The organism is Citrobacter sp. R56 (assembly GCF_016811995.1).
In the GTDB taxonomy this organism is placed as follows: domain Bacteria; phylum Pseudomonadota; class Gammaproteobacteria; order Enterobacterales; family Enterobacteriaceae; genus Citrobacter_D; species Citrobacter_D enshiensis.
Window position 1 is genome coordinate 3220150 of record NZ_CP069159.1, and the last position, 230686, is coordinate 3450835.

At 53.0% G+C, this 230686-nt stretch carries 197 protein-coding genes, 1 tRNA gene, 1 other RNA gene, 2 pseudogenes and 1 other annotated feature (2 of these 202 running past the window's edge); of the genes and pseudogenes, 104 read left to right on the forward strand and 97 right to left on the reverse strand.

Annotation, left to right across the window (positions count from 1 at the left end):
• Positions 1 to 803: the 3' portion of an anaerobic C4-dicarboxylate transporter DcuC gene (dcuC, locus tag JM656_RS15330; RefSeq protein WP_203358515.1), read on the forward strand. Its footprint begins 580 nt before the window's first position; 803 of the gene's 1383 nt are visible here — the last part of the coding sequence; its start codon lies beyond the left edge, outside the window; the stop codon is at positions 801 to 803.
• A 53-nt stretch (positions 804 to 856) separates the two neighbouring features.
• On the opposite strand, the gene dpiA is transcribed toward dcuC, so the two are convergent.
• Both dpiA and dpiB read right to left on the reverse strand, forming a co-directional pair.
• Positions 857 to 1537 (reverse strand): two-component response regulator DpiA, encoded by a 681-nt coding sequence (gene dpiA, locus JM656_RS15335; RefSeq protein WP_203358516.1) that lies wholly within the window; start codon positions 1535 to 1537, stop codon positions 857 to 859.
• Positions 1506 to 3167: a sensor histidine kinase DpiB gene (dpiB, locus tag JM656_RS15340; RefSeq protein WP_203358517.1), complete on the reverse strand. Its 1662-nt coding sequence runs from the start codon at positions 3165 to 3167 to the stop codon at positions 1506 to 1508. The genes dpiA and dpiB overlap by 32 nt, the downstream gene beginning before the upstream one ends.
• A 388-nt stretch (positions 3168 to 3555) precedes the next feature.
• Between dpiB and citC the strand changes: the two genes are divergently transcribed.
• From citC to rna, 8 genes are all read left to right on the forward strand, one after another.
• Complete coding sequence (gene citC / locus JM656_RS15345; RefSeq protein WP_203358518.1) at positions 3556 to 4632, forward strand: [citrate (pro-3S)-lyase] ligase; 1077 nt, start codon at positions 3556 to 3558, stop codon at positions 4630 to 4632.
• Positions 4629 to 4925, forward strand: a complete 297-nt coding sequence (gene citD, locus JM656_RS15350) for a citrate lyase acyl carrier protein (protein WP_203358519.1) — start codon at positions 4629 to 4631, stop codon at positions 4923 to 4925. The genes citC and citD overlap by 4 nt, the downstream gene beginning before the upstream one ends.
• Entirely contained in the window at positions 4922 to 5830 is a 909-nt protein-coding gene (citE, locus tag JM656_RS15355; RefSeq protein ID WP_203358520.1) for a citrate (pro-3S)-lyase subunit beta, read from the forward strand. Before citD ends, citE begins: the two co-directional genes overlap by 4 nt.
• Positions 5831 to 5841: 11 nt before the next feature.
• Entirely contained in the window at positions 5842 to 7374 is a 1533-nt protein-coding gene (gene citF / locus JM656_RS15360) for a citrate lyase subunit alpha (RefSeq protein ID WP_203358521.1), read from the forward strand.
• A gap of 3 nt (positions 7375 to 7377) precedes the next feature.
• Positions 7378 to 7917, forward strand: coding sequence for a citrate lyase holo-[acyl-carrier protein] synthase (gene citX / locus JM656_RS15365; RefSeq protein WP_203358522.1), 540 nt, complete (start codon positions 7378 to 7380; stop codon positions 7915 to 7917).
• Entirely contained in the window at positions 7907 to 8800 is an 894-nt protein-coding gene (citG, locus tag JM656_RS15370; RefSeq protein WP_203361298.1) for a triphosphoribosyl-dephospho-CoA synthase CitG, read from the forward strand. The genes citX and citG overlap by 11 nt, the downstream gene beginning before the upstream one ends.
• Before the next feature lie 37 nt (positions 8801 to 8837).
• The gene (gene citT / locus JM656_RS15375; RefSeq protein ID WP_203358523.1) at positions 8838 to 10301 is read left to right on the forward strand and encodes a citrate/succinate antiporter CitT; all 1464 of its coding nucleotides are present in this window, start codon (positions 8838 to 8840) and stop codon (positions 10299 to 10301) included.
• Between the two features lie 108 nt (positions 10302 to 10409).
• Positions 10410 to 11216, forward strand: coding sequence for a ribonuclease I (rna, locus tag JM656_RS15380; RefSeq protein ID WP_203358524.1), 807 nt, complete (start codon positions 10410 to 10412; stop codon positions 11214 to 11216).
• Between the two features lie 104 nt (positions 11217 to 11320).
• On the opposite strand, the gene JM656_RS15385 is transcribed toward rna, so the two are convergent.
• Positions 11321 to 12151: an alpha/beta fold hydrolase gene (locus JM656_RS15385; RefSeq protein WP_203358525.1), complete on the reverse strand. Its 831-nt coding sequence runs from the start codon at positions 12149 to 12151 to the stop codon at positions 11321 to 11323.
• Positions 12152 to 12436: 285 nt separating this feature from the next.
• Between JM656_RS15385 and rnk the strand changes: the two genes are divergently transcribed.
• From rnk to uspG, 3 genes are all read left to right on the forward strand, one after another.
• On the forward strand, positions 12437 to 12847 hold the full coding sequence (rnk, locus tag JM656_RS15390; protein WP_203358526.1) for a nucleoside diphosphate kinase regulator: 411 nt from the start codon (positions 12437 to 12439) through the stop codon (positions 12845 to 12847).
• Positions 12848 to 12990: 143 nt separating this feature from the next.
• The gene (gene yldA / locus JM656_RS22470) at positions 12991 to 13080 is read left to right on the forward strand and encodes a small membrane protein YldA (RefSeq protein WP_304521075.1); all 90 of its coding nucleotides are present in this window, start codon (positions 12991 to 12993) and stop codon (positions 13078 to 13080) included.
• A 124-nt stretch (positions 13081 to 13204) separates the two neighbouring features.
• A complete protein-coding gene (gene uspG / locus JM656_RS15395) occupies positions 13205 to 13633 on the forward strand; it encodes a universal stress protein UspG (protein ID WP_203358527.1) in 429 nt (142 codons plus the stop codon).
• Between the two features lie 139 nt (positions 13634 to 13772).
• Here uspG and ahpF read toward each other — a convergent pair whose 3' ends face one another.
• A complete protein-coding gene (ahpF, locus tag JM656_RS15400) occupies positions 13773 to 15338 on the reverse strand; it encodes an alkyl hydroperoxide reductase subunit F (RefSeq protein WP_203358528.1) in 1566 nt (521 codons plus the stop codon).
• 209 nt (positions 15339 to 15547) lie between these two features.
• Entirely contained in the window at positions 15548 to 16111 is a 564-nt protein-coding gene (gene ahpC / locus JM656_RS15405; RefSeq protein ID WP_162379580.1) for an alkyl hydroperoxide reductase subunit C, read from the reverse strand.
• A gap of 385 nt (positions 16112 to 16496) precedes the next feature.
• On the opposite strand from ahpC, the gene dsbG reads away from it, so the two are divergent.
• The 3 genes from dsbG to JM656_RS15420 all read left to right on the forward strand — a co-directional run bounded on the left by dsbG (position 16497) and on the right by JM656_RS15420 (position 19481).
• Positions 16497 to 17243 (forward strand): thiol:disulfide interchange protein DsbG, encoded by a 747-nt coding sequence (dsbG, locus tag JM656_RS15410; RefSeq protein WP_203358529.1) that lies wholly within the window; start codon positions 16497 to 16499, stop codon positions 17241 to 17243.
• A gap of 412 nt (positions 17244 to 17655) precedes the next feature.
• On the forward strand, positions 17656 to 18879 hold the full coding sequence (locus JM656_RS15415) for a phosphoadenosine phosphosulfate reductase (RefSeq protein ID WP_203358530.1): 1224 nt from the start codon (positions 17656 to 17658) through the stop codon (positions 18877 to 18879).
• Complete coding sequence (locus tag JM656_RS15420; protein ID WP_203358531.1) at positions 18864 to 19481, forward strand: ParB/RepB/Spo0J family partition protein; 618 nt, start codon at positions 18864 to 18866, stop codon at positions 19479 to 19481. The genes JM656_RS15415 and JM656_RS15420 overlap by 16 nt, the downstream gene beginning before the upstream one ends.
• Positions 19482 to 19550: 69 nt before the next feature.
• Here JM656_RS15420 and JM656_RS15425 read toward each other — a convergent pair whose 3' ends face one another.
• The 7 genes from JM656_RS15425 to entC all read right to left on the reverse strand — a co-directional run bounded on the left by JM656_RS15425 (position 19551) and on the right by entC (position 26931).
• The gene (locus JM656_RS15425; RefSeq protein WP_192611510.1) at positions 19551 to 19748 is read right to left on the reverse strand and encodes a YbdD/YjiX family protein; all 198 of its coding nucleotides are present in this window, start codon (positions 19746 to 19748) and stop codon (positions 19551 to 19553) included.
• Positions 19749 to 19806: 58 nt separating this feature from the next.
• Complete coding sequence (gene cstA, locus JM656_RS15430) at positions 19807 to 21912, reverse strand: pyruvate/proton symporter CstA (protein ID WP_203358532.1); 2106 nt, start codon at positions 21910 to 21912, stop codon at positions 19807 to 19809.
• A gap of 181 nt (positions 21913 to 22093) precedes the next feature.
• On the reverse strand, positions 22094 to 22507 hold the full coding sequence (gene entH / locus JM656_RS15435) for a proofreading thioesterase EntH (protein ID WP_203358533.1): 414 nt from the start codon (positions 22505 to 22507) through the stop codon (positions 22094 to 22096).
• 2 nt (positions 22508 to 22509) lie between these two features.
• The gene (gene entA / locus JM656_RS15440; RefSeq protein ID WP_203358534.1) at positions 22510 to 23265 is read right to left on the reverse strand and encodes a 2,3-dihydro-2,3-dihydroxybenzoate dehydrogenase EntA; all 756 of its coding nucleotides are present in this window, start codon (positions 23263 to 23265) and stop codon (positions 22510 to 22512) included.
• On the reverse strand, positions 23265 to 24122 hold the full coding sequence (locus JM656_RS15445; RefSeq protein WP_203358535.1) for an isochorismatase: 858 nt from the start codon (positions 24120 to 24122) through the stop codon (positions 23265 to 23267). Before JM656_RS15445 ends, entA begins: the two co-directional genes overlap by 1 nt.
• A gap of 13 nt (positions 24123 to 24135) precedes the next feature.
• A complete protein-coding gene (entE, locus tag JM656_RS15450) occupies positions 24136 to 25746 on the reverse strand; it encodes a (2,3-dihydroxybenzoyl)adenylate synthase EntE (protein WP_203361299.1) in 1611 nt (536 codons plus the stop codon).
• Positions 25747 to 25755: 9 nt separating this feature from the next.
• On the reverse strand, positions 25756 to 26931 hold the full coding sequence (entC, locus tag JM656_RS15455) for an isochorismate synthase EntC (protein ID WP_203358536.1): 1176 nt from the start codon (positions 26929 to 26931) through the stop codon (positions 25756 to 25758).
• 186 nt (positions 26932 to 27117) lie between these two features.
• Here entC and fepB point away from each other — a divergent pair, with 186 nt between their 5' ends.
• The gene (gene fepB, locus JM656_RS15460; RefSeq protein ID WP_238929152.1) at positions 27118 to 28065 is read left to right on the forward strand and encodes a Fe2+-enterobactin ABC transporter substrate-binding protein; all 948 of its coding nucleotides are present in this window, start codon (positions 27118 to 27120) and stop codon (positions 28063 to 28065) included.
• A gap of 72 nt (positions 28066 to 28137) precedes the next feature.
• Here the strand turns inward: fepB and entS are convergent, their stop codons facing one another.
• Entirely contained in the window at positions 28138 to 29373 is a 1236-nt protein-coding gene (entS, locus tag JM656_RS15465; RefSeq protein ID WP_192611503.1) for an enterobactin transporter EntS, read from the reverse strand.
• A gap of 110 nt (positions 29374 to 29483) precedes the next feature.
• Here entS and fepD point away from each other — a divergent pair, with 110 nt between their 5' ends.
• The 3 genes from fepD to fepC are packed head-to-tail and all read left to right on the forward strand — an operon-like array spanning position 29484 to position 32301.
• Positions 29484 to 30494 (forward strand): Fe(3+)-siderophore ABC transporter permease, encoded by a 1011-nt coding sequence (gene fepD / locus JM656_RS15470; protein WP_203358538.1) that lies wholly within the window; start codon positions 29484 to 29486, stop codon positions 30492 to 30494.
• Positions 30491 to 31483 (forward strand): iron-enterobactin ABC transporter permease, encoded by a 993-nt coding sequence (gene fepG, locus JM656_RS15475; RefSeq protein ID WP_203358539.1) that lies wholly within the window; start codon positions 30491 to 30493, stop codon positions 31481 to 31483. Before fepD ends, fepG begins: the two co-directional genes overlap by 4 nt.
• Positions 31480 to 32301, forward strand: a complete 822-nt coding sequence (gene fepC, locus JM656_RS15480; protein ID WP_203358540.1) for an iron-enterobactin ABC transporter ATP-binding protein — start codon at positions 31480 to 31482, stop codon at positions 32299 to 32301. The genes fepG and fepC overlap by 4 nt, the downstream gene beginning before the upstream one ends.
• Positions 32302 to 32331: 30 nt before the next feature.
• Here the strand turns inward: fepC and wzz(fepE) are convergent, their stop codons facing one another.
• The 4 genes from wzz(fepE) to fes form a co-directional block, all read right to left on the reverse strand.
• Positions 32332 to 33474, reverse strand: a complete 1143-nt coding sequence (gene wzz(fepE) / locus JM656_RS15485) for an LPS O-antigen length regulator Wzz(fepE) (protein WP_203358541.1) — start codon at positions 33472 to 33474, stop codon at positions 32332 to 32334.
• 251 nt (positions 33475 to 33725) lie between these two features.
• On the reverse strand, positions 33726 to 37610 hold the full coding sequence (entF, locus tag JM656_RS15490; RefSeq protein ID WP_203358542.1) for an enterobactin non-ribosomal peptide synthetase EntF: 3885 nt from the start codon (positions 37608 to 37610) through the stop codon (positions 33726 to 33728).
• A complete protein-coding gene (locus tag JM656_RS15495; protein WP_192611498.1) occupies positions 37607 to 37825 on the reverse strand; it encodes an MbtH family protein in 219 nt (72 codons plus the stop codon). Before JM656_RS15495 ends, entF begins: the two co-directional genes overlap by 4 nt.
• 31 nt (positions 37826 to 37856) lie before the next feature.
• A complete protein-coding gene (gene fes / locus JM656_RS15500; protein ID WP_370552277.1) occupies positions 37857 to 39089 on the reverse strand; it encodes an enterochelin esterase in 1233 nt (410 codons plus the stop codon).
• A 257-nt stretch (positions 39090 to 39346) separates the two neighbouring features.
• Between fes and JM656_RS15505 the strand changes: the two genes are divergently transcribed.
• On the forward strand, positions 39347 to 41620 hold the full coding sequence (locus tag JM656_RS15505) for a TonB-dependent siderophore receptor (RefSeq protein WP_203358543.1): 2274 nt from the start codon (positions 39347 to 39349) through the stop codon (positions 41618 to 41620).
• Between the two features lie 48 nt (positions 41621 to 41668).
• Positions 41669 to 42373 carry an enterobactin synthase subunit EntD gene (entD, locus tag JM656_RS15510; protein ID WP_203358544.1) on the forward strand — a complete coding sequence of 235 codons (705 nt, stop codon included), beginning with the start codon at positions 41669 to 41671 and terminating at the stop codon, positions 42371 to 42373.
• On the opposite strand, the gene JM656_RS15515 is transcribed toward entD, so the two are convergent.
• Positions 42318 to 44351, reverse strand: a complete 2034-nt coding sequence (locus JM656_RS15515; RefSeq protein ID WP_203358545.1) for a choline transporter — start codon at positions 44349 to 44351, stop codon at positions 42318 to 42320. The genes entD and JM656_RS15515 overlap by 56 nt on opposite strands.
• A gap of 274 nt (positions 44352 to 44625) precedes the next feature.
• On the opposite strand from JM656_RS15515, the gene betI reads away from it, so the two are divergent.
• The 3 genes from betI to betA are packed head-to-tail and all read left to right on the forward strand — an operon-like array spanning position 44626 to position 48395.
• Positions 44626 to 45219 carry a transcriptional regulator BetI gene (gene betI / locus JM656_RS15520; protein WP_203358546.1) on the forward strand — a complete coding sequence of 198 codons (594 nt, stop codon included), beginning with the start codon at positions 44626 to 44628 and terminating at the stop codon, positions 45217 to 45219.
• Positions 45220 to 45232: 13 nt separating this feature from the next.
• Positions 45233 to 46705 (forward strand): betaine-aldehyde dehydrogenase, encoded by a 1473-nt coding sequence (gene betB / locus JM656_RS15525; RefSeq protein WP_203358547.1) that lies wholly within the window; start codon positions 45233 to 45235, stop codon positions 46703 to 46705.
• Between the two features lie 13 nt (positions 46706 to 46718).
• Complete coding sequence (gene betA / locus JM656_RS15530; protein ID WP_203358548.1) at positions 46719 to 48395, forward strand: choline dehydrogenase; 1677 nt, start codon at positions 46719 to 46721, stop codon at positions 48393 to 48395.
• Between the two features lie 36 nt (positions 48396 to 48431).
• Here the strand turns inward: betA and JM656_RS15535 are convergent, their stop codons facing one another.
• Positions 48432 to 49136 (reverse strand): GNAT family N-acetyltransferase, encoded by a 705-nt coding sequence (locus JM656_RS15535; protein ID WP_203358549.1) that lies wholly within the window; start codon positions 49134 to 49136, stop codon positions 48432 to 48434.
• Between the two features lie 141 nt (positions 49137 to 49277).
• Here JM656_RS15535 and JM656_RS15540 point away from each other — a divergent pair, with 141 nt between their 5' ends.
• Together JM656_RS15540 and JM656_RS15545 are read left to right on the forward strand one after the other, a co-directional pair.
• A complete protein-coding gene (locus JM656_RS15540; RefSeq protein ID WP_203358550.1) occupies positions 49278 to 50396 on the forward strand; it encodes a YbdK family carboxylate-amine ligase in 1119 nt (372 codons plus the stop codon).
• 66 nt (positions 50397 to 50462) lie between these two features.
• Positions 50463 to 50711, forward strand: a complete 249-nt coding sequence (locus tag JM656_RS15545; RefSeq protein ID WP_203358551.1) for a DUF1158 domain-containing protein — start codon at positions 50463 to 50465, stop codon at positions 50709 to 50711.
• A 37-nt stretch (positions 50712 to 50748) separates the two neighbouring features.
• Here JM656_RS15545 and JM656_RS15550 read toward each other — a convergent pair whose 3' ends face one another.
• Together JM656_RS15550 and JM656_RS15555 are read right to left on the reverse strand one after the other, a co-directional pair.
• Positions 50749 to 51090, reverse strand: a complete 342-nt coding sequence (locus JM656_RS15550) for a RamA family antibiotic efflux transcriptional regulator (RefSeq protein WP_203358552.1) — start codon at positions 51088 to 51090, stop codon at positions 50749 to 50751.
• A gap of 28 nt (positions 51091 to 51118) precedes the next feature.
• Positions 51119 to 52219 carry an MBL fold metallo-hydrolase gene (locus tag JM656_RS15555; RefSeq protein ID WP_203358553.1) on the reverse strand — a complete coding sequence of 367 codons (1101 nt, stop codon included), beginning with the start codon at positions 52217 to 52219 and terminating at the stop codon, positions 51119 to 51121.
• 191 nt (positions 52220 to 52410) lie between these two features.
• Here JM656_RS15555 and JM656_RS15560 point away from each other — a divergent pair, with 191 nt between their 5' ends.
• From JM656_RS15560 to JM656_RS15575, 4 genes are all read left to right on the forward strand, one after another.
• Positions 52411 to 52992, forward strand: coding sequence for a TetR/AcrR family transcriptional regulator (locus tag JM656_RS15560; RefSeq protein ID WP_203358554.1), 582 nt, complete (start codon positions 52411 to 52413; stop codon positions 52990 to 52992).
• Positions 52992 to 53360 carry an MmcQ/YjbR family DNA-binding protein gene (locus JM656_RS15565; RefSeq protein WP_203361301.1) on the forward strand — a complete coding sequence of 123 codons (369 nt, stop codon included), beginning with the start codon at positions 52992 to 52994 and terminating at the stop codon, positions 53358 to 53360. Before JM656_RS15560 ends, JM656_RS15565 begins: the two co-directional genes overlap by 1 nt.
• A 120-nt stretch (positions 53361 to 53480) precedes the next feature.
• A complete protein-coding gene (nfsB, locus tag JM656_RS15570; protein WP_203358555.1) occupies positions 53481 to 54134 on the forward strand; it encodes an oxygen-insensitive NAD(P)H nitroreductase in 654 nt (217 codons plus the stop codon).
• A 136-nt stretch (positions 54135 to 54270) separates the two neighbouring features.
• Entirely contained in the window at positions 54271 to 55515 is a 1245-nt protein-coding gene (locus tag JM656_RS15575; protein ID WP_203358556.1) for a mechanosensitive ion channel family protein, read from the forward strand.
• A 54-nt stretch (positions 55516 to 55569) separates the two neighbouring features.
• On the opposite strand, the gene pheP is transcribed toward JM656_RS15575, so the two are convergent.
• Entirely contained in the window at positions 55570 to 56964 is a 1395-nt protein-coding gene (gene pheP, locus JM656_RS15580) for a phenylalanine transporter (protein ID WP_203358557.1), read from the reverse strand.
• Positions 56965 to 57244: 280 nt separating this feature from the next.
• Between pheP and JM656_RS15585 the strand changes: the two genes are divergently transcribed.
• From JM656_RS15585 to JM656_RS15595, 3 genes are all read left to right on the forward strand, one after another.
• Positions 57245 to 58420 carry a DNA repair protein gene (locus JM656_RS15585; protein ID WP_203358558.1) on the forward strand — a complete coding sequence of 392 codons (1176 nt, stop codon included), beginning with the start codon at positions 57245 to 57247 and terminating at the stop codon, positions 58418 to 58420.
• 617 nt (positions 58421 to 59037) lie between these two features.
• Positions 59038 to 59616: a LuxR C-terminal-related transcriptional regulator gene (locus JM656_RS15590; RefSeq protein WP_203358559.1), complete on the forward strand. Its 579-nt coding sequence runs from the start codon at positions 59038 to 59040 to the stop codon at positions 59614 to 59616.
• 193 nt (positions 59617 to 59809) lie between these two features.
• Positions 59810 to 69217, forward strand: a complete 9408-nt coding sequence (locus JM656_RS15595; protein ID WP_203358560.1) for an autotransporter outer membrane beta-barrel domain-containing protein — start codon at positions 59810 to 59812, stop codon at positions 69215 to 69217.
• A 335-nt stretch (positions 69218 to 69552) separates the two neighbouring features.
• Here the strand turns inward: JM656_RS15595 and JM656_RS15600 are convergent, their stop codons facing one another.
• The 7 genes from JM656_RS15600 to JM656_RS15630 all read right to left on the reverse strand — a co-directional run bounded on the left by JM656_RS15600 (position 69553) and on the right by JM656_RS15630 (position 78761).
• The gene (locus tag JM656_RS15600; RefSeq protein WP_203358561.1) at positions 69553 to 70320 is read right to left on the reverse strand and encodes a bifunctional diguanylate cyclase/phosphodiesterase; all 768 of its coding nucleotides are present in this window, start codon (positions 70318 to 70320) and stop codon (positions 69553 to 69555) included.
• A 227-nt stretch (positions 70321 to 70547) separates the two neighbouring features.
• Entirely contained in the window at positions 70548 to 71135 is a 588-nt protein-coding gene (locus tag JM656_RS15605) for a LuxR family transcriptional regulator (protein ID WP_238929250.1), read from the reverse strand.
• Positions 71136 to 71149: 14 nt separating this feature from the next.
• On the reverse strand, positions 71150 to 71845 hold the full coding sequence (locus JM656_RS15610) for a flagellar brake protein (RefSeq protein ID WP_203361302.1): 696 nt from the start codon (positions 71843 to 71845) through the stop codon (positions 71150 to 71152).
• 641 nt (positions 71846 to 72486) lie between these two features.
• On the reverse strand, positions 72487 to 75633 hold the full coding sequence (locus tag JM656_RS15615) for a CusA/CzcA family heavy metal efflux RND transporter (RefSeq protein WP_203358563.1): 3147 nt from the start codon (positions 75631 to 75633) through the stop codon (positions 72487 to 72489).
• An 11-nt stretch (positions 75634 to 75644) separates the two neighbouring features.
• Positions 75645 to 76922 (reverse strand): efflux RND transporter periplasmic adaptor subunit, encoded by a 1278-nt coding sequence (locus JM656_RS15620; protein ID WP_203358564.1) that lies wholly within the window; start codon positions 76920 to 76922, stop codon positions 75645 to 75647.
• A 79-nt stretch (positions 76923 to 77001) separates the two neighbouring features.
• Entirely contained in the window at positions 77002 to 77349 is a 348-nt protein-coding gene (gene cusF, locus JM656_RS15625; protein WP_203361303.1) for a cation efflux system protein CusF, read from the reverse strand.
• 29 nt (positions 77350 to 77378) lie between these two features.
• Positions 77379 to 78761 (reverse strand): efflux transporter outer membrane subunit, encoded by a 1383-nt coding sequence (locus JM656_RS15630; protein ID WP_203358565.1) that lies wholly within the window; start codon positions 78759 to 78761, stop codon positions 77379 to 77381.
• A 194-nt stretch (positions 78762 to 78955) separates the two neighbouring features.
• Between JM656_RS15630 and cusR the strand changes: the two genes are divergently transcribed.
• Entirely contained in the window at positions 78956 to 79639 is a 684-nt protein-coding gene (gene cusR, locus JM656_RS15635; protein ID WP_203358566.1) for a copper response regulator transcription factor CusR, read from the forward strand.
• Positions 79629 to 81083, forward strand: a complete 1455-nt coding sequence (locus JM656_RS15640; RefSeq protein WP_203358567.1) for a Cu(+)/Ag(+) sensor histidine kinase — start codon at positions 79629 to 79631, stop codon at positions 81081 to 81083. Before cusR ends, JM656_RS15640 begins: the two co-directional genes overlap by 11 nt.
• A 70-nt stretch (positions 81084 to 81153) precedes the next feature.
• On the opposite strand, the gene JM656_RS15645 is transcribed toward JM656_RS15640, so the two are convergent.
• The 9 genes from JM656_RS15645 to JM656_RS15685 form a co-directional block, all read right to left on the reverse strand.
• Positions 81154 to 83598 carry an ankyrin repeat domain-containing protein gene (locus tag JM656_RS15645; RefSeq protein WP_203358568.1) on the reverse strand — a complete coding sequence of 815 codons (2445 nt, stop codon included), beginning with the start codon at positions 83596 to 83598 and terminating at the stop codon, positions 81154 to 81156.
• 64 nt (positions 83599 to 83662) lie between these two features.
• Positions 83663 to 84871, reverse strand: coding sequence for a glycosyl transferase (locus JM656_RS15650; protein ID WP_203358569.1), 1209 nt, complete (start codon positions 84869 to 84871; stop codon positions 83663 to 83665).
• Complete coding sequence (locus JM656_RS15655; protein WP_203358570.1) at positions 84872 to 85438, reverse strand: hypothetical protein; 567 nt, start codon at positions 85436 to 85438, stop codon at positions 84872 to 84874.
• Positions 85435 to 86559, reverse strand: a complete 1125-nt coding sequence (locus JM656_RS15660) for a glycosyltransferase (protein ID WP_203358571.1) — start codon at positions 86557 to 86559, stop codon at positions 85435 to 85437. The genes JM656_RS15655 and JM656_RS15660 overlap by 4 nt, the downstream gene beginning before the upstream one ends.
• Positions 86550 to 87521 carry an NAD(P)-dependent oxidoreductase gene (locus tag JM656_RS15665; protein ID WP_203358572.1) on the reverse strand — a complete coding sequence of 324 codons (972 nt, stop codon included), beginning with the start codon at positions 87519 to 87521 and terminating at the stop codon, positions 86550 to 86552. The genes JM656_RS15660 and JM656_RS15665 overlap by 10 nt, the downstream gene beginning before the upstream one ends.
• A gap of 64 nt (positions 87522 to 87585) precedes the next feature.
• Positions 87586 to 88872 carry a F390 synthetase-related protein gene (locus tag JM656_RS15670; RefSeq protein WP_203358573.1) on the reverse strand — a complete coding sequence of 429 codons (1287 nt, stop codon included), beginning with the start codon at positions 88870 to 88872 and terminating at the stop codon, positions 87586 to 87588.
• Positions 88869 to 89675, reverse strand: coding sequence for an MBL fold metallo-hydrolase (locus JM656_RS15675; protein ID WP_203358574.1), 807 nt, complete (start codon positions 89673 to 89675; stop codon positions 88869 to 88871). The genes JM656_RS15670 and JM656_RS15675 overlap by 4 nt, the downstream gene beginning before the upstream one ends.
• Positions 89653 to 90669 (reverse strand): NAD(P)-dependent oxidoreductase, encoded by a 1017-nt coding sequence (locus JM656_RS15680; RefSeq protein ID WP_203358575.1) that lies wholly within the window; start codon positions 90667 to 90669, stop codon positions 89653 to 89655. Before JM656_RS15680 ends, JM656_RS15675 begins: the two co-directional genes overlap by 23 nt.
• Complete coding sequence (locus tag JM656_RS15685) at positions 90666 to 91673, reverse strand: 3-oxoacyl-[acyl-carrier-protein] synthase III C-terminal domain-containing protein (protein WP_203358576.1); 1008 nt, start codon at positions 91671 to 91673, stop codon at positions 90666 to 90668. Before JM656_RS15685 ends, JM656_RS15680 begins: the two co-directional genes overlap by 4 nt.
• A 432-nt stretch (positions 91674 to 92105) precedes the next feature.
• Here JM656_RS15685 and JM656_RS15690 point away from each other — a divergent pair, with 432 nt between their 5' ends.
• The 6 genes and pseudogenes from JM656_RS15690 to JM656_RS15715 form a co-directional block, all read left to right on the forward strand.
• Complete coding sequence (locus JM656_RS15690; protein ID WP_203358577.1) at positions 92106 to 93755, forward strand: sensor histidine kinase; 1650 nt, start codon at positions 92106 to 92108, stop codon at positions 93753 to 93755.
• On the forward strand, positions 93752 to 94450 hold the full coding sequence (locus JM656_RS15695; protein ID WP_203358578.1) for a response regulator: 699 nt from the start codon (positions 93752 to 93754) through the stop codon (positions 94448 to 94450). The genes JM656_RS15690 and JM656_RS15695 overlap by 4 nt, the downstream gene beginning before the upstream one ends.
• A 178-nt stretch (positions 94451 to 94628) precedes the next feature.
• On the forward strand, positions 94629 to 95717 hold the full coding sequence (locus tag JM656_RS15700) for an ABC transporter substrate-binding protein (RefSeq protein ID WP_203358579.1): 1089 nt from the start codon (positions 94629 to 94631) through the stop codon (positions 95715 to 95717).
• Positions 95718 to 95808: 91 nt separating this feature from the next.
• The gene (locus JM656_RS15705) at positions 95809 to 97578 is read left to right on the forward strand and encodes an iron ABC transporter permease (RefSeq protein ID WP_203358580.1); all 1770 of its coding nucleotides are present in this window, start codon (positions 95809 to 95811) and stop codon (positions 97576 to 97578) included.
• On the forward strand, positions 97571 to 98641 hold the full coding sequence (locus tag JM656_RS15710; RefSeq protein ID WP_203358581.1) for an ABC transporter ATP-binding protein: 1071 nt from the start codon (positions 97571 to 97573) through the stop codon (positions 98639 to 98641). Before JM656_RS15705 ends, JM656_RS15710 begins: the two co-directional genes overlap by 8 nt.
• Positions 98642 to 99134: 493 nt before the next feature.
• Positions 99135 to 100052, forward strand: a pseudogene (locus JM656_RS15715) (DDE-type integrase/transposase/recombinase); the annotation flags it as partial.
• Positions 100053 to 100235: 183 nt separating this feature from the next.
• On the opposite strand, the gene JM656_RS15720 reads toward JM656_RS15715, so the two are convergent.
• The gene (locus tag JM656_RS15720) at positions 100236 to 100580 is read right to left on the reverse strand and encodes a hypothetical protein (protein WP_203358582.1); all 345 of its coding nucleotides are present in this window, start codon (positions 100578 to 100580) and stop codon (positions 100236 to 100238) included.
• Positions 100581 to 100965: 385 nt separating this feature from the next.
• Here JM656_RS15720 and JM656_RS15725 point away from each other — a divergent pair, with 385 nt between their 5' ends.
• The 5 genes from JM656_RS15725 to JM656_RS15745 all read left to right on the forward strand — a co-directional run bounded on the left by JM656_RS15725 (position 100966) and on the right by JM656_RS15745 (position 106368).
• Entirely contained in the window at positions 100966 to 101499 is a 534-nt protein-coding gene (locus tag JM656_RS15725) for a fimbrial protein (RefSeq protein WP_203358583.1), read from the forward strand.
• 88 nt (positions 101500 to 101587) lie between these two features.
• The gene (locus JM656_RS15730) at positions 101588 to 102223 is read left to right on the forward strand and encodes a molecular chaperone (protein ID WP_238929154.1); all 636 of its coding nucleotides are present in this window, start codon (positions 101588 to 101590) and stop codon (positions 102221 to 102223) included.
• 104 nt (positions 102224 to 102327) lie between these two features.
• Entirely contained in the window at positions 102328 to 104832 is a 2505-nt protein-coding gene (locus JM656_RS15735; RefSeq protein WP_238929156.1) for a fimbria/pilus outer membrane usher protein, read from the forward strand.
• The gene (locus JM656_RS15740; RefSeq protein ID WP_203358586.1) at positions 104789 to 105835 is read left to right on the forward strand and encodes a fimbrial protein; all 1047 of its coding nucleotides are present in this window, start codon (positions 104789 to 104791) and stop codon (positions 105833 to 105835) included. The genes JM656_RS15735 and JM656_RS15740 overlap by 44 nt, the downstream gene beginning before the upstream one ends.
• An 8-nt stretch (positions 105836 to 105843) precedes the next feature.
• A complete protein-coding gene (locus JM656_RS15745; protein ID WP_203358587.1) occupies positions 105844 to 106368 on the forward strand; it encodes a fimbrial protein in 525 nt (174 codons plus the stop codon).
• 844 nt (positions 106369 to 107212) lie between these two features.
• Here the strand turns inward: JM656_RS15745 and JM656_RS15750 are convergent.
• From JM656_RS15750 to JM656_RS15765, 4 genes are all read right to left on the reverse strand, one after another.
• Positions 107213 to 109972, reverse strand: coding sequence for a TOPRIM and DUF927 domain-containing protein (locus JM656_RS15750; protein ID WP_203358588.1), 2760 nt, complete (start codon positions 109970 to 109972; stop codon positions 107213 to 107215).
• A 77-nt stretch (positions 109973 to 110049) separates the two neighbouring features.
• Positions 110050 to 110220, reverse strand: coding sequence for an AlpA family transcriptional regulator (locus tag JM656_RS15755; RefSeq protein WP_238929252.1), 171 nt, complete (start codon positions 110218 to 110220; stop codon positions 110050 to 110052).
• A 335-nt stretch (positions 110221 to 110555) separates the two neighbouring features.
• Complete coding sequence (locus JM656_RS15760) at positions 110556 to 111770, reverse strand: tyrosine-type recombinase/integrase (protein ID WP_203358590.1); 1215 nt, start codon at positions 111768 to 111770, stop codon at positions 110556 to 110558.
• 164 nt (positions 111771 to 111934) lie between these two features.
• Positions 111935 to 112011 (reverse strand) — tRNA-Arg (locus tag JM656_RS15765).
• Positions 112012 to 112265: 254 nt separating this feature from the next.
• On the opposite strand from JM656_RS15765, the gene fimW reads away from it, so the two are divergent.
• The 4 genes from fimW (at position 112266) to fimZ (ending at position 115728) form a co-directional block, all read left to right on the forward strand.
• Complete coding sequence (gene fimW / locus JM656_RS15770; RefSeq protein WP_203358591.1) at positions 112266 to 112859, forward strand: fimbria biosynthesis transcriptional regulator FimW; 594 nt, start codon at positions 112266 to 112268, stop codon at positions 112857 to 112859.
• 177 nt (positions 112860 to 113036) lie between these two features.
• Complete coding sequence (locus JM656_RS15775; protein ID WP_238929157.1) at positions 113037 to 113762, forward strand: EAL domain-containing protein; 726 nt, start codon at positions 113037 to 113039, stop codon at positions 113760 to 113762.
• Positions 113763 to 113780: 18 nt separating this feature from the next.
• On the forward strand, positions 113781 to 114491 hold the full coding sequence (locus tag JM656_RS15780) for a fimbriae Y protein (RefSeq protein WP_203358592.1): 711 nt from the start codon (positions 113781 to 113783) through the stop codon (positions 114489 to 114491).
• Between the two features lie 604 nt (positions 114492 to 115095).
• Complete coding sequence (fimZ, locus tag JM656_RS15785) at positions 115096 to 115728, forward strand: fimbria biosynthesis transcriptional regulator FimZ (protein WP_203358593.1); 633 nt, start codon at positions 115096 to 115098, stop codon at positions 115726 to 115728.
• Positions 115729 to 115776: 48 nt separating this feature from the next.
• Here fimZ and sfmF read toward each other — a convergent pair whose 3' ends face one another.
• The 6 genes from sfmF to fimA all read right to left on the reverse strand — a co-directional run bounded on the left by sfmF (position 115777) and on the right by fimA (position 121853).
• On the reverse strand, positions 115777 to 116295 hold the full coding sequence (gene sfmF, locus JM656_RS15790) for a fimbria assembly protein (RefSeq protein ID WP_203358594.1): 519 nt from the start codon (positions 116293 to 116295) through the stop codon (positions 115777 to 115779).
• Positions 116296 to 116304: 9 nt separating this feature from the next.
• Positions 116305 to 117312 (reverse strand): type 1 fimbria D-mannose specific adhesin FimH, encoded by a 1008-nt coding sequence (gene fimH / locus JM656_RS15795; protein WP_203358595.1) that lies wholly within the window; start codon positions 117310 to 117312, stop codon positions 116305 to 116307.
• Between the two features lie 13 nt (positions 117313 to 117325).
• On the reverse strand, positions 117326 to 119938 hold the full coding sequence (locus JM656_RS15800) for a fimbrial biogenesis usher protein (protein WP_203361305.1): 2613 nt from the start codon (positions 119936 to 119938) through the stop codon (positions 117326 to 117328).
• 14 nt (positions 119939 to 119952) lie between these two features.
• Positions 119953 to 120645, reverse strand: coding sequence for a type 1 fimbria chaperone FimC (gene fimC / locus JM656_RS15805; protein ID WP_203358596.1), 693 nt, complete (start codon positions 120643 to 120645; stop codon positions 119953 to 119955).
• 44 nt (positions 120646 to 120689) lie between these two features.
• A complete protein-coding gene (gene fimI, locus JM656_RS15810; RefSeq protein WP_203358597.1) occupies positions 120690 to 121223 on the reverse strand; it encodes a type 1 fimbrial protein subunit FimI in 534 nt (177 codons plus the stop codon).
• Positions 121224 to 121298: 75 nt separating this feature from the next.
• The gene (gene fimA / locus JM656_RS15815) at positions 121299 to 121853 is read right to left on the reverse strand and encodes a type 1 fimbrial major subunit FimA (protein WP_203358598.1); all 555 of its coding nucleotides are present in this window, start codon (positions 121851 to 121853) and stop codon (positions 121299 to 121301) included.
• Positions 121854 to 122427: 574 nt separating this feature from the next.
• Here fimA and folD point away from each other — a divergent pair.
• From folD to JM656_RS15830, 3 genes are all read left to right on the forward strand, one after another.
• Positions 122428 to 123294: a bifunctional methylenetetrahydrofolate dehydrogenase/methenyltetrahydrofolate cyclohydrolase FolD gene (gene folD, locus JM656_RS15820; protein ID WP_203358599.1), complete on the forward strand. Its 867-nt coding sequence runs from the start codon at positions 122428 to 122430 to the stop codon at positions 123292 to 123294.
• 1 nt (position 123295) lies between these two features.
• A complete protein-coding gene (gene ybcJ, locus JM656_RS15825) occupies positions 123296 to 123508 on the forward strand; it encodes a ribosome-associated protein YbcJ (protein ID WP_192611451.1) in 213 nt (70 codons plus the stop codon).
• 130 nt (positions 123509 to 123638) lie between these two features.
• Positions 123639 to 124160 carry a metal-dependent hydrolase gene (locus JM656_RS15830; protein WP_203358600.1) on the forward strand — a complete coding sequence of 174 codons (522 nt, stop codon included), beginning with the start codon at positions 123639 to 123641 and terminating at the stop codon, positions 124158 to 124160.
• A 72-nt stretch (positions 124161 to 124232) separates the two neighbouring features.
• On the opposite strand, the gene cysS is transcribed toward JM656_RS15830, so the two are convergent.
• A complete protein-coding gene (gene cysS / locus JM656_RS15835; RefSeq protein WP_203358601.1) occupies positions 124233 to 125618 on the reverse strand; it encodes a cysteine--tRNA ligase in 1386 nt (461 codons plus the stop codon).
• 173 nt (positions 125619 to 125791) lie between these two features.
• Here cysS and ppiB point away from each other — a divergent pair, with 173 nt between their 5' ends.
• The 5 genes from ppiB (at position 125792) to mnmH (ending at position 129884) form a co-directional block, all read left to right on the forward strand.
• Positions 125792 to 126286, forward strand: coding sequence for a peptidylprolyl isomerase B (gene ppiB, locus JM656_RS15840; RefSeq protein WP_203358602.1), 495 nt, complete (start codon positions 125792 to 125794; stop codon positions 126284 to 126286).
• A 2-nt stretch (positions 126287 to 126288) separates the two neighbouring features.
• Positions 126289 to 127011: a UDP-2,3-diacylglucosamine diphosphatase gene (lpxH, locus tag JM656_RS15845; protein ID WP_203358603.1), complete on the forward strand. Its 723-nt coding sequence runs from the start codon at positions 126289 to 126291 to the stop codon at positions 127009 to 127011.
• A 118-nt stretch (positions 127012 to 127129) separates the two neighbouring features.
• Entirely contained in the window at positions 127130 to 127639 is a 510-nt protein-coding gene (gene purE / locus JM656_RS15850; protein ID WP_203358604.1) for a 5-(carboxyamino)imidazole ribonucleotide mutase, read from the forward strand.
• Positions 127636 to 128703: a 5-(carboxyamino)imidazole ribonucleotide synthase gene (gene purK / locus JM656_RS15855; RefSeq protein WP_203358605.1), complete on the forward strand. Its 1068-nt coding sequence runs from the start codon at positions 127636 to 127638 to the stop codon at positions 128701 to 128703. Before purE ends, purK begins: the two co-directional genes overlap by 4 nt.
• Positions 128704 to 128801: 98 nt before the next feature.
• On the forward strand, positions 128802 to 129884 hold the full coding sequence (gene mnmH / locus JM656_RS15860) for a tRNA 2-selenouridine(34) synthase MnmH (protein WP_203358606.1): 1083 nt from the start codon (positions 128802 to 128804) through the stop codon (positions 129882 to 129884).
• A 76-nt stretch (positions 129885 to 129960) separates the two neighbouring features.
• On the opposite strand, the gene JM656_RS15865 is transcribed toward mnmH, so the two are convergent.
• From JM656_RS15865 to ybbA, 3 genes are all read right to left on the reverse strand, one after another.
• On the reverse strand, positions 129961 to 131094 hold the full coding sequence (locus tag JM656_RS15865; RefSeq protein WP_203361306.1) for a porin: 1134 nt from the start codon (positions 131092 to 131094) through the stop codon (positions 129961 to 129963).
• A gap of 233 nt (positions 131095 to 131327) precedes the next feature.
• On the reverse strand, positions 131328 to 133742 hold the full coding sequence (gene ybbP / locus JM656_RS15870) for a putative ABC transporter permease subunit YbbP (RefSeq protein WP_203358607.1): 2415 nt from the start codon (positions 133740 to 133742) through the stop codon (positions 131328 to 131330).
• Positions 133739 to 134425, reverse strand: coding sequence for a putative ABC transporter ATP-binding protein YbbA (gene ybbA, locus JM656_RS15875; RefSeq protein WP_203358608.1), 687 nt, complete (start codon positions 134423 to 134425; stop codon positions 133739 to 133741). The genes ybbP and ybbA overlap by 4 nt, the downstream gene beginning before the upstream one ends.
• Here ybbA and tesA point away from each other — a divergent pair.
• The 3 genes from tesA to JM656_RS15890 are packed head-to-tail and all read left to right on the forward strand — an operon-like array spanning position 134393 to position 136733.
• Positions 134393 to 135019, forward strand: a complete 627-nt coding sequence (gene tesA, locus JM656_RS15880) for a multifunctional acyl-CoA thioesterase I/protease I/lysophospholipase L1 (RefSeq protein WP_203358609.1) — start codon at positions 134393 to 134395, stop codon at positions 135017 to 135019. The two genes, ybbA and tesA, sit on opposite strands and share 33 nt — an antisense overlap.
• Before the next feature lie 28 nt (positions 135020 to 135047).
• Positions 135048 to 135818: an SDR family oxidoreductase gene (locus JM656_RS15885; RefSeq protein ID WP_203358610.1), complete on the forward strand. Its 771-nt coding sequence runs from the start codon at positions 135048 to 135050 to the stop codon at positions 135816 to 135818.
• Between the two features lie 60 nt (positions 135819 to 135878).
• A complete protein-coding gene (locus JM656_RS15890; RefSeq protein ID WP_203358611.1) occupies positions 135879 to 136733 on the forward strand; it encodes a co-chaperone YbbN in 855 nt (284 codons plus the stop codon).
• Between the two features lie 75 nt (positions 136734 to 136808).
• Here the strand turns inward: JM656_RS15890 and fetB are convergent, their stop codons facing one another.
• Both fetB and fetA read right to left on the reverse strand, forming a co-directional pair.
• Positions 136809 to 137588 carry an iron export ABC transporter permease subunit FetB gene (gene fetB, locus JM656_RS15895; RefSeq protein WP_203358612.1) on the reverse strand — a complete coding sequence of 260 codons (780 nt, stop codon included), beginning with the start codon at positions 137586 to 137588 and terminating at the stop codon, positions 136809 to 136811.
• A complete protein-coding gene (fetA, locus tag JM656_RS15900; RefSeq protein ID WP_203358613.1) occupies positions 137575 to 138252 on the reverse strand; it encodes an iron ABC transporter ATP-binding protein FetA in 678 nt (225 codons plus the stop codon). The genes fetB and fetA overlap by 14 nt, the downstream gene beginning before the upstream one ends.
• 149 nt (positions 138253 to 138401) lie before the next feature.
• On the opposite strand from fetA, the gene JM656_RS15905 reads away from it, so the two are divergent.
• From JM656_RS15905 to JM656_RS15920, 4 genes are read left to right on the forward strand one after another with little or no spacing between them, the layout of a single operon-like run.
• Positions 138402 to 139319, forward strand: a complete 918-nt coding sequence (locus JM656_RS15905) for an SPFH domain-containing protein (protein WP_203358614.1) — start codon at positions 138402 to 138404, stop codon at positions 139317 to 139319.
• Positions 139316 to 139780: an NfeD family protein gene (locus JM656_RS15910; protein ID WP_203358615.1), complete on the forward strand. Its 465-nt coding sequence runs from the start codon at positions 139316 to 139318 to the stop codon at positions 139778 to 139780. The genes JM656_RS15905 and JM656_RS15910 overlap by 4 nt, the downstream gene beginning before the upstream one ends.
• A 22-nt stretch (positions 139781 to 139802) precedes the next feature.
• The gene (locus JM656_RS15915; protein ID WP_203358616.1) at positions 139803 to 141956 is read left to right on the forward strand and encodes a hypothetical protein; all 2154 of its coding nucleotides are present in this window, start codon (positions 139803 to 139805) and stop codon (positions 141954 to 141956) included.
• The gene (locus JM656_RS15920) at positions 141926 to 142642 is read left to right on the forward strand and encodes a DUF3142 domain-containing protein (protein ID WP_203358617.1); all 717 of its coding nucleotides are present in this window, start codon (positions 141926 to 141928) and stop codon (positions 142640 to 142642) included. The genes JM656_RS15915 and JM656_RS15920 overlap by 31 nt, the downstream gene beginning before the upstream one ends.
• Here JM656_RS15920 and cueR read toward each other — a convergent pair.
• Positions 142639 to 143049: a Cu(I)-responsive transcriptional regulator gene (cueR, locus tag JM656_RS15925; RefSeq protein ID WP_203358618.1), complete on the reverse strand. Its 411-nt coding sequence runs from the start codon at positions 143047 to 143049 to the stop codon at positions 142639 to 142641. The two genes, JM656_RS15920 and cueR, sit on opposite strands and share 4 nt — an antisense overlap.
• 86 nt (positions 143050 to 143135) lie before the next feature.
• Positions 143136 to 143345: pseudogene (locus JM656_RS15930) on the reverse strand (tyrosine-type recombinase/integrase); the annotation flags it as partial.
• 44 nt (positions 143346 to 143389) lie between these two features.
• On the opposite strand from JM656_RS15930, the gene JM656_RS15935 reads away from it, so the two are divergent.
• The 5 genes from JM656_RS15935 to ybaK all read left to right on the forward strand — a co-directional run bounded on the left by JM656_RS15935 (position 143390) and on the right by ybaK (position 149174).
• Positions 143390 to 143707 (forward strand): hypothetical protein, encoded by a 318-nt coding sequence (locus JM656_RS15935; RefSeq protein ID WP_203358619.1) that lies wholly within the window; start codon positions 143390 to 143392, stop codon positions 143705 to 143707.
• 594 nt (positions 143708 to 144301) lie between these two features.
• Entirely contained in the window at positions 144302 to 144874 is a 573-nt protein-coding gene (locus JM656_RS15940; protein ID WP_203358620.1) for a serine acetyltransferase, read from the forward strand.
• Between the two features lie 221 nt (positions 144875 to 145095).
• Positions 145096 to 147597, forward strand: a complete 2502-nt coding sequence (gene copA / locus JM656_RS15945; protein WP_203358621.1) for a copper-exporting P-type ATPase CopA — start codon at positions 145096 to 145098, stop codon at positions 147595 to 147597.
• 102 nt (positions 147598 to 147699) lie between these two features.
• A complete protein-coding gene (locus tag JM656_RS15950) occupies positions 147700 to 148494 on the forward strand; it encodes a TraB/GumN family protein (protein WP_203358622.1) in 795 nt (264 codons plus the stop codon).
• 200 nt (positions 148495 to 148694) lie between these two features.
• Positions 148695 to 149174, forward strand: a complete 480-nt coding sequence (ybaK, locus tag JM656_RS15955) for a Cys-tRNA(Pro)/Cys-tRNA(Cys) deacylase YbaK (RefSeq protein ID WP_192611429.1) — start codon at positions 148695 to 148697, stop codon at positions 149172 to 149174.
• Positions 149175 to 149220: 46 nt separating this feature from the next.
• Here the strand turns inward: ybaK and ushA are convergent, their stop codons facing one another.
• Positions 149221 to 150873: a bifunctional UDP-sugar hydrolase/5'-nucleotidase UshA gene (ushA, locus tag JM656_RS15960; RefSeq protein WP_203358623.1), complete on the reverse strand. Its 1653-nt coding sequence runs from the start codon at positions 150871 to 150873 to the stop codon at positions 149221 to 149223.
• A gap of 177 nt (positions 150874 to 151050) precedes the next feature.
• On the opposite strand from ushA, the gene JM656_RS15965 reads away from it, so the two are divergent.
• Together JM656_RS15965 and ybaL are read left to right on the forward strand one after the other, a co-directional pair.
• On the forward strand, positions 151051 to 152271 hold the full coding sequence (locus JM656_RS15965) for an MFS transporter (RefSeq protein WP_203358624.1): 1221 nt from the start codon (positions 151051 to 151053) through the stop codon (positions 152269 to 152271).
• A gap of 235 nt (positions 152272 to 152506) precedes the next feature.
• Positions 152507 to 154183, forward strand: a complete 1677-nt coding sequence (gene ybaL, locus JM656_RS15970; RefSeq protein ID WP_203358625.1) for a YbaL family putative K(+) efflux transporter — start codon at positions 152507 to 152509, stop codon at positions 154181 to 154183.
• Positions 154184 to 154272: 89 nt separating this feature from the next.
• Here the strand turns inward: ybaL and JM656_RS15975 are convergent, their stop codons facing one another.
• On the reverse strand, positions 154273 to 155577 hold the full coding sequence (locus JM656_RS15975) for an inosine/guanosine kinase (RefSeq protein ID WP_203358626.1): 1305 nt from the start codon (positions 155575 to 155577) through the stop codon (positions 154273 to 154275).
• Between the two features lie 152 nt (positions 155578 to 155729).
• Here JM656_RS15975 and aes point away from each other — a divergent pair, with 152 nt between their 5' ends.
• Entirely contained in the window at positions 155730 to 156704 is a 975-nt protein-coding gene (gene aes, locus JM656_RS15980) for an acetyl esterase (protein WP_203358627.1), read from the forward strand.
• Here aes and hemH read toward each other — a convergent pair.
• The 4 genes from hemH to JM656_RS16000 all read right to left on the reverse strand — a co-directional run bounded on the left by hemH (position 156695) and on the right by JM656_RS16000 (position 161917).
• Positions 156695 to 157657 carry a ferrochelatase gene (hemH, locus tag JM656_RS15985; RefSeq protein ID WP_203358628.1) on the reverse strand — a complete coding sequence of 321 codons (963 nt, stop codon included), beginning with the start codon at positions 157655 to 157657 and terminating at the stop codon, positions 156695 to 156697. The two genes, aes and hemH, sit on opposite strands and share 10 nt — an antisense overlap.
• A gap of 118 nt (positions 157658 to 157775) precedes the next feature.
• Positions 157776 to 158420, reverse strand: coding sequence for an adenylate kinase (adk, locus tag JM656_RS15990; protein ID WP_203358629.1), 645 nt, complete (start codon positions 158418 to 158420; stop codon positions 157776 to 157778).
• A gap of 291 nt (positions 158421 to 158711) precedes the next feature.
• Positions 158712 to 159617 (reverse strand): glycyl-radical enzyme activating protein, encoded by a 906-nt coding sequence (locus JM656_RS15995; RefSeq protein WP_203358630.1) that lies wholly within the window; start codon positions 159615 to 159617, stop codon positions 158712 to 158714.
• A gap of 8 nt (positions 159618 to 159625) precedes the next feature.
• On the reverse strand, positions 159626 to 161917 hold the full coding sequence (locus JM656_RS16000) for a pyruvate formate lyase family protein (RefSeq protein WP_203358631.1): 2292 nt from the start codon (positions 161915 to 161917) through the stop codon (positions 159626 to 159628).
• 241 nt (positions 161918 to 162158) lie between these two features.
• Here JM656_RS16000 and JM656_RS16005 point away from each other — a divergent pair, with 241 nt between their 5' ends.
• Positions 162159 to 164072, forward strand: a complete 1914-nt coding sequence (locus JM656_RS16005) for a fructose-specific PTS transporter subunit EIIC (RefSeq protein WP_203358632.1) — start codon at positions 162159 to 162161, stop codon at positions 164070 to 164072.
• A 37-nt stretch (positions 164073 to 164109) separates the two neighbouring features.
• A complete protein-coding gene (locus tag JM656_RS16010; protein WP_203358633.1) occupies positions 164110 to 164796 on the forward strand; it encodes a GntR family transcriptional regulator in 687 nt (228 codons plus the stop codon).
• Positions 164797 to 164855: 59 nt separating this feature from the next.
• Here the strand turns inward: JM656_RS16010 and htpG are convergent, their stop codons facing one another.
• From htpG to JM656_RS16040, 6 genes are all read right to left on the reverse strand, one after another.
• Positions 164856 to 166730, reverse strand: a complete 1875-nt coding sequence (htpG, locus tag JM656_RS16015) for a molecular chaperone HtpG (RefSeq protein WP_203358634.1) — start codon at positions 166728 to 166730, stop codon at positions 164856 to 164858.
• A gap of 111 nt (positions 166731 to 166841) precedes the next feature.
• Entirely contained in the window at positions 166842 to 167447 is a 606-nt protein-coding gene (recR, locus tag JM656_RS16020; protein ID WP_203358635.1) for a recombination mediator RecR, read from the reverse strand.
• A complete protein-coding gene (locus JM656_RS16025) occupies positions 167447 to 167776 on the reverse strand; it encodes a YbaB/EbfC family nucleoid-associated protein (RefSeq protein WP_003021764.1) in 330 nt (109 codons plus the stop codon). The genes recR and JM656_RS16025 overlap by 1 nt, the downstream gene beginning before the upstream one ends.
• A 53-nt stretch (positions 167777 to 167829) precedes the next feature.
• Positions 167830 to 169758 (reverse strand): DNA polymerase III subunit gamma/tau, encoded by a 1929-nt coding sequence (dnaX, locus tag JM656_RS16030; RefSeq protein ID WP_203358636.1) that lies wholly within the window; start codon positions 169756 to 169758, stop codon positions 167830 to 167832.
• Positions 168433 to 168497 (reverse strand) — a sequence feature (DnaX frameshifting element). (Overlaps the previous gene by 65 nt.)
• A 114-nt stretch (positions 169759 to 169872) precedes the next feature.
• On the reverse strand, positions 169873 to 170424 hold the full coding sequence (gene apt / locus JM656_RS16035; RefSeq protein ID WP_203358637.1) for an adenine phosphoribosyltransferase: 552 nt from the start codon (positions 170422 to 170424) through the stop codon (positions 169873 to 169875).
• Between the two features lie 151 nt (positions 170425 to 170575).
• Positions 170576 to 170953 carry a DUF454 family protein gene (locus tag JM656_RS16040; protein ID WP_203358638.1) on the reverse strand — a complete coding sequence of 126 codons (378 nt, stop codon included), beginning with the start codon at positions 170951 to 170953 and terminating at the stop codon, positions 170576 to 170578.
• 69 nt (positions 170954 to 171022) lie between these two features.
• On the opposite strand from JM656_RS16040, the gene priC reads away from it, so the two are divergent.
• The gene (priC, locus tag JM656_RS16045; protein ID WP_203358639.1) at positions 171023 to 171550 is read left to right on the forward strand and encodes a primosomal replication protein N''; all 528 of its coding nucleotides are present in this window, start codon (positions 171023 to 171025) and stop codon (positions 171548 to 171550) included.
• Positions 171551 to 171564: 14 nt separating this feature from the next.
• The gene (gene rsmS / locus JM656_RS16050; RefSeq protein WP_203358640.1) at positions 171565 to 171720 is read left to right on the forward strand and encodes a pleiotropic regulatory protein RsmS; all 156 of its coding nucleotides are present in this window, start codon (positions 171565 to 171567) and stop codon (positions 171718 to 171720) included.
• Between the two features lie 30 nt (positions 171721 to 171750).
• Here the strand turns inward: rsmS and mscK are convergent, their stop codons facing one another.
• A complete protein-coding gene (gene mscK / locus JM656_RS16055) occupies positions 171751 to 175113 on the reverse strand; it encodes a mechanosensitive channel MscK (RefSeq protein ID WP_203358641.1) in 3363 nt (1120 codons plus the stop codon).
• A 120-nt stretch (positions 175114 to 175233) separates the two neighbouring features.
• A complete protein-coding gene (acrR, locus tag JM656_RS16060; RefSeq protein ID WP_203358642.1) occupies positions 175234 to 175887 on the reverse strand; it encodes a multidrug efflux transporter transcriptional repressor AcrR in 654 nt (217 codons plus the stop codon).
• A 139-nt stretch (positions 175888 to 176026) separates the two neighbouring features.
• On the opposite strand from acrR, the gene acrA reads away from it, so the two are divergent.
• The 6 genes from acrA (at position 176027) to JM656_RS16090 (ending at position 182834) form a co-directional block, all read left to right on the forward strand.
• Positions 176027 to 177220, forward strand: a complete 1194-nt coding sequence (acrA, locus tag JM656_RS16065; RefSeq protein ID WP_203358643.1) for a multidrug efflux RND transporter periplasmic adaptor subunit AcrA — start codon at positions 176027 to 176029, stop codon at positions 177218 to 177220.
• A gap of 22 nt (positions 177221 to 177242) precedes the next feature.
• A complete protein-coding gene (acrB, locus tag JM656_RS16070; RefSeq protein WP_203358644.1) occupies positions 177243 to 180392 on the forward strand; it encodes an efflux RND transporter permease AcrB in 3150 nt (1049 codons plus the stop codon).
• Positions 180393 to 180893: 501 nt separating this feature from the next.
• A complete protein-coding gene (gene tomB / locus JM656_RS16075) occupies positions 180894 to 181268 on the forward strand; it encodes an Hha toxicity modulator TomB (RefSeq protein ID WP_012133514.1) in 375 nt (124 codons plus the stop codon).
• Between the two features lie 27 nt (positions 181269 to 181295).
• The gene (locus tag JM656_RS16080) at positions 181296 to 181514 is read left to right on the forward strand and encodes an HHA domain-containing protein (RefSeq protein ID WP_002892050.1); all 219 of its coding nucleotides are present in this window, start codon (positions 181296 to 181298) and stop codon (positions 181512 to 181514) included.
• A 183-nt stretch (positions 181515 to 181697) separates the two neighbouring features.
• Complete coding sequence (gene maa / locus JM656_RS16085; RefSeq protein WP_203358645.1) at positions 181698 to 182249, forward strand: maltose O-acetyltransferase; 552 nt, start codon at positions 181698 to 181700, stop codon at positions 182247 to 182249.
• Positions 182250 to 182363: 114 nt separating this feature from the next.
• Positions 182364 to 182834 (forward strand): YlaC family protein, encoded by a 471-nt coding sequence (locus JM656_RS16090; protein WP_203358646.1) that lies wholly within the window; start codon positions 182364 to 182366, stop codon positions 182832 to 182834.
• Between the two features lie 72 nt (positions 182835 to 182906).
• On the opposite strand, the gene ykgO is transcribed toward JM656_RS16090, so the two are convergent.
• Positions 182907 to 183047, reverse strand: a complete 141-nt coding sequence (gene ykgO, locus JM656_RS16095; protein ID WP_192611404.1) for a type B 50S ribosomal protein L36 — start codon at positions 183045 to 183047, stop codon at positions 182907 to 182909.
• Between the two features lies 1 nt (position 183048).
• On the reverse strand, positions 183049 to 183309 hold the full coding sequence (locus JM656_RS16100) for a type B 50S ribosomal protein L31 (protein ID WP_203358647.1): 261 nt from the start codon (positions 183307 to 183309) through the stop codon (positions 183049 to 183051).
• Between the two features lie 213 nt (positions 183310 to 183522).
• Between JM656_RS16100 and JM656_RS16105 the strand changes: the two genes are divergently transcribed.
• Positions 183523 to 185073, forward strand: a complete 1551-nt coding sequence (locus tag JM656_RS16105) for an EAL domain-containing protein (protein WP_203358648.1) — start codon at positions 183523 to 183525, stop codon at positions 185071 to 185073.
• A 39-nt stretch (positions 185074 to 185112) separates the two neighbouring features.
• Here JM656_RS16105 and JM656_RS16110 read toward each other — a convergent pair whose 3' ends face one another.
• On the reverse strand, positions 185113 to 185466 hold the full coding sequence (locus JM656_RS16110) for a DUF1428 domain-containing protein (protein ID WP_192611401.1): 354 nt from the start codon (positions 185464 to 185466) through the stop codon (positions 185113 to 185115).
• Between the two features lie 65 nt (positions 185467 to 185531).
• Complete coding sequence (locus JM656_RS16115; RefSeq protein ID WP_203358649.1) at positions 185532 to 186161, reverse strand: YitT family protein; 630 nt, start codon at positions 186159 to 186161, stop codon at positions 185532 to 185534.
• 84 nt (positions 186162 to 186245) lie between these two features.
• Between JM656_RS16115 and JM656_RS16120 the strand changes: the two genes are divergently transcribed.
• Positions 186246 to 187673: a PLP-dependent aminotransferase family protein gene (locus JM656_RS16120; protein WP_203358650.1), complete on the forward strand. Its 1428-nt coding sequence runs from the start codon at positions 186246 to 186248 to the stop codon at positions 187671 to 187673.
• A gap of 28 nt (positions 187674 to 187701) precedes the next feature.
• Here the strand turns inward: JM656_RS16120 and ffs are convergent.
• Positions 187702 to 187798: signal recognition particle sRNA small type (gene ffs / locus JM656_RS16125), an RNA gene on the reverse strand.
• 84 nt (positions 187799 to 187882) lie between these two features.
• On the opposite strand from ffs, the gene JM656_RS16130 reads away from it, so the two are divergent.
• Complete coding sequence (locus JM656_RS16130) at positions 187883 to 188272, forward strand: MGMT family protein (protein ID WP_203361307.1); 390 nt, start codon at positions 187883 to 187885, stop codon at positions 188270 to 188272.
• Between the two features lie 32 nt (positions 188273 to 188304).
• Here the strand turns inward: JM656_RS16130 and JM656_RS16135 are convergent, their stop codons facing one another.
• Positions 188305 to 188826, reverse strand: coding sequence for a YbaY family lipoprotein (locus tag JM656_RS16135; protein WP_203358651.1), 522 nt, complete (start codon positions 188824 to 188826; stop codon positions 188305 to 188307).
• Positions 188827 to 189038: 212 nt separating this feature from the next.
• Between JM656_RS16135 and tesB the strand changes: the two genes are divergently transcribed.
• Positions 189039 to 189899, forward strand: a complete 861-nt coding sequence (gene tesB, locus JM656_RS16140; protein ID WP_203358652.1) for an acyl-CoA thioesterase II — start codon at positions 189039 to 189041, stop codon at positions 189897 to 189899.
• 76 nt (positions 189900 to 189975) lie between these two features.
• Here the strand turns inward: tesB and amtB are convergent, their stop codons facing one another.
• The 5 genes from amtB to decR all read right to left on the reverse strand — a co-directional run bounded on the left by amtB (position 189976) and on the right by decR (position 195924).
• A complete protein-coding gene (gene amtB, locus JM656_RS16145) occupies positions 189976 to 191262 on the reverse strand; it encodes an ammonium transporter AmtB (RefSeq protein ID WP_203358653.1) in 1287 nt (428 codons plus the stop codon).
• Positions 191263 to 191294: 32 nt separating this feature from the next.
• Positions 191295 to 191633: a P-II family nitrogen regulator gene (gene glnK, locus JM656_RS16150; RefSeq protein WP_192611395.1), complete on the reverse strand. Its 339-nt coding sequence runs from the start codon at positions 191631 to 191633 to the stop codon at positions 191295 to 191297.
• Between the two features lie 244 nt (positions 191634 to 191877).
• Positions 191878 to 193656, reverse strand: a complete 1779-nt coding sequence (locus JM656_RS16155) for a SmdB family multidrug efflux ABC transporter permease/ATP-binding protein (RefSeq protein ID WP_203358654.1) — start codon at positions 193654 to 193656, stop codon at positions 191878 to 191880.
• On the reverse strand, positions 193649 to 195421 hold the full coding sequence (locus JM656_RS16160) for a SmdA family multidrug ABC transporter permease/ATP-binding protein (protein ID WP_203358655.1): 1773 nt from the start codon (positions 195419 to 195421) through the stop codon (positions 193649 to 193651). Before JM656_RS16160 ends, JM656_RS16155 begins: the two co-directional genes overlap by 8 nt.
• A 44-nt stretch (positions 195422 to 195465) precedes the next feature.
• A complete protein-coding gene (gene decR / locus JM656_RS16165; RefSeq protein ID WP_203358656.1) occupies positions 195466 to 195924 on the reverse strand; it encodes a DNA-binding transcriptional regulator DecR in 459 nt (152 codons plus the stop codon).
• A gap of 115 nt (positions 195925 to 196039) precedes the next feature.
• Here decR and JM656_RS16170 point away from each other — a divergent pair, with 115 nt between their 5' ends.
• Positions 196040 to 197092 (forward strand): PLP-dependent cysteine synthase family protein, encoded by a 1053-nt coding sequence (locus JM656_RS16170; RefSeq protein ID WP_203358657.1) that lies wholly within the window; start codon positions 196040 to 196042, stop codon positions 197090 to 197092.
• Between the two features lie 59 nt (positions 197093 to 197151).
• Here the strand turns inward: JM656_RS16170 and cof are convergent, their stop codons facing one another.
• Complete coding sequence (gene cof, locus JM656_RS16175) at positions 197152 to 197970, reverse strand: HMP-PP phosphatase (RefSeq protein ID WP_203358658.1); 819 nt, start codon at positions 197968 to 197970, stop codon at positions 197152 to 197154.
• Positions 197971 to 198068: 98 nt separating this feature from the next.
• Here cof and JM656_RS16180 point away from each other — a divergent pair, with 98 nt between their 5' ends.
• Together JM656_RS16180 and queC are read left to right on the forward strand one after the other, a co-directional pair.
• Entirely contained in the window at positions 198069 to 199805 is a 1737-nt protein-coding gene (locus JM656_RS16180; protein WP_203358659.1) for an SgrR family transcriptional regulator, read from the forward strand.
• A 26-nt stretch (positions 199806 to 199831) separates the two neighbouring features.
• The gene (queC, locus tag JM656_RS16185) at positions 199832 to 200527 is read left to right on the forward strand and encodes a 7-cyano-7-deazaguanine synthase QueC (protein WP_203358660.1); all 696 of its coding nucleotides are present in this window, start codon (positions 199832 to 199834) and stop codon (positions 200525 to 200527) included.
• A gap of 108 nt (positions 200528 to 200635) precedes the next feature.
• Here the strand turns inward: queC and fadM are convergent, their stop codons facing one another.
• From fadM to bolA, 9 genes are all read right to left on the reverse strand, one after another.
• Positions 200636 to 201034 carry a long-chain acyl-CoA thioesterase FadM gene (gene fadM / locus JM656_RS16190; RefSeq protein WP_203358661.1) on the reverse strand — a complete coding sequence of 133 codons (399 nt, stop codon included), beginning with the start codon at positions 201032 to 201034 and terminating at the stop codon, positions 200636 to 200638.
• A gap of 103 nt (positions 201035 to 201137) precedes the next feature.
• Complete coding sequence (locus JM656_RS16195; protein ID WP_203358662.1) at positions 201138 to 201512, reverse strand: helix-hairpin-helix domain-containing protein; 375 nt, start codon at positions 201510 to 201512, stop codon at positions 201138 to 201140.
• A 145-nt stretch (positions 201513 to 201657) separates the two neighbouring features.
• The gene (ppiD, locus tag JM656_RS16200; RefSeq protein ID WP_203358663.1) at positions 201658 to 203532 is read right to left on the reverse strand and encodes a peptidylprolyl isomerase; all 1875 of its coding nucleotides are present in this window, start codon (positions 203530 to 203532) and stop codon (positions 201658 to 201660) included.
• A gap of 202 nt (positions 203533 to 203734) precedes the next feature.
• Entirely contained in the window at positions 203735 to 204007 is a 273-nt protein-coding gene (hupB, locus tag JM656_RS16205; protein WP_003021629.1) for a nucleoid-associated protein HU-beta, read from the reverse strand.
• A gap of 208 nt (positions 204008 to 204215) precedes the next feature.
• Positions 204216 to 206570, reverse strand: coding sequence for an endopeptidase La (gene lon, locus JM656_RS16210; RefSeq protein WP_203358664.1), 2355 nt, complete (start codon positions 206568 to 206570; stop codon positions 204216 to 204218).
• A gap of 184 nt (positions 206571 to 206754) precedes the next feature.
• A complete protein-coding gene (clpX, locus tag JM656_RS16215; protein ID WP_203358665.1) occupies positions 206755 to 208029 on the reverse strand; it encodes an ATP-dependent protease ATP-binding subunit ClpX in 1275 nt (424 codons plus the stop codon).
• Positions 208030 to 208155: 126 nt separating this feature from the next.
• Positions 208156 to 208779 carry an ATP-dependent Clp endopeptidase proteolytic subunit ClpP gene (clpP, locus tag JM656_RS16220; RefSeq protein WP_003021624.1) on the reverse strand — a complete coding sequence of 208 codons (624 nt, stop codon included), beginning with the start codon at positions 208777 to 208779 and terminating at the stop codon, positions 208156 to 208158.
• A 247-nt stretch (positions 208780 to 209026) separates the two neighbouring features.
• Positions 209027 to 210325, reverse strand: a complete 1299-nt coding sequence (gene tig, locus JM656_RS16225; RefSeq protein ID WP_192611382.1) for a trigger factor — start codon at positions 210323 to 210325, stop codon at positions 209027 to 209029.
• A gap of 347 nt (positions 210326 to 210672) precedes the next feature.
• Positions 210673 to 210990 carry a transcriptional regulator BolA gene (bolA, locus tag JM656_RS16230; RefSeq protein ID WP_192611381.1) on the reverse strand — a complete coding sequence of 106 codons (318 nt, stop codon included), beginning with the start codon at positions 210988 to 210990 and terminating at the stop codon, positions 210673 to 210675.
• A gap of 319 nt (positions 210991 to 211309) precedes the next feature.
• Between bolA and JM656_RS16235 the strand changes: the two genes are divergently transcribed.
• From JM656_RS16235 to JM656_RS16270, 8 genes are all read left to right on the forward strand, one after another.
• Positions 211310 to 211888 carry a lipoprotein gene (locus tag JM656_RS16235; RefSeq protein ID WP_162378947.1) on the forward strand — a complete coding sequence of 193 codons (579 nt, stop codon included), beginning with the start codon at positions 211310 to 211312 and terminating at the stop codon, positions 211886 to 211888.
• A 43-nt stretch (positions 211889 to 211931) separates the two neighbouring features.
• Positions 211932 to 213407, forward strand: a complete 1476-nt coding sequence (ampG, locus tag JM656_RS16240; protein ID WP_203358666.1) for a muropeptide MFS transporter AmpG — start codon at positions 211932 to 211934, stop codon at positions 213405 to 213407.
• 457 nt (positions 213408 to 213864) lie between these two features.
• Positions 213865 to 214821 (forward strand): cytochrome o ubiquinol oxidase subunit II, encoded by a 957-nt coding sequence (gene cyoA / locus JM656_RS16245; protein WP_203358667.1) that lies wholly within the window; start codon positions 213865 to 213867, stop codon positions 214819 to 214821.
• 10 nt (positions 214822 to 214831) lie between these two features.
• On the forward strand, positions 214832 to 216823 hold the full coding sequence (cyoB, locus tag JM656_RS16250) for a cytochrome o ubiquinol oxidase subunit I (RefSeq protein ID WP_203358668.1): 1992 nt from the start codon (positions 214832 to 214834) through the stop codon (positions 216821 to 216823).
• Positions 216813 to 217427: a cytochrome o ubiquinol oxidase subunit III gene (locus JM656_RS16255; RefSeq protein WP_203358669.1), complete on the forward strand. Its 615-nt coding sequence runs from the start codon at positions 216813 to 216815 to the stop codon at positions 217425 to 217427. Before cyoB ends, JM656_RS16255 begins: the two co-directional genes overlap by 11 nt.
• On the forward strand, positions 217427 to 217756 hold the full coding sequence (locus tag JM656_RS16260) for a cytochrome o ubiquinol oxidase subunit IV (RefSeq protein WP_162378952.1): 330 nt from the start codon (positions 217427 to 217429) through the stop codon (positions 217754 to 217756). The genes JM656_RS16255 and JM656_RS16260 overlap by 1 nt, the downstream gene beginning before the upstream one ends.
• Before the next feature lie 11 nt (positions 217757 to 217767).
• Positions 217768 to 218658, forward strand: a complete 891-nt coding sequence (gene cyoE / locus JM656_RS16265; protein WP_162378953.1) for a heme o synthase — start codon at positions 217768 to 217770, stop codon at positions 218656 to 218658.
• A gap of 148 nt (positions 218659 to 218806) precedes the next feature.
• On the forward strand, positions 218807 to 220171 hold the full coding sequence (locus JM656_RS16270; RefSeq protein WP_203358670.1) for an MFS transporter: 1365 nt from the start codon (positions 218807 to 218809) through the stop codon (positions 220169 to 220171).
• Between the two features lie 98 nt (positions 220172 to 220269).
• Here JM656_RS16270 and JM656_RS16275 read toward each other — a convergent pair whose 3' ends face one another.
• Positions 220270 to 220761: a YajQ family cyclic di-GMP-binding protein gene (locus tag JM656_RS16275; protein WP_203358671.1), complete on the reverse strand. Its 492-nt coding sequence runs from the start codon at positions 220759 to 220761 to the stop codon at positions 220270 to 220272.
• Positions 220762 to 220874: 113 nt separating this feature from the next.
• Between JM656_RS16275 and panE the strand changes: the two genes are divergently transcribed.
• From panE to JM656_RS16290, 3 genes are read left to right on the forward strand one after another with little or no spacing between them, the layout of a single operon-like run.
• Positions 220875 to 221786 (forward strand): 2-dehydropantoate 2-reductase, encoded by a 912-nt coding sequence (gene panE, locus JM656_RS16280; RefSeq protein ID WP_203358672.1) that lies wholly within the window; start codon positions 220875 to 220877, stop codon positions 221784 to 221786.
• Positions 221749 to 222339: a protein deglycase YajL gene (gene yajL / locus JM656_RS16285; protein WP_203358673.1), complete on the forward strand. Its 591-nt coding sequence runs from the start codon at positions 221749 to 221751 to the stop codon at positions 222337 to 222339. Before panE ends, yajL begins: the two co-directional genes overlap by 38 nt.
• Before the next feature lie 49 nt (positions 222340 to 222388).
• A complete protein-coding gene (locus JM656_RS16290; protein ID WP_203358674.1) occupies positions 222389 to 223468 on the forward strand; it encodes a hypothetical protein in 1080 nt (359 codons plus the stop codon).
• Positions 223469 to 223554: 86 nt separating this feature from the next.
• Here the strand turns inward: JM656_RS16290 and JM656_RS16295 are convergent, their stop codons facing one another.
• The 3 genes from JM656_RS16295 to JM656_RS16305 are packed head-to-tail and all read right to left on the reverse strand — an operon-like array spanning position 223555 to position 227238.
• Complete coding sequence (locus tag JM656_RS16295) at positions 223555 to 224343, reverse strand: DmsC/YnfH family molybdoenzyme membrane anchor subunit (RefSeq protein ID WP_203358675.1); 789 nt, start codon at positions 224341 to 224343, stop codon at positions 223555 to 223557.
• Positions 224344 to 224353: 10 nt separating this feature from the next.
• Positions 224354 to 224899, reverse strand: a complete 546-nt coding sequence (locus JM656_RS16300; protein WP_238929159.1) for a 4Fe-4S dicluster domain-containing protein — start codon at positions 224897 to 224899, stop codon at positions 224354 to 224356.
• Positions 224900 to 224904: 5 nt separating this feature from the next.
• Complete coding sequence (locus JM656_RS16305; RefSeq protein ID WP_203358676.1) at positions 224905 to 227238, reverse strand: molybdopterin-dependent oxidoreductase; 2334 nt, start codon at positions 227236 to 227238, stop codon at positions 224905 to 224907.
• 170 nt (positions 227239 to 227408) lie between these two features.
• On the opposite strand from JM656_RS16305, the gene JM656_RS16310 reads away from it, so the two are divergent.
• Positions 227409 to 228104 (forward strand): IclR family transcriptional regulator, encoded by a 696-nt coding sequence (locus JM656_RS16310; protein ID WP_203358677.1) that lies wholly within the window; start codon positions 227409 to 227411, stop codon positions 228102 to 228104.
• A gap of 36 nt (positions 228105 to 228140) precedes the next feature.
• Here the strand turns inward: JM656_RS16310 and thiI are convergent, their stop codons facing one another.
• Positions 228141 to 229589 (reverse strand): tRNA uracil 4-sulfurtransferase ThiI, encoded by a 1449-nt coding sequence (gene thiI / locus JM656_RS16315; protein ID WP_192611366.1) that lies wholly within the window; start codon positions 229587 to 229589, stop codon positions 228141 to 228143.
• A 193-nt stretch (positions 229590 to 229782) separates the two neighbouring features.
• On the opposite strand from thiI, the gene xseB reads away from it, so the two are divergent.
• Positions 229783 to 230025, forward strand: coding sequence for an exodeoxyribonuclease VII small subunit (gene xseB, locus JM656_RS16320; protein ID WP_192611365.1), 243 nt, complete (start codon positions 229783 to 229785; stop codon positions 230023 to 230025).
• A gap of 4 nt (positions 230026 to 230029) precedes the next feature.
• Positions 230030 to 230686: the 5' portion of a (2E,6E)-farnesyl diphosphate synthase gene (gene ispA / locus JM656_RS16325; protein WP_162378961.1), read on the forward strand. 243 nt of this gene lie beyond the right edge of the window; only the first 657 of its 900 coding nucleotides appear in the window; it begins with the start codon at positions 230030 to 230032; its stop codon lies off the right edge, out of view.

A 230686-nucleotide genomic window follows, 5' to 3' on the forward strand; every position in this document is an offset into this window, starting at 1 on the left:
ATTTTGCATTCAAAACCACGCTGCCTATCTCAATCGCCGCCATTATCGGCATGGCGATCGCCCACTTTTTCTGGCAGCGTTATCTGGATAAAAAAGAGAATATTTCACATGAAATGCTCGATGTGAATGAAATCACCACCAGCGCGCCCTCTTTTTACGCAATACTGCCGTTTACCCCGATCATTGGCGTTCTGGTGTTTGATGGCAAATGGGGCCCGCAACTGCACATTATTACGATTCTGGTTGGCTGCATGTTGTTAGCAGCTTTGCTGGAATTTGTTCGTGGTTTCAATACGCAAAAAGTATTTTCCGGGCTGGAAGTGGCGTATCGGGGAATGGCGGACGCCTTTGCGGGCGTAGTCATGCTGTTGGTGGCGGCGGGTGTGTTCGCACAGGGTCTGAGCACCATCGGTTTTATTCAGAGTCTGATCTCTATCGCCACCTCTTTTGGCTCAGCAAGCATCATTCTGATGCTGGTTCTCGTTATTTTGACCATGCTCGCGGCTATGACAACAGGCTCCGGTAATGCGCCTTTCTATGCCTTTGTGGAGATGATCCCGAAACTGGCGCACTCTTCCGGCATTAACCCGGCTTACCTGTCGATTCCCATGCTGCAGGCGTCAAATCTGGGACGTACTATTTCCCCGGTCTCCGGCGTAGTCGTTGCCGTTGCCGGTATGGCGAAAATCTCTCCTTTTGAAGTGGTGAAGCGGACATCTGTCCCGGTGATGGTGGGACTGCTGATCGTTATCGTCGCGACTGAAGTCATGGTGCCAGCCTCATCCGCGATCGTTGGCGGCTAACGTATCAATGCCGGGTAGCGACGCTCATTGCACCGCTATCCGGCATAGCCGAATCATCCTCCGTGGTAGATTCGTTGCGGCCTGCCAATCTTACCGTGAACGATCTCTGCAACAATCAGATGGCGACCTGCACAGTATTCCAGATAGCGCCGGGAGGTCGTCCGGCTAATGGTCAGCGCCTGCGCCACGGTTTCTGCGGTGTGCTGAACCGTCGGATCGCTAAACAGCTTGAGTATCGCATTAAGCGTTAACGCATCGATTCCCGTAGGCAGATCGCCTTTGGATTCTCCCCTGGCATATGCATTAAACATTTCGTCAATTTGCCGCTGACTGGCGCTGTCGTTACCCGCCAGCATGCGCCGGCGCTGCTGATACCGTGTAAGCGTTTGACCGAGTCGCTCATAGGCAATCGGTTTGATCAGATAATCAAACGCCCCGCTGCGCACGGCCTCAGACACCGTATCCATATCGCTGGCCGCCGTGGTAAAGACAACGCCGCCTGGATAGCGTGACTGCGTCAATTCATGGAGTAACGTGATGCCCTTTCCGTCTGGCAGATAGTTATCCAGTAAAATAAGTCCAGGCTTAAAACGCTCAATCATCATCCGGGCCTGCGCCAGATTCCCGGCAAGCCAGATCTGTTTAAAACCCGGAATATGGCGAATATATTCCGCGTGCATTTCCGCCAGCAGCGTTTCATCCTCAACGATCAGTATGCTTAATGGTTCCGTCATTGTTTTTTTTCACTTTCGGAAGAAATAGAGAAAACAAGGTGCCGCAAGGATCATTGTCTTCCAGTGCAATGATCCCCCCACAGCGCCCCACATAACTTGCAATCAAATACAGTCCAATGCCATGTTCTCCAGGTTCGTCAGTTCGCGTACTGACCCCCTGTTCGAATATTTTTTCGCGCAATGCCTCAGGAACGCCGCAACCCTGATCGGCAACTTCGATGATGACTTCATCCCCTTCGTCGCTCAAAAAGAGCTCAACGACATTATTTCCTTGCGGAGTCCGCAAACTGGCTTCAAAGGCATTATCGAGCAGATTCCCGACAATCGCCGCAAACTCTGTGCTATCAAGCCCTTCCGGAAGCTGGTGTAGCTGGCTACCGGGCACAATCGTCATCTGGAGCCCTAACTCCCGCGCACGCTGCACTTTGCCAAACAGTAGACCGGCGACCTGACGGTCGGAAAACGCGCTACGCAGGCTGTCAATAAGCTGTTGCTGCGCCTGCGATTCCCCCTGCACCATCTCCCGGACGCGATCATACTCCTTCATTTGCAGCAAACCATTGAGCGTGGACATCCAGTTTAGATGTTCATGGCGCAGAGTTCTGAGACTCTCAACATATTGTTTGATTTGGCTTAGTTGCGCATTAAGGGTAGAAATCTCATCTTTGCTTCGAAAGCTGATGATCGCCCCAAGTAACTCGTCGCCAGAGCGGATCGCCTCGCGATTAGCAATAACACTGAGCCCATTAAAATTGGCCATCACATTCTGGCGTGGCTCCGCGATCTCCTGAGTGAAAAAATCTGCGGGTTTCACCACCTCTTCAATCGGTTTTCCCAGCCACTGCCTCCCGGGAGAAGACAAACCCAGCATTTTCCTGGCGCTACGGTTAATGGCGGTAATAAACCCTTCAGGATCAACGGCAATCAGCCCTTCATAGACAGAACTAAACAACGCCTCCTGCTGGCGTACCACCCGCGCGATTTGCTTTGGTTCCATCCCCAACATCTGGCGGCGAATATGGGAAGCAAAAAACCATGAAAGTAGCATCAGTAGCAACAATAACAGGACAAATACGCCCGCCATCGGTAATAAAAAGTCCAGTCGCCAGCTATCGATTTTGCTGACCAGATAACCAATCGACACCACACCGATCACCTGACCACACTCATTGAATATCGGCGTCTTGGCGCGCATCGCCATGCCGATAGACCCCTCCCCCATAATAAAATAGCTTTCACCCTTTTCAAGCGCGCCGGGTTTGGTGAACTGCATGGGCTGACCAATTTTTGCCGGATTCGGGTGGTAGAGGCGAATCGAATTGCGGTCGCCGATCACGACATAGTCAAAATCGGTATCGCTCTGCAGTTTATCCGCAATGCTGGCTAATCGTGTGTAATCACGGTGTTCGACGGCAGAGATAATGCTGTCATTCGAGGCAATGATCTTCGCCTGGTTCATCGCCATATCCCTGACATGGGTCACCAGATAGTCCTCGAAACTCGCAGAAAAATACCGCGCCAGGGCCGCGATGATAAAAATAGAAACCACCAGAATAAGGAGAAAAATGCGTAACGGAAACGCAAGGCGCCGGAAAAAAAGAAACTGCTTTTTATTTTTATGAGCGGGCATTATTGTTCCTTACCTATGTCAACCGGTACACTTAACGCATAGATGTAATAAAAATGTTTTCTTCCGGAAGAAGAGAATAATCTAAGATCGTTACAGATTCCCCACCTTAAATCAATTAAACAAATTAAAACCACGCCTTAAATGATCGTTAAGTTAATTAAAAAACTTAAAACCATAAAACACATAAAAACCATCTAACTCTTTGTGAAATAAATCAAAATTTACCTCTTTAATACTCCTTACGATGTATATGTCAGGGAGAAAGAGGACTAATGGCGAATAAAAAAAGCAAAACGCCCTGACGTAAACAAAACGTTATCAATTGACAAAATTGCACAACAAACACAAAAACCCAGCAACAATATATATCTTCAGGAGCCTTTTCACTATGTTTGAAAATAATGTGTTCACACAAGTCAAACGCTCTGAAAATATAAAAATGGCGGCGATCACGCAATTCCTGAAAGAGAATGATCTGAGCGTGGACACCACCGTTGAAATATTCATAACTGTTATGCGTGACGATCGCCTTATCGCCTGCGGTGGCATTGCTGGAAATATCATAAAATGCGTGGCCATCAGCGAATCAGTACGGGGCGAAGGTTTAGCGCTAACGCTGGCGACTGAGCTTATCAATCTCGCCTATGAAAGACACTGCACACATCTCTTCATCTATACAAAAACCGAATACGAAGCGCTGTTCAAGCAGTGCGGTTTCGCTACGCTGACCAGCGTACCTGGCGTGATGGTGCTGATGGAAAACAGCACCACACGATTAAAACGCTACGCCGAATCCCTGGCAAAACAGCGGAGGGACGGCAAAAAAATTGGCTGTATCGTGATGAATGCCAACCCATTCACGCAAGGTCACCGGTACCTGATCCAACAAGCGGCAGCACAATGTGACTGGCTGCACGTATTCTTAGTCAAAGAGGATACATCCCGTTTCCCGTATGAAGACCGATTTGATTTAGTGCTCAAAGGGACGGCGGATATCCCGCGATTAACCGTCCATCGTGGCTCCGAATACATTATCTCCCGCGCCACCTTCCCGTGCTATTTCATCAAAGAGCAGAGTGTTATCAACCACTGCTACACCGAAATCGACCTGAAGATTTTCCGTCAGTACCTGGCGCCCGCACTGGGCGTCACCCACCGTTTCGTGGGTACTGAACCGTTTTGTACCGTCACCTCTCAGTACAACCACGATATGCGTTACTGGCTGGAAACGCCCGCGCTTCCCGCCCCACCCATTGAGCTGGTGGAAATTGAGCGGCTGTGTTTTCAGGAGATGCCGATTTCCGCCTCCTGGGTACGCAAGCTGCTGGTTAAAAAAGATCTCACGGCTATCGCGCCGCTGGTGCCTGAAGCCACTCTGCACTATCTGCAGAACATGCTTGAGCGCAGCCCATCCAGCGCGACAGTCCGCCAAAAGACCCCCGCATTAGAAACAGGTGAAAAATGAAAATAAACCAGGCAGCCGTCGCCGGCACACTTGAGTCTGGAGATGTGATGATACGCATCGCTCCGCTCGACACGCAGGAAATCGACCTGCAAATCAACAGCAGCGTTGAAAAACAGTTTGGCGATGCTATCCGCACGACCATTCTGGAGGTGCTCTCACGCTACGAAGTGCGCGGCGTACAGCTGAATGTCGATGATAAAGGCGCGCTGGACTGCATTTTACGCGCCCGACTGGAAGCCCTGCTGGCGCGCGCCAGCGGTATCCAGGCACTGCCATGGGAGGATCGCCAATGATTTCCACCTCCTTACAACAACGTAAATCCCGCACCCGTCGCAGCATGCTGTTCGTACCTGGCGCCAATGCCGCCATGATCAGCAATTCGTTCATCTATCCGGCAGATGCGCTGATGTTCGATCTGGAAGACTCTGTCGCACTGCGTGAAAAAGATGCCGCTCGTCGTCTGGTGTACCACGCCCTGCAACACCCGCTTTATCGCGATATTGAAACCATTGTGCGCGTTAATGCCCTCGATTCTGAATGGGGTATCAACGACCTGGAAGCCGTTGTCCGCGGCGGCGCCGATATTGTGCGCTTACCGAAAACCGACACCGCGCAGGACGTTATCGATATTGAAAAAGAGATCCTGCGTATTGAGAAAACCTGCGGCCGCGAAACCGGCAGCACCGGTTTGCTCGCCGCCGTGGAATCGCCGCTGGGCATCACCCGCGCGGTCGAAATTGCGCATGCGTCTGAACGTCTGATCGGTATTGCGCTGGGCGCGGAAGACTACGTACGTAACCTGCGTACCGAGCGTTCGCCAGAAGGTACCGAGCTTCTGTTTGCCCGATGCTCCATTTTGCAGGCGGCGCGTTCTGCCGGTATTCAGGCGTTTGACACGGTCTATTCCGATGCCAACAACGAAGCGGGTTTCCTGAATGAAGCTTCGCATATCAAGCAGTTGGGTTTTGATGGCAAGTCGCTCATTAACCCACGTCAGATTGAACTGCTGCACAACCTGTATGCCCCGACGCAGAAAGAAGTGACCCATGCCCGTCTGGTGGTGGAGGCCGCTGAAGCCGCTGCCCGTGAAGGCCGTGGCGTCGTTTCTCTGAACGGCAAGATGGTAGACAGCCCGGTTATTGAACGTGCTCGTCTGGTGCTTTCCCGCGCAGAACTTTCCGGCATCCGCGAAGAATAAGGCAAAAAAAAATGACGCAGAAAATCGAACAACTTCAACGACAAGAACGGGTAACAGCCTGGAGTCGCCGCGCGGAAAGTGAACTTTCCGCCTTTCAGAGCAGCTCAAAACAGAACCTGCAGGCGCAAAAACCGCGCAACAAAAAACTGTGTGCCGATCTCGAAGAAGCCATTCGCCGTTCCGGTTTGCAGGACGGTATGACTATCTCTTTCCACCACGCTTTCCGTGGCGGCGATCTGACGATCAACCTGGTCATGGACACGATCGCCAGAATGGGCTTTAAAAATCTGACCCTGGCCTCCAGTTCGCTGAGCGACTGCCACGCGCCGCTGGTCGGTCACATTCGCAAGGGTGTGGTTAGCCGTATCTATACCTCCGGTCTGCGCGGACCGTTGGCGGAAGAAATTTCCCGCGGATTGCTGGAAGACCCCGTGCAAATCCACTCACACGGCGGTCGTGTACACCTTGTACAAAGCGGCGAATTGAGTATTGATGTGGCATTCCTCGGAGTTCCCTCTTGCGATCCTTTCGGTAACGCCAATGGTTATACCGGTAAAGCCTGTTGCGGTTCTCTGGGCTATGCGAAAGTCGATGCCGAAAACGCGAAACAGGTCGTGCTGTTGACAGAGGCGTTACTGCCCTATCCGCATAACCCGGCCAGCATTGCTCAGGATCAGGTGGATCTCATCGTGCAGATCGATCAGGTGGGTGATGCCGATAAAATCGGTGCTGACGCGACCCGTATGACCACCAACCCGCGCGAACTGCTGATCGCCCGCAGCGCGGCAGAAGTAATCGCCAACTCTGGCTACTTCAAAGAGGGATTCTCCCTGCAAACCGGAACCGGCGGTGCGTCTCTCGCCGTCACCCGTTTCCTGGAAGACAAAATGCGCAGCCGCGACATTCGCGCCGATTTTGCGCTGGGGGGAATCACCGCCACCATCGTTGACCTGCATGAAAAAGGGCTGATCCGCAAGCTGCTGGATGTACAGAGCTTTGACCGTAATGCCGCCGAATCACTGGCTCGCAACCCGAATCACATCGAAATCAGCGCCAACCAGTACGCCAACTGGGGTTCTAAAGGGGCATCGGTTGACCGTCTGGATGTCGTGGTACTGAGCGCGCTGGAAGTGGACACCCACTTCAATGTCAACGTGCTGACCGGTTCTGACGGCGTACTGCGTGGCGCATCCGGCGGTCACTGCGATACCGCCGTTGCCGCAGCCCTGTCAATTATCGTCGCTCCGCTGGTACGCGGTCGTATCCCTACGCTGGTAGACAATGTAACCACCTGTGTGACCCCTGGATCCAGCGTTGACATTCTGGTGACAGACCATGGCATCGCCGTCAACCCGGCGCGTCCGGAGCTGGCCGAACGTCTGAAAGAAGCGGGAATGAAAGTGGTGTCGATCGAATGGCTGCGCGAACGTGCGCAACAGCTCACCGGTCAGCCTCGCCCGATTGAATACACCGACCGCGTGATTGCCGTGGTGCGTTACCGCGATGGTTCGGTCATTGATGTCGTTCATCAGGTGAAGGAATAAACCATGCACCTGCTCCCTGTTAATAATGCCACCCGTCATGCGGTTTCTATTCCCGAGCTGCTCGCCAGCCGTGATGAGAGACAAGCAAAGCAACACGCCTGGCTCGCGCGCCATGCTACACCACTGATCTCCTTTACCGTGGTAGCGCCAGGGCCGATTAAAGACAGCGAAGTCACCCGCGGCATCTTTAATCACGGCGTGAATGCTCTGCACGTACTGATGCAGAAATCTGGCTGGTTTATCAGGGAGCAGTCCATCGTGGTTTCAGCCAGCGGGCCGGAAGCGCTGTTTGCGCTTGAAGGTCCGGCCCGCGACATCAAGCTTGCCACGATCGAACTTGAACATCAGTCCCCACTGGGACGTTTGTGGGACATCGATGTGCTGACCCCTGAGGGGGTCATCATGTCCCGCCGCGATTTTGCGCTTCCGCCTCGCCGCTGTCTGCTGTGCGAGCAAAGCGCCGTTGAATGCGCGCGGGGTAAAACCCATGCGCTTTCCGAACTTCTCATTCACATGGAGGCGTTGCTGCATGATGCCCAATAAAGCAACGTCGACCACGACCACCGCCCTATCCCCCTCTTTGCTCGAAGACTGGGCAACGCTGGGATGGCGCGCCATGATGACCGAGGTGAATTTATCGCCCAAACCCGGTCTGGTGGATCGCCTCAACTGTGGTGCGCACAAAGATATGGCGCTGGAAGATTTCCACCGTAGCGCACTGGCAATCCAGGCCTGGCTGCCACGCTTTATCGAATACGGGGCTTACAGCGCGCAAATGCTGCCAGAAGACGTACTGAAAGGTTTGCGTCCGATTGGAATGGCTTGCGAAGCGGACATGTTCCGCGCGACCGCCGGGGTAAACACGCACAAAGGCAGCATTTTTTCACTGGGATTGCTGTTTGCCGCCGTGGGTCGCCTCCATCAACGACACTCCCCAATCACTCCCGAGACGCTCTGTCACACCGCCGCAGCATTTTGCGCAGGAATGACACAGCACGAACTGCGCCAGAACAATCAACAACTCACAGCAGGTCAGCGTCTCTATCAACAATTGGGGTTAACCGGTGCGCGAGGTGAAGCGGAAGCTGGCTATCCGCTGGTGATCCATCATGCGCTGCCGCACTACCGTGCTCTGCTGGCTCAGGGGCGAGATCCTGAACTGGCGTTACTCGATACCTTACTGCTGCTGATGGCGATGAATGGGGATACCAACGTCGCGTCTCGCGGTGGGGAGCAGGGGCTGCACTGGCTACAGCAGCAGGCAAAGAGTCTGCTGCAAAACGGGGGGATACGAACTCCCGCCGATCTTCATTCTCTACGCCAGTTTGACCAGCAGTGCATTGAACGCAACCTCAGCCCAGGGGGGTGCGCCGATCTACTGATTGTCACCTGGTTTTTAGCTCAAATTTCGCAAGTTAACCATTAACACAATTACATAAAAGATCCTTTCCGGAGAATCACTCATGTCTTTATCTAAAGATAATATATGGAAGTTGTTGGCCCCATTGGTAGTAATGGGCGTCATGTTTCTTATCCCTGTCCCCGATGGGATGCCCCCTCAGGCCTGGCACTATTTCGCCGTTTTTGTGGCGATGATTGTCGGGATGATTCTGGAGCCGATTCCGGCGACAGCCATCAGTTTTATTGCCGTTACCATTTGCGTGATTGGCAGCAACTACCTGCTGTTTGATGCCAAAGAGCTGGCGGACCCCAGTTTTGATGCCGGTAAACAGGCGTTGAAATGGGGGCTGGCCGGTTTCTCCAGCACCACCGTATGGCTGGTATTTGGCGCCTTTATTTTCGCTCTGGGCTACGAAGTGACTGGTCTGGGACGTCGAATCGCGCTGTTCCTGGTGAAATTCATGGGTAAGCGTACCCTGACGCTGGGCTATGCCATTGTCATCATTGACATCCTTCTGGCGCCGTTTACGCCCTCTAACACGGCGCGAACCGGGGGGACCGTATTCCCGGTAATCAAAAACCTGCCGCCGCTGTTTAAATCATTCCCTAACGATCCTTCCGCACGCCGTATCGGTGGGTATCTGATGTGGATGATGGTGATCAGTACCAGTCTCAGTTCTTCCATGTTTGTCACCGGCGCGGCACCGAACGTACTGGGTCTGGAATTCGTCAGCAAAATTGCAGGTATTCAGATTAGCTGGCTGCAATGGTTCCTGAGCTTCCTGCCAGTGGGCATTATTTTGCTGATCGTTGCGCCGTGGCTCTCATACGTGCTCTACAAGCCGGAAGTCACCCACAGTGCGGAAGTCGCTGCATGGGCTGGTGACGAGCTTAAAACCATGGGCAGTCTGACCCGCAAAGAAACAACGTTGATCGGTCTGGTACTGCTCAGCTTAGGTCTGTGGGTTTTTGGCGGCGAAATGATCGACGCCACCGCCGTTGGTCTGCTGGCCGTCTCTCTGATGCTGGCACTGCATGTTGTGCCGTGGAAGGACATTACCCGTTATAACAGCGCGTGGAACACGCTGGTCAACCTCGCTACGCTGGTAGTGATGGCGAATGGTCTGACCCGCTCTGGCTTCATCGACTGGTTTGCTTCTACCATGAGTTCTCACCTGGAAGGCTTCTCGCCTAACGCAACGGTGATTGTCCTGGTGCTGGTGTTCTATTTTGCGCACTACCTGTTCGCCAGCCTCTCCGCACATACCGCGACCATGCTGCCAGTTATTCTGGCGGTCGGTAAAGGTATCCCGGGCGTGCCGATGGAACACCTTTGTATTCTGCTGGTTCTGTCCATCGGTATCATGGGCTGTCTGACGCCTTACGCGACTGGCCCTGGCGTCATCATTTACGGCTGTGGCTATGTGAAATCCAAAGACTACTGGCGTCTGGGCGCGATCTTTGGTGTCATCTATATCGCGATGCTGCTGCTGGTGGGTTGGCCGATTCTGGCGCTGTGGAGCTAATCCCCTTCTCCATCCTCGGATGAAAATGATGCCAGTCAGATAAACCTGACTGGCATTTTTTATGGTTAAATAGATGATATACAGTATTTCTATATATCAGAATTAATCATGAAACCAATATGGCGTTACAGTCCTCTACTGGCCGCATTTCTGCTTCCAGTCTCCACGGTGAAAGCCGACGAACTTCAGGCGAAACAGTACGGTGATTTCGACCGCTATGTGTTGGCGCTCTCCTGGCAAACCGGTTTTTGCCAAAGCCAGCATGAACGCCAGCGTCAGGAACCTGACGAATGTCGCCTGCAAAAAGAAACCCAGGACAAAGCCGATTTTCTGACCGTACACGGACTGTGGCCAGGCCTGCCTAAATCCATCGCCGTCAGAGACGTGGATGAACGCCGATGGATGCGCTACGGCTGTGCGACCCGCCCGATCCCGAACCTGCCGGAAGCCCGCGCCAGCCGTAAATGCGCTGCCCCTCAAACAGGGCTGTCGCTGGAAAGCGCCGCGAAGTTGAGCGCGGTGATGCCCGGTGCCGGAGGACACACTTGCCTTGAACGCTATGAATACGCCAAACACGGTGCCTGTTTTGGTTTTGATCCGAATGTCTATTTCAACACAATGGTACGCCTAAACAGCGAGGTTAAGCGCAGCGCGCTGGGAGATTTTCTGAGAAGCCATTACGGTAAAGCCGTCAGCCGCGCGGACTTTGATGCCGCCGTGGCGGCAAGCTGGGGCAAAGAGAGCATCAAAGCGGTGAAGTTGAGCTGCCACGGCAATCCCGCCTACCTGACGGAAATGCAGTTTTCGTTACATGCAAACGCCATCAACAAGCCGCTGGCTGCCGCCTCTTTTGCATCGCAACCGCATCCCGGCAACTGCGGCAAACGTTTTATACTGGATAGCGTCGGATATTAAGGCCATGAAACCGGTGCATAAGCCGCACCGGTTTTACGCCAATTGCACTTCGCTCATCTCCCTGTTGAATAAAGAGGATCAGCGCAGCACACTCTGTTCAGCCATTATGACTGGATAAACGTCAACAGGTCCTGATTAATCTGGTGTTTATGGGTGGTACAAATACCGTGCGATCCCCCTTCGTAGATTTTCAACTGCGCGTCAGGCAACATCGCCGCCGCCGCTTTACCGCACGTTTCAAACGGGACGATTTGATCATCATCGCCATGAATAACCAGCGTCGGAATCGTCATTCTTTTGAGATCGTCTCGCAGGTCAGTCTCTGAAAACGCCTTAATACAGTCGTACAGAGCTTTTATTGACCCTTGTAAACCTTGCTCGACAAAGCTTTCGCGCACCGCTTTTGACTCTTTTTCTCCAGCCCGGTTGTAGCCATAAAACGCCGCGGTAAGCTCATAAAAAAACGCGGCGCGATCGTTGACGACGCCTTGCCGAATCCCATCAAACACCTCTTTCGGTACGCCGTTGGGGTTAAAATCGGTTTTGACCATGATGGGCGTCACTGCGCCGATCAGTACGGCTTTCGCAACCCGCTGTGTCCCGTGTCGACCAATGTAGCGTGCGACCTCGCCACCGCCTGTCGAATGACCAACGTGCACCGCATCTTTTAAATTCAGGTGCGACGTCAACTCGGCCAGATCATCGGCATACTGATCCATATGATGACCGTCCCAGGGCTGTGCCGAACGGCCATGTCCCCGACGATCGTGAGCAATCACGCGAAACCCTTTCGATCCCAAAAAAAGCATCTGATCTTCGAACGCATCTGCCGTCAATGGCCAGCCGTGGCTAAAGACGATGGGCTGCCCGCTGCCCCAATCTTTAAAGTACAGATAACTGCCATCTTTTAACGTGAGTTTGTCGTACTGGCTCATGAGCTCTCCTTCAAGGAAACGCTGAGTATGTGGACCCGCCCGCGGCGAGCGCTTAAAAAGCATAATGCAAATTTGAGAACGATCCCGTTTTTCGGCTAAAATTCACTCAATGCTATAAACGCTATCAATGTTAAGGATTTGCCCGAATGTGAACTAAATCACTTCAAAGAAGGGGTAAGTCTCAGTATCATCAGGAAAGCTAAACCCTCGCCGCCAGACGGTGAGGGTTTTCTTTTGGGATTATTTACCTGCGCTACTCGCAGTATCGACGACATGGAGTAATAAATGTCCAGACCAACTATTATCATCAACGACCTCGACGCCGAACGCATCGACCGCCTGTTGGAGCAACCTGCGTTTGCCGGTTTACCGATTGCTGATGCGTTAAACGCAGAGCTGGATCGCGCCCAAATGTGTTCACCAGAAGAGATGCCGCATAACGTCGTGACCATGAACAGTCGGGTGAAATTCCGTAACCTTGCCGACGGCGAGACGCGCGTTCGCACGCTGGTCTACCCGGCGAACATGACGGACAGCAGCACCCAATTGTCGGTGATGGCTCCGGTTGGTGCTGCCCTTTTAGGTCTGCGCGTTGGCGACACCATTCACTGGGAACTGCCAGGTGGCACCGCCACGCACCTTGAAGTGCTGGAGCTTGAATACCAGCCTGAAGCGGCAGGCGATTACCTGCGCTAACGCTGTCTTTTCAAAGCCAAACGCGTTATTTTGCAGAGGATGCATTCGCATCCTCTTTCCAGTTAAATATCAACCAAATTTATCATTCCTGCTTTTTTTACGACGAACTAACCTGATTGGGGTATCTGTCGGTGGAAAAGCATATGGCTGAGGCTCTCGGTATCACGGTAGTGTATATCCTGATAGCAGCGATTCTCGTTGCCGCTGTGCTATTTCTCGAACAGCACTGGTAATCCCTTATTCTCAGTATTGTCTCCTCTTTGATCCTTTAAAAACCTAAATCTGTGCCGTGACTGACAGAATCATATTCATTAATATGATGTTATATGTTCATGCGATAACAAGGAGAGACTGCTTATGTACAAAACAATCATTATGCCGGTTGATGTTTTCGAAATGGAACTGAGCGATAAGGCCGTACGCCACGCTGAATTTCTGGCGCAACAGGATGGCGTCATTCATCTGCTGCATGTCCTGCCGGGTTCCGCCAGTTTGAGTTTGCATCGGTTTGCCGCCGATGTTCGCCGTTTTGAGGAGCATCTACAGCACGAAGCGGAAACCCGCCTGCAAACGATGGTCGGTCATTTCAGTCTTGATCCTTCGCGGATTAAGCCGCATGTTCGTTTTGGCAACGTGCGGGACGTGGTCAACGACTTAGCGGAAGAACTGAAGGCGGATGTGGTGGTCATTGGGTCACGAAACCCGTCAATCAGCACCCATCTTCTCGGTTCTAATGCGTCAAGCGTTGTCCGCCATGCCAACCTGCCCGTGTTGGTCGTGCGTTAATTCGCCCAAGTCTGATACTGAAAAGCCCTGCCTGGAGAGAGTCCGGCAGGGCTTTTTGTTGTAACTGAAGATAATAAAAAAACCGCCCGGAATTTCACAGGCGGTTTGAGCTTGCAGGTGACAGTCTTACTGTCTTTTTTTATGCGGTCTTCGTGCGAATCAGATAATCAAACGAACTCAAGGAAGCTTTGGCGCCCTCGCCTGTCGCGATGATTATCTGCTTGTACGGTACGGTGGTGCAGTCACCGGCGGCGAATACGCCCTTCACGCTGGTTTCACATTTCGCATCAATGATGATTTCACCCATGCGGTTACGTTCAACAGCGCCTTCCAGCCAGGTGGTGTTAGGTAACAGACCAATCTGAACAAAAATGCCCGACAGTGCCACGTTGTGAACATCGCCGCTGACACGGTCACGGTACTCAAGCCCAGTGACTTTGCTGCCATCGCCTTTCACTTCTGTGGTCTGCGCGTTCAGGATGATATCGACGTTTTTCAGGCTGCGAACTTTATCCTGCAGCACCTGATCGGCTTTCATCTCCGGCGCAAATTCCAGCAACGTCACGTGCTCCACAATGCCTGCCAGATCGATAGCCGCTTCCACACCGGAGTTACCACCGCCAATCACTGCCACGCGTTTGCCTTTAAACAACGGGCCGTCACAGTGCGGGCAGTACGTCACACCTTTGGTACGATATTGGTCTTCACCCGGTACGTTCATATTGCGCCATTTGGCACCCGTCGCAATGATAATGCTGCGTGCTTTCAGTACCGCACCGGATGCCGTTTGAATCTGGTGCAGACCACCTTCTTGCGCTGCTGGAACCAGTTTACTGGCGCTCTGGCTATCAATCACATCCACATCGTAATCATCGACGTGCGCTTTTAATGCCCCCGCCAGCTTTTGACCTTCGGTTTTCGGCACCGAGATGTAGTTTTCGATGTCCACGGTATCAAGTACCTGTCCGCCAAAGCGTTCACCCATCAACCCCGTGCGAATGCCTTTACGCGCAGAGTAAACAGCCGCCGCAGCGCCCGCCGGGCCAGAGCCGACAATCAGCACATCATACGCATCACGCGTGTTCAACTCTTCTGCTGCGCGTTTCTCTGCGCCGGTATCCACTTTCGCGACGATTTCCGTCAGGGTCATGCGCCCCTGGCCGAACTCTTTCCCGTTAACGTAAACCGCCGGAACGCCCATCACGTTACGTTCGGTGATTTCGTTCTGGAATGTCCCGCCGTCGATTGCCGTATGCTTAATACGTGGGTTCAGCACTGCCATCAGGTTCAGTGCCTGCACCACGTCCGGGCAGTTGTGGCAAGAGAGCGAGTAATAGGTTTCAAACTCAAAATCACCGTCGATTTCGCGGATCTGCTCAAGCAGCGTCTGCGCTTCTTTCGACGGATGACCACCGGTCCACAACAGTGCCAGTACCAGAGAGGTAAATTCATGCCCCAACGGGGAGCCGGCAAAACGCGGTCCCTGGGTTGAACCCGGGTTGGCTATCAGGAATGACGGCTTGCGTACGGCCAGGCTGTTATCTTCTTTAAAGGTGACTTTCTCTGACAGTTCGGCAATTTCAGTCAGCAGTTCCTTGATTTCCGCCGATTTGGCGCTGTCATCCAGCGTGGCAATCAGCTCAACAGGTTTCGTCAGTTTCTCAAGGTAAGCCTTGAGCTGGGTTTTCATGTTAGCGTCGAGCATCGTTAATCTCCTGCTTTAAAAACATCATCATGCAAGCGGCCTTGCGGGCAGCCTGAATGCGGCTTGCATCATAGTGTTGGAATGAAATGGGCGCTGATGCGCCCATTGATTGCCGGGTGGCACTTCGTTTACCCGGCCTACGATGTTGTAGGCCCGATGTGTAGGCCGGATAAGCGCAGCGCCATCCGGCTTCGAAGCGCCTTAAAGGCTTAGATCTTACCAACCAGGTCTAAAGACGGTGCTAAAGTCGCTTCGCCTTCTTTCCATTTCGCCGGGCAAACTTCGCCTGGGTGAGAAGCCACATACTGAGCCGCTTTGATTTTACGCAGCAGGTCAGACGCATCGCGGCCAATGCCTTCAGCGGTAACTTCGATTGCCTGGATGATACCCTGCGGGTCAACAACGAAGGTTGCGCGGTCAGCCAGACCTTCGTCTTCACGCATGTTGTCGAAGTTACGGGTCAGGGCGCCAGTCGGGTCGCCGATCATCGCATATTTGATTTTCGCGATGGTTTCAGAGCTGCTGTGCCATGCTTTGTGAGTGAAGTGGGTATCGGTAGAAACAGAGTAAACGTCTACGCCCAGTTTCTGCAGTTCATCGTAATGGTCAGCAACGTCACCCAGTTCAGTCGGGCATACGAAAGTGAAGTCAGCCGGGTAGAAGAAGAAAACGCTCCAGCGGCCTTCGGTATCTTTTTCGGTAACTTCGATGAATTCACCGTTTTTGAACGCCTGGTTTTTGAAAGGTTTAATTTTAGTATTAATCAAGGACATCTGTACTTCCTCCGTGTTTTCGTTGAGTTGTAAGTTAACGAAATTTTTCCGATTCGGCTAATGCGTTTCCATTATCAAATCAATAAGCGTTATCTAACAACCGACGCATGACAACTTTGTGAACCCTAAGCCGCCACCGGCGACAAAAAGTAAAAAGGCCCCCTTTTCAGGCGGCCCCATTACCTGAACTACCCGTAGGTAACTTCAGTGCCAGTGAAACTGGCTATGTGTTGCGCTCTACATTACCTTAACAAAGGCTGTAACAGCGAAGGGGATTACAACACCCCACTGAAGAAAGGGCAATCATCCGGCTTAAGGTCTTATCTATGGCTGTGATAGGTTTGATCTGCGCCTTTTCTTTCGCACTGATTTTTAAGGAAAAACAATGCTAAAACGAACGCTATTGCTGACTCTCCTCCCTCTCATCGCTCAGGCGGAAGATCTGCCAGCGCCGGTCAAAGCCATCGAAAAACAAGGTATTACAATCCTGAAATCCTTCGATGCGCCGGGCGGGATGAAAGGTTACCTGGGAAAATATCAGGACATGGGCGTCACCATTTATCTCACCCCAGACGGCAAACAGGCGATCTCCGGGTACATGTATAATGAAAAAGGTGAGAACCTCAGCAATGCATTGATAGAAAAAGAGATCTATGCACCAGCTGGGCGAGAACTGTGGCAGCGCATGGAAAAATCATCCTGGCTGTTAGACGGTAAAAAGGATGCGCCCGTCGTACTTTATGTGTTCGCCGATCCTTTCTGCCCTTACTGCAAGCAATTCTGGCAACAGGCCCGTCCCTGGGTAGAATCCGGCAAAGTACAATTGCGAACCCTGCTGGTTGGCGTGATCAAACCTGAAAGCCCGGCAACTGCGGCGGCGATTCTGACCACGAAAGACCCGGCAAAAACCTGGCATGACTATGAAGCCTCGAACGGCAAACTCAAGTTGGAAATCCCAACATCCGTTCCTCCTGAGGCGATGCGTATTCTGAACGTCAATCAAAAAATCATGGACGATCTGGGTGCTAACGTCACACCCGCCATCTACTATTTGAATAAAGAAAACACGTTGCAGCAGGTTGTAGGATTGCCAGAAAAAGCACAGCTGGATGCGATGATGAATAGCCGTTAACGTAATACTAAGGGTGATTGTTCTCATTCCAGTCACCCGGTTAAATCACTCACTTCGCTTATCGCATAATGCAGGAGTCAGCACTCAAGAAAGCATCGTCATTGACTACCTACAGATTGTGATGTTCCGGGGCGTCCATACATTATTATTTTTATTCAACATGACAATATGAGTAACCGTGCGTCGTTAATTAATAAATGATTTGAAAAATATATATTTCGAATTAACTCACTGTATCAGTCAGAAAACATTACTTCCCTCAGTTCAACTAAGTTAATCCATATTTATTATTGATCACCGAAAAACATTCATAAATACAATACTTTAAACTGTTGCATGTTTAAATAATTGGCATATCTTATAATAAAACATTTCGAGTAAAATCAATTTAATATTGAGAGCCACCGCCAAAATGTCCATCTATAAATACCCGCTTGACCAAAATGTCCTGGAGGCCGCGCAAGAGCGCATTACATGGACGCTTGAAACGCTCCCACGGGTCTGTGTTTCATTTTCTGGCGGTAAAGATTCTGGTCTCATGCTGCACCTGACCGCGACCCTTGCCCGTCAATTACAGAAAAAGATCTGCGTATTATTCATTGACTGGGAAGCGCAATTCTCTTGCACCATTGAGTATGTCCAGGCGCTACGAAATGAATATTCCGATGTCATCGACGATTTTTATTGGGTTGCCTTACCGTTGACGACACAAAACGCATTATCCCAATACCAACCCGAATGGCAATGCTGGGCCCCGAATACAGACTGGGTACGCAAACCGCCACCGGATGCGATTACCGACCCCGGCTATTTTCCTTTTTATCAGCCAAATATGACCTTTGAGCAGTTTGTTCGTTTTTTTGCTGACTGGTTTTCTAACAACCGGCCCGCCGCAATGCTGATCGGTATCCGGGCCGACGAATCTTACAACCGATTTGGCACCATCGCCTCCTTACAGAAGCAACGTTTTGCTGATGACAAACCCTGGACAACCTCCGCGCCGGGTGGACATACCTGGTACATTTACCCAATGTATGACTGGAAAACCGCAGATATCTGGACCTGGTTTGCGAAGACAAACAAACGCTGTAATCCGTTGTATAACCTGATGTACCAGGCCGGTGTACCCACCCGCTACATGCGGATTTGCGAACCCTTCGGCCCGGAGCAGCGTCAGGGACTGTGGCTGTACCATGTCCTCGAACCCGAACGCTGGGCAGCCATGTGCGCGCGCGTAAGCGGTGTGAAAAGCGGCGGTATCTATGCCGGTCACGACAACCATTTTTATGGTCATCGAAAACTCTTAAAGCCCGATCATCTAAGCTGGAAAGAGTACGCCTTACTGTTGCTGAACAGCATGCCGGAACAAACCGCCGAACATTACTGCAATAAAATCGCCGTCTATTTACAGTGGTATAAAAAGAAAGGTCTGGACGATATTCCCCAAACGCAAGACAGCGATATTGGCACAAAAGATATCCCTTCATGGCGACGTATCTGCAAAGTGCTGCTGAATAATGATTACTGGTGCCGGGCACTCTCTTTCAGTCCAACAAAACCGAAAAGTTACCAGCGTTATAACGAACGCATGAAAGCGAAACGTCAGGAATGGGGAATACTATGCAACAACGATTAACTCAGGAATTAACCCACTTTCTCTCGGCACTGCCGGAAGAGGAACGGATCCGCGCTATTAATGAGTTCAGAATGGCCATCCACAGCGTCAGCCCTTTTCGTCATGAACCTGTCGACTGCGTGTTGTGGATTAAAAATGAACACATTACGCCAAACGATTACAACCCCAATAATGTGGCGCCGCCGGAGAAAAGGCTGCTGCTCAAATCGATTGAAGCAGACGGCTTCACACAACCGATCGTCGTGGCGCAATCCAGTTCAGAGGAGTACGAGATAATAGATGGTTTCCATCGGCACGAATTAGGAAAAGGAAAAGCGGCGCTAAGAGCGCGCCTGAAAGGCTATCTACCCGTCACATGCCTGGAGCGCACGCGCCATGAACGTATTACGTCCACGATTCGCCATAACCGCGCACGTGGCCGCCACCAGATCCACGCCATGTCAGAAATCGTTCGTGAACTGTCGCAACTGGGCTGGGACGAGAAAAAAATCGGTAAAGAGTTAGGGATGGATGATGATGAAGTGTTGCGTCTGAAACAAATCAACGGCCTGCAGGAGTTGTTTGCAGGTCGCCAATTTTCGAAAGCCTGGACGGTGAAATAACGGCAAGGTGAATCTGCGTTCAGCCGCTGAAAGCAGCCTCACCGCGTAAGAAAGAATGAAGAGCATCCGCTAGCAACAACGCGCGCCGCCTTTTCCCCCATAGCGCGCGTCCTGCCGCTCACGGAAAAACTCTTCATAGGTCATCGGCGTTTGGTCCGGATGCGTGACGCGCATGTGCTCAACATAGTTGTCGTAGTCCGGCACGCCGATCATCAATCTTGCCGCCTGGCCCAGATATTTCCCGGCTTTTGAGAGCGTATCAAACATAGCGGTTACCTGTTATGCAAACGCCCTCTCCGGTCGGAGAGGGCTTAATAGTTGAAGATTAGTGCGCGCCTTTCGCCTGCGCCACGATCTCTTCTACATTTTCCGGCATCGACTCATACGGCGTCTCTTTTGCCGTCGGTTTGTCGACCTTCAGGGCCGCCAACGCGGTCTTGATGGAGAACACCGCCAGCACCACCACCACCACCATGAAGAAGACAGTCAAACCGGCATCCAGACGGTTGTTAAACACCAGCTGTGACAATTGCGATTCGGTGTACTGCGCCGGGATCTTGCCGCTGTCGATCATCGCCTGGAACTTATTGGCGATAGCCAGGAAACCCACTTTGTTGTCCGGGCTAAACGCTTTCTGCCAGCCAGCGGTGAGCGTACAAATCAGCAGCCAGGACGTGGGGACGAGGGCGACCCATGCGTAGCGCTGACGTTTCATCTTGAACAGAACCACTGCACAAAGCATCAGCGCCATACCCGCCAGCATCTGGTTGGCAATACCAAACAGCGGCCACAGGGTGTTAATTCCGCCCAGAGGGTCAACCACGCCCTGATGCAGGAAGTAACCCCAGGCCATCACGCAGAGCGCGGTCGCCAGCAGGTTGGCAGGCAGTGAATCGGTGCGTTTCAGCCCCGGAGAAACCACGCCCAGCAGATCCTGCAGCATAAAGCGCGCTGCGCGGGTTCCTGCGTCCACCGCCGTCAGAATAAACAGCGCTTCAAACAGAATCGCAAAGTGATACCAGAACGCGACGTCCATCATACCGCCGAGCGCACCGTGCAGAATGTAAGCCATCCCCACCGCCAGCGTCGGTGCGCCGCCCGCACGCGAGATAATGGATTGTTCACCCACTTCATTGGCGATTTGATGCAGCGTGTCCGGCGTAATCGCAAAGCCCCAACTGCTCACCACCTGCGCCGCAGAAGCCACCACATCGGTGGTACCGGCTGGCGCCAGCACGGCCATTGGGCTGTTCATGGCAAAGTAGACGCCCGGATCGATAATACAGGCGGAAACCAGCGCCATAATGGCAACGAAGGATTCCATCAGCATACCGCCGTAACCAATAAAACAGGCCTGGCCTTCGTTCGCCAACATCTTCGGCGTGGTGCCGGAAGCGATCAGCGCGTGGAATCCGGACACCGCCCCACAGGCAATCGTGATAAACAGGAACGGGAACAGGTTGCCCGTCCACACCGGCCCTGTACCGTCAACAAATTTGGTCAGCGCGGGCATGGTCAGCGTGGGTCGCATAATCAGAATGCCGACCGCCAGGCCCACGATGGTGCCAATTTTCAGGAACGTGGAGAGGTAGTCACGCGGTGCCAGCAGCAGCCATACGGGCAGCACTGCCGCCACAAAACCGTACCCCACCAGCATCCAGGTCAGCTGTACGCCAGTGAAATCAAAGTACGGCGCCCAGGTGGGACTTTGGGCCACCCAACCACCGGAAATGATGGCAAAGACCAGGAATACCAGACCGATGACCGACACTTCGCCAATGCGTCCGGGGCGCAGATAACGCAGGTACACCCCCATGAAGATCGCCAACGGAATGGTAAACGCCACGGTATAGGTTCCCCACGGGCTGTGGGTCAGGGCTTTGACGACGATCATCGCCAGCACCGCCAGAATAATCACCATGATCATAAAACAGGCCACCAGCGCAATAACGCCTGCTGTGGGACCCATTTCCTCTTTGACCAACTCCCCCAACGAGCGACCGTCGCGGCGAGTCGACACAAACAGCACCATAAAGTCCTGCACCGCCCCGGCTAACACCACGCCAGCCAGCAGCCAGATCATACCGGGCAGGTAGCCCATCTGCGCTGCCAGCACCGGTCCCACCAGCGGGCCCGCGCCAGCAATGGCGGCAAAATGGTGACCGAACAGCACTTTTTTGTCGGTAGGGACGTAGTCCAGACCGTCGTTATGACGCACGGCAGGCGTCATACGCGTCGGGTCAACCGCCAGCACATTTTTGGCGATATACAGACCATAAAAACGGTAGGCAATGAGATAGACACAGACCGACGCCACCACAATCCACAGCGCGTTGATCTGTTCACCACGGTTTAACGCAATATATCCCAGCGCAAATGCTCCCATTACAGAGAGCACTGTCCAGACGAGGTATTTCCCTGATTTATTCATGGTTGTTGTCCGTTTGCGTGTTCCAGAGAGATGTTACATTTTGTTTCTATAACACCTTTGCTGGTTTTAACAACATGACAACTTCATAAACCAGATATATCACTGATCATTTACATTGCATTGTTAACTGGATCACTCCATTCACCTGCTAACCCTGCAATATCATTTTATTTTGCCGACGTTACCCCAGAACCGCAGTCCCTAAACGGCAGGTGCAACAACGCCGTCCTTGTTCATCAAAAACAGCAATTTCCCAACTCTGATTTTGCCGTCCGAGATGCAGCGGCTGGCATACACCGCGCACTTTTCCCTGTGATACCGCACGGTGATGAGTGGCGTTCAGTTCGGTGCCGACAACGCACTGCCCGTCGCGGGTCATCAGATAACCCGCCATTGAACCCAGCGTCTCCGCCAGCGCCGCTGACGCCCCGCCGTGCAGCAAACCAAACGGCTGATGCGTCCGGGCATCAACCGGCATTTCCGCTTCCAGCACGTCGTCACCGAGTCGGGTATAGACAATGCCAAGATGCGCCACCATCGTGTTCTGGCTGGTGGCATTCAGTTCTTCAAGCGTTAAATGGCGTTTCCAGATCATCGTTATGCCCCAAGCGTAGAGCCGCCATCAACCACAATATCCTGCAGCGTAATGTGGCTTGCCAGATCGGAAGCCAGAAACAGAATGGTATTGGCGATTTCCTGTGGACGCGCGATTTTCCCCAACGGAATGCCGAGTTTAAACTGCTCGCCAAAACCGCGAATTCGCTGCTGTTCGGCGTCATCACTGACCCACAACGTGCGCTGCATATCGGTGTCCGTTGACCCAGGTGAAACGAGATTACACCGCACGCCGCTGGCGGCCAGTTCGAGGCCGACGGTCAGCGCCAGACTTTTCAGCGCCGCTTTCGATGCGCCATAGGCGCTCATGCCAACCCGCGGCGTATGTGCGGCATCGGAAGCTACGGTAACGATAGCTCCCCCCTGCTGGTGACGAAACTGCGCCATCGTCTGCTGGAAGAGATTAAACGCGCCGCCCACGTTGACGGCAAAGGTCTGCTGCCATTCATCAGCGCTGAGTTCATCCGTGGTGCCCATACACAAAATCCCCGCAGCGTTCACCAGCACGTCCAGACGTTCGTTTTTTTGCAGCAGGCGCTGACACACCTGCGCCACCTGCTCACTCTGTGCAATATCCAGCACCTCGGTCGCAAACGGATAGTCGTCGCGCGTAAATTCACGATCGAACCCGGTGACGCGCGCGCCAGCGTCGACAAACGCCCGCGCCGTCGCATAGCCAATGCCTTTTCCGGCACCGGTGACCCAGACGGTTTTGCCCTGAAAATCAAAACCAGCCATCATTTCACCTCGCGGGAAAGCAGCGCCCACCAGGCGTCAATCGTCGGGTTCTTCGCTAACATGACAAAATCGATGTCGCTGTGCACTTTACGCCAGCGTGCCGCCAGCGCCATCATGCGCACCGAATCCAGACCGTAGTCGATCAGATTCTCATCGTCCATCGGCTCGTCGGACTCATCCAGCAATGGCAGAATAGCCGTCCGCAGCGCCTGTTTGCTGGCAGGAACCGGCGTGGGCAACAGTTCTTGCGTCATGACCACGCGGCCAGTACGTCCCGCCACATAATTCAGCGACATCAGATGTTCGTCACGACTAAAGTCGGCCAGCGCATCCGCTACCATAAACGGCTTAATATCACGCATAAAGGCATCCGTTGCGGTAGTCATACAACCAATGTGCGCATACACCCCAGTAATGATCAGCTGATTGCGGCCGGTTTCTTTCAGCATTTGCTCCAGTGGAGAACGGTGGAATGCGCTGTAACGCCATTTCACCAGCACGTTATCAGCCTCATCCGGCGCCAGCGGCCCGACAATTTTTTGTTGCTCAGGAGAGCGCGTCAGCCCCGGTCCCCACATATCGTTCAGCAACGCCCTGTCTTCATCACTTTGCTCTTTAGGCTGAGCGGTGTAATAGACCGGAATATGGTTCTCTTTACAGTACTGACGCAGCGCGGCGATATTGGCGATCACCTGCTCCATCATCGGGCAATTATCGCCCCAAAAACTGACGAAATAGTCCTGCATATCATGGATAAGCAGCGCGGCGCGCTCCGGTTCAACGTCCCAGTTCACTTTGCTGGAGGGAATATCAAGTGCGGTGGGCAGCGCGTAAGCCTGCAGTTTAGGAATAGCCATGTTATTTTCTCCTTCAGGCAGGTGCCCGTGACGCCAGCCACTGACGTAATTGTTTTTTATCGACTTTACCTACCGGGGTCAGAGGCAGAGCCTCAACGCATTCCACACGGTCCGGTAATTTGAACTCCGCAACGCCCTGCTCACGCAGGAAACGTCGTACCTGTACCGCACGCAGCGGCGATTTCACCACCAGATACGCGCAGCTTTTCTCCCCCATAAGCTCATCTTCCATGCTGACCAACGCCGCGTGGATCACCGAAGGATGACGCAATAACAGGTTTTCGATCTCTTCGGCGGCGATCTTCTCCCCACCACGGTTGATCTGATCTTTTTCTCGCCCCTGCACCGTGATGTACCCTGCTTCGTCGATCGAGATCAGATCGCCGGAGCAGTAAAAACCGTCGGCATCGAATGCATTGGCGTTATGCTCAGGACTTTTGAAATAGCCGCGAAAGGTGTACGGCCCACGCGTCATCAGGCGACCGGTTTCCCCTTGCGGCAGCGGATTGCCCTCGGCATCCGCCACCCAGACTTCATCATCCGGACACATCGGGCGACCCTGGGTATGAATAATGCGCTCCGGGCTGTCGTCCAGACGGGTGTAGTTCACCAGCCCTTCGGCCATCCCAAACACCTGTTGCAACTGGCAACCAATTTCGGCCGGAATGCGTGCAGCCAGCGTGGCGGAAAGCCGCGCCCCGCCCACTTGCAGCAGCTTCAGTGACGCCAGTTGTGCGTTACTCCCCCATTCGCCAATGGCCTGAAGCCACAGGCTGACTGCCGGAGGCACCAGCGCCGTTGAATTGATCTGATGTTTTTCAATGAGCGGGAAGCACAGCGTGGCGCTCGGATCGGCGGCCAGCACCACAGTTCCCCCCGCCAGGAACACGCCCAGCGCTCCCGGAGAACTCATGGCATAGTTATGTGCTGCCGGAATGGCGCACAAATAGCGAGTCTCTTCGCTGAAATGGCAGATTTCGTTACTACGACGCACGCTGTAGTAATAGTCGTTATGGGTACGCGGGATCAGTTTCGGCGTACCGGTTGTGCCGCCGGAAAGCTGAAAGTACGCCACTTCATCGGCCGGCGACGGTGCCGCAGTAAAATCTGCGGCGGGTTCACTCATCGCCGCGCGCAGGTTGTGCTCGCCCTCGTCATTAAGCAATTGCATGACGCGGACAGACGCGTGTTCAGCCATAAACGCATTCAGGAAATCATCCCCGGCGAACAACGCATGCTGGCGATCGGCAATCAGCAGCGTCGGTTCGATTTGCTTTGCGTACGCATTAAGTTCCGTTCGCTGATGGCTGAACAGCGCCAGAACCGGGGCCACGCCAATCTTCAACAGGGCGAAAAAGGTGATGTATAACTCCGCCACATTGCCCAGTTGCACCAGCGCAGTGTCTCCCGCGTTAATCCCCTGACGACGCAGGCTGCAGGCCAGGTTCTCCGAGACTTGATTGAGTTGGCGATAACTCAGGTGACGCTCGCCCTCAATCACCGCCGTTTTATCGCTCTGCGCATGGCGGGTCAGAATGTCCGTTAAGGGCAAATCCTGCCAGTACCCTTTTTCACGGTAGCGACGGGCAAATTCGTCTGGCCACCGGGTGAAAGGAATGCTCATCATTACTCCTTAATGCAGTCCGAACACATTCAACATGGTGGAAAGTTTCGTACCCGTTTCACGCCACTCCGCAATTGGGGAGGAAGCAGGCACAATTCCCGCACCGGCAAAGAAGCGCACCTGATTCTGGCGTAACGTCGCGCAGCGGATCGTTACCACCCATTCGCCGTTGCCTTCGGCGTCGCACCAGCCGACGATGCCGCCAAACAATTCGCGGTCAAACGGTTCAAGTTCTGCGATCCACTTTTTCGCGACCTGATGCGGGAAACCGCTCAACGCCGGGGTTGGGTGCAGCAGACACGCCAGCGTCAGGGCGTTCTCTTGTAAGTTCGCTTTGCCTTCAAACGGTGTACCAAGGTGCCACAGCGTGGGGGTGGTGATCAGTTGCGGGGAGGACGGAAGCTGCAATTCGCGGCTGCGATCGCGCAGCACTATTTTCATCGCCTGAGTGACCAGGTCGTGTTCATGACGGTCTTTTTCAGACGCCAGCAGACGATTACCCGCCTCTCTGTCCAGCACATCATCAGGCTGGCGGCGAGCAGATCCGGCTAACGGAAGAGAACTGAAATGATCGCCCTCTTTACGCAGCAGCAATTCCGGGCTGGCGCCGAGCAATACCCCGCCGTCTTCCAGCGGGACATGGAAGTTGTAACTAACAGGGTTCTGCGCTACGAGGCGTTCCAGCAAGGCTCCGCTATCGATATTGTCGTCGGTGGTGATATCAATCAGACGCGACAACACCACTTTGTCAACTTCCGGCGTCGCCGTCAGCGCCGCCGCTTTCGCCACCATCTCCTCAAAATCATCCTGCTCAGGAATGGCTTTACGCGCAACGACGTTCAACGACGGATACTCAGTGAAATAGCGCGATGACTGTTGCTTTGCCGGACGAGAAAACGTCTGCCAGGACTCCGGTATAAACAGCGATGAAGGCTGGCTTGTATCAAAGGGAATCGCACCGACCATGACCGGGTTTTTAATCCCCTGCGATTTGGCCCTCGCAAACAGCGCATGTAATTTTTGTTGAAACGGGCTATCAGGGGAATCCCCATCCACAGCAGGTTCATCAAAGCGGGCGAAGCATCCGGACGTCGTAAAACTGCGATACGGCGACATAAAGAAAAAATGATCGGGGGCAAGCGTTGCCATTTTCTGCTGTACATCCTCGGCCAGTGACGTATCCATATCATCCTCCAAAAATGATAAAGGTTTTAATAATGATTATCATTTATATTTTCGGGCGCTAACCTAAAAGCAAACAGACGGTATGTCAACTCTTGCGCTAACACATTGTGCGACTTTGACTTGCATCCCTTCTCGCTAACAATGAAAATGAGAAGCATTAACTTCACTGATAACAGGAACTGCGTTGTGAGATTATCTTTTCTGCCTGGCCTGCTGATTGGGCTCTTCGTTTTCGGATTCTCCTCAGCCCACGCCGCTGACTGGCCACGTCAGGTAACCGACAGCCGTGGAACACACACGCTGGAGCACAAACCTGAGCGTATTGTCTCGACCAGCGTCACACTGACTGGTTCTCTGCTGGCCATTGACGCCCCGGTCATTGCCAGCGGGGCCACCACGCCCAACAACCGCGTCGGTGACGATCAGGGATTCCTGCGCCAATGGAGCGAGGTCGCAAAAGCGCGCAAACTGAACCGCCTGTACATTGGCGAACCCAGTGCTGAAGCGGTGGCCGCACAGATGCCCGATCTCATCCTGATCAGCGCCACCGGCGGCGACTCTGCGCTGGCGCTTTATGATCAGCTCTCTTCCATCGCACCGACGCTTATCATCAACTATGACGATAAAAGCTGGCAGTCATTGCTGACGCAACTCGGCGAGATCACAGGCCAGGAAAAACAGGCGGCGCAACGCATTGCTGAATTTGACCAGCAGATGGCGGTGGTAAAACAGAAGATTAAGCTGCCGCCGCAACCGGTCAGCGCGCTGGTGTACACCGCCGCCGCGCACACCGCCAATTTATGGACACCTGAGTCTGCGCAGGGCAAGATGATGGAGCAACTCGGCTTCACGCTGGCCGCGTTGCCAACGAACATGCACACCAGCACCAGTCAGGGTAAACGCCACGACATCGTCCAGCTCGGCGGTGAAAATCTGGCGGCGGGTCTGAACGGCGAGGCGCTATTCTTGTTTGCTGGTGACAGCAACGACGCCAATGCCATTTATGCCAACCCGTTGCTGGCGCACCTGCCGGCGGTGCAAAGTAAACGTGTTTACGCGCTGGGTACCGAAACGTTCCGCCTGGACTACTACAGTGCGACGTTACTGTTGAACCGTCTTGCCGTCCTGTTTTAATTTATTGTGCCGGATGACGGCTAATACCTTATCCGGCCTACATATCCCGTAGGCCTGGTAAGCAAAGCGCCATCAGGCACTTGCAGGCGTCTGGCGAAAACGTCGCAATTCACTCAGCAACAGCAGTAGTAATAACCCTACAATCACCAGTCCAAATCCACTTACGCTTGCCGAGGCGACCGGTGTCATCATCGCGCCGAGACCGCCTAACAGCGCCGCGCCGATAGCATCCCCGGTAACGTTCTGCGCCGTCCACAGGCCGTTAATCCTGCCGAGCATCGATTCCGGCGTTTGCGTTTGTAGCATCGTGTATTGCAGTAACGAACTGATGGCGCTAAGCCAGCCAAACAGCGCGAGGCAAATAACGCCCAGCGCCCAGACAGGCATCAGGCCAAACAAGCCAATCGCCAGGAAGGAACCTACCGTGGAGGCCAGCATAATCAGACCAGGGCGTACGCTGTGAGCCAGTTGTCCGCTGGTCAGCGCGCCTACCGCTGCGCCGAGGGGAATGGCGGCATAGAGGAAACCAATTTGCGCCGCAGACATGTGCCAGTTCAGCGCCAGCGCCGGATAGAGCACCCGCACCGCGCTCGCCATGGTCAGCAAACCGCCGAGCAGCGCAATACCGCCGATAAGCGGGCTGGCAAACAAAAAGCGGAACGCCGCCAGCAGCGATTTAAGCGGATGCTCACGCGGCTGAGGCGGTGGAGGCAACAGCGGAAGTCGCAATAACGGCAGCAGTGTTATAAAGGTGCCAGCCGCCGCCAGACCATAGTTCCAGGCCACGCCCCCCGTGGCTAATAGCAGTCCGCCCAGCATGGGAGAGATCACCGACCCCAGGCGAACCGTCAGCATCGTTATGGCCCCCGCCTGCATCAGATTTTCACGGCCGACCAGCGCTGGCGTTGCCGCCAACAGCGCGGTGACACCCAGCGACGCAAAGAAACCATCCCATAAGCCAAGCAGATAAATCGCCAGCAGCGAAGGTTCCGGCAGCAGCGCGTTCAGACACAGGCCGATGAAGCCGATACCACAGGTACCGCGCGCCAGCAGGATCACTTTTTTACGCTCATAGCGATCGGCCAATACGCCGCCCACCATCAGACCCACAAACATTGCGCTGCCGGTCAACGTCACCGACAAACCTACCTGCCACGTTGAGTGGGTCATCATCTGGATTTGTACCGGAACCGCCACGCCGAGCAAACCCAGCGAAACGATGGAGATAAAACGGGCAAGGAAAACCGCACGGAATGCCGGGTGCGTCTTCAACAGGCTGAGATTCAACAGCCAGGATTGTCGATTCATTACAACGCCTTAATACGAGCTTTTTTAAATATCCATTCAGAGGCTGCACATGCTAACATAACCAAATAAGATCGATAACGATAATTACTATCATTATCAGGGAAGTTGATATGTCATGCTCTATTTCCGTGACGCGCGCAATCGCCGTCCCCGGATTGTTGTTATTACTTGTTCTCGCCACCGCATTAAGTCTGGCTATAGGCGCAAAACCACTGCCAGCCTCTGTCGTTCTGGACGCACTGACCGGTAGCTGTCAAAGCCCTGACTGCGTTATCGTGCTGGATGCGCGACTGCCGCGTACGCTGGCCGGATTACTGGCCGGTGGCGCGCTGGGTCTTGCCGGTGCCTTAATGCAAACGCTCTCCCGCAACCCGCTAGCCGATCCGGGCATTCTTGGCGTTAATGCCGGCGCCAGCTTTGCCATTGTTCTGGGCGCCGCACTTTTCGGCTACTCCTCCGCAGAGGAACAACTCTTGATGGCATTTGCCGGTGCCCTTGCGGCGTCGCTGATTGTAGCGTTTACCGGCAGTCAGGGGGGCGGTCAGTTAAGTCCGGTACGGCTGACGCTGGCAGGTGTCGCGCTCAGCGCGGTGCTGGAAGGGCTATCCAGTGGAATTGCCCTACTTAACCCGGATGTATACGACCAACTCCGCTTCTGGCAAGCGGGCTCGTTGGATATCCGCAGTTTGCAAACGCTGAAGGTGGTACTGGCACCGGTACTGATAGCAGGCGTTGTTGCGCTATGCCTGAGCCGGGCGCTCAATAGTCTGAGCCTGGGCAGCGATACCGCCACGGCGCTCGGCAACAAGGTGGCGCGTACTCAGATTATCGGCCTGTTGGTGATTACCGTGTTATGCGGGAGCGCAACGGCAATTGTCGGTCCAATCGCGTTCATTGGTCTGATGATGCCGCACATGGCACGCTGGTTGGTCGGAGCCGATCACCGCTGGTCTTTGCCCGTCACACTTCTGGCTACCCCCGCCCTGCTGCTGTTTGCCGATATCATTGGTCGTGTGATTGTCCCTGGCGAATTACGCGTTTCCGTCGTCAGCGCGTTTATTGGCGCGCCGGTACTCATTTTCCTTGTCCGACGCAGACAACGCGGAGGTGCCGGTATATGAAACACGTTTCCCGCCGTCTGATCCTCTGCTGTCTGTGGCTTCTGTTCGGCGCAGTATGCGTCAGTTTATGGAGTCTGCGCAGCGGCGCCGTCACGCTGGATACCTCGCAAATTATCGCTGCATTGTGGGGAGACGCTCCGCGCAGCATCACGCTGGTCGTCACCGAATGGCGTTTACCGCGCGTGCTGATGGCGTTGCTTATCGGCGCAGCCCTTGGCGTCAGCGGCGCGATTTTCCAGTCGTTAATGCGTAACCCGCTGGGAAGCCCGGATGTGATGGGGTTCAACACTGGCGCATGGAGCGGCGTGCTGATTGCCATGGTGCTATTTGGTCAACATCTGACGGCGATTGCACTCAGCGCGATGTTGGGGGGGATACTCACTTCGCTGGTGGTCTGGGCGCTTGCCTGGCGTAACGGTATTGAGACCTTCAGGCTGATTATTATCGGCATCGGCGTACGCGCGATGCTGGTGGCATTTAATACCTGGCTGCTGCTGGAAGCCTCCTTAGAGACGGCGCTTACCGCCGGTTTATGGAATGCGGGTTCGCTCAACGGGCTGACATGGGCTAAAACCTGGCCCTCAGCCCCGTTGATCGTCGTCATGCTGGTTTGTGCGGCGCTTCTGGTACGGCGTATGCGTCTGCTGGAGATGGGGGATGACAGCGCCTGCGCACTCGGTGTTAGCGTGGAGCGCTCCCGCTTGCTGATGATGCTGGTGGCGGTGGTCCTGACCGCCGCCGCGACGGCTCTCGCCGGTCCTATCTCCTTTATCGCGCTTGTCGCGCCACATATTGCGCGTCGCCTCAGCGGCACCGCTCGCTGGGGATTAACCCAGTCAGCCCTGTGCGGCGCATTATTACTGCTGCTCGCGGATCAGGTTGCCCAACAACTGTTTATGCCTTATCAGCTCCCGGTGGGCGTTGTTACCGTCAGTCTTGGCGGCATTTATCTTATCGTCTTGTTAATTCAGGAGTCCCGCAAAAAATGACCGAATCAGTAGCCCGTTTGCGTGGCGACCAGTTAACGCTGGGGTACGGCAAATTTACCGTGGCAGAAAATCTGAATGTCTCGATTCCCGACGGCCATTTCACCGCCATTATCGGACCGAATGGGTGCGGAAAATCGACGCTGCTGCGTACGTTGAGTCGCCTGATGACCCCCGCCAAAGGACACGTCTGGTTGGATGGCGAGCATATTCAGCACTACGCCAGTAAAGAAGTGGCCCGTCGTATCGGTCTGCTGGCGCAAAATGCCACTACGCCCGGCGATATCACCGTACAGGAGTTGGTCGCGCGTGGTCGCTATCCGCATCAACCCTTGTTTACCCGCTGGCGCAAAGAAGATGAAGAGGCGGTCATGCGCGCCATGCGCGCCACGGGGATCACAAATCTGGCGACACAAAGTGTGGATACACTTTCCGGCGGACAGCGCCAGCGTGCCTGGATAGCCATGGTGCTGGCGCAAGAGACGTCCATCATGCTACTGGATGAACCCACAACATGGTTGGATATCAGCCACCAGATTGATCTGCTAGAGTTGCTGAGTGAACTGAATCGTGAGAAAGGCTATACCCTCGCCGCTGTCCTGCATGATTTGAATCAGGCCTGTCGGTATGCCACGCATCTGATTGCGTTACGTGAAGGCAAAATAGTGGCACAGGGCGCGCCGAAGGAGATCGTGACATCGGAACTGATTGAAGAAATCTATGGGCTGCGTTGCATGATCATTGAAGACCCGATCGCTGGAACGCCGTTAGTCGTCCCACTTGGGCGTTCCGGAAACTCGTCTCCGGACGCCCTGTCATGATAGCCGGAGGGCTCCCCCTCCGGCAGATCATCAGGTCAGTTGCTCTTCCATTAAGAGGGATTCCCCCATCTTGCGGGATATCAATGCATGCCGCAGTAATACCCCACCGCACGCCACCATGCCGCCCAATAACGCCGCCAGAATCACGATGATAGACTTGCCTGGACCATCTTTCTTCACAGGCAGTGAAGGCACCAGTTGGTATTTGAAGGGAACAAATTTGACATCCTTGACATTCATCACGCTCAGTTGCTCCACGTGGTACTGGCGATTACGTAATTCCGCATTAATTTCGGCGACGTCCGTCACGGATTTTTCGATTTGTAGTTTACGTGCAATACCGTCAGCGCCCAGTGAAATAGAGAAATCAGGGTCATCTTTTACTGCCTGACCGTTACTGTAGACTGGCTTTTTGATCCCGGCCGCATTGGCGATCTCCAGTGAGTAATTGAGTCGCTGAATATTGGCCTCAAGCTGGTTTTTGAGCCTGACCCGATCCATCGCCAGTCGCTCTTTCTCAAAACTGGTTTTGATTTCCAGCTTGTTTCGAATATTCTCAATAGACTCTTTCACGACGAGATCAGAAACAAACTGGATATACCCTGCAAGAACCTTCTGCGCTTCTTCTTGCGTAGGTGCGGTAAAACTCAAGGTCCACGACGTATATAACGACGTTTCATTTTTCTTACCCACATTGCTGTCGACCGCTTTCATTTTTTCACTCAGCGCCACGATTGCCCGGTGCAAATCCATCTCATCGATATTGGCATCTTTCAGCTGATCCATAACGTAAGGTGATGAGCGGAGGTAGTCTTCGAGTAATGAAGGGGATTGAAATTTCTTGATAAAAAGGTTGAATACGCCGCCACGATCGACGCTCACATCCATATCCAGCACCCGCAGTTTCGTCAGGGTTTTCTCAAGCCCCTGCCACTGAATAGGTTCAGGCGGTGTGACAATCGCCTCGCTGGTCCACTTTTGCGGTAGGAGAAATGAGATCAGTAACCCGATACATGCAAAAGCAAAAACGACAGCAACAATTCGACTTTTCGCACGCCATAAAACATCAATGAGGTTTAATAAATCAATCTCATTACTATTACGGGTTGCCGATGCGGGTTGCCAGGCAGTAAATTCCGAGTCTTTTTCGTGTTTAACATTAAGTGATGACATACCGTATAACCTGAGTACAAAACTTGATGAAAGAATCCTTCTTTGACACGATTCTAACAGCTACTCAGAATTATCCGAAACGATCTTTGTATAATAGTCCTCATCAAACCCATTATTAGGAATTGTGCTTACCCTCTGGTTATGTTTCATTTATGTTAAATAGCAATCAATACAAACAAAAACCCATAATAATTAGCTCTTATTATGGGTTTGTATAATGATATTATCTGAAAGCGTCCAGAAAACGCCCGTTATATGCTAAGCAGCTCACGGATTATTGGGCCAATATTCTCGAACGCGGACGGCGAAATAATATCGACATGCGCGCAGTCTTGGCGGTAGATATCCAACCCGGCTATCCACGGAGCCCAACTCCGCTCAGGGCTAACGCCTTCTGGTAGCGTTCGTTGAGCCACAAAGAGTGTAGCCCGACCATCAAACGGTACGCTACGCGCCGTGGTGAGCAAGCGTACCGCATCCGCATAATTTCCTTCTATGGCGGTGAACAACGCCTCGCTGGCATGCCCACGCTGAGCGGACAGAAACGCTTCACGCTCGCGATCGATCTCGGCCAACACTTCCGGATCTAATCCGTTGGCCTCTTTCTCCTGCCAGTTTTGCGTTTCTGGCGGCCAGGTATCCAGCAGACCGAGGAAAGCGACGTTTTCCCCCCGGGCGCGTAAGCGCGCAGCGATTCCCTGCGCCAGCGTCCCTCCCAGAGAATACCCCAGTAAATAGTACGGACCATGCGGCTGCTGTTTCAGCAGCGTCGCCAAATGGTGCTCACAGACCTCATCAAGGTTCGCCGCCGTCTGCATTGGACCATAGGGCCGTGGCGACTGAATCCCCATGATTGACCACTGTGGCGCGAGGTAGCGCGCCAGGACGCTAAACTGCCAGGCGAAACCGGAAGCCGGATGGAAACAAAACAGCGTCGGCCCATCGCTTTCGCGCAGCGGCAACAGCGTTTCGAATCCCAGTTGCTGGGAATGTTCGTCTTCAACGGTATCCAGCAGCGCACTCAGTTGTGCGACGGTGGAGGCCACCATAATCTGACCCGGCGTGACCTGGCGCGCGAATGTCTGACTCAACTGCGCGGCCAGCTTCATCGCCAACAATGAGTGCCCCCCCAGCGCGAAGAAATCGGCTTCCACATCGTTGACCTCGCATCCCAGCATTCGGGCAAAGGCGTTAGCGATCGTCGTTTCCGTACCGGGAAGCGGCGCACGCCCTTGCGTACGTTTCGTCACCTGCGGCATCGGCAATGCTTTGCGATCCAGTTTTCCGTTGGCGCTCAGCGGCAGCTCCGCCAGTTGAAGCAGCACCACCGGAACCATATGCTGCGGGAGTTTTTCACGGAGCTGTTCCTGCAACGCAGTCACATCCAGCGGCAAACCGGAACGTGATACCAGATATCCCACCAGTTGTCGGGCATCGCCGCCCGTTGCCACCGCCTGATTAAACACACAGGCATGGGCAACGGCATGCTCGACATCCGGCAGCATTTGCATCACGCGGTCGATTTCCCCCAGTTCAATACGCTGACCCCGGATCTTAAGCTGATCGTCACTGCGCCCCAGATACTCTACAGCGCCAGAGGTAAGCCAGCGCGCCACATCGCCGGTGCGGTACATCCGTTCACCCGGCGCAAACGGATCGGCGATAAAACGACTTGCCGTTAAATCCGCCCTTCCCAGATAGCCTTGCGCCAGCTGGATGCCGGTCAAATACAAATCCCCCGCCGTTCCCGGAGGCACTGGGCGCATCATGGCATCGAGGATCCGCAGACCGGTATTCCAGACCGGATAACCAATCGGCACGCTACTTCCGGTCACCGCGGCAAGTTCATCGCCACAGGCCGGATACCAACTGACATCTACTGCCGCTTCCGTTGGCCCATACAAATTATGCAGCGGCGCGCCGGTCAGCTGTTGCCACTCGCGGCACAGATCGCTGGGCAGAGCCTCTCCACTGCAAAAAACATGCTTTAACGAGGCACAACGTTTGCGGGCGGCTTCAGACGTCAGCGAGGCGACAAACGCCGCCAGCATTGACGGTACAAAATGGGTGGTGGTCACACCGTAGCGTGCAAAGAAATGCTGCATCGCCAGCGGATCGCGATGCGCCTCCGGCTCCGCCATCACCAGCCTGGCGCCGGCAATAAACGGCCAGAAAAACTCCCACACCGAAACGTCGAAACTACACGGCGTTTTTTGCGCCACCACATCGTCTGTCGTCAGCGAATAGTGATCCTGCATCCACAGCAAACGGTTCACGATCGCCGTTTGCCCCACCATCACCCCTTTCGGTCTTCCCGTCGAACCCGAGGTGAAAATGATATATGCCGTATGGTGTGGCTGAGAAAGTGCTAACGGCGCGGTGTCGCCAGCCGCCAGCGGCTCGCTGTAGCACAGACTTTCCAGACCTGGAATACCGCTAAACCGGGCCCGTTGCTCATCGGTGGTAATCAATAGTTTTGGCTGTGCATCTTCCAGCATCATTCGCAGTCGATCGTCCGGATATCCCGTATCCAGCGGTAGCCAGGCAGCCCCGGCTTCGACAATGCCATGCAGCGCTAACGTCAGGAACACCGAGCGTGGCAACGCCACCGCCACACTGTCCCCCGGCTTCACCCCACGTTCACGCAGTAAATTGGCGAGCGCCACCACCTGCTCACGCATTTCGCGATAGCTGAACTGATAGCGCGCATCCGCCAGCGCAGGGGCATCCGGCGTTTTATATGTCTGTTCCGCCACCAGCGCGCTGAGCGTAGTCGACGGGATATTCACCGCCGTCGCATTCACCTTCGCGAGCAGTTCTTTCTCGGCAGGCAACAGCATGTCGGCATCGCCACAGCGCAGCGAAGGATTTGCCGCAAACTGGTTAATCAGCGCCATCAGACGCGAAGCATGCTGAACTAAGGTTGCTTCCTCATAGCGCTGTTTATTGGCGAGGATTTCAATACTCAGGCCGCCCTCTTCATCAGGGAAGAGCGCCAGTTCCAGATCGTTAACCGGTCCCGTCGCCAGCGTGTGGGTGATAGCCTGAACGCCTAGGGTATCCAGCTGATAGTCAAACACTTTCACGTTCAGAACCGGGCCGAATAACGGTTCGCCGCCCGCTGCGCGTCCGCTGTCGCGGACAATCTGTTCGGCGTCATAACGTTGATGGCGACGCATTTTCTTCAGTTGTCCGGCAAGGCGCGTCGCCAGTTCCGCAAGCGTTTCTGCCGCCCTGATGTTCACACCCAACGGCAGCACATTCAGCACCGGCCCCGTCGCGGTCAACGCGGCCGATCCCATCCGCCGCATAAAGATAAAGCCGGCGGTGTAATCAGGGCGTCCACATAACCGCCCAAGCCATAGTGATACCAGCGCCAACGCGAGATCTGCGCGCTGCACATGGGGCATACGGGTTGCCAGTTGGCGGAACATGCCTTCCGGCACGTTCAATTTCATGCGCAGAACATCAGCGCTGGCGGCACCGCCAGACAAGGCGGCGGAAGAGAGCGATGCGGGAGGTGGTAACTGAGTGCGCTGTTGCGACCAAAATGCCCCATCACGCTGATACGCTTCACTGTCACGGTAGCGCTGATACTCGTCCACGACCTCGGCAAAGGGGGTAAACGGGGAGTCCGGTGTTGGTTCTCCCCGTTGCCATGCGCGGTAAATGGCGGCGATCTGTCGCGTAATGGCCGGGAAACTAAAGCCATCCACCAGCAAATGATGATAGCGTTGATACCAGTACCAGCGAGTGTCATCCACCTGAATCAATAAGTGCAGGGCAAGCGGTTTTCCGCCATCGGCCCGCAGATTTTGCCCGAGATCGGCGTGCATCACCGCCAGCGCGGCGGCGACGGGCGCAGATTCACCGCGCAGGTCGATGATCTCCGGCTCGGCAATCGGTAACTGTGGATCAACCCATTGCCAGACGTCTCCGTTATCTTCCGTGAACCGCAAACGCAGCGTGTCAGCCTGTTTCATTCCCGCCACGGCCGCTTTCGCCAGTAAAGGCGCGTCCAGCTCGCCGCATAATTCCACGTAATGCGCCACACTCCAGGCGGAAGGCAAAGAAGAGAGCTTTTCCGCCATCCAGATCCCCGGCTGCGCGGCGACCAAAGGTAAACGTTGGGTCATTGTGCCTCCTGCACATCGGCATAATGGGCGGGCGTCAATGTCGTCCAGTGGGTCGCCAGCCATTGTTGGCAGTCTTCTTGTGATTGCGGCTCGCACACCACCTGCCAGCCCGCGGGCAGTGAACACTGCTGAGGCCAGAGACTAAACTGGCGCTGCGCATTTTGCAGAATGTAAAACTGTCCCTGCGGATTATCGAAGGGATTACTGAATTCCATACTCAACTCCTGTCGTGGAAACCCGCCCGGATCAGGCCTGATTGTTCTGGTGCTCGCGGGGGTCAGTCAGCGGTTGCCATAACGTCATCAACCCCTGCATTAATCCGCCGCGCCAGCAAAGCGCATCATGTCCGCCGTCAACCTGACGCCAGCACACCGACGGCTGCACGTTATGCAACTGGCGGTAAAGCGCCTGATTCGCCTCAAAAATGATTGGTTCTCTGATGCCCGCCTCCAGCACAATGCGCAATCCCTGAGCCGAAACAGCGCCCGTCTTCAATTGCTCAGTAACGATCCCTTCCTGCTGTGCGCCGCGATGCGGCCACCAGTAAGATCCCGATTGACTCAACACACAGCCAAATCGCTCAGGCCAGTGCAGTCCTGCGTACAGCGACGAAAGTCCACCAAAACTTTGTCCGGCAACGATCGTCTGCTCAGGGCTATCGCTAAAGGGCACGACGGACTGCACTTGCGGCAATAACTCCTGCTGCACCGCCAGCCAGAAGTCGGCGTTGCACGGCAATTCCCGGCTACGGTGAGGGGTGTCGATGGCATCGATCAGCAGATAAACCGCAGCCGGAAGCTGCTTTCGGGACGTGAGCGAGGTGAGAGCGGACCAGACCGGCATGCTCTGCGCCCAAAACTGTCCGTCCAGCAGAATCGCCAGCGGACGTTTCTCCCCGGAATTTTTCCCGGTGGTAAACACCCACACGGGTCGGGTGTTGCCCAGACGTTCGCTGCGCCATTGCAAACAACGCGGGGGGGTATCCGGTTTTTCAGGGTGATCCCATCCTGGCTGTGCCGGAGCATCGGGCATTTCCAGCGCCGAAACGGCATGACCTCTTCCCCCGGTCCAACTGACGGGGTTGAGAGGATCGGCAATCGCCTGCGGTAAAAGTTGTCGCCATCCTTCACGAAGCGTCGTGCGGTCAGGCGTTTCACCGGCTACCAATGAGGTAAAAATATCGTCGCGCGCAGACGGGATAAAACAGTAACTGCCCCGCCAGTGGGCGCTGAGTTCCGTGCTCCACTGCCAGACATCCGTCCCGGCAATGCGCTGCATTGACTGCGGAATGGCATTTTGATGATGATCGGTGACACCCGTGATGTAGACCCATACACGGCGTATTGGGGAGTGATTTTCTGTTCCCTGCGGGTCGCGCCACCAGAAAGTGACCCGGCAATCACCGTTCTCCGTACGTACCCATTCAGGTCCATTTTTTGACTGCCACCAGCTATCACTTCCCACCGAAAACGCTGCCACCAACATAACCCCATGTTTATTGTGCAATTTTTCATTCATCGCTGAAATATATTGATAATATTATTGATAACTATTTGCATTTGCAATAGCGTATTGTCGCGCTGTGGGAAGCGCGAACAGTATTTCACCACTTATAAACGCTCTGGCACTGCGTGCTTTTCTGGAATGGAGGGTCTTCGCAGAGGCGGGCGACATCAGGCTAACTCCCCTTTACCGGGCGACGTTGGCACACGTGGCTAAAAAAAGCAGGACATACAATGAACAAGAAGATTCATTCCCTGGCCTTACTGGTCAATTTAGGGATTTATGGGGTAGCGCTGCCCGCACTGGCAGAAGAGACAGCAGACAATCCTGCCGTCGCCAACGAAGACACTATTGTGGTTACCGCCGCCCAACAGAACTTACAGGCGCCGGGCGTTTCCACCATCACCGCGGACGAAATCCGCAAAAATCCCCCCGCCCGCGATGTGTCGGAAATCATCCGCACCATGCCTGGCGTCAACCTGACGGGCAACTCCACCAGTGGTCAGCGCGGGAACAATCGTCAAATTGATATTCGCGGGATGGGCCCGGAAAATACCCTGATCCTGATTGACGGCAAACCGGTCACCAGCCGTAACTCTGTGCGCCTTGGCTGGCGCGGTGAACGCGATACCCGTGGTGATACCTCATGGGTGCCGCCGGAGATGATTGAACGTATCGAAGTGCTGCGCGGTCCTGCCGCAGCCCGTTACGGTAATGGCGCCGCCGGTGGCGTGGTGAACATCATCACCAAAAAGGGCAGCAGCGAATGGCACGGTTCGTGGAACACCTATTTCAACGCGCCGGAACATAAAGAAGAAGGTTCAACCAAACGCACCAACTTTAGCCTGAACGGCCCGCTGGGCGGGGATTTCAGTTTCCGTCTGTTCGGTAATCTCGACAAAACGCAGGCCGATGCGCGTGACATCAACCAGGGCCATCAATCGGAACGTACTGGCAGCTATGCCGACACGTTGCCTGCGGGTCGTGAAGGGGTGATCAATAAAGATATCAATGGCGTTGTACGCTGGGATTTCGCCCCGCTCCAGTCTCTGGAATTCGAAGCTGGTTACAACCGCCAGGGCAACCTCTACGCCGGTGATACGCAGAACACCAACACCAACCAGTTGGTGAAAGATAGCTACGGGGAAGAAACCAACCGTATGTATCGCCAGAATTACGCCCTCACCTGGAATGGCGGCTGGGATAACGGCGTCACCACCAGTAACTGGGTACAGTATGAACATACCCGCAACTCCCGAACGCCAGAAGGTTTAGCGGGGGGCACCGAAGGCATCTTCGATCCAAAAGCCTCGCAGAAATACGTTGATGCCGATCTGAATGACGTCATGCTGCACAGCGAAGTAAGCGTTCCGTTCGATCTCTTCGTGAATCAGAACTTGACGGTGGGTACCGAATGGACCCAACAGCGCATGAAAGATATGCTCTCCAACTCGCAAACCTTTATGGGCGGCGATATTCCGGGATCGTCCAGTACTGACCGCAGCCCGTATTCCAAAGCAGAGATATTCTCGCTGTTTGCCGAAAACAACATGGAGCTGACCGACAGCACCATGCTAACGCCAGGCCTGCGTTTCGATCATCACAGCATTGTCGGCGACAACTGGAGTCCGTCCCTGAACCTGTCGCAAGGTCTGGGCGATGACTTCACCCTGAAGATGGGTATCGCGCGCGCCTACAAAGCGCCAAGCCTGTACCAGACTAACCCGAACTATATTCTGTACAGTAAAGGCCAGGGCTGTTATGCCACGGGAGCGGCCAGCGGTATTGGTTGCTACATGATGGGTAACGATGACCTGAAAGCCGAAACCAGCATCAACAAAGAGATTGGTCTGGAATTCAAGCGTGACGGTTGGCTGGCGGGCGTGACCTGGTTCCGTAACGATTATCGTAACAAGATTGAAGCCGGTACGACGCCGCTCAGCAGAACGTCCATCTCCAACAAAGGGAAAACGACCTACACCGATATCTATCAGTGGGAAAACGTACCAAAAGCGGTGGTAGAAGGGCTGGAAGGGACGTTGAACGTGCCGGTTAGCGAAACCGTAAACTGGACCAATAACATCACTTACATGCTGCAGAGTAAGAATAAAGAAACCGGCGAACGCCTGTCGATTATTCCGGAGTACACGCTGAACTCAACCCTCAGCTGGCAGGTACGTCAGGATGTTTCTCTGCAATCAACGTTCACCTGGTACGGTAAACAAGAGCCGAAGAAATACGATTACCAGGGCAAACCGGTAACGGGTACGGATAAACAATCCGTCAGTCCGTACAGCATTGTCGGCCTGAGCGCGACCTGGGACGTGACGAAAAACGTCAGTCTGACCGGCGGCGTGGATAACGTCTTTGACAAACGTCTGTGGCGTGAAGGTAATGCGCAGACCGTCAGCGATACTAAAACCGGTGATTTTATGGCAGGCGCCGGCGCGCACACCTATAACGAACCGGGTCGTACGTGGTTTATGAGCGTAAATACCCACTTCTGATGCTGATTCCCCCCTCTCCTTTTGGCGAGGGGGATTTCCTGAAAAACCATGCTAACTCATCACTCAAACTTCTCTTTTGCCGGGCACACGCTGCACTGTATTGCGTTCGACCCTGACAGCTTCCATGAGCACGATCTCTTCTGGCTCCCGCATCACGCACAGTTACACGCGGCCGGAAGAAAACGCAAAGCCGAGCATTTAGCCGGGCGTATCGCCGCCGTCCACGCGCTTCGCGATTACGGCAGTAAAGCCGTTCCCGCAATCGGTGAACAGCGCCAGCCGTTATGGTCTGCGGGTTTATCGGGCAGTATCAGTCATTGTGCAACGACCGCACTGGCCGTTGTGTCGAGGCAGCCTGTGGGTGTGGATATCGAGGCGATTTTTACGCCGCAGATGGCAGAAGAACTGACAGGCAGCATCGTTGATAATGAGGAGCGGGAGATTTTACTCTCCAGCGCCCTGCCTTTTACGCTCGCCTTAACGCTGGCCTTTTCCGCCAAAGAGAGTCTGTATAAAGCGTTTTGTGGAAGGGTCAATGCGTGGCCGGGATTCGACAGCGCGAAAGTCAGCGCGATAAACGCAAGCCATATGAGCTTGCGTTTAACCGCACTCTTTTCACCCAACGTCGTCGATCATGTCGTTAACGTCGAGTGGCAAACGCGTGGCGAGTGTGTCATCACGTTATGCCTGACGCCTCCTACATTCCAGGAAACAGCACGCCGTTCCCCGGCGCTTCGCGATCCAGATGGATAAAGTTCAGATGCCGCTCGTACTGATCGAGAATATCGGTGATCACCTGCTCTTTGCTGTAATCCATCAGATCGTTCCCCTGGCTGCCCTCAAGCAGAAAGGTTTCCAGCCGGTAGTAGGTCGATTTCCCGCTACGCGCCCGATAAGTAAAACCGGGGATCGCATATTTTTGCGGCCAGATTTGATAAACGAAGTTACGTTCATCGCCCAGATTCACCCGCAGATCGAGATGACCGAGCGCTTCCCCCTCTTCCGGCGGCAGGCTTGATAACACAACGTTCGCGCCGCGCAGTTTCAGTTCATGCGCCACCTCTTCCATGGCCGGATAACAGACCGTTTCCATCATCTCGCGGGTATAACGGGTTCCCGGATAGTTCATCAGCCGCGACAACCGTTTTTTCCAGCTCAACCGGTCCTGAACGCCCATCGGGCGCGGGGCGGTGTTCCGGTTGGCGCTTTCCCGTCGGTAATCTTCAACCTTCAGCGATTTATACAGTCCGGCCATAATAAAGAAGATCACAAAGCTGAAGGGCAGTCCCATGATCACCGTCGTGTTCTGTAACGCGGAAATCCCATTGGTCATCAGCATGCCCAGCGTCAACAGACCAATCGCCACCGACCAGAACACGCGCAGCCAGGCGGGCGCATCGCTGTTGATATCTTTCAGTTTCGAGGTGAAATTCCCCAACACCAGCGCGCCGGAATCCGCCGAGGTCACATAGAACAGCAGCCCGGTTATCGTGGCGACAGATGCGCTAAAGGTAAACGCCGGATACTGCGCCAGCAGGCTGTAGAAGCCACGTTCAGGATGGGTCATCGTTTCTTCGGCAAAACCCGCATCGCCGTGGATTATCTCGTACAGCGCGCTGTTACCAAACACCGACAGCCACAGCAGAGTGAAGGTGAACGGAATAATCAGGGTGCCGAAAACAAACTGGCGAATCGTACGTCCACGGGAAATGCGCGCCAAAAACAGGCCGACAAACGGCGACCACGCCACCCACCACGCCCAGAAAAACAGCGTCCAGCTATTCATCCACTCGACCGGACGGTCAAAGGCAAAGCTGTTGAGCGTCATGCCCATAAAGCGGTTCACATAGTCGCCCACGTTCAACACCAGCGCGTTAAGCAGAAACGAGGTTTCGCCCATAAACAGCACAAAGAGGATCAGCCCCAGCGCCAGCAGCACGTTGAGCTCCGACAGCACGCGGATCCCTTTATCTACCCCCGAGGTCACCGAGATCGTGGCGATCACCACCGAGAGCACAATCAGCGCCGCTTTCGCCGCCATGGAATCCGGAATATCAAACAGCACGCTCAGCCCGTAGTTGAGCTGTACCACGCCAATCCCCAACGTGGTGGCGATACCGAAAATCGTGCCGATCACCGCCGCGATATCGACGCTGTGACCGATAGGTCCGTTGATACGCTTACCAAAAATCGGATACAGCGCCGAGCGGATCGTCAGCGGCAGATTATAGCGGTAGCTAAAATAACCGAGCGCCATCCCCATCAGCGCATACATCGACCAGCCGGTCAGCCCATAGTGAAAAAGCGTCCACACCATCGACTGGCGCGCCGCTTCAATGGTCTGCCCCGCCCCTTCCGGCGGCTGCATATATTGAGAAACAGGCTCAGCCACCGAGAAGAACATCAGGTCAATACCAATCCCCGCCGCGAACAGCATCGCAGCCCAGCTTAGCAGGCTGAATTCAGGTTTCGATTGTTCCGGGCCCAGCTTGACCGAACCGAAGCGCGAGCAGGCAATAAAGATAACAAAAACAATATAGAGCGTGGCGGCGAGCAGGTAATACCAACCGAACGTTTTGGAAACCCAGTTGAGGGTTCGGCCAATCCAGATGGCGGAAAAATCACTAAAGAAAATGGTGGTCAGGGAAAACAACAAAATCAGTCCGGCTGACGTGTAAAAAACAACGGGATTGATTTTGTCCTTTTCTCCGTCGGTAACAAGGTTCGTCATCGATTACCTCAAATTAAGTAACGCTGACTACTCTGTTGAGCAGCAAACTCCTGGAGACTCTGTAAGGTCATTGTACGCTTACCAAAAATAACCTTATACACAGAAATGAAATAAGAATAATTATTTGTTTTCAAATGAAAAAATTAAAAACCCCTGAATATCTCCTTAACGAAATCAGCCAATCGATATAACAATTAATACACATTTTATATTGAACGTCCAATCAAAAAACGGTTAAATACATAAACACAACTGATGATTGGAGCAGTAAAAAATGCCCAAAGTGGGGATGCAAACCCTTCGCCGCAGGCAGCTGATCGACGCCACGCTGGACGCCATTAATGAGGTTGGCATGCACGATGCCACCATCGCGCAGATAGCCCGCCGCGCCGGTGTTTCGACCGGCATCATTAGCCACTACTTCAAGGATAAAAATGGGCTGCTGGAGGCGACGATGCGCGACATCACCAGCCAGCTTCGCTACGCGGTTTTGCGTCGTCTGCATGCGCTGAAAGACGCCCGCGCCGAGTTGCGATTACGCGCCATTGTGGCGGGGAATTTCGATGACAGTCAGATAAGTCAGGCGGCAATGAAAGCCTGGCTGGCCTTCTGGGCGAGCAGTATGCATCAACCGATGCTGTTTCGGCTGCAGCAGATCGCCGGTAAACGTCTGCTCTCCAACATTGTTTACGAGTTCAGGCGTGAGCTTTCGCATCAACAGGCGCAACAGGCGGGCTACGGGCTGGCAGCATTGATTGACGGACTGTGGCTACGCGCCGCACTCAGCAACGAGCCGTTCAATCTGAGTCGCGCTCAGGCGTTGACCACCCATTTCATCAGTCAACATTTGCCGAAAACCACTGACTAACCGAGGAGAGCGTATGTCCCGAATGGCAGAACAACAGCTTTACATTGACGGTCGATACACTGCCGCCACCAGCGGTCGCACCTTCGAGACTACCAATCCCGCCAACGGTGAAATCCTGGCCACCGTACAGGAAGCGGGCCGCGAGGATGTCGATCGCGCCGTGAAGAGCGCCCAACGCGGGCAGAAAATCTGGGCGGCGATGACCGCCATGGAACGCTCGCGGATTTTGCGCCGGGCGGTAGATATTCTTCGCGAGCGTAACGACGAACTGGCAACACTGGAGACGCTCGACACCGGGAAGCCGTTCAGCGAAACCGCCAGCGTCGATATCGTGACCGGCGCCGATGTGCTTGAGTATTACGCCGGGCTGATCCCGGCGCTGGAAGGCTCGCAAATCCCGCTGCGTGAAACCTCTTTTGTTTACACGCGCCGCGAACCGCTGGGCGTCGTCGCGGGCATTGGCGCGTGGAACTATCCGATCCAAATCGCCCTGTGGAAATCCGCTCCGGCGCTTGCCGCAGGCAACGCGATGATCTTCAAACCCAGCGAAATCACCCCGCTCACGGCCTTAAAGCTGGCAGAAATCTACACTGAGGCGGGTCTGCCGGACGGCGTCTTTAACGTGCTACCGGGGACTGGCGCCGAAACCGGGCAATGGCTGACGGAACATCCAGGCATAGCGAAGGTTTCCTTCACCGGTGGCGTCGCCAGCGGCAAAAAAGTGATGGCGAACTCAGCGGCATCCTCGCTCAAAGAGGTGACGATGGAGCTGGGCGGGAAATCACCGCTGATTATTTTTGAGGACGCCAACCTCAATCTTGCCGCAGACATCGCCATGATGGCGAATTTCTATAGCACCGGCCAGGTTTGCACCAATGGCACCCGCGTGTTTGTTCCGACGCGGATGAAAAGCGCCTTTGAACAAACCATCCTCGCCCGCGTAGCGCGCATTCGCGCAGGCGATCTGTTTGACCCGGCCACTAACTTTGGCCCGCTGGTCAGCTTCCCGCACCGCGAAAACGTTCTGCGCTATATCGACAGCGGTAAAGCAGAAGGCGCAACGCTGCTCTGCGGCGGCGAGGCGCTGAAAGGCAACGGCTTTGACAACGGCGCGTGGGTTGCCCCGACGGTCTTCACCGACTGTCATGACGAAATGACCATTGTGCGTGAAGAAATTTTTGGCCCGGTGATGTCAATCCTGACCTACGAAGATGAAGACGAAGTCGTTCGCCGCGCTAACGATACGGACTACGGACTGGCGGCAGGCGTGGTGACCCACGATCTCAACCGCGCGCACCGCGTGATTCACCAACTGGAAGCGGGGATCTGCTGGATCAATACCTGGGGTGAATCCCCCGCCGAAATGCCGGTGGGCGGTTACAAACACTCGGGCATCGGCCGTGAAAATGGCGTGATGACGCTGCAAAGTTACACCCAGGTGAAATCCATCCAGGTTGAGATGGGTCAGTTTCAATCCCAATTCTAACCAGGAGGTTTATTTGCATTTTGACTACATCATTATTGGCGCCGGCTCCGCCGGCAACGTGCTGGCGACACGCTTAACAGAAGACCACGATACCACCGTACTGCTGCTGGAAGCCGGCGGTCCGGACTATCGCGCCGACTTTCGCACTCAAATGCCCGCCGCCCTCGCCTTCCCCTTACAGGGCAGGCGCTATAACTGGGCCTATGAAACCGAACCGGAACCGTACATGAACTATCGCCGCATGGAGTGCGGGCGAGGAAAGGGGCTGGGCGGATCGTCACTGATTAACGGCATGTGTTATATCCGCGGCAATGCTCTGGATCTTGACAACTGGGCGCAGGAACCGGGTCTTGAACACTGGAGTTACCTCGATTGCCTGCCCTACTACCGTAAAGCGGAGTCCCGTGATACCGGCGCTAACGACTATCACGGCGGCGAAGGCCCGGTGAGCGTCACCACTCCAAAGCACAATAACAATCCCCTGTTCCATGCGATGGTAGAAGCTGGCGTCCAGGCAGGATATCCACGTACCGACGATCTCAACGGCTACCAGCAGGAAGGTTTTGGTCCGATGGACAGAACCGTCACGCCACAAGGGCGTCGCGCCAGCACCGCGCGGGGCTATCTTGATCAGGCCCGGAAGCGCCCGAATCTGACCATCATCACCCATGCTCTGACCGACCGTATCCTCTTTGACGGTAAAAAAGCGGTGGGCGTGGAGTGGCTGGAAGGCGACAGCACCCTTGCAAATAAAGCGACCGCGCGCAAAGAAGTGCTGCTTTGTGCCGGGGCGATTGCCTCGCCACAGATCCTGCAACGTTCCGGCGTGGGCGATCCGGCGCTGCTCGCCGCCTTTGCTATTCCACTGGTACACCCTCTGCCTGGCGTCGGCGAAAACCTGCAGGATCATCTGGAGATGTACCTGCAATATGAATGCAAAGAACCGGTGTCGCTCTACCCGGCCCTACAATGGTGGAACCAGCCAAAGATTGGCGCCCAGTGGTTATTTGGCGGCACTGGCACGGGTGCCAGCAACCATTTTGAAGCGGGTGGGTTTATCCGCAGCCGTGACGGGTTTGCCTGGCCGAACCTTCAGTACCACTTCCTGCCGGTCGCCATTAATTACAACGGTTCTAACGCCGTCAAAGAGCACGGTTTTCAGTGCCACGTGGGATCGATGCGCTCCCCCAGTCGGGGTCATGTGCATCTGGCATCACGTGACCCGCGTGAACACCCGGCCATCCTGTTCAATTACATGTCGGCGGAGCAGGACTGGCAGGAGTTTCGCGACGCGATTCGCATCACACGGGAAATCATCAACCAGCCCGCGCTGGATCAATACCGTGGCCGGGAAATCAGCCCGGGAATTGACTGTCAGACCGATGAACAACTGGACGCCTTTGTACGCGATCACGCCGAGACGGCGTTCCATCCCTGCGGGACCTGTAAAATGGGGTATGACGAGATGGCGGTGGTAGATGGCGAAGGAAGAGTCCATGGCGTTGAGAATCTGCGCGTGGTGGACGCCTCTATTATGCCGCAAATCATTACCGGCAATCTGAACGCCACCACCATCATGATCGGCGAGAAAATTGCCGACGCCATTCGCGGTCGTACACCACTGGCCAAAAGTACCGCCCGTTATTATGTGGCAGGCGATACGCCAGTACGAACAGCGCCGCAGCGCTAACACGGACTCCGCTCTGGGCGCAGAGCGGAGACGCACTTATGCTTCGCGACACGCCACCAGCGTTTTTCTCTGCTGGCCGTGCTCATCAAAATTCTCCGGCGCCAGCCAGCGTTGCAGCGCGCGATCGCACTGCGGCCATTCGCCGTCAATCATCGACAGCCAGTCGCTGTCGCGATTGCGCCCTTTGCGCACAATTTTTTGCCGAAACCGGCCTTCATAGACAAAACCTAAACGCTCCGCCGCCTGGCGCGATGCCGTATTCAGCGAATCGCATTTCCATTCGATGCGACGGTATCCTTGCGCAAACGCATGGCCCAACAGTAGCCAGATGGCTTCTGTACCCAACACCGTCTGCTTCATTCGCGGCGACCAGGTCACATGCCCAATCTCGACTGACCCATGCTCCCGCTCAATCGCCATATAACAGACCAGCCCAACCGCGCGTGCCGAGCGGGAATCAATAACGGCAAAAGGAACCAGCGTCTCGTCACGGACTTTGCCGTCGAGCCAGCGGGTTGTCGCCTGTACGCTTTCCGGGCGTTCACTGGCAAGCCAGGTCCAGTCACGCTCATCGGTGGCCTGCGCATAAGCATCGAAAAGGTCAGCGGCATGACGTTGAGGTTCGAGGGGTTCCAGTCGACAATAACGCCCGTCAAGCGCAATACGGGAAAGCAGTGACGCCCCCGTCCAGTCCGGCAGCGCGTCGCCCACCGTTTGTCCATACAGATTAATTTCCGGCACAGTTCACCCCAGCAGATTGGTCGTTAAATTTTTATATCAGTTTGCTTGCGGCAAGAAAAGACGCCGCTCAGGAAATCATCAGCCTGGTGAATAAATACCGTCTTCTATAATGAGGAATAAACACCCACACTCGAGTCCACTATGCCGCTACCCGACTTTCATATCTCCACACCGTTTACGCTGGGCATTGAGCTGGAAATGCAGGTGGTTAACCCGCCGGGTTATGATTTGAGCCAGGATTCCTCACACCTTATTGATGACGTCATCCCCCATCTTCAGGCCGGAGAAGTAAAGCACGATATCACCGAAAGTATGCTGGAGATGGCAACCGGCATCTGCCATAACATCGACCAGGCTGCCGCACAGTTTTCGGCGATGCAGCAGGTTATCCTGAACGTCGCAGCAAACCACCATCTCGCCATCTGCGGCGGCGGCACCCATCCGTTTCAGACGTGGCAGCGCCAGCAAGTCTGCGACGATAAACGCTATCAACGTAACCTTGAAAGCTTTGGTTATCTGATCCAACAAGCAACCGTATTTGGTCAGCATGTGCATGTCGGTTGCGCCAGCGGTGATGACGCCATCAATCTCCTGCACGGCTTGTCCCGCTTTGTACCGCATTTTATTGCCCTCTCCGCCGCATCGCCCTATATGCAAGGTTCAGACACCCACTTTGCTTCCTCGCGGCTGAATATCTTCTCTGCCTTTCCGGATAACGGCCCCATGCCGTGGGTCAGCAACTGGCAGGAATTTGAGGGGCTGTTTCGCCGTCTGAGCTACACCAGTATGGTCGACAGCATCAAAGATTTGCACTGGGATATTCGCCCCAGCCCTCACTTTGGGACGGTAGAAGTCAGAGTTATGGATACGCCGCTGACCCTGAGCCACGCGGTCAATATGGCGGGGTTGATTCAGGCCACCGCCTGCTGGTTGCTCTCTGAGCGTCCGTTTAAACATCAGGAACGGGATTACCTGCTGTATAGATTCAATCGTTTTCAGGCGTGTCGGTACGGTCTGGACGGTATTGTGACGGATGTACACACCGGCGAGCATCACCCACTGGCGGACGACACGCTGCGTCTGCTGGAAAAAGTCGCTCCCTTTGCTGACAAGGTCAATGCCGCCAGCGCGATTGAGGCACTGCATCTGCAGGTGAAAAATGGGTTGAACGAGGCGCAGCAAATGCGTCATTTCATCGAGGAGGGCGGTTCGTTAACCGGTCTGGTAAAAAAACATGCTGAAATCTGGGCGGGCGTTTAACGGTGTGGTTTGCGTTGCCTGACGATATACCGGACAATGGCTTTTTAACTCAAGTTTAACAATGCCATGAAACACCCCCTTGAATCGTTGATGACCGCTGCCGGTATTCTGCTGATGGCGTTTCTCTCTTGTTTGCTGCTGCCCGCGCCGTCGCTCGGCCTGGTGCTGGCGCAAAAGCTGGTTGCGACCTTTCATTTGATGGATCTCAACCAGTTTTACACCCTGTTGTTTTGCCTGTGGTTCCTGGTGCTTGGCGCCCTCGAATACCTTGTGATTCGTTTTATCTGGCGACGCTGGTTCTCACTGGCGGAGTGAATCGCGAAGGCCGTGCCATTGCGCCTCCCGCGGCTTTTTAGTGCGCACGGCTATGATTTTCTTTACGGTACGCGCCCGGCGGCTGGTTAAACGTACGGGTAAACACCCGCGTAAACGTCTGTTGCGAATCAAAGCCGTACTTCAGACAGATGTCATACACTTTCTGGTCTGTATCACGCAAATCACGCGCGGCCAGTCGCAGTTTACGCTGTCGAACGTAGCGCCCCAGATTCTCACCTTTGTACTGCAAAAACAGGCGTTGTAGATGCCATTTTGAATAGCCCGCATGACGCGCAATATCATCAATGCGTAACGGCTGATTTAAATTATCATCAATCCACGCAACTATTGTTTCGATAACCCGAGCGGAAATCGTCATGGTGATCTTCCCTCTTTAAAAAGAATCCTTATTCCCACCAGGCCGTAAACGACTGCGTTGGGTCAGCCAGATTTACCTGCTCGCCTAACGTCGGCGTCAGCAACCGGTAGTCTTTATTGCGACTCGCAAACGCCAGACGTTTATACGGATCGTCCCAGGTATGTTTCGCCAGCACAAAGCGCCCTGCATGGCCGGGTAAAACCGCCTTTGCATGCAGGTCCTGCGCGGCCCTCGCCGTTTCCTCTGGCATCATATGGATGTACTTCCAATCCTGGTCGTACTGGCCGTTTTCCATGATGGCCAGATCCACGGAACCAAACTGTTCCCCTATCGCTTTAAAATGCGGTCCGTAACCCGAGTCGCCGCTGTAGTAAATTCGCTGTTCTGGCGTCTCAAACATAAAACTCGCCCACAACGTCTGATTACGTTTAATGCCCCGGCCAGAAAAATGCCGGGCAGGCAAGACATGAACCATCAGTGAGTCGTCGACTCTGACTGACTGGTTCCAGTCGCGCTCTTCAATGATGTCGCTGTTCATTCCCCAGTAGCGCAGATGCGAACCGACGCCCAACGGAACGATCGCCCGTTTAATCTTCGGCATTAACGCCGTGATGGTGGCGTAATCCAGATGGTCATAGTGATCGTGCGAAATAATCAGCAGATCGATGTCCGGCATCGTGTGTGCCGTCCAGGGATAATTCCCGGCAAACGCTTTGTTTAAAAACGAAAACGGCGCGGCGTAGTTGCTGAATACGGGGTCAATCAGAATGCGTTTGCCTGACAGTTGCAGATACCAGGAAGAGTGCCCCAGCCAGATAAGCGTCTCCTGCGCCTGCGGCAAACCGGCAATATCGGTAGGCACCAGCGGCAAGGGCTGAGGCGGGCGCGCATTTTCCCGTTTCGCCACCAGAAACTCCCACCACGCGGCAATCATCCCTTTATCTCCGGTATAACCCGGCGTAGGTAACGCGTTGCGAAACGCGCCATCGCGATAGTGCGGCGACTGTTCAATCTGGGTTAATTGGCTGCCTTGCGGCGCCTGACCAAACCCGGGATTAAGGACAAACGGCAAACTGGCTGCTGAGGCAATAAGCATAATAAAAACCACACAAACTGTGAGACGCTTCATATCCTGACCCGAAAACGCGCACCTTTCCGATGGTTTGCGCGGCTGACTCTTGATTATGAGTGAGTAGGCACTCATTATAGAAAGCGAACGTTTCCCGTCAAGATGATTTTCAATCTTTGACATTCGCCGTTGCGGCGCTGCACATGCCGTGATTCAATCGTATTTTCTTACAGACTTAAGGGTAAAGTGTAGTGGCTCGTCCGAAGAGTGAAGACAAAAAACAGGCATTACTGGAAGCCGCAACCACGGCGATTGCGCAATCCGGCATCGCGGCATCGACGGCGGTCATCGCCCGGGGCGCAGGGGTTGCAGAGGGAACGTTGTTTCGCTATTTCGCGACAAAAGATGACTTAATCAACGCGCTTTATCTCCATCTGAAACAGAATCTCTGCCAGTCCATGATGGCGGAACTGGATCGTTCGATTACCGATGACAAGACCCTGACCCACTTCATCTGGAAGAGCTACATCAACTGGGGTCTGAACAACACTACCGGGCATCGCACCATTCGCCAGCTCGCGGTCAGTGAAAAGATCACCAAAGAGACAGAGCAGCAGGCGGATGACATGTTCCCCGAACTGCGCGATCTCTGCCATCGCTCCGTGCTGCCGGTTTTCATGTCTGAGGAATACCGCGCGTTTGGCGATGCGCTGTTTCTTTCACTGGCGGAAACGACCATCGAGTTCGCCGCCCGCGATCCCGCCCGCGCCGATGCGCTCATCTCGCTGGGTTTTGAAGCGATGTGGCGCGCCCTGACCCGTGAGGAAAAATGATGGATGGGCAAACCCTGCATGAATGCGCGAAACGCATCGCGCTTGAACTGCCCTTTACCGAGCTTTGCTGGCCATTTGGTCCGGAATACGATGTCTTTAAAGTGGGCGGCAAGATTTTCATGATTGCCTTAGCGCATCAAAGCCGCCCACTCATTAATCTGAAGTCCGATCCACAAAAATCACTGCTTAATCAGCAAATTTATCCCAGCATTAAGCCTGGCTATCACATGAACAAAAAACACTGGATCTCCGTGTATCCGGGTGACGATATCAGCGAGTCACTGCTTCACGATCTGCTGAATGATTCCTGGAACCGGGTGGTCGATGGCCTGGCGAAAAAAGATCAGAAACGGCTGCGCCCCACCTGATTTATCGTTGGCGCGGATAAGTGTTTTTGCATTTTTCTCTCTTATCTTTTCTGCGCCAACCCTGTACTCTGCTGGCAGATAACACACCCGCAGAGGGTGCCAAAACACTCAGGAGTATTTATGGATATCGTTTCTGTCGCCTTAAAACGCTACTCCACTAAGGCGTTCGACCCCAGCAAAAAACTGACCGCAGAGGAAGCTGAAAAGCTGAAAACGCTGCTGCAATTCAGCCCGTCCAGCACCAACTCTCAGCCGTGGCATTTCATCGTTGCCAGCACTGATGAAGGTAAAGCGCGCGTTGCGAAATCTGCCGCCGGGAGTTTTGTGTTTAACGAACGCAAAATGCTCGACGCGTCCCACGTGGTGGTCTTCTGTGCCAAAACGGCTATGGATGACGCCTGGCTTACGCGCGTCGTGGATCAGGAAGAGATCGATGGCCGCTTCGCCACGCCAGAAGCCAAAGCCGCTAACCACAAAGGCCGTACGTTCTTCGCCGATATGCACCGTAAAGAACTCAAAGACGACAACCACTGGATGGCAAAACAGGTTTACCTCAACGTGGGTAACTTCCTGTTGGGCGTGGCGGCAATGGGTCTCGACGCGGTTCCCATCGAAGGTTTTGCTGCCGACATTCTCGACGCCGAGTTTGGTTTGACGGAAAAAGGCTACACCAGCCTGGTCGTCGTTCCTGTCGGACATCACAGTATCGAAGATTTTAACGCTGCCCTACCGAAATCGCGTCTGCCTCAGGAAACCACCCTGACGGAAGTCTAAAACGCACTCTCCGTGCCGGATCAAGGCGTTGCCTGAGATCCGGCCGATCAATGATCTGCGCATTGTCTCCCCTGCCCGCATTTGCATATTTTCTCTACAACCGTCATCATAGGTCTCTGTTTATTAAGGAGACATTATGCAGGAATTGATATCTCAGGTAGAGGAGTTAGGCATTGAAATGAATCACACCACCTCGCTGGTGATGATTTTTGGCATTATTTTTCTGACTGCCATTATTGTGCATATTATTTTGCACTGGGGAGTGCTGCGTACCTTTGAGAGACGTGCGAAGGCCAGTTCCCACCTGTGGCTGCAAATTATTACTCAGAACAAGCTGTTCCACCGACTGGCGTTTACCTTGCAAGGTATTATCGTCAACATCCAGGCCGTGCTGTGGTTACACAAAGGCAGCGAAGCGGCAGGCATTCTGACCACCTGTGCGCAGCTGTGGATCATGATGTATTCCCTGCTGTCGATGTTCTCCCTGTTGGATGTGATCCTAAACCTGGCGCAAAAATTCCCCACTGCGTCTCAGCTTCCGCTGAAGGGGATCTTCCAGGGCATTAAGCTTATCGGCGCGATTCTGGTCGGTATTCTGATGATTTCGCTGTTAATTGGTCAATCGCCCGCGATTCTCATCAGCGGTCTTGGTGCAATGGCCGCCGTGTTGATGTTGGTGTTCAAAGACCCCATTCTCGGGCTGGTCGCCGGGATCCAGCTCTCTGCCAACGATATGCTCAAACTGGGCGACTGGCTGGAGATGCCGAAATATGGCGCTGACGGCGCGGTGATCGATATTGGCTTAACCACCGTGAAAGTGAGTAACTGGGATAATACCATCACCACCATCCCGACCTGGTCGCTGGTGTCCGACTCGTTTAAAAACTGGAGTGGCATGTCCGCATCCGGTGGCCGTCGAATCAAACGCAGTATCAATATTGACGCGACCAGCATTCATTTTCTCAGTGAAGAGGAGCTGCAAAAGCTGAATAAAGCGCACCTGTTAGCGCCTTATTTAACCTCGCGCCATCAGGAAATTCATGAATGGAACCAACAACTATCGGCTCCAGAGTCTGTACTCAATCACCGCCAGATGACCAACATTGGCACCTTTCGCGCCTATCTGAATGAATATATCCGTCATCATCCGCGGATTCGCAAAGATATGACCATGATGGTGCGCCAACTGGCGCCGGACGATCACGGTTTACCGATCGAAATTTATGCGTTCACCAATACCGTCGTCTGGCTGGAATACGAGAGCATTCAGGCCGATATTTTCGATCACATTTTTGCCGTTATCGAAGAGTTCGGCTTGCGCATCCACCAGTCGCCAACCGGCAATGATATTCGGTCGTTATCGGGCGCGATTCAGCGCTAATTAGACGTACAGGGAAGATGCCGATCTCATCAACAGGATGAGATCGGCGATTCGTTAGCGGGCTTTACGGCGCAGCAGTTTGAAGGTCACAAACAGGAACAGAACCCACACGGGCAGTAACATCGCCGACAGACGCATATCGTCGATCGTACACATCAGAACCAGAATCATCGCCAGAAACGCGATGCACAGGTAGTTCCCGGCAGGATAGAGAAGCGCCTTGAACTGCGTGTCACGTCCCTTACGACGCATTGCCGCACGAAAACGCAGGTGCGCAAGGCAAATCATTACCCAGTTCAGCAGCAGAGTCGCCACCACCAACGCCATCAACAGGCCAAACGCCTTTTGCGGCAGCAGGTAGTTGATCAAGACCACCAGCGAAGTGACCGCCCCGGAAAGCAGCAACGAGTTCACCGGCACGCCACGGTGGCTGACACGGGTTAAGAATTTCGGTGCATTGCCCTGAACGGACAGCCCAAACAGCATCCGGCTATTGGAGTAGACACCACTGTTATAGACCGACAGCGAGGCCACCAGAATGACAAAATTCAACGCAGAGGCCACCACGTTGCTGTCCAGATTGTGGAAAATCATCACAAACGGGCTGCTGTTAGATTTCACCTCGACCCACGGATAAAGCGCTAACAGCACCACCAGAGAACCGATATAAAACAGCAAAATACGGTAAACCACCTGGTTCACCGCTTTCGGGATGCTTTTTTGCGGATCGCACGCTTCCGCCGCGGTAATACCAATCAATTCCAGCCCGCCGAAGGAGAACATGATCACCGCCAGCGAGAGAATTAAACCGTTCCAGCCGGTGGCAAAAAAGCCGTTATAACGCCAAAGGTTCTCAATGCTTGCGTGCTCGCCGCCGCTGCCGGAAAAGAGCATCCACAGCCCGAAACCGATCATGCCGATGATCGCCAGCACTTTAATTAACGCAAACCAAAACTCCGTCTCGCCATACAGACGCACGTTCACCAGGTTTACCGCATTAATAATAACGAAAAAGACGGCGGCCCAGATCCAGGTCGGGACATCGGGCAACCAGTATTGCATGTAAATACCGGCCGCTGTCAGCTCCGCCATACCCACCAGCACAAACATCACCCAGTAGTTCCAGCCGGAAAGGAAGCCTGCGAACGGTCCCCAATACTTGTACGCAAAATGGGCAAAAGAGCCAGAAACCGGTTCTTCAACGACCATTTCGCCCAACTGACGCATGATTAAAAAGGCAATGATCCCGGCGACACCGTAACCCAGCAAAACGGCCGGGCCGGCCATCTGAATGGCAGGGCCAATTCCCAGAAAAAGACCCGTACCAATAGCGCCCCCGAGGGCAATCAATTGAATATGACGGTTTTGTAACCCTCGATGAAGCGTCGGTTCACTGTTCGACGCGGCATCTGACACACTGGTGTCAGATGCAGTTGACGCGTTTTTCACGCCCTACCCCTGTGTCGTTTTTATTGAGGCGCTCCTTTTAACATTTCGACTTCGTTGTCGCAAGGCACAATCCGAGGGAACGGAGAACGCGAAAACCGGCGTTTAAAGCGCCACAGAAGCCCTAATATTGCGGGAAACAGATAATTTTCATGAATTCCAGTGGACGAAAAGGCGTCGCAGACCACAGAATGCGTTTTAATATTTTTTCTGTATTTTCAAACGGGTGTCTCAGAACTATTCTCTGTCACTCATTTTTAAGCCATGCCAGGCAACAGTTTTCATGAATAAGATCATTAAACGGCTAGAGATCGTCAAAAGCGCCATCGAACTTGAAGATGAAGAGATAATCTTGCAGCAGCTCATCTACCTGAAAGACGACGCTCTGGATGCCGCCATTGGGTCGATTGCCCACGCCCTTGAAGAGAGACGCTTCAGCGACGCCCTGGCTGAGATTACCGCCTGGCTGGACGCTCAGCGCGCGGTGTCAACATGGCAGGATCCGGCTATCGCGGCCGCCAAACTGGAACTGAAAGCACTCGAGTCCCAGTTACACGCGCTGATCGACAAGCGTAATACCCGTCTTCAGATCCTCGATGACTTTAATGATTTGTACCACCTCCGTCTTGGCCCATTAATGAGCCGCATTTTGGAATTACGCAAGCAACTGGCCGCCAACGCGCAACGCAAACAAGAAGCCGAGCTCAGGCGCAGAGAAAAGGACTACCAATCCTGCCAGCAGTACATTTCACAGGCGATCGATCAACTGGCGACCCTCAAACGGCACTGGGTGAGTCTCAGCTCAACGTCCCGGGAAGCGGCGGAGGTTCGAAAACGTATTCAGCAACAGACCGAACTTATCACTGCCCTGCTGGCTGAGATTCGCGAGCTGGAAAATGATTTTACCCGTCAGGAGGAGAGCGCCACTCGCGAGGCGCGCGAAAATGCAGATAACGAATATGCACAATACCGGGAACAGCAGCAGGATGCGCTGCATCGCCATGACCGGGACCAACACCTCTCTGCGGATGAGCGCAACGAGCTTAAGCGCCTGTGGCGTCAGGCAAGCCGACTCTGTCACCCTGATGTCGTCGCCGACGCGTTGAAGGAAAAAGCGCATCAGATGATGGTTCAGCTTAACCAGGCCCGCCAGAATGCGGATCTGGCGACCATTCGCGCGCTACTCACCCAGCTTCATCGTGGTCTGGAACCCATGATGGCAAGCGACAGGCTGAACAATTCCGAACACCTGCATGCCAGAATAGCGCAGCTCAGAACACAGATTAACGCCCTGCAAAAAGAGATTACTGAACTGGAGTCTGAAAACGCCTGGCGTCTTGCGACATCCGTCCAGGATAAAGAAGTCTGGTTATCCGAGCAGGAACGCTCCCTGACGGGCATCCGCGACACGCTGGAAGAACAAATGAAACAGGTTGAGCAGGAGATCCAGGCAGGCTAAACCGCGAAAGCGCTCTACCTGTCAAAACGTTTCTTAGCAAGTTACATTTTGTTATTTAGCACCAATTGCAAAATTTAAAGTAAAACACCAAATTATTGAGATTTTTTAGAAAAAATCACCACATAAATTGTAAATCTCAAAATTTAAACCCAAGAACATCTTTTCACCCTCCATTTTTCTCTTTTCTCCGCCCTTTCCCCCTCAGAATGCCAGGAATTTTCTTAGCCATCTCCCTCCTCTCGAAAATGTGACAAAAATCACACTGAAATATAAGGACTCTTAATAAATCTCATCCTGACAACTTAGGATTTCGCTGGGTTTTGCCCCGTAGCTGCCAGCTGTCGCTGGCGATCCATAAGTGAAATCTATCAATCATACCCAGTGTACTGAAATAAACGATTTATCATACATTTTGGCTAAGAGTAACATTCACCGTAAGAATAGTTACAAATTCAAATAAAGACAGCGAATATCGAATAAATCAGGATGCCTGAACTGCGTTCAGTACGCGCACGAATATACGCCTGTATCTAACCGTATTTATAAAGTGAGACAGACCCTTTTTTAATGGTTGAAAAAAGGGGCGGTATGCTGTACCCAAATTCAAGGAGATCGTTATGTCAAAAGCTATTTTTTTAGGTGAATCATTTTACACCTGGCTAGGCATGCGAGATATCTTGCGCGGTACGACGTTATTTGTCGATATGGAATTTCATTCTTCCCAGACACTTTCGACGGGAAAAGAAATATCACAGAACGCTGATTACCTCATCATTAACCCGAGTGAAAGTGAGGCTTTGAAATACGCCGGAATTATCCGCGCGATGTCATTGCGTCCTTCTGCGACGATCATCGTTTTAGCCGATGAAAACACGTTCTCACTCTTCCAGACCGTTTGCGGGATGCGTCTGGAATTTCTGGATGATCGTGGTTCTCTCGATGCAATCCTGCAAAAAATGACCAGTATTATCAATGGTAAAAAGCCATGTGCGCCTAAACCATTAGCGAACCCAATGACGGTCAATGAGTTTAACGTGATGATGCTGTTTGCCCGCGGCTGGTCGCTGTCCCAAATCGCCGGGGCATCGCACAAAAGCGAGAAAACCATCAGCGCCTATAAAAGCAATATTGCCAAAAAACTGGGACACAATAATACCCGACTGAAATATATGATTTCTCAGTATAGCCAACTGTAGCTCACTGGCTTAAGGAATTAACCACCAGATATTTTAATATCGCGTCTTATCTTCACCATTTTAATTCTGCTTCGTTCGGAAGGGCTTTCTATTTTTCAAAAATCGACACTCAGGCAGCACTCCGCGAGCCAAACACAGCCAACAACTCAACGTATTAACACATGCAAAACAGAAATGCAGATGAGGGTTATATATGAATAAGGTTTACAGCATTATTTGGAACGCGGCGCTCGGTCTCTGGGTCGTCGTTTCCGAATTATCCCGCGGGAAGAAAAAAAGCAGCACGCGTAAATCTGTGAGCATCATCGCGGCGACCGCATTAACTGGCGTATCCATGGTCGCCACCGCAAATCCAATTAATACCTACGGTAACCGTAACATTTCTAACGATTTCAAAAATCAGGAGATTTCAGCAGGCGTACACAACGGGGTCTATGACTACGGTTTCTTATATGAAGACGAGAACGCGTCCAAACAGCTGAACATCACAGGTAAACTCCCGACCATTGAGTTCGGTCAGAGCGGCGTCGTTGATTCCACCACCATCAAGGAACTGCTGGAAGCGGGTAAAATCACCCTGACGGCCACCAGCGCTGATGGTCAGACCACCTCGAAGATCACCACCGTCGACCAACTGTCTGGCTACCTGTTCCATTATCAATCCTCCACGCCTTCGCAAAACGTTGATTTCGGTATTTCCGATCCTGCCGACCCGGAAAACACAGCGTCGATCAAAGTGTTCGACACCAAAGATCTAGAAAATTTTCTTAGCGTGATGGATCTGGGCTCCGTCGTTTTAAATACCTACGACGCCAATCAGACAAAAATTTATAAGCAGTTTGGCTTTGCCCTTGCCGATAAGGGCGCGACGGCCAACCTGAACATTGGCGATGATACGCAGAATGCCAGCGCGAAGGCCAATACCATTGAGTTAATGGCCAAAGACTCTTCGCTGCTGGAAGCACAAAACGCGGGTAGCCAGGTCAACTGGCAATCGGATAACTACGTCAAGTTTGGTGCAGCGCCGGTCGTTCCGGGTAAAGAATTTCAGAGCGGCACGACAACCGATACCTTCGGCCACGACGTCACCATAATGACCTACGGCTATGACAAAGACGGAAAAGTGGTCGAGACCGGCAACAAGACCTTTTCGATCAGCGATGTCACAGGTTTAGCCCAATTCAACGACTGGTTGCTGGGCAACAGCAGCGATGCCGCCACCTCTCCTGATGGCAAAAAAGTCAGCCAAATTCAGCTGTGGCTGGATGCGGGCGTCGTCACGAAAGTCTCTGACGCACAGGCCAAGTATGCCTCGCTTATCGACGACCTGCTGAAGTCCGACAAGGCCGCCGACAGCGTCAACTGGGATTATGACGTCTGGACCGACGGGCTTGCGCATAACAACAATGCGACTGCCGGTAGCGGCGAGTTACATGCTGTCTACGCCAACGGTCAGGGGACCACCGGTACGATACAAGATGGTTCGATCCTGGCGGTTGACGGCAGTATCAACGGCGTCATGAAAGCGTCAGGCGGCGGCGTCATCAACAACCAGGGCCAGCTTAACGCGTTACGCACCTCTGCCGGACTGAGTCTGGCTGTCGGTATGCTGGCCGATAATTCGACCGCCACCAACAACGGTATCATCAACTCCGGGCTGTTTATCGACAAGAACGGCAACCAGAACGTCAACAGCTATGGCGCGTACGGGATGCAGGGACAGGGAGCCAGTACCGTCACCAACAACGGCACCATCAATCAGGCCATTACCACGGATGACTACGGCACGGCTTCTGCCGCCGATCCCTGGAACAACACCAGACCTAACACTTCGCTGACACTGGCTATCGGGATGCAACTGTCCGGCGAAACGACCGGGGTTAACAAAGGGCAAATCAACGTCGTGGACGGGCGCAAAGATGGCCAGTCCTTTGGCAAAGGCACCGCCTATGGTGTTGAAGTGGATGGCAAATCCACCTTCGTCAACGAAAAAGGCGCCTCCATTTCTCTGGGACGCAATGCCAACGATACGACTCAGGATGTGTTAATGCCTGGCGGCTCCAGCCAGAGCGCCGGGATCCTGACCAAAAGCGCGGGCGATGTCACCAACAACGGTACTATCACCCTCGGCACCGGTGTGCGTAATGCCTCTGGTATTCTGGTAGGCAACGCCACCGGTAATGTGATTAACACCGGCACCATCACGGTGAACGGTGACAAATCAGCCGGCAACAGCCAAAACCACGGGATCTCCGTTCGTGACAGCGGCGCTGAGAACAACCAGGTCATCCGCAATGATGGCCAAATTAACGTCAACGGCACTGATAACGTCGGTATTCATATCAGCGCCACAAACAAAGCGGCTCAAGCCACCACCAGCGCCACTGGCACGATTACCGTCGCAGGCACCGGCGGAACCACCGACCGCAACTATGCCGTTTGGGTTGAAGGGAACGATGCGAATCGCGCTACCGCCAATGTGAATTCACACATTACCCTGCAGCAGGTCGGTAATATCGGCGTGCATGTGCGTGACAACGCCGTGGCTAACGTCGACAGCATCAGTAGCCCTACCTTCAATAATACTGACCAGATTGGCTACTATCTGTTTGGTAAGGGTGCGACGGCCAATATCGGCAAAGCGGTGATGGATGACAACGGCCAGGCGCGGACGACCATTTTCCGTATCGCCAATGGCGCGGAGTTTAATGGGAACACCAAAAACCCGATCAGCGGCACCAGTTCCCATCTTGAACTGACCTTAAAGGGTGAGAATTCAACGGGCGTTCTGGCGACCGGCCTGGGCAGTACGGTTGATACCGGCGAGGCCAGGTTCACCGTCGAAGGCACTGGTGCCGCCGCCCTGGTCATCGAAGGCGGAGCCACCGGGACCATCAGCGATAAAACGACCATCAATTTGACCGGTACCAACACCACCGCCGGGATTGTCGACGGCCAGGCGCATAAGTTGAACGGCAAAGATAACGACGGTGCGGCTAGGGACACAACGCTCACATCCAACGCTAGTATCACCTCTGCCGCCGGCGGTAATAACGTCATTGCCTACGTGACGAAAAATCTGGGCAACCTGATCCTCGACGGCAAAGCCCTTATCAATCTCGCCAGCAAAAACAGCATCGGTGTGGATGTGCAACAGGGCGGGCGCTTTACCAACAATTCCACGTCTGCTCTGCACGTCGCCGATGGCATTGGCGTTCGCGCCTCCGGTAACGATGCGCAGATTAAAAAGCTGGGCACCATTTTGGTGGATGACGGCACAGCCGGTGTTTTGTTAGCCAAAGACGCGCGCCTGAGCATCTCCTCTGCCACGGGCGGTCAACCCGACAAGATCACCACCAACGGCACCGCCGACGGCATCCGTCTGGAAGCGGGTGCCGGCTCGCTGAACGCACAGGGCGTTACCATCAGCGCACTGGGCAGCGGTGCGGGGATCCAGAACAATGCGGAACGATCAGACATTACGCTTAACGATGTCACCATCAACGCCAACGACGGTCCGGGCATCCGCACCAGCGTTGAGCTGAACGTGAAAGACGGCGCCGACAATGAACTGAATGTGACTGGCGCAGGTACCGGTTTTGCCTTTGAAAAACAAGATGGCAGCGCCACCACCGGCAATCTGAACATCGGCACGGGCTACACCGTACGGGTGCATAACGACGCTAACAACGCCACGGGTAGCGGGATCCTCGCCAAAACCAACGGCAATCTCACCACTAAGGCCAACATCACCGTTCAGGATACGACCGGTGATTCAGCCATCATTGCCAAAAATGTCTCGGCATTGAGCAACAGCGGAATCATTATCTCCAACAGCACCAGCGGCAAAGCCGTGATTGATGCCAGCGGTGATAACGGTAAAACGATCACCAACAGCGGAACCGTACAGGCGGCCAGCGATCGGGCGATTGCCATTCAGTCTGGCCTCGGAAATGACACCATCAATATCAGCGGCAAAACCGTCGGTATCATCAACACCGGTCGCGGCAGCGATAGCTTTACCTGGAATAACGGCACCTTTGCCGGTGAAGTGAATTTCGATGGCACTAACGGGAACAACAAAGCGAACATCGGCAACGTCTCTCTGAAAGAGACTCGCCATATCACCACCCAGGCGGGAAGCGGTAACGCCCTCACCTTCACCAATACACACGGCGATGCGGCCAAAATTGGCAGCCTGACGGCAGATAATCTCAGCTCCGGCACCAATATTGGCGATGGCTGGGATTCGTTGACCCTCACCGGCGCGCAGGCAGACATGCGTATCGTTGAAGATCTGAAGCTGAAAAGTGAAACCATTGCCGTTAACGATGGCGCGACGCTGCGCACGGGCGATCACCGTGAGGCAAGCAGCAGCGCGGCAACGATCAACAATTACGCGGTGAAAACCAGCGGTAGCGGCAGTCGGGTGATCTTTGATACTCAGGGCGACGGCGTCGGCGAACAGCAAGTGTATTCCGGGATTATCAGCGGTGACGGTCGCTTTGAACGCGCGGCAGGCGGCACCACTATTTTTACCGCCAATAACACCTATACCGGATCCACTACCATTGATAATACCGGGACGCTTCAGTTAGGCGTTGGCGGCACCAGTGGGGGAATTGCTGAAGTTTCCACTATTCTCGATAACGGCCTGCTGGCGATTAACCGTTCCGACGACGTACGGTTAAATGGGGTTATTTCCGGGACTGGCGCATTGCAGCAAATTGGCGACGGTACCACGCGTCTGACGGGTGATAACACCTATACAGGGCAGACCACGGTAAAAACCGGGACGTTGCTGATTAATGGCGATCAGAGTGCAGCGACTGGCGCGACGGACGTCAACGGGAGTGCCACATTGGGCGGGGTTGGCGTGATTGGCGGCGACGTTGCCATGAATAACAGCACGACCCTCAGCGCAGGCGATGGCGGCGCGGGTACGCTGACCATTAAAGGCAATCTGAAACTGGGCAACCAGACCACCTCCGATTTCCAGCTTGGACAAGCCTTTGTGCCAGGCGGCGCGCGTAACGATTTGGTCGATGTCGCGGGCGACCTGAAGCTGGACGGTACGCTGAACGTCACCGAAAGCGCAGGCGGACAGTTCGGTCCTGGCGTCTACCGCATTTATAACTATGGCGGCAGCCTGGACAACCAAACGCTGGATCTGGGAAGCGTGCCGAGCGGTCAGGATAAGAGCAATATTTTTGTTCAGACCATCCTGAAAAATCAGGTGAACCTGGTCAACGCCAACGGCGTCAATTTGCAATTCTGGGACGGACAAACGTCAGGCAGCAATCACGGTAAATCCGGTATTGAAGGCAATGGTGCTATCGACGGCGGCGACGGCAAATGGATGGCCATCGGCGATAACGGCGACAATAACTGGACGCAACAAGACGGCAATGGCAACGCACCGTGGGCGCAAAAAGCCTTCGCCATCTTTACCGGCAAAGCAGGCACCGTTGAGGTGGATGACGCCGCAGGGAAAGTTGCGTTCTCCGGCGCGCAGTTTGGCACCGACGGTTACGTGGTCAAAGGCGATGCGCTGAACGGTTATGCCACTACCGCAGGCGGCAACGAACTGATGCTGCGTGTCGGCGAAGGTGCCGCAGGCGCTGACGTTACCGCAACCATCGAGTCGCGTATTCTTGAAGGTGACAGCGCCGATAAACTGACGCTGGTGAAAACGGATTTGGGTCGTCTGATCTTAACCGGCGAGAACGAATACCGTGGCGGAACGCGCATTGACGGCGGTACGCTGCAAATCTCCAGCGACAAAAACCTGGGTCAGGCAGGAACGGGGCTCGCCATTAACAATGCCTCAACGCTGCAACTGGGCGCCGATCTGAGCACTGACCGGACCATCACCCTGGGGGCGAATAAAGATGCCGAGGTCTTTGATCTGAATTCGCATCACTTCACCCCAACCGGCGATATCACGGGTGCGGGTAAACTGAAGGTAACCAGCAGCTCCAGCACGGCGGGCAGCACCCTGACGTTTGACCAAGCCAACAGCTACCAGGGCGCGACCGAAATTGCCGGGACAGGTAAGGCCAACAACGTCACGGTAAACGTCAGTAAAACCGGGGCATTCGGCAGCAATGCGAGCAGCACTGTGGATGTGAACAAAGGCGCTACGCTCAACGTCAGCGGCGCAGATACCAGCCTGCAATCGCTCACCATGAACATTGCAGACAGTCTGTTAACGCTGGCCGATACGGTCACCGCAGCCGGTTCAACCCTGAATTTGACCGAGAAAGCGAAAGCCATCTTCTCGCAACAGGCGACAGCGGAAAACGCCAAAATCAACCTGAACAGCGGTTCAACCGCGGTGTTTACCGACAACACCACCGCAGGAAATTCACGCATTGCGGTTTCCAGCGACAGCACCCTGGCGCTGCAGGATGACGCCAGCGGCGGCACCGCAATAGTGACCAACAGCGGGCTGATGACCTTTGCCGATAACGCCATGGCGGAAATGGCTCAGGTGAAAAACCAGGCGGGCGGCAACGTCGATATTCGCGGCGTCAATAGCGCAACCTCTATCGGTTCACTTTCCGGTGCCGGTAACGTTGAACTGGGCGATAAGCATTTGTCTCTGGGCAATCTGAGCCTTGATGACACCATCAGCGGCATCATCAGCGGCACTGACGGCAGTCTGGCGAAAATTGGCGACGGTACGCTGACTTTAACCGGCGATAACACTTACACCGGCACCACGGATGTCGACCAGGGCGTCCTGCTGGTGAATGGGAATCAGTCTGCGGCAACGGGTCTGGTGACGGTGAAATCCGGCGCTACGCTCGGCGGCGACGGAATTATCGGCGGTACCGTCAATGTGGAAGACAACGGCCACATCACGGCGGGCGCCGCGCTGAATAGCGTCGGTAAACTCACCACCGGTTCCCTGAACCTGAGCGACAATTCACAACTGGATTATCAGTTCGGCCAGGCCAACACGCCGGGGGGCACCTTTAACGATCTGATCAACGTGAACGGCGATCTCACCCTCGACGGTAAGCTGAATATTGAAACCACGCCAGGCGGAAGTTTTGACGTTGGGGTTTATCGCGTCATCAATTACACCGGCACATTGACCAACAATGTGATGGATATTGCCGATGCGCCAGAAGCGGCAGACAGTCTGTACGTACAGACCTCGGTCAAAAACCAGGTCAACCTGGTCAATCACGCCGGACTCACCCTGCGCTTCTGGGACGGTACCGGGGGTGAAAACGGCGAGCTGAAAAACAATGGCGTGATCAACGGCGGCGACGGCATCTGGCAGTCCAGCAAAGGCAACGACAACTGGACCACCGATGAATCCACACCGGAAGGTATTCTCAACGCGCCGTTTACCGATGCCGCATTTGCCGTCTTCGAGGGTGAAGCGGGCAATGTGACCGTTGATAACAGCAAAGGTGATGTCATCATCAGCGGGGCGCAGTTCGCCACTGATGGTTATCACGTAGGCGGCGAAGCGATTACGACCAACACGGCGAATACGCTGATTCGTGTCGGCGACGGCACCGTGGATGGCGCGAAATACACTGCCACCATCGACAGCCAGATTCGCGGCACCGGCGGTCTGAATAAGGGCGACCTGGGGACGCTGATCCTCAATGGCGACAACACCTACAGCGGCGGTACCACCATTACGGCCGGTACGCTGCAGGTTTCCGGTGATAAGAATCTCGGCGCGCCAGAGACAGGTATCACCTTTAACGGCGGCACGCTGAAGTATGGCGAAGCGTTCAACACGGCGCGTCAGGTCACGCTGGAATCCGGTGGCGGCACCTTCGACACCAACAATCACAATGTGGCGCTGCTGACGGACGTTGAAGGTGACGGTCATCTCACCAAAACCGGCAAAGGGTCATTGACGTTAACCCAGGACAACAGCTACACCGGTGGCACCACCATCGCACAGGGCACATTGCAACTGGGCACTGGCGGCAATATCGGCAGCATCCAGGGCGACATCGTTGATAACGGCGCGTTAAATATCAACCGTGCCAATACCTATACCATCAGCGGCAATATCAGCGGTACAGGTATGTTGCTGCAAACCGGCAACGGTACGACGGTACTGGAAGGTTCCAACAGCTACAGCGGCGTCACGCTGGTAGCCAATGGCGAACTGCAAGCCGGTGGCGAAAACACCCTGAGCGCGGCATCGCAGCATTATGTTCTGGAAGGTACGACCCTGAACACCCAGGGTTACAACCAGACGGTAGCAGGACTGGATAACAGCGGGGATGTTTCACTCCTCGGTCAACAGATCGGCTCAACCTTAACCGTTAAAGGTAATTACAACGCGGAAGGCGGCACGCTGAACATCGCGGCGGCGCAGGATGCGAGTGGTAAAGGTATTGCAGACCGTTTGGTCATCGACGGCGGTAAAGCGAGCGGGAGTACACTGCTTGATGTGGACGGTTCCGGACTGGGCGCGCCGACCGTCGGCGATGGTATCGAAGTCGTTACCGCGCTGAATGGCGCCACCACCACCGCGCAAAGCACGCAGGATGCCTTCCATCTGGCCTCTGACCGTATGGCGGCCGGTGCCTTTGAATATCAACTGCACGCCGGTAACGCACAGGGTCAGGGAGAAAACTGGTATCTCAGAAGCGAATACCGTCCGGAAACGATGCTGATCAACGGCCTCGCGAGTGTGGTACGCCAGGGCGATCTCAGCCTGCTGGGTAATATGCACCAGCGTATGGGGGATGACATCAAGCCAGGCATCGATGAAGACAACCGCGCCTGGGCACGGATGATCGGTTACTCCGGAAAAACCAAACTGGATGATGCAACGGGGACTGAAACCAGCAGCCATACCACCGGGATTCAGGTCGGTGCCGATCTCTACGGCGGCGCGAACTGGAAAGCCGGGGTTTACGCCAGCGTTCTGGATATCGACAGCAGCGTGAATGGCACCAACGTTGGCAGCGCCGGTAAAGGCGGCAATATCGACGACAATGGTTTCTACATTGGCGGTTATGCCACCTGGTTCTCTGAAACCGGCATGTACGTTGATAACGTTCTGCAATACGGCAACCATGATTCCCGCCTGGCGGCATCGGGTAATAGCGATTCGTACACCGTGAAAGGCAACACGCTGACGGCGTCAACAGAAGTGGGCAAACCGTTCCGCTTAGGCGCCAGCGCCTGGAGTCTGGAGCCGCAAGCTCAGTTGATCTATCAGTACAGTGACTTTGACGACAGCACACTGAATGGCTCAACCAAAACGAAGGTGAAAATGGATACGGCAGATTCGTTCACTGCCCGCCTCGGCGTTCGTCTGGTGGGGGATTACGACACGAATCACGGCAAAATCCAGCCTTACGGTCGTGTAAACCTGTGGCAGGGTCTGGGTTCAAAAGACAAAACGCACTTCAGCAACGCCGTGACCACCACGACACTGGAATCGTCTCAGCAGTATTCCAGTACCGAAGTGGCGGCCGGTATGACCTGGACAATTGACAGAGATTTGCAGGTCTACGGTGAATTGGGCAGCCAATTCAGTAATGGCGGAAGTAAATCGCAGGTTGAAGCGCCGATTAATGCCTCCATTGGCTTTAAAAAGATGTTTTAATCAAAAGTAAAAATAGCTGTTCACCACTCAAATAGAGGTGGTGAACAGTTAAAATCAAAAGCCTTCTGCTTTAACAGAAGGCTTTTTTATGGTCTGGATTTAGGGGGAGGTGGTCGTTGCAGAAGTGAACGATTAAGAGCCTATCCCAGTAGGCGTAATTGGCGTAGTCAGTTTGGACACGGACAGCGCGGAAAAACCGGAGCGTACACGTAGTACGTGAGGATTTGATTCGCTACGCTCACCCTTACGGGCCGCCCAGGGGCGTTCAAAGGTAAACCTTTGTGAGCACTGCCCAGGGCCAAAATGACAAGTAAAATAGCCTAATGGGATAGGCTCTAATAATTGAATTGTGTTAACAGTGCGGGAATGTTTTCTGCCGGGACAGGATGCGAAATATAATAGCCCTGCGCTTTATCGCAGCCAATACGAATTAACCGGTCTAACTGTTCCTTACTTTCAACACCCTCAGCCAGAACTTCAATACCAAAATCATGGGCTAACACGATAATACCTTCCACAATCTTTGACGATTTTGTATCAGGCTCAATCTCTGCGACAAACGCTTTGTCGATTTTTAAGGTATCGAACGGATATTTCAGCAGATAATCAAGATTGGCATGTCCGGTACCAAAGTCGTCAAGGGACAATTTTACCCCCATGGCTTTAAGCGCGGACATATTCGCTGAGGCGACCAGGCTGTCACGAATCGGTGCAGTTTCGGTGACTTCAATTTCGCAGCGACTGGCGGCAAGTCCTGAGAATGCCAGATTTCGCCTGATACGTTCAGGTAACTCGGGATCGCTGAGTTCCAGCGCGGAAAAATTGATCGAGAGCGAAATATTTTCTGGCCACCGGACCGCAACATCCCAGGGAGGATTCGAAACCATCTCTTCGACTGAAGCAATACTGCCGCTTTTTTCCAGCAGCGTAATAAATATATCAGGGGAAATCATTCCCATGTCGGGGCTATTCCAGCGCATTAATGCCTCAAACCCACAAATCTTTTGAGTATGTAAATTCAAAATGGGCTGATAGACCATATAAAGTTGACTGGTATTCAACGCTCCCTGTAGCGCTCTGAGAACATCATTGGAATTAAACACCCTCCTCCTCCTTAAAAATACAGCTAAAACGGCGACTCCCGCCAAATAAAAATGACTACACGCTCAGCCCCTGTGAGTATTATATACTCTACATAATTCGAGTTGCAGAAAGGAGTTAAGCCCCAGGAGCTTACTAAAGTAAATGACTGGAGTGAGCGAACGTAACCACAGCACATGCAACTTGAAGTATGAAGAGTATAATTCAAAATCTTCTGATCAAATATGATTCAGGGTAAAAAAGACAACGAATGGTTAAATCTGACAATCAATTTATTCAGGTCTGCAGAGTTCGTTAATCCAAGCTTGAGGATGATCTTCATCTTATGAGTTTGAATTGTTTTATAATTCAGGTTAACTAACTCGGAGATTTCTTTTGCGTTGTAGCCGCCGACCAATAAACTCAGTATTTGTTGTTCCCGGTCGGTAAGTCTTTTTTGTGAGCGAAACAAGCGGGAATGACCCGCCCCCTGTGACAATGACGTGATTTGATTAAAATCGCGTAAGGGTGACTTTTCAGTCAATACGATTGCTTTATCAACATAGAGTAACTCAACACACAGTTTCGCCACCAAACTGTCGGTGATGATGACAATGTTGTTGTCATAGACCTTGAATCTATTTTTATTTAAAAAATCAACAAAATCAGCACAAGACTGCCCGTTATCAATGATATTGAAGAGCATCGTATGATGCCGATACAATGATGACTGACTGATCATCTCTTCGCGCCTGAAGGTTTTAATCGGTACATCTTTACTTTTCAGGAACTCTGAGACGCCACGCCCTACAAAATTATCATTGCCACACATCAACATCCAGTTCACCTTCCTTATAAACTTCTAATTTTATTGCTCATCAAAAAGTTGATAATGATTTTTTCAACTTCAGACTCCTCACGGTGATTTTTAAACTCAAACTTGCACGAAATTTGATGGCAGGAATACAGGTGGTTGTCATCATCAAACTCATTGATCTCCACAACATCGATAACTTTCATATCGAGTTGCAGGTTGCCGAACTGTTCGAACTCCAGCGATGAGGCTTTGATTACCGCATCTTTATGCAAAAAGCGCGGATTCACCTCTTCGGCAATAAGCGCACAACCGCCACGTGAAATGTTTTTAATTTTAAATAAGTAATTTTCGCCGTTTTTGTAGCGCCCAAAGCAGGTAAAACTAAATCCCTTTAGAAACGAGAAACGCTGATGCTGCCTGCGTTGAACAAAAAAAATCATGTCTGGGATAAAATAAACTAATCCACCCGCGTTATCATCTGAGGACTCGCGGTCGAATCGGGCATTAAATTTAATAATTCCGGCTTCACTGTGCAGAATAAAGCATTGAATCTTTTCAGTGACGATATCTTCATGGTGGGAGATGGCGAAGTGTTCGAAGTCGACCTTTTCCAGTTGCGTTACTATGCTGTTGTTTTTATAAACTATTTCAAGTTTCGTCTTCTTGAGAAGCTCTTCACGAATGATGGCAATAATTTCAAATCTATCATCCTTCGCCATACCAAAACTCATCATTAAATCCTTATTATTGTATTTGAGAAACTTCTCATTCTCGTTTGAGATAAACACGAGACAGGCTTCCACCCCTGGTTTCGGATAACCATAATGGATCTCATGTCGATTATTTTGAACAAAATTAAGTTTTTAGCTATTTTTACTGTTTTATTGATATGTAAAAACATTCGTATGTGATGGGTCCTGGCGTAAGTTGTGCCTTAAACCCGTTAAACTTAACCAAAACTTTATAACAAAATTGAATAAAATGGCCCGTACCATCGCGATTTTGAAATAAAAAAGGGCAGATTGCAATATAAACAGTGTAGCGGGTATCCGTGGTTTCTTTTCGTTTACAATCGTTTTTTTAATGTAGCATTTAGTTTAAATCAAAAAAGGAAAACAAACATAAGCGCAACCTGAAAATAGAGAATCAAGCTACCTGAATTAAGGGTAACATTTTAGTTAAGGCGAGCATCTGTCAATCAACATGTACTTTATAGGGGTATTTCGCATATTTTCTGTGCTTTGAAAAATACCCCCTTTACACGCATGGTTTAATGCAGGAACACAGGAAAAAAGACCAGCATTACCTATGCTGGTCTTAAATAGTTTTGTGAGATGATTATATAATTATTGAGAAACAATCATCTCAGACATTACGTTTGCTGATTCCGGTGCCTGCGCAGCCACATCAATTTATACGCTGCCGGAATGATAAACAGCGACAGCAGCGGCGCGGTAATCATGCCCCCAATCATTGGCGCAGCAATGCGGCTCATAACTTCTGAGCCGGCACCAGCGCCCCACAAAATGGGCAGCAAACCCGCGATAATGACCGCGACAGTCATGGCCTTCGGTCTGACACGCAGAACCGCCCCGTGGTATAGCGCCTCATCCAGTTTCTCAGGCGTGAAGGTCTGCGGGTTTTCCAGCGTCGGTTCGGCTTCAATGGCATGGCGAAGATACATCAGCATCACCACCCCAAACTCCGCCGCGACGCCCGCCAGCGCAATAAACCCGGTTCCGGTCGCCACCGATAAATGGAATCCCATCCAGTACAGGAACCAGATTCCCCCCACTAGCGCGAACGGCACGCTGGTAATGATCAACAGCGCTTCGCCCACCCGACGGAAAGCCAGATACAGCAGCACAAAAATGATCATCAGCGTCGTCGGCACCATCAGTTTCAGCTTGTGGTTCGCCCGCTCAAGTAGCTCAAACTGGCCGGAGAACGCCACGCTGGTGCCGGGCTTCAGCTGCACCTTTTCCGCTATCGCTTTTTTGAGATCGTTGACCACCGACACCATGTCACGATCGCGGGCATCAATGTAGATCCAACTGGCCGGACGGGCATTTTCCGTTTTCAGCATCGACGGCCCCGCAACCACCTTCACTTCAGCCACATCCGCCAGCGTAATTTGTTGCTTCATCGGCGTCAGAATCGGCAACTGACGCAGCGTTTCCGGGCTGTCACGATAACTTTGCGGATAACGCAGGTTTATCGGGTAGCGCGCGATCCCTTCCACCGTTTCACCGACCATCGCACCGCCCACCGCCGAGGTGATGAACAGTTGTACATCGCCGACCGTCATGCCATAACGCGCGGCTTTTTCACGCTGAATATCAATGTTGATATAGCGCCCGCCTTCCAGCCGCTCAGCCAGCGCGGAGGCAACCCCCGGCACGGTTCGCGCCACTTCTTCAATTTGCTCTGCGGTAGCATCGATATCGGCCAGCACCGTGCCGGACACTTTAATCCCGATGGGGCTTTTTATCCCCGTGGACAACATATCAATCCGGTTACGGATCGGCGGCACCCACAAGTTGGCCAGCCCCGGCAAGCGCACCGTTTTATCCAGTTCCTCGATGATTTTGTCCATCGTCATTCCCGGACGCCACTGGTCTTGCGGTTTGAGCTGAATGGTCGTTTCAACCATCTCCAGCGGCGCCGAATCCGTTGCCGTTTCGGCTTTCCCTGTTTTGCCAAACACCCGCGCCACTTCCGGGACGGTCATGATCAGTTTGTCGGTTTTTTGCAGCATGTCTGCCGCCTGCGCCGCGGAGATCCCCGGTAATGTAGAAGGCATGTACAGCAGATCGCCCTCGTTAATTTGCGGCAAAAACTCGCCGCCGATATTTTTGAGCGGCCACAGCACGGTCAGGATAGAGAACACCGCCACTAACAGTGTGGTCTTTGGCCAGTGTAATACCTTCAACAATAACGGATGGTAAACGCGAATCAAAAAGCGGTTGAGCGGGTTGCTGTTTTCTGCGGGGATCTTCCCGCGGATCCAGAAGCCCATCAGAACCGGGGTGACCACAATCGCCAAAAATGCCGCCCCCGCCATCGCCCAGGTTTTGGTGAACGCCAGCGGTCCGAACAACCGCCCTTCCTGACCTTCGAGGGTAAAAATGGGGATAAAAGAGAGCGTGATAATCAACAGACTGATAAACAACGCCGGTCCCACTTCCACCGCCGCATGGGTGATCACCTTCCAGCGGGTGTCGTTATCCAGTTTTTCGCCAGGGTGCAGGTGCCCCCACTCTTCCAGCCGTTTATGGGCGTTTTCGATCATCACAATGGCAGCATCTACCATCGCCCCGACCGCAATGGCGATGCCCCCTAGCGACATAATGTTGGCGTTAATGCCCTGAAAATGCATCACGATGAAGGCGATACACAGTCCCAGCGGCAGCGAAATAATCGCCACCAGCGCCGAGCGGATGTGCCACAAAAAGAGCGCACAGACCAGCGCCACGACAATAAACTCTTCCAGCAATTTATAGCTGAGATTGTCAATCGCCCTGTCAATCAGTTGACTACGATCGTAGGTTGTCACCACTTCGACGCCTGCGGGTAAACTGCTTTTCAGCGTCGCCAGTTTCTCTTTTACCGCCGAAATCACCTCCCGCGCATTTTTGCCGGAACGCAGGATAACCACCCCGCCCGCGACTTCGCCTTCGCCATTCAGCTCGGCAATGCCCCGGCGCATTTCCGGCCCGATTTGCACACGGGCGACATCCCGCAAATAGACCGGGACACCGTTTTCAGCGGATTTCAATACGATGTTGTTGAAGTCATCAAGGGTTTGCAGATAACCGCTGGCGCGAACCATGTACTCCGCTTCAGAGAGTTCAACGGATGAGCCTCCCGCCTCCTGATTCGAAGAGTCCAGCGCCGACTTCACCTCTGACAGGCTGATACCGTACTGCGTCAGTTTCATCGGATCGATAACGACCTGATACTCTTTCACTACGCCCCCCACCGAGGCGACTTCCGCCACGTTAGGGATCGTTTTCAACTCATATTTCAAAAACCAGTCTTGCAAGGAGCGCAGCTCCGCCAGATCGTGTTTGCCGCTCCTGTCCACCAGCGCATATTCAAAGATCCAGCCGACGCCCGTAGCGTCCGGTCCCATCTCGGCGCTCACGCCCTGGGGTAACTTTCCCTGCACCTGGTTGAGGTACTCCAGGACGCGCGAACGCGCCCAGTACGGGTCGGTACCGTCTTCAAAAATCACGTACACATAGGAGTCGCCAAACTGCGAGAAACCGCGCACGGTTTTCGCACCGGGCACGGACAACATGGTGGTCGTCAGTGGATAGGTCACCTGGTTTTCAACAATTTGCGGCGCCTGACCGGGATAGCTTGTTTTGACGATGACCTGCACATCCGAGAGATCGGGCAGTGCGTCAACCGGGGTATTGATGATGGTCCAGGTTCCCCAGACGCTGAGGAACAGCGCCCCCATCATCACCAGGAAACGGTTCGCCACGGACCGGCGAATAATCCATTCAATCATTTACAATTCCCTCAGTGTGAATGGGTCGCCGGAGCGGAGGTGTCGGCTGGCGTGTTCGCCCGCATGCGATCCAGGGCACCGGAAATATTCGCCTCGGAGTCGATCAGGAACAGACCGCTGGAAACAACCTTCTCGCCTTCGGTCAGCCCGGAACGAATGGCCGTCATCCCTTGCGATTCGTGAAATACAGATACGCGCTTCGGCACAAAACGTCCGTCGCTATCGACGGTGATCACACGCTGCTCTCTGCCGGTATCAATCAGCGCTTTTGACGGGATCAGCAGCATCGGCTCGCTTTCGGTATTCAGTTTCAGATAGGCATTCATGCCCGGTTTCAGCGCTTCATCAGGGTTATCCACCAGCAAGCGCACCTGCAGCGTTCGGGTGGTGGCGTCGAGGCTTGGCAGGATGCTCCACTTGCGAATAGTGAACGGTTTATTCGGCCAGGCCGGGACGGTAAGCGCAAACTGGGAGGCATCTTTTATCAGCCAGGCGACAGATTCAGGGACAGCAGCGGCAACCCACACCGGGTCCATCCCCTGGATTTTCGCCACCACGTTATCTTTGGCAATGTTCATGCCGGTACGTAAGTCAAAGGCGGTAATCACCCCATCAATCGGCGCTTTGAGCGTAAACCGCGTCTGAATTTTACGGGTCGCTGTTAAACGGCGGATATCCTCTTCCGGCATGCCCGCCAGTCGCAGCCGCTCCAGAATCCCCTCCACCTGGGTTGCCGTGCCGCCCGTCTCCCGCAGGAGCAAGTATTCACTTTGCGCTTCCACCCAGTCAGGGATCGTCAGTTCTATCAGCGGCGTGCCTTTCTTGATTTTGTCGCCGACCGTTAGCGGGTAGACCTTGTCAATAAATCCGGCAGAACGCGCCTGCACAATCACAAACTGGTATTCGTTAAAACTGACATTCGCCGGAAACGTCTGCGCATAATTCAACGCCCCACGACGTACGGTTTCGGTTTTCAGTCCCAAATTCTGGGTCTGGACAGGATCGATATGCACACCCTGCGTTGAGGCATTACCCGTCTCTTCGTCGGCATATTTCGCGACCAGGTCCATATCCATAAACGGAGATTTCCCCGGTTTATCAAAACGGGTATTCGGGTACATCGGGTCATACCAGAACAGAACTTTCCGCGCCTCTTTTTCCGGCGCGGGTGTCATTTCCGCAGTTCCGTGCGTTGCAGAATAATATGCATACCCCCCGACAGAAATAATGCCGCCGACAAGCATGCTGGCAAAAATAAGCGCGAGATTATTGAATTTAAAAGACGCCATTGTGTTTTCCATTTCTTCATCTACGCTCACCCGCGTTCTGCTGAACGCAGGCAAGAATATCGGTGGCGAGCCATACCTATTACTGACTGACGTTAATATCCAGCAGCTGCGACAGGTTTCCCTGTTGCACAAAATTAAACGCCACTTTGTCACCGACCTTAATATCACCGAGCTGCGTTTGCGGCGTCAGCGTAAAGCGCATGGTCATTGCCGGCCAGTTCACGGAAGGAATGGGATCGTGGTTAATCGTGATTTTTTTATTTTCCATATCGATGGCTTTCACGATACCCGTCGCGCTGATTGCTTGCGTCTGCTCAGCAGCAGGGGTCGCGTTCATCATCCCTTCATGTTGATGTTCATTGGCCTGCGCATTCACTGCGACGAGCGTAAAAAGAGTAAAAACAGCGGCTTTAATCGTTGTGGTCATCATATTGTCTCCTGAGTGTGTACCTGGTTTTATTCCGCCCAACCGCCGCCCAGTGCAGTGAACAGCCTAATTTCATTCACCTGCCGGGCATAATTGAGATCAAGTAAGGTTTGTTGCGTGGTAAACAGCGAACGTTCTGCATCCAGCACGTTGATGTAGCTCACCGCGCCGTTTTGATAGAGCGCCCTGGCGCGTTGCAAAGTAATGTTCAGGGAATCCAGATAGCGCTGTTGCGCGGTAATTTGATCCGCCAGGCTTTGGCGTAATGCCAGCGCATCCGCCACCTCTTTAAAAGCGTTCTGGATCTTTTGCTCGTAATTCACCACCGACTGCTGCTGGCGAATTTCGGCTAAATCAAGATTGGCCTGGTTACGACCGGCATTAAAAATCGGCAACTCCACCTTAGGGATAAATTTCCACATCCCATTACCGGGATTAAATAAACTGGAAAGATCGCTGCTACTGCCTGAAAGCGAACCGGTCAGCGTAATGGAGGGGAAAAATGCCGCACGCGCTGCGCCAATATTGGCATTGGCCGCCATTAATGCGTGTTCAGCTTCCATAATATCCGGACGCTGTAATAAGATTTGCGAAGAGAGTGAAGGCGGTAATTTGACGCCGTTAATATCTCCGGCGCTCCCCACGTTCTCATTGGGTAACGTTGTGTAGCTCCCCAACAGCAGCTGTAAGGCATGAGTGGCCTGCGCCAGCTCTCCCTGCCGTTTTGCGATGTCAGCCCGCGTACTTTCAATGACGCCCCGCGCCTGCTCCAGCGCCAACACGTTGGTGCTGCCGGTCAGCAGCTGTTTTTCGACAAACGCGTAGGAGCGTTCATAGTTTTGCAATGTTTCCCGCGCGACCTGCAGTTGTGCATAGGCCAGCCGCTGGTTGAAATAACTTTGCGAGACGTTCGAGATTAATAAAATATGCACCGCGCGACGGGCTTCTTCACTGGCGAAAAAGTTCTGCCGGTCAGCTTCGCTCATATTCTTCAACCGGCCAAAGAAGTCCAGATCGAAACTCAAATTTAACCCGGCTTCATATTCGCGGGTCGTACGGGAGTCCCCTTTGACTTTACCACTCCAGCTACCGCTCGAGTCTGCGTTGAGCTGCGGATATCGGTCGGCATCCGTCACCTGATATTGCGCTCGCGCTTCCTGCACCTTCAGCGTTGCCATGCGCAAGTCCCGGTTGTTGCGCAGCGCCTCGCCAATCAGCGTCTTCACCTGCTCGTCCACGAAAAAAGTCCGCCAGCCGGTCTCCTGATACCCCGTTGTCGCGGGTACCATCGCATTCTGCGAGAGGGAAAATTGTTGCGGGACGGGGGATTCCGGGCGCTGGTAGTCCGGCGCCAGTGAACATCCTGTCAGGACAAATAAAGCACTGAGGGTAAGACGCTTAAATGTGTACATAATCCTTTTCGCCCGCCGTGGACCCGTAACCCGAATGTGAATATGAACTGATGCCCCGTACCTTACCGAAATGACTCTGGCTAACCCGTGACAGCAAAATGACAAAACTGTCATTTTCCCAATAACCGATTGCTATCCGATCCGGCTTCTCTAGAATTGAGAGCCCGCACAGTCAATGCGTGAAGGAATAAGTGATGAAGATTTTGATAGTCGAAGATGAAAACAAGACCGGCGAATATCTGACCAAAGGTCTGACAGAAGCCGGATTTGTGGTGGATCTGACCGATAACGGACTGAACGGTTATCACCTCGCGATGACCAGTGATTACGATCTGCTCATCCTCGACATCATGCTGCCAGACGTGAACGGTTGGGATATCGTGCGTATGCTGCGCGCCGCCAACAAAGGGATGCCGATCCTCCTGCTCACGGCGCTGGGCACCATTGAACATCGGGTTAAAGGTCTGGAACTGGGCGCGGATGATTATCTGGTGAAACCGTTCGCCTTCGCCGAATTGCTGGCCCGCGTCAGAACCCTGTTGCGCCGTGGCGCGACGGTGATAGTGGAGAGCCAATTTCAGGTGGCTGACTTAACCGTGGATCTGGTCAGTAGAAAAGTCACCCGCAACGGAACGCGGATCACCTTAACCAGTAAAGAATTCACCTTGCTGGAGTTTTTCCTGCGCCATCAAGGGGAAGTGTTACCGCGTTCGCTGATTGCCTCCCAGGTATGGGACATGAATTTTGACAGCGACACCAACGCCATCGATGTGGCGGTCAAACGACTGCGCGCCAAAATAGACAATGAATTTGAGCCGAAACTCATTCAGACAGTTCGTGGCGTCGGCTATATGCTTGAGGTGCCGGATGGCCACTAAGCGGTTTCGCCGCCCTTTCTCGCTGGCGACCCGACTGACATTTTTTATCAGCCTGGCGACCATCGCCGCCTTTTTCGCCTTTGCCTGGGTCATGATCCACTCGGTAAAAGTCCACTTTGCCGAGCAGGATATTAATGATTTAAAAGAGATAAGCACGACGCTCGAGCGAATTCTCAATCAAGGCGAAGAGCCGGAATCCCGCCGTCTGGAAACCCTGCGAAATGTGGTTTCGGGCTACTCAAATGTGATGATTTCTCTCGAAGATGCCAATAAAAAGGCCATTTTTCATTCACCTGGCGCTCCTGACCTGCGCGAGTTTATCGGTCGTGCGACGCCGGATAAAAATGCCGGTAACGGCGACGTCTTTTTACTTTCCGGCCCTACCCTGAACATGCAGGGGCACAATCAGGGACACGGCGCTCACTCTACCTGGCGGATGATCCGTCTGCCGGTGGGGCAATTACCTGACGGTAAACCCGCCTGGACGCTGTATATGGCGTTATCGATAGATTTTCATCTGCACTATATTAACGACCTGAAAAACAAGCTGATTATGACAGCCTCATTGGTCAGCATACTGATTATTTTTATCGTCCTGCTTGCTGTGTATAAAGGCCACGAACCGATCCGCAGCGTGAGCCGACGCATTCAAAATATGACCTCAAAAGATCTTGATGTCCGCCTGGATCCGCAGGCCGTGCCGATCGAGCTGGAACGTCTGGTTATCTCGTTTAATCACATGATTGAGCGTATTGAGGATGTTTTTACTCGCCAGTCCAACTTCTCCGCCGATATCGCCCATGAAATCCGAACCCCGATCACCAATCTGGTGACACAAACCGAGATTGCGCTCAGCCAACCCCGCAGCCAGAAAGAGCTGGAGGATGTGCTGTATTCCAACCTCGAAGAGTTTGGCCGTATGTCGAAGATGGTGAGCGATATGCTGTTCCTCGCGCAGGCGGACAACAATCAGCTCATTCCGGAGAAAAAGGCGCTGAACCTGGCGGATGAAGTGGGCAAAGTCTTCGACTTTTTCGAAGCCTGGGCTGAAGAGCGCGAGGTGAGTTTACGCTTTGAAGGCCGCGCGTGCTGGGTGTCTGGCGACCCCATTATGTTACGCCGGGCGTTGAGTAATTTACTCTCCAATGCGATGCGTTACACCCCGAAGGGAGAATCCGTCACCGTGCGGCTTTTTGAGGCGCAGAATCAGGTGCAGATTATCGTTGAGAACCCTGGAACCCCTATTGCACCGGAACATTTACCGCGTCTGTTTGACCGGTTTTACCGCGTCGATCCCTCCCGTCAACGTAAAGGCGAAGGCAGCGGCATTGGACTGGCGATTGTAAAATCAATTGTCATCGCCCATCAGGGTACCGTCGCCGTCACCTCTGATTTACGCGCCACCCGTTTTATTCTGACGCTGCCAAAACATGCTGCGTTTTAATATCGCGTTGTCATGATGCCGGGGAGTTAAGAGCCATCCCACTCAGATGGCTCTGACTGTTAGAGAAACCTTACCAGAAGCGTTTTCTCAGCGCGGTTTCAATCTCAATATCCACCCGGTAGAACTGCAAAATAACCCAAACCGCATCGACCAATGCTTCGGTCAGTGCCGGATAATCATCCTCAATGAGAGTGTTGATCTGCCCGACGGCTTCATCGATATATTCCTGAACGCCTTCTTCAAATTCCTCTTTGGTGGCCTGATTGCGAAAAAAGCTGAAGTTATCCAGTTTTTCAATTAACAGGTCTACCTGTTCTTCAATACCGTTTAACTGAGTAGCCGTAACATCGGGATCGCTGGCTACCGGTTTAAAGAAACTTTTCACTTTGGCTTTCAGTTCGATAATCGTCGGAATTTGGCTTCTCTGCGAGGCCGCACTGCAGGCCTCTGGGCTGGCTTTTATTACCCGCGGTTGTGGTTCCATTGCCTCAATGACGGGTTTATCTTCGCCTGCAGGCAAGACGTGTTGCTCTGGTTCGCTTTCTGCTTTGGTGGGAATGGGCGCAGTTTCCCCCTTGATCTGCTGCTGTAGACGGCGGTGGAAATAGCTCTCTGGCTCAGGGATGGCAAGCGCGTGTTCAAGCTGCGCGTGGCTATATGGCACCATTTGGAGAAGTGCCTCAAATATCTCTTTATAATTCAACCGGATTACTACCACGAGCGGACTGTTGCCACGGCAATCCTCCACCGTTAAATCAGCACCATACTGCTGTAATAGTTTCAGTATCCGCACAGCCGTGGATTCAAAACGGGGAAACTCATTTGAATCACCGCCGGTGATGGCACACAACGCTGGCGTGGTGCCCTCACCATTACGCGCATTAGGGTTGGCCCCCTGCGCTAACAGAACGTCGACGCAGGATTGGGCACCGTAGTAGCAGGCGCACATCAACGGCGTAAATCGTTCATCAACTGAAAACTCTTCAAGTTTCGCGCCATGTTGTAACAGAAGCTGAACGGTCTGGCGGCGTATGGGGCCGGTTATTTCATCTAACGAATAGGTTGAAATGGCTTTATGTAAGATTGGGGAGTTATCGTGACCACAATGAGTATGAATATCGCCCCCCTGGTGAATCAACCATTCAAGCAGTTGAGTACGACAAGAAATAGCGGCGGCTGAGACAAAGTTTGTGTCGTAAATATTGGTGAGGCTTAAATCAAGTCCCAATGGCAGCAAATACTCCATCACCTTAATGATCGTTTCCTGGTCTTCTTTCCATGAACCGCGCTGAGTGATGGTCAGTAAGGTCGGTTCCTCTACTGAGCCAAATTTCTTATTGATATCCAGACCATACTGCAAAAAGAGATCGAGAAATTGGGGTAAGAACGTTCTTTTTTCTACCATTGGGTAAATGAGTAATCGTAGATTTGACCAGCTCAACATCTTATACGGTTTACCGTTGTTGACGAACTCACTGTTGGGATCAGCGCCATATTTGAGTAACAATTCAAGAGCCTGATAGATGTAATCGCGCTTATTGGGATCGGTAAAATGAGGATTATTCAGATACTGGCTAATCAACGGTGCCTGATAAGCGTCTGGTGGCGTCATCTTATAGATGCGATTGATATCGACAGTGACTTTAAGCAGTTTTTCGATAATTCGCAGATCAAACTCTGATGTCAGCGCCGCGTAGACCAGACTTTTGGCGCGAGAGTCCGCTTTCAGTTCTGGATAATTGTCGAGCAAATATTCACAATAGTCCGCTGCATTTTCGTAAACACACAATTCCAGCAGATTGGCGTCATCCCAAAAGCTGCTATCATTGGCCATAATGTAGCGCTCTTTTTTATAATCCGGATAGCGTTTCACCAACGGTGTAAATGCCTCAAGCCCCCAAAATTGGTTCGATCGAATAATATCTTCAATCAGCGTTGCCTTTTCAATATCCAGAGTGATATTTTTATTTATGATATGTAAAAACAGCTCTTTACTTTGTTCTGAATATAATATTTCCAATGGGTGGTTTAGCTCCCCATTAGTCCAAAAACTCACCGGTTTATTGATATCCAGGTGAGAATCAAGCAGAAGATCTATCATGTCTTTACGTTGACTTTCCTGATAGACATACTGTGGATCAGGATGAAAAAGGTAGTTGAGCCAACAATTATTAAATTTATTCTGATAATAAAGATCTGCGCCAGCGCTGAGATAAAGTGTCACTAACTGCGCATTATTAAACTCGATAGCCGAATGAAAAGCACTGAAACCATTACACTCAATGTGTGCCCCTTTATCGAGCAGGTATTGCACCAGGGAGACATCTGACTCTGGGTTACGCGTCAGGGGAACCAGCACGTTACACGGAGAAATTTCGGGGTCAATAAAATTGATATCACCGCCATTCGCCAGATACTTATCGATTTTCTGTATTTTTTTAGCTGTCGATAGTTTGCTGTCTAAGCAAATTTGCCGTAGCGTGAGTTTATTATCATTAAAAATCCAGTTTAGCATAGCATTCCTTATAACCTGTTAATAATAAAGAGTTTTCATACATTCAGGTAAATCGTAACTTTGATCATTGTCGCTGGTCTGAAACATCCACATCAACCAACGCCATTAATAACGGTCCCGCCGTTTCCAGTCCTTTTAATCCGTCCTTAATCCAAATCCCTTTCCCGCTCCAGTCTAACCGTGCTGCATGATCAAACTGGTCATAATCCACCGGATACACCAGCGCCGGAATATTCTTCTCCAGACAATGCCACATAATCCCGGCGCCGCCGTGGTGAATGACCGCATCATAGCGCGTCAGCCAGTTGTCATAATTCACCCAGGACAGGCGGTAAACATTGTCCTGTTGCTGCTGTCCCGCGACGGTCTGATGCCCATCGGTGAAATGAAATACCCAGTCCGGCAAGGTGTTCGCCAGCGCGATAACCGCATTCATCACCGCATCTTTATGCCAGTCCAGATGTGTACCGAGCGTCACCAGCACATGGCGTTTATCCGCTTCAAATGGCGGTGCCACACACTGCGTTGGCGGCGTGTAGAGTGCCGGGCCGATAAAGCTGACAGCCGCAGGCCAGCTGCGCGGGAATTCGAATGCTGCTTCGCTGAGCGCCAGAATGCGCAGCGGCGAGTAAGCGCTTTCGCTGCCATCCTGCCGGTACAGGCTATCGATCCCTGTCTGGCGAATAACGTCGCGAAACAGCCAGAATACGGCGTGTTTAAACAGCCGCACTTTTTTTCGTTGCAAGGCGTGCCACAAACGCTGATACCCGTTCTGCGCAGGCATTAACCCACCGCAGTACGCAGGCGCGCCATCGGGGGTGTCAAGCACGCAGGGTGACGGCAGGCTGCTCCACCACAGAACGTCAAGCCTGCGACAAACGTCACCGACAACAGGCAGGGTAAAATCAGCGATCGCCAGATCGGGCGCACCTTCACGCAGCCACAACTGTTCCAGTTCGTCGCCGAAATGCTTCAATAACCCCACAACCTGGCGAAACTGCCGATACAGCCGCAGCGGATGGGAGCCTACCGCATATTTCGGATTCACGACCGACAACAGCGGCGTATCGTAATCGCCAGGCAGCGACAACCCCGCCAGCCCCGCCGCCGCGACAGAAAACGCAACGCCCCGGGTGCTGATAATGCGTACCTGATAACGTTCGGACAGCACGCGCCCCATCGCCAGCACGGGATGTAAATGGCCGGAAAACGGCGGCGCCAGCAAATCAATGCGGGTAACCCCCGCGGGGATCAGATCGAATAAACGCTGCATCTACGCTCCCTGTCTGCCTGGTTCATCAATAAACTGGCGACACAGCGCCGCCAGTTGCGGCTGTTCAAGATAATTCATATGACCGCAGGCAATGCGTCTGTCCGCGTGTCGAAACCAGCAGCGCGAAATCCAGTCCTGCTCTCCTTGTACCAGCAAATGGCGGCAGTCCGGTCGGCGACGCGCAACCGGACCAAAGGCAAAAACACTGATGCGCGCCAGCCATTCAGCCGGTAAGCGCAACTGATTAAACAACTCCAGTCCACAACTGCCACAGAGCAGTACTGTATGGTTTGCTGACGCCAGCATCTCCAGCGCCTGCGGCTGGTAACGCAAGGCAAAGCCAGCTTGTCGCGCGCCAAGATATTCCCGGGCGTTATTGACGCTGGCGCGCAGCAGGCCGGTTGCCAGCCACTGCACGGGTTGAGCACTCCACGGAAAATTCACCGCAACCGGCTGATGATGGCCGACAACCCGCTGTAAAAACGCCGCCTGCGAAGGACTGAGCGACGCGTTATCCGGACGGCTACGGCCGGTAATAAAAGCAATCTGCAGATCAGTTTTTTTCATAGCGACGTAAAACAATCGTTGCTGAAAATACGGTAGCGACGCGAACGCCAGTAAATGGTGCGATTAACCAGCGCATGCAGCAGATGGAAAGGCTGGAGTAATTCGGACAACAATGACAACAACGGATGCGCGGGAATTTCCGTTGCGACGGCGCGCTGGACACCACGCAGCGCCAGATGGCGTATCACAACGATTCCCACCAGCAGAGCGCCGTGTGCCGCGCTGCCGAACGCCAGAACCAGCAGCGCCCACAGCAGCAGCGGGTGCAGTCCCTGTAGCAGAAAAATCGACAGATTGACTGCCGCGCTTTTTTCACGCATCAGTAGCGTGGCAAACAGGAACCAGCGATGCATCTGGCGGAAATAGCGTGTACCGTCGGCCACGCTGGTCTGCACACGCACCGCCGCAGTCGACTGCACAATGCGTACACCATGACGCGTTAACAGCGTCGCCATCGCCAGATCGTCCGTCAGGTGATGCAGCACTGGCGCAAAGCCGCCAGCGCGCGCCAGCGTTTCACCGCGGATGGCATAACACATCCCATTCAGCGTCAGCGGCGGTGCGAACGTTAACAGCGGCAAATAGGTCAGTGCAGAATTATCGTTAACAAACTGCGCCAGCAAACGAGAAGGCAGGTTGTCCGCCGCGCGATACCAGGGAAGTGCGGTCACCAGAGTATTATCCGTCAGCTCGCCCAGCATGCGGCGCAATGACGCCGCGCTCAATACCGCATCATCGTCCAGCACCAGAATAACGTCGCGGGCGACCTGCGCCCTCGCCTGCTCCAGCTTAAACAGCTTGGGATTAACACCTTCCGGCGCCGGAGGAAAGGAGAAAACCGTAATATGCTGCTGTGGATAGCGCTGTTGCAAACGCTGCGTCACCCGCGCGGCTTCTGCATCGTCATCATCGATAAGCCAGAAAAATGCCGTGCCGCTTAACTGCTCAACGGTTGACGCCAGGACGCTTTCCAGCGCCGGATCGCCGCTGAGGATCGGTTGTATCACCGTCACCTCTTCCCGTTCGCCATGACAACCACGATCTGCTGTACGTAATATCCTGAGCGCAAAAAAGAGCTTAAAGAGCAGGATAAGCAGCCAGAGGAGAGCAATCAGCAGCATGCGTTCACCGTCCGATAATGTTGTAAAAAATCCTGCACACTTTGCGAAAGGGTGCCGTCTGGCGCGCCAAAGTCTTCGCGCATTGCAGTGATATCCAGCGTAGCGGCATAACTAAACACCCCGATGCCAAAACGGGTGATCGGCGGTTCGCCCCCCAGAGGAAGCCGGCGCCATAGCCACTCCAGCGCCCCCGCAACGCGCAACGCGGTGCCAGGACGCACTGTTTTTACCGGTAACGGCAGATCCAGTTGTCGCAACACATCATCCAAAAATGCTGCCGTCTCAACGGGTTGTCCCGCCGAAATGTTATAGCAGCTTCTCAACTGTGGGTGGCGAGCTGCCCGCAGCAGATAATCACACAGCATCCCCACCGGCATAATATCGGCCTGCGCTGGCGTGACATCGTTTCGCAGCCTGACCAATTGCCCTTTTTTGGCCGCGCTCAGCAATGGCGGGAACAGCAATCGATCGCCCGCACCGAACACCGCGCAGGGGCGAAAAATTGTTTTCTCACCACGGTAGGCCTTCACTAACGCTTCAGCCTGATACTTACTGCGGCCATACTCACTGGTAAACTGCGGCCCGATTTCCGCGTTTTCACGCACGTTGAATTGATGGGCAAAGCGCGAATAGACCGCTGAACTCGACAGCAGTATCAAGCGGGGAAAACCGCGCTGATTGCAAAAGTCGATCACCTGCCGGGTCGTTTCAACATTATCGCGCTCATAGTCCTGTGGCGTTCCCCAGGGCGAGGTTTTGCCTGCGGCGTGGATGACCACATCCGGCATAACGTTGAGTTCTGCAAGCCTCTCCAGCGGCAGCGCGTGATAACGCACGGTGGGCGGGAAATCGTTTACCGCTCGCCGTCCAACACCACAGAGTTCGAGATCGGCGCGATCAGCAAAGCGGCGCAGAAACGTGCTGCCAATAAACCCCGATGCGCCGGTCAGCAATATCTTCACCCTCCCCCTCCTGGCGTGCGCAACCGCGCTTCACAACAACCGGGCAAACGCCGTGCAGTCAGTCTCATTCCCGTCTCCACTGGCAAATAATTCGTCGACGTTTACTGTCAAACTGCGTCGGGGGTGTTTGCGATATTAACGACCAGGTCAGACGTGAAGTGTCGATGCCCTGACGGAAAAACAGTTGCTCCAGCGCAATACGGCACTGTTCCAGGCGTGGCAGGTCGCAATCGGCCATCAACCGGAGATGACTGGCCGTGGTTTGCACCAGCCGATAATCCGCCGTCAACGGTAACACCTGCGCCAGCACACGACTGCATGGGTCGGCAAACACCGTATGCGCGCCGCCGTCGTCACCCGGCAGTAAGAGTTGGTCATCCTGCCGCCCTTCAATCCGTTCAAGAGTCCGCGTCACGCTGCCGCACGCGCACGGCGTATCGCTGGCAACCAATACATCATCCAGTCGGTAACGGACAATCGGCTGCGTGGTGCGGGTAAAATCGGTAATAATCGGTACAAAACGCCGCTCATCAAGCCATTCAGGCTCGATATACATAAACTCTTCATTCAGATGCAGCGTGCCACAGCGACAGGTTGTTGCCAGAAAGCCTTCAGTGGCCTGATAGATTTCCCCTACATCGCCAAACACCTGCTGCAACAGCTCACGATCCTGCGTTTCCAGCACTTCCGCCACGGAAATGACCTTTTTGACGTTCAGCGACAACTCCCCCGCCATCACCGCCAGCGCCAGTGCGCGCAACACCTGGGCGGGCGCGACAAGCAACGTCGGTGACTGCTGCTCAAGCTGTGACCACTGCTGGCGAAACGGCGCAAACAGATCGTAGAACATCAGGCTTAACCAACGGTTGTTGACGCTCTGATAGAGATGGTTGTCTGCACGCAGAAATAGCGCGACGCGCTCTCCGGCAAACAGGCCGTCTGGCAGCACTTTCGCCAGCATGCCCGCCGCCCAAATTTGTTGCTCCTGCGGGCTGACGACAAACAACCCACGCCTGCCGGAACTGCCTGACGATAACCCGACGCTGAATCGGCCTACCTTCGGCGTAAAATCGCGGCTTCGCTCGCTGCTCAACGCACAGTCCATCAGCGCCTGCTGGCGCAAACCGGCCGTGTTCATCTCGTCAAAGTGGGTCATCATTAGCGCTTTATCCATCAGCGGCCATTGCTCAAACGGCCGCGAGAGCCAGCGCCGGAACCACGGACTGTTTTTCAGCACCTGGCGCCGAAATGCGCGCAGTTTTTTTTCCTGCCACGCCTCCAGCTGTTCGCGTCGGGTAAAGCGTAGCTGGCGAAAACGAAAATATCGCCACAGCGTCATCAGCGGGATCACAGATCCCCCTCGTGACACAGACGAATGGTTACAGCGCCTGCGCGCCACAACTGGTTCATTTTCTCGAGGGTGCGCCCGTAAACGGCAGAATCGGCCAGCACCAGCCTGGCCAGTCGTGACGGGCCGCGAAGTTCCTGATAGTTAGCGGGCGCCCATGCGGCATCGCCTGCCAGCAATGTCCAGCCCTCATCCGTCAACACAAACGCGCCGATGTGGCCCACCGCATGCCCGGGGAGATCGACTAATATGATTTGCCCATCGCTATCGGGCAGCAAGTAACCCCGTTCAAACGGCGCCAACGCTGCGGGGAGCGTCAGAGTGTCGAAGCTTTCGATAAAGCGTAATGACGTTTCAAAGTCAGAGGGGATCAGCCCCGGAATAAACGCTTCGCGTAACGCCGCCAGACCCCGTAACGGGCGTACATGGTGCCATCCCTCACCGGAACAGACACAGGCAACATCCGGGAAATCACGCAGCCCGGCAATATGATCGGCATGAAAGTGCGAAAGAATAATGCCGTCGATATCGTTGCCTGCCAGCCCGAGTGCATCCAGTTGATTGACTAACGACAGTTTCTCGTCGAAATAGACCGGGGTAAGGTGGCGGTAAACACGAAAAATGCCGGCGCGAGTGTAGCGGTCAAACCAGGACGAATAGCCCGTGTCCCATAGCCAGCGGCGATCGCCGACTTCCAGCAGCCAGACTCGTGCAGGAAATTTACACACCCGGAATCCGGCGCCTTTCACCGCCATACAACCGATGTGTGTACAGTACCCTATTTCAAACTCGCTGATTTTTGCCATGTGTCCTCAGCCACTCACCGGTCAGGGCTACCCCTTCTTCCATTGAAAATCGGGGCCGGTACCCCAGCTCATTAATTGCGTTTTCGGCGCTCAGCGTCATATCAAAACTAAGGGTTCCCGCACTGTAGCGGGTGACCGGCGGTTCCCTGTCGAGACATTTCCCGACCAGTTCCATGCCACGCGCCACCAGCGACAGCAACGGCCAGGGCACGGTTTTGATCTGATAATTCAGTTGCAGTTGCTGATGCAGTAGCGCGTCCAGCATCTCGCTCAATCGCTGCGGCTGATGATTCGTCACGTTATACACACCGCCGGAACGCAGCGCCGGTTTGCGCGTCGCCAGTTCCATGGCATACACCACGTTTTGAACAAAGGTTAAATCCAGCAACGTCTCACCGCCGCGCGGCAAACGCAGCACCCCGCCGTCACGCTGCAGTTGCTGCAATAAGCGCGGAATGATGACGTTATCGTGCGGCCCAAACAGACCACGCGGGCGCAGCCGTACAAAGGTGGTAGCAGGGAAACGCGTTACGGCGGCGCTAATCTCCTGCTCCGCCAGCCATTTGCTGTGGGCATAATGGCTAGAAAAAGATCGCGCGCGGTAGCTTTCCGTAAGATTGTGATGATGCTGAAAATCAAAGTAGACTGCGGGGGTCGAAATATGGACAAAGCGCGGTGTCTGAGCGTGCCCGGCGGCCTGTGCCAACATGCGCGAGGCGTGAACGTTCGCCATGAAAAATTCGGACTGTTTCCCCCACGGCGACGATTTAGCAGCACAGTGCCACACCGCGTCGCAGCCCGCCATCAGCCGGATGCAGTCATTCTGATGCGCCTGCGTCAGATCCAGCGGAGTAAAATGCGCACCCGCCTGCGTCAGCTGTTTTCCCACCTCCCGGTTACGTCCTGTCGCCACGACCTGATGACCGTTTTCCAGCAAATATTGCGCGGCATTGCGCCCGAGGCCGCTGGTTGCGCCGGTCACCAGAATTTTCATGGCAGTATAACCATACCAGCCAGCGTAAGACCCGCGGCAGTGCCAATCAGCATCACTGGATTACCCGGCGTAAACCGACCGCTGTTAACGGCTTCATGCAGCGCCGTTGGGATGGAGGCGGCAACCTGATTGCCATAGTAACGATAAATATCCACCAGCGCTGTAGCGGGCACATGCAGGCGTTTGCGCATATGTTCGAGGGAAAGGTGGCTCGCCTGGTGGGGCACCACGGTGGCTATATCCGCCAGTGTCAGCCCGCTTTTTTGCAGCAGCCGGGCGAAATAGCCCTCAATCAGCGAGGAGGCATAACGAAACAACGGCTTGCCCTGCATTTGAAAGAGAAAATCGCTTTCAGTCATACCGGCTCGCGGATTACACCGGGTGCCACCCGCACGGATTTCGCAAAACTCGCTGCCGTCGGGATACATTTCAATCAGGCTGGCGACAATACCGCTGCGCCCGTTGCCGCGTTCGACAATCGCGCATGCCGCGCCATCACCAAAAATGAGTGAGGATTCTTCGTGATTCCAGTCGATACCGCGCGAGGCCAGATCCGCAGAGACAATCGCTACCCGTCGGTAAGCACCGCTGTTCAGTAATCCGGCGGCCACTTCCAGCGCCGAAATAAAGCTGACGCAGCTGCTATTAATATCAAATCCCGCTACACCGGGCGGCATACCCGCCGCTTTCAGAATATGAATAGCACTGCACGGCAGCGCCTGAACAGCCACCGCAGAGGCGCAAATCAACAGATCAATAGAGGAAGGTGCAAGGCTACCTGCTTTTAGCGCCTGATGTAGAGCCTCTGCCGCCAGCCCTGCCTGGCTGTCATGATGCGCGGCGTGATAACGGTGGACAATCCCACAACGTTTTTCCACATAACCCGCCGCTTTGCCGAGTCGGCTATCCAGTTCGGCAGACGTGACGCGCGTCGACGGTAAGGCAATCCCTGTCGCAACAATTTTACACATTGTGACCGGCGAGTCTGAGTGTGTTTTTTCCATTAAACCAACTGTCGCCTTATTCTGTTCAATAAGTAAAAAAAACCAATCCCGTCAGTCAGTTATTCTCGCCGGGGCAGAATAAGCACTATACCGTCAGAAGGCTTAAAAGCAACTATGAAACATGATGATGGCCGTGTGTAAATATTTTTTATATACCGTGATTACTGAGTCAACTACAAATTATCCTGGGCTGACTTTCATCGCTAATCGTGCCCTGCTGGCAATACCGTATTTACCGGGATATCTATTGATCTCTAATTTATTTAGCACGTCATAGATGTGGACAATAGAAAATAGCATCATTGCGCGTGACCCTGTAATGACTCAGAGAGTCTAGCCAGCTCACAACTCTGCTTTTGCCTGATTACGCCCTGCATTGGAGCATGGTAGGCTCCGCGGATGTCTCTTTTTTGTATTCCTGCCGCAGGTCGTATGAAACGCAGACTCCCTTTTCAGGTGAAACTTTTTTTGTCTCTGGTGGCCTTTTCCTGCCTGTTATTAATTCTGCTGGGCGCGATCCTGTTTCATTTTATTGACCGGCAACTGCACCACGATCTCGGGCAGCGAGCGCGCGTTCAGGCCAGCGAAATTGCGCTAATGCCGGGGCTTGCAGAAAAAATCGCCGCCCGGGATATCGCCGGCATTGCCCGCTTAATTCAGCCGCTGCGCGCGCAAAGTGACGCCAGTTATATTGTCATTGGCGATGTCAACGAACAGCATCTCTACCATTCAGAGTCCCCGGAGCGTCTTAATTTACCCATGATCGGTGGGGATAATGCGGAAGTTTTACAGGGGAAAACCATTATTTCGGTGCGTAAAGGTGGGATAGGCGTTTCATTGCGCAGCAAATCCCCGGTCTTCAATGCCGATCATCAGGTTATCGGTATCGTCTCGGTCGGCTATCTCACGTCGTATATCGCCAATATTAATGCCCGCATTCTCTGGCAGGCGGGATTATATGGCATCGCCCTTTTGCTTCTGTTGTTTCTCTTTTCCTGGATGTTTACCCGCAATCTCAAAAAACAGATGTTCCGGCTCGAGCCAAAAGATATCGCCCTGTTGGTCCGCCAACAAAAAGCGTTGCTTGAAGCAATGTATGAAGGCGTATTTGCGGTTAACGGCGAACGGCAACTGATATTAATCAACCGAGCCGCCAGAGAATTACTGGATATTCACCAGTCAGAAAAAGAGCTCATCGGTAAACCGCTGGAGAATGTATTACAGACGTCTCCGGACTTTTTTTCTCAGCCTCCAGCCTCAAAAAGCAGCGACCGCCACGACCACATTGCCGTGCTCAATCAGCGCCAGGTGATCGTCAATCGCGTCGCCATTGAACTGGAACCCGGCATTGAAAGCGGCTGGGTATTTAGTTTCCGCGATAAAAACGACATTAACACCCTCAGCAGTCAGTTAAGCCAGGTAAAACGCTACGCCGACAACTTGCGCATCATGCGCCATGAACAGCTGAACTGGACCGCGACGCTGGTAGGCCTGTTGCAGATGCAACATTATGACGAAGCTATTCGCTATATTCAGGCGCAGTCAGAAGGAGCGCAGAAAGTGCTGGATTTTGTCTCGGCCCATTTCGCGTCTCCGGCACTGTGCGGACTGCTGTTGGGAAAATACGTCAGCGCACGGGAGAAAGGCATCGAACTCCAGTTTGACCCCGCCTGCCAGTTAACCCACCCTCCGGCCATGCTCAGTGAAACAGAACTGATGTCTGTCATTGGTAACCTGCTGGACAATGCCGTCGATGCTACGCTAAAAGCCGCCAATCCCGCCGCACCCGTGGAGCTGTATATTTCGGACAGAAATCAGGAACTGCTGATCGAGGTCGCCGACAGGGGCTGCGGGGTGGATGATGCGGCAAAACCCCATCTCTTCAGGCAGGGATTCAGCAGTAAACCCGCCAACGACGATGACATCATAGGTTCAGAACACGGTATCGGCCTGTATCTGGCGGCAGGCTATATTAATAAGGCGGGCGGCAGCATCGAAATCACCAACAACATACCGCAAGGCACTATTTTTTCGGTGTTTATTCCCTACACACATTCCAGTTCGACAGGGCTAAAAGCATGACAAATTCGCGGGCGCTTGATGTCGTCATTGTTGAGGATGAACCCCATCTCGCCGAACTTCATCGCGAGTATATCGAACAGCATTTTCATTTGCGGGTTGTGGGTATCGCCACCACGCTCGAAGAGGCCCGCACATTAATCGGCCTGCATCGGCCACGTCTGGTTCTGCTGGATAACTATTTGCCGGATGGTCAGGGTGTCGAACTTATCGACAGCCCATTGCTGAAAAGTTTCGAGTGTTCAGTGATTTTCATTACCGCGGCAAGCGACATGCAAACCTGTAGTCATGCGATGCGCAGCGGCGCGTTTGATTATCTCATTAAACCGGTGTTCTTCCAGCGTCTGCGCGCATCACTGGAACGTTTTATGCTGCTGGTCAACGCCATGCGCCAGGTGAAGGTGGTCGATCAGCATGCCCTGGATCGGTTGTTCAACCTGCCCACTGGCGAGGTATCTCCCACTCCGTCCACCAAAGGGATTGAATCCAATACGCTGGAGCGCATTAAGCGCTTTTTTACCGACAACCCGGAAAACAACTGGTCGGTAGAAGAGGTGGTGGAAAACGTGGGGATCAGCAAAACCACCGGTCGTCGCTACCTGGAATATTGCGTGGAGGTGGGGTTTATCAGCGTCGAAATGCTGTATGGCAACATTGGTCATCCAAGGCGACTGTATCGCAAAGCAGCAGCCGAGTAATCGGCGACAAAACACCTCGATTTCCTGATCCTTCTTCGCGGTTTTAATGGTGTTAATTGTCTAAACAATGCCCATAATCACACTTCAGAAACGGAACCCTTGCCCCCCTATTGTCTGACTGACGACATACGCTATGTTGACCATTAGTTCCTCAAATGTAACTAAAAGGTTAATTATAATGTCGAACACATTCCGCATCTCTCTGATCGCTACTGCTGTGCTGATCTCTACTTCTGCAATGTCTGCATTACCGCAAGGCTACCCGGCTGACTATCAAAACGTGGTCGATGCTGCGACCAAAGAAGGCAAATTGGTGGTCTACTCCACCACCGATACCAAATCCGCCGACCCGCTGATTAAGGGCTTCGAAGCCACTTATCCCGGTATTAAAGTTGAATACAACGATATGAACAGTACCGAACTGTACAATCGTTTTATCAGCGAACAAGCCTCCGGTAGCGGTAGCGGCGACGTAGTCTGGAGCTCATCGATGGATACCGCATTGAAGCTCGCCGCCGATTACGCGCAGGAATACACCTCCCCCGAGCAAAGACAACTGCCGAAATGGTCTGTCTGGAATAATAAGGCGTATGGCACCACCTACGAGCCGGTGGTTTTCATCTATAACAAACGCCTGATCCCGGCAAGTGAAGTTCCCGACTCCCACGCTGCGCTGGCGAAACTTGTCGCCAGCCAGGCAGACAAATTCAAAAGCAAAGTGACCACCTACGATGTTGAGAAATCTGGTGTTGGCTTTATGCTCTCTGTTCAGGATTCCAAAGCCGATCCGAACTACTTCAAAACGCTGGCAGAGGTCGCCAAAGGTGGCTTAGCGGTGCAATCGTCCACCGGCACCATGATGGAAAGGGTCTCCTCGGGCGAAAACCTGATTGGTTACAATATCCTGGGTTCCTACTCTGAAGCGCGTGCTAAAACCGATCCCTCGCTAGGTATCTCGTATCCCAAGGATTACACCCTGGTCCTGTCACGCGTTTCTTTTATCAGTCAGCAGGCGCAAAACAGCAATGCCGCCAAACTGTGGCTGGACTATGTGTTGTCTGAAAAAGGGCAAAGTATTCTGGCGAATCAGGCTGATATCCCGTCAATTCGTAACGATATCGAAGGGGATAATGACATCAACGGGATGACCAAAATGCTCGGCCAGGCCCTGAAACCGATCCCGGTGGATGAAAGCCTGCTGGAATACCTGCAGCCGAAAAAACGTCTGGAATACATCAAATTGTGGCGCGAAGCCGCCGCCAAATAAGACCTACCTTCACAGAAGCGCGGCCCACCCGGCGCGCTTCGCTTCGCTTTCCTGATGTCGTTATTCTGGGTTTCGGAACCAGGGATACACTATGAATGCAATACACAGAAAGTGGCAAAGTCTGCCGCGTGGCGCGGTGGTACTGATAACGGCATTGGTTATCTATATTCCACTGTCGTTCATTATGATACAGAGTTTCTTGTCAGCCCCCTTCTTTTCCCCGACAAAAGCCTGGAGCCTTGAATCCTTTGGCTTCATTTTCACCGATCCTGATTTCTATAAAGCCCTCAAAAGCGGCTTTATTCTCGCTTTCGGCCTGGTGGCCATCGCCATCCCGCTCGGCGGCGTGCTGGCCTTTCTGATGGTACGCACCGATTTGCCCGGTCGACGTATCATTGAACCGCTGATTCTGGTACCGATTTTTGTTTCTCCGATGGTGCTGGGGTTTGGTTATGTGGTGGCGGCCGGACCGGTGGGGTTCTTCTCTTTATGGGCGCAGTCACTGATTGGCTTTGTGCCGTGGAATATCTACGACATGTCGAGCATCGTGGTGATTGCGGGTCTGACGCATGTTCCCCACGCCTATCTTTACATCTCATCGGCATTACGCAGCGTGGGTTCCGATGTTGAGGAAGCCGCGCGTGTCACAGGCGCATCGCCGCTTCAGGTGATGACGTCAGTCAGTCTGCCGATGGTTCGCCCGTCGATTCTGTACGCGACCGTGCTGCTGTTTTTCCTCGGACTGGAAGTGTTTGGTCTGATGCTGGTGCTGGGCGATCCGGAAGGCAATATGGTGCTGGCGACCTATTTGTACCAATTGACCAATAAACTCGGCACGCCGTCTTATCACCTGATGGCCGCCGTGGCGGTGGTATTGATTTGCATAACTGTTCCGTTGGTCATGCTACAGCGTCGCCTGATGCGCACCGCCAACCGCTTTGTCACCATGAAAGGCAAAGCCTCCCAGGCGCGCGCGTTACCGCTGGGGAAATGGCGCTGGGTCGCCGGTGGCGTCGTGGCGTTCTGGCTGACCGTGACCATCGGCGTTCCGTTGCTGGGGGTCGTGCTGCGCGCCTTTATCTCCAACTGGGGCGTTGGGGTATCCCTTTGGGATGAACTCTCACTCAGCACCTTCCGTACTATCTGGTCACAGCCTAACCTGCTGCGCGCCATTGTGAACTCCATGTCTATCGGCGTGGTTGGCGGCGCGCTGGCGGTTGCCTGTTATCTGTTTGTCGGTATCGCCATGCACCGTAAACCCGACAGCACCACCCGCTTTTTGGATTACAGCGTACTGGTGCCACGCGCAGTACCCGGTCTTCTCGCGGGCCTGGCATTTCTGTGGGTGTTTCTGTTCCTGCCGATGTGGCTCGATAACGCCCTGAAATCCGGCTGGCTTTCCGGTATGCCGTGGTCGCAGTGGCTGCGCGATAACCTGATTGTCTGGCTGCGTGGGATTCGCAGTACCATTTTCAGCGTTTGGCTGGCGTATACCGTGGTGTGGATGGCATACGGGCTTCGACTGATCTCTTCAACGCTACTGCAAGTGGGGCCAGAGCTTGAAGAGGCCGCACGCAGCACCGGCGCCACACGCGGGCAAATTACCCGCCACGTGACGATCCCATTATCGCGCTACGGTCTTATCGGCTCATGGCTACTGATGTTCCTGATCTTCGAGCGTGAATATTCAACCGGCGTATACCTGCTTTCGCCAGGCACGGAAACCATTGGCTCAATGCTGGTTTCCCTGTGGGCGGCGGGCGCGATTGATATCGTGGCGGCGCTCTCCTTTATTAACATCCTGCTGGTGGTGGTAGGTCTGGGTATTGCCCTTCGCTTTGGAGTCAAATTACATGATTGAATTATCGGTCGAGAACCTGCACTTAACCTACGGCGACAATCCGGTGTTAAAAGGGGTGTCCATGAACCTGAAGCGCGGCGAGGTTGTCTCTTTGCTCGGCCCTTCAGGCAGCGGCAAAACGACGTTGCTGCGGGCGGTCGCCGGGCTGGAAAAACCCACCCAGGGCGCCATTGTCATCGGCAAAAGCAAAGTTTACGACGGCACACCGCGCAGCGAGATCCCTGCTGAAGAGCGTAATCTTGGGCTGGTGTTTCAGTCCTATGCGCTGTGGCCCCATAAGACCGTTTTTGAGAACGTGGCGTATCCGTTGAAACTGCGCAAAGTTGCCGCAAAAGAGATCACTCAACGGGTTCAGGGTGTCCTGGATCAACTGGGTCTCGGTCATCTGGGTAAACGTCATCCGCATCAACTTTCCGGTGGCCAACAGCAGCGCGTCGCTATTGGTCGGGCACTGGTCTATAATCCCCCCGTCATCCTGCTCGATGAACCGCTGTCGAATCTGGATGCCAAACTACGGGAAGAGGCCCGCGTATTCCTGCGTGAACTGATCATCAATCTGGGCTTATCCGCGCTGATGGTGACGCACGACCAAAACGAAGCGATGTCCATTTCTGACCGGATCCTGCTGCTTAATAACGGCAAGATTGAACAACAGGGTACGCCGCAGGAGATGTACGGTAACCCGAAAACGTTATTTACGGCGGAATTCATGGGCAGCAATAACCGCCTGCACGGCAAAGTCACTGAACTTCGTGATGGCAGAGCGCGTATCGAAGGGTCCGACTGGACATTATGGGGACACGCGGGCGAAGGCGTGCAAGTGGGTCAACCCGGTACGGCGGTGATTCGTGTAGAGCGTGTCGCGTTAGTCGACGGTCCTGGCGAAAATCAGCTTGAGCTGCCTCTGCTCACCAGCATGTACCTTGGCGATCGCTGGGAATATCTTTTCCGCACTTCCGGGGATGATTTTGTCATCCGGGCTTATGGCAATGACGTTCGCGATCCGCAGCATTGCCACCTGGCGTTACCGGAAAAACATGTCTGGATCTTCCCGAAATCCTGATACCGCAAGGGAGCGGTATTTGCCGCTCCCTGACGTTGCAGACGATGGGAAGACAACGTTAAGACCAACAGGTAAAACTTGATACGGGGAGCGCTAGGCAGATTTAGAGAATCCTGGCGCGCTAAACTCTGAATTTGAGGCATAAAAAAGACGTCATCTGACGTCGAAATGGCCCTGCAGGATTAAACATAAACCAATAAATTATTGTATTTTAATGACAAAAATGACTTACATTTATTTAAATGCCCCCAATAATGCCCCCAATTTTTTCCCATGACCTTTTCAGCTCGTTTCCCATCCCCATTGCAGTACAGGACACTTAAGGTGCAGCACAAAGCTCCTATCAGGTCACAAACTCAGGGCCCGGTTATGCCCGGGAAATACCAGAATCGGACGACAGGTCAATACAAAGGATTCTGAGCCAATCCCAGCACGGGTCAGTCTGATCCGGTATTTGGAAGTATATTAGAATGAGTATCCCAACAGTTGCCAGGCTATCTCCGACACCATCTTCTATACATGACGTAAAAATTTTGACGTTATGGAAGTACCGGAAGTTAAGCGTCTGAAGACTCTCGTAGAAGAGAACGCCCGCCTGAAGAAACTGCTGCCAAAGTCATGATGGATTAGGGAGGCGGACGCTTCAGGTGGCTCTGGGGCGAAAGTATTGACGACAGACCTGAAGCGGGAAGCTGTGGTAGGAGTGTGACACAACGGTTCAGTCGCAACGTCGGGCTTGTCGTTGTCAACATGTCGTTATGAGCCGCAGCGCCCGGCAGTTGATGCGATTTATCCAGACGCATCACTGAACTGGCACTTGAACGCTGGTGTTCTGGTTACCGCCGCATATGGCAGCTCCTGCGACATGAAAGTGTTCATGTAAATCACAAGCGGTATACCAGCTTTATCATTTGAAAGAGCTGGGGGTAAAGCGCAGACGACATCGCCGTAAAGGGCTGGCAACAGAATGCCTACCGTAGCTCCGTCCGGCGGAATCTAGTTTGACCCAGGCAATCGACTTTGTCATGGATGTACTATCCAGCGTCGTCGGATTAAGTGTTTGACCTGTGTGGATGATTTCACGAAGGAGTGCCTAACGATCAGCGTCGCTTTCGGAATTTAAGGTCTTCAGGTGATACGCATTCTGAACAGTATTGCACTGTTTCGTGTTTTTCAGACGACAATAAGGACTGATCAATGTCCTGAATTTACCTGCCGGGCGCCGGACCAGTGGACCTTTGAACATGGCGTGAAACTGCGGTTTATTCAGCCAGGCAATTCGACACCGAACGGATTTGTTGAGAGCTTTAACAGTTCGTCCGGCTTCAACCGACTTAATCACAGCGATGATCTGATGCTCAGTAAAACGGGTTTTACGCATAGCGATCTCCTTCGTTGGCAGATTGATTATGCCGGATGATCTCTAAATGTGAATGGCTCGATTATACGGGATACTTACAAACCTACATTACTAACTGACGACTGTATCTAATACTGGGGGCAGGTCAGTCCATCTATCGTGTTAGGTTTTGAATAAACACTCGTATGTTAAATATATGGGGTTTTAAAGTAAATTTAGCTGAGCTCTCATGAATCATAGAGAGGAATGTTTCTCACGGTAAAGGGTGTTAATCCAATGTTTGACAAGATCTTCTCCTACGAATATAACTCCATGGCTATCATCTGAGCGTATCGGTATACATGGGTAGCATTCTGGCCTTTCCTCTTCGAGTACACTTCTCACTTCCTCATAAGAAAACATAGTAAAATCAAAATGATTGAGATACCACCTTTCAAATTCTTTATCGGAATGAAGTAATATAGCGCATTGATTAATGCCTGTTGCCGATACGTTTGCCTTCCTGAAAGTGTTCATTTTCATACCTTTTTTCAAAATTTTAAAAAATGATAGTTTAATAAAAAAATCAATAATAACCATGATATTTTCTGTCCAAATTCGGACTCAAAAATGACTAGAACATTATTCAAACAGGATAAATAATACTTTCCTTGAATGATTCAGCTTGCTCTATCATTGTTTGTAGCATGGTGTAAAAAATACAGTCTTTAATGATTATAGGGGAACCCCATAACTGTTATGTGTTTATCATTTCTTGGTTGGATTACGCATCGGAAATAGTGTTTTAAGTCCAATTTTGGACCAGAAACAACTAGAACTTTTTTCATACAGGAGAAATAATGTTTTTCATAAAGCTCAATTTATTCAGCCATTCTTCACAATATAGGATGAGTCCCATAAGCTTTAGTGATTGTGGTGAAAAAACCATAATTGTTAGTGATTATTTTTATTACTAGGATTACGCATGAATAATAAATTCAGATTTATAAGATTTATTGCTCTAAGTGCCTGCCCACTATTTATATTTGAGGCACAGGCCTTTGATGGAACAGTAAAATTCACCGGTAATATTCTCGACGCAGCCTGCATTGTGGATATTGGTGAAAACAGCACGATCCCCGTCCCGTTGGGTGATATCCAAAAATCATCTTTTACAGGTGATGGCTCTCTGGCGGCAACCACCAAATTCACTGTAAAACTGAAAAGTTGCCCAGCAGGCGTTGATCAGGCAACGGTCAAATTCAGTGGGACCTCCTATCAGGGCGATGACAACTTCATCCAACTGGATCAGGCGGCAGATGTGGCAACGGGCGTAGCCATTCAGATTAAGGATGCGACACAAACTATCGTTCCACTGATGGTCGATTCACAGCCATATACGTTGTTGCCTGACGTCGTAAATGATCTGGATTTTTACGCCAGCTATGTGCAAAAAGGAACTACTGTTGTCAAGGGAACGGCAAACGCAACCGTCAATTTCACCGTCGATTATCAGTAATAATCGCGGGAAATGACGATACGATCTACCTTTTCCTGGTAACCTTGTTATGAAAACTATATCCACACTCCTGCTTGCGGGAGTGTTAATGAATACCGTATCTGCACATGCTGGCGTCAGCATTGGTGGCACCCGTCTGCTTTTTAGTGGCGGCAAAAAAGAAGCCTCGCTCACTGTTAGTAATCAGGAATCTTCTCCTTATTTAATACAGTCATGGGTTGATCCACTGGACAACAGTGCGACCAAAGTGCCCTTCGTGATTACACCGCCGCTGTTTCGTCTTGATGGTCAGCAACAAAATATTCTGCGTATCGTAAAAACGGGAACTGTGCCTGAAAATCAGGAATCCATGTACTGGCTAAGTGTGAAATCCATTCCTTCAGCCGCAGGAAAGCCGCAGGCCAATACGTTGCAAATTGCGGTACGCACCCGAATTAAGCTGATTTATCGCCCTGAGGCTCTGAGTGACAGCACGCCAGAGCAGCAAGCGGAGCACCTCATCTGGACACGTAGTGGAGATAAACTGTCGGTCAAAAATCCGTCCGGTTATTACATCAACTTTAATGAAATTGCGCTTAACGGCAGCAAAATTAAGAAAGTGACATGGGCGGCTCCGAATTCAACAACCCTCTTGACTCTGCCTGTAAATAAAGGTGGACAACTAACATGGACAGTGCTGAATGATTTTGGCTCTGCGGGTAAAACGCATAAAACTCAAATTTAACAACACGTAAATTCATTAAAGGTTGCAAATAAATGATTAGTTCGGGATATCCCTTATTTTCGCGGGCGGCTGTTGTTTGTCTAATTTCTTTGTTAATTCAGGGAATGACGGCAGAAAACGAAGCACATGCCGACGAAAATAACATTTGGTTTAACCCAGCACTATTATCAATAAGCAACCCGAATCCGCAGCAGGTTGATCTCTCCGTGTTCCAGGATGGCGCACAACCACCGGGGAAGTATCGGGTCGATATTTATCTCAACCAAGAGAAAGTCGACACCGATGAAATTGTTTTTACGCTGCACAAGTCCGCAGACGGAAAGAACAGCCTCCAGCCGTGTCTGAATGTAGCCACCTTGAAGAAATACGGTGTTAAAACCGATCTTTTCCCGGAACTGGCTGATCAACCCTGTGTTGATCTGAACATCATCCCCAACGCGAAGGCCACATTCTTGTTTGGCAATCAGAAACTGGTGCTTGATATCCCGCAGGCAGCCCTGGTGACAAACGCGCGCGGCACCGTTGACCCAGAACTTTGGGATAACGGAATCACGGCATTTTTGCTCAATTACAGCGTGTCAGGACAAAATTCATTTGCGCGGGATGGTCGCAGCCAGGATACCAGTAGCCAGTACGCTAACCTGCGCCCCGGCTTCAATATTGGCCCATGGCGCTTTCGCAATTATTCCACCTGGGAGCGGGATACCGAAGGAAAAAGCCGTTTCGATAACGTCTATGACTATGTACAGCGCAATATTGTCTCGCTGAAAAGCCAACTGACGATGGGTGACAGCACCTCCCCTTCTGATGTGTTTGAGAGCGTGCCGTTTCGCGGTGTCCAACTCGCTTCAGATGACGATATGCTACCTGAAAGTCTGCGTGGCTACGCGCCCGTGGTCAGAGGCATCGCCCGCACCAATGCTCAGGTTGTAATCCGTCAAAACGGGTATGTCATTTATCAGAACTCTGTTTCACCGGGCGCATTTGAAATCAGCGACATGTACCCTTCCGGAGGTTCCGGCGACCTGGATGTTACCATTAAAGAAGCTGATGGCTCAGAGCAGCATCTCACTGTTCCGTACGCTTCGGTGCCGGTGCTGCAACGAGAAGGCCGTTTTAAATACAGTCTGACTGGCGGCCAATACCGTTCTTATGACGATGCGGTGAACAACTCGAAGCTTATTCAGGGCACGGCAATTTATGGTCTGCCTTGGGGGATCACCCTCTACGGCGGTATTCAGGCGGCAGAACATTACCGCAGCGCCGCGCTGGGTATCGGCAAAAATATGGGCGGGATCGGTGCGGTTTCTGTCGATGCAACTCAGGCAAAAGCCTCTCTACCAAATGGACATGAGTCACAGGGAATATCCTGGCGCATTCGCTACAACAAAAACTTTACTGAAACGGGCACCAACTTCGCCATCGCAGGCTATCGCTACTCCACCAGCGGCTACTACACGCTGCAGGAAACGCTCGATAGCTGGCGCAATAACGGAACGCTGGATGATCAAGACCTGAATCGCTCACGCAACCGGGAAGAGCTGACCGTCACGCAAACGCTCAGTGACATCCTGGGAAGTCTGACAATTTCGGCTATTCACGAATCACACTGGAACAGCCATAAAAGCACGATTTCGCTTGAGGCCGGGTATAACAACTCATGGCACGGCATCAGCTATAACCTGAATTACTCATGGAATAAAAACAGTGCCGCAGGAGGGGATAATGATGGTCACGCCGTGTACGACACTGACCGGGTTATCTCCTTCAACGTGAGTATTCCGCTCAGTAATTTCCTGTCCGGGCACACAATGAATGCCAACTACAGCGTCAACAGCTCAAAAGAGAGCGGCGCCAGTCATTCAGTCGGACTTAGTGGCACCGCTCTGGAAGACAACAACCTGAGCTGGAACCTGCAGGAAGGGTTTGCCAGCAATCAGTCCGGCACAACGGGTAATCTGAATGCGGATTATCGCGGCACCTATGGCGAGCTCAATGCCGGTTATGGCTATGATGCCTACGCACAACGGCTGAACTACGGTATTTCCGGTGGTGTACTGGTCCATCAAGGCGGAGTGACGCTAAGCCAGCCGTTTGGGGAAACCATCGCGCTTGTCAATGTGCATGGTGCGCCAGGGGTAAAAATTTCCGGGCAAACCGGGGTGCAAACCGATTATCGGGGATTTACGGTGGTCCCGTATGAATCTGCCTATCAACGAGATGACATCGGTATTGATGTTGAATCCCTCGGCGACGATGTCGATATTACCCAAACCAATAAAACGGTTGTCCCAACTCGCGGTGCCGTCGTTCGCGCTGAATTCGATGCCCGTGTCGGTAATCGTGTCTTAATGACGCTGAAATTGGCCGATGGAAAAGTCGTGCCCTTTGGCGCCACGGTGACGACGGACAACGCAGACAGCGCAGTCGGATTTATCGTCGGTGATAACGGCGTGGTCTATTTAACCGGCCTGATGGATACAGGCAACGTCATGGCGAAATGGGGCTCGGCCCAAAACCAGCAATGTGTCGCACATTATCAGCTACACCATAAAAACAGTCAGGATGACGCTGCTGGCCCACAAATTAATGAAAGTGAGTGTTTGTAAGATGAAGAAATTTCTTTCGGTACTTTTTATTTTTCTATGCTCGAGCGTTTTTACTCAATGCTTTGCAGATGAATGCCATGACAGCGTGGATGGGGGGCCGGTCAAAAGCCAGACTCTGCTCATGGTTAACAGTGCGCGAACGATTAACGTTCAACCCGATGCCGTAGTGTCAGTCTGGCCTATAACTTCGTATGACACTGGAAGTAACGCTCAGTATTACCACATAACATGCGACAGTACGATAGTCTTCAAAATATCCGCTCTGGCTGTCGATTCTGGATACAAAAACAGCTACGGATGCGCAATATATAAAACACCAGTTAGGGGTATCGGATTCGTTGTATCATTCAGCAGCATAGCGAATTGCAAAATAGCGGGTCCTGGCGCCACATGGTCACAAAACGTTAAGAAGATCGATGATAATAGTAGACCTGTTGTAAAAATGGAACTTTATATTATTGGTCAGCCGGAATCGGGGGTTTTAGATGGTGGGGTTTTTGCAAAGGAAACTCTGGTAAATATTAACCAGACTATAGTATCCGTTACGTTTGGTGGCCCAGTAACGATAAATGTCGCAGGTTGTAGTATGACCAGCAATAACATTTCTATTCCGCTTGGCGATGTTCCCGTTGGACAATTTACTGCCCCAGGCACAACCGCTGGAGAACATGATTTTACGGTAGGCTTCAAATGCAATGTTGGTATTAATGCACCGTCCGTTTCGCTGGAAGGAACTCAAAGCGCTGAAACCGGTGACCGTACTGTTTTAGCGTTAACTGACGCAGGTCGCGAGGACACCGCGACGGGTGTCGGCGTGCAAATTATTTCTGGCTATACGCTGACGCCATTAACTTTGGATGGCGACAATGTTTCACTGAATTATCCTGTGACCAAAGGACAAACCCAAAATTATGAATTCAAGGCGCGTTATTACCAGACCAGAGAAACCGTGACGCCGGGAATAGCCAACGCCACCGCCACACTTAATATTACCTATCAGTGAGAGCAGGTATGAATTTACGTTACTACACCTTGCTCGCGCTATTGATGATCTCCGGGTCTGGCTATCCTTTCAGCCACCCTTTGACCGAGTCTACCACGCTATGGATCACCGGGCGCATTACGTTAGGCCCGTGTATTGTCGATAATACCACCGCCAACCAAACGGTTGATCTGGGTACAGCATTTCTGGACAGCAATCTGGCGGCAAATCACGGCAGCGAGTGGAAGACCTTTCATCTGGATCTCAAATCCTGCCCGGTGGGGCTTTCAACGGGAACGGTAACGCTGAGCGGCCCCCCTGCGGACCAGGGAATTGCCTTTGCCAACAGCGGAAGTGCTCATGGCATTGTGCTGCAACTCAGCAATTCTGACCACTCGGTGCTTTACGGCAACGGAGACAGTGTGACGCAGACAATCGATGCCAGCAGAAATGTGCAGTTTGAATTTGCAGCCCGCATGTACAATCCAGGCAATATTCAGGCCAGCAAAGGAGATTTTTCTGCCGCTATTCAGGTGGATTTTACTTATCAGTAACAATCAATATATCCACACCGTGTTCTTGAATCACACTGACGCTTCCCATTATTTGGGCTAGCCCTCCAGCTACAACACGGTGAAACCTTCTGGTGTGAGGCATTGAGCCACACTGAGTGACGGCATAAATTGCCATAACAGAATCGCTAAAAGGGTTACTTCGTACATATATCGTCCACGTTTTACGAAGCAACCTAACTCCTTAATAAATAACAAACTGGTACGTTTAATTTTTGTGACTATCACTTACCGTTCATGGTCATCAATAGTCAATATGTTTACTGATGATTTATTCTACATTTTGTCGATATTTTGATAGGGATATATCGATATAATGTCGATACATAAACGTTTTATTTTTATATCGCTTTTTTGAGATAATATTAGATATATGTTTCACCTGAATCAGCTATTGTCATCGTTAAACAGAGGTCTGCTCCCCCAGAGGGTCGCCAGTCAATTTTCTACTGCAATACAAGGGCTGCCATACCGCTAGCCGACTATATGCTGAAATCTATACTGTCATTGCTATTCTTCATCATCTATCACCATTCTAGATATATAAAATGGCGTTGGTTCAGTTGATTCAGTTGGCTCGCAGGCCTCTAAACCACACCAGCTCTGACTTTTCCTGAACCAACAAACATAATATTTTGTCGGTCTAATCTCCTGCTTAGTCGGTTCACCGCCTGCCGACGAACAATTCACTACAGGGTAGTGTTAGTTCAAAACATGCTTTTGTTAGTTCGGTGTTGGTTCAGCTAAGAAAATAAAATCCTTATAAAACAACAAATTTAATATAGCTAACCGACTGAACCGACATATTTTTCTCGCCTCAGAGAAATTATCCTTTTGGTTGGCCGTAGTCTTCCAGCATGTAATGTAGAGCATAAACATTAATCTGCCGCCCCTGAACCCGTGGTGATTTACGCTGATACCCACGTCCGCTATTCGGCGGTGTCAACATCCCGGCATTTTTCAGCACCTCCGCAAACTGCTTCGCGTTGAACCCTGCGGCAATCTCCTTCTCAAAGATGGCAGGGAAGGTGTAGAAAATCATCGGACTTTCCTCGTGCTCTCCTTGCTGGCGATATCCGGCCAGCTCCCGGATTGGCAGATCGGCGGGCGAGTATGGAAATGGTGCAAAACGGCTCAGGCCATATGCGTTTAAAAAGGCCTCTGCCTGCTCAATGATTTGCCGGTGCTCTTTGTTGCCCGTCCCGAACTCCCGCAGCCAGGCATTATAGTTGTGCTGTATAGCATCCCGGCACGTCTGCACATCCCACCCGGTGATAACCCCACCCAACAACAATGCGGCTTCCAGAATGGCAAAGCGAGCGCCCACCCGATGAACCTGTTCACCATAGTCTGTAGGAATCAGACTGCGCCAGCGCGCTTCACATTCCCGTACGGTATCAATGGCCTGTTTCTGGTGATCTACCAGCCATTTAATCCATTCACGCCCAGCAGTGCCGTGATAGTGCTGGTACGCATCTTTTAGCGCATCGGCGTGTTGCTTACCGTTCAGGTATTCATGGAAACGAACTGCTTTACTCAGTGGAATATTCAGCAGCCGCACCAGTTGCCCGGCTTTGGTCTTGCGCCCTGAAGTAGTAATAAACGTTTCCAGGTCTATTTCTCCGGTACTGATAGCAACGGTGCGCCAGCGCTTTAAATCCCGGTTGCCACCTTCCTTTGCGCCCTGCAACTTACCCACACCATTAAATAGCGCATAAGCAGACTGTGACACGCTTATTGCATCAGCACCTTGCCCAACTTCATCCAGCGGCATCAACCCATCATTATGGGCGGCAGCTTCGTTTGCCAGCCCCAATGCCGTGCCGTACCACGTCAGACGCAATAAATCAGGATTACCATACAAGCTGGTTGCCACGTTTGCGGTGGTGGTCTTGCCTGCACTCGACTGCTCATAGAAGTGAATGCCGAACCCGTCTGCGCCGGACAGCCCGATTAATGGCGCGGCCAGCGCTGCGGCTATGGCGGTCATCATAGAGTAATTGCCGTTTGCCAGCCGCGCCACGCTGCTGCGCCAGTTTTCGGTTGTTCCCTGAGTGGTGTAACCGACAGTTGCAGAACTGCGACCAATGAAGAGCACAGGGTGTGTGGGAATACCGATGATCTCCCCGTCAGGCATGATGTAGGCCCCAGACTGCCAGCCGGTCGCATGAGCCACGCGCCATAACTCACGCTCACTGCTGCGTTGTAACCAGTCGGCCAGGATTGCCCGCAAATTGCTTTTGGTGGTGATGTTAATCCCGCCAGCCTTCAGGGTGCGCCAACCTTCACGCTCGCCAATATCAGCCAGGGGGATCGCGGCGGTTGTTGGTACATTTGAACCAAAAGCCCGCCAGCGAATGATCAGATACTGATCCTTATCATCCCGCCCGAAACCAATCACCTCCACAGGTGACGCCAGCCAGCTTTCGTGATGAATGATCCCGCCGCTTTCTTTATCCAACTTAGGAGTCACCCAGAAAACGCCGTCTTTCCTGCTCTCAATACGGGATTTCAATGGGTCTTGCTCTGGAGGGGCTACCTTGCCACTGCCAATGCTCTGTGCTTGTGGTTTCACCGCTTTTCTCTGTATCTGGCATATCGAATCGTTAAATGCGGTTGTGGCGGCTTCCAGCCCATATTGCTGGTGGTAGTCGTTCCAGTCTGCTTTGTGATCAGTTGGTGGTAATGCCACCCAACCAGCCACAGCAAAGGCGACTTTCTCTGCAGCATCTTTTCCTGTATTGGGTTCTCCCGGCTTAATATCATTGTCGGCAGCAATGATAATCTGGGCCTGCGGATACTTGCGGCGCATGATTTCAGCAACCCTCAGCAGATTTCCTGCGTCAATTGCCACCACCGCTAGTGCCTCCGGATTCATCACATGTGCAGATAAAACGGTCGCCAGCCCTTCTCCAATCAAGATAACTTGCGGTAATTGTTGCCCATTAATGATGTGGTATGCGCCCTTCTTTGCCGAACCCGTGAGTAGACGTTTCTCACCTTGCGCGTTGATGGTCTGTGCCGCTGTGACCATGCCGGATTCATCTACCAGAGCCAACAGCAGAGTTCCATCCGGCAGGATTGGAAATTTGAGGTAGTTTACCCCTTTCCCGACCAGATACGGGCTTTCCCCCGGTACAGCCCGCTTTGCTAAGGACTCATATCCCCGCACAAAAATAGCCCGGCGCTTCGCCACCTCCCCAGAAGCGAGTTGCTGCTGCGCCTGCTCATGGTAAAGGCGTTCAGAATCCAGTTGTTCATTTCGCTGGCTTGCTGCTTTTGTGTCAGCTACTGATTCCCGGGAATCAATAGCCAGCACACCAGCCACCAGCAACGCCGCATGAGTGGAGTTACAGCGATTAACCTTCTTTACCAGCTCCAGTCCATCACCAGCGCCACATTTGTTACAGAAATGCGATCCACGACCGTTGTCGTCGAACCGAAAGCGATCCCGTCCACCACAAGCCGGGCAAGAGGAGTGCTTGTGGGGTGAATCAGGCACGTCAATATTCAGACTCGCAAGGACAAAATACCATTGTCCGGAAGCGGCAGCGATTATAGAACGGATCAGGTCGACATTAAGCATTCTTCCCCCTCCATCCTCTGATGGCCATAAGGCAAACAGTTGTTTTGCAGAGTAATTTCACGGCTCATGTTTTCACCTCATTCCCCACGAGACTCAGCAATTCGCTGGGAAATCCAATCGTCGATGTCGCTTTCAACAAATGCGATTGATCGGGAGCCTATTTTGACAGGTTGTGGAAAACACCCTTGAGCGATGAGTCTGTAAATCCATGCCTTACCATACGTAGTACGGTGCATGACCTCTGGCATTTTGATTAGACGAATTGGCGTACTGCTACCGTGCTTTGGTGCAAAAGTTTCAGAAAATTTTGTTAAAGATTTTGGCATGCAAACACTCCTGATGAACAACTTGGCTCAGGAGGGGGCAGACAATTATTGTGAGGGCACTTACGGGATTAATAGCCCCACGTCTACTCCCAGCCTTAACCAAATAGGTTAAAAACTGAAATCGAGTGAGGCACTCTTGCGCCCGCAAAGTTCTTTAGGTTGTCATAACTGACTCTTCTACATTAACAGCGTCCTTTGTACACTTCAATCATATCCACAATATTTGAATGGATGTGACTAGACTCACCCCCGAGATGTCATCCTGCTTTACCAAACGAGCAATGTACCAAATTCCCACCGCGTTCCAGACTATCCATATAGTCTGCATACCACTGAAGCATTTCCCGGCGACCATCCAGGTATTGGGCATGATTGTATGTGCCGCGTATGGAATTCTTATCAGCGTGAGCGAGCTGTGTTTCAATCCATGCAGTGTTGTAGCCCTGTTCGTGAAGGATTGTGCTCATCGTGTGGCGAAAACCGTGACCTGTGGCTTTCCGGTCATAGCCAATGCGTTTAATCACCTGGTTAATGCTGGCTTCGCTCATTGGCTTGCCTGCGTCATTCCTGCCAGGGAAGACATACTTCCCGCGCCCAGTAAGCTGGTGAACCTCCTCCAGCAATTTTTTTACCTGGTTAGTGATCGGAACAATATGCGGCCTGCGCATCTTCATTCGTTCTGCTGGGATATTCCAGATGCCTTTCTCAAAATCTATATCAGCCCACTCTGATGCTCGTAGCTCTATGGTTCGCAAGCCAGTGAGCATTAGCAGGCGAGTCGCATTACGAGTTATCAAACTACCGCTGCAGTCGTTCAGTGCCCGAAGAAAACCCGGTATCTGGTCAGTGAGAAGGTGGGGGAAATGCTTCTGTTTAGGTGCCTTTAATGCACAGGCCAGATCCACTACAGGATTATTATCTGCTCTTCCGGTAATCACTGCATAGGTGAATATCTGGCGGCACGCCTGCCTGGTCTTTTTTAGCTTGTCCAGGACACCGCGCTGTTCCATCTTCCGCAGTACAGCGAGCATTTCAGCAGGTTTGATATCAGTAATCGCCCTATGCCCGATAAAGGGGAAAATATCTTTCTTTAGGTACTCCAGAATGTCGCGGGCATAGCCTGCCGACCAATTCGACCGTTTGTGCTCGTGCCATTCCAGCGCCAGCCGTTCAAAGCTGTTGGAAACAGCCATAAACTTTGCCTGTTTCTCTAACTGCTTTTCCTGTCCAGGATCGCCACCAGCGGCCAGAATCTTTTTTGCTTCGTCACGTTTAGTCCGCGCTTCGGCTAGGGTAACTGTTGGGTATACACCAAAAACTACGCGTTTCTCCTTCCCACCAATCCGATACTTTAATCGCCAGCTTTTGGTTCCGTTGGGGAAGATCTCAAGATACATGCCCCCACCATCTGAAATTTTATAGGCTTTCTCTTTGGCCTTTGCAGCCTTGATTTCTGTAGCTGTGAGTTTCATTTGGGGGCATCGATTATATTGAACCTGAGGGTGCCCCCAATAATGCCCCCATTCATGTGTGGATTTCAATAGATGTTAGTAGACTTTGAGATACTGAACATGGGTTAAAAACCACGTGACTACTGGTTTTAGTAGACATCAGGAGATATCGAAAGACTTGAAAATGGTGCGCCCTGCAGGATTCGAACCTGCGACCCACGGCTTAGAAGGCCGTTGCTCTATCCGACTGAGCTAAGGGCGCATTGTGAAGTTGTGACTTCATGCGGGTGAAACGCGTGAATTATACGGTCAGCACCTGCCGAGTCAATGGCTTTCGTACTGGTTGCTGATGAAGTGTACGAATGTCTCTCCTTTCCGGTCATTTGCAGGGTTCCAGGAAATCGCCTGGTAAGATCTCAGCCCCTGTAAAGAGGGATTTAAGGATATAAAGTATTTTAAAATTAATAAATTTAATTAATATTTGGCCTACCCTCTCTGCTGTTTTGGATGTTTTCTATGCTGAGTGTCGCTATCAAGGAACAAAATAGTCACTTCGAACATGGTCTGAAAATCATTATTACCCGTCTGGCTGAACAGTGGCATCAGGAAATTCAGTTTCTCCCTGTCGGCTTACTGGATACTGCGGAAATCGCCTTCGTATCACTTGATGAAGACTGGTTTAGTGCAGGTTGCTATCAGGTTCCGGTGCATACACGACATCAGCAAAGGATCATTATCTGCAACAAAAATGAAAAAGAAAAATTGATGTTCAGGCCCTGTCTCTACATGCTTCCGCATATTTATCGTGAAGATGATGTGGAGGAGATCACCCGAAAAATGGTCCTTATTCTGCAAAAACGCGCGCTCCGTCATCGTGTTCCCCCGGCAATCTGTCATTACTGTACCACTCGCCACTTTTCTATTTTAGAACGCCAGTTATTAAAATTTCTCGCTCAAGGCTACCCCTTAGCAGAAAGCGCAGAACGCCTCTCGCTGAGCGAACATCAAGCAAAATCCCTTCGCCATCGCATTATGAGAAAACTGCATCTTAAAAACGACCAACAATTTCTCCACTACATTAGAGTCAATTTAGATTTTCTGCAGGAGTAGACGCCTGGCCGTTTTTCTTAGCATGTTGCGAAATGTCTCATCAATAATTAAGTAGTCTCGCCTACAGATGCGCTTTTGATGCTGCCACACTAACGCACTGGAAATATTTCAATGTACTGAAATATTCAGGAGCCGGAGATATCCAGCGGCGTTGACTCTGTTTACAGGAGCTGCTTTGTGGCAAAGAGCCCGTCAATACAGGACAGTAATTTCGCCTATACTGCTTTTCCCACCAATACAGGTCGTGCCCTTCACTCCGAATTTAGGTTAAAGCTAGAACCGATTGTTAATCTGTCTTCTGCACAAACGTTCGGCTATGAAGTGTTAACACAACTTCATCCCCCCGGGAATGCTGAACATTTTTTTGGCGAACTTCCGCCTGAACGTCTGCTGGCGCATTTTTTCCAGCAACTCACCGCTATTGCACATTATCCCCAGGACCGTTGGTATTTCCTTAATCTCCCGATGAATGCGCTGCTGCATTGGGATTTGTTTAATTTGGCAATGGCACTCTACCCGCCGAATGTGATTATTGAAATCCAGGACCCGGAAACATTTTTCACCCTCAATTTGTCACAACGATCTCTGCTATATGAAAAAGTTCAGCATATTGAAGCAAATGGTATCCCGGTGTGGCTGGATGATGTCGATGAGTCATTAATCGCAACATTTGCTGCCGCAAACTGGCGTCTGAGCGGCCTAAAACTGGATAAGAATGCGTTCTGGGCGTTGAGCGCATCCCCTCATAAACTGCATCAGGTTGTCCTTATGGGGTATAACATTGCAACGGCTGTACTGATTGAAGGTATTGAAAATCATCAGCAAAAGGAAATTGCCTATCGCTCTGGCGCAGACCTGGGTCAGGGATATTTATGGCCAGCGCTTTTGCCGGATAGAAAGTAAAAAACGGAAAAAGAAAGGATGCGCAGAGAACGGCATCGTCGTTTAAGGAACGCCAGTTGCACACGCAATCCCTCCCGGACAACACAACAGGTCGTTGACCAGATTGAATATCTGGATCAAAGACTCAATTATGCGTTGCCGGACAGCGCCTTCTCACAAGCGATTGTGACGACCGATCGCTATCTGGGCTATACGCTCAACCGCTATCTCTTTTCCGGTAAACGCACTGCAGTATTCAGCACGCTCGATTCCCCTTCGCTTAGACCTGAAGGATCACACCTTCGCCAACTGGTGATCGATATGGAAGGACTGGCGATTTCCTGCTATGAAACGCTCGAGCGTTTACGCCTGCTCATTCGCGAGCGAAACGAGATTCACATCTATCTTCTGGTTTCTGGCAAAGACGCCAGCCTGGTTCAGTTTATGCGAATGGCCGGAAATTTTCAGATCCTGCCCCGCCGTCAGGATCTCTCCTCGCTGCGCAAGGCACTATTATCCCCGCCAGAAGATGCTCTCCAGCCAGACCCCTTCAGCCACGCCGACTGGGCGATAATTTCTGCCTTATCGCAAGGTGTTACATTAAAGACAATCGCCCGTTTGCAAAATACGCCATACCATCGGGTAATTTATCGAATTAATCGCCTGACGGCACGGCTTGAACTTCCCCACCGCCAAAGTTTACTGCATCTGATTCATCGTCTCAGCATTACTTCTCTTCACTTAATTTAACACCCTAAGCCACTATGCCGTAAGAATTTTTAAGAAATTACTTATTTTACATACGGACTAAATGTAAATTTTTCACAAAAAATTAATATTTACAACTATTCCTGGTATTCTCCTACGCCAGCAATATTCGAAAAACGCTTAATTTATAGGGGTTTTTTATTTTACCTTCTGAAAAAACAGCACAATCACACATAACACACGTTAAACAATTGGTTTTTTGTTTTGTTTTTTACATTTAAAAAAACACTTTAACCCACGATAAGGCAAACCTTAAGGCAATAATTCCAACTACTGTTAAACTGCCTAAACCGTGCAGAATATTGTAACTGACTGGGACAATGGTCGTTCTATAAGCCTTTTCCGAAAAAACAGACCAGGTATAATCCGTCTTGTTCTTTGGTTAAAAAATAAATTTCTTTTGTTGGTGCGAAATGGATATTCCACACACTCATTGCTCTTACGCAAAATAGCCAGCTAACAGGGATGTCATTGCATTTGCCATGACCTTATTTCATGGGGAGAGTTTCTGGCTATTTGACAATATCTACGACGTCTCCATTTATCGACAAATGCAAGACGCACGAACAGTCTGAGGCATACAACAATGAAACCAGCATCCGTTATTATTATGGACGAACACCCTATTGTCAGAATGTCGATAGAAGTGCTTCTCGAAAAAAATAACAATATCCAGGTTGTCCTGAAAACCGATGACAATCGCACAGCGATCGATTATCTGCGCACTTACCCCGTAGATCTCGTTATTCTGGACATCGAACTTCCCGGTACGGACGGATTTACGCTGCTAAAGAGGATCAAATCGATACAGGAAAACACGCGGGTTTTGTTTTTATCGTCAAAATCGGAGTCTTTTTATGCAGGCCGGGCAATCCGGGCTGGCGCGAATGGTTTCGTCAGCAAAAGAAAAGATCTGAACGACATTTATAATGCGGTAAAAATGATCCTCGCGGGATATTCCTTTTTTCCTTCGGATACACTTAATTTCATCAGCAATATTAACATGCGAAAAGGAGAGCTAAATGATATGCCGCTCTCAAATCGCGAGGTCACGGTTTTACGTTATCTGGCGAACGGATTATCAAATAAAGAAATCGCCGAGCAGCTCTTACTCAGCAACAAAACCATCAGCGCTCACAAAGCCAACATTTTTTCTAAGCTCGGTCTGAACACAATAGTGGAGCTTATTGATTACGCCAAAGTACACGAACTCTTGTAATAACACTCCCGGCGAGACATCGTTCGGGAGTGCTGAGAACGCGTTACCTCAGTTGTAGTTAATCATAAATGTCGCATCCGCCTTTGCACTGCCAGGCTGAACGCCGTCGGCTAATGCGATGTAATTGGCAAAAAAGGTCAGCGTCGCATTGCCGTTTTCATCAATACTGACCGGCGGACTGGCTTGCTCAAGCGGCAACCGGGTTTTACCGCTGTCTCGAATTTCAATCGCCACCTTTTGCGCCATCACCGCATCGTCCAGCGCCAACAGCGACGTTCCCGGCGCGGGCGTTCCAGAAAACGTCATCGAGGCGGAACCGGGCGGACAACCTTCCAGTTTTAAGCTAAAGGGGACCGGCTGTGTCGTGTCCCCCGTTGAGCGCAGCTGTTTCGTCGGCCAGCTGCCGAGCTCAACCGTTTTATTGCTGTCACCGGCAATGACCGCGCAGGTAAAATCCACCACATTCCCGCGCAGTTCAATGTTGATCTCCCCCAGCGACGACTCAGCCAGACTAAACGGACTGAACAGCGTGCTACACACCATGACAAAAAAGAGCCGGATCATCATGCGTTCTCCTTAGTCATAATCCACGCGTAGATACCCTCGCGCGGTGAAAGGACCTTCCGTGGGCTTACTTCCGGTCACGCTCACTGGCCACGCGCGGATCCCGACATTCGCCTGAGCATTATCATCAAGGCGAAACGGAATTTTGCTCGCCAGATCGTTGGGGGTCAGCGGTACGCCGCTGCCATCCGACACGATAAACCCTAAGTCCGGATTATCAGAGACCATCGCTTTCCCCGACACTTTCTCCGCTTCCAGGCGCATGGATAAATAGGCTTGCGCCGCCACATTGGTGCATTTAATGGCGATCGTTTTCGTTTGCGGCGTGATCCCCTCCGGACGATTCCCCGCGCCCGCTTTGCTAAACAACGCCGCGCCGATATCGCCGAAATCAAACTCCACCACTTCTCCGGCATTCACTTTGCAGCTTTGCGGCACTTCCACTTTGCCGCTGTAGCTGATGGTGTAAACCGGCGTACTCAGCGCATCGCCGTTGCTGGTCGTTACATAGACCGTGAACATGGTCTGGCGGGGAATCGGCACCATATTGATAAAGGGACGAATTACCTTCAGTTTGAAGATAAGCTTTGAATCCATCACCCCAAAAGGTTTCTGTTTTGAAACGTTGGGATGCGTCCCCATACGGATATAGCTGCGAGGCGGATAAAACAGCCCCGCATAGCTGTCTGTAATACTCATGGCCCCCAGCAGGTAGTCATTGAGTTTCAGATACTGAAACCCGCCTTCCGTGCTTTGTACGGGGAGTTCGCTCACATAGCTGCGGTAGGTATAGTTCACCGTGGTCCCGGCAGGACAGGTGGCATTCACGCCAACCCAACCTGACTTTTCCGGTAGCGTCACGACTTGCCCCACCTGGTTATTACTGCTGGTAAAGACATTCGACAGATCGTAAAAAACATCTGTCGGCGTACCGTTTGAGTTATAACAAACCGTCGCCAATGCCGGGTTTGCCAGCAACAACGCAGCGCCACCCAGCAATAATCCTGTATGTCGTTTCATCTTCTTTTTCCTTTCATGGCGACGGGCGTTCACAGGTCGCATTGCTCAGCGTGACCGCTTGTTTCAGGCTCTCTTCCGGTAAGGCGTAGTGCGCCACGCAGCGTGAGTTCGCCCCCTCCCCCCATTGAATAAGCAGGTCACCGCTCAGCGGTAATCCGCTCAGGTAGATTTGCCCGTCGTCGCCGACCATGCTGGTAACGCCACTGGCGGTCTCACGGACAACGGAGCCAAATGGAACAGGCCGGTCCCCCTGTTTCACCGTGATCATCGCGCGTACGCCAATGCGCGTTTCAAACGCCGCACGGACCAGCGCCCCTTGCGTCGGTACCACGCTGCTGACGTTGTTTTCCACGTCGGTGTGGTTATTCATGGAGTTGGTATCCAGCGCCACACGGTTATAGCGGTACACCGTGGCATAGGGCATCACCGCGTAGCCACGCCAGTCGGTCTGTATCCCGGTCTGGTTTTCGATGTGCACCCCTTCAGCCCCTGGCGCTTTAATCAGTACGTTGGTGTCGCCCAGTGGCTGACTGAGGGTAATGCCGTCGGCATGCCCGACCATGCCGCCAGAAAGCTGCCAGTTGTAATCATGCTGGTCGCGATCGTAGTTGTAGCCCACCCCGAGCGTGCCATAAGCGGCTTGCCAGTTCGCACTGGCGCTACCGCTGTAACCGTTGGTGCTGCTGCGTCCCTGGTTCACGCTGTAGCTCAGGTTGCGTCCCTCCAGCAACGTACCGCCGACACCGGTTTGCCAACTGTTCTGCCCATCGCTGTTGCGACTGCCGTTGAAGGTGGCGTAGGTACGATCCAGCGCATTGTCACGCGAGTAACGCCGTCCGGTGAGGACGCTAAACGGAACCGACATGTTGAACGCCAGAATACGGTCGGTGCCGGAAATGCCGACGGATTCGTTCCACGACCACGAGAGGGAATAGCTAATGCCCTGCCAGCCACTGGCATAGCCAAGCTGATACCAGCTGTTGGCTTCCGACGTATTCCAGTAAGTTTGCTGGCTGCCAGAAACATACAGCGAGCCGTAATCCCCCAGATTCTGTGAAATATTGACCTGGAAACGCCCTTTTTTGCTGTAGCTCAGATTGTGATAGCTCTGCACCACCGGCACTTCATGGCGATTGCCTTCACTGTCATATTCATATTCGTAACCTTCCATGCTGCGGTACGCCACATCATCAAGGGTGTAAAACCCCCGGGTGGAATAGCGATAGCCCAGAAGCTGGAAGTTCGTGCCGAAATTATTGAGCGATTTGGCGTACAGAAAACGCAGCGACTGCCCTTCGTGCGTACTGTCATCCGCCAGTTGGCTGCGCGCATGGGTGACGTCGACAGACACTGCCCCCCAGTCGCCCAGGTTTCGTCCGGCGCCCAGCACCATGGCGCTATAGCGCGACGCCAGCTGCGTCCCGCCATAGGCGGTGTAGCCTTGTGGCAGCCCGGCGATGACGGTGCCCTGAAAAAAGAATGGCGAAGATTGCTGGCTATTGCCGCTACGGTAATCCCCGGCCACCAGATCATATTTGATTCGCCCTTCGCGCTGCAGAAGCGGCACGGTGGAATACGGCACGGTGTAGCGCTGCTGACTGCCGTCTTTTTCATCTACCGTCACCTCAAGGTCGCCGCTTGAAGAGGTCGGGTTAAGGTCGGTAATGGCAAACGCGCCTGGCGAAACATAACTCTGATAAATCACGTACCCATTCTGGCGAATGGTCAGTTTTGCGGGCGTGCGGGCGATCCCTCTAACAGTCGGGGCATAACCTTGCAGGCTATCGGGATACATATTGTCGGAAGAGTAGAGCCGCGCCCCGCGAAAGCCCACGCTGTCGAACACGTCGTTGCCCGTATTGCTGTCGCCCATCACCAGTTCTCCCTTCAGGGGAATGATGGCGCGTTGCAGCCAGGTGCCGATGTTTTTCCAGCTCTGTGAGTGATATCCGTCGCCTTTGTTGTAGCTCCATGCGCCGTTATTTCGCAGCCGCCAGGGACCATAATTGAGACCACTCATCAGGCTTAAAAAATAGCTGTCGCTGTCGTTTCCGCGACTGCCGGTAAAGCTGTAGTTGATTAACGCTACGGGGATACCTTCATCCCACTCTTCCGGCGGAATGTATCCGCGCGCGCTATTGAGCATTGATGCCTGCGGCAGGCTCACGTTGAGCCGCAGGGTAGCAAAATCGAAGGCGATTTCCGTGCCCGGTATCGCCTCCGGTAAATTGATGCAGGTGTTGTCCTTTTCCTGACTCAACGCAGGAAACGCAGCGGTGTTAATCCCCAGGCGCTTAACCCACTCCAGGTTAAAGCAGGGCATTAACCCTCCCGACTTTTCACCGGTCTTCACCGTTGTCGTTTCAAAGCGAATATCCTGGGTGGCGACAAACTCATCGTTGCGCCAGATATCGACACGGTAAACGCCGGGAGGCTGATGATTGCCTTTCTCAAAGCGTGACAAATCCGCCACGGATGCCGCATCCGATGATAAAAAAGCCGGGTTAAAGTAACTTTCCCCCTGACTTAAGGAGGGATAGAGTGCCGCCAGCGTCGACAGCGCCACCCCCGTCAGATGTGGCGTAAACCCCGGAAGCAGGCCGGGAAAATACGTTGTCTTCTTCATCATTTTCTCACGGTTCAGCGCAGGCTAACCGTTTTGGCCGGGGTCACTGCGCCATAATCATTGACCGTCTGGAACGTCACGTTTCCCTGCGCGCCGCCAGGCAACAGGATCTGGGTGTCACTTTTCGGCGCCACCATGACGTTATCCACTTTTTGGCTTCCCACTTTCAGGTTGACCAGCGTGAGGTAATAGGCAGATGGGTTGGTGATTTTCAGGTGGTTGCCGCTACGGGAGAATTGCAGCAGACCAGGCGCCTCTTCTGAGATCTGCGGCAGATTGCCCGGGCGAACAAACAGCTTAATGCGCGACAAAATCGCCAGTTGCAGGACGTTCTTCCCTTCGAGGTTGTTTTTATCCACCGACGGTATCGCTTTCACATTCATCCAGAACAGCGATTCGCGGTCAGTCGGCAGCGGTTGTCCGGCGTAAATGATACGCAGCGTGTTTTCGCTTTTGGGTTCGCTGACAAAAAGGGGCGGCGTGACGATAAACGTTTTTTCTTTGACACCCGCGCTGTTCTCAACCCAGGAATTGACCAGATAACGTTCTTTGCTGTCGCTATTGCTAATGGCTAACGACGTTTGTTTCGCCTCTGCCGGATAAATAACACGCGTCGCACCTAATGCGATACCTCCCGCGGCCTGTGCGCTAAACGAGGAAATTAAGGCAATAAAAATAATAAGGCCTGATTTAATGAATGTAAGCATGGCAAAAAATACCTTTTGCGTTTTATTAGCGTCGCGGAAATAAATCAGGGGTAAACCAGCGTAAACCACACATCTGAATGAATACTTCCCGGCGTCATATTTTCCGAGATTGCCCGATAGCGAGCAGTGAAATGGAAAGTCATCTCTTGCGTTAAAATAGGGGCGTAATGGAGAGGCAATGCGTTCGGTATAATTTGCCGTTGTTGCTCATCAAATAAGGCAAGGCCGATTCCGGATGCAGAACCGGCGTCGCTGCTGGCAAGGAATACCTGCGGGTCTTCCACTGGCGTTACGCCTGAAAACGCAATGCCGACGTGGTCATAAACATCTGAACTGCATGATGTTAAGCGTAACGAGAAAGGCACACTGACAGGGGCGAAACTGCCGGGGCCCGCAAACGCATTCGTACGGTATTGCCCCATTTGCACGCGTAAATCCTCACTTTCTGAGGCTACCGTGCAGGCACCGTTCACCAGTTTTCCGCGCAAATGGAGACGTCCGCTCTCCAGTATTACCGTATGCGCACTGACAGACATCGCGCAGAGCACTCCCGCCAACGCCACGCCTTTCCTCATCATCAACCACATCCCTTATCATCCCCGGTGTTGCCTCATCCATTGAGGCACGCGTCATCCTTGCTCAAACCTGAACGCTTACTCGTACTTCATGATGAAGGTGGCATCAGCATTAGCCTGACCCGGCGTTGCGCTTGCTGCGGTAGCTTTATAGCGTGCAGAGAAACGCAGGGTGTTCGTGCCTTCTACCAGCGCCTGAGCCGTTGAGAACGTCGCGCCATCCGGCTTCAACGCAGACGATTTGCTGTCCAGAATTTCGATACCCACACCGCCTGCCGTTGTGCTGTTATCGGAGGAGGAAACCGCCAGCAGGGCATCGTTGCTCAGGTCGCTTTGACCGGAGAACGCAACCGCAGCGGTCGCCGCTACGCTGGGATCACAGTCATTCAGGACAATGCTGAACGGGATCTGTGCCGTGGTGTCACCCACTGCGGCAAAGCTGGCTGTACGGTACTGGCCCAGCGTCACTACCTGATCCGCAGACTGGGTGCTAACGGCACATGCCGCATTGACCAACTCACCTTCAAAGTGAACGGTGCCGCCGCTAACGCTCACCGGATCTGCCGCAACAGCGGAGCCCGCAACGAGCATCAGGCCAGCAATAACAGAAGAGGTCATTAATTTAAGTTTCATGGGTTTCCCTTGCATTACACACATTCGGTTCCGGCTTCCTGCGGGATCCGTTTGAATCAATATCGACATAAAATGTCAGGCAAATTATCTCTGCATCCTGTAAAGATATATTCCGAAAGAGAATTAGCTAATCTTTCCTCCAACTCTCCTGAGTAGCAGATTCACTAATTAATCTTTACGAATATGACAATTCGTCACAGCGATAAATTAAACATTTCAATAAATGAAAAATACCCGCAAACCCTTTTATTGACCTAAGCCAATTCTTATTGGGATATAGGACGGTTCCAGGATGTTTTTATATAAAAAAGGGTTCTGGTGAAGATAACAGTCTGGTTTTTGGGGGATTCATTCGCAAAATGCCAGGGTGATGAATTGTTTCGACAAGGTTAAATTTAACTAGCCTGAGTACAAAAAATCACCGCCATTTTGCCGTGGAACCAGGCCAGAGCCTGAAGGCCAAACGGCCACGATCGCATCTAAAGACGCAAACGAAAACTGACAGCGCGCCTCGCTTCTGACAAAATAGTCACATCCCCTTTGACTTAACGTAACAGATGGAATCTTCTCTCTGATGGTAGCAAAGATTATTGACGGTAAAACGATTGCGCAGCAGGTGCGCTCTGAGGTTGCTCAAAAAGTTCAGGCACGTTTAGCGGCCGGACTTCGCGCCCCAGGACTGGCTGTTGTGCTGGTAGGTAGCAACCCGGCTTCGCAAATTTATGTCGCAAGCAAGCGTAAAGCCTGTGATGAGGTGGGGTTCGTCTCCCGCTCTTATGACCTGCCTGAAACCACCAGCGAGGCGGAACTGCTTGAGCTTATCGATACGCTTAATGCAGACAACACCATCGACGGTATTCTGGTGCAACTGCCGTTACCGGCGGGCATCGACAACGTCAAAGTGCTCGAGCGCATCGCGCCAGACAAAGACGTGGATGGCTTCCATCCGTACAACGTAGGTCGTTTGTGCCAGCGCGCACCACGTCTGCGTCCGTGTACTCCGCGCGGTATTGTTACCCTGCTTGAGCGTTACAATATCGATACCTACGGGCTGAATGCCGTGGTGATTGGCGCCTCCAATATCGTCGGTCGCCCGATGAGCATGGAACTGCTGCTGGCAGGCTGCACCACCACTGTCACTCACCGCTTTACCAAAAACCTGCGTCATCACGTCGAAAATGCCGACCTGCTGATCGTGGCCGTCGGCAAACCCGGATTTATTCCTGGCGAGTGGATAAAAGAAGGCGCCATCGTAATCGATGTCGGCATTAACCGTCTGGAAAATGGTAAAGTTGTCGGCGACGTCGTCTTTGACGATGCGGCGGCACGTGCATCATATATCACGCCAGTGCCGGGCGGCGTCGGTCCGATGACCGTCGCAACACTTATCGAAAACACGCTGCAGGCGTGTGTTGAATATCACGATCCACAAGGTAATTAATATGGCGAATTTTTCTTTAGGCAAGCATCCGCACGTGGAGCTGTGCGATTTGCTCAAACTGGAAGGCTGGTGTGAAAGCGGCGCCCAGGCGAAAATTGCCATTGCTGAAGGTTTAGTTAAGGTCGATGGCGCGGTGGAAACCCGTAAACGCTGCAAAATCGTCGCGGGACACACCGTGAGCTATGAAGGTCACAGCATTAACGTCGTCGCGTGATCTCAGCTGCCGGATAACGGTTAACCCCTTATCCGGCCAGTTCCCCCATCTTTCAGATAATTAACTTCATCGTCCCTTCACAGTAAACAGTAAACTGTTAGCATGTTGTTTTTCATACGAAGCGAACCTCATGCCAACCATTGTTACCCACGCCGCCGTTCCTCTTTGTCTTGGATTAGGCCTCGGCCTCAAGGTTATTCCCCCTCGCCTGCTGTTTGCCGGTATCGTGCTGGCGATGCTGCCCGATGCCGACGTACTGGCGTTTAAGTTTGGGATTGCCTACGGCAACGTATTTGGCCATCGTGGTTTTACCCACTCGCTATTATTTGCCTTTGTCGTGCCCTTTTTATTTGTACTGATCGGGCGACGATGGTTTAGGGCGGGGCTGGTTCGCTGTTGGCTGTTCCTGACGGTTTCACTGCTGTCGCACAGTTTGCTGGATTCAATCACCACCGGTGGAAAAGGCGTCGGCTGGTTGTGGCCGTGGTCTGACGAACGCTTCTTTGCCCCCTGGCAGGTGATCAAAGTCGCGCCGTTTGCGCTCTCACGCTATGCCACGCCTTACGGGCATCAGGTGATGCTGTCTGAGTTGATGTGGGTGTGGTTGCCGGGTGTGGTGGTGATGGGGATGCTGTGGTGGCGTAGACGTTAAAAAGCCGGGTGGCGGCTTCGCCTTACCCGGCCTACGGGCCGGACACGCATCAGCGCATCCGGCAATAGACGATTATTTACGACGCCAGGTGGTCCCTTGCGGGCCATCTTCCAGCACGATCCCCATCTCGTTCAGACGGTCACGCGCCGCATCTGCCGCCGCCCAGTCTTTCGCTTTACGGGCATCGAGACGCTGTTGAATCAACGCTTCAATCTCAGCAACTTCGCCATCGTCCGCCTGCGCGCCGCTTTGCAGGAACGCTTCTGGATCTTGTTCCAGCAGACCCAGCACGCCAGAGAGCTTACGCAGATGCGAGGCCATCGCGTTCGCCGCCGCCATATCTTCACCCTTCAGGCGATTCACTTCGCGCGCCATATCAAACAATACCGAGTAGGCTTCCGGCGTGTTGAAATCGTCGTTCATCGCCTCAACAAAACGCGCTTCAAACGCTTCGCCACCCGCAGGAGCAACGGATTTGTCCGTTCCGCGCAGCGCAGTGTAAAGACGTTCCAGCGCCGAACGCGCCTGTTTCAGGTTCTCTTCGCTGTAGTTCAGCTGGCTACGATAGTGGCCGGACATCAGGAAGTAGCGAATGGTTTCGGCGTCGTAGTATTTCAGGACGTCGCGCACGGTGAAGAAATTTCCCAGTGATTTAGACATTTTCTCGCGGTCAATCATCACCATGCCGGAGTGCATCCAGTAGTTCACGTACTCGCCGTCATGCGCGCAGGTGGACTGGGCGATTTCGTTTTCATGGTGCGGGAACATCAGGTCAGAACCGCCGCCGTGAATATCAAAATGGTTGCCCAACTGTTTGCAGTTCATCGCCGAACATTCGATATGCCAGCCCGGACGCCCTGCGCCCCACGGTGACGGCCAGCTCGGCTCGCCCTCTTTGGACATCTTCCACAACACGAAGTCCATCGGGTTGCGTTTCACGTCAACGACGTCCACACGAGCGCCTGCCTGGAGTTGGTCGAGATCCTGGCGTGACAGCAGGCCATAGTTCGGGTCCGTCGGGACATCAAACATCACGTCGCCGTTGTCTGCAACATAGGCGTGGCCTTTGGCAATCAACTGTTCAGTAATTTCAATGATTTCGTGGATATGGTGCGTTGCGCGCGGTTCGAGGTCCGGGCGCAAAATGTTTAACGCATCAAAATCGTTGTGCATCTCGGCAATCATGCGATCGACCAGCGCCACAAAATTTTCACCGTTTTCATTGGCGCGTTTGATGATTTTGTCATCGATATCGGTAATGTTACGCACGTATTTCAGTTTGTAGCCGAGGAAATGCAGGTAGCGCGCCACCACATCGAAGGCAACAAATGTACGTCCGTGACCAATATGACAGAGATCGTAAACGGTAATACCACACACGTACATGCCGACTTCCCCGGCATGAATAGGCTTAAATTCCTCTTTCTGGCGCGTCAGTGTATTAAAGATTTTTAACATCGAAGATTCCGTATAGACGTGTGTGGATAATAAAGTCTGTATAATACCCATAATTCAGACTGGAATCAGCACACATTGCAAGATGATCCCGTCTTACGGTTATGCTATAACACCCCACTATCTGTGACCCAGCGTTGGGTCGAAGCACCACTATATCGGAACAGGATGCAAAAATGGTTACTTTCCACACTAATCACGGCGATATCGTAATCAAAACCTTTGATGACAAAGCGCCTGAAACAGTTAAAAACTTCCTGGACTACTGCCGCGAAGGTTTTTATAACAACACCATTTTCCACCGTGTCATTAACGGTTTTATGATTCAGGGCGGCGGTTTTGAACCGGGCATGAAGCAAAAAGACACCAAAGAGGCTATCAAAAACGAAGCCAACAACGGTCTGAAAAACACCCGTGGTACGCTGGCAATGGCACGTACTCAGGCTCCGCACTCCGCAACTGCCCAGTTCTTTATCAACGTGGTCGACAACGACTTCCTGAACTTCTCTGCTGAAAGCATGCAGGGCTGGGGCTACTGCGTATTCGCTGAAGTTGTTGAAGGCATGGACGTTGTAGACAAAATCAAAGCGGTGTCCACCGGTCGCAGCGGCATGCATCAGGACGTACCAAAAGAAGACGTCATCGTCGAAAACGTGACCGTCAGCGAGTAATCGTGGCGACACTGTTTATTGCAGATCTTCACCTCTGCACAGAAGAACCGGCGATCACCGCCGGTTTTCTGCGTTTTTTAGCCGGTGAAGCGCGTCAGGCAGACGCACTGTACATTTTGGGCGATCTTTTCGAAGCTTGGATAGGCGACGACGATCCCAATCCCCTGCACCGCGAAATAGCCGCGGCGATTAAAGCGGTGGTCGATTTCGGCGTGCCCTGTTTTTTCATTCACGGCAACCGCGACTTTCTGCTCGGAAAACGTTTTGCCCGTGAAAGCGGCATGACCCTGCTACCGCAGGAAAAGGTACCTGACCTGTATGGCCGACGCGTGTTGATCATGCATGGCGATACCTTGTGTACCGACGATGTCGGTTACCAGGCGTTTCGCGCCAAAGTGCACAAACCCTGGCTGCAAACGCTGTTTCTTGCCCTGCCGCTGTTTATTCGTAGCCGCATTGCCGCCAAAATGCGGGCTGGCAGCAAATCCGCCAACAGCAGTAAATCACTGGAAATTATGGATGTTAATCAGCAGGCCGTGGTGGCTGAGATGGAAAAACATCAGGTTCAGTGGTTGGTTCACGGTCATACCCATCGCCCGGCGGTGCATGAACTCACTATTAACGGAAAACCTGCTTTTCGTGTCGTTTTAGGTGCCTGGCACCACGAAGGCTCGATGGTAAAAGTCACGCCAGACAACGTTGAACTGATCGCCTTCCCGTTTTAAATTCTCTCAGCCATTTGCCGCAACTTTAACCGCGCAACCGTTTTCCTTGCCGGATTATCATGCTATTCTCTGTGGCCTCAAAAGCAGTGTGTCCCGCACCACAGGAGTTTTCAGACGCATGTCTTCCCGCAATAATCCGGCGCGTGTCGCCATCGTGATGGGGTCCAAAAGCGACTGGGCTACCATGCAGTTTGCCGCCGAAATCTTTGAAATCCTGAACGTTCCACACCACGTTGAAGTTATTTCCGCTCACCGCACCCCCGACAAATTGTTCAGCTTCGCCGAAAGCGCCGAAGAGAACGGTTATCAGGTGATTATTGCCGGTGCTGGCGGTGCCGCACATTTGCCGGGCATGATTGCGGCGAAGACGCTGGTGCCCGTACTGGGCGTTCCGGTGCAGAGCGCGGCGCTGAGCGGCGTTGACAGCCTCTACTCTATTGTTCAGATGCCACGCGGTATTCCGGTCGGTACACTGGCGATTGGTAAAGCGGGCGCGGCGAACGCAGCACTGCTGGCAGCACAAATTCTGGCGACCCATGACAGCGCGTTGCATCAGCGCCTGAATGACTGGCGTAAAGCACAAACGGATGAGGTGCTGGAGAATCCAGATCCGCGGGGTGCGGCATGAAGCAGGTCTGCGTGCTGGGCAACGGCCAGTTAGGGCGGATGCTGCGCCAGGCCGGCGAACCGTTAGGGATAGCCGTCTGGCCAGTGGGACTGGACGCCGAACCTGCCGCCGTTCCTTTTCAGCAAAGCGTAATTACCGCAGAAATTGAGCGCTGGCCAGAAACCGCGTTGACCCGCGAACTGGCGCGCCACCCGGCCTTTGTCAACCGCGATGTATTCCCAATCATCGCCGACCGCCTCACGCAAAAGCAGCTTTTTGACAAACTCTCCCTTGCCACCGCACCGTGGCAACTGCTGGCCGCCAGCGACGAATGGCCGCACATTTTCGAACGCTTAGGCGAACTGGCGATTGTCAAACGCCGCGTCGGGGGTTATGACGGTCGCGGACAGTGGCGCTTGCGCAATGATGAAACTGACCAACTCCCGAATGACTGCTACGGCGAGTGCATTGTCGAGCAGGGGATTAACTTCTCCGGGGAAGTCTCCTTAGTTGGCGCACGCGGGCACGACAGCAGCACCGTATTTTATCCGCTGACGCACAACCTGCATCAGGACGGAATTCTGCGCACCAGCGTGGCGTTCCCGCAGGCTAACACCCGATTGCAGGAACAGGCAGAAGCCATGCTTTCCGCCATCATGCAGGAGTTGGGTTACGTCGGCGTGATGGCGATGGAGTGTTTTATCACCTCGGAAGGACTGCTGATCAACGAACTGGCCCCGCGCGTGCATAACAGCGGACACTGGACGCAAAACGGTGCCAGCATCAGTCAGTTCGAGCTGCACCTGCGCGCCATTACGGGACTGCCATTACCGACGCCGGTGGTGAACAGCCCATCGGTGATGGTGAATTTGATTGGCAGTCCTTTGAATTATGACTGGCTGAAATTGCCGTTAGTGCATCTGCACTGGTACGACAAAGAGGTTCGCCCGGGGCGTAAGGTGGGTCACCTGAACCTGACCGACAGCGACACCGCGCGCCTTAACGCCACGCTGGAAGCACTGGCGCCATTACTGCCGCCAGACTACGCCAGCGGCATCATTTGGGCGCAAAGTAAGCTCATATAACCCAGAAAAATGCCGGGAAATCGAACTTATCCTTTCCCGGCCCCTCTCTCAGCGCGTAAAATCCTGCCCATTGCTGTTTTGTTTTATCAGGATCTCCCATGAACGATGGAACGGATTATCGCGCGATCCTCACTGCCGATACGCCTTTAATCGATGTACGCGCCCCAGGCGAATTCACCCAGGGCGCCATGCCCGCAGCCATTAACCTGCCCTTGATGAATGATGAAGAGCGCGCCGCCGTCGGTACCTGCTACAAGCGCCAGGGACCAGAGGCCGCACTCAAGCTTGGGCATCAACTGGTGTCCGGCGAGCTTCGCCAACAGCGGCTGGATGGCTGGCGAGAAGCGTGTCAACAACGGCCCACCGGCTATCTTTGCTGCGCGCGCGGCGGTCAACGCTCGCACATTGTTCAGCAGTGGCTGCGCGAGTCGGGCATTGACTACCCGCTTATCAAGGGCGGCTATAAAGCGTTACGCCAGTCTGCCATCCGCCTCACCGAAGAACTGGTGCAAAAGCCCATCATCTTAATTGGCGGCTGTACCGGCAGCGGCAAGACGCAACTGGTACAACAGCAGCCCAACGGGATCGATCTCGAAGGGCTGGCGCACCATCGCGGCTCCTCATTTGGCCGCACGCTGTTGCCGCAACTCAGTCAGGCCAGTTTTGAAAACCTGCTGGCAAGTGAGTTGCTCAAGGTCGATGCGCACCAGGCGCCGCGCTCCTGGGTGCTGGAGGACGAAGGCCGGATGATTGGCTCGAACCATCTGCCGGAATGTTTGCGTGAGCGTATGGCACAGGCGGTTATTGCGGTGGTCAACGATCCCTTTGAGTTGCGTCTGGAACGGCTGCGTGAAGAGTATTTCGTGCGTATGCACCATGACTTTACTCACGCATATGGTGAAGCGCGCGGCTGGCAGGAATACAGCGAGTATTTGCACCACGGGCTGTCAGCCATTCAGCGTCGGCTGGGCCTGCAACGATTTAAAGAATTGACCACCGCGCTCGATATTGCCCTAGCTGAACAGCAGAGCACCGGCAGCACCGAGGCGCATTTCAGTTGGCTGGTTCCGCTACTGGAAGAGTATTACGACCCGATGTATCGCTATCAGCTCGAAAAGAAAGCAGAGAAAATTGTTTTTCGCGGCACGTTTGATGACGTCGGAGAGTGGCTGAGTCGTTAAAAAATGCCGGATGGTAGCAATGGCCTTATCCGGCATATATTTTGTAGGCCCGGTAACACCGGGCACAGTGTCAGACTTAGAAGTCGTAACGCAGACGCACCAGGTTCATATCACCCAGGTCGTCGGTGCTGGAGGTAAAGACGTGTTCGTAATCAACACGGAAACCATAATCCAGCTGGAAGCTGATCCCCACGCCGTTGTCGGTACGCAGATAATCACGACCATTCACGTATTCAATACGATCGCCCATAAAGTAAGGCTGGATGGATTTCACCGCATACTGGCCAATCGGGAATTTATAGCCCGCAAAGTATTCCAGACCCCAGGCATCACCAGCAAAGTAATCATTAACAGACACTTTTTTGGTGGTCATAAAGTTCTGATACCAACCGCCGCCCATGGAGAACGTCCAGTTGTCAGGCGTCCAGCTTAAGGCCGTACCGACGATGTTCTGGTCGTAGGTTTTGCTGTCGTTGCCGCGCATCTCCGCACGGGTGTAGTTCCACGCCGTACCCCAGGTCAGATCGTCAGTGATGTGATAATCCGCACCCAGAGAGCCGCCGCCTTTACGTTTGTATTTCAGGCCATTGTTCGGGTTGTAATCGTCACTGAACAGATAAGAGGCGTAGAGATCAACATCCCCTACCGTTTTCTTATATTTTAGCGATTTACGGGTGCGGTACGAACCATCGTAGTCGCCGTTAATCCCGTTACCTGGCGCCTGACCGATCATGTCGTAGTCCCAGATATCGGTTTTCGCCCCGACCACATCATAGTAAATACTGTTCTGTTGACCGAAGGTCAGCGTACCCCAGGTATCACTTTTCAGACCGGTGTACAGCATACGACGGGTCGTGTCGTGAGCACCATCCGCGTAGTGGTTGTCCCAGTTGAACATCGCCGGGAAGTTCACACCCAGCTCGTAGTAGCTGACCCAGCTAATGTCATCAAACAGGTAGTAATCGGCGGCGAAACGGAAACGTGTACCGCCGTCAAACCCATTACGCTTATACCCATTTGCACCGTCATCGCCAGCCATATTCTGGAACTGCGGACGGATACTCCCGCCAACGGTGAAGTTGAGACGGCTCAGAGGATCACCCGCCTGAGGATCCTGTTTCAGAACCGTGATTTCCGCCTGAGAGGCGAAAGACGTCAATGCCACTGCTGCGCCGATCGATGCCGCCAGCGCTGTAGTTTTTATAGTCATCATTGTTCCTTGATAGATTTACCCTGAAAAATTCACGCGTCGCCAGGCGACATGAATTCTGACGGGGATAGCCTGCTAATTATTCAGCAGGTGAATATTAACTTTTATTGATACTGCTGTGTTGGCGGGTTTTTAATGATTTGTGCTACTAAATATCAAGGGATTATCAATTTGTGCCACATAATGGGTACGCGCCAGTATAAAAACCGGCGCGTAATCATCACGTGTATGAATTAATTACTGAATTGACGGAACAGCGCTTTACCTTTCAAAAGACGAACGCCCAGCCATCCGCCGCAAACGGAGAGTAACAGTGCGCCACAAAAGGGCAGCACAATCCACAGTCGCCAGTCCGGCTCCCACGGGAAGTCAAAAACGCGTGTTTGCAACACGGCCAGCGCCGTTTCAGCGCCAATGGCCGCTACCAGCCCGGAAACCAGCCCCAGCATGGCAAACTCGCACCACAGCGTGGTACGCAGCAGTTTTTTACCCGCACCCAGCGTTCGCCAGACCACCAGCTCCTGATGACGCTGGCGCATGCCAACCTGCACCTGCGCCAGTAACAGCAGCATGCCGCAGGCGGTCACCAGAACCACCATCACCTCCAGCGCCCGGCTCACCTGATCCAGTACCTGGGCCACCTGTTTCAGGATCGCGCCAATATCCAGCAGACTGACCGTAGGAAACTCGCGGTTCAACTGCGTCAGCATGCCATTGCCGTTCTCCCAGCGGAAACTGGTGAGCCAGCTTTGTGGCTGCCCATCCAGCGCGCCAGAGGGAAAAATAAAGAAGAAGTTGGGGCGCAGGCTTTCCCAGTCCACCCGGCGCAAACTGGTGACTTTCGCGCTGAACTCCTGGGTATCACCCATAAAGGTCACGGTATCCCCGAGACTGATATTCAGGCGTTTCGCCAGCCCCTCTTCGATCGAGACTTCCCCGGCGTTTGGCGGCCAGTTTCCGGCCGTGATCGGATTATGGTTTGGGCGAGTATCCTGCCAGGTCAGATTCAGTTCGCGGTTAAGCGCTTCATCCTGATTCCCCTCCGTGGGTTTCCCGTTAATCGCCGTCAGTCGCGCCCGCACGATCGGGTAGAACGCTTCGGGGATCACCTGATGCTCCGAGAGAAACGCTTTCAGCGGCGTCACTTGTTCCGTCGCAATGTTAATCAGAAAGTAATTTGGACTTTCCGGCGGCATTTGTTGCTGCCAGCGATCAAGTAAATCGCCGCGCAGCACCAGCAGTAGCGCCAGTAGCATGAAGGAGAGCGAAAACGCGGAGAGCTGGCTCAGCGTGGACCAGGGCTGGCGCAGCAGTCGACTCACCGCTAAGCGTAACGGCAACGAGGTTAATGTCAGGCCACGCAGGACATTCAGCAACATCCAGCCTAATACCCCGCACAAGAACGCTAGCACCACCGCGCCCGCCAGAACCGCCCACAGCAGCATGCTACCGCCCATTAACCCGGCAAGCAGAGCGACGACCACTATGCTCACGACCGGAAGATAGATTTTCAGCGGCCAGACGTTCGCCACCACATCTCGGCGTAACACCCGCAGCGGCTGTGTCGCTAACAGCAGTCGGTAGGGACGTAGCCCGACCAACAGAGAAATCACGGTCATCGTCCCCAGCGCCCAAAGCCACGGCCAGGGACTGGCTGGGGGTAACTCAGCAGGCAACACGGGTCTGAGCAATATCATCAGCACTTTCTCGAACAGCAACCCAACGCCACCGCCCGTGACCGCAGAAAGCGCCAGCACCATTAACCACTGACCGATGATCAGCTTACGCAATTGCGCGCGACCGGCCCCCAGCGTTTTGAGGATGGCGACCAGATCGTAGCGGCTACGACAGTAATGGCTCATCGCAACGGCAACGGCAGCCACCGCCAACAACAGCGTTAACAGCGCCGAAAGCAGCAGGAATTGTTGCGAGCGTTCCAGCGATTTACCCAGCGCCCCGTCGTCCTGCTCCAGTCCGTACCAGCGATGCTCTGGCTTAAGCTGCGGCAGCAGCCATTTTTCATAACCGTCGAGCTGCTGCGCCGTTCCACCAAATTTATAGCGCCACGTGACGCGACTCCCCGGCTGAACCGCCCCCGTTTTTTCCACATCGGCGATATTCATCATCAGCCGCGGTGCCATCTGGAAAGGGTTAAAACCAGAATCCGGCTCCTGAACCACCTCCCCGGCAATGCGCAGCGTTGCGTCACCGACATCAAGGGTGTCGCCGATTTTCAGATTGAGTAGCGCCATCAGGCGCGGAGCCAGCAGTACAAAACCGGGTTGTGGTTTTAACCCAGGCGGATCGGTTTGCAGTTCGCCGTACATCGGATAGACGCTGTCCACGGCTTTGACATTCGCCAGTTGCGGCGTATCGCCCGCAAAGGTCATGGTGGCGAACGTCAGTTGTTCCCCCACCTTCAGCCCGCGTTTGCGCGCTTGCTCAATCCACGCCTGCGGCACCTCGCGAGAACTGCGTAGCGCCCTGTCTCCCGCCATAAACTCGCGACTTTGCTGGCTGAGTCCCTTTTCCATGCGATCGCTGACCTTGCCAAGCGCCAGCACACACGCCACCGCCAGGCTCAGCGCCAGCCAGACAATCAGTAATGACGGGGAGCGCCATTCGCGCCAGAACCAGCGTGCAATCATGCCTCCTCCTGCAACTGCCCATTGACCAGCCGCAGACGCCTGTCGCAGCGTGCCGCCAGTTGCGGATCGTGCGTCACCAGAATCAGCGTCGTGCCATGTTCGCGGTTGAGTGAGAACAACAAATCGGCAATCTTATCGCCGGTTTGTCGGTCGAGATTACCTGTTGGCTCGTCGGCAAACAGCACGTCCGGACGACCATTGAAGGCCCGCGCCAGCGCCACGCGCTGTTGTTCACCGCCGGAAAGCTGCGCCGGAAGGTGGTCCAGTCGCTTTCCCAATCCTAGCTGTTCGAGTAGCGCTTTCGCCCCTGCGCGACTTTGACCGCTGTTCTCACCGCGCAGCAACGCGGGCAGCTCGACGTTTTCCAGCGCATTCAGCGTGGGGATCAGCATAAAGGACTGAAAAACAAAGCCGACATGCTGTGCGCGTAGTTGCGCCCGCGCTTCTTCGTCCATCGCGTGCAATGGTTTGCCTACAAGACTCACCTCGCCGCTGCTGCCGTCATCGAGGCCTGCCAGAATCGCCAGTAAGGTGGATTTCCCCGACCCCGACTCACCAATCAGCGCAAGGGTATCGCCGCGTTTGACAACCAGTTCAACTCCGGTAAGGATGGAAAGCTCATGCTCCCCCTGACCGACGGACTTCTTAAGATGATGAACTTCAACAATGTTTTCCGCTGGCATCTGCCCTTCCTGTTCCTGATTCTGTTAACCTTCCGCGCCGCCGCAGCGGATACGTTACTGATTCTGGGCGACAGCCTGAGCGCCGGATACCGCATGTCGGCCAATGCCGCCTGGCCGGCGCTCCTGCATGATAAATGGCAGACCAAAACAACGGTGGTCAACGCCAGTATCAGTGGTGATACCTCGCAACAAGCGCTGGCGCGCCTGCCCGGGTTACTACAACAACATCAACCCCGTTGGGTGCTGGTAGAACTGGGCGGTAATGACGGTTTACGCGGGTTCCAGCCTCAGCAAACGGAGCAAACGCTGCGTAAATTATTGCAAGACGTCAAAGCCGCAAACGCCAAACCGCTGCTGATGCAAATACGTCTGCCCGCAAACTACGGTCGTCGGTATAATGAAACCTTTAGCGCCATCTATCCCAGACTTGCCAGAGAGTTCGATATTCCACTCCTGCCCTTTTTTATGGAAGAGGTTTATCTGAAACCCCAATGGATGCAGGACGACGGCATTCACCCTAATCGCGACGCTCAACCGTTTATCGCCGACTGGATGGCGAAACAATTGACGCCATTAGTTAACCACGACTCGTAAATCAACGGAGATCCTGACAGGTAAAGTTATGCAAAAATCGGTCTTAATAACAGGATGTTCCAGTGGAATCGGTCTGGAAAGCGCCCTGGAACTCAAGCGCCAGGGTTTCCAAATCCTGGCGGGCTGCCGCAAACCCGAAGACGTCGCTCGCATGAACAGTATGGGCTTCACCGGTGTTCTGCTGGATCTGGACTCCCCCGAAAGCGTGGATTGCGCCGCCCAGGAAGTGCTCGCCCTGACCGATAATTGTTTGTATGGGATCTTTAATAATGCCGGTTATGGCGTTTATGGCCCGCTCTCAACCATCAGCCGTGAGCAGATGGAACAGCAGTTTTCCACCAATTTCTTCGGCGCACATCAGCTCACCATGCGTCTGCTGCCCGCGATGTTGCCCCACCGCGAAGGGCGCATTGTCATGACCTCCTCGGTGATGGGACTGATTTCCACGCCGGGTCGCGGCGCTTACGCGGCCAGCAAATACGCGCTGGAGGCCTGGTCAGACGCGCTGCGTATGGAACTGCGCCACACGGGGATCAAAGTCAGTCTGATCGAACCCGGCCCCATTCGCACCCGCTTCACAGAAAATGTTAACCAGACGCAAAATGACCAACCGGTAGAAAACCCCGGTATCGCCGCACGTTTTACGCTGGGGCCGGAGGCCGTTGTCGCCAAAGTGCGCCACGCGTTTGAAAGCGATAAACCGAAATTACGCTACCCCGTTACGATGGTGACGTGGGCCGTCATGCTACTTAAACGCCTGCTGCCAGGGCGCATAATGGACAAAATTTTACAGGGGTGAGTTGAAGCGCGCATCTCAGCCCCCATGTAAAAGGAAATATAGACAAAAGAGAGCGACTCCATGTCCGTACAGAATATTGTTAACATTAACGAATCCAATTTGCAGCAGACCCTTGAACAGTCAATGACCACCCCGGTCCTGTTCTATTTCTGGTCTGAGCGTAGTCAGCACTGCCTGCAACTGACGCCTGTGCTGGAAAGCCTGGTTGCGCAATACAACGGTCAGTTTATTCTGGCGAAACTGGACTGTGACGCGGAACAGATGATCGCCTCCCAGTTTGGTCTGCGCGCCATCCCAACCGTGTATCTGTTCCAGAACGGTCAACCGGTAGATGGTTTCCAGGGACCACAGCCAGAAGAAGTCATCCGCGCGCTGCTCGACAAAGTCCTGCCACGTGAAGAAGAGCTGAAAGCGCAGCAGGCAATACAGCTGATGCAGGAAGGCAACTACGCAGAGGCGCTGCCGCTGCTGAAAGACGCCTGGCAGCTCTCCAGCCAGAACAGCGAAATCGGTCTGCTGCTGGCGGAAACGCAAATTGCCCTCAACCGCTCTGAAGATGCCGAAGCGGTATTGAAGACCGTGCCATTGCAGGATCAGGACACCCGTTATCAGGGTCTGGTCGCACAAATTGAACTGCTGAAACAGGCAGCGGACACCCCGGAAATTCAGCATTTGCAGCAACAAGTTGCAGAACACCCGCAGGATGCCGCGCTGGCCGCGCAACTGGCGCTACAGTTGCATCAGGTAGGTCGTAATGAAGAAGCGCTGGAGCTGTTGTTCAGCCATCTGAAGAAAGATCTCTCTGCCGCTGAAGGTCAGGCCCGTAAAACGTTTCAGGAAATTCTCGCAGCGCTGGGGACTGGCGACGCGCTGGCCTCAAAGTACCGCCGCCAGCTGTATGCCCTACTCTATTGATTGATGTCGGATGGCGCTATCGCTTATCCGGCCTACAGGATTATGCCTGTCTGTAGGCCGCCATCCGCTAAACCATCACGACTTCTTCAGTTGCGCCACCACCAGCTGGTGGCGCGAATTGTAAAACTTCCGGTAGGTTAAATAGCAGGCGATAATGGTCGACAGGCTGGCTGTTGAGAGCAGCATAAAGGTCACCATTATCTGATATTTAATCGCTTTCACCGGGTCAATACCGGCAAAAATAAGCCCCGACATCATCCCCGGTAAACTCACCAGGCCCACCGTTTTCGCCGAATCTATGGTCGGAATAAGCGACGCGCGAATGCTGTCGCGGATAAGTCCGGCAGACGCCATTTTCGGCGTTGCGCCCAGGCTTAGTTTTTCCTGAATCTGCTGATGTTCGCCAGTGAATCGCTGGCCGAGATTGTTGTAGCACAGACCGACGGCCACCATCGCGTTCCCCGCAATCATGCCGGAAATGGGGATCACCTGCATGGGTACAAATTCAATGGAGCCAGAAAGCACTAATACCGCCAGCGTTAATCCCGCGCCGGACGTAATAGCGATAAACGATGAGATAAAGGCTTTGTCGATATATTTACTGCGTTTTTGCGCGTTATACGCCGCATTAAAACAGATGAATAACACCATCAAAATGGTCAAAACGGCATGATTAACGCCGAATATGTATTTTAAGACATACCCCACAATAACAAGCTGGACCACCGCCCGGCAGATACTCCAGAGAATCTCTTTCTCCAGCGCCAGTTTTTCTTTGTGGCTAATCATTATCGCCACCACTATCAGCATCATCGCGAATGCCAGAGATTCATTAGTAATATTATGCTCGTTCATAGGTTGCCTCCTGCATTTCTCCGGCATGAGGCTGGAGTGTGATCACTTTATCCGCATGGTTTATTTCATCTTTATCGTGAGTGACCCATAACACGCCGATATTTTTATCGCGGACATAATGATGGATAAGATCGTTCACATTGCGTTTATTACTCTCATCCAACGCGCTGGTAATTTCATCCAGCAGCAGTATTTTAGGCAGAAACTGTAAGTTGCGGATTAAGGCGATCCGTTGTTTCTCACCACCCGAAAGTTCAGTAATACTCTTGGTCAGGATCTCTTGCGGTAATTCAACGCGCGCCAGATCGGCGGCAAATGCGTCAGGATCTGGACGTTGATGGCGGATCTGCCACGGGAAAATCAGATTATCGTAAACCGTGTCGCCAAATAGCGCGGGCGTCTGGGCGCAATAAGAGACTTGCTGGCGATAGTGTTCGGGATTCAGGTTTGTTATCTCCTCCCCGGCATACACGATCTCGCCGTGGCTTGGGCTTATCAGCGATGCTACAATTTTTAGCAGCGTGCTCTTACCACATCCTGAAGGGCCGGTAATCAGCTTAAACTCCCCCACCCTAAGATTAAAACTGATGTTATTCAGAATGTTGGTAGCCCCATCCTGGTATCCCACCCTTTTTAGCTGGAGCAAAATGCTTTCTTCTTTCATTACACATCCGTTTTTCATGTTTCTGGCAAAAATGTAGTGTATCCCTCTAATGACCAGGAGGTAACTCACTATGATTAATCAGGTATAATTGATTAACAGAGACAATAAAAATCGTTTTTGACATGGACAACACTACAGGAGGTTTATCGATGCTTATCTTTATCCCGATTCTTATTTTCGTCGCACTGGTGATTGTCGGTGCTGGCGTCAAAATCGTTCCGCAAGGATACCAGTGGACCGTAGAGCGATTTGGTCGCTATACCAATACACTGCAGCCGGGTCTGAGTCTCGTGGTCCCGTTTATGGATCGCATTGGCCGAAAAATCAATATGATGGAACAGGTTCTCGATATTCCATCGCAGGAGGTTATCTCTAAAGATAACGCCAACGTTTCGATTGATGCGGTCTGTTTTATTCAGGTGATAGATGCGCCAAAAGCCGCGTATGAAGTCAGTAATCTGGAACTGGCCATCATCAATCTGACCATGACGAACATCCGTACCGTACTGGGCTCAATGGAGCTTGATGAAATGCTCTCCCAGCGCGACAACATCAATACCCGCCTGTTGCACATTGTTGATGAAGCCACCAACCCGTGGGGGATCAAAATTACCCGCATTGAGATCCGCGATGTTCGTCCTCCGGCGGAGTTGATCGACGCCATGAATGCACAGATGAAAGCGGAACGCACCAAACGTGCCTATATCCTGGAAGCCGAAGGGATCCGCCAGGCGGAGATCGTCAAAGCCGAGGGTGAGAAACAGTCAAAAATTTTGATCGCCGAAGGTGACCGTCAGTCGGCATTTTTACAGGCAGAAGCCCGCGAACGCTCCGCCGAAGCGGAAGCCCGCGCCACGCAAATGGTTTCTGAGGCTATCGCCTCCGGAAACATTCAGGCCGTTAACTATTTCGTAGCGCAGAAATACACCGAAGCGCTGCAAAAAATTGGTTCGGCTAACAACAGTAAAGTGGTGATGATGCCGCTCGATGCCAGCAGTCTGATGGGCTCCATTGCCGGGATCACCGAACTGATTAAGGACAGCGCCAGCGAACGGAAAAACCCATGATTGAAATGATTCTGGTACATCCGCATCTTTTCTGGCTCAGCCTCGGCGGTCTGTTACTGGCCGCTGAGATGCTCGGCGGTAACGGCTATCTGCTCTGGAGCGGCGTGGCGGCGGTGATCACCGGATTAACGGTCTGGCTCCTACCTCTCGGCTGGGAGTGGCAGGGAACGCTGTTTTCTGTGTTAACCCTGCTGGCAGCGTGGTTCTGGTGGAAGTGGCTGACGCGGCACGTCGGTGAGAAAAAACCGTCAGACAGCCACCTCAATCAACGCGGACAACAATTGGTTGGGCGTCGGTTTATTCTGGACACTACGCTGGTCAACGGGCATGGGCACATGCGGGTCGGCGACAGCTCCTGGCCCGTCAGCGCCGATCAGGATCTCACTGCCGGTACACATGTCGAAGTGATCGCTGTAGAAGGCATTACGTTGAAAATCAAATCGGTATTATCAGAACAATAATCATCAGGGAATAAAGACTATTATGGCCAGGAAGACTCCTCTTACACTCGCCCTCTGCGCGCTGCTGGCGGGTGCGCCACAGGCATTCGCCTCTTTCGATATCGAAGACTGCACGTGGAGCAGCAAAAACTGCCTGCTGAAAGGCGTTCCCGTACTCACTCCAGGAAATGATACCCGCGACAACCTGCTGCGGTTATTCAGCGAAGCAAAATCATTCGAACTCCCCGTGCAGTCGATGCCTGCGGATATCACCCGTTCCCGCGATTACTATTTTGCCTATCATCCGCAATGGGATGCCGTGAGCGCCCCCTCTGCGTCAACCGTGGTATCCAGCGAGAACCCAACGCTGACTCAGCAAGCGACGGCGCTGCAACTTGATCCGGCGGAGATCGCGCGTCTGAGCGAAAACGACAGCGGACTGGAAAACCGCTACGTCTCGAATAGCAGCGACGGCGTGAGTCAATTTTTCACGGCGCTTATCGATGACGCTACGCTTACGCCGGAACAACGTCATGCGCTGGCGCAGGCGCGCATGGCAATCTGGGGTGGCGCCACAACCGGGCAGGTCTCTGAAGCGCTTGCAACGCTTCCGGCAGATTCCTCCGCCCTGCTGTACAAAACGTATCTGACCGGTGCCACCTATTTCTACACTGAAGACTACAAATCCGCAGAGCAGGATTTCACCGCCCTGGCGAACAGCAAAAATCCCTGGCTGGAAGAGACGGCGCAATACATGCTGATGCGCACGGCGCTGAACAAAAGTAGCCAGCACAGTACCGGCGAATACGGCGATTTTGATATCAGCAAGATAGACCAGCAGTTCGCAAACCAGGCGCAAGAAGCCGCACAGCGCTATCTGCAACGCTGGCCGCAAGGCCTGTATGCCGATTCGGCTCGCGGCATGCTGCGCCGTATCAACTGGTATCAGCAAGCGTGGCCACAGCTGGCGGCATTGTATGAGCAGACATTCCAGCAGGCAAAAGATCCTGACGCACTGCGTCATCTGGTGACCGAATACGATAACGTATATGGCATGCGCTTCTACAACGCCCCGTTCACGGAAGCATTCCCTGATGCGCTCCAGATAAGCTATATCGAATTATTACGTGCGCTGCGCCCGAACAGCGACAATAAACCAACGTTGACGCAAGCCTTTCTCGACAGCACCAAACCGGCATTTGAGAAAGGCGGAAAAGCGCCGCTGTGGCACAACCTGCAGCTCAATCTGTGGATGGCGACGGGCAACTACGCCGCGATCGTTCAGGCCATCACCCCGGCAAAACAGCTCCCGGCCCATGATATTCTCACCTTCAGTGAGCAGGTGCTGTACGGCGAAGCGCTGATGGGACAACAACAGTGGCAGGCGGCGCGGGATTTCTGGCAACAGTTGCTGAAACTCAGCCAGGATAACGAGCAGCAGCAGTATCTCCAGGCAAAACTGGCGGCAACGCTGGTTTATAACAACGAGATTAACGCGATTTTTGCCCCGCAAAGTCCGGTGACCAACCTGCGATTCCGCTCCCGGGTTCTGAAAACGCAGGCTCCACTTGAGCTGTTGCGCCAGCAGGCGACCCAGGGAACGAATAATGAAGAACGCACCATCGCCCTGCACACGCTGCTGGTTCGCGATCTTACCGAAAACCGTTTTAGCGACTGGTTAACTGACATCAAACTTGTGAAGGCGATTACACCGCCGGTCATCGGTGAGTCCTTCGATGACGTGAATCTGAGCGTCTTTGACTGGAAGGGCAGCGCGGCGGATGCCGGATACGTCTGTAGTGGCCTGAGCGAAACGGTAGGCGTCCTGAGCAAAAAAGCCAACGACGCGCATGCCCTCAACTGCCTTGGCGAATTTTTCCGCACCACGCAAACCCATGTCGATTTATGGAAAGACGGTGAGGGAAACGCGGCGCTGGAAGCGGCTATCGACCGCAAACATCCGTATGGCCAGTTTGATCGCCAGAGCTACTACCAGCAGGTTATCGCCTCACCGAAAGCGGAACCCGAGGATAAAAGCTACGCCCTCTACCGGGCCATCATGTGCTATTCGCCGTCCGGGATGAATGAGTGCGGCGGCGAAGAGGTCGATAAAGTACAGCGCAAAGGCTGGTTCACGCAGTTGAAAACAGAATATCCGGGTAGCCCGTGGGCACAAAAGCTCAAGTACTACTGGTAATCACACTGCTGACAGGTCAGTCGCAGGCGGCAGAGACGGTCAATGCCCACCAACATCAGGCGTTCTGGCTGTGGTCTGGCGTCAAAGCCAGCGCTGACCTGAAAAATGCGCAAACGGTCTACCTGCATCAGGGCGAGGTACTGACGCGCTCAGGCGAGGTGGTCTTTCAGCGTCTGGGGTTGCCGGTGAGTCGCCTGACGTTTCCGACGATCTGGCTCACCGTGCGTTTTACAACGCTTGACGTGCCGGAGGCGATCCCGGCGCGGATTATCCACCTGATGCAGCGCTGGCAAAAAATGGGCAACCAGGTCATTGGCTTGCAGGTCGATTTTGACGCCGCCACTCATCAACTGGCGGACTATGCGGTTTTTTTGCGTCAGTTGCGCCAGCAGTTACCGCCCGAGTTTGCCCTTGGCGTGACCGGGCTGCTGGACTGGGCGAAAACGGGCGATATCGACACCCTCAACGCGCTGCCGGTGGATGAACTGGTGGTGCAAAGCTATCAGGGGCGTCATACGGTCGACAACTATGCGTACTATTTGCCCGCGCTGCAGCGGCTGCGCATTCCCTTTAAGCTCGGGCTGGTGCAAAACGGAAGTTGGGACGCGCAGGACGACGCGCAACTCAGAACCTCTCCCTGGTATCGCGGCACCGTGGTGTTTATGCTCAAACAGCCTGGCAACTAAGCCTGAGTTTTGTGATGACAGCAGCCAGAAAGATTATCGATAATCGGGCACTCTGCGCTGTCGTCGCCAGGACAGGAATCCGCCAGCGCCAGCAGTTGCCCGCGCATCGCCTGCAGTTCACTGATATGCCGTTCAATTTCGGCGACTTTCTCCAGCGTACGCTTTTTCACATCTGCGCTGTGCCGCCCCGGGTCGTTAAATAAATTCACCAGTTCACCGCACTCTTCCAGGTTAAATCCCACCTGACGCGCCTGACGCAATAACGTCAGTTCATTCAGATGTTGCTGGGTGTACGTGCGATATCCATTTTCACCACGCAGAGGCGGCGTCACCAGCCCTTTCTCTTCATAAAATCGAATCGCTTTACTGGTTAACCCGGTTTTTTTCGCCACATCGCTAATATTCACACTTCCCCCTTGACCTTCCCCTTGATGGTGGAATTTTGAAAGGCACAGCCCCGTAGAATACCGCGCCACATCAGTATTTTACAAACTTAACTAGCCCTCAAATCCCCCGTTTTTCCTCCAGAGTGTGGACACCATTTGGACATTCCACTTAGAGGATTGTAGCTCACTGCGTTCAACAAATAGACAGGTGCAAAGTGGGCATAAACCATCGTTTGAGAAATATCGGCATGACCCAATATCCGTTGCAGAGCGATGATATTGCCTCCCTCCATCATGAAGCGAGTTGCGAACGTATGCCAGGTTCAAAGCACCCTAAACGCTTTATCATGTTGCAAGAATATTGGGCAGCCTGAACGACACCATTAAGGGAAAAGCCGACGTTACTGTCAGTGGTTCCCTCACGGAGAAAATTACCGGTATTCGCCGCAGTGTCGCTGCTACGCAGGAGCTGATCGCGCCGGTCGTGAAGCTGGGCAGTGAGGAAATCAACGTCTTGACTCTGCTAACCGATATGCTGGACGTTCTGAATGAACTTGCCAGGGTGTGTGCGTCACACACTCACCCAAGCGTGGGGACCAGTAGCCAGGCTGGTGAGTTCACCGCTGCAGCCAGGAAAAGCACCGATTTGAAAGCGAAATACAGTCCGCTTATTGCCTGACATCACGCAGGCGAAAACCCCCACGTCACCAGAAGCCACAGAACGCACCACAACAAGCTTAAATAATTAAGTTCGCAACCATGCGGCCTTTTTTGCATTCGCTCGTCTCCTGGTCGTAGACGAAGCGACAAAGCGCAGACGGAAGCGGATCCGAGACGGAAACGGCGCTACACCGCACCCGCCTGCACTATTTGGATCATAAAAATTTTGCAAAAGAAATTTTGCGCAAAGCAACCCGCCAGCCCGCGCCGTGGCTGGGCTTCTGCGTTCCGTTCGCCTTTGTACACTGCGCAAGGATTTGCAGCGTTTTGCAAAAATCGGCAGGCAGTCAGCGGCTAAGCAATTGGTTAATTTAATGTTTTTAAAAGGATCGTTTTACTTTTTGTCAGGATCAACCATATTCAGGGGTTTACATGGGCTGCTTCAGCTAATAGCATTTAAATGCTTTAAATACAGTTAGTTATTTCACTTAGGGAACATTTTCCCTCTTGCAAAAGACTACACACGGATTGGGTTTGCTAAGTCGCAGATATCACCCGCATAAAATACGCAGAAATAAAGAAGTAACACGGAGAACCACTTCAGGACGCAGTTATGACTAAATACCTTTTTGCTCTATTTTTTATACTCTTTGGAAACACACGCAATCTCTTCAAATACTGGAAAGCCGAAATAATCCGGCGCGACAGGTTCTCCATTCACCGGCTTTTGAGGGAGAAGAAAACCAGGGAAAGGCGTTATCTGTTTTGGTGGCGGCTGGCAAACGAAATGTTTATCAACGGCGGTAAGTTCACCAAAAGGGCCGCCAGAAAGATTAATACCAAGTTACTGAACGAGTACGGTTGCGATCTGGGTCTGGGGTTGACTGTAGGCAAGGGGTTAACGATTTTTCACCATACCGGCATTATTGTGACCAGCACGGCCATCATCGGTGAAAACTTAACAATCAGACAAAACACCACCATTGGCCGCAAGCAATCAGACGATGATCGGGGCGTTTTGACCATTGGTGATAACGTCGATATTGGCGCACATACCTTCATTCTGGGTTCAGATTTTGCGATTGGGGATAACGTCAAAATTGGTGCGATGTCGTTTGTTATGGATGACATACCATCAGGTTGCACGTACATCACGAAGAAAGAAACCAGATTAATAGCTGTGTGATTAGCACAAAAAAGCCCCGTTCTATACGGGGCTTTGTCTTTGTAATGTGGACACTTTTTTCGAAGTGTGGACGCTATGTGGACGCTGATTTTAAAAATCCCTTTCAATCAGCAATTTAAACCCTTGACCTTCCCCTTGATGGAAGGTTTAACCTTTATAACAGTTAGTCAATACGATTACTCAGGTCAATAACTATCTGACCATTTTAAAGGAGTTTTGTTATGTCTCACACCATCGACCTGACCCTGGACGGCCTGTCCTGTGGTCACTGCGTCAAACGCGTAAAAGAGAGTCTTGAGCAGCGCCCGGACGTGGAACAGGCGGACGTTACCGTGACTGAAGCGCACGTCACCGGTAGCGCCAGCGCCGAAGCCTTGATCGAAACCATCAAACAAGCTGGCTATGGTGCGGAGTTAAGCCACCCAAAGGCTAAACCGCTGGCGGAGTCATCAACCCCGTCGGAAGCGCTGGCAGCGGTCCCTCCTGAGCTTCCGGCAGCAACGGCCGATGATGACAGCCAACAACTGCTGTTAAGCGGCATGAGCTGCGCCAGCTGTGTTTCCCGGGTACAAAATGCGTTGCAAAACGTACCGGGCGTCACGCAGGCACGGGTAAACCTGGCGGAACGCACTGCGCTGGTCATGGGCAGCGCGTCCGCCGCAGATTTAGTGCAGGCGGTGGAAAAAGCTGGCTACGGCGCAGAAGCCATTGAAGATGACGCGAAACGCCGTGAACGCCAGCAGGAGACCGCCGTCGCCACCATGAAGCGCTTCCGCTGGCAGGCGATTGTCGCTCTGCTGGTTGGCGTACCGGTGATGGTCTGGGGGATGATCGGCGACAACATGATGGTCACCGCCGATAACCGCAGCCTCTGGCTCGCAATTGGTCTCGCCACCCTCGCCGTGATGGTCTTTGCGGGCGGCCATTTCTATCGCAGTGCGTGGAAGAGCCTGATGAACGGCGCCGCCACGATGGATACACTGGTCGCCCTCGGTACAGGGGTGGCCTGGCTCTACTCAATGAGCGTCAACCTGTGGCCGCAGTGGTTCCCGATGGAAGCGCGCCATCTCTATTATGAAGCGAGCGCGATGATCATCGGTCTGATTAACCTCGGACACATGCTGGAAGCGCGCGCCCGTCAGCGCTCTTCGAAGGCGCTGGAAAAACTTCTCGATTTAACGCCGCCGACGGCGCGCGTCGTCACCGAAGAGGGTGAAAAAAACGTGCCGCTGGCTGAGGTTCAGGCCGGTATGTTACTGCGACTGACCACCGGCGATCGGGTGCCGGTAGACGGTGAAATCACCCAGGGCGAAGCCTGGCTGGATGAAGCCATGCTCACCGGTGAGCCGATCCCGCAACAGAAAGGCGAAGGCGACAGCGTGCATGCCGGGACGGTCGTTCAGGACGGCAGCGTGTTGTTCCGCGCCAGCGCGGTCGGCAGCCACACCACTCTGTCGCGGATTATCCGCATGGTACGCCAGGCGCAGAGCAGCAAACCTGAAATCGGTCAGTTGGCCGATAAAATCTCTGCTGTCTTTGTGCCCGTCGTGGTGGTGATTGCGCTGGTCAGCGCCGCTATCTGGTATTTCTTTGGCCCGGCGCCGCAAATTGTCTACACGCTGGTGATTGCCACGACGGTGCTGATCATCGCCTGTCCGTGTGCGCTGGGGCTGGCAACGCCGATGTCGATTATTTCCGGCGTGGGCCGCGCCGCCGAATTTGGCGTGCTGGTCCGGGATGCCGATGCCTTACAACGCGCCAGTACGCTTGATACGGTGGTCTTTGATAAAACCGGCACGCTGACCGAAGGGAAACCGCAGGTGGTGGCGATCAAAACCTTTGGCACAACAGATGAAGCCCAGGCGCTGCGCCTGGCGGCAGCCCTTGAACAAGGCTCAAGCCACCCGCTGGCCCGCGCCATTCTGGAAAAAGCCGCAGAATCAACGCTGCCGCAGGTGAATGGTTTTCGGACACTGCGCGGTTTAGGCGTGAGTGGTGAAGCGGAGGGGCATACCCTGCTGCTGGGCAACCAGGCGCTGTTAAATGAACAGCAGGTGGATACCTCTGAAATGGACGCAGAGATTTCAGCCCGTGCGTCACAGGGTTCAACCCCCGTACTGCTGGCGATTGACGGCAAAGCGGCGGCCTTACTGGCGGTACGTGATCCCCTGCGCAGCGACAGCGTGGCGGCGCTCCAGCGTCTGCATCGTGCAGGCTACCGCCTGGTGATGCTAACCGGTGATAACCCGACGACCGCCAATGCGATTGCCAAAGAGGCGGGTATTGATGAGGTGATTGCAGGCGTCTTACCGGACGGTAAAGCCGATGCGATCAAGCGCCTGCAAAGTCAGGGGCGTCAGGTCGCCATGGTCGGCGATGGTATCAACGATGCACCGGCGCTGGCGCAGGCCGATGTGGGTATCGCGATGGGCGGCGGCAGCGATGTGGCCATTGAAACCGCAGCCATCACGTTGATGCGCCATAGTCTGATGGGGGTGGCGGATGCGCTTGCCATCTCACGCGCCACACTGCGTAACATGAAGCAGAACCTGCTGGGGGCGTTTATCTATAACAGTATCGGTATCCCGGTGGCTGCCGGAATTTTGTGGCCGCTCACCGGTACATTGCTCAACCCGGTCGTCGCCGGTGCGGCAATGGCGCTCTCTTCGATTACCGTGGTGAGCAATGCCAACCGTCTGTTACGGTTTAAACCGAAAGAGTAAATCTTTGCCGGATGGCGACGCCAAAGCATCGCCATCCGGCAATTCACGCATTGCACCTTCCCGGACCACGCGCTAGCATGGAGTTCTACTAAGGGAGGTCGTATGGATCTGATGTACTGGGTAAAATCGTTCTGGCGCGCACTGCGCGGTAACCATTATACCTGGCCTGCCATCGACGTTGTCTTGCCCGGTAATCGTCATTTTCATCTGGTCGGCAGTATCCATATGGGCAGTCGCGATATGGCTCCCCTCCCCGCCAAATTACTGAAAAAGCTCAGACAGGCCGATGCGTTGATCGTCGAAGCCGATGTCTCCGGCGACGATACCCCGTTTGTGAATCTCCCCACGTTTGCCGCGCTGGAAGAACGTATCAGCGAAGAGCAGTTGCGTCATCTGCATAAAGTCACCGATGAACTGGGGATCTCTGCGTCGCTCTTCTCAACCCAGCCGCTGTGGCAAATCGCCATGGTCTTACAGGCTACCCAGGCGCAACAGCTGGGACTGCGCGCTGAATATGGTATTGATTACCAGTTGCTGCAGGCGGCGAAGCAGGCACAAAAATCCATTATTGAGCTGGAAGGGGCGGCCAGCCAGATAGCGCTTCTGTGCCAGTTGCCCGATAACGGTCTGGCGTTGCTGAACGATACGCTGGCGCACTGGCACACCAACGCCAGGTTGCTGCAGCAGATGATGAGCTGGTGGCTGAAAACGCCGCCGCAAAATAACGATCTCACACTGCCGAATACCTTCAGTCAGTCGTTATATGATGTGCTTATGCATCAGCGTAATATCGCCTGGCGGGATCAACTCTACGCCATGCCACCCGGCCAGTATGTCGTCGCGGTGGGGGCGCTGCATCTTTATGGAGAAGGAAATTTACCGGAACTGATGCGCTAAAAAAAATGGCCAATATCTCTATTGGCCCGTCAAAGAGGAATTTCATCTTTATTATTATGCCGGACTCAGGTCCGGATCTTCCGATTGTCGCTCAAAGTTGCTGCAACTGCCAATACCTATTGCGCAAGATTGTACTATTTTTTCGTCCACCTTCGGACGTATGCTGATGGCATATCACGTTTGTAGTAAGAAGGAACGTTATGACTCCCGCAGTTAAGTTACTCGAAAAGAACAAAATCCCGTTTAACATCCATACCTACGATCACGATCCGCATGAAACAAATTTTGGTGACGAAGTGGTGCGGAAATTAGGATTAAATGCCGATCAGGTTTACAAAACGCTGTTGGTTGCCGTGAATGGCGACATGAAACAGCTGGCCGTTGCCGTCACACCGGTGGCCGGGCAGTTAGATCTGAAAAAGGTCGCCAAAGCGTTGGGCGCCAAAAAGGTCGATATGGCTGACCCGATGGTGGCGCAACGTACAACAGGATATCTGGTGGGCGGCATTAGTCCACTGGGGCAAAAAAAACGGCTGCCAACGCTGATTGACGCGCCAGCCCAGACGTTCGCCACTATTTATGTTTCAGGCGGCAAACGCGGACTGGACATTGAACTCGCCGCAGGAGATCTGGCGAAGATCCTCGATGCGAAATTTGCGGATATTGCCCGCCGGGATTGAGTGTTTTGCCGGATGGCGACGCAAGCGCCATCCGGCACAACGGCCATTATTGCCAGCTCACTTCCCCTGTCGGTTCGTAAGTACTCGCATCCAGCGGCGAGTTCTGCTCAATGTACTGTTTGAGCACTTCCGCATCGATAAACCCAGTATTCACATAACCGGGTTTATTGTCGATTCGCGGATAGCCATCACCGCCGGTGGCGTTAAAACTCAGTGTCGCCATCCGGTAGGTTTTCGCCGGGTCAACGGGTTCATCCTTGATTTTTAAATCATTGAGCTTGCCGTCCTTCGCCACAAAACTGACGTTGGCGAACTGCGGATAAGCGCCAGAGTCCGGCTTCATTTGCGCCACGGCGGTCAGATAATCAATCACCTCTTTCCCGCTCATATCGGCATACACCACGATGTTGCCGAACGGTTGTACCTTCAGCACGCTTTTATAGGTGATATTGCCGCCTTCAATGGAATCACGAATACCGCCACCGCTCATCACGCCAAAGTCAGCGCTGGTGCGCGCCATCTGCGCCGCGAGCAGAAGATGTCCCATATTGGTCTGCACAAAACGGACTTTACTGCGATCACCTTCAAGACGGCTATTCACACTGCCAATTTTCACATCCAGCTGCGCTTTGCCTTTATTCTGGAATGGCGTCAGCAAAGAGAGCATCTGTTGATTCTCGACGATTTCCGGGGTGTAAAGTATGCGCTCACTTTTCCCGTTATCCCAGGTCACTTTCTTCTTCAGATTCACAGGAATGAGCTGATAGCCCACCATTTTCATCTCGCCATTACGGAACTCAAAATCGGCCCGTCCGACGTATTTCCCCCACTCATGCGCCTGCACAATCCAGATGCCATTCTGTTTGTCCGGCGCGCAGGGCGTACCCGGCACATAATCAACCTGCTTTTTATTTTCCGCTGCCATACACACCGGATCTTGTGAGTGACCACCCACAATCATTGCCAGCGCCCCTGCTGGCAGGCTTCGCGCCATTTCGACATCGCCCGGTGCGTTTGACCCGTGATTCCCGTTGTCATAGTGCCCCATGTGTGTGGTGGCGATAATGACATCCGGCTTTTCGTTGATCTGCAATTCCTGAATCACCACGTTGGCTTCTTCAGCGGGTTTGCGGAACTCAATGTCGGTGAAAAACTCCGGGTTGCCAATTTTTGCCGTATCATCCGTGGTTAAACCGATAACGGCGATTTTCAGATCCTGTCGCTTAAAAATAGCCCAGGGTTTGAACAGGCGTTCACCGGTACTTTTCTGATAGATATTGGCAGAGAGAAAAGGAAACTTAGCCCACTTTTCCTGCTGGCGGAGGACGGTAAGCGGGTTATCAAATTCGTGGTTACCGACGGCCATCGCATCATAGCCAATCAGATTCATCCCCCGGAAATCAGGCTCCGCATCCTGCAGGTCAGACTCCGGAACGCCAGTGTTAATATCACCACCAGAGAGCAGCAACACGCTGCCGCCTTCCTCCGCCACCTCTTTACGAATGCCGTCCACCAGCGTTTTTTGTGCTGAAAGACCGTATTCGCCGTATTCGCTACGCCAGAAGTGACCATGATGATCGTTGGTGTGCAGAACCGTTATTTTATAGGTTTTATCTTTCTCATAAGCCTGCGCAGGCTGGCTCGCCAGTGCGAACGCGGCGAACACGGCCAGCGCCACACCCCGCTTCAAAAATTTCATGCTTCTCTCCCTGACCCAAAATCAACCGCTGAAATTACAATGATATGAAATAATAGCCGAAAATGTTTTCAGAATTGAGACTTCCTTCAAACACCATCCACAGGTATGTTAGTCAGGTAATAATTACAACGCAGACTATCTCCAACATCGCAACCAAAACAACAGAAGTGACGTTCTATGGCAATGAGTGAACCAACCCAGCCGTTAACGAGCGCGTCTGCGCCCGTTGCTCAGGCACGCACATCGTTTGGCATTTTAGGCGCCATCAGCCTTTCCCACTTACTGAACGATATGATCCAGTCGCTGATCCTGGCGATTTACCCGCTATTGCAGTCCGAATTCTCGCTGACCTTTATGCAGATAGGGATGATCACCCTCACCTTCCAGCTAACCTCATCGCTCTTCCAGCCGGTGGTCGGTTACTGGACGGATAAACATCCCATGCCGTGGTCGCTGCCGATTGGAATGTGTTTCACGCTGAGCGGCCTGGTATTACTGGCAATGGCCGGCAGTTTTGGCGAGGTACTGTTAGCAGCGGCGCTGGTCGGCACGGGTTCATCGGTGTTTCATCCGGAATCCTCCCGCGTGGCGCGCATGGCGTCTGGCGGGCGTCACGGCCTCGCGCAGTCGATCTTCCAGGTGGGTGGTAATTTTGGCAGCTCCCTTGGCCCCTTGCTGGCTGCGATTATCATCGCCCCTTATGGCAAAGGTAATGTGGCCTGGTTTGTGCTGGCCGCACTGCTGGCGATTGTGGTGCTGGCGCAAATAAGCCGCTGGTACGCCGCACAGCACCGGATGAGTAAAGGCAAACCTAAAGCGGCGGTTATCAATCCGCTCCCACGCAACAAAGTGGTCCTCGCCGTTTGCATCCTGTTAATCCTGATATTCTCCAAATACTTCTATATGGCGAGCATCAGCAGCTATTACACCTTTTATCTGATGCAAAAATTCGGATTATCGGTACAAAACGCGCAAATACACCTGTTTGCCTTCCTGTTTGCCGTTGCCGCAGGCACGGTGATTGGCGGGCCTTTGGGTGACAAGATCGGCAGAAAATATGTTATTTGGGGCTCTATTCTGGGGGTTGCGCCTTTTACCCTCTTTTTACCCTATGCAACCCTCTACTGGACGGGCATTTTAACCGTGATCATTGGTTTTATCCTCGCCTCTGCGTTTTCTGCCATCCTGGTCTATGCTCAGGAGCTGCTTCCGGGGCGTATCGGCATGGTTTCCGGTCTGTTTTTTGGTTTTGCCTTTGGCATGGGCGGCCTTGGCGCTGCCGTGTTAGGGCTGGTTGCCGACCATACCAGTATCGATTTAGTCTACAAAATCTGTGCTTTCCTGCCACTTCTGGGGATACTGACCATATTCTTACCTGATAACCGACATAAAGCGTGATTTTCCTGCGGCCAAAGGCAAACTTTGGCCGCCCTCACTTCCAGCCACCATAAGCCTTTGCTCTTCATAGACCCCCTTCGTTTTCCGATCCGTGCGTTTTTCTGCCTAAATTCCATTTTTCATCAAATTTCAACAATTATTCATAAACATAAACATCGAAATTGTCATAAACTATTACCTGGAATTTTGGTTTCCAGACCAAAAATGGATCAACGCAACCCAGAAAGGAGACGGAATGCATCACGCCACCCCGCTTATCACCACCATTGTAGGTGGCCTTGTGCTCGCTTTTATATTCGGCATGCTTGCCAATAAACTGCGTATTTCTCCTCTGGTGGGATATCTGTTAGCGGGCGTTCTGGCCGGTCCTTTTACTCCTGGTTTTGTGGCTGATACTAAACTTGCGCCTGAACTGGCGGAACTTGGCGTTATCCTGCTGATGTTCGGCGTAGGGTTGCACTTCTCTCTGAAGGATTTGATGGCGGTAAAGGCCATCGCCATTCCCGGTGCGATCGCCCAGATAGCCGTGGCGACGTTACTGGGTATGGCACTTTCCGCTGTGCTGGGCTGGTCGCCGATGACCGGTATCGTCTTTGGGTTATGTCTTTCCACCGCCAGTACCGTGGTGCTGTTACGGGCGCTTGAAGAGCGACAGCTTATCGATAGCCAGCGTGGGCAAATCGCCATTGGCTGGCTGATTGTTGAAGATCTGGTGATGGTGCTGACGCTGGTTCTGCTGCCCGCCGTTGCCGGTATGATGGAAAAGGACAACGTCGGTTTTGCGTCACTGGCAATCGACATGGGTATTACCATCGGTAAAGTGGTCGCGTTTATCGCGATTATGATGCTGGTCGGGCGTCGTCTGGTACCGTGGATTATGGCGCGTAGCGCAGCGACAGGTTCAAGGGAGTTGTTTACCCTCTCCGTGCTGGCGCTGGCGCTGGGGATCGCATTTGGCGCGGTCGAGTTGTTTGATGTCTCCTTTGCGCTGGGGGCTTTCTTCGCCGGGATGGTGTTGAATGAGTCAGAACTGAGCCACCGTGCGGCGCATGACACGCTGCCGCTGCGTGATGCGTTTGCCGTACTGTTCTTTGTTTCCGTCGGCATGCTGTTTGATCCGCTGATTCTGATTCAGCAACCGCTGGCCGTTCTGGCGACGCTGGCGATCATTATTTTCGGTAAATCCGTCGCCGCCTTTTTCCTCGTGCGCCTGTTTGGCCACTCGCAGCGAACCGCATTAACCATCGCCACCAGCCTGGCGCAAATCGGTGAGTTTGCGTTTATTCTGGCAGGGCTGGGGATGGCGCTGAATCTGTTGCCGCAAGCCGGGCAGAATCTTGTTCTGGCGGGGGCGATCCTCTCTATTATGCTCAATCCGGTGCTGTTTGCGCTGCTGGAAAAATATCTCGCAAAAACCGAAACCCTCGAAGAGCAAACGCTGGAAGAAGCCATCGAAGAAGAGAAGCAGATCCCGGTGGATATCTGTAACCACGCGCTGCTGGTCGGCTTTGGCCGCGTCGGTAGCCTGCTGGGCGAGAAGTTAATGGCGGCCGGTATTCCGCTGGTGGTCATCGAAACCTCGCGTACCCGTGTTGATGAGCTGCGTGAACGCGGGATCCGCGCCGTGTTAGGTAACGCCGCCAATGAAGAGATCATGAATCTGGCGCATCTGGACTGCGCCCGCTGGCTGCTTCTGACCATTCCAAACGGTTATGAAGCCGGTGAGATTGTCGCGTCCGCGCGCGAAAAATGCCCGGATATCGAAATTATCGCCCGCGCGCATTATGACGATGAAGTGGAATACATTACCGAACGGGGTGCGAATCAGGTGGTCATGGGCGAGCGTGAAATCGCGCGGACCATGCTGGAACTGCTGGAAACGCCACCGGCGGGTGAAGTGGTCACAGGATAACGTTGTTATTTGCCTGATGGCGACGCAGATGCGTCTTATCAGGCCTACATGATTGCCCGGTAAGCGTTAGCGCCACCGGGCAAACAATATTAACGATCCCAGTACGACTCTTCGAGACTATCCTCACGCTCCGGCAGACCGCGCGTTAAGCGTGGCGAATGCTGGTTTAGTACCTGATAGCTCACGCGGTTGGCATATTTACACACCTGCGCTAACGACGAATAGGTCAACCAGCTGAATTGGTGTTTGCTCGAGTTCGGCACGCTGGCACGGTGATAGCTGTTGGCGGTGATATCGTGCAACAGCGCCGCCAGCGCCCCATCGCCTGCCCCGTTGGTGTTCATGATTTTTTCCGGTCCCCCCATGTACGGCGCGATATGCGAATAAATACGCAGTGGGGTAATGCAATCTTTGTGGCGCATCGCACGGCTAAACTCGTACTGGTTAAACTCGGCAATCGCGCCCGGCAGCAGCGGATGCTGCGTTTTGCGCTTGACGGAATCTTCCGTAAAACCGGCCATATACAGACCGACCGGACCGGCAGTGCAGAGCACCAAATCCACCCAATCCAACGCTTTATCGGATGCCAGCAGCGGATCGTTTTCCCCGGTCAGCGCCTGCGCTTCTTCTTCGTTCATCGCGAGGATAGAGACATTCTCTTTCAGGAACGCCTGCCACCACTGTGGATTGTCGGCAATGACAAACTTCGTCCCCAGGGTCAGCACCACCGGGACATTGTATTTTTTGGCGTATTCAATCGCCTTCATGGTGGCTTCCGGCATCGGCTCACCCGGTTTGCAACGCACCAGATAAGAGGTCAGCACCAGCGCGGAGGCTCCGGCAATCACGGACTCCGGAATGCTGTCCGCATGCAGTTGGTTCATGTAACCAGGGCTTATCGCAAAGGTGCGTTCGCCAGACTCGCCAATCAACGTAAAACAACGACCAATCGGGCCATCAACGCCCTGCAGATAGTTCAGATCGGTACGGCTGGAGGTGTTGCACAAATAGCGATAGGCATAGCCGCCAATCTCGATATTACTGCACATCACGCCAAGCAGAACGGAACGGTCATCGGCCAGCACCGAGTAGTTGTGCATGGTATTGCCGATGGTGCCGCCGGCAAATTGATGGGTGATCAAATTCTCGCGGACCAGTTCCTGATACAGCGCTTCCGCAACATCATCTTCAATGACCAGCGAATGCCCGGCACTCAATCCATAACGTTGTACAAAATCGTCATCGACTTTGGCTTCAATGTCCACCAGAGTCTGATCGATACCCACGACCCATGACGCGCTGGTTTCGTTTTCGGGTTGAATTTGTTGCAGCAGCGGGTCGCGCGCATTAACGGGGAAATAGTGTTTGGATTTGCGTTTACCGGGAAATTTCATGGTCGTTTTTACGGGTGGCTAACGGAGCGAAGAATGGTAGCACATTCCTTCCTTATCGCGCGACGTGAGGCAGAGTTTCAATATCGGACGACGGGATCGCAGTTTATCGGGCGACAGTTTCTACAATGGGTTCCTTTCACAAGGAGCGTTTTATGAAACCGGAAAACAAAATCCCCGTCCTCGAGCGCATTTCAGCGGAAATGAACGTCGTGGCGAACTTTCAGCAAGAAAACCTGCCGCCCTGGCCCGTGAATGGCGATATCAACGCTCAACGCCAGCACTACACCCGCGAACGGCAGTTCTGGAACGCCGATGCGCCAGAAATGGACACCCGAGAGTACGCCGTTCCGACCCCATTTGGGGCGATCGCCACACGCCTTTACTTTCCACAGCCTGAGAGCAAAGCCACCCTGTTTTACCTGCACGGCGGTGGATTTATTCTTGGCAATCTGGATACCCACGACCGGATTATGCGGCTACTGGCACGTTACACCCAGTGTACGGTCATTGGCATCGATTACAGCTTGTCACCGGAAGCCCGGTTCCCGCAGGCGATTGAAGAGACCGCCGCCGTCTGTCAGTTCTTCCATCAACATGCGGACGCGTTCTCGCTCAACATGCAGAAAATCGGTTTTGCCGGAGATTCCGCAGGCGCCATGCTGTCGCTCGCCAGTGCGCTTTGGTTGCGTGACAGGAACATTGTCTGCGGTGATGTGGTCGGGGTTCTGCTCTGGTACGGGCTGTATGGATTGCAGGATTCGGTGAGCCGCCGGTTGTTTGGCGGCCACTGGGACGGGTTAACCCGTCAGGATCTACAGAGTTATGAACAGGCGTATCTGCGTGACGCAGACGATCGCGAATCGCCGTACTACTGCCTGTTTAACAACGACCTGACGCGTGATGTGCCGCCCTGCTTTATTGCCGGAGCAGAGTTTGATCCCTTAATTGATGACAGCCGTCTGCTGCACCAGACGTTACAGGCGCATCAGCAGCCCTGCGAATACAAAATGTACCCCGGTACGCTCCACGCCTTCCTGCACTACTCGCGGATGATAAAAGCCGCTGATGATGCTCTGCGCGATGGTGCACAGTATTTCACGCAGCAACTGGATGATGCTCAGCGATAAGCCGCCGTCAGTTTCACCATCATTTCGATATGTTCTGGCGCATCGTTAAGCGCCGGAATATATTCATATTTTTTACCGCCCGCCTCGAGGAAGATCTCTTTATTCTGTACCGCGATTTCTTCCAGCGTCTCCAGACAGTCTGCCGAAAATCCCGGGCACATGACCTGAATATGTCCCACGCCCTTTTCAGCCAACATTTTCAGCGTCTCGTCGGTGTACGGTGTTAACCACGGTTCACGTCCAAAGCGAGACTGGAAAGTCATCATCACTTTTTCAGGCGCGACGCCGAGCGCAGAAACCAGTTCGCGGGTGGTGTCACGACAACGCTGAGGGTAGTCGTCACCTTCATCGGCGTAACGCTGGGGAATACCGTGATAAGAGAGCAGCAGTAAATCCGGCTCGCCATGCTGTGCAAAAGAGGCGCGCGCACTGTTTGCCAGAGCCTCGATATACGCGCTGTCGTCGGCATAATCGCGAATCAAAGAGATCGCCGGTATACGCCGTTTCCCCGCCAGAATACGCGCCAGTTCATCCCAGACTGCGGCGACCGTCGAGCAGGAGTATTGCGGGTAAAGCGGCAGGACCACAATGTTTTCCACATGATTGGCCAGCAGTTCGTCAACCGCGCTTTCCAGCGAGGGCGAACCGTAGCTCATCCCCAATGCGACAGGCGTGTCAGGAAGCCGTTCGGCCAGCGCCTGCTGTTGCCTGCGGCTGTAGACCATCAGCGGAGAGCCCTCTTCCAGCCAGACAGACTGGTAGAGTTTCGCCACGCGCGGCGCACGCAGCGGCAAAATCACACCACGCAGCAGCGGCCACCATAACAGCCGGGGGGTATCGACTACGCGTTTGTCGCTTAAAAATTGCTTGAGATAGCGTTTGACCGCTTCAGGCGTTGGGGCATCGGGAGTGCCAAGGTTAGCCAGTAGAATACCGGTTTTCGTCTGACGCATTACCGCCTCTTGTCCATTCATATTGCGGAGAATTGTAGCGGAAAAGTGAGGAAGAAGAACTAATTGCTGTGAGAGGTATAAAAATTCACCCGGCGGGTGCCGGGTGAAGATATGGCGATTAACCGAGGATTTTTTCCAGGTCGGCACGCACAGAAGCCACGGCCTGAGTACCGTCAACTTTCGCGTATTTCGTGTTACCCGCTTCGGCTTCTTTCTGGTAGTAACCGATCAGCGGCGCGGTCATCTGATGGTATTCGACCAGACGCTTACGTACGGTTTCTTCCTGGTCGTCTTTACGCGTGGTCAGCTCGTCGCCGGTCACATCGTCTTTACCTTCCACTTTTGGCGGATTGAATTTGACGTGGTATACACGGCCAGATGCCGCGTGAACACGACGACCCACGATGCGATCAACAATCAGCTCGTCCGGTACGGCAAATTCGAGAACGTAATCGACCACGATGCCCGCGTCTTTCATGGCGTCAGCCTGCGGAATCGTGCGAGGGAAACCGTCGAGCAGGAAACCATTGCGGCAGTCTTCCTGGGCGATGCGTTCTTTCACCAGTGCAATAACCAGCTCATCGGTCACCAGTTTACCGGCGTCCATGATGTCTTTTGCTTGTTTGCCCAGCTCGGAACCCGACTTCACTGCGGCACGCAGCATATCACCGGTGGAGATTTGCGGAATACCATACTTCTCCATGATGAACTGAGCCTGAGTGCCTTTACCCGCGCCCGGAGCGCCAAGCAGAATGATACGCATTACGAAAATCCCCTTAAAGGTTGTCGATATTTTTTAAAAAGCGCTAAACGATACCACCATCACGCAATTGGCTCAAGAAAGGTGCCTTCCGCTGAAACGGTTAACAGTAGGATATCGTGAAATATTTTGAATCACGCTTTTATATACTCTAAATAATTCGAGTTGCAGGAAGTTGGCAAGTGCGCGAATCCCCAGGAGCTTACCTAAGTAAGTGACTGGGGTGAGCAAACGTAGCCAACGCACATGTAGCTTGAAGTATGACGAGTAATATTCTGCTTGCGGAATCTGCACCTACCCCCGACGCACCGCTTTTCCTTCCCCCTGATTCAGAACGTCCAGCGCTTTCGCCACGGTTGCGTCGTCCGGTACGGCAATCGTGCAAACCGGGATCTGCCCCAATTCACGATGTTTCGCCATCCCTAAATTATGGTATGGCAATATTTCGGCATGCAGGATCGCGTCGTAACGGGCGGTGATAGCGCGGATCGCCGCAAGATGCTCGTCATTGAAGTTATACCCCGGAATGAGCGGACAGCGCAGGACAACCTTTGCGCCAATCTCATTGAGCGTTTCCAGCGTCGTCTCCACCACGCGTTTGGCGATCCCGGTATGCGATTTATGCGCACGCACATCGGTCACTTTATAATCGAGCAGAAAAAGATCCACCCAGGGGGCTATCTCGCGATAGCGCTCAGGACGCGACGCGCCGTTGGTTTCGATACAGACGTGCAAACCCGCGGCTTTCGCCGCTTTTGCAAGAGCCAACGCAAAGGGGAACTGGAACATCGCCTCTCCCCCGGATAACGTTATTCCGCCCCCCGTTTTCTCAAAGTAGGGCTTATCCTTGATGACCTCGGCGATGATATCGTCAACATCCCGGGTCTGACCGTAGATTTTAAGCGCTTGCGCCGGGCACGCCTCAACGCAGCGTCCGCACGCCTGACAAGCAGAGTAGTCAATCTCATGCCGCCCTTGTGCAAACTGGTGGCAACCGTGCGGGCAAACCTCAGCACATCGCTGACATTGCAGGCACTTATGCTCCATAAACGCCAGTTGCTTTTCTGCTCTCAGCGATTCTGGGTTGTGGCACCAGACGCAGCGCATCTGGCAGCCTTTCAGAAATACCGTGGTACGGATCCCTGGCCCATCGTGGAGAGAAAATTTCTGAATATCAAAAATCGTGCCCGTCTCGCTCATCGCTCACCTCAGTCGTTCAGCGTACGGTTAAGGATTTCCTGCTGAACATCTCTGTCCAGATTGACGAAGCGCGCGCTGAACCCGCCGACCCGCACAATCAGATTGGGGTATTTTTCCGGGTGCTGATACGCCGCCTCCAGTTCGCCCTTGCCCACCACACTGACCATCAGTTGCGGCCCGCCCCGCTCAAAATACGAGTGCATTAATGCCTCAACCAGCGGACGGCGGGTGTTGAACAACCCTTTACTGAATTTGATGTTTTGTACCGAACCGGCGTGATATTTCGCGTCCAGTTTCAACAGCGAGTTAAGCATCGCCGTCGGGCCATTTTTATCCGCGCCGCTTTGTGGGTTGTTGGCATTGCTCATATAAATGCCTTTGTGTCGCCCATCCGCTGACGCGCTGGTGGCACGCCCCCATTCGGTATTCACCTGGTTGTTGATAATCACCACCAGATAGCTGTCCAGCCCCACCCGCTTCGCCGCGTCACGCACGCCGTTGCAGACATAGCGATGCTGCATTACCGCAAGGTCATCGGCGGCGTCGTCGTCATTGCCGAACTTCGTCGCGGCAATCAGCGCGCGCTTCAGGTCGTCGTACCCCTGGAAATCCGCTTGCAGCGCCGCAATCAGCGTCATGTAGCTGTAGCGTTGCTCAGTAAAAATGACCTGTTTGATCGCGGTCAGGGAATCCGCCGCATTGGTGTTTCCGTAGGTTTCGTTAGTCCCGCCCAGGTAACGCGCGCCGCCATCAAGAAGGGCTTTACCGCGCGCCAGACAGTCTGCCGTCAGCAGTGAGGTGAATAAAAATCCGACTTGCTCATTCATCACCTGATAAGACAACGCCTGGGCGCACGCCGTGGTGTCAATGTAGTAATCCAGTAAGCGCTGGTAGTTACTGAGCACATCATCAAAGCAGGTAATCTGTTCTGGCTGAATTAATGCCACACCACCGCTTTTCTCTTTGCCATCCCAAAAATCAATGCCGCCGCTGAGCGAAATATTGAGAATTTTAAGTAAGTTCATACAGGTATTCGGCGTGCCGACGCTTCTTCCGGCCAACACGAACTCGCCGCAGCCAAAGGGAACATACTGCTCAGCTTCCGCTTCCGGCACCTGCATGGCGTTCATCACCGCCGGAATATTCACGTCATCGTTATACAGAATGGGGTAGGTCAGGCCTGTACCAATCACTGCCAGCGCCTGTTGCCAAATAGCGGTATCCATCCCTTCATAGATACGCAATGTAAATTGCGGTTCCGTATCGCCATTTTCTTCGACGGCCTGAATCGCCAGGCGGCAATAGACATCGGCATTTTTCGGGTTACGTCGCCCTTTCCCACCGACGACAACGCGGCCGTTCACCGTGGTTTTACGCGCTTCAATCAGACGATAATGGGAGCGAATACAGTCAATGGCCTGCCGTTCGGTCAGTCGTCCGGCCTGAAGGTCCGCCACCAGCAGATCCCCAAGATAGTCATCCATGCGCCCATAGTTCACCACGCCCGCGCACAGGCTATACAGCCAGCTCAATTCAATCCCCTGAATAAAGGTGGCCGGTTTATCATTGCGGATGGCAGCCAGTTCACTCATTAACAGCACCAGATGCTGACAGCGATCGGTATCCGCGCAATTCATCATTTCGTCTGCGGCAAGCTGAATGTGTCGATCAATCACCTGCTGCAAAATGCCCAGCACATCGCGGAAGGCTTGATACAGCTGAACCGCCGTCTCATCCTTCACGCTTTCAGCCAGCTTCTGCTGTTGGTCAATGCGCAAAAGCAGCCCGCCGATCCCCAGATCCATCAGCTGCGGATAATCCAGATACATCCCGCTCAAACGCGCAGTGGCGATCGCCGGGAAGTTAACATCGACAAACTTGCCCAGCGTGTCGTCTGTCAGTGCCTGGCGGAAATAGACCGTACGGGTGTCATGCTCGCGCCAGAAGTGCTCAAGCGCATCGACTCTCTCCCGCTGGGCTTCTGTTTCCAGCGTTTCACGCAGCTGGCTTAACTTCGCAAAATGGCAGTAGTGGCCAACGCCGCCCACCGAGGTGACGCAACCAAAGCCAATCGGCAGCGCATCGACACGTCCCAGAATAAGATCGTCGGCAAAGGGACGGCGGAACAGCGTGGGATAGAGTTCCTGCAGGCAGCGAACTTCGCGTGCAAAGCGCTCCGGCGTTGACTGAAATGCCCTGGTGTAGGCTTCCATGATCGCGAGTTGCTCTTCCGGGCTTTTTTCACACGGGATCTTTTTATTCACGTCGACTTGTTCGGCGATAATCGGTTGTTTGCTCACTGTCCTGCCTCCATAAAAATCGTCCCTCTATTAACTTGTAATTACAAATAACCGTCTTTGACCTAAATCAAGAATCCTGAAATGAACAAATCATCACCAGGTGTATTGTGTGAAATCGCCAGCAAATCCAAATAAACGGCGTCACACGCGGCTCAAGTCATGATCAATATCAAGATCCCCTACAGGGTAAACTTTTAGCCTCTGCGAAAGTTGTAAATACAAATAATCATGAGAGTCTACTGTGAAGATAAACGACCTTATTCATCCGGCGTTGATTTGTCTGGATCTCAAATCAAGCCAAAAAGAGGCAGCGCTGACTGAACTCGCAGACCTTTTATTCCGCGAGAATAAAATTCGCCACACCGGGGAATTTATCCAGGAGATATGGGCAAGAGAAGAGACGGGAAATACCGGATTTGAAGGCGGTGTTGCGCTCCCGCACGCCCGTAGCAGCTGTGTTTTATCGCCTGCCGTCGCGATTGGCATCAGTCGCCAGGGTATTGATTATGGCGCTGAAGATGGGAAGCCCACCCACCTGATCCTGATGATCGCCTCGGCGGAACAGGCCAGTGAAGCCCACATTGAGGTTCTGGCGCAGATCTCTTCCCGACTGGTAGAAGATGACAGCGTCAGCCAGATCCTCGCCTGTCAGGATGCTCAGGCGGTCACGGATTATTTCTGCCAGTCCAGTGAAGCGTCTACCGAAACGATAAGCGCCGCCGCCTCACGCGGACTGATCATCGGCGTGACAGGTTGTCCGGTGGGGATTGCGCACACCTACCTGGCCGCAGAGATGCTGGAAAAAGCGGCCGCAGAAATGGGCTATGAGGCCATTGTCGAAACCAACGGCTCCATTGGCGTAAAAAATGCGCCGACCGGGGACGATATCGCCCGGGCTGACGCCATAATTGTCGCCTGTGATAAGCAGGTCGATCTGGATCGCTTTAACGGTAAGAAAGTGGTTATCACGGGCGTCAAAGCCGCCATCAAAGATGCGCAAGGGTTAATTAACCAGGCGTTGGCGGCACAACCTTACCAGGCAAAAGGCACAGCCAAAACGCAGGCATCAACCACATCGGTACGTAGCCAGTTATACAAATCGCTGATGAACGGTGTCTCGTACATGATCCCGTTTGTCGTGACCGGCGGGCTGATGATCGCCCTGGCGCTGGCGCTGGGCGGCGTGCCGACGCCGTCAGGACTGGCTATCCCGGAAGGCAGTTTATGGAACCAGGTGCTGAACGTCGGCGTCGTCGGGTTCACTCTAATGATCCCAGTCCTCGCCGGGTATATCGCTTACGCAATTGGTGAACGGCCAGCGCTCGCGCCAGGACTTATCGGCGGCTGGATTGCCAATACCGGTTCGTTTTACGGCGCCAGCGCAGGATGTGGGTTTATCGGCGCGATCATTGCCGGGCTGCTGGTGGGCTATTTCATCCGCTGGTTGACCCATCTTTCCTGGCACAAAATGTTGCTACCGCTGGTGCCGATCATGATCGCTCCTATTGCGGGCACCGCGTTCATCGCCGCGTTATTTATCTTTGTCATCGGCGCGCCGGTCGCCGACCTGATGGCCTTCCTTAACCATATGCTGACCAACCTTTCCACCGGCAATATCATTCTGATTGGCCTGGTGATGGGACTGATGCAGGGCTTTGACATGGGCGGCCCCTTTGGCAAAGTGGTCTTCATGTTCAGCGTGGGTCTTATCGCCCAGGGGCAAACGCAGTTTATGGGCGCGCAGGCGGCAGCCATCCCGGTTGCTCCGCTGGGCATGGCGTTGGCGGCCTTTATCGGCAGGCGTTTCAGTTTGTTTGACGATGAAGAGTACGAAAACGGTAAAGCCGCAGCAGCGATGGGGCTGGTCGGGATTTCGGAAGGCGCGATCCCCTTTGCCGCCCGCGATCCGCTGTCGGTGATCCCGGCTAACATGATTGGCTCTGCGGTGGCATGCATCCTGGGCTTTGTTTTCAGCCTGCACTGCAATGTCGCGCATGGCGGCCCGATCATTGTGCTGCTGGGCGGTTTTGATCAGCCGTTAATGGCGCTCATCGCAATGGGCAGTGGCATTATCACCACCGCCGCAATTGCTATTGCGCTCAAACGACTTAGAATGACGAAAAAGCAGCAATTTCTCGTTCAACCGCAAGCCTAACAAAGGGCGCGTCGTAAGACGCGCCACAACGGACGCCATGAAGTATCTTGATATCTATCTGTTGTTAAGAGAGAAAATCCTTAAAGGTGAATACGCTGCCGGTGAACCGGTAGAAGGTGAGCATGCCCTCGCAGAGCGCTACGGCGTCAGCCGCCCCACCATTCAGAAAGCCGTTGCGCGCCTGAAAAGGGAGTCGTTCGTCCATACCCGACAAGGTTCAGGGATCTTCGTTAATCCACCCGAGTTTTACCAGGACAACAATGTCATTACGCTGTCGGAACGTATTCACCGGGATCAAACGCTGGATAACGTGGTGCTCAGTTATGATATTCAGTCGACCTTTACTGAGGTAGCAGCGCAGTTCGACTTACCGCCAGAGACCGCGTTGATTCACTATCGTCGAATGCGGATCATCAACCAACAGCCCGCTATCATTGAAGAAACCTGGATGCCGCAGGCGTTATTCCCGGCGTTTACTCAGGAAAACTGCCGCCAGTCAGTGCTTCACTACATTGAGCAAACCTGTGGTTACGCCATCAGTCACGACGTCAAAATATGGTCGGGAAAAATACTCAATGCGGATGAAGCCTGGCTTTTACGGTTACCGGAAGGGCAAGTGAGTCTCTGCATCACCCACAAGGTCTATTTGCAAAGCGGTGAACTGGCGCAGTACACCCAGGAAACGCTGGCGACAAATAGCGTGACGACGGTGTCGATGCGCTAAAACGAAAAAAGGGCAACCTGCGTTGCCCTTTTGTGGTGATGCTCAGTATCTTGTAAAAATTACGACACCAGCAGCTGGTTCATACGGCGGATGAACTGGTTTGGATCTTCCAGCGTGCCGCGTTCGGCGAACAGCGCCTGATCCAGCAACAATTCAACCCACTCTTTGAACTGTGCTTCGTCCTGGGTATCCGCAGTGCGTTTCACCAGCACGTGATCCGGGTTGAGTTCAAAGATGTATTTCACCTCTGGTACCGCCTGGCCCGCAGCAGCGAACAGTTTCGCCATCTGAGTGCTCATTTCGTCCGCATCGGTGGTCACGATGGCTGGGGTATCGGTCAGACGGTGCGTCAGACGCACTTCTTTCACGCGCTCGCCCAGCAGGGTTTTCACTCGCTCAACGAACGGGGTCAGCGCTTTTTCCGCTTCTTTCGCACTTTCATCCACTTCATCCGCCAGCTTGTCGATAGACTCGTCAGCTTTGGCAACGGACTGGAACGACTTGCCGTCGAACTCGGTCAAGTAGTTCATCATCCACTCATCGATGCGGTCAGAAAGCAGCAGCACTTCGATGCCTTTCTTACGCAGCAGTTCCAGATGCGGGCTGCTCTTCGCCGCCGCATAGCTGTCTGCGGTGATGTAGTAGATCTTCTCCTGCCCTTCTTTCATCCGGGAAATGTACTCTTCCAGTGAAACAGTCTGCGCGGAGGAGTCGGTGTGCGTAGAGGCGAAACGCATCAGTTTGGCGATCGTTTCCTGGTTTGCGTTGTCTTCCGCCGGGCCTTCTTTCAGCACCAGACCGAACTGCTTCCAGAATGTCTGGTATTTTTCCGCGTCGTCTTTCGCCAGTTTTTCCAGCATCTGCAATACGCGTTTGGTCAGCGCGCTGCGCAGATTGCGGGTCACCGTGCTGTCCTGCAGAATTTCACGGGAAACGTTCAGCGGCAGATCGTTGGAGTCTATCAGGCCACGGACGAAGCGCAGGTAGTTCGGCATGAACTGCTCAGCGTCATCCATAATAAACACGCGCTGAACGTACAGTTTCAGGCCGTGCTTGTGATCGCGGTTCCACATATCCCACGGTGCCTGAGACGGGATGTACAGCAGGCTGGTGTACTCTTGCTTCCCTTCCACACGGTTGTGGCTCCAGGTCAGCGGGTCAGTGAAGTCGTGAGCAATGTGCTTATAGAATTCGTTGTATTCGTCGTCTTTAATGTCAGACTTGTTACGCGTCCACAACGCCTGCGCTTTGTTGATTTTTTCCCAGGAAACCACGGTTTCACCGTCTTTCTCTTCCTGTTTTTCAATCTCTACCGGCAGTGCGATATGGTCGGAATATTTGCTGATGATGGAGCGTACGCGCCAGTCATCGAGGAACTCGTCTTCCCCTTCACGCAGGTGCAGGGTGATTTCCGTTCCGCGATCCGCTTTCGTGATATCAGCAACCGTGTATTCGCCTTCACCGGCAGATTCCCAGAACACGCCATTTTCCGGCTTGTCGCCCGCCGCACGGGTGCGTACGGTCACTTTATCGGCAACGATAAACGCGGAGTAGAAACCGACCCCGAACTGACCGATAAGCTGGCTGTCTTTCGCCTGATCGGAGCCCATGGATTCGAGGAAGGACTTGGTGCCGGATTTCGCGATGGTCCCCAGATGATCGATAACATCGTCACGGTTCATCCCCACGCCGTTATCGGCAATGGTCAACGTACGCTTATCTTTATCGAAGGAGACACGCACACGCAGCTCACCGTCGCCTTCATACAGGTCCGGGTTAGACAGCGCGCGAAAACGCAGCTTGTCTGCCGCATCCGAGGCGTTAGAGATAAGCTCACGCAGGAAGATTTCTTTATTGGAATACAGAGAATGGATCATCAGGTGCAGAAGCTGTTTTACTTCTGACTGAAAACCGCGGGTTTCTTGTCCTTTCATGTAGATCTACCTCAACAATGCCATTTTTAATGGTAAAAAACACGTTGAGAGGGAAATGGGGACGAGCGTGAGGGATTTCAAGCGGAGGCCGCGGGCACGACCTCCGTTTGTTCAGAATTTAATCTTATGACGCCCGGCAAGAGAGTGCGAAAGCGTAGTGCCATCGACCATCTCCAGCTCGCCGCCGACCGGCACGCCATGGGCGATACGGCTGGCTTCAACCTCATATTGCGCGCAAAGCTCGGCAATATAGTTTGCCGTGGCTTCCCCTTCGACCGTTGGGTTGGTCGCGAGGATCACTTCACTGAGTTGCTCGGCTGCCAGTCGCTGCTCCAGACGGTCAAGACCGATATCATCTGGTCCAATACCGTCCAGCGGCGACAAATGCCCCATCAGCACGAAGTAACGCCCGGAAAACTGCCCGGTCTGCTCAATGGCGTAGATGTCCGCAGGACTCTCTACGACACAAATTTGACCGTTCTCCTGACGACGCGGATTCGAACAGATGTTACACACGTCCTGCTCGGTGAAGGTGCGGCAATCGGCGCAGTGGCCGATCTCCGACATCGCCTTCGTCAGCGCCTGCGCCAGACGCATCCCGCCGCTGCGATCGCGTTGCAGTAACGTGAACGCCATACGCTGCGCTGACTTGGGGCCAACGCCCGGCAGGCAACGCAGCGCTTCCATCAGCTGTGTTAACAGCGGGCTGGTTTGCATCAGAACGGCATCTTAAAGCCTGGCGGCAGTTGCATGCCGGAGGAGACGGATGCCATTTTCTCTTTCTGGGTCTCTTCAATGCGACGAGCCGCATCGTTGAATGCCGCAGCAACCAAATCTTCCAGCATCTCTTTGTCGTCTTCCAGCAGGCTTGGATCGATCTCCACGCGACGGCAGTTATGCGCGCCATTAATGGTCACTTTCACAAGGCCAGCGCCAGATTCGCCAGTCACTTCCAGCTTGGCGACTTCTTCCTGCATCTGCTGCATTTTTTCTTGCATCTGCTGGGCCTGTTTCATCAGGTTACCCAGACCGCCTTTACCAAACATAGGCTTCTCTCTCAATCACGTTAAGGGGTGACGACCATAAGCACAGCTTACGATCAAATGGGGCGGATACTCTCTTCGTCCAGATCTGCGTCGAAGAAACGGCGCAACGTCTGAATGTTATTATCCGCAATAATCGACTCACGCGCCTGCGCGAGTTTTTCTTCATAAATCGCCTGACGCCACTCCAGCGGCGTTCGCACCGCAGGATTATCGTCTTCAACGATGGTCAGTTCAACCGGTGAGCCCGTTAAGGCGCTTAACGCCTGTGCTAACTTTTGCTGCGCGCCGCTGGAATTGAGGTGCCGCTGCGTAGAACGCAGGTGCAAACACACAACATTGCCGTTTTCCTCTTTCCACGCATTTAACGCGACCTGCTCCACCAGTTTTGGCAGTGAAAGCTGGCTCACCTGCGCAGCCCACGGATCGCGCTCAATCGCTTCCGCCGCCAGCTTGGCCGCCAGCTCTGGCGTTTTTTCATGCTCCAGCGCTTTTTTCAGCGCTTTCGGCGTAGCGACCGCCTCTTTCACTTCAACAACGGGATTGGTTGTCTTCCAGCGATAGGCTTCTTTCTTCGCGGGCGCCTTTTCCAGCGCAGAGACTGCCGGACGCGCCTGAACACGTTCAGACACGGAGGCCAGTCTTTCCAGCGCAGCATTATTCACCGGCCGCGCGCGGGAAGCGGCTGCCGGTTCACTCTTTTTTGCTTTGGTTGCTCCCTGAGCACGCTGAAGCTGATTACGCGCCGCCAGTACCTGACTGGTGGATTCCGGCAACGGGGCCGCAGCTGCCTGATGCACAGGCGCAGATGGCTGTGGCAACTGAGTCGGGGTCATTACCGCTGTCGGGGCGACCGGTGCAAAAGCGGGTTGCGAAACCTCTGGCTCCGGGAGCGGCATACGCGGGTGGAATGCCAGCGCACGCAGTAGCGTCATTTCAACGCCCATCCGCCGGTCCGGCGCATAAGGCAGCTCTTTACGACCGATTAAGAGCGTCTGATAGTAGAGCTGAATGTCGGTTGGCGGCACGACCCGCGCCAGTTCACGCATGCGCTGTTCAATGGCCGCCATGTCGCTACCGAGCGCCGCAGGCGAAAGCTGTACCATCGCAATACGGTGCAGCAGACCCAACATTTCAACCAACAGCGCTTCCCATTCAATACCCCGCGCGGCCGCCTCGTTCACCAGCGACATCACACGCTCGCCGTTGGCTTCCACCACGGCTTCAACAAGAGAAAGCGCCTGGTCATCGTCCAGCGTACCGAGCATCGCGCTCACCGCCTGAGTAGAGACCAGACCGTCGCCGCTGGCGATCGCCTGGTCCGTCAGACTCAACGCATCGCGCAAACTGCCGTCCGCCGCGCGGGACAACAATTGCAGTGCCCGCGGTTCATGGCTGATGTGCTCTTCGTTGAGAATATGCTCAAGCTGATGGCGGATTTGATCGACATCCAGCGCTTTGAGATGAAATTGCAGACAGCGCGAGAGGATCGTCACCGGCAGTTTCTGCGGATCGGTGGTCGCCAGCAGAAACTTCACATGGGCTGGCGGTTCCTCAAGGGTTTTGAGCAGCGCGTTAAAACTGTGGCGCGACAGCATATGCACTTCATCGATCAGGTAGACCTTGAAACGACCACGCGCAGGCGCGTACTGGACGTTATCCAGCAGGTCACGGGTGTCTTCAACTTTGGTGCGCGACGCGGCATCGATCTCAATCAGATCGACAAAACGCCCCTGCTCGATTTCACGGCAGTTATCGCACACGCCGCACGGTGTGGCGGTAATGCCGGTTTCACAATTCAGCCCTTTCGCCAGCAAACGGGCGATAGAGGTTTTCCCGACGCCACGGGTGCCGGAAAAAAGATAAGCATGATGAATACGCCCTAACGACAAGCCGTTCGCCAGTGCGGTCAGCACATGTTCCTGGCCGACGACGTCAGCAAAGGTTTGTGGGCGCCATTTTCGGGCTAAGACCTGATAACTCATTGGCAGGCTCTGAAACGCTGGAAGGTGGATTCACGAAGGGGTAATGCTAACACAACCTCGCAGATACAGCGAGGTTGTGTCTCTTGCTAATGCATCAGACGCAGATAGCCTGAATCAATGTCCCGGGAAAGGCACCAGGCTATAGCAAGTCAGTCCCTGTTTTTCCAGGCGCTGCTCGCCGCCGAGATCAAACAGATTGATGATGAAGGCCGCATCCGTCACTTCACCACCCAGACGACGGATCAGTTTTACGGTCGCTTCAATGGTTCCACCTGTTGCCAGCAGATCATCGACGACCAGAACTTTGTCGCCCGGTTTGATAGCATCTACGTGAATTTCCAGCTGATCGGTGCCGTACTCCAGTTCATAGCTTTCAGCGATCGTTTCACGTGGCAATTTACGTGGTTTACGCACGGGAACAAACCCAACGTCCAGGCCCAGTGCTACCGGCGCGCCAAACAGGAAGCCACGCGCTTCGGTGCCGACGACTTTGGTGATGCCCGCATCTTTGTATCGCTCAACCAGCAATTCAATGCTAAGCGCGTACGCTTTCGGGTCTTCCAGTAAGCTGGTGACATCACGGAAAAGAATGCCCGGTTTTGGGTAGTCGTGAATGCTTTTGATGCTATTTTTAAGAAACTCAAGCTGCTGTGCAGTCGCGGTCATGGATGTATGCCTGCTAAGAACGGTGTTACTCACGGCGCAATCATATCAGGTCAAGGTAACGATTGTTTAACCTTTGACCGCCTGCGCCTGTGCTCGAAAACGGTCGAATTTACTGACTGTTGGCAACAATTGCAACAGCGATTATGGTGCTTCAGTGCTTTTGTTGCTTTTCATCAATCACCGGGATCCGCCACAGAAAAATCAGCAGACAGCTTAAAATTGCCAGTAACAGGATCCGGACCCACATCATATTGACCAGCCAAAGAGAAACGCCGAAGGTAATCAAAATAAGGATGATCGCCCGAGGCTTGGCACCAGGAGGCATCGCATGATGCTGTTGCCAATAGCGAAGGTATCCGCCAAACCACGAACGATAGAGTAACCAGTCGTGAAAGCGTGGCGATGAACGGGCGAAGCACCAGGCCGCCAGCAAGATAAAAGGCGTGGTGGGCAACAGCGGCAGTACAACACCCAATGTTCCCAGCACTACCGCCAGCCAGCCAATAATGATTAAAATAATACGTTGCATAATAAGAGTATCTGGAACACCTGAATGCTACTTTAGCATAACGGTTATCATTTTCATCGGAGTGTTAAATTGAAAACCGACATGCTGTTACAGAAGCTGGAAGAGCAACTCATAAACCTGCGCCAGCGTTGCGCTCCGCAGGCGTTGCATGCAACCCTCAGCCCTCGCTTTGACCGCCATCTTTTTCATACGCGCAGCACATTGCTACAGGCCTATCTGGAGGAAGCCGGAGAAAACCTGACCGCCCTGCGTCATGCTGTTGATCAGCAGCAGTTGCCCCAAATCGCCTGGCTCGCTGAGCATCTTGCCTCCCAGATGGAAGCGATTTCTCGTGAAACCGCCTCGTGGTCACTCCGGGAATGGGACTGTGGCTCTCCGGCACTCACCCGCTGGCAACGCAAACGTATTCAGCACCAGCAATTTGAGCGCCGTCTGCTGGAAATGACGCAAGAGCGTAAAGCCCTGCTCGCCAGGGCCACCCGCCTGGATGAACAACAGAAATTGCATCGTGAAGTTGAAGCCTATGAGGCCCGTCTGGCACGCTGTCGCCACGCGCTGGAAAAAATAGAAAACGTTCTGGCACGTTTAACCCGCTAACCCCCGGAGAATCTATGTCGCTTGAAAACGCCCCTGATGAGGTCAAACTGGCCGTTGATTTGATTATGTTATTAGAAGAGCACAACGTCGCACCCGACACGGTGCTGAAAGCGCTGGAGATTATAAAGCAGGACTATGAACGGAAAACTCAGCAGCTCGCCTCCTCATAGGAAGAGAGCTGCTGGAAGAAGAGAACGTGTTTACCCTATCGCTGGCGTCGGATCGTCGCCTTTGATCTCGCGTTTCACTTCTGTCACCTCATCCCCTTTCTCGTTGCGCAGATGCACTTCAAGCTGGTTAAAGGCGATGTCGATGTTGTTTTCACGGCACAGACGATCGATAGCACGGTTCAGTTCATCTACCGTATGGCTACGATCGCGCAGTTCACGCACATATAAACGCAGCTCGTGATCCAGCGTGCTGGGGCCAAAGGTGGTAAAGAATACCGCCGGTTCCGGATCGTGCATCACTTTCGGGTGTTCCGCCGCTGCCTGCAACAGCACTTTTTTCACTTTGTCCAGATCCGAACCGTAGGCCACGCCAAGACGGATCACCAGACGTGTGGTGGTATCCGAGAGCGACCAGTTGATGAGACGCTCGGTCACAAACGCTTTATTCGGGATGATCACCTCTTTACGATCAAAGTCAGTAATGGTGGTGGCGCGAATGCGGATCTTGCTTACCGTTCCAGAGAAGGTACCGATCGTGACCGTATCCCCAATACGTACCGGGCGTTCGAACAGAATAATCAGACCCGAAACAAAGTTACCGAAGATCTCCTGCAAACCAAAACCAAGACCGACCGACAGGGCCGCTGCCAGCCACTGCAGTTTGTCCCACGACACACCAAGCGATCCAAACACCGTCATTGCGCCAATGGCAATGATCGCATAATTGAGGATCGTGGTGATGGCGTAAGACGCGCCCTGGCGCATTTTCAGGCGCGAGAGCACCAGCACTTCCAGTAACCCCGGTAAGTTGCGGATCAGCGCCCAGGCCACCATGGAGGCGATAATGGCAAACAGCAGACTGCCCATGGTGACGTTTTTCACCACCGCTGCGCCCGCTTCCGTACCGTTGTAATGCCAGAGCGTGATGCTATCGAGATAGCTGAACACGGTGATCAAATCAGACCAAATTGCCCAGAACAGCACGCCGAACAGCGCGATCATCAGCAACATGGTGATACGCAGCGTTTGCTGGTTAACCTGTTCGAGCGCAATGGTCGGCTCTTCCTGCGGCTCGGCACCTTCCGCGCCTTCTTTGACCAGATTCTGACGACGCGCCAGTGCGCGACGCCAGGCAATACGGCGGGCGGCAACGCTCAATCCACGCAAGACCGTCTGGTACAGCAGGTTCCAGATAATCACCAGATAGACCGTTTCAATCCAGCGACCTGACAGACGCAGCGTCGTATAGAAATAACCGGTCGCCGTTAAGACCATCAGCGCAATAGGCACGATTGATAACACCGTGATGGTGACCAGTCGCAGTCCGTGCGATTCCTTGTCGCGCCAGCTTTCACGGCACATCGGCCACACCAGGAAAGCAATCAGCAGCAGGTTCAGGAAAATGACCACCTGACCCAGCACATCGTCCATCAGATGCAGGGGCGAAAGCTCCGCCACCACAGACCAAAAATTCAGGGGCAGTAACGCAAGGCTGATACGCACGATCTGACGACGCCAGTGGCTGGTCAGCTGTGCTGGCATACCAAAGTGGCGTACTGCGACGCCCTCTTTCTCCAGCACTTTCCAGCACAATCCAAACACCAGCCAGAAAAGCGCCATTTTTTTACTGAACGCCCACAGGAGATCGCTGATGTTAAGCTGCATGGTGAGCAGGATCAGACCGGCGGCAAGGATGACCAGACACACCGGTAAGGCGCGAATCAGATCGATGAGAATCGCTTTTGGCGTGTTGAGCTGGCTGTCATTACGTAATGACCCTACCGCTGCGGCTAATTTCTGCTGGTATGCTTTGAGCCATCCTAGCCGCCAGCGTATGAGACCGGCGATCAGTAATAAGGGTAATCCCGCCAGAAAAGCAATAAACACCGCAGGCCAGGCCTTTTCCCAGTTCACGGTGATTTTCATCGACTTAAACTGATCTTTCAGCGTCTGTGGGAAGGCTTTAATCCAGTCCCAGTCCATCGGGCGGTTACTGTTAACCCAGAAAATCTGCTGAGTGAGGATCTCTTTCAGGTTTTTGGAGACGCTCATTAACTGCTGCTGATTGATCTGCAGGTTAATGGCCATCATCAATTGATTGCCCAGCTGTTTGTTCAGCTGATCGAGCAGTTCACGGCGCATTTCGACTACCTGTAGCAGCGCGTCGTGAACCTCATCATTAACCTCTTTGGCGTGCCCTTCTTCCAGTTTGGCGACAAAGGCATCGCTCTGAAACAGCGCGTCACGCTGCTGGTTGACTTCAAATTGCTCAAGACGCAAATCCGCAATGCGGTTGGTCATGTCTTTCAATTCGTCGGCTGACGGCAGGGTTTGCTGTTGCTGATAAAGGATACGAGACAACAGCAGGCTGCCTTTGAGGACCGCGATTTGTTCCTTAATATTGCGTTCTGATTGCAGCGCGCGGTCAAGCCAGTTTTTGACCTTAATATTTTGCTGCATCAGCGAGTTGCCGTTTTCCGTGGCAGAGATCAGCCGCTGGCTCAGTTGGTGGTTGATCTCCAGCTCCTGATTCACCAGCGGGTTCGCCTGAATACGCGTTGTCTCATCCGGATTGACCGCTTCCTGCGCCGTTTTTTCCGTCAACGTAAGGCGTTTACTGTTTACCGCTTCCTGTAACAGCTGAAGCTGGTGTTCCAGTCGGTTGCTGTTTGCCGTCACATAATCACGCTGCTTTTGCAGGGTATCCTGCAAGACCGTATTGCCTTCCAGACTCTTACGCTGTTGATCTATCTGCGCATTGAGCAACACTTGCTGCGTCAGGAGCAGCACCTGCTGGCTTGGGCGGAGCGCCGCTTCGCCCACATTGGTGCCATCCAGTCGATTACGAATTTGTTGCAGCTGCTGTGAGGCGGTGTACATGGCGTTTTGTACCCGCTCTGGCTGCGTCTGGAGGGAAACGAGTTGGCTGTTATAGGCCGCCAGATCGTTTTGCGCGCTTTGCAAATCATCCAGTAATTGCGCAACGCGCAATTCAAGCTGACGCAATGAGAGTGTGCTAAGTGTTTTTCGCGTTTCATCATCATTGTCGACGTCGCTCAGCGCATTGAGCGCATCAGACGCCTGGCGCATTTTTTCCGGAGCCTGCGCCACTTTCTGACGCAACTGAACGGTCTCATCTTTCACCCGCTCAATTTTATCGAGCGTCTCCAGTGTCTCAAGAAGATCCTGCTGTACCAGCTTGTCCTGCGCAGAGAGGTCTTTTTGTTTGCTCAGCGCGTCCAACTGGCTTTGCACATCGGCTTTCGTCGGCAGGTCACCATTCGATTGCGCGCGCGCAAATGCAGATGACTGGCAGGACAGCAGCAGGATGAAGAAAAAAAAGGTTATAAAAACAAGATGCTGTAAACGTTTATTAAGCTGCAACATAGTCATGAGAATGAAGGTTTCTGAACCGAAAGAACGACCGAAAATAGTCAGGCCGCAAGAATATCACGGCTCAGACAGACAAAATAGCAGGATGAAAAGCGTCCAGGAAAAATCCTGGAAAGGGTTTCAGGGCGTTTCGCCAGATAACGGTACCCGCAGCGTTGGACAAAATTGATACATCTCCAACAGAATAGCGACATAATCGCGCGCCTCCTTTTTAAGGTCAAAAGACTGCGGGGCGAATAACCAGTTTTCCATTATGCCGGAGATATAACTGCGCATTAATATCGCCGCCCGGCGGGTGTTAAGATTTTCGGGTAGCATTTGCGAATTAATACAATGCATTAGCGTTTGTTCAATGCGATCATAACTTTCCAGACAGATGCTTCGCTGGGCCTGCTGAACGACAACCATCTCTCCAACGAACTCGCATTTATGGAATATAATCTCCATCAGCAGCCGTCGGCGCTCTTCTGTCACAGTGGCTTCAAGAAGATAGACTAGAATCTCTCTTAATACTGATAGTGGATCGTCGGGGAATTTTGCCTGATACTCAATCTCAAGCTCACCAATATTGGATTCTGATAGTTCCCAGATTTCGCTAAATAAATCCGACTTGTTTTTGAAATGCCAATAGATTGCACCGCGCGTGACGCCAGCAGCTTTTGCAATCTCCACGAGCGAGGTGGATGATACACCTTGTTGCGAGAACAGACGCAGAGCTACATCCAGTATGTGTTGTCGTGTTACCAGCGCTTGTTGTTTGGTTTTTCGTGCCATATGTTGGTGAATTTACAGGCGTTAGATTTACATACATTTGTGAATGTATGTACCATAGCACGACGATAATATAAACGCAGTAATGGGTTTATGGGCTAGACCATTGATCAATTTGAAATCGGACACTCGAGGTTTACATATGAACAAAAACAGAGGGTTAACGCCTCTGGCGGTCGTTCTGATGCTCTCAGGCAGCTTAGCGCTAACAGGATGTGACGACAAAGAGGCCCAAAAAGGGGGCCAGCAGAAGCCAGAAGTTGGAGTTGTGACGCTCAAAACTGAACCTCTGCAGATAACGACTGAACTCCCGGGTCGCACCAGCGCTTTCCGTATTGCGGAAGTTCGCCCTCAGGTAAGCGGTATTATCCTGAAGCGTAATTTCACGGAAGGCGGTGACGTCGAAGCAGGTGTGTCTCTCTATCAGATTGATCCTGCGACTTATCAGGCAGCTTACGAAAGTGCAAAAGGTGATTTAGCCAAAGCGCAGGCGGCGGCGAACATCGCACAGCTGACCGTTAAGCGTTACCAGAAACTGTTGGGCACCAAGTACATCAGTCAGCAGGATTACGATACCGCGCAGGCGGATGCACAACAGGCGAATGCCGCTGTTGTGGCCGCAAAAGCCGCCGTCGAATCCGCACGTATCAATCTGGCCTACACCAAAGTGACCTCGCCGATCAGCGGTCGCATTGGTAAATCGTCTGTCACTGAAGGTGCACTGGTACAGAATGGCCAGGCCACTGCGCTTGCCACCGTCCAGCAACTCGACCCTATCTATGTCGATGTGACACAGTCGAGCAATGATTTCCTGCGTCTCAAGCAAGAGTTGGCGAATGGCACGCTGAAGCAGGAGAACGGGAAAGCCAAGGTCGATCTGGTTACCAACGACGGCATTAAATTCCCGCAATCCGGTACGCTGGAGTTCTCTGACGTGACCGTTGACCAAACCACTGGGTCGATTACGTTACGCGCTATCTTCCCGAACCCGGATCACACCTTGCTGCCAGGCATGTTCGTTCGCGCTCGTCTGGAAGAAGGGACGAATCCAACCGCACTTCTGGTTCCGCAGCAGGGTGTGACGCGTACCCCGCGTGGTGAAGCCAGTGCACTGGTTGTTGGTGCGGATGACAAAGTGGAAACCCGTCAGATCGTCGCTACTCAGGCGATCGGCGACAAGTGGTTGGTGACTGAAGGTCTTAAGTCGGGCGACCGCGTGATTGTAAGTGGGCTGCAAAAAGTGCGTCCTGGCGCGCAGGTAAAAGCACAAGAAGTGGCTGCTGATAACGAACAGCAAGCCGCGAGCGGAAGCCAGCCTGAACAGTCTAAGTCTTAACTTAAACAGGAGCCGTTAAGACATGCCTAATTTCTTTATCGATCGCCCTATATTTGCGTGGGTGATCGCCATCATCATCATGTTGGCAGGGGGACTCGCGATCCTCAAGCTGCCGGTAGCGCAATATCCTACGATTGCGCCACCAGCAGTATCGATATCCGCGACCTACCCTGGCGCGGATGCCAAAACAGTGCAGGACACTGTGACACAGGTTATCGAACAGAATATGAACGGTATCGATAACCTGATGTACATGTCCTCAAACAGTGACTCCACGGGTACCGTGCAGATCATCTTAACCTTCCAGTCTGGTACCGATGCGGATATCGCACAGGTTCAGGTGCAGAACAAACTGCAACTGGCAATGCCGTTACTTCCTCAGGAAGTTCAACAACAGGGTGTTAGCGTTGAGAAATCATCCAGTAGCTTCCTGATGGTCGTGGGCGTCATTAACACTGACGGCACCATGACTCAGGAAGATATCTCGGATTACGTCGGTGCCAACATGAAAGACGCCATCAGCCGTACGTCCGGTGTGGGTGACGTTCAGCTGTTCGGTTCTCAGTACGCAATGCGTATCTGGATGGACCCGAACAAACTGAACGACTTCCAGCTGACGCCGGTTGATGTGATTACCGCAATCAAAGCGCAAAACGCCCAGGTTGCTGCCGGTCAGTTGGGTGGTACGCCGCCGGTGAAAGGCCAGCAACTTAACGCATCAATTATCGCGCAAACGCGTCTGACCTCCGCCGATGAGTTCAGCAAAATTCTGCTGAAAGTGAATCAGGATGGTTCTCAGGTTCGCCTGCGTGACGTCGCGAAAGTGGAGCTGGGTGGCGAGAACTACGACATTATTGCGAAGTTCAACGGCAAACCGGCCTCCGGTCTGGGGATCAAACTGGCGACCGGCGCAAACGCGCTGGATACCGCTGCAGCGATCCGCGCCGAACTGAAAAAGATGGAGCCGTTCTTCCCATCGGGTCTGAAGATTGTTTACCCGTATGACACCACTCCCTTCGTGAAGATCTCTATTCACGAAGTGGTGAAAACACTGGCGGAAGCTATCATCCTCGTGTTCCTGGTAATGTATCTGTTCCTGCAGAACTTCCGCGCGACGTTGATTCCGACCATTGCTGTTCCGGTGGTCCTGTTGGGTACCTTCGCCATCCTCGCGATATTCGGCTTCTCGATAAACACCCTAACGATGTTCGGGATGGTGCTCGCCATCGGCCTGTTGGTGGATGACGCCATCGTGGTGGTCGAGAACGTTGAACGTGTTATGGCGGAAGAAGGCCTGCCGCCAAAAGAAGCCACGCGTAAATCCATGAGCCAGATTCAGGGCGCACTGGTTGGTATCGCGATGGTACTGTCTGCGGTATTTATTCCGATGGCCTTCTTTGGCGGCTCCACCGGTGCAATTTATCGTCAGTTCTCTATCACCATCGTTTCGGCAATGGCCTTGTCGGTACTGGTGGCCTTGATCCTGACGCCAGCCCTGTGCGCCACCATGCTCAAACCTATCGCCAAAGGCGATCACGGCGAAGGCAAGAAAGGCTTCTTCGGCTGGTTTAACCGCATGTTTGATAAGAGTACGAACCATTACACCGACAGCGTAGGCAACATTCTGCGCAGCACCGGTCGTTATCTGCTGCTCTATCTGATCATTGTGGTCGGTATGGCATACCTGTTCGTTCGCCTGCCAAGCTCCTTCTTACCTGATGAAGATCAGGGCGTATTCATGACGATGGCCCAGCTACCGGCGGGTGCGACTCAGGAGCGTACGCAGAAGGTGCTGGACGAAGTCTCGGACTACTATCTGACCAAAGAAAAAGACAACGTTGAATCGGTCTTTGCCGTTAACGGCTTCGGTTTTGCGGGTCGTGGTCAGAACACCGGTATCGCGTTCGTCTCTCTGAAAGACTGGAGTCAACGTCCGGGTAAAGAGAACAAGGTAGAGGCAATTACGGGTCGAGCCATGGGGGCGTTTTCGAAGATTAAAGACGCCATGGTATTTGCCTTTAACCTGCCTGCGATTGTTGAACTGGGTACAGCGACCGGCTTTGACTTCCAGCTGATTGACCAGGCGGGATTGGGTCACGAGAAACTGACCCAGGCGCGTAACCAGCTGTTTGGCGAAGTGGCTAAGCATCCTGATCTGTTGGTTGGCGTACGTCCTAACGGTTTGGAAGATACCCCGCAATTCAAGATCGACATCGATCAGGAAAAAGCGCAGGCACTTGGCGTTTCTATCAGTGACATTAATACAACGCTTGGCGCAGCTTGGGGCGGAAGCTACGTAAACGACTTTATCGACCGCGGTCGTGTGAAGAAAGTTTACGTCATGTCTGAAGCCAAATACCGTATGTTGCCGGAAGATATTGGTAACTGGTATGTGCGTGGTAGCAATGGACAGATGGTACCGTTCTCCGCCTTCTCCACTTCTCGCTGGGAATACGGTTCACCGCGTCTGGAACGCTATAACGGCCTGCCTTCAATGGAAATTCTCGGCCAGGCAGCAGAAGGTAAGAGTACCGGTGAAGCCATGGCGATGATGGAACAGCTGGCCAGCAAACTGCCATCCGGTATCGGTTATGACTGGACAGGTATGTCTTATCAGGAACGCTTGTCAGGCAACCAGGCCCCTGCCCTGTATGCAATTTCACTGATTGTCGTGTTCTTGTGTCTGGCAGCGCTGTACGAGAGCTGGTCAATTCCGTTCTCCGTCATGCTGGTGGTTCCGCTGGGTGTTATCGGTGCATTGCTTGCCGCCACCTTCCGCGGCCTGACCAACGACGTTTACTTCCAGGTAGGCCTGTTGACAACCATTGGGTTGTCGGCGAAGAACGCGATATTGATCGTCGAATTCGCCAAAGACTTAATGGATAAAGAAGGTAAAGGTCTGATTGAGGCAACGCTGGACGCCGTTCGTATGCGTTTACGCCCCATTCTGATGACGTCTCTGGCGTTTATCCTGGGGGTTATGCCGCTGGTAATCAGCTCCGGCGCAGGTTCCGGCGCGCAGAACGCCGTTGGTACAGGCGTAATGGGCGGGATGGTTACCGCAACCGTTCTGGCAATCTTCTTCGTGCCGGTCTTCTTTGTGGTGGTTCGCCGCCGCTTTAGCCGCAAGAATGAAGACATTGAACATAGCCATTCGGTAGAGAATCACTAATTCATCCTCTTAACAAAGGCCGCGCAAGCGGCCTTTTTATTGGATAAAATTCATAAAAAACGCTTATTGTCAGTTCATTTATTTTATCCAGGATAAATAAGGCATATAATCCATAGATTGCCAAAGGCTATTCCTGAACTGTTTGGTAATTTCTTATATTCTTATTAATTAAGAAATATTAAGACTATTCCTGGTACTTTCTATGTTGCGACAAGCAGTTAGCACAAGTTGTGACGTCCAAAGGGGGTAACTTGATGAATTGCAAACGTAATAAAGATTTTTCCTCATTCCGCGCCAGCGCATATGTCTGCTAAAATGGGTAAAATTGGCTGCAGTGACCTAATTCGCCCTAATTGTAATTTTTCGTAATATGACGATGAAATCTTTTTTAGAGTGGATTATAGTTAAATCATCAGGAGATGAGGGTAAGTTCCAGGTCAGTAAGTTGTATCCATCCCGAAGGTGTTCGGTTAGTTCAAGCCACTAAGAAGGGGATGCGTTATGGATGAATACTCACCCAAAAGACATGATATCGCACAGCTTAAGTTTCTCTGTGAAACCCTGTATCATGACTGCCTTGCAAACCTTGAAGAAAGTAACCATGGCTGGGTTAACGACCCAACATCGGCGATCAATCTCCAGCTTAATGAGCTGATAGAGCATATTGCAACCTTCGCACTTAATTATAAAATTAAGTACAATGAGGACAATAAGCTGATTGCGCAGATAGATGAATATCTGGACGACACGTTTATGTTGTTCAGCAGTTATGGCATTAATGCGCAGGATCTTCAGAAATGGCGAAAATCGGGAAACCGCCTGTTTCGCTGTTTTGTCAACGCCACCAGGGCTAATCCTGTTAGTTTGTCTTGTTAAAAACTATTACAATCATAGGTAAGATTTATGTCCGATAAACCATTAACTAAAACTGATTATTTGATGCGCTTGCGACGCTGTCAGACTATTGACACGCTTGAACGTGTTATTGAGAAAAATAAATATGAATTATCTGACAATGAACTGGCTGTATTTTACTCAGCAGCAGACCACCGCCTCGCAGAATTGACGATGAATAAGCTTTACGACAAGATCCCCACCTCGGTCTGGAAATTTATTCGTTAATTGGTTATGCATTTCTCAGGGAAGACATGCGTGCAGCCAGACAGGCTAATTTTCCGTATTTACTGTTAATTCTTACGTTTATTCACGTGAGCTGGATCACACCGGCCTAATGGGAACGTTCCCTTTCGACGTGCTGCGTTTTACTGTATTGCGACATTCAGGCAAACCACAGGAGAGCGCGTGATGAGTGAAGAAAAACAAAAGATGATTGCTGGCGAGATGTATCGCCCAGCAGACGAGACCTTACGCAGAGACAGTCTGCGGGCGCGTCAGTTAACCCATCGATACAATCACACCTCGCCTGATGAAAAGCATGAACGTCAGGCAATCCTGAATGAATTACTGGGGCGCGCAAATGGCGCCTGTATCGAACCCTCGTTTCGCTGCGACTACGGCTATAACATTTATCTCGGGAAAGAATTCTACGCTAACTTCGACTGCGTGATGCTTGATGTCTGCCCCATTCATATCGGCGATAACTGCATGCTTGCCCCCGGTGTGCATATCTACACAGCCACACATCCGCTGGACGCCACTGAACGCAACAGCGGCAGGGAATTGGGTAAACCCGTCACCATCGGAAACAACGTCTGGATCGGCGGACGCGCTGTGATTAATCCAGGCGTGAGCATTGGCGATAATGTGGTTGTTGCATCGGGAGCCGTGGTGACTAAAGACGTTCCGGCAAATGTGGTGGTTGGCGGGAATCCGGCTCGCGTCATCAAAACGCTGTAAAGTGAAATGTAACTGTTATGCTAAATTGAGGTTAATCTGTTACTTTTTTCATCCGGTACACCCTTTTAAAATGGGCTGTTCCCCTGAATGTTGCTGATATCACGAAGGCAAAAGATGACAGAAATACAACGCCTGCTTACCGAAACCATTGACGATCTCAACACGCGTGAAAAGCGCGATAACAGACCGCGTTTTAGCATTAGCTTCATTCGCAAACATCCTGGACTGTTTGTCGGCATGTATATCGCCTGGTTTGCCACGCTGGCCGTGATGCTCCAGTCCGAAACTCTGGTGGATTCCGTCTGGTTGCTGGTGGTCTTGTTTGTATTGTTAAATGGCTTTTTCTTTTTTGACGTCGCGCCACGCTACCGTTACGAAGATATCGACGTGCTGGATTTTAGAGTTTGTTATAACGGTGAGTGGTATAACACACGCTTTGTTCCCCCCACGCTTATCACCGCCATTCTCCATTCCCCGCGTGTAGACAGCGACCATAAAGCGCAACTGCAAAAAATGATATCGCGTAAAGGTGAACTCTCTTTCTACGATATTTTTACGCTTGCACGCCCTCAGGCAACCCCGTAGCCCTGATTTTGCCAGAAAAAGTGCGCCCCTTCCCTGGTGCGCACCGGGTTCCCTGAAATGTTGGCAAAACCGTTAACGTCTTTTTTTACGCCCCTGTACCGCTTTAAAACGCGGATTCGTTTTACAAATCACATACACACGTCCTTTGCGTCTGACGACCTGGCAATCCGGATGCCGTTGCTTTGCACTGCGAAGTGAATTCACTACTTTCATCTTATCCCCGCTTTGTTCCAATAAAATGCCCAAAACGTTTCTGGAAACGTGCTGCGCTGCCCTCATTGTCGAACGTTTTCTGTTTTCCGGTGTAGTACGGATGTGATTTGGAAGAAACATCAATAGTGACATACGGGTATGTCACGCCCTCCAGTTCGATTTCCCGTTCAGTTCGGATGGTCGAACCGACTTTAAAATATGCATTCACGCTGGTGTCATGGAATACCACGGTGCGATAAACAGGATGAATTTCAGGTTTCATAGCGCCCTCACATTTAATGTTATAACATAACAATACTCTGTCAGCAGCGGCAATTCAACCTTGCTAAATCAGGGGGAATTAAACCAAAATGACGCTTTCTCTGGCGATGGAAGACAAGTTATCCAAAAAAATCATAGAATAACGACATCAACGAAAGGAGATCTTTCGCGATCAGATATACTTTGCCTACGCTTCGTTAATAGAGGTAGCAACGTGACGACACGACATCTGGCCGGCCTGGTGACGGGTGTGCTTATTTTATCTGTCCTTGTTCCTGTTGGATTAAGCCTTTGGCTGGCACATCGTCAGGTTGAACAGAAATTTATCGAAGAGCTGAATACCTATTCATCAGGTGTCGCTTTACGTGCAAATAAAGTCGCCTCTCAGGGAAAACTCGCGCTAAAGCAGATGGAGCGCTTCGAGGGCGAGCCTTGCAGCAATGCGCATTTACTGGCGATGCGCCGGGTATCCTATAGCAACCGCTACATTCAGGAAGTCCTATATCTGGAGAATAATGTTCCTGCCTGTTCATCGCTGGAGCAAAAAAGCCACGCCGCCGCACTGCCTGAACCTGGCAAAATCTTCCGGGGTGGCTACCGTGCATGGCTAACGGCACAGAATGATTTAGGGATAAAGCGCTATATGGTTGCGTTGGGCACAGATCGCTACATCGTGATGATTGACCCTGCATCATTCATTGACGTGATCCCTTTTGGTTCCTCGCAAATTGATGCGGCCATTATTGGGGAAGCACACAACATCGTGATCGCCAGCAGCGATCGCCTCAAACCCGAGATTATTCAGCAATTGCAGCAAGCCGCGAACCAGCATATGGAGAATAATGGGACGCTCTATAATATCCAGCCTTTCCCGGAAATGCGCATTTCTATTGTGACCTGGTCTTCCGCGCTTTCGCTGCAAAAAAACTGGTATCGTCAGGCCCTTATTTGGCTCCCGGTAGGTCTTGTAATAGGTCTACTGAGCGCCGCGTTTATTCTGCGCATTCTGCGCCGTATACAGTCGCCCCATCATCGCCTGCAGGATGCTATTCAAAATCGTGATATAAAAGTCCACTACCAGCCAATTGTTTCATTACGTACCGGTAAAGTTGTCGGTGCCGAAGCGCTGGCGCGTTGGCCGCAAACCGATGGCAGCTACCTGTCGCCAGACATTTTTATCGCGCTGGCAGAAGAGACCGGACTGTCAGAATCGCTCAGCCATCTGATTATCGACACCGTCTTTGAGGAGATGGGGAAATGGTTGCAACAGCACCCCGGGCTGCATATTTCGATCAACCTTGAGTCCAGCGATCTGACCTCACAGACGCTGCCGTCGCATTTAAGCAAGCTGCTGAATCGGTATCACGTTGCCCCCTCACAAATCGCGCTGGAACTGACAGAACGCGAGTTTGCCGACCCGAAAACCTGCGCGCCGATCATTACCCAATACCGTAAAGCAGGACACGCAATCTATATCGACGATTTTGGTACGGGCTATTCCAGCCTTAGCTACTTACAGAATCTGGAAGTGGATATCCTTAAAATCGACAAGTCGTTTGTCGATGCGCTGGAATATAAAAATGTCACGACGCACATCATTGAGATGGCAAAAACCCTCAAACTGGAGATGGTAGCCGAAGGTATTGAGACTCCCCGTCAGGAGAGCTGGTTGCGTGAGCACGGTGTGCAATACGGTCAGGGTTGGCTATACAGTAAAGCCCTCCCAAAATCAGAGTTTATCCTGTGGGCTGAACAACATCGGTGATGTCGGGGTGGCTGGCGGCACGCCGCACAGCCAGTCACATCAGTCATCCAGAATGGGAGAGAATCCGCCATAAATCATGCGCTTGCCGTCAAACGGCATCGACTCGCCAAACTCTTTCATTCGTGGATCCGACATCATCTTTTGATTCGCCGCGTCGCGAACCTCTTTCGAGGGGTATTCAATCCAGCTAAAGACCACTTCTTCGTGCTCTTCTGCTTTCACCGCCATCCGGAAATCGGTCAGTTTGCCGTCCGGAACGTCATCGGCCCAGCACTCAACAACGCGTAATGCCCCAAACTCCTTAAAGAGCGGGACAGCTTTTGCCGCCATTGCCACGTAGGCCTCCTTGTTTTCGGCTGGTACGGCAACCACAAAACCATCAACATACTTCATGAGATAAACCTCCGAAGTGTTACTGCACGGCAAGACAATTCTGGCCGCGTCAGTCGCAGTTAAGTTTAGTCGCCATTGCGATACTGTGCCGTAGAAGCATTTCGCAGCGGCATGTGCGCCGCTGGCGAATAACGAAACCAGGGCAGGCAAATCTGGATCAATGGTCCAATCGCCAGCGCATACAGCACGGTTCCGACACCCAATGCGCCCCCAAGGAGCCAGCCGCTCAACAAAACGGAAACTTCAATCGCCGTACGAATAGTGCGCACGGGCCAGCCAGTGCGCGCATGAATCCCTGTCATCAGGCCGTCACGCGGACCGGCGCCAAAGCCTGCGCCAATATACATACTGGTTGCCAGCGCATTGACGATCACCGCAGAAACTAACAAAACAGTGCGCACGAGCAGAGATTCAAATCCAGGCATGATCGCCAGGGCGGCATCTGCCGCCAGGCCGATGACAATAACGTTGCTCAGTGTTCCAAGCCCTGGACGTTGTCGCAGGGGTATCCATAACAGCAAGACCAGAACGCCAACACCAATCATCACAATACCGATGTTCATCGACAGCAGATTCGCCACCCCGAGATGAAAAACATTCCAGGGGTCGGCGCCTAAATCCGCACGCACAAACATGGCGGTCGAGACACCGTAAAGCGCCAGCCCCAGATACAATTGAACCAATCGACGCAGCATAATTTCCCCTCCTTGCCAGATAACGTTCATCTTCTCCGCAATTGGCACTATGATTAATGTCCAGTTTTCAAAAAGTGGACTGTTATGTCATCTCGCCGTCATGGTAGCCAATCTCTGCAGCGCTTGCTCGGACACTGGCAGGAAACCGCTTCACGTATCCCTCTCTGGCGCCAGCTTGCGAGTGCGCTGCGTCTGCTCATTCTGGATGGTCGTCTGGCACTTGATAGCCGTCTTCCCGGCGAGCGCGAACTGGCCGCCGTGCTGGACGTGAGCCGAACCACCATTGCCAGCGCGCTGGCGCAACTGCGTGAAGAAGGTTATCTGGAAAGCCGACAGGGGAGCGGCTCGCGAGTTATCCTGCCAGAACATATCCACCGGGTGCCCACCCGCACCAGTACCGGCATGGCGCTTGATCTTTCCACTGCCACGCTAAGTGCAGGTCCGGAGATTCATCAGGCCTACCACCAGGCGCTGTGTGCAATGCCCCAGCATCTGCTGAGTTCGGGCTATTTGCCGCAGGGATTATTGTCGCTACGTGAAACCATTGCCGGGCACTACTGCGAACGAGGGCTGCCCACTCACCCGGATGAGATTATAGTCGTCAATGGCTCGGTGAGTGGCCTGGCATTGATCCTGCGTCTGCTGACAGGACCAGGCGATCGTGTCGTCGTGGATCACCCCACCTACCCGCTCGCTATCGCGGCTATTCAGGGTGCGTCGTGTCGTCCGGTAGGTGTCTCTTTACCTGAGCATGGCTGGGATACCGCCGGTCTGGTCGCCACTATTGCGCAAACGTCGCCAAGAATGGCCTATCTGATACCGGATTTTCATAACCCAACCGGGCGCTGTATGGACGCCGCGACACGTCAGACAGTGGCGGACATTGCCGCCAGAACACGCACCACCCTGGTGGTGGATGAAACGATGGTGAATCTTTGGTTTGATGCCCCTCCACCGCCACCTCTCGCCTGTTACAACGCCGATGCGCCCATTATTATGCTGGGGTCAGCAGGTAAGAGTTTCTGGGGAGGTCTGCGTCTGGGCTGGGTTCGCGCATCGTCACGCACCATTGCCGCGCTGGTGCAAACCCGCGATACGTTTGACCTGGGTTCGCCCGTACTGGAACAACTGGCGACCGCCTGGCTGATTGAAAACGCCGGAACCTTCCTTCCTGAACGACGGCAACAACTGGCCAGACGGCGCGCGTTATGCGGTGAACTGATGCGTACACACTTTCCGGAATGGACGTTTTCCCAGCCTGCGGGAGGACTCTCTTTTTGGGTGGAATTGCCTGATACTTTAGCCACCCAGTTCGCTACGCATGCCGAAAGCGCAGGTATTCAGCTCGGCACGGGCACCCGCTTTGGTCTGGCAGGCGCCTTCGATCGCTTCTTGCGGATGCCATTTACCCACCCGGACGACACATTACGCGCAGCATTCAGCACGTTACAGCCCCTGTGGGACGGGTTGCGTTTTCAAACCGGTGTGGGGAAAATGCGTAAGATTATTTGATGTGCCGGACGGCAGAATTGGGTGGGGGCCCTGCCAGCTACATCCCGGCACACACGTCGTCTGCTCTGGCTGCTTCCTTCCGGATCTGACCTGGTAAACAGAGTAGCGTTGCGGGAGAACCAACAGAGCCCCCATTGAGAGCGTTGTTAACCAACGCGCAGGCGCATTATCACTGCTGTCCCCGGTAAATGCAACCGATCCTGCATCGGATGCTGCTTTCTTGCGCAATGAGGCTTCACTCTGCCTCTATTGAGGATTATGCTGAAAGATTAGCGCAGGAATACACCATGGATATACAAGACTCTTTCCCCCAACGCGTCTGGCAAATTGTCGCCTCTATTCCCGAAGGATTTGTGACCACCTACGGTGATGTCGCACGGCTCGCGGGGTCACCCCGTGCCGCTCGCCAGGTCGGCGGCGTGTTAAAACGGTTGCCGGAAGGCAGCGCCCTCCCCTGGCACAGGGTCGTTAACCGCCACGGCGCGATCTCGTTGACCGGTCCTGATCTTCAGCGTCAACGCCAGGCTTTATTGTCGGAAGGGGTGATGGTTTCCGGGAGCGGGCAGATCGATTTACAACGATACCGCTGGGTGTATTAACCCTCTCCGTGTCGAAGAGGGTTTATTTCAGATCAGTAATCTGTAGGTGGCGTTGCTATCGCCCCACTTCCAGCCTGCACCGGCACTGCCGTTTGCTGGACCGGTACCAGCGTCAGATCGGCCTTGGTCCCACCCCGATTAATCACTTCCTGCACGGTATCGGTAATGAATACCAGTTTGTCATTTACGGTGATCGCTGCACTCAGCAGGATCCGGGCGTTTGGCTGTACATCTGCAGGGTTGAACGGGAGAACGAAGCTAAACGGCGCCTGTTTGCCTTCAGTACGGACCGCCTGCTGCGACAACACTTTCGACGGTGCATCAGCCAGTGAGGCATCCGACAGTGTCACGGTTAATACAGCATCCGGTGGCAGAGCCACTTTCTGACGGATCCAGACGGTACCTGAAACCGAGGGTTGCTGAATTGCAGGCTTCGCAGCCACACCAGAAGTGCTTGGGTTCGGTGCTGGTGTCTGGACATCTGCGCTTTTGTCTGCGCAGGCCGCCAGAGCAACCGCCATCGCTAAACCACTGACCATGTGCACAAGTTTCATTAAATTCTCCTTCTCACCCGTGCTCCGGCGCGGTTTTTTCCTCGACAGAGCACGGTTAACAAACACATAACGTGATTAAGTTTGGCACAAATTACCTATTTTTTCCTGAAATAAGTCAGTTATTCAGACTATTGCACCCATCGGACCACTTTTAAAATTGCGTTATACTGTGGCTATCTCGCTGCGGCGCCGTCATTACCTGGAGAGTAAGTATGAGTCTGGCACTGAAAAATCTGCTGACATTGTTAAATCTGGAAAAAATTGAAGAAGGACTCTTTCGGGGACAAAGTGAAGACCTGGGGTTACGTCAGGTTTTTGGTGGACAGGTTGTCGGCCAGGCGCTGTGTGCCGCCAAGGAAACCGTCGCCGAAGAGCGCCATGTACACTCTTTCCACAGCTATTTCTTACGCCCGGGTGATAGTCAGAAACCGATTATTTACGATGTTGAAGTGCTACGTGATGGCAACAGTTTTAGCGCCCGCCGGGTGGCCGCAATCCAGAACGGAAAGCCCATCTTTTACATGACCGCCTCTTTCCAGGGCCAGGAAGAGGGATTTGAGCACCAGAAAAAAATGCCTGCCGCACCTGGGCCGGAATCTCTGAAATCGGAAACCGAAATTGCCCGCTCAGTGGCGCATTTGCTACCGCCGATGTTAAAAGAGAAATTTCTCTGCGATCGTCCCTTAGAGATTCGCCCGGTCGAATTTCATAATCCGCTAAAAGGCCATGTTTCGGAGCCGACGCGTCAGGTCTGGATCCGCGCAAACGGCACGATGCCGGATAGCCTCCGCGCGCATCAGTATTTGCTGGGCTATGCCTCCGATCTTAATTTCCTGCCCGTGGCGTTGCAGCCTTACGGTATTGGTTTTCTCGAAAAAGGGATCCAGATTGCCACCATCGATCATTCGATGTGGTTCCATCGCCCGTTCAATATGAATGAATGGCTGCTGTACAGCGTAGAGAGCACTTCTGCTTCCAGCGCCCGCGGCTTTGTACGCGGTGAGTTTTACACGCAGGACGGCGTGTTGGTTGCGTCTACCGTGCAGGAAGGGGTCATGCGTAATCACAATTGAAAAAAGCCGGATGGCGCTAACGCTTATCCGGCTTTTTGTAGGCCCGGTAAGCGACAGCGCCACCGGGCAATCTGCGTTACGCGTTATAGGCATTCTCGCCGTGACTGTTCACATCCAGCCCCTCGCGCTCTTGTTCTTCCGGTACGCGCAGCCCCACGGTTAAATCCGCCAGTTTGTAACCGATAAACGCGACCACGCCGGACCAGAGGATTGTAATCCCAATACTTTCTAACTGCACCAGCACCTGATGCCCCATCGTGACGCCTTCGGCAAAGCCCACGCCGCCGAGCGAGCGAGAAGCGAAGACCCCGGTCAGGATACACCCAACGATGCCGCATACGCCGTGAACGCCGAACACATCGCAAGGATCGTCAACGCGCAGCAGGCGTTTAAGCATTGTAACGCCCCATAATCCCGCCAGCCCCGCCACAACGCCAATAATTAACGCGCCGCCGACTCCGATGTAGCCACAGGCAGGCGTGACGCCAACCAGACCGGCAATGGCGCCAGAACAGGCCCCCAGCAGAGACGGTTTACCGCGCAGGGCCCATTCGCCAAATATCCATCCGAGGATCGCCGCTGCCGTTGCAACCACGGTGTTGACGAAAGCCAGCGCCGCGATCTCATTCGCCGCACTGGCAGAACCGGCGTTAAAACCGAACCAGCCAAAATACAGGATCGCCGTACCGGTAAAGACCATCGGCAGGTTATGCGGTTTAAACGCCTCTTTGCCAAAACCAACGCGTTTGCCGATCAAATAAGCGCCAACCAGACCGGCAATCGCCGCGTTAATATGCACCACGGTACCGCCCGCGAAATCCAGCGCGCCATGCGATGCCAGCAAACCGCCGCCCCACACCATGTGCGCAATAGGAATGTAGGAAAGCGTCAGCCAGACCACCACGAAAATCAGCACCGCCGAAAAACGAATACGCTCAGCCAATGCCCCCACGATAAGCCCAACAGTGATACAGGCGAACGAACCCTGGAACGCAACGTGAATATACTGATAGAAACTGCCCATCACCGCCGTGAGTTCAATATTCTTCAGCATCGTCCAGTGGAAGTTACCGAAGAAATTATTGCCTTCGCCAAAGGCCAGCGAATAGCCGTAAACAACCCATAAAATACAGACCAGCGCAAACGTCACGGTGACCTGGGTGAGCATTGACAGCACGTTCTTTCCACGAATCAAACCACCGTAGAACAGGGCAATGCCGGGGATCGTCATGAACAGCACCAGCGCGGTACAAATCATCATAAAGGCATTATCGGCTTTGTCAGCGACCGCAGGAGCCGCCATCGCCAGACCTGGCAGCAGCGCCAGTGAAGCCAGGCCCGTTTTCATCGTTGCTATCTTCATTTTTTCGTTCCTATCACTGTGTAGCCTGAAAGTTACAGTGCCGCTTCGTCGGCTTCACCGGTACGAATACGAATAACGCGTTGCAGTTCAGCAACGAAAATTTTGCCGTCGCCAATTTTTCCGGTCCATGCAGACTTGCTGATGATATCGATCACCTCCTCAAGCTGATCGTCCGCGATGGCCACATCAATTTTTACCTTGGGTAGAAAGTTAACGCTGTATTCCGCGCCGCGGTACAGCTCAGCATGCCCTTTCTGACGCCCAAAACCTTTCACTTCAGTGACTGTTAACCCCTGAATGCCTATGGAAGACAGCGCTTCACGAACGTCTTCCAGTTTGAACGGTTTGATTACCACGGTAACCAGCTTCATAGATCCCCTCCTGTCTGAAATGGGTAATAGCTGCAGCGACACGAGGGAACTATTGCAAGGGGTGTGCCACATTGATAAATGCGCCAATCCGGCACAAGATTGCACAAAAAACAGGCAACAAAACAGGAGGAGAGAAATGTGAAGTGCGTCAGAAGCGAAGCGGGAAACAAAAAACGCACCATGCCAGTGCATGATGCGTTTCATTTTTGCACCGCCCGCGGGAGTGGCGGGCAACGCTGGTGCATCAGGCGGTAAGCGATTCCTCACGCGCGCTGGCGGCCAGCTCTTCCCCGGCTAACTGTAATTGATACATTTGCCAGTAACGTCCCTGGGCTGCCAGCAATTGTTGATGGGTGCCACGTTCAACCGCCTGACCGCGATGCAGCACCAGAATGGTGTCAGCCTCGACGATCGTCGACAACCGGTGCGCAATCACCACCAGCGTAGTGTGCTCACGAACAGCCGCCAGCGCCTGCTGAATCGCTTGTTCGGTCCCCGAGTCGATGCTGGCCGTCGCTTCATCCAGGATCAGCACTTGAGGCGTCTCAACCAGCACGCGCGCCAGCGCCAGCAGTTGCTTTTGCCCCACCGACAAGGTGTTTCCCTGCTCGCCCAAACGCGTATGGATACCGTCACTCAGGCCGCGCGCCAGTTCCGCCAGTTGGACGGTTTCCAGCGCCTGCCAGACGCGCGCTTCCGAGATATCGCGGCCCAGCGTGACGTTTGCCAGGAAAGTATCAGCCATCACCACCGGATCCTGCTGCACCATCGCCACCCCCTGACGCAGAACGCTATGTCCCAGCGTAGAGAGTGGCCGCCCGTCCAGACGAATCTCGCCCTGAGTCAGCGGATAGTAGCCCATCAACAGGCTGGCGAGCGTACTCTTACCGCTCCCGGTATGCCCGACCAGTGCCACAAAACCACGTGAAGGCACTGACAGGCTGACGTCCTGCAGCACCAGATTATTGTCACGGTAGGAGAAAGAAACATGATCAACATCGATTCGCCCGCTCCGCAGCGGTCTGTTATCGTCACCATAACGCTGACGGGGGCCATCCATCAGTTCAAAAACGCGCTCCCCCGCCACAACCGCCTGCTGCAACATGGATTGCTGCGTCGTCAGTTCAATTAACGGCTCGTTCAGCCGCCCGAGGTAGCTAATAAACGCATATAACACCCCGACTTCGATGGTGCCCGCCGACGTAAAACTGAACAACATCAGCAGTCCACACAGAATCAGCGCCGAGAAAAGGCTCAGCAACGGGCGCAGTAAAAAGCCATCCAGCCTCAGAGTCTGCATTCGCGCCATGTAGTGCGAACGGCTGGCTTCTCCCATGCGTTCCCCGAAGCGCGCCTGTTGGCGAAACTGCTGAATGACGCTCATGCCGTTGATGACTTCATTGAAACCGTCATTAATATCCGCCAGATACGCTCTCACACGGCGAACGATCGGCGTGCTGTAACGCTGGTAAATCACCATCACCACCAGCACGGCGGGGAAAATCGCCATCGCCACCAGCGCCATGCGCCAGTCCAGGCTGAACATCGCCACTAACATCGCGCCAATCAGCGCGGCGCTGCGCAACACCGTCGCCACAACCGTGACGTAAAGGTCGCGGATCACTTCGGTGTCATTGGTGACGCGAGAAATCAACTGCCCGACAGGTTGGGTATCAAACTCGCTCAACGGCTGGCGGAGCGCCGCATCCATTACGTCGGTACGCAGTTGTTGTACGACGCCAACGGCTGCCTGATTAAACAACAGCGACTGCGCATAATGCAGACCGGCCGCCAGCAACTGTAAGCCAATGTAGGCCGCGACCAACCCCGCCACCATTGCCAACGGCAGGTTGTTTTTCGCCACCAGATGGTCAATGAAATAGCTAATAAGCAGCGGTCCACTCACCTCCGCCACCGCGGCGACCCAGAGCATGACCACCGCAATGGAAAGCGGTTTTCGCCACGGAGAACCGTACGCCAACAGCCTTTTCAGCGTTGGCCATAACTGTCCAAAACTACGCATTCGCCGCCTCCTCTGGCATTTCAGGGGCGTCCGTCAGCGCGGCTTCTAACTGCTGATAACGGTACATGTCTCGATACCAGCCGGGTTGCAGGACTAAATCATCATGCTCGCCTCGCTGAGCAATATGCCCATGCTGCATCACGATAATTTCGCTGGCTTCCGTCAGGGCGGACAAGCGGTGCGCGCTAATGATCACCGTACGCCCTTCTCCCCACTGGCGCAGGTTATGCAAAATCTGATGTTCCGTACGTCCATCCACGGCCGACAGGGCGTCATCCAGAATCAGGATCTCCGCATTGAGCAACAACGCACGGGCAATGGAAATACGCTGTTTTTGCCCGCCGGAAAGCATGACCCCGCGTTCGCCGACCTCGGTGTCGTAACCCTGTGGCAGACGTAAAATATCCTCATGAACGCTGGCTAAACGTGCAACATGTTCAATTTCGTCCTGCGTCGCGTTTGGGCATCCCAGCGCAATGTTGTTGGCGACCGTATCTGAAAACAGAAACGGTGTCTGGCTGACCACGGCCAGTCGGCTACGCCAGCTATCCAGTTGCAACTGCGTCAATGGAATGCCGTGAAAACGAATATCGCCTTGCGTGAGGTCAAAATGACGCTGGATCAACGAAAGTACCGTGCTTTTCCCGGCACCGGTAGGTCCACAAATCCCCAGCATTTGGCCGGGCTTGAGGTGAAAATGGACCTCTCCCAGCGCGGGATGCGCCGCCTGCGGATAACGAAACTCGCCAATCGCCGCTGTCAGCTCACCACGCCCTTCCGGTACGGGCTCTGCACCATCATTAACCACCGGTGCTTCCGCCAGCATGGCGCGAATTCGGCTATAAGCGGCACTGCCTCGCTCAACGATATTAAACATCCACGCCAGCGCCAGCATCGGCCAGATCATCAGACCGAGATACATCATGAAGCTGGTCAGTTGTCCGAGCGTTAACGCGCCATGGACCACCATCCAACTGCCACCGCCAATCGCCAGCAGGTTTGCCATACCAATGGCAATATAAATCGTCGGATCAAATCGGGCGTCGATACGGGCGACCCGCAGGTTTTTCTTGCCGGTATCCGCCGCGTCGGCCGCAAAAAGCGCCGACTGTCGGTCCTCGAGACCAAACGCTTTGATCATCCGAATGCTGGTCAGGCTCTCCTGAGTCCGATTGTTAAGGCTGGAAAATGCCGCCTGCGCAAGCTTGAAACGCTCGTGTAGCCTGTCGCCGTAGCGCTTAATCATCAGCGCCATAATCGGCATCGGTAACAAGGCAAACAGCGTCAGCTGCCAGCTGATTTGCGTGGACATCACAATCAATACGGCGCAACCCATGACCAATGAGTCCACCAGCGTTAACACCCCTTCCCCGGCGGCAAAGACCACGCGGTCCACGTCATTGGTGGCGCGCGCCATTAAATCCCCGGTGCGATGTCGTAGATAAAATTCAGGATGCTGACGACTGAGCTGACGGTAATAATCTTCACGCAGCTCAACGGCAAGTTGATAGGACGCCCCAAACAGCAGAACGCGCCAGACGTAGCGTAATAAATAGACCACGACAGCAATCAGCGCGATGGTTCCCACCCACATCAACACCTGTTCGGTGGTAAAGCGTTGTGCGCTTACGCCATCCACGACAATGCCGACCACCTTAGGCGGGATCAGTTGCAGGATAGCAATGATGATAAGCAGGGCAACAGCACCGAGATAGCGACGCCACTCCCGGCGAAAGTACCAGCTTAATTGAACAAATAATCGCACGTATTCTTTCCTGACATGATTTCCGGCAATCAACGCCGGGAGAATTATTCAATGGGTAGAGCGGTAGTATATTTAATCTGTTCCATCGCAAAGCTTGATGTGACATCTGACAGTCCGGGAACACTGTTCACCAGGCGTTTGTAGAAATCGTCATAGCGTTTCATGTCCGCCACCTGGACCCGCATCAGATAGTCGTATTCACCTGCCATGCGCCAAAAGCCCAGAACTTCCGGCATCTCGGTGACCACGGTCACGAATCGACAGTACCATTCGCTGCTGTGATGCTGCGTTTTTATCAGCACGAAGGCCGTTAAGCCCAACCCCAGCTTTTCAGGGTCCAGCAACGCGACTTTTCCTATCAGAACGCCGTCATCTTCCAGACGTTTTAGTCGTTTCCAGCAGGGTGTGGTGGTCAGATTAACGGCATCGGCTAACGCCTGCAAAGAGAGGGTACAGTCCTGCTGCAGCAAGGCGAGCAGCTTACGGTCAATTTTATCTAACATGCCCACCTCACAGAGAAGAATTTTCTCCTTACATTCTATTTTAAAGGTTAAATGGCAACAATTTTTTCTGTGCTTTCCGCTAATCTGGGCACAAAATGACAAATGGAAAACACCGATGAATAACGCCTGGGTTAAAAACGCCATTAATGAAATTAACGCTGACTACCAGCGTTCAGCAGATACGCATCTCATCCGGCTGTCGCTGCCTGCGTTCCCGGGGATTCAGCTCTATCTGAAAGATGAAAGTACGCACCCCACCGGCAGTCTGAAACATCGACTGGCGCGTTCACTGTTCCTGTACGGACTGTGCAACGGCTGGATCAAAGAAGGCACGCCAATCATTGAATCATCATCGGGTTCAACCGCAGTTTCCGAGGCCTATTTCGCTCGCCTTCTGGGTCTGCCCTTTATCGCCGTCATGCCTTCCTGTACGGCAAAACGCAAAGTTGAACAAATAGAGTTTTACGGCGGTCGCTGCCATTTTGTAGAAAGCGCCTGCGAGATTTACGCCGCCTCAGAACAGCTGGCGCGTGAACTGAACGGTCACTATATGGATCAGTTCACCTATGCTGAACGCGCGACTGACTGGCGCGGGAATAACAACATTGCCGACAGTATTTTTCGCCAGATGCAGTGCGAGCCAAACCCGGTGCCCAAACACATTGTCATGAGCGCAGGCACGGGCGGGACCTCAGCCACCATTGGTCGCTACATTCGCTGCCAGGGCTACGACACGCGTCTGATGGTCGTTGACCCGGAAAACTCGGTCTTTTTGCCCTACTGGCAGGAACGTGATGCCACACTGCGCAGTCCGGTCGGCAGCAAAATCGAAGGTATCGGCCGTCCACGCGTGGAGCCGTCTTTCATTCCGGATGTGGTGGATGAGATGTTACGCGTGCCGGATGCTGCCAGCATCGCGACCGCGCACTGGCTGGAAACGCAGTTGGGTCGTAAAGTGGGCGCCTCAACCGGCACCAATATGTGGGGAACGCTGCAACTCGCGGCCCGTATGCGCGATGCCGGAGAAACAGGTTCTCTCGTTACGTTGCTGTGCGACAGCGGCGAACGTTATCTCGACACCTACTACAATCCGGAATGGGTCAGCGCGCAGATCGGCGATTTAGCGCCGTGGCAGGCTGAACTTGCCAGGATGCTGAACGTCCGCTAAAGCAGTATAAAAAAAGCCAGACAATGACTGTTCATGTCTGGCTTGCTGGAAGGGATCTCTCATTCGGGGGAATAAGGTAGATGTGGATTATCCAGCCAATGCGTTAAATAGTGAGAGACAGCCTGATTACGGCAATGCCCAATCACCGATAAATGCGGTAGTTCGGCAATCAGTTGCGGCATGGCGTTACCCATGATCAAACCGCGTCCGACGCTCCCCAGCATTTCACGATCGTTCATGGCATCGCCAAACGCCATACATTCAGCCAGGGTAAAACCCAGATGATTGCTCAGTACCGTCATGGCGGCGCCTTTATTGCAGCCTAACGGTAACACTTCCAGGCAATCGACTGCGGAAAAACAGAGGTTTGCCCGCTCGCCCAGCGCGTCGTTCAATTGAATACCAAGCCGGATCAGATCATCGTGATCGCCACAGAAACAGATCTTCGTCACCTCGTGGGCCGGGATCCGTTTGACATCCACTATCTGATACCGAAATCCGCTGTAGACGTGCGCATGCAATATCGACGGGATTTCCTGTCCGGTAAACCAGCCATTGTCATTGAAAATATGCATGCTGGCCTGCGTGTCCCACGCCTGATGCAGCACAATATCCGCGATGGCCGGGTCAAGATCCTGGCGATGCAACACTTCGCCCTCCAGCGAATGAACGCGCGTACCGTTACCGGTGATCAGGAAGGCTTCCAGCGAAAACGAGCCCAAAATATGCTGCATCTCCAGTACATGTCGACCCGTCGCAAAGGTCAGGGTAATGTCGCGTTCGCGCAACCGAGCCAGTGTTGAAAGGGTTTCATCGCCCAAATGGTGGTTTGGCATCAGTAGCGTGCCATCCATATCAAATGCTGCCAGACGAGCCATCTCTTTCTCCACTCTGTGACACGATTAACTTGTGGTTCAGTATCACCTGAGATATACGGAAGTAATAGTGAATAGATAAAAGGAATTGTTCCGGGTTTATGCGACTTCTCAATCGACTCAAACAATACCAGCGCCTCTGGCAACCTTCCGCCGGTGAACCTCAGTTTGTTACCGTGAGCGAACTGGCAGAACGCTGTTTTTGTAGCGAACGTCATGTGCGGACACTGCTTTGCCAGTCGCAGGACGCAGGATGGCTGACGTGGGAGTCGCAGTCCGGGCGTGGAAAACGCGGGCAACTCCGTTTTTTGGTCACGCCGGAATCATTGCGCAATTCCATGATGGAGCAAGCGCTGGAGAAAGGGCAGCAACTCAATGTGCTGGAGCTGGCGCAACTGGCGCCGGGCGAACTGCGCACAATGTTGCAACCGTTTATGGGCGGGCAATGGCAAAACGATACGCCGACGCTACGTATTCCCTATTATCGTCCTCTTGATCCGCTCCATCCTGGATTCCTCCCCGGGCGCGCGGAACAACATCTTGCCGGGCAGATTTTCTCCGGATTAACCCGCTTCGACAGTCATAATCAGCGTCCTTGCGGAGACCTGGCACATCACTGGGATGTCTCCCCCGATGGGTTACGCTGGGATTTTTATATTCGCTCGACACTTTACTGGCACAATGGCGATGTGGTGGCAACCTCGCAGCTACATGAACGGCTACTGATGCTGCTCAACCTCCCGGCGCTCAATAAGTTGTTCATTAGCGTGAAGCGTATTGAGATTAGCCACCCGCAATGCCTGACGTTCATTCTGCATCGACCTGATTACTGGCTGGCGCACCGCCTGGCGAGCTACTGCAGCCATCTGGCGCATCCACAGCAACCGCTGGTCGGTACCGGCCCTTTCCGGCTGGCGTTATTTACGCCGGAGCTGGTCCGCCTTGAAAGTCACGATCATTATCATCGGAGCCACCCGCTGCTTAAGGCGGTTGAATACTGGATAACACCGCAACTTTTCGCACAAGACCTGGGGACCAGTTGCCGACACCCGGTACAGATTGCGATCGGGAAACGAGAAGAGCTGACCACGCTCACTCAGGTAAGTAGCGGTATCAGCCTCGGATTTTGCTATTTAACACTCAAGAAAGGGCCGAGGCTGAGCGTGCAACAGGCGAGAAGATTGGTGGATATCATTCATCACACATCGCTCCTGCAAACACTGCCTGTTGATGAAAATTTGATTACGCCAAGCCAGGCGTTGCTGCCCGACTGGACCATGCCCCAGTGGGAAAGCCTGGATGAGGTAGAACTGCCGGAAAGGCTCACGCTGGTCTACCATCTGCCCGTTGAGCTGCATACCATGGCAGAACAGCTCAAGCACTATCTGGCCACGCTCGGCTGTGAATTAACGATTATTTTTCATAACGCTAAGAACTGGGACAACAGCGCTATTCTGGCAGATGCCGATTTGATGATGGGCGACCGACTCATTGGCGAAGCGCCAGAGTACACGCTTGAGCAATGGCTACGCTGCGATCAGCTCTGGCCGTATGTCTTAGACGCTCCCGCCTTTTCCCATCTACAGGCAACGCTTGATGCGCTACAGATTCAGCCCGACGAAAGAGATCGTTATGCTGCACTTGCGCAGGTGTTCGCAAACCTGATGAATGATGCCACGCTCACACCGCTCTTCAATTATCACTATCGCATTAGCGCGCCACCGGGCGTTAATGGGGTCCGACTAAACGCACGAGGCTGGTTTGACTTCACCGAAGCATGGCTGCCTCCCCCTCGTCATGAAGAAGCTGGTCGGCGTCCCCCTCAGACGCTACCATAGCGTTTTATCATTTTTCAGGATAAGCCATGAAACGTGCCGTCGTAGTATTCAGTGGGGGTCAGGACTCCACAACCTGCCTGGCGCAAGCACTACATCAATATGATGAAGTCCATTGCGTCACCTTTGATTATGGTCAGCGCCATCGCGCTGAGATTGATGTCGCACGTGACCTGGCCTTAAAACTCGGCGCCCGTTCGCACAAAGTGCTCGATGTCACTCTACTGAACGAACTGGCGATCAGCAGCCTGACTCACGACAACATTCCGGTGCCGGACTACGAACCGGATGCGGATGGCATTCCCAACACCTTCGTGCCAGGGCGCAATATCCTGTTTTTGACGCTGGCGGCCATCTACGCCTACCAGGTAAAGGCCGAGGCGGTGATCACCGGTGTTTGTGAAACGGATTTCTCCGGTTATCCCGATTGCCGCGATGAATTTGTCAAAGCGCTAAATCACGCGGTTAGCCTGGGGATGGCAAAGGATATCCGCTTTGAAACGCCGTTGATGTGGATTGATAAAGCCGAAACCTGGGCGCTGGCCGATTACTGGGGCAAACTGGATCTCGTACGTCAGGAGACGTTGACCTGCTATAACGGGATCAAAGGCGACGGCTGTGGGCACTGTGCCGCCTGTACCCTGCGAGCAAACGGACTGACCCATTATCTGGCAGATAAACCTGCAGTAATGGCGGCGATGAAGCAGAAAACCGGACTGAAGTAATTTCGGTCGATTTTGCCAGGTGACAGTTTAAACACCTTATCCGGCCTACTCGTTACGCAAGATGAACATGTAGGCCTGATAAGCGCAGCGCCATCAGGCAATAAGACGTTACTTCACCATCTGCTCCAGTTTTTCGCGTAACTCCCCCTCCAACGGCAGCGCTTTCTGCGTTTTCAAATCAATACACACAAACGTAATCTGCGCATCCACCACGACTTGTCCTTCTGGCTCCAACGTGATGACCTGACTTAACACACCGCTCTTACCGTTGATTTGCTGCACCTGACTGGTCACGGTCAGCAGGTCACTCAGCACCGCCGGGCGACGGTAGTTAATATTGATGTTTACCACCACAAAAGCGATGTTATGAGCCGTCATCCACTGGAAGCTGTCACTGTTTTCCAGGCCGTCCCAGCGCGCCTCTTCCAGAAACTCAAGATAGCGGGCATTGTTGACATGTTGATAGACATCGAGATGATAACCACGGACTTTAATCTGTGTTTGCATAGCGCAGAAACCTTAGTTTGTTTTTATGGGTAAGATGACTGTATAGAGGCCACAACTGGTATGACCTCTATAGCATGGCAAATTTTTGCCACTACGCAAGTTATTAAAGTGTTAAAACTGCCAGGTTACGTTCCACCAGCGAACTCCCCATCCCAGGTACCTGTTTTAAATCATCAACGGTTTTAAACGGGCCGTACTCTTCCCGGTAGCTGACGATGGCCTGCGCCTTTTTCAACCCAACGCCATTCATTGCCCGCGCTAATTCCTCTGCTGAAGCGGTATTGATACTCACCCGGGTACCCTCTTCATCACTGGCTTTCGCAGGGACTGACGCTTTAGTTTTCGCCGTAGCAGGTGCCTCAGCCTTAGTTTGTACTGCCGGATTTTTTGCCGCTGACTCAGCGGCCAGCGCACTGCCTGTCACGCCAGTACAGGTCAGGGACAGCGCTACCAGCAAAGTTTTGATTCCACGTTTCATACTGTTTCTCCTTGTTTATTAACAGCGAAGCCACGATAACGGGGCGAAGAATCAGGAACAAATGGCAAATATCAGAAATGGAAAAGGCCGCGAAAGCGGCCTTTGGGGATTACAACTTTTTGCAAATTTTTGCGAAGCGTCTCGATTACTGCTGCTGTTCCAGCGCATCACCCACTTTAATTTTCGCCGCTTTACGCAGGTTACTCATCAGTGCTTCAAAGACAATTTGCGCGTTGTTCTGGGTGATCCCCTGAACCATCGCTTTTTTCTGTTCTTCCGGCATTGAACCCGCTTTCACAGCATCCAGCGCCAGCAGAACCACGTTACCCTGCATGTCATTGGCAACACCATAGACGGGCTTGTCTTTCGCAGGCAGGCTCAGACCAAATGCAGCCTGACTCACCGGATCCTGAGCCGTACGGCTCAGGGTTTTAGACTCACCAAAGCTCAGACCAGCCGCTTTCATCGCCTCATCACCTTTACCGGCTTTCAGGTCAACCAGCAGTTTGTCCGCATCCAGTTTCGCCTGTTGCACCGCTTTGTTATGCTTAACCAGTGCAGTCACCTGGTCTTTCACTTCAGCCAGCGGTTTAACCGCTTCTGCTTTGTGCTCGGCAACACGCAGTACGAAGGCACGATCGCCATCAACGGTGATGATGTCGGAGTTGTTACCCGGCGTACCGTTCTGCCCCACCAGACCACCATTAAAGATCGCATCAGAAACCGGTTTGAAATTCAGTTCTTCCGGTAAGCTGTCGCGGTTGAACCAGCCTGTCTCAACGGCTTTCATACCAGCGGCCTGTTCTGCGCCCGCCAGAGATTCATTGTCATTGCTCGCCGCATCGCTCACTTTCTGCTGCAACGCATAGTACGCATCCAGCGCTTTTTCTTGCTTCACTTTCGCGGCAATGTCGGCACGCGCTTCGCTCAGCGGTTTGACTTTTGCAGGCTGGACGTCATCCAGACGCGCTACCAGATAACCGACAGACGACTTGATGACGCCGGACAGCTGGCCTTTTTCTTTCAGGCCGGCATTTTTCAGCTCATCCGGGGTCGTGGCGTCTTCCAGCCATCCCATATCGCCGCCGTTACGGGCCGAAATGATGTCAGCGGATTTCTCTTTCGCCAGGGCGGCAAAATCACCGCCTTTGTTCAGTGCATCCAGTACTGCTTTCGCGTCATCTTCCGTTTTGGTCTGAATGATGCTGTAACGGTTACGCTGCGGCTGAGTGAACTGATCCTGGTGCTGGTCATAATACGCCTGGATATCGGCATCGCTAGCCGTCTCCTGCATCGCCGCGGCATCCAGCTTGATGTAGCTCACGCGGAACTGCTCCGGCATCATAAAGCTATTTTTATTCTGCTCGTAGTAGCTGGAAACTTCCTGATCGGTAACCTGCTGCTTCGCCGCCAGGGCATTCACATCGATCGTCGCTTCACGAACGACACGCTGCTGGGCAACCAATTCCGCCAGTTCGTCAGTTTCGCCCTTCAGCATAAACTCGGTGCCTGCAACGCCGTTGATCACCTGTTGCGTCGTCAGTTGGTTACGCAGCGCCTGCGCGTACTGATCGGCCGTCATTCCCATCTTGTTAACGATCGCGTTATAGCGGTTGTTATCAAATTTACCGTCGACCTGGAAAGCTGGCGTTGCGAAGATAGCCTGCTTGACCTGCTCATCGCTGATGTTCAGTTTGAGTTCGCGAGAATACTGGTCCAGCAGCGCTTCGTCGATAAGACGGTTCAGCGTCTGCTGACGCAGCGTTTTCATGTAGCTTTCGTTCGCCGCCAGTTCAGAGAACTGATCGCCTAACTGTTGCTGCATGCGGTTGCGTTCATTGTTAAACGCATTCTCAAACTGCCCACGGCTGATTTCCTGGCCATTCACTTTTGCGGCGTAGTTATCGCTTCCGCCAATCAGGTAACCACTCACGCCGGTCAAAATGAACGACACGATAATGATACCGAAAATAATCTTGAGCACGAGACTGTTAGCAGCCGTGCGTAAGCTGTCCATCATGGTGTAACCACACTCCGCTGTAGGTGATGTAAAACCTCACGCAGCATAGCGTTTCCAGAACGCTGCGCGGAAAGGCCTATTGTGACAAGAAACGGGGGCAATTGTCAGCCCACAACGTGTAGAAAGTCCCGGATCACAAATAAAAAAGGCACATCTGATGATGCGCCCTTGTACTTTGTCACATCCCCTGGGGGGATCACTCTTAGTTTACCGCGTCTTTCAGCGCTTTACCTGCACGGAAACCCGGCACTTTAGCAGCAGCGATGGTGATCTCTTTACCTGTTTGCGGGTTGCGACCAGTACGGGCAGCACGCTCTTTAACAGCAAAAGTACCAAAACCTACCAGTGCAACATCATCCCCTTCTTTCAGAGATTCAGTAACAGAAGCAATAATTGCATCTAACGCACGTCCAGCCGCAGCCTTAGAGATATCAGCCCCTGCAGCAATTTTGTCGATCAGTTGAGATTTATTCACTCTTCTCTTCCTCTTTATAATTTATATCGCACCTGAATCCTTCAAAGTGCGACCGCGCAGCAGTTATATCAGGCCTGCCATGCCCTTACAACACCCGTTAATGATGGCAAGCCTAATTCAGCATCTAAGTTAGCGATACAAAAAAAGGCTGGCAAGCCCGAAATGGCCTGCCAGCCCTGTTTTTATTAGCGCTCTTTGCGCGAGGTCACTATTTTGCGGTTACAACTTGTATTCCAGAGGGTTCATTTTGCAGCGCAAGCGCCAGAACTTCCTCAATACGTTTCACCGGGTGAATATCAAGATCCGCAATGACGTTGTCCGGAATCTCTTCCAGGTCACGTTTATTTTCGTCAGGAATTAACACTGTCTTGATCCCGCCACGGTGTGCAGCCAGCAGTTTTTCTTTCAAACCACCGATAGGCAGCACCTGACCACGCAGGGTGATCTCACCGGTCATTGCCACATCAGCGCGAACCGGGTTACCGGTCAGACAGGAAACCAGGGCTGTACACATCGCAATACCGGCACTCGGACCGTCTTTCGGGGTCGCGCCTTCTGGTACGTGAACGTGGATATCGCGTTTCTCGTAAAAGTCCGGATTAATACCCAGTTTTTCCGCACGCGCACGCACCACCGTCAACGCAGCCTGAATGGACTCCTGCATGACTTCGCCCAGAGAACCCGTATAGGTGAGTTTCCCTTTACCCGGTACACAGGCCGTTTCGATGGTCAGCAGATCACCGCCCACTTCCGTCCACGCCAGACCCGTCACCTGACCCACGCGATTTTCGCTGTCCGCACGACCATAGTCGAAGCGCTGCACACCGAGGTAATCGTGCAGGTTATCGCCATTGATCTCAATGTGTTTCAGTGACTTATCCAGCAGCAACTGCTTAACGGCTTTACGGCACAGTTTGGAGATTTCACGCTCCAGGCTACGCACGCCCGCTTCACGGGTGTAATAACGAATAATGCCAATAATGGCGCTATCGTCGACCGTCAGCTCGCCTTTTTTCAGTGCGTTACGTTCAATTTGCTTCGGCAGCAGGTGACGCTTCGCAATGTTCAGCTTCTCGTCTTCGGTATAACCGGACAGACGGATCACTTCCATACGATCCAGCAGCGGTGCCGGAATGTTCATGGAGTTAGAGGTCGCGACAAACATCACGTCACTGAGATCGTAGTCCACTTCCAGGTAGTGATCGCTGAACGCCACGTTCTGCTCAGGATCCAGAACCTCAAGCAGTGCGGAAGCAGGATCGCCACGCATGTCAGACGACATTTTGTCGATCTCATCAAGCAGGAACAGCGGGTTTTTAACCCCCACTTTCGCCATTTTCTGGATCAGTTTGCCCGGCATAGAACCGATGTACGTACGACGGTGACCGCGAATTTCGGCTTCATCACGCACGCCGCCCAGCGCCATACGGATGTATTTGCGACCGGTCGCTTTCGCAATAGACTGACCCAGAGAGGTTTTACCTACCCCCGGCGGTCCAACCAGACACAGGATTGGTCCCTTGATTTTGTTCACACGGCTCTGTACCGCGAGGTATTCAAGGATGCGGTCTTTCACTCGCTCCAGACCGTAATGATCGGTATCGAGGATTTCTTGCGCCTGACGCAGATCTTTTTTGACCTTGCTACGCGCATTCCACGGTACCTGCACCATCCAGTCGATGTAACCGCGCACCACGGTCGCTTCTGCCGACATCGGAGACATCATTTTCAGCTTCTGCAATTCTGCTTCCGCTTTCTCTTTTGCCTCTTTCGGCATTTTCGCCGCGTCGATTTTGCGTTTCAGCGCTTCGTTTTCATCCGGCGCGTCGTCCATTTCGCCGAGTTCTTTCTGAATGGCTTTCATTTGCTCGTTCAGATAGTACTCGCGCTGGGATTTCTCCATCTGCTTTTTCACACGGTTGCGAATACGCTTCTCAACCTGCAGCAGATCGATTTCGGACTCCATCATCGCCATCAGATATTCCAGACGTTCGTTGACGTCGGACATTTCCAGCACAGATTGCTTGTCTGCCAGTTTAAGCGGCATGTGCGCAGCGATGGTGTCGGCCAGGCGGGCAGGATCGTCAATGCTATTGAGCGATGTCAGCACTTCTGGCGGAATTTTTTTGTTCAGCTTGATGTAGCCTTCGAACTGGCTAATCGCGGTGCGTACCAGCACTTCCTGCTCGCGCTCGTCAATGGCTGGCGACTCGAGGTACTCTGCCTTCGCAGAGAAATGCTCGCCATTGTCCGACAGGGCAGAAATACGCGCGCGCTGTAACCCCTCGACCAGAACCTTTACGGTACCGTCAGGGAGTTTCAACATTTGCAAAATAGAGGCCACGGTCCCGACGGTGAAAAGATCGTTTACACCCGGCTCATCCGTTGATGCTTCTTTCTGGGCGACCAGCATGATTTTTTTATCATGGTCCATGGCCGCTTCCAGACAACGGATAGATTTTTCCCGCCCTACAAATAAGGGTATGACCATGTGCGGATAAACCACCACATCGCGCAACGGCAATACGGGGATTTCAATGCGTTCAGAACGCTCAGGATTCATAGAGCTCTCTCTTAGTTTAGTGTCCGCCAGGTAATCTGGTTATGTGACTGTGTTTCACACGACCATTAACATGTAAGCAGTATATGGGGATGTTTCCCACACATTCAACGGCGTGTTTACAGGAAAAATAAAAGGGGGGATAAAATCCCCCCTTTTTGATTAACTGATTGTATGAAATGGCTAATTATTCGCCAGATGCTTGCTGCGCTTCTGGCTTACCATAAATCAGCAACGGCTTGCTCTGGCCGCCGATGACGGACTCATCGATCACCACTTTTTCAACATCTTCCATTGAAGGCAGATCGTACATTGTGTCGAGCAGAGCGGCTTCTACGATAGAACGCAGACCACGCGCCCCCGTTTTACGCGCCATCGCTTTACGGGCAATAGCGTCCAGCGCTTCATCACGGAACTCTAAATCCACGCCTTCGAGATTAAACAGCGCCTGATACTGCTTGGTCAGCGCGTTTTTCGGCTCTTTCAGAATTTGGATCAGCGCTTCTTCGCTCAGTTCGTTCAGCGTTGCGACCACAGGCAAACGACCAATGAACTCAGGGATCAGACCGAATTTGATCAGATCTTCTGGCTCAACCTGCGACAGCAGTTCGCCTTCGCTGGCCTTATCAGATTTCGCTTTTACCGTCGCGCCAAAACCAATGCCTGACCCGGTCTCCACACGATGCGAGATAACTTTATCCAGCCCCGCAAACGCACCGCCACAGATAAACAGAATCTTAGAGGTATCAACCTGCAAGAATTCCTGCTGCGGGTGTTTACGACCGCCCTGCGGCGGAACTGCGGCAACCGTCCCTTCGATCAGTTTCAACAGTGCCTGCTGTACACCTTCACCGGAAACATCACGGGTAATAGACGGGTTGTCTGATTTACGGGAAATCTTGTCGATTTCATCGATGTAGACAATACCGCGCTGTGCTTTCTGCACGTCGTAGTCGCATTTCTGCAACAGTTTCTGAATGATGTTCTCAACATCCTCACCCACATAACCCGCTTCGGTCAGGGTGGTGGCGTCGGCCATGGTGAACGGTACGTCCAACAGGCGTGCCAGCGTTTCGGCCAGCAACGTTTTCCCGGAACCCGTTGGACCAATCAGCAGAATGTTACTTTTGCCCAACTCGATGCCATTGCTGGTATCGCCGTTGCGCAGACGTTTGTAATGGTTGTATACCGCGACCGCCAACACTTTTTTCGCCTGCTCCTGGCCGATAACATAATCGTCCAGGTGATTGCGAATTTCATGCGGCGTCGGCAGCGCACTACGCTCACGGTGCGGTGCCACTTCCTTAATCTCTTCGCGAATGATGTCGTTACATAAATCAACACATTCGTCGCAGATATACACGGATGGACCGGCGATCAGCTTACGCACTTCATGCTGGCTTTTGCCGCAAAAAGAGCAGTACAACAATTTGCCCGAGCCATCTTTGCGTTTATCTGTCATGAGTCAAAACCTCTTCTTTGTTCTTTGTGCCGCACACGACGACGCAAATGCCATTCTCAGGCGCAAGTCGCTTGTCTGCGTTGTGCCGCCCTTAGATATTATAGCGGCACACTTGCGCCCTGGGCATCAATTACGATGGGTCAAAATCGAGTCGACTAATCCATACTCCACCGCTTCAGAAGCGGAGAGGAAGCGATCACGCTCAGTATCACGTTCAATCTGCTCAAGAGATTGACCCGTATGGTGCGCCATAAGTTCATTCATGCGCCCTTTCACTTTCAGAATTTCACGGGCATGAATTTCAATATCCGTCGCCTGGCCCTGGTAACCGCCCAGAGGCTGGTGGATCATGACGCGAGAATTCGGCAGGCAGAAACGTTTACCTTTTGCGCCTGCCGTCAGCAAGAACGCCCCCATTGAGGCAGCCTGGCCCATACAAATGGTGCTGACGTCCGGCTTAATGAACTGCATGGTGTCATAGATAGACATCCCTGCGGTAATCACCCCGCCAGGGGAGTTGATGTAAAGATAGATATCTTTTTCCGGGTTTTCCGCTTCCAGGAACAGCATCTGCGCCACAATCAGGTTAGCCATGTGGTCTTCAACCTGGCCGGTCAGGAAAATGACACGTTCCTTAAGTAGACGAGAATAGATATCAAAAGAGCGCTCACCACGTGAGGTCTGTTCAATGACCATCGGCACCAGCGCCATATGGGGTGCAAAGTTATCTCGTTCGCCGCTGTATGACATTTCCGTCTCCTGGATAAAAAATGAAAAAACCTGCTGTACCGATTGTAACCTTATGGACGGATTATCAGCTAGTCCCTCTGTTATGGGTACGGCATCGCCATAATTCAAGCATAACAATCTTTTGTTGTAACGCTAACACTGAAACGCTGTTTTCGCACTCTTCCCATGCAAAATGCGTGACAAAAAAAAACCCGCCACCGGGCGGTGACGGGCTTTTGTGCGAATTTCGTGCTACTTAAGCAACGAATTACGCCTGCTGGTTCATCAGCTCGTTGAAGGAAGTGGCTTTTTCAGTCACTTTCGCTTTCGCCAGAACGGCTTCAACAGCTTGTTCTTCCAGAGCGACGTTACGCATGTTGTCCATCAGCTCTTTGTTTTTGCTGTAGAACTCAACAACTTCTGTCGGATCTTCGTAAGCGGAAGCCATCTCTTCGATCAGGCCTTTAACACGCTCTTCGTCAGCTTTCAGCTCGTTGGTACGAATCACTTCGCCCAGCAGCAGGCCAACAACAACGCGGCGCTTAGCCTGTTCTTCGAACAGTTCACGCGGCAGTTCCAGAGCTTGTTTCTCGTTGCCACCGAAGCGCTGAGCAGCCTGACGACGCAGAACGTCGATTTCGCTGTCGATCAGTGCAGCAGGAACGTCGATGTCATTCGCTTTTACCAGACCTTCGATAGCCTGAGATTTAACACGGTTACGTACCGCGCCTTTCAGCTCGCGATCCATGTTTTTACGAACTTCAGCACGCAGACCTTCTACGGAACCATCTTCAACGCCGAAACGTTTGATGAATTCTGCAGTCAGTTCCGGCAGCTCACGCTCTTCAACTTTTTTCAGGTTGATAACGAATTTAGCCGCTTTACCTTTCAGGTTTTCAGCGTGGTATTCTTCCGGGAAGGTCACGTCGATGGTGAACTCTTCGCCTGCTTTGTGACCTTTGATACCGTCTTCGAAGCCCGGGATCATACGACCCTGGCCCATTGCCAGTACGAAGTCAGTCGCTTTGCCGCCTTCGAATTCTTCACCGTCTACAGAACCGGTGAAATCGACAGTAACACGGTCTTCTGCATCAACAGCGCCGTCTTTATCTTTCCAGGTCGCCTGCTGCTTACGCAGAGTATCCAGCATCACGTCAACGTCAGCGTCAGTCACTTCAACAACCGGTTTTTCAACTTCGATTGCGTCCAGACCTGTCAGCTCAACTTCCGGATAGACTTCAAATTCTACCGCGTAGGTGAAGTCTTCACCCAGCTTGTATTCGCCCGGAACATAGTTCGGAGCACCAGCCGGGTTGATTTTTTCTTTGATGATCGCGTCAACGAAGTGACGGCTCATCAGATCACCCAGAACGTCCTGGCGAACAGAAGCGCCATAACGCTGAGCAACAACATTCATCGGTACTTTGCCCTTACGGAAGCCGTCAATACGTACTTTCTTCGCAACGTTGACCAGCTCGCTTTTCACAGCGGTCTCGATGCTGTCAGCAGCGATTGTAATCGTTACACGGCGGCCAAGGCCTTGAGTGGTTTCAACTGAAACTTGCATCTTGTTACCTCAAAAAATCACAGTGCTCGGTCAACTCTACTCCGCAAGCACAGGTTGTTAGCTTAGCGGAACTGGGATGTTCTCTTAATCAATCACATTCCCTGTCGTCAGAATCATCCCGAAGACATTCCGAAAAATAAGACGCCGCATTATAGCGGCATCACTTTTATGAGTCGAGAACGGTTATCGCGCGTTGCTGCGGCTTTTTTCACAATTCCCGGCTAATTTTTGTCTGAATACTGTACTGCCCGTTCAAAATTCAGACAAAACAAAACGGCCCGCAGGCCGTTTTCACATAATCTGTAGCAACATACTGGAAAAGCGTCAGTTGTTGCAAATGCGTTTTTCTACGCGATGCTTCCCGCTCCACGACAAGGAGGCGACGCGAATATCGTATCCTGCAATCCTTCCCACTCCTTAATGGTGTAGGTATGCAGCGCCAGCGCATGTACGGTTGTGGAGAGTTCCGCCGTTAACGTACCGTAAATCATCCGATGACGATTAAGAAAACGTTCGCCAATGAAGCGATCGCTGACCAGCACAACTTTAAAATGGCTTTCAGAGCCTGCCGGAACATTGTGACGATAGCTTTCATCCACAACTTCAAGGAACACGGGTTGGAACGTTGTCCTTAATTTTTCTTCTATTTGCTCACGTATCATCATGAAATATCTCCTCCGACAACGCTGAGATGTCACCCATCCCTTTAAATACTAGCCGCTTTTACCGCTTCCATTACACTCTTACAACAAAAATTTAGCGTTCGTCTGATTTTCTCATTCAAACGTATGAAGTTTACTGACTTATCTGCCCAATCGGGGGCCAAAAACCGGGGTATTGTGCCTTGAGGGTCAGAAAACCGACAACGCAATGAATTTACATGCGTTGAGCTCTTCCCCTCGCCGTTGGCGATGTTATGATGGCGTGAATTTTTTCTATCACGCTTAATTTCTATTACGCTTAAGAGTCACTGAGAGTTCGAACATGTTAAAAAAAATCCTCTTTCCGTTAGTTGCTCTGGTTATGCTGGCAGGATGCGCAACACCGCCAACAACGATTGATGTCTCTCCCAAAATTTCCCTGCCGCAGCAGGACCCGAGTCTGATGGGAGTTACCGTCAGCATTAACGGTGCCGATCAGCGTCCGGATCAGGCGCTGGCAAAAGTGACCCGCGACAACCAAATGGTTACCCTGACCGCGTCTCGCGATCTGCGTTTCTTGCTGCAAGAAGTTCTGGAAAAACAGATGACCGCGCGTGGCTACATGGTGGGACCGAACGGTCCGGTTAACCTGCAAATCATTGTTAGCCAACTGTACGCCGATGTGTCTCAGGGCAGCGTCCGCTACAACATCGCGACCAAAGCTGACATCGCTATCATCGCGACCGCGGCAAACGGGAACAAGATGACCAAAAACTACCGTGCCAGCTACTCTGTCGAAGGCGCACTGCAGGCCTCTAACAAAAATATCGCTGACGCGGTTAACAGCGTGCTGACCGACACTATCGCTGATATGTCTCAGGACACCAGCGTTCACGATTTCATTAAGCAGAACGCACGTTAATTTCTGCCCTCAGGCCCGGCATACGCCGGGCCCGTAGAAGCCCATGTCCAGTCACTATTTACGTATATTTCAGCAACCGCGTTCCGCTATCCTGTTGATTCTGGGGTTCGCTTCCGGTTTACCTCTCGCGCTGACGTCAGGCACACTTCAGGCCTGGATGACCGTTGAGAACATCGATCTTAAAACCATTGGTTTCTTTTCCTTAGTGGGACAGGCCTACGTTTTTAAGTTTCTCTGGTCGCCCATTATGGACCGCTACACGCCGCCTTTTTTAGGCCGTCGTCGCGGCTGGCTGCTCACCACACAGTTTCTGTTGCTGATTTCAATTGCGGCAATGGGTTTCCTGGAACCCGGAACGCAATTGCGCTGGATGGCCGCGCTGGCGGTCGTTATCGCCTTCTGCTCGGCGTCGCAGGATATTGTTTTTGATGCCTGGAAAACCGATGTGTTACCCGCTGAGGATCGCGGGACTGGCGCAGCGATCAGCGTGTTAGGTTATCGCCTGGGAATGTTGGTTTCCGGTGGACTGGCCCTCTGGATGGCCGACCGCTGGCTCGGCTGGCAAGGCATGTACTGGCTGATGGCGGCCTTACTGCTCCCCTGCATTATTGCCACACTGCTCGCCCCTGAACCCGCCGATAGCATCCCGGTACCCAAAACGCTGGAACAGGCGGTCGCAGCGCCATTGCGCGACTTTTTTGGTCGCAACAATGCCTGGCTGATTTTGCTGCTCATCGTGCTGTATAAACTGGGCGATGCCTTCGCCATGAGCCTGACCACCACCTTTTTGATTCGCGGCGTCGGTTTTGACGCTGGTGAAGTTGGCGTGGTGAATAAAACGCTGGGATTGCTGGCTACCATTGTCGGTGCGCTTTACGGCGGAGTTCTGATGCAACGTCTTTCGCTGTTCCGCGCGTTATTGATCTTCGGCATGCTTCAGGGCGCGTCAAACGCCGGGTATTGGTTACTGTCTGTCACCGATAAGCACATGTTCAGCATGGGCGCGGCCGTGTTTTTCGAAAACCTGTGTGGCGGTATGGGGACGGCAGCATTTGTCGCGCTGCTCATGACTCTGTGCAACAAATCATTTTCCGCTACTCAATTTGCCCTTCTCTCCGCGCTCTCTGCGGTAGGCCGCGTCTATGTCGGCCCCGTCGCGGGCTGGTTTGTAGAGGCCCACGGCTGGCCAACGTTCTATCTCTTTTCCGTCGTCGCCGCCGTTCCAGGGCTACTGCTACTGCTGGTTTGTCGTCAAACGCTGGAACACAGTTGGGAAAGCGAAGGCTTTATTCCACGAACGGAATTTCGCAGAGCCTATAGCCTGGCTTTGCTCACGCTGACAACAGGCTGTTGCTTACTGGTTGTGTGGCTGCTGTTGCTGACAATGAATGCTGCAGATTACACCAATTTCTCGTTCCTGCCTGCGATGCTGGAAACGGGCGTTGTGGTCGCCGTGTGCGGCATTGTGTTCGGCGGATTGCTCGATTATCTGGCGCTACGGAAAACACGCTTGCTGTAAAGAAAATGTTATTTGCCGTTGTAATAACCTGCCGTAATTATAACGGTCAAATAACCACCAGTTGATAAAAATTATATTTGTTCTTTTGTGCTCAATAGAATTTGGAAATTATTGACAATTTCACCGCCCCCTATTTTCCTTACACGATTCAGCCGATGAGTATTTAATTTTCCGTTTTTTAATTGTCCAGTTATTGATAATGGATTGTTAATTAATTGTTTTATTTTAACATTGGTTATACCAATTGCCCTCCCTGACTCATCGGATCACCCACTTTCGTTATAACGTCATGTTGCAACAGGTTCTTAAAGTCAATTCAACACCCCGTGCAACATATGTGACACGTGCGGCAGAACCCGGTAACACAGATCCATTGATGTTTACAGTAATGTAACCTTCCCGTAAAATGCCCACACACTTTAAACGCCACCCGGTCCCGTGGAATTGAGGTCGTTAAATGAGACTCAGGAAATACAATAAAAGTTTGGGATGGTTGTCATTAATTGCAGGCACTGCATTACTCAGTGGCTGTAATTCTGCGCTGCTTGACCCTAAAGGACAGATTGGACTGGAACAACGTTCATTGATACTGACGGCATTTGGCCTGATGTTGATTGTCGTTATTCCCGCCATCTTGATGGCTGTTGGTTTCGCCTGGAAGTACCGTGCGAGCAATAAAGATGCGAAGTACAGCCCGAACTGGTCACACTCCAATAAAGTGGAAGCTGTGGTCTGGACGGTGCCTATCTTAATCATCATCTTCCTTGCCGTACTGACCTGGAAAACCACTCACGCTCTTGAGCCAAGCAAACCGCTGGCGCATGACGAGAAGCCGATTACCATTGAAGTGGTTTCCATGGACTGGAAATGGTTCTTCATCTACCCGGAACAAGGCATTGCAACCGTAAATGAAATCGCCTTCCCGGCGAACACTCCGGTTGAGTTCAAAGTGACCTCCAACTCCGTGATGAACTCCTTCTTTATCCCGCGTCTGGGTAGCCAGATCTATGCCATGGCCGGTATGCAAACGCGTTTGCATCTGATCGCCAACGAAGTCGGTACTTATGATGGTATCTCCGCAAGCTACAGCGGACCAGGCTTCTCCGGCATGAAGTTCAAGGCTATCGCAACAAAGGACCGCGCCGAATTCGATCAATGGGTTGCTAAAGCGAAACAGTCTTCGAACACCATGAATGACATGGCAGCGTTCGATAAAGTGGCTGCACCAAGCGAATACAACCAGGTGGAATATTTCTCCACTGTGAAACCGGATTTGTTTAAAGACGTTATTAACAAATTCATGGCTCACGGTAAGAGTATGGACATGACCCACCCTTCAGCCGAGCACAGCTCACATGAAGGAATGGAAGGCATGGACATGAGCCACGCGGAATCCGCCCATTCAGGGGGTTGAGGAAGATACGATGTTAGGAAAATTAACACTGGATGCAGTCCCGTTCCATGAACCTATCGTCATGGTTACGATCGCTGCCATTATCATCGGTGGGGCGGCCTTACTGGGCCTCATTACTTACTTCGGTAAGTGGACCTATCTGTGGAAAGAGTGGCTAACTTCGGTTGACCACAAACGCCTTGGCATCATGTATGTCATCGTCGCAATCGTCATGCTGCTGCGTGGCTTTGCGGATGCGGTCATGATGCGTAGTCAGCAGGCGCTGGCCTCGGCCGGGGAAGCAGGCTTCCTGCCGCCTCACCACTACGACCAGATCTTCACGGCGCACGGCGTGATCATGATCTTCTTCGTGGCAATGCCATTTGTTATCGGTCTGATGAACCTGGTGGTTCCGCTGCAGATTGGCGCACGTGACGTTGCCTTCCCGTTCCTGAACAACCTGAGCTTCTGGTTCACCGTTGTCGGTGTCATTCTGGTTAACCTGTCTCTGGGCGTCGGTGAGTTCGCACAGACCGGTTGGCTGGCGTATCCGCCGCTTTCAGGAATAGAGTACAGTCCAAGTGTCGGGGTAGATTACTGGATCTGGAGTCTCCAGCTCTCCGGTATCGGTACGACGCTGACCGGTATCAACTTCTTCGTGACGATTCTGAAGATGCGTGCGCCGGGCATGACCATGTTCAAGATGCCGGTATTTACCTGGGCATCGCTGTGTGCGAACGTACTGATCATCGCCTCGTTCCCTATTCTGACAGTCACCATCGCGCTGCTGACCCTGGATCGCTATCTGGGCACCCATTTCTTTACCAACGATATGGGCGGCAACATGATGATGTACATCAACCTGATATGGGCCTGGGGCCATCCGGAAGTGTACATTCTGATTCTGCCAGTGTTTGGGGTGTTCTCTGAAGTCGCAGCAACCTTCTCGCGTAAGCGCCTGTTTGGTTACACCTCACTGGTGTGGGCAACCGTGTGTATTACCGTGCTGTCGTTCATCGTCTGGCTGCACCACTTCTTCACCATGGGTGCGGGTGCGAACGTAAACGCCTTCTTCGGTATCACCACGATGATTATCGCCATCCCGACCGGGGTGAAGATTTTCAACTGGCTGTTCACCATGTACCAGGGGCGTATCGTATTCCACTCCGCGATGCTTTGGACCATCGGTTTTATCGTCACCTTCTCTGTGGGTGGTATGACCGGTGTTCTGCTGGCGGTTCCGGGTGCCGACTTCGTTCTGCATAACAGCCTGTTCCTGATTGCCCACTTCCACAACGTTATCATTGGTGGCGTGGTCTTCGGTTGCTTCGCGGGTATGACTTACTGGTGGCCAAAAGCGTTTGGCTACACGTTGAACGAAACCTGGGGTAAACGCGCATTCTGGTGTTGGATCATCGGCTTCTTCGTGGCATTTATGCCGCTGTACGTGCTGGGCTTCATGGGGATGACCCGTCGCCTCAGCCAGCAGATTGACCCACAGTTCCACACCATGCTGATGATTGCCGCCTGCGGCGCCGCGCTGATTGCGCTGGGTATTCTGTGTCTGGTCATCCAGATCTACGTTTCTATTCGCGACCGCGACCAGAACCGTGACCTGACAGGCGATCCATGGGGTGGCCGTACGCTGGAGTGGGCAACCTCTTCCCCGCCTCCGTTCTATAACTTTGCCGTTGTGCCGCACGTTCACGAGCGTGATGCATTCTGGGAAATGAAAGAAAAAGGCGAAGCGTACAAACAGCCTACGCACTATGAAGAAATTCATATGCCGAAAAACAGCGGTGCGGGCATTGTCATTGCCGCCTTCGCAACCCTCTTCGGTTTCGCCATGATCTGGCATATCTGGTGGCTGGCGATTGCAAGCTTCGCAGGCATGATCATCAGCTGGATTGTGAAAAGCTTTGACGAGGACGTGGACTACTACGTACCAGTCCCGGAAGTCGAAAAACTGGAAAATCAGCATTTCGATGAGATTTCTAAGGCAGGGCTGAAAAATGGCAACTGATACTTTAGCGCACGCGACTGCCCACGCGCACGAACACGGGCACCACGATGCAGGCCAGACCAAAATCTTCGGATTTTGGATCTACCTGATGAGCGACTGCATTCTGTTCTCTATTCTGTTTGCAACCTATGCCGTTCTGGTGAACGGCACTGCAGGTGGCCCAACAGGTAAGGACATTTTTGAACTGCCGTTCGTTCTGGTAGAAACGTTCCTGCTGTTATTCAGCTCCATCACCTACGGCATGGCGGCGATCGCCATGTACAAAAACAACAAGAGTCAGGTCATCTCCTGGCTGATGCTGACCTGGCTGTTTGGCGCAGGCTTCATCGGGATGGAAATCTATGAATTCCATCACCTGGTTGTTGAAGGTATGGGTCCGGATCGCAGCGGCTTCCTGTCTGCGTTCTTCGCGCTGGTCGGTACGCACGGTCTGCACGTCACTTCCGGTCTTATCTGGATGGCGGTGCTGATGGTGCAAATCGCCCGTCGCGGCCTGACCAGCACTAACCGTACCCGCATCATGTGCCTGAGCCTGTTCTGGCACTTCCTGGATGTGGTGTGGATCTGTGTGTTCACTGTTGTTTATCTGATGGGGGCGATGTAATGAGTCATTCTACCGAACACAGCGGCGCGTCCCATGGCAGCGTAAAAACCTACATGACAGGGTTTATCCTGTCGATCATCCTGACGGTCATTCCGTTCTGGATGGTGATGACGGGTTCTGCCTCTCCAGCCGTAATTCTGGGGACGATTCTTGCGATGGCAGTGGTACAGATTCTGGTGCATCTGGTGTGCTTCCTGCACATGAACACCAAATCTGATGAAGGCTGGAACATGACGGCTTTCGTCTTTACCGTGTTGATCATCGCCATCCTGGTTGTGGGCTCCATCTGGATTATGTGGAACCTCAACTACAACATGATGATGCACTAAGAGCGGCGAGTATGATGTTTAAGCAATACCTGCAAGTAACGAAACCAGGCATCATCTTTGGCAACCTGATCTCGGTGATTGGGGGGTTCCTGCTGGCCTCAAAAGGCAGCATCGATTACCCCCTGTTTATCTACACGCTGATCGGTGTGTCACTGGTTGTGGCGTCGGGTTGTGTATTTAACAACTACATCGACAGGGATATCGACAGGAAGATGGAAAGGACCAAGAATCGGGTGCTGGTAAAAGGCCTGATCTCTCCTAACGTCTCGCTGGTGTACGCCACCCTGCTGGGTATTGCTGGCTTCATGCTGCTGTGGTTTGGCGCTAACCCTCTGGCCTGCTGGCTGGGGGTGATGGGCTTCGTGGTGTATGTTGGCGTCTATAGCCTGTACATGAAACGCCACTCCGTTTACGGCACGCTGATTGGCTCTCTCTCCGGCGCTGCGCCGCCGGTGATTGGCTACTGCGCCGTAACGGGTGAGTTCGACAGCGGCGCATTGATTCTGCTGGCGATCTTTAGCCTGTGGCAAATGCCGCACTCCTATGCCATCGCGATTTTCCGCTTTAAGGATTATCAGGCAGCCAATATCCCGGTTCTGCCGGTGGTCAAAGGTATTTCGGTCGCGAAAAACCACATCACGCTGTACATCGTGGCGTTTGCTATCGCCACCCTGATGCTGACCCTTGGCGGCTACGCAGGTTACAAATACCTGATCGTCGCAGCGGCAGTAAGCGTCTGGTGGCTTGGCATGGCGCTGCGCGGTTACAAAGTGGAAGATGATAAAGTCTGGGCGCGCAAGCTCTTCGGCTTCTCCATCATCGCCATTACCGCGCTCTCCGTGATGATGTCCGTCGACTTTATGGTGCCGAATTCGCAAAACCTGCTAACGTATGCCTGGTAAGTAAAACATCGCACAAAAAGGGCGCTCCGGCGCCCTTTTTTATTCACATCGCAAATTAATTAGGCACGTAATATTTTCTCATTAACCGCGTATTTACCCCGCTGGCGTACCGCTTTACACTAGTCGCGAATTGTATACAGAGGTGGGAATGAACGATTACAAAATGACGCCAGGCGAGTTGCGCGCCACCTGGGGTTTAGGGACCGTATTTTCTTTGCGCATGCTCGGCATGTTTATGGTCCTGCCTGTTCTGACCACTTACGGTATGGCGCTACAAGGTGCCAGCGAAGCCTTGATTGGACTTGCCATCGGCATTTACGGGCTGGCGCAAGCCGTTTTCCAGATCCCCTTCGGATTGCTCTCTGACCGTATTGGTCGCAAGCCGCTTATTGTCGGCGGCCTGGCGGTGTTTGTCGCCGGTAGCGTGATCGCCGCCCTCTCCCACTCTATTTGGGGAATCATTCTGGGGCGTGCGCTGCAAGGGTCCGGTGCCATCGCCGCCGCCGTCATGGCGCTGTTATCGGATTTAACCCGCGAGCAAAATCGCACCAAAGCGATGGCGTTTATTGGCGTCAGTTTTGGTATTACCTTCGCCATTGCGATGGTGCTCGGGCCAGTCATCACCCACGCCCTGGGGCTGAATGCCCTGTTCTGGATGATTGCGGTACTGGCCACACTCGGTATTATTCTGACTGTCTGGGTGGTGCCGAACAGTACTAACCATGTGCTGAACCGCGAATCCGGGATGGTAAAAGGCAGTTTCAGCAAGGTACTGGCCGAACCCAAACTGCTAAAGCTCAACTTCGGCATTATGTGCCTGCACATCCTGTTGATGTCTACCTTCGTTGCCCTCCCCGGTCAACTCACCGCCGCAGGTTTTCCCGCCGCCGAGCACTGGAAGATTTACCTGGTCACCATGTTGATCTCTTTTGGTTCCGTGGTGCCCTTCATTATTTATGCGGAAGTAAAACGCAAGATGAAGCGGGTGTTTCTGTGGTGCGTGGCGCTGATCCTGATAGCGGAAATTGTGCTGTGGGGAGCGGATGTCCATTTCTGGGGACTGATTGCCGGGGTTCAGCTTTTCTTCCTCGCCTTCAACCTGATGGAAGCCCTCCTTCCTTCGCTTATCAGCAAAGAGTCCCCCGCCGGTTATAAAGGAACCGCAATGGGCGTCTACTCCACCAGCCAGTTCCTGGGCGTGGCGATTGGCGGTTCGTTGGGCGGCTGGGTCGATGGGATGTTTGACGGTCAGGCAGTGTTTCTGGCGGGGGTCGTGCTGACGGCCGTGTGGCTGGCGGTTGCCAGTACCATGAAAGAACCGCCGTATGTCAGCAGCTTACGCGTCGAAATTCCAGCGGATGTTGCCGCTGATGACGCCCTCAAACAGCGCCTGATGGCAAAAGAGGGGGTGAGTGAAGTGCTGATTGTGGCGAGCGAACATTCCGCCTACGTGAAGATCGACAGCAAAATCACCAATCGGTTTGAGGTTGAGCAAACCATCAAACCCGCGTAATTCTTCATTACGCCGGATGGCGGCGTTCAGCCTTACCGGGCCTACACATTACGTTGATATTGTAGGCCTTAATGCTGTGCGCCATCCGGCATGACCACTTAGTCGCGGAAGTTTTTAAACTGGAACGGCTGCCCCAGATCGCCGCCGCGCACCAGCGCCATCACGGACTGCAGATCGTCACGTGCCTTACCGGTCACACGAATTTCCTCGCCCTGAATCTGCGTCTGCACTTTCAGCTTGCTGTCTTTAATCAGCTTGACGATTTTCTTCTGCACGGCGCTTTCAATGCCCTGTTTCAGCTTCGCTTCAACAAACCAGGTTTTACCGCTGTGGACGAAGGTTTCCGGTACGTCCAGAGACGTCCCTTCAATGCCGCGTTTCAGCAGCTTGGCACGCAAAATATCCAGCAACTGATTGACCTGAAAATCAGATTCGCTCAGGACTTTGATCGTCTTATTCGCCTCGTTCAGCTCAAAAGTGGCCTCAACGCCCCGAAAATCAAAGCGTGACTCAACTTCGCGGCTCGCATTATCGACTGCGTTACGCGCTTCCTGAAGATCAACTTCAGACACAATATCGAAAGATGGCATCTTTTCCTCTCCCTCTGTTTTTGATGCGAAGCATAATACCTGCAAAGTTCCCTGACAGACAGCGCTATACTATGTGGAAGAACGCCCGGTGCTGTTGCGGGTGAGGAGGAAGAATGAAAATAACCGTATTGGGATGCGGAGCCTTAGGGCAACTTTGGCTTACAGCGCTGTGCAAACATGGACATGAAGTACAAGGCTGGCTGCGGGTGCCGCAACCTTATTGCAGCGTGAACCTGATCGAGACCGATGGTTCGATTTTTAATGAATCCCTGACGGCGAACGACCCCGATTTTCTCGCGAAAAGCGATCTGTTGCTGGTGACACTCAAAGCCTGGCAAGTCTCGGACGCCGTGAAAGGGCTTGCGGCAATTCTGCCGGTGACCACACCGATTCTGTTGATTCACAATGGAATGGGTACGATTGAAGAACTGCAAAGCATTTCTCAACCGCTGCTGATGGGCACCACCACTCATGCCGCAAGGCGCGATGGCAACATTATTATCCACGTAGCCAATGGGACAACGCGCATTGGTCCAGCGCGTGAACAGGATGGTGATTACAGTTACCTCGCCGATCTCCTGCAGAACGTGCTACCTGATGTTGCCTGGCACAACAATATTCGTACTGAAATGTGGCGCAAACTGGCCGTGAACTGCGTGATAAATCCGCTCACCGCCCTGTGGAACTGCCCAAATGGCGAACTGCGGCAACACCCTGAACAAATCATGCTGATCTGTCAGGAGGTGGCGGCGGTTATCGAGCGTGAAGGGCACCATACCTCGGTGGATGATTTACGCTATTATGTTGAGCAAGTGATTGACAGTACGGCACAAAACATCTCATCCATGCTGCAGGATATTCGTGCTCTGCGCCATACCGAGATCGATTACATTACCGGCTACTTATTAAAACGCGCCCGCGCGCATGGTATTGCCGTTACGGAAAACGCCCGTCTGTTTGAAATGATAAAGCGAAAGGAAAGTGAGTATGAGCGCTCAAGCACTGGTATGTCTCGCCCCTGGTAGTGAAGAGACCGAAGCGGTTACAACTATCGATCTCCTGGTTCGTGGCGGTATTCAGGTCACTACGGCGAGCGTGGCCAGCGACGGCTCCCTGACCATCGTCTGTTCGCGTGGTGTGAAGCTGCTCGCGGACGCGCCTCTGGTGGAAGTGGCTGACGGCGATTTCGACATTATTGTGTTACCGGGCGGTATAAAAGGCGCCGAATGTTTTCGCGACAGCCCGTTGCTGGTTGAAACGGTCAAACAGTTCCATCGCTCCGGACGTATCGTCGCGGCAATCTGCGCGGCGGCGGCAACGGTACTGGTTCCGCACAATATCTTCCCGCTCGGTAATATGACCGGATTCCCCGCGCTGAAAGATAAAATCCCGGCTGAACAGTGGCAGGACAAACGTGTAGTTTGGGACCCGCGCGTTAACCTGTTGACCAGTCAGGGGCCAGGGACATCTATCGACTTTGGCCTGAAAATCATTGACCTGCTGGTCGGGCGCGAAAAGGCCCATCAGGTCGCGTCACAGTTAGTTATGGCGGCAGGCATTTATAACTACTACGAGTAATTTCAAGGCCACTTCAGCGGCCGGCTTAATCTTAATAAAGGAATAACAGATGAAGGGATGTCTGACCGGAGTGGCTTTATGGTTGTATTCTGGCTGCGTGATGGCGACGCAGTTAGACATTAAGAACCTCAGCTTCAACTATCCTGAGAGCACGGAAATTCAGTATCGTCTCCCCTGGTTCACCTCAGCGGATAACCCACAAGCCGCAAAACGCATCAACGATTTTATCTTCTCCCGTTTTCTGAACCAGTTGCCGGGTAACGATCCGCAGGCCACGTTGAATAAACTGGCAAAAAGCGGCATTGATGCCACCGCCAATCTGGACTACACCGTCGAATATCGTGACAGCAAAATACTGACATTAAACCTTTTTGTGGAAGGCTGCGGCGCCTATTGCGAGTCTTACAATGTTCCACTGAGCTTCGATCTAGCGAGCGGTGCAAATATCACCCTCGACGATCTGTTTTCCCCGGCCACCATTGCCCAGTTAAACACCCGCGTCAGAAAAGATATTCGCTCCCAGATAACCACCTTTGTTGATAAGCATAAGTCCGAGTCGGCAGAGCAAATCAAAGCGGAAAAAGGCGAAGATTTTAATTACGAAGAGTTCTATGCCTCATGCGCGACGTATGAGGGCGGGCTGTACTATGTTGATAATTTCTCGCTCCAGAAAGGCGATCTCGTCTTCATTAATGGACGTTGCAGCAACCATGCAAGCCGCGCGATGGATGAGCTCGGTGATTTCACGACGAAAATCGCCGCCGCAACGTTACACGACCAACTGACCCCCTACGGGAAGTCACTGACTTCCGGTAACAGTGAAAAAACCCTCTCCCCTGCCCCCTCGCTTAACGGCAAGTTAGTCTACGGCACGTTGGGAAAAAGTATGCGCATCGTGATGAATATCACCTGTAATGAAGCATCGGCCAGCGGAGCCTACTTTTATGAAAAATACGGCTCACCTATCGAACTTACCGGTAAATGCGGTACGGAGAATGCTCAGCACTATGAGCTGAGAACGAGTATTTCTGCTGAAACCGAAGAGAAGATCACGCTGGATTTAAAAGAGGGTGTCTATCAGGGTGTCTGGGAATCGAATGGGAAAACGCTCCCCATTCGCTTTGAATAACAGTGTCAGATTGCCGGATGACGGCGTAATACTTCGTCATCCGGCCTGCAAAAATACTGCGTTCGAAGAGGGAAAAACATACCCGCTTAGAACCATGGCGCTCCGCTCATGACATTACTGTAAAACAGCATTCTTCCCGCCAGTTCGCCCGTCACAATAACGGCCCCCCACGCGTAAGCGCTTACCCCAACATTCAGGCGAGAAATGCCCCATACGGCAACACAGATACTGGCTAATAGCTGCCACCAGAACAGAGGACTTGCAGCATCAGCGCCCGGAACCTGGAAGCGGATCAACAACGCGCCTGCGCTTAACAAAATTCCGATGATGATCCCAGATTTGCATAAGATCGGGGATGCGTTATGCCAGTAGCCAAACGCCACCGCCACACTCATAAACCCGAGCAGAATAGCCGTTGCCAAAAAACTGACAGGTGTAGCAACCGAAGACCACAGCGGATGCAGCACCATCTGATGGTAAACCTGCGACGTCACCAGAATAGATATCAGCCCCACAAGCGCAGTGATTCCCCCCAGAAGGCCAACGGCATGATGTTCAGGCTTATACCAACACAGCACTAGCCAGCAGAATATCACGCCATTCAACGCAATAAACATCGCCACTTCCCGACTAAGCCAGGAATTCCCTAACCCGAAAAGCGAGCGATAAGCGCCTTCAGGCGATCCCAGGTGCGCCAGCGAGGCAAACGATCCCAGCACCGTGATAACCCAGAACCATGATGCCAGCGTGCGGTATTGCATCGCGCTGAATTTTTTTGTGCTGAAATGCTGACACAGCGTTAACGCCAGTACGCCGCCAATTCCCCACTGCGCAAAGACGGTGAAGAAAACCAATGGCAATTCATAATGTTCCATTTCGTTCTCCTCAATCCCTGGGGGGAATAATGACAATGTTTGGCTGACTGATCGTGTGATCGGGCAGGTTGTAGCGTTTTTCCAGTATCGCCCACTGCGTCGTGTGTTCCTTACGCAATTCCGCTATCTCACCAAAGCGTAATACGCCTGCCGGACAGGACTCCACGCAACGTGGCTGTAACCCCTCATCAAGGCGTTCGGCACACAGGTTGCATTTACTGGTTTTACCTTCTTCGGGATCGTAAACCGGCGCGCTCCACGGGCAGGCCATGATGCACATCCGACAGCCAATGCAGCGCTCGTGATCCTGTATCACGATGCCATCAGCCCGCTTCGTATACGTTCCCGCTGGACACACTTTCATACACTGCGGGTCATCGCACTGATTGCACGACATACTAATAAACGCCTGGGTGTTGGGTTCATCCGTATGACGTTCGCGAACCCGACGCCATAACACCCCAAGAGGGGTCATATTTTCCGATTTGCAGGCCATGCTACAGGTTTTGCAGCCATAGCAATTCTGCATATCAATAAGAAATCCATATTGTTTCATCGCGATTATGCCTCCCTTCTCACATCCACCAGCGTACTGTTGCAACAGTGTCCATTCCCCAACACTTCCACCTGATCGTTAGTGACATGACTGCTGCTTCCGCCCTGTTGCTCCCACCAACCGTTATCCAGACTCACCACCCCGCGTTTGATATGTGTGGTCACGTCGGCAATCGCCCGATGTTGTCCGCGATGATTGAACACCACGACCCACTCTCCTGCCTGGATCTGACGCTGGCGGGCGTCTTCAGGGTGAATCATCACGTTCGGGCGGTTACGCTGAACTTCGAGGATCCATTCGTTCATGCCGTGGCTGGAATGCACACTGCGCGCCAGTTTGCGCTGCACCGCCATTAGCGGATACTGACTCGCCAGTTCAGGCGAACCTTTTACCGACTCTTTCACCTGCTTCCAGGTCACCACCGGCAGAAAATCCTTTTTGGCCCACTCCTCTATGTAGAGGTGCGCTTTGCCGGTCGATGTGCGGAACTGCCCGTCTTTAAACGGGATCCACTCTTCCTCAACAGGACATACCGGCCCTTTTTTCAACATTTCACGGGTAATGCCCGAGCCTTTAAGACAGGTATCGATGTAGTGTTCAATGGGCTGGTTAAAGACCTCACCAAAGCCAAAGCGCTCGGCCAGGCGAGCAAAAATCCAGTAATCGGGTTTTGCTTCTCCTGGGGGTTCCACCGCTTTTTCCATCAGTTGCACATAGTGACTGCGCACGCCCGCCATTAAGCTGACATCTTCAAAAATCGTGGTTACAGGCAAAACCAGATCGGCGTACAACGCAGACGAACTCATCAGATTGTCGGCTACCACCACAAACGGCACTTTTTTAAAGGCTTCCCTGACCTGATTGGTATTCGGCAGTTGTGTCATGGCCCCCAGCGTCATGTTCCACCAGAACTTAATCGCGTGCGGTTTTTCGTTAACGACCCAGTCACCGATTTTGGGAATAGGAATGGAGGGGATTTTGGCGGCATTGGGTGCCGGAGGGACGATGGGCGAAAATTTTGCCATCTGTCTGACGCCACCGGCATCGCAAACCCCCGCCCCGGCTTTGCCGATATTGCCGGTGATCAGCGCGAGATAAAACTGGCTGGCCGCAACGTAAGTGCCAAACTCGGTTCGCTGCGCACCGGACATGTTCTGGACAATCATCGCCGGTTGCGTTGACGCGTAATCCCGCGCCAGGCGTAATACCGTCTGCGCGGGGACATCGGTTTCTTCCTCTACCTTTTGCGCCGTCCAGGGCTTCGCCTGTGCCCATACGTTATCAAGCACGGTGGTAAAATCACTGCTGGCGGGCAATTCATCACTCAGCAATGCAGGCATGACGCCTGGCGCATCATGGCGTTTCAGGGTCTGGGTCAGCGTATCAAATACCAGATAGCTGTCTGCTTCCTTCGGGTCAACACGCATCAACTGCTGCTGTTTATCGACCAGGTAAACCGCTCCGGTATGCGCACGCAGGAAGTCAGCGTCATAGCGTTTCTCCTGCATGATGATGTTGATCATCCCTAACGCCAGCGCGATATCTGTACCAGGCACAATCGGCACCCACTCGTCAGCTTTCGCCGCCGTTTCGTTAAATCGCGGATCGATCACCACCAGTCGCGCACCGTTGCGTTGCGCCTGTGAGTAATGTTTAAAATAGGCGTGCATGGTGACTGCCGGATTGTTTCCCCAGCACAAGATGTAGCGGCTGTCTGCTATCGTGTCGCGGGTATCGGCATAACGCAGTCCCACCATCGGCATCATCGCGGCGGTGACCGCTGCGCAACATAACGAGCCGGCCGTTTTTGTACTGCCACCGAGATAATCGAAGAAGGCTTTGCCCATATCATTCTTGATGGAGTCCATGTTCCCGGAAGCGGCTGTGAGCAGTAAACCTTTATTGCCGTCAGTGCCGATTGTCTCCCTGATTTTCTTTTCAATCAGATCCAGCGCGGCATCCCAGCTGATCGGCTTAAATTTACCCTCGCCTTTTTCCCCCGTACGCAGCAGCGGTTGCGTTAAGCGTAACGGGTGGTAGACCCATTTCGTCCGGCTAATTCCCCGCAAACAGCACTTCACATTGAAGCCTTTCGTCGCTTCAATTTTCATTAAGCGGTCTTTCCAGACATACGCCGTCAGGTTGCAGTGCAAACATTCCATCGCACAGGTCGACTGAAACGTCTGGTAATCCGTTTGCTTAAGGCGAACCCGGGGCAACGGTGAACCGTTGGCCTGGCGCAGCGTCAGAAACGTTGGCACCAGTGACGATAACCCCACTACGCCAAACCCTTTTAGCAGGGTTCTTCTTTTTAATCGGGTATTGCTCAATGCATCCATGTCCTTGCCTCCACAAAAGTTCACCATTAGTTAATCCAGGTACACCATTGATTAACTTGATACAGGTCAACGTCTCACCATTTAGGCGTAGCGCGCTTTTTAAATTGCGAAGGCAGTAAGGATTTCAGCCGCGATGGTATACTCGCGATGGATAAAAAAAGAGAACGCATATGGCTGAAACATCGCAAGGGGTAAATTCGGTTGATATCGCCGTCAACATTCTGACGTTTGTTGCCAGTCAAAACGGTCAGGCGCGGGCAATCGATATCGCCACCGGATGCAAATTGTCCAAAAGTCGTTTACATAAGTATCTGGTTTCGCTCTGTCGAACGGGTATGCTGGGGCAAAACGAAAAAGGGCTCTATTGCCTGGGGTCAACCCTTCTTCAGATGGCGGGAGATCCGGCGGCAGCACGCGATCCGGTGAGTGAGCTTAATACGCTGCTGATCGCTTTTCGCGATACCTTCAACCATTCAACCGGTGTCGTCATCGCGACCGACACAGGATTGGTGCTTAAGCACTACAATCGCAGTTTTCGTAACGTGGATATCGATTTTCTGCCCAATACGCCCGTTCCGCTTGATGCCAGTTCAGCAGGGCAAGTGTTCATGAGTTATTCCCACTATCAGGCGCAGAATAAGGCGCAAGCGCAACTCATTGAACAGATACAGTCTCAGGGCTATGCGGTGCGCCACAATCCGACGCAAGGGATCCCTGGCGCACAGTCGATTGCCTGTCCGCTGCGGAATAAAAATGGAGAGCTGGTTGCGATTGCGGTGACGATGGGATTTTTTAGTACAGAAGCCATCCCGCAAATTGCCGACCAGTTGGTGAGAAGCGTCGCGACGCTTTATTCGCAGGATTAAACTTACCCCGGCGCAGATGGCCGGGGTAAACAACAACTACGGGCGATACACCTTCACGTTCTCGAAGCCTTGCTCGCGCAGATACAGCGCCTGCAAACGGCTCATCACACCGCGTTCGCACCACAGCAACCAGGTTTTACTCTGGTCGAGATCGCCGAATTTGGTGCTCAGTTTGTAGAATGGCAGAGACACCACATCCACGCCTTCGACTTTCAGCGGTTTGTCATCCTGCTCATCGATGGAGCGAATATCCAGAATCACATCGTTAGGGCTAAAACCGCTGACGGTCTCAACTTCCACCACGTCTTGCTGGGTCTGCTGCGCAATGTCGCGAATATCGACATTGTTTGCTTCTTCGACCACTTTATCGAGGATGCTAAAGTCGAAATTCTCTTCTTCCGCTTCAATCTTCGCTTTGATCGCTTTCACCGTCGGGCTTTTCGAGATCACGCCGCAGTATTCCGGCATGGTCCGCGCAAAGTCTTCCGTACCAATCTGGCGCGCCAGATTGATGATGTGCTCTTTATCGTAAGAGATCAGCGGGCGCAGGATCAGCGTGTCGGAGACATTATCAATCAAACGCAGGTTGGTCAGGGTCTGGCTGGACACCTGGCCCAGCGCTTCGCCGGTCACCAGCGCCTGTACGCCATAACGTTCCGCCACTTTCGACGCCGCACGCACCATCATGCGTTTAAGTACCACGCCCATCTGGCCGTCATCTACTTTCTCAAGGATCTCGCCAACCACTGGTTCAAAGTTGATCGCGACAAAACGCACGCGGTGCGAACTGCCGAAGCGGTTCCACAGATAGTGAGCAACCTGACGCACGCCGATTTCATGGGCAGCACCGCCGAGGTTAAAGAAGCAGTAATGCACGCGGCAGCCGCGACGCATCAGCATGTAGCTGGAAACACCGGAGTCAAAACCACCAGAAATCAGCGACAGGACATCTTCCTGTGTACCGATCGGGAAGCCGCCAATACCTTCGTAACGACCTTTGATCAGCAGCAGGCGATCGTCTTCCACCTCCAGATGTACGGTCACATCCGGGTGGGTCAGCTTCACACGCGCGGACTCAATGTGCTGATTCAAACCGCCGCCGACATAACGTTCGACTTCAATAGAGCTGAAGGGGTGCTTACCACGACGCTTGACGCGGACGCAGAAGGTTTTACCTTCCAGTTGGTCGCGATACTGGACCAGCGCCTTCTCGAAAATATCGTGCATGTCGGTGAACGGCACGTCTTCCACTTCGAGAATATGGTGGATACCCGGAATGCGGGTCAGCGCGTCGCGGATTGCCAGACGCTGGTTTTCATCTTTGGCGCGAACCTCAATATTGTCCCAGTGGCGGACAACGGCAAGCGTCTCGTCATAGTGCTTTAAAACGTTACGGATGTTTCCGGTCAAAATTTTTATAAAGCGCAAACGCACAGATTGGCTTTTGATGGTGATTTCCGGGAACAATTTAATGATAAACTTCATGGCGGCAATGGTTCGTTGGCAAGTCTAAAGGACTTGTTATGGGAAAAATACAGCAGCCCACACCTGCGGCTGCATCCAGGGGCGCAAGTATACCACCATCGCGCGCCTCCTGTGCACATTGCACGTTATTTGATAATTGCCCTGAGTCCGTTACCATGGTGGGGCTGAAAATATTGAGAGTCAGACATTCATTATGCCGAAGAAAAACGAGGCGCCCGCCAGCTTTGAAACAGCGCTGAGCGAGCTGGAACAGATTGTTACCCGTCTGGAAAGTGGCGACCTGCCGCTGGAAGAGGCGCTGAACGAATTCGAACGTGGCGTGCAGCTGGCACGTCAGGGGCAGGCTAAGCTGCAACAAGCTGAACAGCGTGTGCAGATCCTGCTGACTGATAATGAAGACGCCTCACCCACGCCTTTTACACCGGACAATGAGTAAGTAAATGGATTTTACGCAGCAGTTACAGGCTTGCGTTGAGCAAGCAAACCAGGCGTTGAGTCGTTTTATCGCACCACTGCCCTTTCAGAACACTCCCGTGGTTGAAACCATGCAGTATGGCGCACTATTAGGCGGTAAGCGCCTGCGCCCGTTCCTGGTTTACGCGACCGGTCAGATGTTTGGCGTCAGCATCACTACGCTTGATGCCCCGGCAGCCGCCGTTGAGTGCATACATGCATATTCATTGATCCATGATGATTTACCGGCGATGGACGACGATGATCTGCGTCGCGGTCTGCCGACCTGTCATGTAAAATTTGGTGAAGCCAACGCGATCCTCGCGGGCGATGCCCTGCAAACCCTGGCGTTCTCCATCATCAGCGACGCGCCGATGCCGGAAGTCGCCGATCGCGACCGTATCGCCATGATCTCAGAACTGGCGAACGCGAGCGGTATCGCGGGCATGTGCGGCGGCCAGGCATTGGATCTTGATGCCGAAGGAAAACAGGTCCCGCTGGAAGCGCTGGAACGAATCCATCGCCATAAAACTGGCGCTCTCATTCGCGCCGCGGTTCGTCTCGGTGCCCTAAGTGCCGGAGAAAACGGACGAAATGCCCTGCCGATACTCGATAAATACGCAGAAAGTATCGGCTTAGCCTTC

What these genes read in the sequence shown, in the direction of transcription:
- dpiA (WP_203358516.1), bottom strand. Translation starts at nt 1,537, where the DNA reads ATGACGGAACCATTAAGCATACTGATCGTTGAGGATGAAACGCTGCTG.
- dpiB (WP_203358517.1), bottom strand. Translation starts at nt 3,167, where the DNA reads ATGCCCGCTCATAAAAATAAAAAGCAGTTTCTTTTTTTCCGGCGCCTT.
- citC (WP_203358518.1), top strand. Translation starts at nt 3,556, where the DNA reads ATGTTTGAAAATAATGTGTTCACACAAGTCAAACGCTCTGAAAATATA.
- citD (WP_203358519.1), top strand. Translation starts at nt 4,629, where the DNA reads ATGAAAATAAACCAGGCAGCCGTCGCCGGCACACTTGAGTCTGGAGAT.
- citE (WP_203358520.1), top strand. Translation starts at nt 4,922, where the DNA reads ATGATTTCCACCTCCTTACAACAACGTAAATCCCGCACCCGTCGCAGC.
- citF (WP_203358521.1), top strand. Translation starts at nt 5,842, where the DNA reads ATGACGCAGAAAATCGAACAACTTCAACGACAAGAACGGGTAACAGCC.
- citX (WP_203358522.1), top strand. Translation starts at nt 7,378, where the DNA reads ATGCACCTGCTCCCTGTTAATAATGCCACCCGTCATGCGGTTTCTATT.
- citG (WP_203361298.1), top strand. Translation starts at nt 7,907, where the DNA reads ATGCCCAATAAAGCAACGTCGACCACGACCACCGCCCTATCCCCCTCT.
- citT (WP_203358523.1), top strand. Translation starts at nt 8,838, where the DNA reads ATGTCTTTATCTAAAGATAATATATGGAAGTTGTTGGCCCCATTGGTA.
- rna (WP_203358524.1), top strand. Translation starts at nt 10,410, where the DNA reads ATGAAACCAATATGGCGTTACAGTCCTCTACTGGCCGCATTTCTGCTT.
- JM656_RS15385 (WP_203358525.1), bottom strand. Translation starts at nt 12,151, where the DNA reads ATGAGCCAGTACGACAAACTCACGTTAAAAGATGGCAGTTATCTGTAC.
- rnk (WP_203358526.1), top strand. Translation starts at nt 12,437, where the DNA reads ATGTCCAGACCAACTATTATCATCAACGACCTCGACGCCGAACGCATC.
- yldA (WP_304521075.1), top strand. Translation starts at nt 12,991, where the DNA reads ATGGCTGAGGCTCTCGGTATCACGGTAGTGTATATCCTGATAGCAGCG.
- uspG (WP_203358527.1), top strand. Translation starts at nt 13,205, where the DNA reads ATGTACAAAACAATCATTATGCCGGTTGATGTTTTCGAAATGGAACTG.
- ahpF (WP_203358528.1), bottom strand. Translation starts at nt 15,338, where the DNA reads ATGCTCGACGCTAACATGAAAACCCAGCTCAAGGCTTACCTTGAGAAA.
- ahpC (WP_162379580.1), bottom strand. Translation starts at nt 16,111, where the DNA reads ATGTCCTTGATTAATACTAAAATTAAACCTTTCAAAAACCAGGCGTTC.
- dsbG (WP_203358529.1), top strand. Translation starts at nt 16,497, where the DNA reads ATGCTAAAACGAACGCTATTGCTGACTCTCCTCCCTCTCATCGCTCAG.
- JM656_RS15415 (WP_203358530.1), top strand. Translation starts at nt 17,656, where the DNA reads ATGTCCATCTATAAATACCCGCTTGACCAAAATGTCCTGGAGGCCGCG.
- JM656_RS15420 (WP_203358531.1), top strand. Translation starts at nt 18,864, where the DNA reads ATGCAACAACGATTAACTCAGGAATTAACCCACTTTCTCTCGGCACTG.
- JM656_RS15425 (WP_192611510.1), bottom strand. Translation starts at nt 19,748, where the DNA reads ATGTTTGATACGCTCTCAAAAGCCGGGAAATATCTGGGCCAGGCGGCA.
- cstA (WP_203358532.1), bottom strand. Translation starts at nt 21,912, where the DNA reads ATGAATAAATCAGGGAAATACCTCGTCTGGACAGTGCTCTCTGTAATG.
- entH (WP_203358533.1), bottom strand. Translation starts at nt 22,507, where the DNA reads ATGATCTGGAAACGCCATTTAACGCTTGAAGAACTGAATGCCACCAGC.
- entA (WP_203358534.1), bottom strand. Translation starts at nt 23,265, where the DNA reads ATGGCTGGTTTTGATTTTCAGGGCAAAACCGTCTGGGTCACCGGTGCC.
- JM656_RS15445 (WP_203358535.1), bottom strand. Translation starts at nt 24,122, where the DNA reads ATGGCTATTCCTAAACTGCAGGCTTACGCGCTGCCCACCGCACTTGAT.
- entE (WP_203361299.1), bottom strand. Translation starts at nt 25,746, where the DNA reads ATGAGCATTCCTTTCACCCGGTGGCCAGACGAATTTGCCCGTCGCTAC.
- entC (WP_203358536.1), bottom strand. Translation starts at nt 26,931, where the DNA reads ATGGATACGTCACTGGCCGAGGATGTACAGCAGAAAATGGCAACGCTT.
- entS (WP_192611503.1), bottom strand. Translation starts at nt 29,373, where the DNA reads ATGAATCGACAATCCTGGCTGTTGAATCTCAGCCTGTTGAAGACGCAC.
- fepD (WP_203358538.1), top strand. Translation starts at nt 29,484, where the DNA reads ATGTCATGCTCTATTTCCGTGACGCGCGCAATCGCCGTCCCCGGATTG.
- fepG (WP_203358539.1), top strand. Translation starts at nt 30,491, where the DNA reads ATGAAACACGTTTCCCGCCGTCTGATCCTCTGCTGTCTGTGGCTTCTG.
- fepC (WP_203358540.1), top strand. Translation starts at nt 31,480, where the DNA reads ATGACCGAATCAGTAGCCCGTTTGCGTGGCGACCAGTTAACGCTGGGG.
- entF (WP_203358542.1), bottom strand. Translation starts at nt 37,610, where the DNA reads ATGACCCAACGTTTACCTTTGGTCGCCGCGCAGCCGGGGATCTGGATG.
- JM656_RS15495 (WP_192611498.1), bottom strand. Translation starts at nt 37,825, where the DNA reads ATGGAATTCAGTAATCCCTTCGATAATCCGCAGGGACAGTTTTACATT.
- JM656_RS15505 (WP_203358543.1), top strand. Translation starts at nt 39,347, where the DNA reads ATGAACAAGAAGATTCATTCCCTGGCCTTACTGGTCAATTTAGGGATT.
- entD (WP_203358544.1), top strand. Translation starts at nt 41,669, where the DNA reads ATGCTAACTCATCACTCAAACTTCTCTTTTGCCGGGCACACGCTGCAC.
- JM656_RS15515 (WP_203358545.1), bottom strand. Translation starts at nt 44,351, where the DNA reads ATGACGAACCTTGTTACCGACGGAGAAAAGGACAAAATCAATCCCGTT.
- betI (WP_203358546.1), top strand. Translation starts at nt 44,626, where the DNA reads ATGCCCAAAGTGGGGATGCAAACCCTTCGCCGCAGGCAGCTGATCGAC.
- betB (WP_203358547.1), top strand. Translation starts at nt 45,233, where the DNA reads ATGTCCCGAATGGCAGAACAACAGCTTTACATTGACGGTCGATACACT.
- JM656_RS15540 (WP_203358550.1), top strand. Translation starts at nt 49,278, where the DNA reads ATGCCGCTACCCGACTTTCATATCTCCACACCGTTTACGCTGGGCATT.
- JM656_RS15545 (WP_203358551.1), top strand. Translation starts at nt 50,463, where the DNA reads ATGAAACACCCCCTTGAATCGTTGATGACCGCTGCCGGTATTCTGCTG.
- JM656_RS15550 (WP_203358552.1), bottom strand. Translation starts at nt 51,090, where the DNA reads ATGACGATTTCCGCTCGGGTTATCGAAACAATAGTTGCGTGGATTGAT.
- JM656_RS15555 (WP_203358553.1), bottom strand. Translation starts at nt 52,219, where the DNA reads ATGAAGCGTCTCACAGTTTGTGTGGTTTTTATTATGCTTATTGCCTCA.
- JM656_RS15565 (WP_203361301.1), top strand. Translation starts at nt 52,992, where the DNA reads ATGGATGGGCAAACCCTGCATGAATGCGCGAAACGCATCGCGCTTGAA.
- nfsB (WP_203358555.1), top strand. Translation starts at nt 53,481, where the DNA reads ATGGATATCGTTTCTGTCGCCTTAAAACGCTACTCCACTAAGGCGTTC.
- JM656_RS15575 (WP_203358556.1), top strand. Translation starts at nt 54,271, where the DNA reads ATGCAGGAATTGATATCTCAGGTAGAGGAGTTAGGCATTGAAATGAAT.
- JM656_RS15585 (WP_203358558.1), top strand. Translation starts at nt 57,245, where the DNA reads ATGAATAAGATCATTAAACGGCTAGAGATCGTCAAAAGCGCCATCGAA.
- JM656_RS15590 (WP_203358559.1), top strand. Translation starts at nt 59,038, where the DNA reads ATGTCAAAAGCTATTTTTTTAGGTGAATCATTTTACACCTGGCTAGGC.
- JM656_RS15595 (WP_203358560.1), top strand. Translation starts at nt 59,810, where the DNA reads ATGAATAAGGTTTACAGCATTATTTGGAACGCGGCGCTCGGTCTCTGG.
- JM656_RS15605 (WP_238929250.1), bottom strand. Translation starts at nt 71,135, where the DNA reads ATGTTGATGTGTGGCAATGATAATTTTGTAGGGCGTGGCGTCTCAGAG.
- JM656_RS15610 (WP_203361302.1), bottom strand. Translation starts at nt 71,845, where the DNA reads ATGAGTTTTGGTATGGCGAAGGATGATAGATTTGAAATTATTGCCATC.
- JM656_RS15615 (WP_203358563.1), bottom strand. Translation starts at nt 75,633, where the DNA reads ATGATTGAATGGATTATTCGCCGGTCCGTGGCGAACCGTTTCCTGGTG.
- JM656_RS15620 (WP_203358564.1), bottom strand. Translation starts at nt 76,922, where the DNA reads ATGGCGTCTTTTAAATTCAATAATCTCGCGCTTATTTTTGCCAGCATG.
- cusF (WP_203361303.1), bottom strand. Translation starts at nt 77,349, where the DNA reads ATGACCACAACGATTAAAGCCGCTGTTTTTACTCTTTTTACGCTCGTC.
- JM656_RS15630 (WP_203358565.1), bottom strand. Translation starts at nt 78,761, where the DNA reads ATGTACACATTTAAGCGTCTTACCCTCAGTGCTTTATTTGTCCTGACA.
- cusR (WP_203358566.1), top strand. Translation starts at nt 78,956, where the DNA reads ATGAAGATTTTGATAGTCGAAGATGAAAACAAGACCGGCGAATATCTG.
- JM656_RS15640 (WP_203358567.1), top strand. Translation starts at nt 79,629, where the DNA reads ATGGCCACTAAGCGGTTTCGCCGCCCTTTCTCGCTGGCGACCCGACTG.
- JM656_RS15645 (WP_203358568.1), bottom strand. Translation starts at nt 83,598, where the DNA reads ATGCTAAACTGGATTTTTAATGATAATAAACTCACGCTACGGCAAATT.
- JM656_RS15650 (WP_203358569.1), bottom strand. Translation starts at nt 84,871, where the DNA reads ATGCAGCGTTTATTCGATCTGATCCCCGCGGGGGTTACCCGCATTGAT.
- JM656_RS15655 (WP_203358570.1), bottom strand. Translation starts at nt 85,438, where the DNA reads ATGAAAAAAACTGATCTGCAGATTGCTTTTATTACCGGCCGTAGCCGT.
- JM656_RS15660 (WP_203358571.1), bottom strand. Translation starts at nt 86,559, where the DNA reads ATGCTGCTGATTGCTCTCCTCTGGCTGCTTATCCTGCTCTTTAAGCTC.
- JM656_RS15675 (WP_203358574.1), bottom strand. Translation starts at nt 89,675, where the DNA reads ATGGCAAAAATCAGCGAGTTTGAAATAGGGTACTGTACACACATCGGT.
- JM656_RS15680 (WP_203358575.1), bottom strand. Translation starts at nt 90,669, where the DNA reads ATGAAAATTCTGGTGACCGGCGCAACCAGCGGCCTCGGGCGCAATGCC.
- JM656_RS15685 (WP_203358576.1), bottom strand. Translation starts at nt 91,673, where the DNA reads ATGGAAAAAACACACTCAGACTCGCCGGTCACAATGTGTAAAATTGTT.
- JM656_RS15690 (WP_203358577.1), top strand. Translation starts at nt 92,106, where the DNA reads ATGAAACGCAGACTCCCTTTTCAGGTGAAACTTTTTTTGTCTCTGGTG.
- JM656_RS15695 (WP_203358578.1), top strand. Translation starts at nt 93,752, where the DNA reads ATGACAAATTCGCGGGCGCTTGATGTCGTCATTGTTGAGGATGAACCC.
- JM656_RS15700 (WP_203358579.1), top strand. Translation starts at nt 94,629, where the DNA reads ATGTCGAACACATTCCGCATCTCTCTGATCGCTACTGCTGTGCTGATC.
- JM656_RS15705 (WP_203358580.1), top strand. Translation starts at nt 95,809, where the DNA reads ATGAATGCAATACACAGAAAGTGGCAAAGTCTGCCGCGTGGCGCGGTG.
- JM656_RS15710 (WP_203358581.1), top strand. Translation starts at nt 97,571, where the DNA reads ATGATTGAATTATCGGTCGAGAACCTGCACTTAACCTACGGCGACAAT.
- JM656_RS15720 (WP_203358582.1), bottom strand. Translation starts at nt 100,580, where the DNA reads ATGGTTATTATTGATTTTTTTATTAAACTATCATTTTTTAAAATTTTG.
- JM656_RS15725 (WP_203358583.1), top strand. Translation starts at nt 100,966, where the DNA reads ATGAATAATAAATTCAGATTTATAAGATTTATTGCTCTAAGTGCCTGC.
- JM656_RS15730 (WP_238929154.1), top strand. Translation starts at nt 101,588, where the DNA reads ATGAATACCGTATCTGCACATGCTGGCGTCAGCATTGGTGGCACCCGT.
- JM656_RS15735 (WP_238929156.1), top strand. Translation starts at nt 102,328, where the DNA reads ATGACGGCAGAAAACGAAGCACATGCCGACGAAAATAACATTTGGTTT.
- JM656_RS15740 (WP_203358586.1), top strand. Translation starts at nt 104,789, where the DNA reads ATGACGCTGCTGGCCCACAAATTAATGAAAGTGAGTGTTTGTAAGATG.
- JM656_RS15745 (WP_203358587.1), top strand. Translation starts at nt 105,844, where the DNA reads ATGAATTTACGTTACTACACCTTGCTCGCGCTATTGATGATCTCCGGG.
- JM656_RS15750 (WP_203358588.1), bottom strand. Translation starts at nt 109,972, where the DNA reads ATGCTTAATGTCGACCTGATCCGTTCTATAATCGCTGCCGCTTCCGGA.
- JM656_RS15755 (WP_238929252.1), bottom strand. Translation starts at nt 110,220, where the DNA reads ATGCCAGAGGTCATGCACCGTACTACGTATGGTAAGGCATGGATTTAC.
- JM656_RS15760 (WP_203358590.1), bottom strand. Translation starts at nt 111,770, where the DNA reads ATGAAACTCACAGCTACAGAAATCAAGGCTGCAAAGGCCAAAGAGAAA.
- fimW (WP_203358591.1), top strand. Translation starts at nt 112,266, where the DNA reads ATGCTGAGTGTCGCTATCAAGGAACAAAATAGTCACTTCGAACATGGT.
- JM656_RS15780 (WP_203358592.1), top strand. Translation starts at nt 113,781, where the DNA reads ATGCGCAGAGAACGGCATCGTCGTTTAAGGAACGCCAGTTGCACACGC.
- fimZ (WP_203358593.1), top strand. Translation starts at nt 115,096, where the DNA reads ATGAAACCAGCATCCGTTATTATTATGGACGAACACCCTATTGTCAGA.
- sfmF (WP_203358594.1), bottom strand. Translation starts at nt 116,295, where the DNA reads ATGATGATCCGGCTCTTTTTTGTCATGGTGTGTAGCACGCTGTTCAGT.
- fimH (WP_203358595.1), bottom strand. Translation starts at nt 117,312, where the DNA reads ATGAAACGACATACAGGATTATTGCTGGGTGGCGCTGCGTTGTTGCTG.
- JM656_RS15800 (WP_203361305.1), bottom strand. Translation starts at nt 119,938, where the DNA reads ATGAAGAAGACAACGTATTTTCCCGGCCTGCTTCCGGGGTTTACGCCA.
- fimC (WP_203358596.1), bottom strand. Translation starts at nt 120,645, where the DNA reads ATGCTTACATTCATTAAATCAGGCCTTATTATTTTTATTGCCTTAATT.
- fimI (WP_203358597.1), bottom strand. Translation starts at nt 121,223, where the DNA reads ATGATGAGGAAAGGCGTGGCGTTGGCGGGAGTGCTCTGCGCGATGTCT.
- fimA (WP_203358598.1), bottom strand. Translation starts at nt 121,853, where the DNA reads ATGAAACTTAAATTAATGACCTCTTCTGTTATTGCTGGCCTGATGCTC.
- folD (WP_203358599.1), top strand. Translation starts at nt 122,428, where the DNA reads ATGGTAGCAAAGATTATTGACGGTAAAACGATTGCGCAGCAGGTGCGC.
- ybcJ (WP_192611451.1), top strand. Translation starts at nt 123,296, where the DNA reads ATGGCGAATTTTTCTTTAGGCAAGCATCCGCACGTGGAGCTGTGCGAT.
- JM656_RS15830 (WP_203358600.1), top strand. Translation starts at nt 123,639, where the DNA reads ATGCCAACCATTGTTACCCACGCCGCCGTTCCTCTTTGTCTTGGATTA.
- cysS (WP_203358601.1), bottom strand. Translation starts at nt 125,618, where the DNA reads ATGTTAAAAATCTTTAATACACTGACGCGCCAGAAAGAGGAATTTAAG.
- ppiB (WP_203358602.1), top strand. Translation starts at nt 125,792, where the DNA reads ATGGTTACTTTCCACACTAATCACGGCGATATCGTAATCAAAACCTTT.
- purE (WP_203358604.1), top strand. Translation starts at nt 127,130, where the DNA reads ATGTCTTCCCGCAATAATCCGGCGCGTGTCGCCATCGTGATGGGGTCC.
- purK (WP_203358605.1), top strand. Translation starts at nt 127,636, where the DNA reads ATGAAGCAGGTCTGCGTGCTGGGCAACGGCCAGTTAGGGCGGATGCTG.
- mnmH (WP_203358606.1), top strand. Translation starts at nt 128,802, where the DNA reads ATGAACGATGGAACGGATTATCGCGCGATCCTCACTGCCGATACGCCT.
- JM656_RS15865 (WP_203361306.1), bottom strand. Translation starts at nt 131,094, where the DNA reads ATGACTATAAAAACTACAGCGCTGGCGGCATCGATCGGCGCAGCAGTG.
- ybbP (WP_203358607.1), bottom strand. Translation starts at nt 133,742, where the DNA reads ATGATTGCACGCTGGTTCTGGCGCGAATGGCGCTCCCCGTCATTACTG.
- tesA (WP_203358609.1), top strand. Translation starts at nt 134,393, where the DNA reads ATGATGAACTTCAACAATGTTTTCCGCTGGCATCTGCCCTTCCTGTTC.
- ybbA (WP_203358608.1), bottom strand. Translation starts at nt 134,425, where the DNA reads ATGCCAGCGGAAAACATTGTTGAAGTTCATCATCTTAAGAAGTCCGTC.
- JM656_RS15885 (WP_203358610.1), top strand. Translation starts at nt 135,048, where the DNA reads ATGCAAAAATCGGTCTTAATAACAGGATGTTCCAGTGGAATCGGTCTG.
- JM656_RS15890 (WP_203358611.1), top strand. Translation starts at nt 135,879, where the DNA reads ATGTCCGTACAGAATATTGTTAACATTAACGAATCCAATTTGCAGCAG.
- fetB (WP_203358612.1), bottom strand. Translation starts at nt 137,588, where the DNA reads ATGAACGAGCATAATATTACTAATGAATCTCTGGCATTCGCGATGATG.
- fetA (WP_203358613.1), bottom strand. Translation starts at nt 138,252, where the DNA reads ATGAAAGAAGAAAGCATTTTGCTCCAGCTAAAAAGGGTGGGATACCAG.
- JM656_RS15905 (WP_203358614.1), top strand. Translation starts at nt 138,402, where the DNA reads ATGCTTATCTTTATCCCGATTCTTATTTTCGTCGCACTGGTGATTGTC.
- JM656_RS15910 (WP_203358615.1), top strand. Translation starts at nt 139,316, where the DNA reads ATGATTGAAATGATTCTGGTACATCCGCATCTTTTCTGGCTCAGCCTC.
- JM656_RS15915 (WP_203358616.1), top strand. Translation starts at nt 139,803, where the DNA reads ATGGCCAGGAAGACTCCTCTTACACTCGCCCTCTGCGCGCTGCTGGCG.
- JM656_RS15940 (WP_203358620.1), top strand. Translation starts at nt 144,302, where the DNA reads ATGACTAAATACCTTTTTGCTCTATTTTTTATACTCTTTGGAAACACA.
- copA (WP_203358621.1), top strand. Translation starts at nt 145,096, where the DNA reads ATGTCTCACACCATCGACCTGACCCTGGACGGCCTGTCCTGTGGTCAC.
- JM656_RS15950 (WP_203358622.1), top strand. Translation starts at nt 147,700, where the DNA reads ATGGATCTGATGTACTGGGTAAAATCGTTCTGGCGCGCACTGCGCGGT.
- ybaK (WP_192611429.1), top strand. Translation starts at nt 148,695, where the DNA reads ATGACTCCCGCAGTTAAGTTACTCGAAAAGAACAAAATCCCGTTTAAC.
- ushA (WP_203358623.1), bottom strand. Translation starts at nt 150,873, where the DNA reads ATGAAATTTTTGAAGCGGGGTGTGGCGCTGGCCGTGTTCGCCGCGTTC.
- JM656_RS15965 (WP_203358624.1), top strand. Translation starts at nt 151,051, where the DNA reads ATGGCAATGAGTGAACCAACCCAGCCGTTAACGAGCGCGTCTGCGCCC.
- ybaL (WP_203358625.1), top strand. Translation starts at nt 152,507, where the DNA reads ATGCATCACGCCACCCCGCTTATCACCACCATTGTAGGTGGCCTTGTG.
- JM656_RS15975 (WP_203358626.1), bottom strand. Translation starts at nt 155,577, where the DNA reads ATGAAATTTCCCGGTAAACGCAAATCCAAACACTATTTCCCCGTTAAT.
- aes (WP_203358627.1), top strand. Translation starts at nt 155,730, where the DNA reads ATGAAACCGGAAAACAAAATCCCCGTCCTCGAGCGCATTTCAGCGGAA.
- hemH (WP_203358628.1), bottom strand. Translation starts at nt 157,657, where the DNA reads ATGCGTCAGACGAAAACCGGTATTCTACTGGCTAACCTTGGCACTCCC.
- adk (WP_203358629.1), bottom strand. Translation starts at nt 158,420, where the DNA reads ATGCGTATCATTCTGCTTGGCGCTCCGGGCGCGGGTAAAGGCACTCAG.
- JM656_RS15995 (WP_203358630.1), bottom strand. Translation starts at nt 159,617, where the DNA reads ATGAGCGAGACGGGCACGATTTTTGATATTCAGAAATTTTCTCTCCAC.
- JM656_RS16010 (WP_203358633.1), top strand. Translation starts at nt 164,110, where the DNA reads ATGAAGTATCTTGATATCTATCTGTTGTTAAGAGAGAAAATCCTTAAA.
- htpG (WP_203358634.1), bottom strand. Translation starts at nt 166,730, where the DNA reads ATGAAAGGACAAGAAACCCGCGGTTTTCAGTCAGAAGTAAAACAGCTT.
- recR (WP_203358635.1), bottom strand. Translation starts at nt 167,447, where the DNA reads ATGCAAACCAGCCCGCTGTTAACACAGCTGATGGAAGCGCTGCGTTGC.
- JM656_RS16025 (WP_003021764.1), bottom strand. Translation starts at nt 167,776, where the DNA reads ATGTTTGGTAAAGGCGGTCTGGGTAACCTGATGAAACAGGCCCAGCAG.
- dnaX (WP_203358636.1), bottom strand. Translation starts at nt 169,758, where the DNA reads ATGAGTTATCAGGTCTTAGCCCGAAAATGGCGCCCACAAACCTTTGCT.
- apt (WP_203358637.1), bottom strand. Translation starts at nt 170,424, where the DNA reads ATGACCGCGACTGCACAGCAGCTTGAGTTTCTTAAAAATAGCATCAAA.
- JM656_RS16040 (WP_203358638.1), bottom strand. Translation starts at nt 170,953, where the DNA reads ATGCAACGTATTATTTTAATCATTATTGGCTGGCTGGCGGTAGTGCTG.
- rsmS (WP_203358640.1), top strand. Translation starts at nt 171,565, where the DNA reads ATGTCGCTTGAAAACGCCCCTGATGAGGTCAAACTGGCCGTTGATTTG.
- mscK (WP_203358641.1), bottom strand. Translation starts at nt 175,113, where the DNA reads ATGACTATGTTGCAGCTTAATAAACGTTTACAGCATCTTGTTTTTATA.
- acrR (WP_203358642.1), bottom strand. Translation starts at nt 175,887, where the DNA reads ATGGCACGAAAAACCAAACAACAAGCGCTGGTAACACGACAACACATA.
- acrA (WP_203358643.1), top strand. Translation starts at nt 176,027, where the DNA reads ATGAACAAAAACAGAGGGTTAACGCCTCTGGCGGTCGTTCTGATGCTC.
- acrB (WP_203358644.1), top strand. Translation starts at nt 177,243, where the DNA reads ATGCCTAATTTCTTTATCGATCGCCCTATATTTGCGTGGGTGATCGCC.
- tomB (WP_012133514.1), top strand. Translation starts at nt 180,894, where the DNA reads ATGGATGAATACTCACCCAAAAGACATGATATCGCACAGCTTAAGTTT.
- JM656_RS16080 (WP_002892050.1), top strand. Translation starts at nt 181,296, where the DNA reads ATGTCCGATAAACCATTAACTAAAACTGATTATTTGATGCGCTTGCGA.
- maa (WP_203358645.1), top strand. Translation starts at nt 181,698, where the DNA reads ATGAGTGAAGAAAAACAAAAGATGATTGCTGGCGAGATGTATCGCCCA.
- JM656_RS16090 (WP_203358646.1), top strand. Translation starts at nt 182,364, where the DNA reads ATGACAGAAATACAACGCCTGCTTACCGAAACCATTGACGATCTCAAC.
- ykgO (WP_192611404.1), bottom strand. Translation starts at nt 183,047, where the DNA reads ATGAAAGTAGTGAATTCACTTCGCAGTGCAAAGCAACGGCATCCGGAT.
- JM656_RS16100 (WP_203358647.1), bottom strand. Translation starts at nt 183,309, where the DNA reads ATGAAACCTGAAATTCATCCTGTTTATCGCACCGTGGTATTCCATGAC.
- JM656_RS16110 (WP_192611401.1), bottom strand. Translation starts at nt 185,466, where the DNA reads ATGAAGTATGTTGATGGTTTTGTGGTTGCCGTACCAGCCGAAAACAAG.
- JM656_RS16115 (WP_203358649.1), bottom strand. Translation starts at nt 186,161, where the DNA reads ATGCTGCGTCGATTGGTTCAATTGTATCTGGGGCTGGCGCTTTACGGT.
- JM656_RS16120 (WP_203358650.1), top strand. Translation starts at nt 186,246, where the DNA reads ATGTCATCTCGCCGTCATGGTAGCCAATCTCTGCAGCGCTTGCTCGGA.
- JM656_RS16130 (WP_203361307.1), top strand. Translation starts at nt 187,883, where the DNA reads ATGCTGCTTTCTTGCGCAATGAGGCTTCACTCTGCCTCTATTGAGGAT.
- JM656_RS16135 (WP_203358651.1), bottom strand. Translation starts at nt 188,826, where the DNA reads ATGAAACTTGTGCACATGGTCAGTGGTTTAGCGATGGCGGTTGCTCTG.
- tesB (WP_203358652.1), top strand. Translation starts at nt 189,039, where the DNA reads ATGAGTCTGGCACTGAAAAATCTGCTGACATTGTTAAATCTGGAAAAA.
- amtB (WP_203358653.1), bottom strand. Translation starts at nt 191,262, where the DNA reads ATGAAGATAGCAACGATGAAAACGGGCCTGGCTTCACTGGCGCTGCTG.
- glnK (WP_192611395.1), bottom strand. Translation starts at nt 191,633, where the DNA reads ATGAAGCTGGTTACCGTGGTAATCAAACCGTTCAAACTGGAAGACGTT.
- JM656_RS16155 (WP_203358654.1), bottom strand. Translation starts at nt 193,656, where the DNA reads ATGCGTAGTTTTGGACAGTTATGGCCAACGCTGAAAAGGCTGTTGGCG.
- decR (WP_203358656.1), bottom strand. Translation starts at nt 195,924, where the DNA reads ATGTTAGATAAAATTGACCGTAAGCTGCTCGCCTTGCTGCAGCAGGAC.
- JM656_RS16170 (WP_203358657.1), top strand. Translation starts at nt 196,040, where the DNA reads ATGAATAACGCCTGGGTTAAAAACGCCATTAATGAAATTAACGCTGAC.
- cof (WP_203358658.1), bottom strand. Translation starts at nt 197,970, where the DNA reads ATGGCTCGTCTGGCAGCATTTGATATGGATGGCACGCTACTGATGCCA.
- JM656_RS16180 (WP_203358659.1), top strand. Translation starts at nt 198,069, where the DNA reads ATGCGACTTCTCAATCGACTCAAACAATACCAGCGCCTCTGGCAACCT.
- queC (WP_203358660.1), top strand. Translation starts at nt 199,832, where the DNA reads ATGAAACGTGCCGTCGTAGTATTCAGTGGGGGTCAGGACTCCACAACC.
- fadM (WP_203358661.1), bottom strand. Translation starts at nt 201,034, where the DNA reads ATGCAAACACAGATTAAAGTCCGTGGTTATCATCTCGATGTCTATCAA.
- JM656_RS16195 (WP_203358662.1), bottom strand. Translation starts at nt 201,512, where the DNA reads ATGAAACGTGGAATCAAAACTTTGCTGGTAGCGCTGTCCCTGACCTGT.
- ppiD (WP_203358663.1), bottom strand. Translation starts at nt 203,532, where the DNA reads ATGATGGACAGCTTACGCACGGCTGCTAACAGTCTCGTGCTCAAGATT.
- lon (WP_203358664.1), bottom strand. Translation starts at nt 206,570, where the DNA reads ATGAATCCTGAGCGTTCTGAACGCATTGAAATCCCCGTATTGCCGTTG.
- clpX (WP_203358665.1), bottom strand. Translation starts at nt 208,029, where the DNA reads ATGACAGATAAACGCAAAGATGGCTCGGGCAAATTGTTGTACTGCTCT.
- clpP (WP_003021624.1), bottom strand. Translation starts at nt 208,779, where the DNA reads ATGTCATACAGCGGCGAACGAGATAACTTTGCACCCCATATGGCGCTG.
- tig (WP_192611382.1), bottom strand. Translation starts at nt 210,325, where the DNA reads ATGCAAGTTTCAGTTGAAACCACTCAAGGCCTTGGCCGCCGTGTAACG.
- bolA (WP_192611381.1), bottom strand. Translation starts at nt 210,990, where the DNA reads ATGATGATACGTGAGCAAATAGAAGAAAAATTAAGGACAACGTTCCAA.
- JM656_RS16235 (WP_162378947.1), top strand. Translation starts at nt 211,310, where the DNA reads ATGTTAAAAAAAATCCTCTTTCCGTTAGTTGCTCTGGTTATGCTGGCA.
- ampG (WP_203358666.1), top strand. Translation starts at nt 211,932, where the DNA reads ATGTCCAGTCACTATTTACGTATATTTCAGCAACCGCGTTCCGCTATC.
- cyoA (WP_203358667.1), top strand. Translation starts at nt 213,865, where the DNA reads ATGAGACTCAGGAAATACAATAAAAGTTTGGGATGGTTGTCATTAATT.
- cyoB (WP_203358668.1), top strand. Translation starts at nt 214,832, where the DNA reads ATGTTAGGAAAATTAACACTGGATGCAGTCCCGTTCCATGAACCTATC.
- JM656_RS16255 (WP_203358669.1), top strand. Translation starts at nt 216,813, where the DNA reads ATGGCAACTGATACTTTAGCGCACGCGACTGCCCACGCGCACGAACAC.
- JM656_RS16260 (WP_162378952.1), top strand. Translation starts at nt 217,427, where the DNA reads ATGAGTCATTCTACCGAACACAGCGGCGCGTCCCATGGCAGCGTAAAA.
- cyoE (WP_162378953.1), top strand. Translation starts at nt 217,768, where the DNA reads ATGATGTTTAAGCAATACCTGCAAGTAACGAAACCAGGCATCATCTTT.
- JM656_RS16270 (WP_203358670.1), top strand. Translation starts at nt 218,807, where the DNA reads ATGAACGATTACAAAATGACGCCAGGCGAGTTGCGCGCCACCTGGGGT.
- JM656_RS16275 (WP_203358671.1), bottom strand. Translation starts at nt 220,761, where the DNA reads ATGCCATCTTTCGATATTGTGTCTGAAGTTGATCTTCAGGAAGCGCGT.
- panE (WP_203358672.1), top strand. Translation starts at nt 220,875, where the DNA reads ATGAAAATAACCGTATTGGGATGCGGAGCCTTAGGGCAACTTTGGCTT.
- yajL (WP_203358673.1), top strand. Translation starts at nt 221,749, where the DNA reads ATGAGCGCTCAAGCACTGGTATGTCTCGCCCCTGGTAGTGAAGAGACC.
- JM656_RS16290 (WP_203358674.1), top strand. Translation starts at nt 222,389, where the DNA reads ATGAAGGGATGTCTGACCGGAGTGGCTTTATGGTTGTATTCTGGCTGC.
- JM656_RS16295 (WP_203358675.1), bottom strand. Translation starts at nt 224,343, where the DNA reads ATGGAACATTATGAATTGCCATTGGTTTTCTTCACCGTCTTTGCGCAG.
- JM656_RS16300 (WP_238929159.1), bottom strand. Translation starts at nt 224,899, where the DNA reads ATGAAACAATATGGATTTCTTATTGATATGCAGAATTGCTATGGCTGC.
- JM656_RS16305 (WP_203358676.1), bottom strand. Translation starts at nt 227,238, where the DNA reads ATGGATGCATTGAGCAATACCCGATTAAAAAGAAGAACCCTGCTAAAA.
- JM656_RS16310 (WP_203358677.1), top strand. Translation starts at nt 227,409, where the DNA reads ATGGCTGAAACATCGCAAGGGGTAAATTCGGTTGATATCGCCGTCAAC.
- thiI (WP_192611366.1), bottom strand. Translation starts at nt 229,589, where the DNA reads ATGAAGTTTATCATTAAATTGTTCCCGGAAATCACCATCAAAAGCCAA.
- xseB (WP_192611365.1), top strand. Translation starts at nt 229,783, where the DNA reads ATGCCGAAGAAAAACGAGGCGCCCGCCAGCTTTGAAACAGCGCTGAGC.